Origin of the sequence: Streptomyces sp. NBC_01433 (assembly GCF_026340105.1) — a bacterium.
GTDB lineage: Bacteria > Actinomycetota > Actinomycetes > Streptomycetales > Streptomycetaceae > Streptomyces.
On record NZ_JAPEPM010000002.1, the window covers coordinates 1,604,008 to 1,834,693 of the forward strand.

The following is a 230,686-nucleotide window of genomic DNA, read 5'->3' on the forward strand; positions in this document are numbered from 1 at the left end:
CGGGCGAGAGCGGCCAGCAGCATCAGGAGGTCACCGGTCGAGGGGCTGGTGAACCCGCCCCCCTGGGTCAGGAGCACCACACCCGCGACGGAGAGCCCCGCCGCGGCGAGGAAGCGGGCGGGCGGCCTGACCCGGGTCACCGCGGCCTCGGCGAGCGGGGTGAAGATCATCGTGAGGCTGATGATGAGTCCCGCGTTGGTCGCCGAGGTGTGCACCACTCCGTAGGTCTCCAGCAGGAAGATCCCGCTGAGCACGAGGCCCAGCAGCCCGGCACCGCGCCACTGCTCGGCGCTCAGCGCCCGCAGCCCCCGCCACCCGACGGCGACCAGGACCGGCAGCACGATCGCGAAGCGCAGCACGAGGACGGCGACGACGGTGTGGGTCGCGGTGATGCCCTTGGCCGCGAGATAGCTGGCACCCCAGACGACGGCGACCAGCAGTACGGGCAGGTCGGTGAGCCAGGCGCGGCGCCGCGGCGCGAGGACGGGCACGGCGGCAGAGGACACCTGGTTCTCCTGGTTCTCCACAGCGGGAAACGATGTGGAGACCTCGCCGGCTCACACGCGGAGCGGTCACGCTACCGGGCGGGAACCGCCGACGGGAACACCTGTCCCAACGGCCGGTCGCCTCGACCGGGCACCCGTACCGGTGGCGCTCCTAGAATGACGCCTTCCCGTCCTTCGACGCACGGAGTTGGCACATGACTGGATCGCGGCCGGACGATCGGCCCGAGCGGACCGGACGGACAGGGCAGAGCGAGCGGATCGTCCAGACCGAGCGGACCGAGCGGACCGGGAAGGAGAACGAGACCCGGCAGCTGATTCTCGGGCGCGCGGCGGCGGTCGCCTCGACACAGGGCCTGGAGTCAATCTCGCTCAGAGGGCTGGCCACGGACCTGAAGCTGAGCACGAGCGGTGTGTTCGCCCTCTTCGGCTCTCAGGAGGAGCTTCAACTCGCCACCGTCCAGAACGCCGTCACGATCTACGTCGACCATGTGCTGAAACCCGCCAGGGCCTTACCCGCCGGTCTGGGACGCTTATGGCGGCTGTGCGAGAGCTGGATCTCCTACTCCCGGGGGCGGGTGTTTCCCGGCGGCTGCTTCTTCTACTCCACCATCGCCGAATTCGACGCCCAGGAAGGCCGGGTGCACGACGCACTGGTGTCCGCACAGACCGGCTGGGTCACCTTCGTCGAGCAGACGGTCGAGGAGGCCCGTGTCCTCGGTGAACTCGCCGAGGACACGGACGTCTCCCAACTCGCCTTCGAGATCATCGCGTTCCTCCAACTGGCCAACGCGGAGTCGGTGCTGCACGACAACACGATCGGATACACGAAGGCGGCGCGGGCGGTCCTGGGACGCCTGCGCGCCTGCGCGACGGACGTGTCCCTGCTGCCACCGCCACCCTGACGCAACAGCTCACTCGTCGAGGGCGAACGATCCGTAGCGCGCCCGGCTGCTGGGGCGATAGGTGTGGATCGCGACGCCGGTGGATGTCGTGCGTGCGGCCGTCAGTTCGAACGCGGTCGGCAGTGCGCCCTCGGGGAAGAGGCGACGACCGGTGCCGAGGACGACGGGAAAGAACAGCAGGTTGTACTCGTCGATGAGATCGAGCGCCATCAGCGCCTGGGCGAGCCGGACGCTGCCGTGGATCTGGAGCTCACCGTCCCCGATCCGCTCCTTCAGGCCGGTCACCTCGGCCGCGAGGTCTCCGTCGACAACGGTGGTGTGCTCCCACCGCGGGTCCTTGAGCGTCGAGGAGACGACGTACTTCGGCAGCCCGTTGAGCCGGGTCGCCACCGGATCCGCCTCGTCGGTGACCCTGGGCCAGTGCGCCGCGAAGATGTCATACGTACGCCGTCCGAGCAGGAAGGCCACCGGCCGCTCGAACACCTCGCTGATGAACTGGCCCATGCCCTCGTCCGCGAACGGCACGATCCAGCCTCCCTGCTCGAAGCCGCCGCTCCTGTCCTCGTCGGGGCCTCCGGGGCCCTGGATGACTCCGTCGAGCGTCAGGAAAGTGGTGAGAGTCAGTTTGGCCATGCCCGTGCTCCTTCTGATCGCGCGCCGGGCCCCGTCGACAGGGCCGGCGCCTGCTCACTCATGACCCCACTCTCACCCGTAACTCATCGGCTCACCTGTCGAGCGGAGCGAAGGGGTCCGTACGCGCGTGCCGGCGCGCTTCCGGAGAGGGGTGTCCGTTTCCCGCCGGTGTCCGGGCCGCCGGAAGACTTTCCTTGTCCTTGTCGCCGCAGGACGTGGTCAACACGACGTCGCGGTCAGCGCGACGCCACTCCCCTATCGCCCATCGGCAAGGAATCCCGCATGTCCAGCACCACCGGCTCCATTGACATCACCGGCACCACCAGGACCGCGCTCGTCACCGGCGGCAGCCGCGGCATCGGCGCCGCCACCGCCCTACGGCTCGCGCAGGAGGGAGTCGACGTGGCCGTGACATACGTACAGGACGAGGAGGCGGCCCTGGCGGTCGTCCGGAAGATCGAGGGCTACGGGCGCCGGGGGATCGCCCTGCGCTGCGACGCGGCGGACGCCGAAGCCGCCGCCGGAGCCGTGAACCGTGCGGCGGACGCACTGGGACGGCTCGACATCCTCGTCAACAACGCCGGTATCGGCGTCCTCGGCCCCATCTCCTCGCTCAGCACGGCGGACGTCGACCGGGTGCTGGCCGTGAACGTACGCGCGGTGTTCCTCGCCTGCCGGACCGCAGCCGAGCGGCTGGCCGACGGGGGCCGTGTCATCACCGTCGGCACGGCTCTCAGCCGGTACGCGGGCGGCCCCGGCGGCACGCTCTACGCGATGAGCAAGTCCGCGCTCTCCGGCCTCACCAAGCCGCTCGCCAGGGAACTCGGCCCGCGCGGCATCACGGTGAACCTGATCCAGCCCGGTCCGGTCGACACGGACCTGAATCCGGCCGACGGCCCGTTCGCCGGGGGCCAGCGCTCGGCGACCGCCCTCGCCCGGTTCGGCACGACGGACGAAGTGGCCTCCCTGATCACCTACTTGGCGAGCGCCGAGGCGGGATACATCACGGGCACCGAGGTCGTGGTGGACGGCGGCCACGCGGCCTGACGGGCTCCGGCGCCGCCCGCGACGGGCGCCATCCGGACCCCGGCCTTCCGTCAGCGGCCGGGGTCCGCTCCCGTCAGCGGCCGGGATTCGCTCCCGTCACAGGTCGAACACATCTCTGGTCTCCGCGTGGATCAGCCGCGATCCTGACCCCATGCGCTCACCTCGCCATGCCGCCACCGGACTCTGCCTGCTCGTCGCGTTGACGGCCCTCACCGCGTGCAGCGTCGAACCCGCCCCCGACGACAAGGCCCCCCGGCCTTCGCACGGGAGCGCCGACCGGCCGGGGAACCCGTCGGCCGCGCCGGTCCCACCGGCGGACACCACCACGCTGAAGCCGTCCGTACGGGCCTATGTGAAGGCGTACTACGCGCCCGATGCCGACGCCGGATACGCCCTGCTCTCCACCCGCTGCCAGCAGGAGTGGGCCAGGGAGTCCTTCGCCGTGCTGACCGAGCGCGCGGCGAGGACCGCCGAGGAGCTCGGCAGGACGTACGCCCTGCGACGGCTGGCCGTGGACCGGGTCCAGGGCACCACCGCCGAGGTGACGTACGGCGTGGGCGACCCGGAGTTCGACACCCGTGCCGAGCCCTGGGTCCACGAGGGCGGCGAGTGGCGCAACGACCTCTGCTGAGCGACCGCCCGCCCGGCCCGCCCCGGCGCACCGCACGTGCCCCGTTCCGGTACCCGCCCTACCCTGGTCAGGGACGGAAGACCAACGGGAAGAGAGATCATGACGGAGACTCCGGCCCGCCCCCTGGACGACGGCCGCGCCATCCCCGCGGTCGGCCTCGGTACCTGGCCGCTGGACGACGACGCCGCCGAGAAGGCGGTGGCCGGGGCCCTGGGCCTCGGCTACCGGCTCGTCGACACCGCGATGAACTACCGCAACGAGACCGGTACGGGGCGCGGGATCGCCCGCAGCGGCGTACCGCGCGAGGACGTCTTCGTCACCACCAAGGTGCCCGGCCGGCATCACGGGTACGAGGAGACACTGGCCTCGTTCGAGGAGTCGCGCCGCGCCCTGGGGGTCGAGTACGTCGACCTGTATCTGATCCACTGGCCGCTGCCCCGCGTCGACAAGTACGTGGACACCTGGCGGGCGATGATCAAGCTCCGCGAGGACGGGCTGGTCCGCTCCATCGGTGTCTCCAACTTCACGGCCGCCCATCTCGACCGGCTGGAGCGGGAGACAGGCGTGCTGCCCGCGGTGAACCAGATCGAGATGCACCCGCTGCTCGTGCAGGACGAACTGCGTGCCGTGCACACGGCGAAGGGCATCGTCACCGAGAGCTGGAGCCCGCTGGCCCGGGGCCGTGATGTGCTCGACGCCCCGGAGACCGTGGCCGTCGCCGCCGCCCACGGGGTGACCCCCGGTCAGGTGGTGCTCCGCTGGCACACCCAGCTCGGTGCGGTGCCGATCCCGAAGTCGGCGGACCCCGGCCGGCAGCGCGAGAACCTGGACCTGTCCGGGTTCGAACTGACGCCCCGGGAGATGGCACGGATCGCCGCCGGTCCGCAGCGGCGGTTCGGCGGCGACCCCGATGTGCACGAGGAGTTCTGAGCCTCCCCGGAAGGGTCAGCGGTTGCGCGGGGTGACCTCCGCCATCCGCGACCAGCCGTCGCCCGGCACCTCGACGTTGACGATCTCCGGAACCTCGGCGACCATCTCCGACATCGTCTCGATCGCCGCCGCGAAGTGATCGGACTTCACGTGCGCCGCACCCGCGTCCGCGTCGGCGAAGGCTTCCAGCAGCACGAACTGGTTCGGGTTCTCGACACTGAAGGACCACTCGAAGAACACGTTGCCAGGTTCCGAGCGGGTGGCGACGGTGAAGTCCTCCAGCGCGGGAAGCCAGTTGTCGCGCTCGGCGACGAGGACGGTGAACTTGACGGCGATGAAGATCATGGCAACTCCTGGTCGGGACGTCCGAGAGTGCGGCGCCGCGCCCCACGGGCACCTCGCCGCACCTCGACCAGGGTGACACAAGCCCTCGTATCCGGACTCATCGGGCACACCGGAGCACCGGGTGGCCGATGCTCAGCCGCCCAGCTCCTCGTGCCGGGCGGCCAGCCGGGCCGCCCCCTCCTCGGTGAGGGAGCCGAAGAGCCGCAGCCGGGAGATGCCGCCGTCGGGGAAGATGTCGATCCGGACGCGGGTGCCCCGGACGGCCCGCTCCAGGACGAAGCGGTGGTTGGTGTCGGGCTGGAGCCGGGTCCTGGGCAGGATCTCGGTCCATTCGCCGTCGCCGTCGTCCCCGTCCTGGACCGAAAGGCTCGCCCAGCCCGCCGAGTTGCCCTTGAGATAGGCGGTGTCGATCTCCACGGCCCGGATCTCCGCCCGGTCGGCGAGCGCGTAGCGGATCCAGTCGTTGCCCTTGTCGCGTCGGCGCCGGGTCTCCCAGCCGTCGTCCATCTTGCGGGAGCGGCCCGGCTGGATGGTGTGGGTGGCCGGGGAGTAGAAGCGGTCGGAGGCGTCCTCGACCTGCCCGCCGTTCTCCAGTGCCGCGAGGTCGAAGGTGCCGAGGGCGGCCAGCCAGGCGGGGTCCGGGGCGACTTCGCCGTACACGCGGAGCCGGGCGATTCCGCCGTCCGGATGCTGGTTGACCCGCAGGTGGGTGAAGCGGGCTCCGGCGTCGACCGCGAAGCCGTTGGCGGCGTGGCCGCCGACGGCCTTACGGGGAACGAGCGTTGTCCACTTCACGTCGGGGGCGAGCAGTTCCCCGGGGGACGGGGAACCGGCGACGCAGGCCGCTTCGACGGAGACCGCCTGCGGGTAGTTGCCGCGGAAGTGGGCGGTGTCGACGACGATCCCCCGGACGACACCGGGCGCCCCGAGCCGCACCAGTGCCCAGTCGTGGTCCTCGTCGGTGGGGTGCGGCTCCGCGGCGCTCACGCCGCGGCGGCGGCGGGTCTCCCAGCCGTCCATGATCTTGCCCTTGTGCCCGAAGTGCTCCGGGTCGAACTCGGCGGGCTCCGGCTTCAGCAGGTTCTCCCGCTCGGCGAAGAACTCGTCGTTGGCGGCGATCACTCCGGCGCCGAGCCGCCGGTCGGCGAGGTCGACGAGATGGCTGAAGGGGAAGTCGGCGGTGCGGTGGTCGGCGTACGGGTCGCCGCCCGCGTAGGGGCTCGCGTCGCCGGTGAAGTGCGGTATCGCCGCGTCCGTCATGGTCAGTGGGTCCTTTCGAGGAGGCGGCCGGTGGGTTCGGCGAGTACGCCGTCCGCCGCTATGCGGACACCACGCAGCCAGGTGGACTTCACGACGCCGTGCAGGGTCCTGCCCGCGTAGGCGGTGACCTGGTTGCGGTGGAAGAGTTCGGCCGGGTCGACGGTGAAGGTCTCCTCGGGGGCGAGGACGGCGAAGTCGGCGTCGCGGCCGGCCTCGATGGCGCCCTTGCGGGTCAGTCCGGCCAGGGCCGCGGGGGCCGCCGACATCCAGCGGGCCACGTCGTCGAGGGAGTGGCCACGCCTGCGGGCCTCGCTCCAGATGGCGGGCAGGCCGAGCTGGAGGGAGGAGATGCCGCCCCACGCGGAGGCGAAGTCGGGAGTCTTCAGATCGGTGGTGCAGGGCGAGTGGTCGGAGACGATGCAGTCGATGGTGCCGTCGGCGAGCCCGTCCCACAGCGCGTCCTGGTTGGCGGCCTCCCGGATGGGCGGGCAGCACTTGAACTCCGTCGCCCCGTCCGGGACTTCCTCGGCGGTGAGGGTGAGGAAGTGCGGGCAGGACTCGACCGTGACGCGCACACCCTCGCGCTTGGCGGCGGCGATGAGCGGCAGGGCGTCGCTGGAGGAGAGGTGCAGGACGTGGATACGGGCGTTCAGCCGCCCGGCCTGGGCGATCAGGGTCTCGATCGCGGTGTTCTCGGCGTCGCGCGGGCGGGAGGCGAGGAAGTCGGCGTACGCGGGGCCGCCTCGCTGCGGTGCGGCGGCCAGTTGGTGCGGGTCCTCGGCGTGGACGATGAGCAGTCCGCCGAATCCGGCGATCTCGGCCATGGAGCGGGCCAGTTGCTCCTGGTCCAGCTCCGGGAACTCCTCGACGCCCGAGGGCGACAGGAAGCACTTGAAGCCGAAGACCCCGGCCTCGTACAGCGGTCGCAGGTCCTTGGTGTTGGACGGTATCGCGCCGCCCCAGAAGCCGGTGTCGATGTGCGCCTTGGGGGCGGCGACCCGCTGCTTGGTGCGCAGATGGCCGACGGTGGTGGTCGGCGGCAGGGAGTTGAGCGGCATGTCCAGGAGGGTGGTGATGCCGCCCGCCGCGGCTGCCCGGGTGGCGGTGAAGAAGCCTTCCCACTCCGTGCGGCCGGGGTCGTTCACATGGACGTGCGTGTCGACGAGTCCGGGCAGCAGGACGTCGTCGCCGAAGTCCTCCAGCCGGGCACCGGCGGGCGGCTCGGCGTCGTACGGCAGGACCGCCTCGATCGTCCCACCGGCGACGGCGACCGACGCGGGGCGCGTGCCTTCGGGGGTGACGACGCGCGTCGAGCGCAGTATCAGGTTCACGTCCGGACCGGACACCCGTGCTCCTCACTCAAGAATTCAACGAACTGTTGAAGGAGTCTTCACTCGGGAATCCGCTCCGTCAAGACCCCGCCCGCCCCGTTGCCCCGACTGGAGATTTCCACAAAGTAGAAGGCAAATTTCGGAGGGCGGAACGTAGCATGGAACAGCGGCGCCTTCGCCGCACCTTGGGCCCGAACGTCGGCACCAGGACAAAACAGGCTCTGACCGGCAAGGACGCCGCACCGGGAGCAGTGGGCCGATCGGGAACAGCCCGGTAGGCTGCTGCCTTGCCTTCCGCTTCGAAAGGACCGTTGACGTGCCGTCGTCCCACGCCAGCACATCCGACTCCAAGCCCACCGGTTCCAGCGGTGGGGTGCAGTCCCTTGAGCGCGCCTTCGATCTGCTGGAGCGGATGGCCGACGCCGGGGGCGAGGTCGGGCTGAGCGAGCTCTCCGCGAGCAGCGGGCTTCCGCTGCCCACCATTCACCGGCTGATGCGCACGCTGGTCGTCTGCGGTTACGTACGCCAGCAGCCCAACCGCCGCTACGCGCTCGGCCCGCGCCTGATCCGGCTCGGCGAGTCCGCGTCCCGGCTGCTCGGTACCTGGGCCCGCCCGTACCTCCAGCGCCTGGTCGAGGAGACCGGCGAGACCGCGAACATGGCGCTGCTCGACGGCGACGAGATCGTGTACGTCGCCCAGGTGCCCTCCAAGCACTCGATGCGCATGTTCACCGAGGTGGGCCGCCGAGTGCTCCCCCACTCCACGGGGGTGGGCAAGGCGCTGCTCGCGAACACACCCGCCGACGAGGTACGGGCGCTGCTCGCGCGCACCGGTATGCCGGCCGCCACCGAGAAGACGATCACCACCGCCGACGGCTTCCTCGAAGCGCTGGAGCAGGTGCGCAGGGCCGGTTACGCGGTGGACGACAACGAGCAGGAGATCGGGGTCCGCTGTCTGGCGGTGTCCGTGCCCAACTCCCCCACCTCCGCCGCGATCTCCATCTCGGGCCCGGCGGGACGGGTGACGGAGACGGCGACGGAGCGGATCGTGCCGATCCTCCAGCAGGTCGCGAAGGAACTCTCGACGGCACTGGCGAGCAGCGGCTCGGCCGGCTGAGACCGGGAGGACCCGGGCCGGGCCCGGGTACCCGGTCAGCCGGGGAACGGCCGGTCCCTGCCAACGGCGGCGGGCCCTGCCCGGAACCACCGGTCCTTGCCGGGCGGCCGGGCCCTGCCGGAACCGCCGGGCCTTCCCCGCCGGTCCCCGCCCCGAAACGGCCGGTCCCCGCTCAGACGGCGGGCACCTGCGCGGTCAGCCGCCCGTCGTCCATCGCCACCGTCCGGTCCATCCGGTCCAGGTGCGCCCGGTCGTGCGTGACCAGCACCGTGGCCGTGGACCGTTCCCGGGTCAGGGCCGTCAGCAGATCGAGCACGGCCGCGCCCCGTTCGTGGTCGAGTGCGCTGGTCGGCTCGTCGACGAGCAGGACCGCCGGGTCGTTCATCAGGGCGCGGGCGATATTGACCCGCTGGCGCTGACCTCCCGACAGCTGGTGCGGGCGGCGGTGCGCCTGATCGGCGAGGCCGACCGCGTCGAGCAGTTCGAGGGCGCGGCCACGGGCGGTCCGCGCCGCCCGGCCCGACAGATGCGTCATCACCTGGAGCTGTTCGGCGGCGGTCAGTGAGGGCAGCAGGTTGGGCTGCTGGAAGACGATCCCGATCCGCTCCCGGCGCAGGGCCGCCAGATCGGCGCGGCCGAGTCCCTCGGTCCGGGTGCCGGCGACGACGACGCGGCCCTCGTCCGGGGTGACCAGGGTGGCGGCCACCGCGAGCAGGCTGGACTTCCCGGAACCGGAGGGCCCCACGACCGCGGTGAGCGAGCCCGCGGGTACCTCCAGCGAGACCCGGTCCAGTGCGGTGAGCCTGCCGTCGCCGTCCGGGTAGGTGAGGGTGACATCGGACAGGGCGAGGGTCATCGGACACTCCCGAGCGCGGTGAGCGGGTCGACGGCGGTGATCCGCCGGATGGACAGGGCCGCCCCGAGCGCGCCGAGGACGATCATGACGGCCGCCGGCACGAGGACGGTCGAGGCATCCAGGACGAACGGCACGGCACCCCCGCTGATCAGGACGCCGACGCCGGCGGCGAGCGCGGTGCCCAGCCCCGTACCGAGGGCGAGCATCACGACGGCCTGCCCGAGCGCGTCCCGCAGCAGATACGGGGTCGAGGCACCGAGTGCCTTCAGTACGGCCACGTCGCCGCCGCGCTGGATCGTCCAGACGGTGAAGAAGGCTCCGATGACCAGTGCGGAGATGGCGAAGAGGAACCCGCGCATCAGCTGGAGGGAGCCGTTCTCGGCCTGGTAGGACCCGATCGCGGTGAGGGAACCGTCGAGGGTGAGCGTGCTGGTGCCCGCCGCCTCGTCCCCGGCGGCCAGGTCGGCGCCACCCGTCGTGGTCAGGGCGATGACCGTGGCCGCTTCGTCCGGTCCGCGCCCGTCGTGCCCGATCCGCTGCCAGTCGTCGAGGGAGGTCCAGACGACGGGCGTATGGCTGTACGAGGCGTCTCCCGCGACGGCGGCGACGGTCTCGTCCATACCGCCGATCCGGATCCGGTCACCCACTCCGGCGCCGAGGTCCTCGGCGGCCCGCTCGGAGAGGACCACCTTTCCCGGGGCGACGCGGGCGCCGGGGGGCGCGAGCCCACCGGACGGCTCGACGCCGAAGACCGACACGGCGGCCGTACGGTCGCCGGGGGCGGCGGCGTTCAGGGTCCGGATGCCCAGGGGCCGCGCGGCGGTGACGCCGGGCCGCTCCGCCCAGGTCCGCCAGGCCGGCTCCCGGACGGTCGAATCGGTGAAGGACACCGACCGGCCGTCGGGCGGCGCGGCGAACGCGAGGTGGTCGGCGTTCAGCCCGGTGACGGCCGAGGTGTTCTCCCGGGCCAGACCGGCCGTCAGACCGGACAGCAGGCCCACGAGCAGCGTGATCAGCACCACGACCGAGCCCATGAGCGCGAACCGGCCCTTGGCGAACCGTAGATCTCTCCATGCGACGAACATGGCCCCAGCCTCGGGCCGCGGGCCCGGGGAAACATCGCGCGGCGGAGGGGCCAGACCTCAACCTTTCGATTGACCGGCCGGGCGCGGGCCGCGTCTACGCTGGACGGACCATGGATTCGCCCACACCCACTCCGGTCTCAGCCGCCCTCAGGCTGTGCCTGCACGCGCTGCTGCTGGGGCTGCTCGTGCTCGCCGCGGCCCGCGCGCTCGGTGACACGGCCGCGCCCGCCCCGGCGGTCGTCGTCATGGCGGCGGTGATGGCCGCGGTGTACGCGGCAGGCGCCCTGGCCCCCGTCGTGCGGCCCCGGACCCGGGCCGCCGCGTTCTGGCTGGCCGGGCTCGGCGCGGTCTGGGTGGCGCTGCTCGTGCTGTCGCCGGACGCCCTGTGGGTGGCCTTCCCGCTCTACTTCCTCCAGCTCCATCTGCTGCCGTCGCGCTGGGGACTGGCCGCCGTCACGGTCACCGCCGGGGCCGCGATCGCCAGTTTTGTGCTGCACGGGCAGGAGATCAGTCCTGGCGCGTTCATCGGGCCGCTGCTCGGGGCGGCGGTCGCGGTCGCCACCGTGTTCGGGTACGACGCCCTGTTCCGGGAGAGCGAGCGGCGCCGCGAGCTGATCGAGGAGCTGGTCTCCACCCGGGCGGAGCTGGCCGGGGCGGAACGGGCCGCGGGCACGCTGGCCGAGCGGGAACGGCTGGCCCGGGAGATCCACGACACCCTCGCCCAGGGGCTCTCCAGCATTCAGCTGCTGCTGCGGGCCGCCGAGCGCTCGCTGCCGTCGGACGCACCCGCCGCGGCGCATGTGCGCCGGGCCCGCGAGGCCGCCCAGGACAACCTGGCCGAGGCCCGTTCCTTCGTCCGCGCGCTGACGCCGCCGGACCTGGAGCACGGTTCGCTGGCGGCGGCCCTTGAGCGGCTGTGCGCACGCACCACATCGCCCGGCCTCACGGTGCGGTTCGCGGTCAGCGGCACACCAGTGGAACTGCCCACCCCGTACGAGGTGGCGCTGCTGCGTACCGCGCAGTCGGCGCTGGCCAACACGGTGCGGCACGCGCACGCCGGGCGGGCGGAGATCACGCTCAGCTTCATGGACACCTCGCTCTCCCTGGACGTCGTCGACGACGGCACGGGCTTCGACCTCGCGGCGGGACCGCCCGACGAGGCGGGGAACAGCGGTTTCGGGCTGCCCGCGATGCGGTCGAGGGCCCGCTCGCTGGGCGGCACACTGAGCGTGGAGTCGGCTCCCGGACAGGGCACTGCGGTGGCCGTCACGCTTCCCCTTCCGCTCGCGGGACAGGAGGTGCGGGCCGCGTGAACGACGAGGGACGACGCCGCACGGGCGACCCGATCAGGCTGCTGCTCGCCGACGACCATCCGGTGGTACGGGCGGGGCTGCGCGCCGTACTCGACACCGAGCCGGACTTCCGGGTCGTCGCCGAGGCGGCCACCGCGGAGCGGGCCGTCGCCCTCGCCGCGGCGGGCGGCTTCGACGTCGTGCTGATGGACCTGCAGTTCGGCCCCGGGATGCACGGCTCGCAGGCCACCGCCGCGATCACCGCGGCAGCCGGGGCACCGCGGGTACTGATCCTCACCACGTACGACTCGGACGCCGACATCCTGGCCGCCGTCGAGGCGGGCGCCAGTGGATATCTGCTCAAGGACGCCCCGCCGGAGGAACTGGCGGCGGCGGTGCGCACGGCGGCGGCCGGCCGCTCGGCGCTCGCCCCGGCGGTCGCCCACCGGCTGATGGACCGCATGCGCACCCCGGCGGAGGCACTGACCAAGCGGGAGCTGGAGGTGCTCCAGCTGCTGGGCGCGGGGCTGTCCAACCAGCAGATCAGCAAGAAGCTGTTCCTGAGCCAGGCGACGGTGAAGTCCCATCTGGTGCACATCTACGCCAAGCTGGGTGTCGACTCACGCACCTCGGCGGTCGCGGCGGCGACGGCCCGCCGCCTGATCCGCCGCTGACCCCCCGGAACTCGTGCGTGCCGCTGCCCCCCGTACGCGTCACGGGTTGCCGGGCTTCGTACGTACGACTGCCCGGCCCGTACGTCAGCGGCGGGGCGGCTCCCCGAACAGGTCCACCGCGTTCCGTACGTCCCGCAGTCCGGCGGCCAGCGCGCTCACCGAGCCGATCGCCCCCGCGATCAGCAGCAGCGAGCGGCGCAGCCGGGGAATCTCCGGCGTGCCGCTGAGCGCCATGGCGTCCAGCGCCGCCAACTCGTCCTCGGCGATGCCCCGGTCCGAGAACTCCGAGGGGTGTCCGGCCAGTTCGCGGCGGAGCCGGGAGACGGCCGTGTGCAGCTCCGCCACTCTCGGGTCCTCGGCGCTGCCGGTCACCCGCTTCTGCCCCACGCTTCGCAACAAAGCACTCCCCCCTCAGACGTCTTTGTGCCGGTGTTTCGACCAGGTCCCGGACCGTGGTCAAGTGCCTGGGTTTGCCAGCAAGTTAACGCCATGAGAGGTGGCCCGCGCCACTCCACGGACACAATTCGGGGTTACCCCTGAGGGTGACATTTCTTTCGCCTGTACGAACCACGCGATGGTATTCAGGGGCCATGGCTCCTACTGATGAGAACCCTGTGGTCGCTGGGGTGCTGCTCGCCGCAGGTGGCGGCCGGCGGCTCGGCGGCCGGCCCAAGGCCCTGCTCGAACACCGCGGCCGCCCCCTGGTCGAGCGCGCGGTGCGGACCCTGCGCGACGGCGGCTGCGGGCCGCTGCACGTGGTCCTGGGCGCGGCGGCCGAGGAGGTGCGGGCCCGCGCCGATCTGACGGGGTGCGTGGTGACGGTCAACCCGGAGTGGGAGGAGGGCATGGGTACCTCGCTCCGGGCGGGGCTGGCCTCCCTCGCCGGTACGGGTGCGGACGCGGCGCTCGTCCTTCTGGTGGACCAGCCGGGCATCGGCGCGGAGGCGGTGGCGCGGGTGCGGTCGGCGTACCGGTCCCGGGCGAGTCTGGCGGCCGCCTCGTACGCCGGGGAGCGCGGCCATCCGGTGCTCTTCGGGGCGGCCCGGTGGGCGGATGTCGCGGCGGCGGCGGTGGGCGACCGGGGGGCCCGGACGTATCTGCGGGCACACCACGATGCGATCACGCTCGTCGAGTGTTCCGATGTGGCCCAGGCGTACGACATCGACACCGTGGAGGATCTGACCCGCCTGGAGTGAACGGTCCGTATGCGCACTGGCACGCCGCGCCGCCGGGCGGGCACTTCTGTCGACCCGGAGAATCTCGACATCAACAAACCATTGAACTTCCACCATGAGGAAACTACTATCCACTGGTCAGAAGCCCTCTGTACCCCGGACGGCACCCACGGCCGTATCCCGGAGCCATGGCACGCCGTGCCGTTTCAGGCGACCCGGCGGCCGTGAGACGCCGCCCGCACCGCCCGCTGAAGGAGTGACAGCTCATGTCCGCACCAGCGCCGTCCCCGCTGGCCATCGTCGATGCCGAGCCCCTGCCCCGGCAGGAGGAGGTCCTGACCGACGCGGCCCTCGCGTTCGTGGCCGAGCTGCACCGGCAGTTCACCCCGCGCCGTGACGAGCTGCTCGCCCGGCGCGGCGAGCGCCGCGCCGAGATCGCCCGTACCTCCACGCTGGACTTCCTGCCCCAGACGGCGGCGGTCCGCGCGGACGAATCCTGGAAGGTCGCACCGGCCCCGGCCGCGCTCGACGACCGCCGGGTGGAGATCACCGGTCCGACCGACCGCAAGATGACCATCAACGCCCTCAACTCGGGCGCCAAGGTCTGGCTCGCCGACTTCGAGGACGCGTCCGCCCCCACGTGGGAGAACGTGGTCCTCGGCCAGCTGAATCTGATCGACGCCTACACCCGCACCATCGACTTCACCGACCCGAAGTCGGGCAAGTCGTACGCGCTCAAGCCCGCCGGAGAACTCGCGACGGTCGTCACCCGCCCGCGCGGATGGCACCTGAACGAGCGTCACCTCCAGCTCGACGGCACCCCGGTGCCCGGCGCGCTGGTCGACTTCGGCCTCTACTTCTTCCACAACGCCCAGCGCCTCATCGACCTGGGCAAGGGGCCGTACTTCTATCTCCCCAAGACGGAGTCGTACCTGGAGGCCCGCCTCTGGAACGACATCTTCGTCTTCGCCCAGGACTACGTCGGCATCCCGCAGGGCACGGTCCGCGCGACCGTCCTGATCGAGACGATCACCGCGGCGTACGAGATGGAGGAGATCCTCTACGAGCTGCGCGACCACGCCTCCGGGCTGAACGCGGGCCGCTGGGACTACCTGTTCTCCATCGTCAAGAACTTCCGTGACGGCGGCGCGAAGTTCGTCCTCCCGGACCGCAACGCGGTGACGATGACCGCCCCGTTCATGCGGGCGTACACCGAACTCCTCGTCCGCACCTGCCACAAGCGCGGTGCGCACGCCATCGGCGGCATGGCGGCGTTCATCCCGTCCCGCCGCGACGCCGAGGTCAACAAGGTCGCCTTCGAGAAGGTCAAGGCGGACAAGGACCGCGAGGCCCACGACGGCTTCGACGGCTCCTGGGTCGCCCACCCCGACCTGGTCCCCATCGCCATGGCCTCCTTCGACGCGGTCCTGGGCGAGAAGCCGAACCAGAAGGAGCGCCTGCGCGAGGACGTCTCCGTGGCGGCGGGCGATCTGATCGCCATCGACACCCTCGACGCCCGCCCCACGTACGACGGCCTGCGCAACGCCGTCGCGGTCGGCATCCGGTACATCGAGGCGTGGCTGCGCGGCATGGGCGCCGTCGCCATCTTCAACCTGATGGAGGACGCCGCCACCGCCGAGATCTCACGCTCGCAGATCTGGCAGTGGATCAACGCCGACGTGGTCTTCGAGAACGGCGAGCACGCCACGGCGGAGCTGGCCCGCAAGGTCGCGGCCGAGGAACTCGACGCGATCCGCCAGGAGGTCGGCGAGAGTGCCTTCGCCTCGGGCAAGTGGCAGCAGGCCCACGACCTCCTGCTCCAGGTCTCCCTGGACCAGGACTACGCGGACTTCCTCACCCTCCCCGCGTACGAGCAGCTGGCCTGACCCGAGCCACAGCTGCTCTCCCGCTCCGCCCCCGGTACCGCACAGCACCGGGGGCGGAGCGGGCGTTTCTCACGGTGGAGGCCGGGCCCCGGCGGACGTCCGCCCCGGTCGTCAGGACGAAGCAGCCATCGGACAGCCCTCAGCCCACCTGGGCCGCCTCCGCCTTGGCCGCCGCGTCGTCCAGCGACTTGAGTACCACCGCCGGGTCGCCGCCCTTCAGTACCGCCCGGCCGACGTCCCTGCGTATCGCGCCGCGCACCTCGGGCCAGGACCGCATGTTCACCGGCGCGAAACGGGCCTGCGGCAGCTGGTCGATGAAGGGCCACAGCGGACGGGTGGCCGACTCCTCGCGCACGGCGTCGGACGCGGTGTACGTCACGGGCAGCGCGGACTGGCTGCCGCCGTAGGCCGCCGCCGACTGGCCGCTGTACAGGAAGTCGAGGAAGGCACCGCACTCCTTGCGGTGGCCGTTGCGCTTGAACGCCATCAGCCAGTCGCTCAGGCCGATCGGTACGGGGCTGCCGCCGTCCTTCGCGGGGAACGCGGCGTGCGCGTACGGGAGTTTGGCCTGGTCCGCCGCGCCCATCAGTACGGGGTGGGCGACCATCATCCCGATGTCGCCGCGCAGGAACCGCTCGTACGCCTCGGTCCGGTCGAGCTTCTCGGGTGCCGCCCCCGCCAGGTCCTCGGCGACCAGTTCGTCGCGCAGCCAGGCCAGGGCGTCGATGTTGGGCTGCGTCTCGAAGTCGTATCCCACGAGGTCCGTGAAGCCGCCGCCCGCCGCGAGCATCCAGGACAGGGCCTCGTCCTCGGCGGCCTCGGGGCCCAGCTGGAGTCCGTACGGTGTCTTCACGCCGATCGCCTTGAGCGCGGCGGCGGCCGAGCGCAGTTCGTCCCACGACGTGGGAGCGTCACCGACGCGCGCTCGCCTGAAGAGCTCCTTGTTGTAGAAGAGCCGGGGCGTGCTGGCCAGGAACGGGAACCCGTAGAGCGCCCGGTCAACCGTCCCCGCGTCCGCGAAGGACCGGATGAAGTCGGCCTGCGTCGAGATGCTGAACAGCTCGCTCGCGGTGTGGAGCAGATCGTCCTCACCGTAGGGGGCGAAGATGTTCGACTGCGCGATGTCGGGTTCCCGGCCGTCCGCGACCCGCTGCGCGAGCCTCTTGTCGATCTTGTTGTACGGAACCCGCTCCAGCGTGACCTTGATGTCGGGGTGCTTCTTCCGGAAGGCCGCGATCACGCTGTCCCACTGGTCTCCCAGCGAGGCGCCCACGCTCTCGTCGTAGCTGGCCACGAGAAGGTCGAGCGTCGCGCCGGAACCGGCGCCGCAGCCGGCGAGGCCGAATCCGGCCGTGGCGCCGGCGAGCCCGGCCGTCTGGAGAAGAAACCGCCGCCGACGCACCGCTGTTGCCACCTTTTACTCGTACCGCAAGGCCTTGAGTGACAGATTGTGTCATACAGGCAGTCTCTGCCGGTCAAGCGAGGTGGGCCGGTGGCCCGGTGGGCATAACCTGCCTCGCATGCAAGGAGCTTCGTTGACAGAGCGGCGCAAGGCCGCGACCCGGTGGGACATCGCCCGTACCGCGGCAGCCCTCTTCGTGGAGAACGGCCTGCGGGCCACCCGCGCCGAGGACATCGCCCGCGCGGCGGGCATCGCCCCGCGCACCCTCTACCGCTACTGCGCGACCAAGGAGGAGGCCGTCGCCCCGCTGTTCGCCGTGGGTTCCCGGCAGTGGGTGGAGGCCGTGCGCGACGCCCCGCACGCCCTGTCCCTGCCCGATTCGCTGCGGTACGCGGCGGCGCGGACGCTGGCCGCCGCTCCCGGTGACACGGAGAACACGGAGTCCCTGGAGTGGGTGCGTTCCCTCTTGAGGATGGCCGCGGACAGCCCGGCGCTGCGGTCGGTGTGGAACGACGCGTGCCGCGAGTCGGAAGCCACGCTGGCCACCGTGCTCGCGGCGCGGGCCGGCCTCCCTGCCGACGCGGGCACCCTGGACATCCGGCTGACGGCCGCCACCGCCGGAGCGGCGGTGCGCGTGGCGGTGGAGACCTGGGCGGCGAGCGACGCCCCGGCGACGGGGCCGGAGGGGCCCGCCGCGCTGGCGGAGCGCTGTCTGGCGGCGACGGCGGGCGCGTCGAGGAACGTCTGAGAGGGCTCGCCCCTGGCTGTTCGGCCCCACTTCACCGCGCCCCGCCGCGTCGCGCCCGTTCACCGCGCCCCGCACCGCCCCACTTCACCGCGCCCCGCCGCACCGTCTCAGGTCCATACCGCCCCCAGCGCCACGAACCCGCAGATCAGCACGGACAGGATCGCCAGCAACGGCCAGACGAAGCGCAGGTACTTGTCGTAGCCCACCTTCGCCAGGGCCACCCCGCCGATGGTGACGGCCGTGGTCGGCACCCACAGGTTCATCCAGCCGCTCGCCGACTGCCAGGCCGTCACCACGACCGCGCGCGAGACGCCCGCGAAGTCGGCGAGCGGGGCCAGGATCGGCATGGCGAGGGTGGCGTGGCCGGAGGTCGACGGGATCAGGAAGGCCAGCGGCAGGTTGACGATGAAGACGAAGACCGCGAAGACGGCCGAGGACGTGCCCGAGACCAGCCCCTCGATGGAGTGCAGCACGGTGTCGGTGATCTGCGAGTTGTTCATGATGACCGTGACACCGCGGGCCAGCACGATGACCAGCGCGGGCGAGATGAAGTCCGCCGCCCCCTGGATGATCGTCGCGCTGACCTTCTGCTCGCCGAAACGCGCCACGACACCGATGATCACGGCCGCGACCAGGAAGAGCGCCGCCAGCTCCGGGAAGGACCAGCCGAGTTCGAAGCCGTACGGGGTGGCGTCGGCGTCGCCGGTGATGGCGCTGGACCACGGCACCACCGAGAAGATCATGAAGGTGAAGACCAGGGCGACCAGCACCAGGACCGTCTTGTGGAGGGAGGTCAGGTCAGGGGGCTCGCCCGCGTCCGCCGCCGTGTGGTCGCGGTCGCCGGGCAGGAAGCCGGAGAGCGAGCGGCCGGGGTCCTTGCGGACCCGCCGCGCGTACCGGATGACGTAGGCGATGGTCACCGCGGTCAGCACGACCCACATGACGGCGCGCAGCACGATGCCGTCGCCGAGTGAGATGTCGGCCGCGGACGAGGCGACCCCGGTCGCGAACGGGTTGACCGTGGAGCACAGCACCCCGATGCCCGCGCCGAGGATGATCGTGCCGGTGGCCACCATCCGGTCGTAGCCGAGGGCCAGCATCAGCGGCACGATCAGACCGTAGAAGCCGAGGGTCTCCTCCGCGAAGCCCTCCACCGTGCCCAGCAGCGCGAAGACCAGCATCACACCCGCGATGAGCAGCGCGCCCCGGTCGCGGAGCCGGTGGGCGAGACGGCCGATGCCCCGGTCCAGCGCGCCGGTGGCGAACACCATCGTGATGAACGCGCCGATCGCGAGGACGAAGAGGAACACGCCCGCGCTGCCGTACAGTTCGCCGGCCAGGTCCGGGCCGACCTGGCCGGTCTTCTCGTCCTGCACGCCGTAGAGGCCGTTGACCGGGGAGAGGAAGAGGTCGTTGAGACGGTCGACGAAGCTCTGGTCGGACGGGACCCGGTGGTACGTGCCCTGGACCGGCGCACCGTCCTTGTCGCGGTCGTAGGCGCCGGAGGGGATCAGAAAGGCCAGTGCCCAGACCGCCAGGGTGACGAGGGCGAGAATGGTCAGGGCGCTGGGGAAGACGAACTTCCTCCCGGCCGGGGGCTTCTCCTCCGGGGCGGTCCGGGTGTCCGTGCTCACGCGGCGCTCCCGCCGCCGTGCGCTGCGGCGAACTCCCGCAGGAACACGGCCTCGGCGATCACCGCCGACCGCAGCTCCGAGAACAGCACCCGCTCATTGGGCGCGTGCAGGTTGCACATGCTGTCCTGGGCGCCGAAGAGCAGTACCTCCGCGCCGGGCACCGCCTTGGACAGCCCGTTGACCAGGGGGATCGAGCCGCCGCTGGCGACGAACGCGGGTGGTGCCCCCCAGCCCTCGCGCAGCGCGGTGAGGGCGGCGCGGTAGGCGGGGCCGCCGGTCGCGGGCTCGAAGCCGGGGCCGGTGTCGCCCGGGGTGACGGTGAGCGGAATTCCGAACGGGCGCAATGACTCCAGATGGGTGACGAGCAGGCCCTGCGCCTCCTGGGGATCCTGCTCGGGGTGGAAGCGGAGGTTCAGCTTTGCCCTGGCGTAGGGGACGACCGCGGAGGCCGCGTGGTCGACGCTCGGGGCGTCGATGCCGATGACGGTGATGGCCGGTCCGCTCCAGAGGCGTTCACCGAGGCTGCCGGAGCCGATGAGCCCGATGCCGTCCTGGACTCCGGCGAGGCCGCGGAACTCCTCCTCGGTGTAGGTGGTGCCCTTCCACTCCTCGCGGCGCAGCCCCTCGACGGCCACGTCGCCGTGCACGTCGTGGAGCGTGGCGAGAGCCTTGAGCAGGGCGAGCAGGGCGTCCGGGGCCGCGCCGCCGAACTCGCCGCTGTGGCGGGGTTCGGCGAGGGTACGGACCTCGACGACGACCTCCGACGCACCGCGCAGACCCGTGGTGAGCGTGGGGCTGCCGGGGCGGAGGTTGCCCATGTCGGCGATGACCATGGCATCGCAGGCGAACCGGTCCGGATCGGTGGGCGGGTAGTCGTCGAAGGCGCTGCCGTACTCCTCCTGCCCCTCCAGGACGATCTTCAGCCCCACCGGGGGCCTGCCCCCGTACGCCCTCAGTACGCCCAGGTGGACGATGATGTTGGACTTGTCGTCGGCGATGCCGCGGGCCCGCAGGCCGCCCTCGACCGCGGTGGGTTCGAAGGGCGGTGACAGCCACAGGCTCTCGTCGCCCGGCGGCTGCACGTCGTAGTGGCCGTAGAGCAGCACGGTCGGGGCGCCGGGGGACGGCGGCGGGACCTCGGCGACGATGACCGGCGCGGTGTCGGGGAGGTCGAGCCGGTCGATGTGCTTGACGCCCGCGCCGTGCAGCAGGTCCACGAGGAGGTCGTGGGCCTGCCGCACGGGCTCGGGCGGGAAGCCGGGAAAGGCGATCGACGGAATGGCGGTCAGCCGTTCCAGATCCGCGACGAGTCCGTCCATCAGTGCGTCGACCCGGGAGCTCAGGTCCATCGTCCAACCCCTGTTCCTCATGGTGCTCAGTGCTGAGGTTCCGGGATCAATGGACCATATGGGGCGGGTTCCCGCACGCCTGAGGAACGGTCAGTCCCCGAGGACGACGGTGCGCTGGGCGGAGAAGTCACCCCACTTGCCGTCCGGGAGCTTGGCGCGCAGCTTCACCGAGTAGCGGGTTCCGGCCGGGTCGGCGAGCGTCAGCCGGTAGGTCGCGCGCCCCTGGGGCGGGGTGCCGCCCCAGACGATGGTGGTGGTCATCTTCCCGTTGAGGTAGAGCTGGTACGCGGGGATCTCGCCGCCCGTCTCGGGCTGGTCCCAGGACAGGTCGACGGCGAACTCGCCGCCCTCGGCCGCGGTGGTGGTGCGAAGACCGGTGGGGGCGGTGCTCGCGGGGGCGCCGGGGGCGGTGGCGGTGGTGAGGTCGAGGGCGTTGCTGTCCGGCGAGGACTTGTCGGAGGCGTCGCGGGCCCGGACGGTGAAGGTGTAGACGGTGCCGGGGCGCAGCCCGGTGAGCCGGGCCGTGGTGGCGGTGCCCGGCACACTGTGGATCCGGGAGTCCTCCTGGTAGATGTCGTACGAGGTGACGCCCACGTCGTCCGTGGAGCCGCCCCAGGCCAGGGTGGCGGCGCGACTGCCGTCGGCGGTGCCGCGCAGCTTCACCGGGGCGGTCGGCGCCCGGTCGTCCTTCGGCGGGGTGGGCTGCGTGGTCACGGGTACGGCGGGGCTCGGCCCGGACAGGTTCCCGGCGGCGTCGCGGGCCCGGACGGTGAACGTGTAGGCGGTCGAGGCCGTCAGCCCGTCGATGTCGATCATCCGCTTGGCCGCCGGTACGGACTTCACCTTCGTGCCCTTGCGGTAGATCTCGTAGCCGGTGATCGCCTTGTTGTCGGAGGCGGGCTCCCACATGACGTGCACCGATGTGGAACTGCTGGCCTGTGCGGTCACGTCTCGTGGGGTGGTCGGTTTCTGCGTGTCCGCTTCGGCGGCGCCGCCGCACGCGGTGAGCGCGGCGAGGAGCAGGGCGGCGGAACAGGCCAACGCGGCAGGTGCGTGGGGGCGTTGCACGGTCTTGCCTTCCATCCGGACAGCAATTGGTCCAGACCTGTATGCCATGGTGCGGGGGTCGCCGACAAGGGGGTGGAGAGGAACGTTCCGCAATGTGCCGGTGTGCACCGCTCCAGGTGGAACAGCGAACGGGACGGTTGAGGACGATGAGTTCCGGGGACGGTTGAGGGCGACGAGTTTCACGGCCCCGGACAGTCGGAACGGTGTGTTCATGGACAGCAGTACCGCCCCCGCCCTCGATCTCGAACCGGCCGCCCGGCAGATCGCCGCACTGCTCGACTCCATCGAGGACCGCAGGCTGGCCGGACCGACCCCCTGCCCCGACTACGCCGTACGGGAACTGCTCGCCCATGTGGTCGGGCTGACGACCGCCTTCCGTGACGCGGCACGCAAGGATCTCGGGCCGAGCACCGGTGTCTCTCCCGGAACGGTGCCTTTGGTGCTCGGCGACGACTGGCGCGAGGTGCTGCCGCCGCTGCTCGACGAGCTGGTGGCCGCCTGGCGCTCGCCCGCCGCCTGGGAGGGCATGACGCGGGCGGGCGGCGTGGACCTGCCCGCCCCGGTGGCCGCCGCGGTCGCGCTCAACGAGCTGATCGTCCACGGCTGGGACCTGGCCCGGTCGACCGGTCAGCCGTACCGGGCGGACGAGGCCGATCTGCGCTCCTGCGAGGCGATGCTGACGCCCCTGCAGAACACCCCGGACGCCGGAGCGATCTTCGGCCCGCCGGTCCCCGTACCGGCCGACGCTCCGCTCCTGGACCGGGTGATCGCGCTCAGTGGCCGCCGCCCCGACTGGCAGCCGGACCGGCGGCCGGAGGACTGACGTCAGCCGGTCGTCACGGACCCCGCCGCCGCGTCGCCCAGCACCCGCACCGCCGCACGGGCCTGCTCACGCACCCGCTCGTCGGCGGTGACCGCGCTGAGCGTTCCGGACACCCTCAGCCTCAGGTCCTGTTCGGCCAGCCGGGCCAGCCGCGCACGGGCGTCCTCCCCGACGGCCTCCGGTCCGAGGGCGACCAGTGCCTCCAGGGCCTCGGCCGGGGCGGTTCCGCACTCCGCCGCGTCCAGCAGCAGACCTGCCGCCCGGTGCGCGTCGAGCCTCCCGGGGGCGATGGCGAGCAGGGCGAGCACCGCACCCGGCACCTGCTCCGGATCCGCGAGCAGCGCCTCCAGCACGGGAACGAGCGGCCCGCCCGCCGCACCCGGGCCGAGCCCGGCGGCAATCCTCGTCGCGTGGACGAACGCCCAGCGGGTCCAGGTCATTTCGGTATCCGTGAGCACCCCGGCCAGCACCGGCACGGCTTCCGTCAGGTCGCCGGTGATGCGGTGCAGGGCGGCGGCGATGTCGATGTCCGCCTGCATCTCGGGGATGTTGCGGTGCGCGTCGGGGGCGTTGAACGCGGCCCGCAGCGCCGGAACGAGCCCTGCGGCGGCCGGTCCCAGCCCGGCGGCGGCGACCGCGGCCTCGCGTATCCCGTTGCGGTCCTCCGCGAGCCGGTCGGCCACGGCGGTCAGCAGCGGAGCGTCCTCCCCCGTCAGTGCGTGCAGGGCCCGCGCGGCTTCGAAGCGGTCCTCCACCGGGCCGGAGCGGGCCGCCGTACGCAGCAGCTCAGCCACATCCTCCCGGCGTTCGGGCGGGCAGACCGCGACCAGCACCTTGGGCACCAGCTGCGGGAACCCGGGCAGTGCGGCGCACAGTTCGGGTACGGCCCCGGCAGCGTCCGCGCCCCAGGACTCCAGCAGTGCCGCGAGCCGGAACGGGCCGTTGCCGCCGGGCTCCAGCGTGCCGAGCCACTGGCGGAGCGACGCGAGCAGTTCGGGGTCGTACGGCAGGACCGGTGCGGCCCCGAAGGATCCGCCGCATGCCGCACCGAGTGCGCGCGGCCGCTCCGCCGGATTCCGGGCGAGGAGCGGCGCGGCCCGTTCCGGATCCACCGCGACCAGGACTTCGAGGGCACGGTCGGCCGGATCGCCTTCGCCCGCCGCGAGCCCGGCCAGCATCGCGGTCGCGGGAGCGGCGCGTGCGCCGAGCAGCTTCAGGGCGGGCAGCACGGCCGGGACATGAGCGGCCCGGGGGCCCGTGGCCAGGGCGAGCAGGGGCGCGGCCAGCCGGTGCGACGCGCTGCGGGAGAGCTGACAGGCGGCCTCCGCCGCCCCCACCGCTTCGCCGCACGCCTCGGGCGACTCACTGTCCAGCGCGGCGCCGAGCAGGGCGAAAACCGCGTCCCGGTCCTCGTCCGTGTCCCGGAGCAGCAGGGACTCGGTGATGTGGTGCAGGGGTTCGCCGCGGTACTGGTCGAGCCGTTCCGTGACGAGCCCGTCGGCGGGGAGCAGGGACAGCATCGCCCCGTGGTGGCTCCGGTCCCAGGGCAGTCCGGCGTCCACGCAGGCCAGCAGTGCCGCGATCCGCAGCTCCCCCGGGTGGTCCGGGCCGATCGCCTCCGTCGCCGCGGCGACCGTTCCCGCCGGGTCCAGATGCGCCAGGGCCGAGAGCAGTTCGGCGCGTACGAGCGGGACCTCCTCCACGGCTGCCCGTTCGCGGAGCACCGGCAGCACCCGCCCGGCCGCCCCGGTCATCGCGGCGGCCCAGACGGCGCACTGCCGTACGTCGGGAACATCGGAGGCGGCCGAGTCGAGCAGCAGGGGAAGCTGGGCGACGACGGCACGGCGACAGGCTGCCTCGTCGCTCTCGCCCACCCCATCGCCGCCGTCGTCGTCGAATTCCGTCCCGCCCTCCGCGATACCGCCGAGGAGGGCCAGCAGGTCCGCCGTACGTATGCCCCCGGCGGCCAGCCGGGCCAGGAACGGCACCGCCTTCGCGGACGCCTCGTACACCGAGCCCTGGTGGAGGATGCTCGCGTACAGCTCGCCGAGCGCTTCGTCCGCCTCGTCCTTGTCGTCCCCCGCGAGCGCCCGCAGGCAGTCGGGCACATCGGCGGCGCTGCCGTACGCGTGCTGATAGACGGCCCAGGGCTGCGCGTCGACGTCGTCGAAGAACGGTACGAGATCCATGGCGCCGATCATGGCACCGGGGACTGACAACGCCCCGTGCCTCCGGCCCCCGGCACACGCCACCGGACCGGCGCGGGGCCGGCCGGTCGACGCGTGGGACCGGCGGACCGGCCGGGTCAGCTCGTGAAGAACTCGGTGATCTGCTGGGCGACCTGGTCGGCCCGGGTCTCGTGCACCCGGTGGCCGCCCGGGACCGTGATCAGCCGGCAGTCCGGGATCAGGGACGCCATGTCGGGCAGGCGCTCCTGCGGCATCGCGCTCTCCGGGCCGCCCGAGATGAGCATCGTCGGCGCGACGATCTCGCCGAGGCCCTCCGCCCACTCCGGGTCCGGGTCGGCCACCTGGGCCCGGACGGCGGGCACCGCGTTCTCGTCGTAGTCCACGGGCCCCTCGGGGCGCCCGACCGGTCCCGGATCGCCCGGCCACGGTGCGGGGGTCTCCACCAGCACCAGCCGCTCCACCCGGTCGGAGTGCTCCTCGGCCAGCAGCTGGGCGACGACCCCGCCCATGCCGTGACCGACCAGGCCGACCCGGTCGAGCTCCAGCTCGTCCAGGAAACCGAGCACGTCGTCCCGCATCAGGTCCAGGCCGTACTCGTCCGGCCAGTCGCTCTCCCCGTGCCCGCGCAGATCCAGGGCGAACACCCGCCACTCCTCGCCGAGCAGGCTCCCGGTCGCCTCCCAGTTCGCGGCGGAGCCGCCGAGCCCGTGCAGCAGGACGACCGGCGAGCCGAACGGGTCACCCCAGGTCCGGTACGCCAGCCGCACATCGCCGACATCCACAACAGACTGATCTTCCATGCCCCAGACGCTACAGCCGCGGGGCACCCTCCGGCGCCCAGCCCCCGGCCTGGCAGGCTCGGCACGTGAAACGCATACTCCGCACCCTGCTCGCCCCCCTCCTGGCGACCGCTGTCCTGACCGGCTGCACCGGATCGGAGGCGGCCACCGAGGACGCCGGGCTCCGTGATCCGGCGAAGAAACGGATCGCCATGCAACTGGTCTCCAGCGCCGAGAACTCCTCGCTGGACTGGCGGGCGCAGTACGCGTACATCGAGGACATAGACGACGGCCGCGGCTACACGGCGGGCATCATCGGCTTCTGTTCCGGGACCGGCGACCTGCGGGACGTCGTGGAGCGGTACACGGCGGCGCGCCCCGGAAATCCGCTGGCGCGGTTCCTGCCCGCGCTGCGCACGGTGGAGGGCAGCGCCTCGCACGCGGGGCTGGGGCGGCCGTTCACCGTAGCCTGGGCGAAGGCGGCCGACGACCAGGAGTTCCGAGCGGCGCAGGACGTGGAGCGCGATCGCGCGTACTTCGACCCGGCGGTGGAGCGGGCGCGGGACGACGGGCTCGGTGCGCTGGGGCAGTTCATCTACTACGACGCCTATGTGATGCACGGCGCCGGTGACACCGACGGCGAGGACGGCTTCACCACGATCCGCCGAAGGGCGCTCTCGACGGCCCGGCCGCCCTCGAAGGGCGGCGACGAGAAGGCGTATCTGGACGCCTTCCTCGACGCGCGGGTGGCGGCCATGCGCAAGGAGGCCGCCCACAGCGACACCAGCCGGGTGGAGACCGCCCAGCGGGTGTTCGTACGCGAAGGCAAACTTCAGCTGGAGACACCGTTGCGGTGGAAGGTCTACGGCGACAGCTACCGCGTCGACGGCGGCTGAACCCCTGACCACCAGGCACGCGGAGCAGCTGCCCGGCGATCGCGCACGCCGGTTGCGGCACCGGATGACCTGTGTGTTCTTCCGACCGCGCGTGTGACGCGTCCACCCGTGACCCCCGGGCACGCCGTCCCGTTGAGGGGGCCGGAGGCGCGCGCACGGGTGCGCCCCGGAGCGTCAGGATGAGTACAGGATGCTGAAGAAGATGTTGCTGACCGCAATGGTCCTGGGTGCGGGCCTCGGCCTGGCCGCGAGCCCCTCCGCCCAGGCCGTGAGCGTCCCCGCCGCCGTCCGGACCGCGCCGTCCGTCCAGGCACCGCCGCAGGTGTGCACGGTCAACGACAACGGGGTGAACTTCCGCGGCGGTCCGGGGACGGGCTACGCGGTGCTCGGCACGGTGAACCGGGGCCAGAACATCAACGTCCGTGGCCAGGAAGGCAGCTGGGTCATGGGTGACCTGTGGGGTGGACCGACCGGCGTCTGGATCCACGTGGCCTATCTCAACTGCTGAGCGCGGTCCGCCACCGGCCCCGCACCGCGCGCTCTCCGCGCGGCGCGGGGCCTTTCCGTGTCCGGACTCCCCAGGGCCGCGCGGATGGCTCCCCGTGAAGCCGCCCGGCTCTCAACTCACTTGTGCCGAAGGGGTGTACGGCACACCTATCACCCTGATAGTAAAGCTTCCTAACAGAACTCCGGAACGGCGAACTCCCCTGGAGGACAGGTGCACAACCCCCACCTCGGCACCGCACGTCGCACCACTCGGCTCACCCGCCCCGTCGGCATCGCCGCCGTGGCGCTCGGGCTGGCTCTCACCGCCATCCCTGTCGCCGCCCACGCGGGCGACGCCCCCGCGCAGCCTTCGGCCGACCGGCCCGCGCAGGCCGCTCAGCCGCTGAAGGCCGCCGCGAGCGGGCTCGACGATCCGGCGAAGAAGGAGATCGCCATGCAGCTGGTCTCCAGTGCGGAGAACTCCTCGCTGGACTGGAAGTCGCAGTACAAGTACATCGAGGACATCGACGACGACCGCGGCTACACGGCGGGCATCATCGGCTTCTGTTCCGGCACCGGCGACATGCTCGACCTGGTCGAGCTGTACACCCAGCGCGTGCCGGGCAACGTCCTGGCGAAGTACCTGCCCGCCCTGCGCAAGGTGGACGGCACTCCCTCGCACTCCGGTCTCGACCCGAACTTCACCAAGGACTGGGTGAAGGCGGCGTCCGACTCGGCGTTCAAGCAGGCGCAGAACGACGAGCGCGACCGCGTGTACTTCAACCCGGCGGTCAAGCAGGGCAAGGCCGACGGCATCGGCACGCTGGGCCAGTTCACGTACTACGACGCCATCGTGATGCACGGCGACGGCTCCGACAGCACCAGTTTCAGCTCCATCCGCAAGCGGGCCCTCTCGAAGGCCAAGCCACCGTCGCAGGGCGGCAACGAGACGACGTACCTCAACGCCTTCCTCGACGCCCGGGTCTGGGCGATGCAGCAGGAGGAGGCCCACTCGGACACCAGCCGGGTCGACACCGCCCAGCGCGTCTTCCTGAAGAAGGGCAACGTCAACCTCGACCCGCCGCTCGACTGGAAGGTGTACGGGGACAGCTTCCACATCGGCTGACCGGCAACCGCACCGGACCTGACGGGACCGGACGGGACCCGCGCCGGACCTGACGGAACCTGACCTGACGGGACCGGACCTCCGCCGCCCCCGTCGTCAACACCTGTGGCGCGTACGGCGACCCCCGCGAGGGCCGCCCTACGCGCCACAGTGCTCCACCGGTCGCTCAGTGGACGCCCGCCCCGGCCGCCGCGGGGACCACGTGCTCACCGCTCCTGGTCTCTTCCTCCATCCCCTCGGGCCTGCGGCCCAGGTGGTTGAAGGCCAGGTTGAGCAGGATCGCCACGACGCATCCGGTGGAGATGCCCGAGTCCAGGACGACCAGCAGGTCCTTGGGGAACGAGTGGTAGAACCGCGGCGCGGCGATCGGTATCAGGCCGATGCCCACGGCGGCGGCCACGATCAGCGCGTTCTCGCCCTTCTCCAGCGCGGCGGTGGCCAGCGTCTGGATGCCGCTCGCCGCGACCGAGCCGAACAGGACGATGCCCGCGCCGCCGAGCACCGGCAGCGGAACCAGCGCGATGACGGATGCGGCGACCGGGACCAGGCCGAGCACGACGAGGATGCCGCCGCCCGCGGCGACGACGAACCGGCTGCGGACCTTGGTCATCGCGACCAGGCCGATGTTCTGGGCGAAGGCGCTGCACATGAAACCGTTGAACAGTGGGCTGATGGCGCTGCCCAGGGTGTCGGCGCGCAGACCGCCCTCGATGGTCCGCTCGTCCGCCGGACGGCCGACGATCTTCCCGAGGGCCAGCATGTCCGCGGTGGACTCGGTCATGCAGACCAGCATGACGATGCACATCGAGATGATCGCCGCGATCTCGAACTGCGGGGCGCCGAAGTGGAACGGCGTGGGGAATCCCACCAGTTCGGCTTCCTTGATGGCGCCGAAGTCGGTGATGCCGACGGGGATGGCGATCAGGGTCCCGATGACCAGGCCGAGCAGGATCGCGATCTGCTGGAGGAATCCGCGCAGCAGTTTGCGCAGCGCCAGCACGATCAGGAGGGTGGCCGCGGCCATGGTGATGTTGGTCATCGAACCGTAGTCGTCGGCCGTGGCGTTGCCGCCCTGGGACCAGTTGAAGGCGACCGGCAGCAGCGAGACACCGATCAGGGTGATGACGGTGCCGGTGACGACGGGCGGGAAGAACCTGACCAACTTGCCGAAGTACGGGGCGATGACGAAGCCGAGCACGCTCGCGACGATGATCGCGCCGAAGATCACGGCGATCCCGTCGTGACCGCGGTCCTTGCCTATCGCCACCATCGGGGTCACCCCGGCGAAGGAGACGCCGTTGACGAACGGCAGCCGGGCGCCGATGCGCCAGAAGCCGAGGGTCTGCAGGAGGGTGGCTATGCCGGCGGTGAACAGGCTCGCCCCCATCAGGAAGGCGGTCTCCTTGGCGCTGAGACCCACGGCGGGCCCCACGATCATGGGCGGGGCCACCACTCCGGCGTACATCGCGGCCACGTGCTGGAGGCCGCTGGTGAACATCTTCAGAGGGGGGAGTTTCTCGTCGACCGGGTGCTTCCGGTCGGGTCCTGCGACTGCGTCCTTGCGAAACCTGGGCTTGGCGGCCACAGCGGTTCCTCCAGTCGGGTACACGTCGGCGGGGACGTGGGTGTCAGGGAGGTGGGGCGACGTGGTGCGGTGGTGCGGCTCTACAGGTGGTGCGGCTCTGCACAGGTGGTGCGGCTCTACAGGTGGTGCGGCTCTGCACAGGTGGTGCGGCTCTACAGGTGGTGCGACCCTCACGCCCGGTGCGGGCGTTGCCGAGGGTGCGGGCGCTCATGGGGGGGTGCGGCGGAGGTGTACCGGGGTCGTGCGGGCAGCGCTCATCACCGGTCCGCGGGGCGCACGCATTCGGGTGTGCGCCCCGCGGACCGGGTGCCGTGGACCCCGCTCGGGTCCACGGCGGCCGGCCGAGGGCCGTCCCCCTCGGCCGGCCGGTCGGGGGATTCCGCGGAGCGTCAGGCTCCGGCGGCGATCCGCGCGAGGCGCCCGGCCTCGTCGCGGGTGGCGCGGGCGATCGTGTCCTCGTCCACCGTGATGAGGTGGTTGCCCTCGACGACCGGCCTGCCGTCGACGAGGGAGAGGGTGACGGGAGCCGCGGCTCCGAAGACGAGCGCGGTCACCGGGTCGGCGATGGAGGCGTGGGCCAGGGTGTCCAGCTTCCAGAGCACCAGGTCGGCCAGCTTGCCGACCTCCAGCGAGCCGATCTGACCGGCCCTGCCCAGGACCTGGGCGCCACCGTACGTACCCAGGCGCAGTGCCTGACGGGCGTTCAGGGCCTTCTCGCGGTGGGCGCCGAGGCGGTTGATGAGCAGGGCGTTGCGCAGCTCGGTGTGGAGTTCGCCGGACTCGTTGGAGGCGGTGCCGTCGACGCCGAGGCCGACCGGGACGCCCGCGGCGAGCATGTCGGGGACCCGGGCGATGCCCGCGGCGAGGCGGGCGTTGGAGGACGGGCAGTGGGCGACGCCCGTTCCCGTACGGGCGAAGGCGGCGATGTCGGAGTCGTTCATGTGGACGCAGTGCGCCATCCACACGTCGTCGCCGAGCCAGCCGGTCGACTCGAAGTAGTCGGTCGGGCCCATCCCGAACAGTTCCTTGCAGAACTGCTCCTCCTCGACGGTCTCCGAACCGTGGGTGTGCAGCCGTACGCCGCGACGGCGGGCCAACTCGGCTCCCCGGCGCATCAGTTCGGTCGACACGGAGAACGGCGAGCAGGGTGCGACGGCGACCTGGGTCATCGAGTCGAACGAGGCGTCGTGGTGCGCGTCGATGGTCGCCTCGGTGGCGGTGAGCGCGCCCTCCAGGGTCTCGACCGCGAAGTCCGGCGGCAGCCCGCCGTCCTTCTCGCTGCGGTCCATGGAGCCGCGGGCGAGGGTGAACCGTACGCCCATGTCGCGGGCGGCGCCGATGATGGCGCCGGAGAGGTCGCCGGAGCCCTCGGGGTAGACGTAGTGATGGTCCATCGCGGTGGTGACACCGCCCCTGGCCATCATCGCGAGGGACCCCTGCGCGGCGGCGCGGGCCATCGGCTCGTCGATGCGCGCCCAGGTCGGGTACAGCGCGACGAGCCAGTCGAAGAGGTTGTGGTCGGTCGCCAGGCCGCGGGTGATCCACTGGTAGAAGTGGTGGTGGGTGTTGACCAGTCCGGGCGTCACGAGATGTCCGGTGCCGTCGACGCGGCGCACGACGTCGGCGAGACCCTCCGGCGCCCTGCCCGCGCCGATGGACTCGATGCGGTTGCCCGCCACGACGATGTACCCCGAGGCGTATTCGGTGTCGTGGGCGTCGACGGTCGCGATCGAACAGTTCTCGATGACGATGCGCTGAGGGCCTGCCGAAGCTGCCATGATGCTTCCTTCTTCTCTCATCGGCGATGTGGGCACGGCAGGACCCTAGGAGGATTTGAGTGCCACAGCGCTGCGGCTGTGGGTGCCGAGATGGTGGAAGAACAGGTTGAGCAGGACCGCGACCAGTGCTCCGGCACTGATTCCGGAGCCGAGCACGGTCTGCGCCCAGGAGGGGAATCCCGCGTAGAAGGCGGGCGCGGCGAGCGGGATGATGCCCGCGCCGAGCGCCACCGCGACCAGGATGATGTTGGAGCTGTCGTCGAGACCGGCTTCGGAGAGCGTACGGATGCCGCTCACCGCGATCGAGCCGAACAGGACGATGCCGGCGCCGCCGAGTACGGGCATCGGGACGAGCGAGACGACCGCGCCGAGTACGGGGAAGGCGCCCAGGACGAGCAGGGCACCGCCCGCCGTCGCGACGACATAGCGGCTGCGCACCCCGGTCAGCGAGACGACGCCGACGTTCTGCGCGAAGGCGCTGGTCGGAAAGCCTCCGAAGACGGGGCCGAGGAGGGTGGCGATGCCGTCGGTGCGCAGTCCGCGGGTGATGGTGCGGCCGTCGGTGCGCCGCTCGCAGATCTCGCCGAGCGCGAGCATGCCTGCGGAGGACTCCGTCATCAGCACCAGCATGACGATGCACAGGGAGAGGATCGCGGCGGGCCGGAACTCGGGGGCCCCGAAGGCGAAGGGGGTGGGGAGGGCGGCGAGCGGCGCGGACTTCAGCGCGGAGAAGTCGGCGAGTCCGAACGGGATCGCCGCCAGGGTGCCGACCAACAGGCCCACGAGCAGGGCGACTTGTTTGAGGAAGCCGCGTCCGAAGCGCTGGATGAGCAGGATGACGGTCAGGGTGAAGGCGGCGAGGGCCAGATACTTCATGGCGCCGAAGTCGGCGGCGTTCTTGTCGCCGCCCTGCGCCCAGGCGACGGGTACCGGCATCAGGGTGACGCCGATGAGGGTGATGACGACGCCGGTGACGAGCGGCGGGAAGAACCGCAGGAGCCTTCCGAAGAACGGGCCGACGGCCAGGCAGAAGACTCCGGCGACGAGCACCGCCCCGTAGATCGCGGGGAGTTGGTGTCCGGGGGCGCTGGTCTCGGCGATGGCGAGCATCGGCGCGATCCCGGCGGAGGAGGCGGCGTTGACGAACGGCAGCCGGTTTCCGGCGAAGGCTCCGATGCCGAGGGTCTGCAGGACGGTGGCGAGTCCGGCGATGAGGAGACTCGCCGCGATCAGCCGGGTCATACCGGCCGGGTCCAGGCCGACGGCCTGGCCGATGATCAGTGGAGGGGTGACGACGCCCGCGTACATGGCGGCGATGTGCTGGAGCGCGGCGGGGACGAGCCGCGAGGGGGGAAGCTTCTCGTCCACCGGGTGAACTGCCTTACCGGCAGCGGTCGGTGGGGCGGAACATGGGCCTTCTGCCGGCCCCGTTGCAGGCTGTGCCATGGGTGTTCCCTCCGGGACGTCCCGCCCCCGCCCGGCTGTGGGCGGGCAGGGGCGGGCTCAGTTCCGCGTCAGAGGTTGGTCATGTCGACCGGGATCTTCGGCGCTATGCCGTCCCGGAGCACGGTGGCCTCGATCAGGCCGTACGGCCGGTCCGCCGCGAAGTAGACCTCGTTCTCGTTCTTGAGGCCGAACGGCTGCAGGTCCACCAGGAAGTGGTGCTTGTTGGGCAGCGAGAAGCGGATCTCGTCGATCTCGCTGCGGCTGTTGATGATGCGCGAACCCATCTGGTACAGGGTCTGCTGGAGGGAGAGGGAGTACGTCTCGGCGAAGGCCTGGAGCATGTGCTTGCGCGCCTGCTCGTAGGACTTCTCCCAGTTCGGCATCCGCTGGTCGTCGCCGGTCCAGTTGTACCGCCACTTGGCGGACACCTCGGTCGCGAGGATGCGGTCGTACGCCTCCTTGAGCGTCGTGTACTGGTCCTTGACGTAGCCCCAGAACTCGGAATTGGTCGAGTTCATCACCGTGAGGTCCTTGAGACCCGAGATGATCTCCCAGTTCTCACCGTCGTAGGTGATCTGGGTGGTGCGGGTCTCCTGGCCCTTGCGGACGAAGGAGTGCTTGACCTCGTCGGCGCCGATGAACCGGGAGTTGCCGTCGGAGGTCGCGATGCGCTCCCAGGCGTACTCCTCGATCCTGATCCGCGCGACCTTGATCGGACCCTGCGAGGTCACGAAGTGCCGGGCGAGGTGGATGCCGAACTGTTCGGCGGACTCTATGCCGTGCTCCTTGGCGAACGCGTACACCGTGTTCTTGGTGGTGTCGGTCGGCAGGACATGGGCGTTGGAGCCGGAGTAGTGCACATCGTCCATGTCGCCGGAAAGGGCGACCGAGACGTTCAGGTCCTTGATGTGGTGGGTGTCGCCGTCCCGCGTGATCCTGACGACGCGGTTCTCTGCTTTGCCGTACTGGTTCTGGCCGAGAATCGTGGGCATGTCTGCTAGCTCCCTCGGTAAACGGAGTAGCCGAACGGGTTGAGCAGCAGCGGTACGTGATAGTGCTCGCCCGGCACGACGGCGAACGCGATCGCCACCTCCGGGAAGAACGCACCGCTGTCCCTTACGCGGGGGGCGTCCTGCTGCGCCTCGGCTTGCTTCTTGGAGAAGTACGCCTCGGTGTCGAATACGAGACGTACGTGGGTGGTGCCCTCCGGCGGTGCCGGCAGGTCCTTGCAGCGCCCGTCGGCATCGGTGGCGGACGCGCCGAGCGTCACGTACTCCGCGTCGGCGCCACTGCGGGCGGCGAGGGATACGGCGACGGAGGCGGCCGGACGGCCGATGCTGGTGTCCAGGATGTGCGTGGACACCGATGCGGTGGTGTCGGTACTCAAGACCGTCACTCTCCTTGTTCTCAAGAGTCCTGTACGAGACGGGTCAGCCGGATGCGGTTGATCTTGCCCAGCTCGGTGCGCACGTTCTCACGCTCCCGCTCGGGCGGGTTCCCGATCCGGGTCCTGACCGCGTCGCGCATCTGTTCACCGGTGGCACCGGTGGCGCAGATCAGGAAGACATGTCCGAAGCGTTCCTGGTAGGCCAGGTTCAGTTCGAGCATCTCGGTCTTGAGCTCCTCGGAGGCGCCGGCCATCCCCCGCTGTTCGCGGGAGGAGGTCGGATCCCCGGGCTCCGGGCGGCCGATCGGCGGGTGACCGGCCATCGCCTCGGCCAGATCCGCGGCGGTGAGCTCGGCCATGGCGGCGTCGCTCGCGGCGAAAAGGGCGTCGGCTGTGGCGTACGGGCGCCGGGAGAGGATGACCCTCCCCCAGACGGCACTGGCGCACACATCGTGCAGCGCGGCGGTGGCCTCGCTGTCCGCCAGGGTGTTGAACCGGGCCAGGCCCGGTATGGAGCTCGAAGTCACGGGAGCCTCCGTGGCTGTTTTTCGCTGTGCGTTGTACGGGCTGCGGATAGCTAACGCCCTCGACAACATCACGTCAACACTTTGTTGAAATATCGCGAACGAAGAAAGCCGCCGTCCGGCATCCGGACGGCGGCCTTCCTCGGCGTTCGCTCAACTACTCACCCTTGGCGGCATTTTCCCTATTCAGGTAGTTGTAGACCGTGAAGCGGCTGACCCCCAGGGCGCCCGCCACGGTCTCCACCCCATGCCGCACGGAGAAGGCACCGCGTGCCTCCAGAGCTCGTACGACGGACTGCTTCGTCCGACGGTCCAGGTCGGCGAGCGGCATCCCGTGCCGCCGTTCCATCGCGGCGAGGATGTGGTCGAGCGAGTCGGAGAGCTGGGGCAGACGTACAGCGATGACGTCCCGCCCCTCCCAGGCCAGCACCACATCGTCGGTCTGCGCCTGCTCGGGCCCCAGCAGCTCGGCGCCCATGGCGTCGACGAGCGGCTTCACCGCGGCGATCAGGGGGTGATCCACCGGGTCCAGAGGCGGGCGGTCCGCCGATGTGGTCACTGCGCGTCCTCCCCGATCACATTGACCTGGAGCGAGACCCGGGTGGCGCCCGAGGCCAGGGCCTTGCGCAGCAGGGAGTCCACCGCGGTGAGCACCCGGTCCGCTCCCCCTTCGGCCGTGTTCCCGAACGGGCCGACGTCCACGGCGTCGAGTTCGGCGGTCTGGATGACCTCACGGGCCACCACCGCGTGAGCGGGCGCCTCGTCGAGATCGAAGGGCTCGGTGGTGAACTCCACCCTCAAGCGCACTGTGCCTCCCTGATGTCCTCGCGTGTGCTCGCCGCCGACGTACTCCTGCGCGGCTCGGCCATGACCATAACCCGCTGGTGACCGGCCGGGCGGGCGGTCACCGGCGGCATCAGAGCGGCAGCACGCAGACCGCGACCGGGGCCGCCACCGGACCGCCCGCGCCGCTCAGAGCGCCGTCGGCCCGGTCCACCCGGAAGACGGTGACGGTGGACGAGCGCTGGTTGGCGGCGAAGAGCAGGGCGCCGTCCGGGGAGAAGGCGATCTGGCGGGGGAAGTCGCCGCCGACGGGCACGGTGTCCAGCAGCCGGAGCGCCGCCCCGTCCTGCTCGACGGCGTAGCGGGTGAGGCTGTTGTGGCCCCGGTTGGCCAGGTAGGCGAAGGCGCCGTCGGCGGTGACCAGGAGCTGCGCCGGATAGCTGGTCCCGGGGCCGGTCCCGGTGGTCTGGCCGGTTCCAGGGGTGAGGGTGCCGGTGACCGGGTCGTATCCGCAGACGACGGCGGTGTTGTCCAGCTCGCAGGCCAGGTAGGCGAAGCGGCCGCCCGGATGGAAGGCGAGGTGGCGCGGTCCTGCCCCCGGTTTCAGCGCCGCGCGGGAGACCTCGGCGAGAGTCCCGGCGGTCGTGTCCAGGCGGTACGTGTACACGGTGTCGTTGCCCAGGTCGACGGCGAGGACATGGCCGCCGTCGGGCGAGGTGACGATCTGGTGGGCGTGCGGCCCGTTCTGGCCCGGTCCGGGCGGCGGCGACGTGTGCGTGACGAGGTCGGTGCGTTCGCCGATCGAACCGTCGTCGGCGAGGGGATGCACGGCGACGCTGCCCGAGGTGTAGTTCGCGCTGAGCAGCCACGTGCCGGTGGGGTGCACGGAGAGATGGGTGGGGCCGGCGCCACCGGTGTCACGGCTGCCGAGGACCCGGTGGGCGCCGTCCGGCGACAGCGCGACGGCCGTCACGGCGCCCCGGTCCTGCTCGTCCACGGCGTAGACGGTGCCGCCCGAGGGGTGCACGGCGAGGTACGAGGGGTTGTCGACCCCGGTGATCACGGGGCCGGTGGCGATCGCCCCGGTGAGGGTGTCGTACGTGGCCGTGCCGATTCCGGTGCCGCCGCCCTCGGCCGAGGTGTACGTACCGATGAGGAGCGGCCGGGTGGCGCGCGGGGCGCCCGGCGGCGCGGCGGCGGGGGCGGGCCCGCCCTGGGCGGCGGTGCGGGCGGGCGCCGAGGGGGCGGCGGACAGGACCGCGCCCGCGAGCATGGCTCCGAGGAGGCTGCGGCGGCTGGTGGGGGTGTGATTCATGCGAGGCACCTCGTGGGGGGGGCGTGGCGGCGGCTGCTTCGGATGCGTCAGCCACCCTGGCCCGCCCCGCCCCCGACGGCAAGGGGCCCCCGCACCGGCCGGGCGCGCCCCAGGCCGGCCGAATTTCGGGCAGCCCCTTGACAGCCTCGCCACCCGCCGGGCAATCTTCCGTTAAGCAGAAACTAACTTCCGCAATACGGAAGGAGCGCCGAACCCCTCATGGGATACCCGGACCAGCGCTTCGATGTGAACCTTTCGATCCTCTTCACGGAACTCCCGCTCCTGGAGCGCCCCGCGGCAGCCGCCGCGGCGGGCTTCACGGCGGTCGAGCTGTGGTGGCCCTGGATCGAGACCCCCACCCCGCCGCAGGCGGAGCTCGATGCCCTCAAGAAGGCGCTCGACGATGCCGGCACCCAGCTGGTGGGGCTGAACTTCTACGCGGGGCGGCTGCCCGGCCCCGACCGCGGCGCGCTCTCCGTGCCCGGTGCCGAGTCGGACCGCTTCCGCGCCAATATCGAGGTGGCGGCAGCGTTCGCCGCCTCGGTCGGCTGCACCGCGCTCAACGCGCTGTACGGCAACCGCGTCGACGGCGTGGACCCTGCCGTCCAGGACGAACTCGCCCTGGAGAACCTGGTGCTGGCCGCCCGCGCGGCCGACCGGATCGGAGCGGTCCTGCTGATCGAGACCCTGAACAAGCCGGAGTCGCCGCTCTATCCGCTGGTGAGCGCACCGGCCGGGATCGAGATCGTCGACAGGGTCAACGCGGCGACGGGCCTCGGGAACGCGAAGTTCCTGCTGGACCTCTACCACCTGTCGATGAACGGCGAGGACCTGAGCGAGGTGATCAAGACGTACGCCGGGAAGACCGGCCACGTCCAGATCGCCGACAACCCGGGCCGCGGCGCGCCGGGCACCGGCTCGCTCCCGCTGGAGCGGCTCCTCGACGAGCTGACCGGGGCCGGTTACGCGGGACGGGTCGGCCTGGAGTACAAGCCGGGCGACCGTCCCAGCGCCGAGTCCTTCGGGTGGCTCCCCCGGTAGGGGCGGCCGAACTCCCTCACGTACACCCGTTTTCCAGGAAGGCACCCTCATGAGCAACAACCTCCCCAAGGTTGCGTGGATCGGGCTCGGCATCATGGGCTCCCCCATGTCCGAGAACCTGGTCAAGGCCGGCTACGACGTCACCGGGTACACCCTGGAGCAGGACAAGATCGACCGCCTGGTCGCGGCCGGCGGCAAGGGCGCCCCCTCGATCGCCGCCGCGGTCGCGGACGCCGATGTCGTCATCACGATGGTGCCCGCCTCCCCGCAGGTCGAGGCCATCGCGTACGGCCCCGAGGGCATCCTGGAGAACGCGAAGCGCGGCGCGCTGCTGATCGACATGTCCTCGATCACCCCGCAGACCTCCGTGGACCTCGCGAAGAACGCCCTGGACAAGGGAGTTCGCGTGCTGGACGCCCCGGTGTCCGGCGGCGAGGCGGGCGCCATCGAGGCCGTTCTGTCGATCATGGTCGGCGGCGAGAAGGCCGACTTCGACGCGGCCGAGCCCCTGCTCGAAGCGCTCGGCAGGACGATCGTGCTCTGCGGCCCGCACGGGTCCGGCCAGACGGTGAAGGCCGCCAACCAGCTGATCGTCGCGGTCAACATCCAGGCGTGCGCCGAGGCCGTGGTCTTCCTGGAGAAGTCCGGGGTCGACCTCGCCGCCGCGCTCGACGTCCTCAACGGCGGACTGGCCGGTTCGACCGTACTGACCCGCAAGAAGGACAACTTCCTCAAGCGCGACTTCGCGCCGGGCTTCCGGATCGATCTGCACCACAAGGACATGGGCATCGTCACGGACGCCGCCCGCAATGTCGGTGCCGCGCTGCCCGTCGGCGCCGTCGTCGCCCAGCTGGTCGCCTCCCTGCGCGCGCAGGGCGACGGCGGTCTGGACCACTCGGCCCTGCTGCGCTCCGTCGAGCGCCTCTCCGGCTCGCAGGTCTGACACCCGGCCCCGCCACGGGGCCCATGAACTCCGGGTCGCGGTGGCGCTGACACCTGTCCTGTCGCGCCCAGGCGCCGCCGCGGCCCGGAACCTCACACTTCACTTTCAACAAACTGTTGACGCGTCGTTCATGGCGAACCTACGCTCCTCAAGCCGTCAGCAGCTCCGTACGGAAGGTCAATCCCGACATATGGCTAAGCGTGTGCTCACGACCGAGTCAGGCGCCCCGGTCGCCGACAACCAGAACTCCGCCACCGCCGGCGTCGGTGGACCGATCCTCCTCCAGGACCAGCACCTCCTGGAGAAGCTCGCCCGCTTCAACCGTGAGCGCATCCCGGAGCGCGTGGTGCACGCCCGCGGCTCCGGCGCCTACGGCTACTTCGAGGTGACCGACGACGTCACCGGCTTCACCCGCGCCGACTTCCTCTCCGAAGTGGGCCGCCGCACCGAGACGTTCATACGTTTTTCCACGGTGGCCGACTCCCTGGGCGGCGCCGACGCCGTCCGCGACCCGCGCGGCTTCGCCCTCAAGTTCTATACGGACGAGGGCAATTACGACCTGGTCGGCAACAACACCCCGGTGTTCTTCATCAAGGACCCGATCAAGTTCCCCGACTTCATCCACTCGCAGAAGCGCGACCCGTTCACGGGCAAGCAGGAGCCGGACAACGTCTGGGACTTCTGGGCGCACGCCCCCGAGGCGACGCACCAGGTCACCTGGCTGATGGGCGACCGGGGCATACCCGCCTCGTACCGTCACATGAACGGCTACGGCTCGCACACCTACCAGTGGACGAACGCCCAGGGCGAAGCCTTCTTCGTCAAGTACCACTTCAAGACCAACCAGGGCGTGCGCTCCCTCGCCGCCGACCAGGCCGCTGAGCTCGTCGGCAAGGACGCCAACTCGCACCAGACGGACCTGCTCCAGGCCATCGAGCGCGGCATCAACCCGTCCTGGACGCTGCATGTGCAGGTCATGCCGGCCGCCGAGGCCGCGGACTACCGCTTCAACCCGTTCGACCTCACCAAGGTGTGGCCGCACAGCGACTACCCGCTCCAGCGGGTCGGCCGGCTCGTCCTGGACCGCAACCCGGACAACGTCTTCGCCGAGGTCGAGCAGGCCGCGTTCTCCCCGAACAACTTCGTGCCCGGCATCGGTCCCTCCCCGGACAAGATGCTCCAGGGCCGGCTGTTCGCCTACGCGGACGCCCACCGCTACCGGCTGGGCGTCAACCACACCCACCTCCCGGTCAACGCGCCCAGGACGGGCGCCGCGGACAACTACGGCCGCGACGGTCTGATGGCCACCCGCAACGGCTCGCGCCACGACAAGAACTACGAGCCCAACTCGTACGACGGTCCGGCGCAGACCGACGCGGCGTTCGCCGCCCCGCTCGCCGTCCAGGGCTGGACCGGCACCCATGAGGCGCCCGCCCACACCAAGGACGACGACTTCTTCCAGGCGGGCGAGCTGTTCCGGCTGATGTCCGAGGACGAGAAGGACCGGCTGGTCACCAACATCGCCGGGGGCCTCTCGCAGGTCACCCGTGACGATGTGATCGAGAAGAACCTCGCCCACTTCCACGCCGCCGACGCCGATTACGGCAGGCGCGTGGAGGAGGCCGTCCGCGCCCTGCGCGAGGACTGAGCCCCTCCCCCATGAACCCTGCCCGCGCCGCGCACCCGGATGAGGGGTCCGCACGGCGCGGGCAGGACGAGGCCGCGGTCGCCGAGCGATGCCAGTGCGGTGGTGACGGGTGCGGGGTCCGCCTTCTGACCTGAAGGAGGCGGGGTTCCGAGCCGATCGCCGGCGCCGCGGTCCCTGTCGGGGCCTGTGCTGTCGAGGGCACGGAGTACGGGTACGTCCCGTGCTCCGTGCCCTTTCCTCATGTCCTCAATCGCCGGACGGGCTGGAGGTGGTGCCCCCGTGCCGTGGCGCGGGGTTCCGTCCTCAAGCGCCGGACGGGCTGGGTGGGGGGCCTGGTCCGATCAGCGGACCGAGCTGGAGTGGGTGCCCCGTGCTGTGGACACCGGTTCCGTCCTCAAGCGCCGGACGGGCTGGGGGTGACCCGTGTCCTGGCTCGGGTTCCGTCCTCAAGCGCCGGACGGGCTGGGTATGGGCATCCCTGTGGGCATGAGGAAGGGCCCCTTCCCTAGGTTTCGGGGGAGGGGCCCTGGTGGTTCCCGGGTGGTCAGGACACCGTCAGGGGGCGGATCGCGGTGGGTGCGTGGGACGGCTCCGTCGCGATGTCCTCGAACTCGTTGACCGACGCGATGTCCGTACCGCTCATCGCGATGTTCGTGACCCGCTCCAGGATCGCCTCGACGACCACCGGCACCCGGAACTCCGCGGCCAGCTTCTTCGCCTCCTCGAAGGCGGGCAGCAGCTGGTCCGGCTCGGTGACCCGGATCGCCTTGCAGCCGAGGCCCTCGACGACCTTGACGTGGTCGACGCCGTAGACGCCGAGCTCCGGCGAGTTGAGGTTCTCGAACTCCAGATTGACCTGGAAGTCGATGTCGAAGTTGCGCTGGGCCTGGCGGATGAGGCCCAGGTAGGAGTTGTTCACCAGGACGTGGACGTACGGGATGCGGTGCTGCGCGCCGACGGCCAGCTCCTCCAGCATGAACTGGAAGTCGTAGTCGCCCGAGAGCGCGACCACGGTGCCGTCCGGGTCCGCGGTGGCGACGCCCAATGCGGCCGGGATCGTCCAGCCGAGCGGGCCGGCCTGGCCGCAGTTGATCCAGTGGCGCGGCTTGAAGACGTGCAGCATCTGCGCGCCGGCGATCTGGGAGAGCCCGATGGTGGTGACGTAACGGGTCTCGGGACCGAAGGCCCGGTTCATCTCCTCGTACACGCGCTGCGGCTTGAGCGGCACGTTGTCGAAGTGGGTCCGGCGCTGCAACGTGGCTCTGCGCTCCTGGGTGGAGGCGGCCCAGGCCGAACGGTCCTTGAGCGTGCCCGCGGCCTTCAGCTCGCGTGCCACCTCGACGAAGAGTTCCAGCGCGGCCTTGGCGTCGGAGGCGATGCCGAGGTCGGGGGCGAAGATCCTGCCCAGCTGGGTGGGCTCGATGTCGACGTGGACGAACGTACGGCCCCGGGTGTAGACGTCCAGCTTGCCGGTGTGGCGGTTCGCCCAGCGGTTGCCGATGCCGAGGACGAAGTCGGACTCCAGGAAGTTCGCGTTGCCGTAGCGGTGCGAGGTCTGGAGGCCGACCATTCCGGCGTTCAGCTCGTGGTCGTCGGGGAGGATGCCCCAGCCCATCAGGGTCGGGACGACCGGGACGCCGGTCAGCTCGGCGAACTCCACCAGGAGCGCGGAGGCGTCGGCGTTGATGATGCCGCCGCCCGCGACGAGCAATGGGCGCTCGGAGGCGTTCAGCATCTCGACGGCCCGCTCGATCTGCCTGCGGGTCGCGGCGGGCTTGTGCACCGGCAGCGGCTCGTACAGCTCGGGGTCGAACTCGATCTCGGTGAGCTGCACATCGATCGGCAGGTCGATGAGGACCGGGCCGGGCCGGCCCGTGCGCATCAGGTGGAAGGCCTGCTGGAAGACGCCGGGGACCTGGGCGGCCTCCAGCACCGTGGTGGCGGCCTTGGTGACCGGCTTGGCGATCGACGCGATGTCGACGGCCTGGAAGTCCTCCTTGTGCAGGACCGCGGTCGGGGCCTGGCCGGTGATGCAGAGGATCGGGATGGAGTCGGCGATGGCGGAGTACAGGCCGGTGATCATGTCGGTGCCCGCCGGGCCCGACGTGCCGATGCAGACGCCGATGTTCCCCGCCTCGGCGCGGGTGTACCCCTCCGCCATGTGCGAGGCGCCCTCGACGTGGCGGGCCAGGGTGTGGTGGATGCCACCGGACGCCTTGAGTGCCGCGTAGAACGGGTTGATCGCCGCACCCGGCACACCGAACGCGTTGCTGACGCCTTCGCGCTTGAGGATCTCAACTGCCGCTCGGGCAGCGGTCATACGAGGCATTGAGTGCTCCTGCTCGGGCTGGGTGGAGTCGGGCTCTGTCGCGCCACCTGAGAGCACCAATTCCGTATTACGGAAGTTTAGTTCTGCTATACGGAAGCAATCTAAGACGCGGTGCGCCAGCCGTCAAGGGAGCGCGGGACCACCGGACCCCACGAAGTACGGCGATTCCCTCCCCAGGGCCTCGCTCTTGGTGGACGATGACCCGTGACGGTGGAGCCACGGAACGCGATGGCCCCGCAGGACGTACCGGAGGGAGACGACCATGGAGTCCGTACCGGTACGGTGCCCCGCCTGTGGCCGCGGCCACGCGTACGTCACACCGGCCTACCCCTGCCCGTGCGGCGCTCCGACCGCCCCGCCGCTGCTGCGCGGCGCCCCGGCCGAACCCATCACGCACCGCACCTGGGACGACGACTGGGTGACGGTGCGCTGCGCCGGGTGCGGACGCCTGGACCAGTGGCCGCACCCGGAACTGTGCTGCCCGTGCGGGACAGTGCTGCGCGTTCCGGTCCGCCCGGTGACGGACGCGCGTACGGACACCCCGGCGCCCGGCACCGACGCCGCCGCGCACCCCGACAGGACCGAAGCGGTCGGCCCCTCCCACATCCCGCTGCCGCGCACGGCCGCCCATCCGCGGCCGTCCTTCCATCCGATGGCGATCCGCACGGGCCGTGACGCGGTGCGCGCGGCCGCCCTGTATCTGGAATGGCTGGGCTACCGCGAGATCACGCAGACCCCGAAGCGGCCCGCGTCCGGGATCGACCTGCGGGCTGCGGGGGTCGTCGCCCAGGTCGACGTGGGTACCCGGCCGGCCACTCCACGCGATGTGGAGTGCCTCTGGCTGAACGCCCTGAGCGCTTCGGCGGCGGGCGTCTTCTTTTCCATGGCCGGCTATACGGAGGACGCCGGGGCGCGCGCGGACGGCCTGGGCATTCCGCTCTTCGTCCTGGATCCCACCGGGACACCGCAGCCGGTGAACAGCCCCGCGGACGAACTGATCAGCACCGGGGCCTGAGCCCGCCGGGTCGGTTCCGCCACGACCGGACTACGGATACCGGACTACGGATACCGGATACCGTCAACCGGCGTCGCTCGCCATACTGAGCGCATGCGTATCCGCCCCGCCAGACGCGCCGACCTCCCCCTGCTCCAGGACATCGAGCGCGCCGCAGGCGAACCGTTCCGCGCCCTCGGCATGGCCTCCGTCGCCGACGACGAACCGCCGCCCCTCACCCTCCTGGAGAGCTACCGCCGGGCCGGGCGCTGCTGGGTCGCCACCGATCCCCTGGCAGCCACCGATCCCCGGGTCGCCACCGATCCCGTGGCGGCCACCGACGACCGCCCGGCCGGCTATCTGATCGCCGATCCCGTCGACGGCGCCTTCCACATCGAACAGGTCTCGGTCGACCCGGCCGCCGCCCGCCGCGGCATCGGCCGCGCCCTCATCGACCACCTCGCCGCATGGGCGGCCGAGCGGCAGCCGACGCCGCTCACCCTGACCACCTTCACCGATGTCCCGTGGAACGCCCCGTACTACGCACGCATCGGCTTCCGGCCCCTCAGGGAGAGCGAACTCACCGATGGGCTCCGCAAGATCCGGGCCGAGGAGGCGGAACACGGCCTGGACCGCTGGCCGCGGGTCTGCATGCGCCGCGAGCCCTGAAGGCAGGTCCGCATGCGCCGCTAGCCCCGAAAGTCCGGGCGCGCCAAGACCGGACGCGCACCGAGGGGTTCGCTGTCAGTGGCGGCACGTAAGCTGAGCGCATGGTCTTAACTCCCCGGCGCTCCATACCCTCCGGCCCGGCCCGGCCCATTCCCCCGTCCACCAGCGAGGCCAGCCAGGCCGACCAGGCCAACGACGCCATTCGCGCGCTCGTCGACGCCGGAGCCGGTCAGGTCTGGTCGTCCGTGGAGTCCGCGAAGTACGAAGTACTGCTGATCGAGTGGGCGGCCGCGACCCGGACCACCGGCCCCGACATCATCGAGGCCGCCTGATCCACCGGGACGGACGGCCGCGCACCGGCGTCGCCGCGCCCACCCCGCCGCCCGCCCAGCGCCCTCCCGGAGCACCCCTCAGCGGCCGTAGGTCTCGCGCAGCTCGACCTTCCTGACCTTCCCGCTCACCGTCATCGGGAAGGACTCCAGAATCCTGAGCGCGCGCGGGATCTTGTAGTGCGCGAGCCGCTCACGGCAGTGCTCCGTCACCTCCTCCAGCGTCGGCGGATCGGCCGGGTCGCGGGGGATGACACAGGCCAGGATCTCCTCGCCGTACCTCTCGTCCGGCACCCCCACCACCTGTACGTCGGCGATCTTCGGATGACCGTAGAGGAACTCCTCGACCTCCCGCGGGTACACGTTCTCACCGCCCCGGATGATCATGTCCTTGATCCGGCCGACGATCTGGACGTAGCCGTCCTCGCGCATCACCGCGAGGTCCCCGGTGTGCATCCAGCGGCCCTCGTCGATCACCTCGGCCGTCCGGTCGGGCTGTTCCCAGTAGCCCAGCATCACGCTGTAGCCACGGGTGCGCAGTTCACCCGCCTCACCGCGCGGCAGGGTCACCCCGCTCACCGGGTCGACCACCTTGACCTCGATGTGCGGCAGCACCCGCCCGACCGTGCCGGTCCGGCGGTCCAGGTCGTCGTCGCGGCGGGTCTGGGTGGAGACCGGGGAGGTCTCCGTCATCCCGTAGCAGATGGACACCTCGTCCATGTGCATCTCGGCGACGACACGCTTCATCACCTCGACCGGGCAGGGGGACCCGGCCATGATTCCGGTGCGCAGCGAGGAGAGGTCGTACGAGGCGAAGTCGGGGAGGTCCAGCTCGGCGATGAACATCGTGGGGACGCCGTAGAGCGAGGTGCAGCGCTCCCGCTGGACCGCCGCGAGTACGGCGGCGGGTTCGAAGGACGGGCCGGGGATCACGATGCAGGCGCCGTGCGAGGTGATGCCGAGGTTGCCCATCACCATGCCGAAGCAGTGGTAGAAGGGCACCGGCAGACAGACCCGGTCCTGTTCGGTGTAGGCGACCAGTTCCCCGACGGAGTACCCGTTGTTGAGGATGTTGTGATGGGAGAGCGTGGCACCCTTGGGGAAGCCGGTGGTGCCCGAGGTGTACTGGATGTTGATCGGGTCGTCACAGGACAACTCGGCTTCACGGGAGGCCAGTTGGTCGGCCGTGACGGACTGTGCGGTGGCGGTCAGTTCCGTCCAGGACGGGTCGTCGATGTAGTGGACGGCGCGCAGGGAGGGGCAGTTGCCGCGGACCTGGCCGACGAGCGCCCGGTAGTCGCCGGTGCGGTGGGCGAGCGAGGCGACCAGCAGGGAGATGCCGGACTGGTTGAGGACGAACTCCAGCTCGTGCGCCCGGTAGGCGGGGTTGATGTTGACCATGACGGCGCCGATCCGCGCCGTCGCGTACTGGACGAGCACCCACTCCGGGCAGTTGATCGCCCAGATCCCGACCCGGTCGCCCTTGGCCACGCCGGAGGCCATCAGGGCACGGGCCAGTTCCTGGACGTCGGCGCCGAATTCGGCGTACGTCCAGCGCCGCCCGGACGCCACGTCGACCAGGGCCTCGCGCGACCCGAACGCCTCGACGGCCCGGTCGAGGTTGCGGCCGATGGTGTCGCCGAGCAGCGCGGTGGTGCCGGTGCCGTGCGCGTAGGACGGTTCGCTCATCGCAGGTCCCCCTCGTCGAACTCGGTGCCGGTACCGGCGGCGGTGCGCTCGCGGAGCTCGATGCGGCGGATCTTGCCCGAGACGGTCTTCGGCAGTTCGGCGAACTCCAGTCGGCGGATGCGCTTGTACGGGGCGAGGACCGACCTGGAGTGCGCGAACAGTGCCCTGGCCGTCTCCGGTCCGGGCTCCCAGCCCTCGGCCAGCACGATGTACGCCTTCGGCACGGCGAGCCGGACCGGGTCCGGGGCGGGCACGACGGCGGCCTCGGCGACCGCTTCGTGCTCCAGCAGCGCGCTCTCCAGCTCGAACGGCGAGATCTTGTAGTCGGAGGCCTTGAAGACGTCGTCGGCGCGGCCGATGTATGTGATGTAGCCGTCCTCGTCGCGGGCGCCGATGTCGCCGGTGCGGTAGTAGCCGCCCGCCATCGCCTCGGCGGTACGGTCCGGGTCGCCGTGGTACCCGGTCATCAGGCCGACGGGGTGGGCCGAGAGGTCGAGGGAGATCTCGCCCTCGGTGGCACCGGCCTCACCGCTGACCGGGTCGAGGAGTTCGACCTTGAAGCCGGGGCTGGGCCGCCCCATGGATCCGGCCTTCAGCAGCTGGCCGGGGGTGTTGGCGACCTGGACGGCGGTCTCGGTCTGGCCGAAGCCGTCCCGGATGGTGACGCCCCACTCGCGGCGGACCGTCTCGATGACCTCGGGGTTGAGCGGCTCGCCCGCCGCCACGACCTCACGCGGCGGCGTCTTCAGCTGGGAGAGGTCGGCCTGGATGAGCATCCGCCAGACGGTGGGCGGCGCGCAGAAGCTGGTGACGGCCGAGCGGTCCATCTCCGCCATCAGCCGGGCCGCGTCGAAGCGGGTGTAGTTGAAGATGAAGACGGTGGCCTCGGCGCTCCACGGGGCGAAGAGGTTCGACCAGGCGTGCTTGGCCCAGCCGGGCGAGGAGATGTTCAGATGCACATCGCCGGGCTTGAGGCCGATCCAGTACATCGTCGACAAGTGGCCCACGGGGTAGGAGACATGGGTGTGCTCGACCAGCTTGGGGCGGGCGGTGGTGCCGGAGGTGAAGTAGAGCATCAGCGGTTCGTCGGCGTCGGTCTCCCGGTCCGGCGTGAAGGTCGTGGGCAGGGCGTCGGCACCCGCGTACGACAGCCATCCCTCGACACCGCCGCCCTTGCTCCCGCTCCCGCCCTCACCCTTGCTCCCGCTCCCGCCCGTGCTCTCGCCCGTGCCGCCGACGGCGAGCCGGGTGTAGTCGCCGGGCACCTCGTCGAACTTCGCGGTGTCCTCCGCCCGCACGAGCACATGGCGGACCCGGCCGCGCTCGACGCGGTCGCGCAGGTCGACGGGGCCCAGGAGTGGGGTGGCCGGGATGACGACGGCACGCAGCTTCATCGCGGCCAGCGCCGTCTCCCACAGCTCGACCTGGTTGCCGAGCATGACGAGGATGCGGTCGCCCTCGCGGACGCCCTGGGCCCTGAGCCAGTTCGCGGCCTGGTTGGAGCGGGCGGACATCCGGGCGAACGACACCTCGGTGCGCCGCCCGTCCTCCTCCACGATGTGCAGGGCGGTGCGGTCGTTGTTCTCGGCGATGGCGTCGAACCAGTCGAGCGCCCAGTTGAAGTGATCGGACCGGGGCCAGCGGAAACCCTCGTATGCCTTCGCGTAGTCCTCGCGGTGCTCCAGCAGAAAGTCCCGGGCGGCCCGGAACGTCTCCGTCGCACTGGTTGCCGACATGTGCCCTCCTCATTGCGGACCGGACCGGTCACTTAACATCATGTAAACAGTGACCCAGGTCTCACTACCCCCGGACGGGGGTGGAACGAACAGGGCGGAGAGACGTCACCATGCCCGAACCGGTCGAAGCGGTCGAGATGCACACCGCGCTGCTGAGGCTGCGCCGCTCAAGTGGGCTTCCGGTGGCCTTCGGCGGGCTGCTGTCCGACGCGCGCCACGCCCGGATCGTGGAGCTGAACGGGGCGCAGACCACCGCGCTGCGCGGTCTGGTCATCTCGGCGGGCAGCGGGCTCGGCGGCAAGTCGATCGCGTTGTCACGGCCGTGCGCGGTGACGGATTACGCCTCCTCGCGCCACATCAGCCACGAATACGACACGGCCGTCGCGGCGGAGGGCCTGCGTTCGGTGGTCGCGGTGCCCGTCGTCGTACGCCGGAGGGTGCGGGGCCTGTTGTACGGGGCGCTGCGGAATCCGATCACCCTCGGGGACCGTACGTTCGACGCCGCCGTCGCCGCGGCCCGCGATGTGGAACAGGCGCTCGCGGTACGGGACGAGGTGCAGCAGCTGCTGGCGGCCACCCAGGAGCAGGTGACCGATCCGCACACGGGTCCGGGCGCCTGGGAGGACGTGCGCGAGGCGCATCGCGAACTGCGGGCGCTCGCCCCGAAGATCGTCGACCCGGCCCTGCGCGAGGAGTTGCTCATGGTGTGCGGGCGCCTCGCCTCGGCGTCCGGGGCACCGGGACCGACGGCCGGAACGGTACGGCTGGCGCCTCGCGAGGTGGATGTCATCGCCTGTGTGGCGGCGGGCGCGACGAACGCGACGGCGGCGGACCGGCTGGGGCTGCGGCCGGAGACCGTGAAGGGGTATCTGCGTTCCGCGATGCGCAAGCTGGGGGCGCACACCCGGCTCGAAGCGGTGGTGGCGGCGCGCAGGGCGGGTCTGTTGCCCTGACCGCGCCGCCTGCCGTGTGCCGGCCGGTCTCAGCCCCCGAAGTCGACGAAGGCGGCGAACCGGACGTCGTACGCGGTCGCCTCCGACATCACCGACAGCATCCGTACGGCTTCCTCGGTGACCGCGTCGCGTGCGGCGCGGCCGAGCCGGCCGAGCGGTTGCACCGTGAGGTTCGCGGTGTCCCCGGTCCGGTCGACCCGCCAGACGGCCGCGAGGAACCCGTCGACGAGGACGGTTCCGTAGGACTGGTTGCCCACCCCGTTGCGCCCCTTGTTCGCGGGCGGGATGACGCGGGACCGGTCGGCGTGGCCGAGCAGGACGTTGTCGAACTCGGGCAGGAAGCGCGGCGGGGCCGGGGTGTCCGGGTCGGGGCGCGGGGCGTCGGGGAGGTCGAAGAGTTCGACGCCGTTCTCGTCGCGGAACGTGCGCAGTTGTGGCCGCAGCCGTTCGAAGACCTCCCGCAGCCGGGTCAGCCCCGCCCACGTCTGCATGTCCTTCACGGACGCGGGCCCGAAGGCGCCGAGGTAGCGCAGGACGGTGCCGTCGGGTGCGGGGGCGGGCCGGGACGACCGGCCGAGCCAGTGCTCGACGGTGGTCAGTTCCACCTGGCCACTCCTGTCCCAGAGTCCTCGCGGGGTGACCTGGACCAGGGGCAGGCCGCACCGGGCGGCCACCGAGAGGGCCTGCGGATCGGCGTCCGGCCAGGTGGCGAGGAGCTCCGCGCGCAGTTCCCTGTTGGTCCGGGGCCGTTCCTCGACGAGCTTCCGGCTGATCTCCCGGAGCCGGTCGAGGTCCCCGCCGACGAGGCCCCGGCGGAAGGTCTTCAGCTCCCGGTCGCGCGCCGCCTGGACCAGCGGGCGCAGGGTGAGGGCGTCCTGCGCGGTGTGGGTGTGGATGGTGGAGCGGAGGGTGACCATCCGGACCACCTCGCGGGACTCCATCAGGGCGGAGAGCTCGGCGGGTTCGAAGCCTTCGAGCCGGGCGAAGAGCTGGAAGTACGGCGGCCTGGTGTTCTGGGCCTGAAGTCCGACGAGGTGCTCCACGGCGTCCTTGGCGGACATGGCGGTCCGGCGCAGCAGGAGTTGGCGCTCCAGGGTGGCCCGGTTGAGCGCGCGCGTGGAGAGCGCCGGGGGGCGGTCGGGCGGATTCGTCTTCGCGGCCATGTGCGCACGGTACGCGGGCCGCCGTCCGCGCCACGGCGGACGGTCGTCTTCCGCTCAGGGCATCCGCGACGCACCGTACGGCGCCTCCCGGCCGCCCTCGAAGCACCGTACGGTCGTCTTCCGCTCAGGGCCGTCCGCGCGCCGGGACTTCCTCGCCGGGCGGTACCGGTCCCGGGGGTGTTCCGTCGCCGAACGGGCGGCCTCCCAGCTCCTCCCGGTGGTGCGGGGTCAGCCAGCCGGACAGGTCGGGTCCGAGCGGCACGATGCCCGTGGGGTTGATGCCGGTGTGCACCCGGTAGTAGTGCTGCTTGATGTGGTCGAAGTCGACCGTGTCGCCGAAGCCGGGCGTCTGATAGAGGTCGCGGGAGTACGCCCACAGGACGGGGTCCTCGGTGATCTTCGTACGGTTGCACTTGAAGTGTCCGTGGTAGACGGCGTCGAAGCGCACCAGGGTGGTGAACAGCCGGATGTCCGCCTCCGTGATCGTGTCGCCGACCAGGTAGCGGCGGTCGGCCAGGCGCGCGGAGACGAGGTCGAGGCGGCGGAACACATCGGTGTACGCGGCGTCGTAGGCGTCCTGGCTGTCGGCGAAACCGGCCTGGTAGACGCCGTTGTTGACGTCGCGGTAGATCCCTTCCATCACCTCGTCCATCTCGTCGCGGAGGGGCTCCGGGTAGAGGTCGGGGGCGCCGGGGCGGTGCAGGGCGCTCCATTCGGTGGCGAGGTCCAGGGTGATCCGCTGGTAGTCGTTGGTGACGAGCTTGCCGCTCGGTACGTCCACGACGGCGGGCACGCTGACCCCGCCGGGGTAGCCGTGTTCGCGTGCCTCGTACGCCTCGCTCAGGTACCGGATGCCCAGCACCGGGTCCCGGCCGTCCTCGTCGAGGGTGAAGCGCCAACTGCGGTCGTCCTGGATCGGGTCGGTGACGGCGAGCGGGAGGGCGCTCTCCAGGCCGAGGAGGCGTCGTGAGACGAGGGCCCTGCTCGCCCACGGGCAGGCGCGGCTGACGACGAGCCGGTAGCGGCCCGTCTCGACCGGCCAGCCGTCGCGGCCGTCGGCGGTGATGCGGTCGGCGAAGTGGCTGCGGGAGCGTTTGAAGGGCTTGTGGCCGTACGAGGTGTTCGAGTCCCGGTCCGTTTCGTGGCTGTCGTTCATACCGCACTCCTCGCTGGGTTCGTGGCTTTTTCCGCACGTCGTGCGCTCCGCCGTCCGGCCCCGACGTCGGCCAGCGCCACGATCAGCGCGGCCAGGACGAACGCGACCGAGACGACGAGCCCGTGATCGTACGCGGTGGCCCAGCCCTTGGGGCTCACCTGGGCGAAGAAGACCGAGCCGACGGCGGCGATCCCGATCGCGGAGCCGACGCGCTGGCCCGTCTGGAGGCTGCCCCCGGCGCTCCCGGCATGGACCACCGGCACTTCGGACAGGGTCAGCGTCTGGTTCGGGGCGATGACCAGGCCGCTGCCGAGACCGGCGAACAGCAGCGGGGCCGCCATCGCCCAGCCCACGGACCGCCCCGGCACCAGATGGACGGCGAGCGCGGTGGCCGCGAGTCCGACCGCGACCATGACGAGGCCGACGACGATGAGGGGCCGGCCGAAGCGGCCGACCAGTCGGCCGCCGACCGAAGCGGCCCCCGCCGCGCCGAGCGCGAACGGGGTGATGGCGAGCCCGGCCTGAAGGGCGGTGTAGTCCAGTCCGGACTGGAGGTAGAGGGTCGTGATGAAGAAGATCGAGGTGAATCCCGCGAAGTACAGCAGGATCATCAGGCAGCCCAGCCAGTAGGACCGCAGCCGGAACAGCGAGAGGTCCAGGACCGGTTGGACGGAGCGGCCCGCGCACCGTGACTCCCAGGCGATGAACGCCGCCAGCAGCACGGCGGCCAGGACCACGAACAGCCATTTGGTGTCGCCGGGCCACTGTTGGGCCTGCACGAACGGCAGCAGCAGGGCCAGCACGCCCGCACCGAGGAGCACGACGCCCACCGGGTCGAGGTCTCGCGGCCGTACCCGGGTCGCCGACGGGGTGTCCGGGAGCAGCCGCCGGGCCAGCAGGAAGCAGACGACGCCGAGCGGGAGGTTGACGTAGAACACCCAGCGCCAGCCGTCGGCCGGCCCGGCCATTTGGATCAGCAGGCCGCCGAGCAGCGGGCCGACGGCGGTGGAGATCCCGACGACGGTGCCGAACATGCCGAAGGCCCGGCCCCGTTCCCGGCCGGAGAACATCTGCTGGATCAGCGCGGAGATCTGCGGGGAGATCAAACCGCCCGCCATGCCCTGGACCAGTCGGGCGATCACCAGCCAGCGGCTGGACTGGGCGGCGCCGCAGGCGGCCGACGCCAGGGTGAAGAGCGCGAGCCCGGCCAGGAACACCGCGCGGCGCCCGCGTGCGTCGCCCAGGCGTCCGGCGGGGATCAGCAGGAGCCCGAAGGCGAGGGCGTAACCGGAGAGCACCCATTGGAGGTCGGACTCGGGGGTGTGCAGCCCTTCCCGGATCGACGGCAGGGCGACATTGACGATGGATACGTCCAGCAGCGTCATGAAGCCCGCCACCAGGCAGACGGCGAGTGCTCGCCAGCGCCGTGGGTCGGGGCCGCCGGGATCGGGGCCCGGGCCCGCACCGCGCCCCGTCGGCCCGGGGTGCGCCGCACTCTCTGCCATGGTTCGCACCCTAGGGCGCGGCTCGCGTTTCCTCCATACGGGGCGACCGGATCAATGCGCTCCGGTTAATCGTTAGGAAAGTTTCCCAACACTGTTGACGAGAATCAGAAGGGACCTTTACTTTCAGTTTGCCGACATGGCGCCTCCCCTCCACCAACCCCCGACGGGAGCACCACCATGCACCAGCGCACCAATCCCCCCACCGAGCAGCCGACCGGGTCCCGACGCCGGATCCGGGCCCGGACAGCACTCCTCGCCTCGTCCGCCCTCGCACTCGGCGCCGCCCTGCTGTCACCGGTCCAGGCGGGAGCCTCCCCGGCCCCCGCTTCCGCCACCCCGGCCGCCGCGACGCCGCTCGCCGCGAACGGCCAGCTCAAGGTCTGCGGCCTCCAGCTCTGTAACGCCTCGGGCCAGGCGGTCCAGCTCAACGGCATGAGCACGCACGGCACCCAGTGGTACGCCCAGTGCGTCACCAACGGCTCGCTCGACGCCCTGGCCACGGACTGGCGCGCCGATGTGCTGCGCGTCTCCACGTACGTACAGGAGGACGGGTACGAGACCGACCCGCAGGGCTTCACCGCCCGTGCGCAGAAGTTCGTCGACGCGGCCCACGCGCGGGGCATGTACGCGGTAATCGACTGGCACATGCTCGACCCCGGCGACCCCAACTTCAACCTCAGCCGGGCGAAGACCTTCTTCACGGCGATGGCGAAGAAGTACAAGGACAACCCGGGCGTGCTCTACGAGATCGCCAACGAGCCCTCCGGGGTGAGCTGGTCGACGATCAAGTCGTACGCCGAAAAGATCATCCCGGTCATCCGGGCACAGGACCCCGACGCGGTGGTCCTGGTCGGCACGCGCGCCTGGTCCTCGTTCGGCGTCTCCGAAGGGGCGGACGAGCAGGAGGTCGTCAACAACCCGGTCAACGCCTCGAACATCATGTACACGTTCCACTTCTACGCGGCCTCGCACCGGGACGAGTACCTGAACACCCTGGACCGAGCCTCGAACAAACTGCCCGTTTTCGTCACGGAGTTCGGGACGCAGAACTACGCGGGCGAGGGCGCGGACGACTTCACGATGTCGCAGCGCTACCTCGACCTGATGAAGCGCAAGAAGATCTCGTGGACCAACTGGAACTACTCCGACGACCACCGTTCCGGTGCGGTCTTCAAGACCGGCACCTGCAACGGCACCCAGTGGACCGGTACTTCGGTACTGAAGCCCGCCGGCGTCTGGATCCGTGAGCGCATCCGCCAGTGACGCCTACGGCTTGAGGCGGGCGACGAGGTCGTCGAGGTCGGCCACGAACCAGACGTGCCGGCCTCGATCGGCCTCCCGGATCAGGGCGGGCAGCGCCGGACCGCCCCTCAGATGGCGTGAGATGTCCCCGACGATCGCCAGGCGCAGCCGGTAGTTCGCGAACTTCTGGAAGATCTCACCGGCGAGTCCGGTACTGAGGTCGAAGAAGCGGTCGTCGAACCGGTCCGCCGGAACGGCGACCAGCTCCGCGCCCTGGAAGGCGGCACCGACCAGGTGGTCCAGCGCGTCCTGGACCGTGGCGATCGGCGCACCGTCCGCGTCGTAGACGAGCACCTGTACGCCATGGTGTTCCACGAAAAGGTCAGGCACGGTGCGCCGCCCCCTCGGCGCCGGACAGGAACATGTCGTTGCCCGGCCCCAGTACCCCGTCGACCAGACGCAACAGGTCGGCGGTGGCGGCGGCGTTGCCGAGGATCACGATCTTCATGCGGGCGTGCTCCTTGTCGTAGACCGTCTGAATTCGGAGCGGCTCCGGCGTGTCCCGCCCGGACCGCGCACCGGCCGTGACCAGGGTGCTCAACCGGCTCGCCGCGTCCGGGCCGATCGAGTCGATCTGCACGATGCTCGACACCTCCACATGCCCGCGCGGGGCGGCGGCCTCCGGGAGCGCCGGATCCGCCGGGAGGCTGGTCAGCGCCGCCAGGTCCGCCCGGCTGATCCGGTACTGCTTGCCGATCCGGACGGCCTTCAGCCGGCCCTCGCGGACATAGCTCCGGACGGTCCGCACATGCAGCCCCAGCAGCTCGGCGACCTCACCGACCGAATACAGCTCGCGCTCAGCACTCTCCATACGGCTGAACACTACCCTAAACGACCCTCTAGAAGGAGTGATGGGGAAGAATACGGAATGCCGAGACACCCACTGTGCGGGATCAATCGCCTCAAGAGGCAGCGCGCTGTCGCCACGCGACACGACAAGCTCGCGGCCCGCTCCGAGGCAACCGCCCTTGTCGCGGCCATCAACGAGTGGCGGCGACCTCCGGCCGTCGCGCGAAGGGCTCCACGGCCGCATGTTCCAGGCAGAGATCGATGTTGCGCGCAGCGGGCGGTGAGGGTGGGCCGGGTCCTGTCGCTATGCCGTGCGACGGCATCCGGCGAGGAGGGTGGCGACCATGTGCTTGGCGTCGGCCCGGTCGTAGTCGGGGCCCGTGATGCAGAGGTTTCCGATGGCGCGCATGAGCGTGTAGGCGGTGATACCGGGGCTGAGTTCGTCGGCGGCGGCGCAGGCGTCGAGCAACATCGCGCAGGCCGGGACCAGAGTGTCGAGCATGAGGATGTGGAGATTCTCCAGTCCCGCGTCACCGGACCCCAGCGCGGCCCCGAGGCCGTGTTTGGTCACCAGGAATTCCACGAACGCGTCCACCCAGCGGGTCAGCGCGGTGAACGGGGAGGCCGATTCCTCCAGGAGCCGGGGCGCGAGTGCCGCGCAGGTGTCGATCTGGTGCCGGTAGACGGCGGTGACGAGGTCCGCCCGGGTCGGGAAGTTCCGGTAGATCGTGCCGACCCCGACGCCCGCGCGTTCGGCGATGTCGCGGATGGGGGCCTGGACGCCCTGATCCACGAAGACCGCCGCCGCGGCCGCCAGCACGCCACTGCGGGTGCGTTGCGCCTGCGCTTGGCGCACTCCGACCACTTCCGGCACGAGACCCTCCTTGCTCGCGGAACAACGTTCCGCTAAATTGGCGGAACGACGCTCCGCCAAAGTATGGCAGAGCGACCCGTGGAGAAAGTGCAGGTCTTCCATGTCTTCCCGCCACATCGACCAGCGGATCGTCGCGGTCAAGCCCATCACCGTTCCCGCGCCCGATCGCAGCGTCGACCTGCGGGTGAAGGTCACCGCCCCGCTGACGGGCCGGAACCTGCCCGTCATCGTGTTCTCCCACGGCAACGCGTGGTCCCTGGACGGATACGAACCCCTCGTCGACCGGTGGGCCGCGGCCGGGTTCGTCGTCGTGCAGCCCACCCACTTGGACTCCCGCCGCAACGGTCTCGGGTGGGACGACCCGCGCTTCGCCACCATCTGGCGCGTCCGGATCGCCGACCTCCACGCGGTGCTCGACGGCCTCGACCACATCCTCCTCCAGGCCGGCGGCCTGGAGACCCGCGTCGACCGTGAGCGCATCGCGATCGTCGGCCACTCCTGGGGCGCCCAGACCGCCGGCGCGCTCCTCGGCGCGCGCGTGCTCGACGCCGACGGCATGCCCGGAGAGAACTTCTCCCACTCCGCGGTCTCGGCCGGCGCGCTGATCGCCGCGACCGGAACCGGCGACACCCTCACCCCGTTCGCCGTCGAGCACCTTCCGTTCATGAGGCCGGACTACTCCACCATGACCACCCCGGCCCTGATCATCGCGGGCGGCAAGGACCGGTCCCAGCTCTCCACCCGGGGGCCGGAGTGGTTCACCGACGCCTATCACCTCAGCCCGTCCCCGAAGAGCCTGCTCACCATCGCCGACGGTGAACACACCCTCGGCGGCCTCGCCGGCGAGATGGCCGCCGAGACCACCGACGAGGACCCCGCCCGCGTCACCCTCGTCGCCGACGCGGTCTCCGCCTACCTCCTCGACGCCTTCAAGTTGAGTGGCGCCCAGTGGACGGACCTCAGCGCCGAGGCCACCACCAACGACGGCACATGGAGCCTTTCCAGCAAGTGAACCCAGCCAGGCCGCGCTGTCGACCGGGCCGGGTTCGGGCAGGGCGGCCCACGGTGGCCGACCACCGCGAGCGCCACGCAGGGACCACCTCGCATCGGTTCCACATCGGCGCGATGCGTGGAATTAACCTCTGATGCCTTGTCATGCCCCATCTACGCGCATAGTTTTCAGCCCTCACTACACAGTTGGGGGCAGCTCACGTGCGTATATCCAGACCCGGTTCCGTCCTGCTGACCGGCGCCGTCGCCGTCGCTCTTTCGGTGACCGCCCTGCCCGCCGCCTTCGCGGCACCGTCCTCGTCCGCCGTGATCTCCGAGGTGTACGGCGGCGGAGGCAACTCGGGAGCGACGCTCACCCGGGACTTCATCGAGCTGGCCAATGCCGGTTCCGCGCCGTTCGGCCTCGGCGGCTTCAGCGTCCAGTACCTGCCGGGCAGCCCGTCCGCCGGTTCGCTGTGGCAGGTGTCCGCGCTGACCGGGGCGATCGCCCCCGGCGGCCGCTACCTGGTCGCCCAGGCCGCGGGGACCGGCGGCACGGTGGCCCTGCCCACCGCCGACGCCACCGGAACGGTCCCGATGTCCGCGGCGAGCGGCACCGTCGCCCTGGTCTCCGGCACCACCCCGCTCACCTGCAGGACGGCGGCCGACTGCGCCGCCGACACCAGGATCGTGGACCTCGTCGGCTACGGCTCCGCGGTCGTACGGGAGGGCGGCGGGCCCGTGGCGGGCGCCTCCGCCACCGCGTCCGTCGCCCGCGCCGCCTCGCTCGCCGACACCGACGACAACGCCGCCGACCTCGCCGCGGGCGCCCCGACCCCGGTCAACGCGGCCGGTGAGACCTCCGGCGGCACCGGCCCCGGGGACCCCGGCGGCCCGACCGAGCCCGGCACCGTGCGGGTGCACGACATCCAGGGCACCACCCGTCTCTCGCCGCTCGCCGGCCGGTCCGTCGACGGAGTCCCGGGCATCGTCACCGGCATACGGACCACGGGCTCGCGCGGCTTCTGGATCCAGGACACCGCACCGGACGACGACCCCCGCACCGGCGAGGGGCTGTTCGTCTACACGGGCTCCGCCGCACCGGCCGTGGCCGTGGGCGACTCGGTGCTCGTCAGCGGCAAGGTCGCCGAGTACTACCCGTCCGCGACCGCCCAGTCGCTCACCCAGCTCACCGCGCCCAGGACCACCGTCCTGTCCTCCGGCAACGCACTGCCCGCGCCGGTCGTGCTGGACGCCGCCTCGGTGCCCGGCGCCTACGCGCCCACGGCCGGGGGCGGCCCGATCGACGCGCTCACCCTCGACCCGGCGACATACGCCCTCGACCTGTACGAGTCGCTCGAAGGCACCCGGGTCCGCGTCGCCGACACCCGCGTCACCGGAGCCACGACCGCGTACGACGAGATCTGGGTCACCGTCAAACCGCGCGAGAAGCCGACCGCGCGGGGCGGCACGCTCTACGCCTCGTACAACGACCAGAACACCGGCCGCCTCAAGGTGATGTCGCTCGACGCCGCCTCGCCCGTCCCCGTGGCCGACGTGGGCGACGTGCTGTCCGGCACCACCACCGGCGTCCTGGACTACGCGTCCTTCGGCGGCTACAACCTCCAGGCCACCGAGCTGGGCACGCTCACCGACAAGGGGCTCAAGCGCGAGGTCACCCGCAAGCAGAAGCGCAAGGAACTGGCCGTCGCCACGTACAACGTGGAGAACCTGGACGCACTCGACGAGCAGGCCAAGTTCGACACGCTGGCCGAGGGAGTCGCGGTCAACCTCGCCTCGCCCGACGTCGTGTCGCTGGAGGAGATCCAGGACGACAACGGCGCGAAGAACGACGGCACGGTCGGCTCCGAGGCGACGCTGAAGCGGTTCACCGACGCGATCGTCGCCGCGGGCGGTCCGCGCTACGCCTGGCGCTACATCGCCCCCGAGAACAACAAGGACGGCGGCGAGCCCGGCGGCAACATCCGTAACGTCTTCCTCTTCAACCCCGAGCGCGTGACGTTCGTGGACCGCGCGGGCGGCGACGCCACCACCCCCGTGAGCGCCGTGGACACCCGCAAGGGCGTCAAGCTCTCCGTCTCCCCCGGCCGGATCAACCCGGCGAGCGCCGCCTGGGACGACAGCCGCAAGCCGCTGGTGGGCGAATTCCGCTTCCGCGGGAAGCCGGTCTTCGTCATCGGCAACCACTTCGCCTCCAAGGGCGGCGACCAGCCCCTGCACGGCCGCTACCAGGAACCGGCGCGCGGTTCGGAGACGAAGCGGGTACAGCAGGCGGCGGAGGTCAACACCTTCGTCACCTCGGTACTGAAGGCGGACAAGTCGGCCCGGGTCATCACGCTCGGGGACCTCAACGACTTCGCGTTCTCGCCGACGATGGACGCGCTGACCCGCGGCAGGGTCCTCAAGCCGCTGATCAGCACGCTGCCCGCGAAGGAGCGGTACAGCTACGTCTACGACGGCAACTCGCAGACGCTCGACCACATCCTGACGAGTCCCGGCATCCGTCGGTTCGACTACGACGTGGTGCACATCAACGCGGAGTTCGCCGACCAGGCGAGCGACCACGACCCGCAGGTGGTGCGCGTGGATGTCGGCGCCGGAGGCAAGGGCCACGGTCACGGACACGGACACGGCCGCTGAGGTTCGCTCCCGGTCCGGGCGGGCCCGCTCGTCGGGGCCCGCCCGGCCGGGACGGTGACCGCAGTCCGGCCGCTGCACCCGACGGCCGGACTGCGGACTCCCCCGACGGCCGGACGGCGGACTCCCCCGACGGCCCGGTCAGGCCCTGGTGAGCACGAGCGCCGCGTTGTGGCCACCGAAGCCGAGCGAGGTCTTGACCGCGCAGTCGAAGACGGCCGCCCTGGCCTCCTTGCTCACCACGTCGACGGGGATCGCGGGGTCGGGCGCGTCGAGATTGACGGTGGGCGGCACCAGCTGGTGCTGGAGGGCGAGGACGGTCAGCGCGGCCTCGATCCCGCCCGCGGCACCGAGGGTGTGTCCGGTCATCGCCTTGGTCGAGGTGACGAGCGGCCCCTCGCCCAGTACGCGGTGCAGCATGGTCGCCTCGATCAGGTCGTTGGCGACGGTCGAGGTGCCGTGGGCGTTGACATGGCCCACGTCCGAGGGCGACAGCCCGGCGTCCGCGAGGGCGGCGCGCAGGGCGCGTTCGATGCCCAGGCCGTCGGGGTCCGGGGCGACCGTGGAGTGGGCGTCGCTGGAGGCGCCGTAGCCGTCGACATGGGCGCGGACGGTGGCCCCGCGGGCGCGGGCGTGCTCCGGGTGCTCCAGGACGAGGAGGCCCGCGCCCTCACCGACGACGAAGCCGTCGCGGTGGGTGTCGAAGGGCCGGCAGGCGGCCTCCGGGTCCTCGCGGCGGGTGGAGACGGCCTTCATCTGGCAGGCGCTGGCGAGCAGCAGCCGGGTGCAGGACGATTCGGCGCCACCCGCGATGACGATGTCGCACGCTCCGGTGCGCAGCATCTGGTGGGCAGTGCCGATGGCGACGGTGCCGGAGGAGCAGGCGGTGGAGACGGCCTGGCTGGGGCCGTGGATACCGAGGTCGAGGGTGACGCTGCTGGCGGCACCGTTGACGACGATGAGCGGGGCGAGCTTCGGGGAGACGCGCCGGGCGCCGCGCCCGGTGAGGGCGATGTGCTGCTCGTCGTAGAAGGGGAGCCCGCCGTGCGCGGAGCCGATGACGACGCCGACCCGGCCGCTGTCCCAGACCGAGGGGTCGAGCCCGGCGTCGGCGACGGCCTCCCGGGCGGCGATGACGGCGAGCTGCGCGAAGCGGTCCATCAGCCGCTGGGCGGCCACGCCGAGCACGGCCTTCGTGTCGAGGCCGGTGATCGTGTAGAAGAAGTCGCAGGGCAGATCGGCGAGTTCGGGCCGCCGGACGACGGAGGGCGCGGTGGCGGCCCCGGAGACTCCGCTCCAGGCCGCCTCGGCGCCGACTCCGGCCGCGGTGACCAGACCGATGCCGGTGACAGCTGCGCGGAACGGCTCGATACGCGGACGGGAGAACGGCGTCGTGGACCGGCCGGGCGACGGCTCGGTGCGCGGGCGGGCGCTCACGCGGACGCCTTGTCGTGCACGGCCGCCACCAGGCGGCCCACCGTGTCCCGCGAGGTCAGCGTGATGTCTTCCATATCGATGTCCAGCCGGTCCTCGATGAGGAGCCGCAGCTCCTCCAGCGCGAGGGAGTCCAGGCGCAGCTGATGGAGCGGCACCTCGGGACGGATGGCGAGGGGGTCGGTACCGAAGTTCGCGACCAGCAGGGCGCTGATCTCTTCCGAGGTGCTCATTGAGGCGCTCCTCCGCTCAGGGACGCGGTGACGCCTGCCGCGTGGGGGTTGAGGTGGCCATCGGGGGACGCCGGCTGCTCCGGAGGGACCCTTTATACGCCTTCGCGGCCCGCTCCCCGGCCCCCGTTCCCCCGTGCGGTGGGGGGCCGTCCAGGTGTACGAATCCGCCGGTCCGGCCGGGTTGCTGCCAGGATGGGCGGGCAACGCACCGTACGAGAGAGGGAGAGTCCACATGACGGCGGATCAGGACGGCGACGCGGCGGTACGGATCAGCCCGGCCGACTGGGTGGCCCGGCAGGCCGAGCTGTACGAGTCCTCCGGCGGGACCAAGGGCACCACGCAGCTCGGCGTGCCGTGTCTGCTGATGGACTACGTCGGGCGGCGCAGCGGGGCCGTGCGGCGCACGGTGCTGATGTACGGGCGGGACGGCGAGGACTATCTGATCGTGGCGTCCAACGGCGGCTCGGACCGCCCTCCGCTCTGGTACCTGAACCTCCAGGCGAATCCCGAGGTCGAACTCCGGGTGGAGACCGAGCGGTTCGGGGCGATCGCCGAGACGTTGCCGGCCGCGGACAAGGCCCGGGTGTGGCCGCGTCTGGTCGAGCTCTTCCCGCGGTACGCGCAGTACCAGGCGGGCACCGACCGCGACATCCCCGTCGTGCGGCTCACAAGGCGCTGACCGGGAAGCGCGCGTCGGCGGGCATGGACGACGCCGCGTACGGGCGGATGGTGGCCTCGACCGAGTACCAGGCGCTCGCCGAGGGTTCCCGTGTCCGCCCGGGGTTGCGGAACCTGCCGCCGGCCGCGCGGGCGCTGGGGCTCGCGGCGAACATCACCATCCGGCATCTGATGCTGGAGCAGGAGCGGAAGGAGGCGCTGGGCATCCCGGAGGACATGGACCTTCGCCGCCGTTCCGGTGGGGTGGCCACGAGGCGGCTTCGGCCCGGTGAGGCGCCGCCAAGTGGCCGATGCCATTCACCGTGACGGCTGGTGATCCTTCCATCAACTCCCTTGCTTTATAGAGGAGTTGAAAGCACCACCGCGACACACCGGGATGTCGTTGTCATGCTCTATTCATCTCGATAATCTGTGCGGGCTCAACGGCCCTCGGCCCACCCCACCCGGGCCCGAAGGCCCTTTCTCTCCCCCACAGGGCCCCCACCGGGCACTTGAGACCCATAGAGCAGGGAGCACCCCCATGCCCCGACCCACCGCCGCGCGCACCAGAGGCCGCGCATCCGTTCTGGCGGCCCTCACCGTCACGGCCCTCGTCGCGACCGGCCACCCGGCCATCGCCGCCGCCTCCGCCGACCACGACTCCGCCGCAGCCTCCGCCGACTCCGCCGCCGCGTCGGCCGTCGCCTCCGACCCGATGAACCGGGCCTTCGCGCGGGCCGCCGAGGAGTTCGACGTACCGCGCGACCTGCTGGCCGCCATCGGCTACGGCGAGACGCATCTGGACGGACACGCCGGAGCGCCCAGCCAGGCGAACGGCTACGGCGTGATGCACCTGGTGAGCAACCCCGCCAACCGCTCGCTGGAGAGGGCCGCGGCGCTGACCGGCGAGCCTCTCTCGCGGCTGCGCCGGGACACCGAGGCCAACATCCGGGGCGGCGCGGCCGTGCTGCGCGCCCATGCCGACGCCCTGGGCCTCGACCGTGCCGAGCGCCGCGACCTCGACACCTGGTACCCGGCGGTCGCCCGGTACAGCGGGGCCCGGGACACCGCCGCCACCCTCTACGCCGACGCGGTCTACACGTTCCTGGCCGAGGGGCTGCGGACGACGGTGCCCGGCGGCGAGGAGGTCACGGTCACCTCCCGCCCGGTCGCCCCGCGCAAGGGCTCCCTGTCCCCGGCGGATGTGACCGCGCAGAGCCCGGACTACCCCTCGGCGCTCTGGGTGCCCGCCCACGCGAACAACTTCGCGTCCGGGCGGTCGGCGACGGTCGACAAGGTGGTCGTCCATGTCACCCAGGGTTCGTACGCGGGTTCCATCAGCTGGTTCCAGAACGCGACGTCCAAGGTCAGCTCCCACTACGTGATCCGCTCCTCGGACGGCCAGGTCACCCAGATGGTGCGCGACAGCGACACGGCGTACCACGCCAAGAGCGCCAACGCCTCGTCACTCGGCATCGAGCACGAGGGCTATATCGACGACCCGTCGTGGTTCACCAACTCGATGTACCGCTCCTCGGCCGCGCTGACCAGCTATCTGTGCGACCGGTACGGGATCCCGAAGGACCGGTCGCACATCATCGGCCACAGCGAGGCCCCCGGCAACGACCACACGGACCCGGGCGTCAACTGGAACTGGACCTACTACATGCAGCTCGTCGGCGGCTCCCCCGGCGGCGGCACCAGCGGCGACGGGCTGAACTTCCCCTCGTACACGACCCAGCAGCAGGGTTCGACGGGCGCGCAGGTCAAGGCCGTCCAGAACCTGCTGAAGGAGCAGGGGTACGAGCCGGGCACCGTGGACGGGAACTTCGGCCCCGCCACGAAGAGCGCCGTCCAGGCGTTCCAGGGCGCCCGGAAGCTCACCGCCGACGGCGCGGTCGGCCCGAGGACCTGGACCGCGCTGCTGTCGGCCGGGACCACTCCGACGCTCACCCGGGGCGGCTCCGGCGACGCCGTGAAGCGGCTCCAGCGGAGTCTGACGGCGGCGCTGGGCTCCACGCCGGGTATCGACGGGAGCTTCGGCCCCACCACCGACACGGCGGTGCGCGGCTACCAGACCGCCCGGAAGCTCACCGCCGACGGGAGCGTCGGGCCCGCCACCTGGGCGGCGCTGCAAGCGGGGCTCTGACCGGCACGGGCGTTCCGGGTGCCGGTCCGCCACCGGAACGCCCCGGCACCCGGAGAGGCCCCCGCACCCGCGGCGCGCGCGGACCGCGGTGCAGCCCCGGCAACACCGGCGCTCAGCCACCACCACGGTCCCGGCCCCGGCCTTCGCGGGCGAGGCGAGTCCCTGCTCGGCTCGTACATGGGCGACGCGGTCCCCCGCCGGGACGTCCCGCCCTGACGGGCGTTCCCGGCGGGTGCTCCTTGCGGGGGCGGGGGCGCGCGGGTGCCGTGGGGGCGGTTCCGCCGGAGTGTGAGGCGGGTGCGCCCGGACTGCCGCGGAAGCGACCTCCGTACGCCTGTCGCCCGTCTGCCGGGCCGGGCGATTCTGAGCGGGTCCGGCATACGTCGAACCAGCTCAGGGGGCGGTTCAGCATGGCTCGTACTCAGTCCATCTGCGGAGCACCGACGATGAAGGGGACCCGGTGCCGACGGCTGGCGATGCTGGGTGCCTCCCGGTGCGACCGCCACCGGGGCGACTGGTCGAAGTACACCGTCGAGCGCCGCAAGGCGATGGAGAAGCGGGCCAGGTCCCGCCGGGAGCGCAGGAAGTAGCGGGCAGGGCCGGGGGCCTGCGGGGACGAGGTCCTGGGGGACCGACGGGTACGGGCCGGGGCGGACCTGCGGGTACGGGCCGGGGCTGATCTGCGGGTACGGGGCCGGGAGACCTGCGGGTACGCCCCGGCCCTCCGCGGGTCCGGAGGGAAAGTACGTTTACCGGCCGTACGCCTGTCCGGGCCCCGCTACAGTGGCGCCCATGTTCCTCCTCCGTGCGTAGGACACCGCGCTGACCGCCCCCGCTTCGTGGGTGCGGTACTTCCGTGTCCCCGTACGTTTCGGCGCCCGGACCACGCGCCGCCTCTCCGAGGAACGTCCTCATGTCATCGTCTCCCCCTTCGTACGCCACCGTCCTGCGCACCCGTCACGCACCGAGCGCCTTCGGTGCGGCGCTGCTGGGGCGGCTCAGCTACGGAATGGTGCCCCTCGCGCTGCTGCTGGCGGTCAAGAACACCACCGGCTCCTATTCCGTGGCGGGGCTCGTGATGGCCCTGTTCGGCACCGCGAGCGTGCTGCTCTCGCCCGCCCGTGCCGCGCTCATCGACCGCTACGGTCCGCGCAGGGCGCTGCCCTGGATGGCCGGCGCGTACGCGTCGGTGCTGGTCCTGCTGGCCCAGGCCACCTGGCAGCCCGGCGCGTCCGGGCCGCGGCTGGGAGCGCTGGCGCTGGCCGCCGGGCTCTGCACGCCACCGCTCGGGCCCGTCATGCGCACCGTGTGGAGCCGCCTCGTACCGGATCGCGAGCTGCTGCGCCGCGCCTACAGCCTGGACGCCGTGGCGGAGGAACTGCTGCTCGTCGGCGGGCCGTTGCTGGTCGGGATGCTGGTCGAGTTCGCCACGCCCGCGGCGGGCGTGGCCATCAGCGCCGGGCTGGTGCTGACCGGGACGCTCGCGCTGGCGTACTGCCCGGCCGTCCGGGACATCGGCGCGCGCCCGCCCGGACCTGATTCCGCCGTCGTGCCGGGCGACGGCCGGACCCTCCTGGGCCGCGTGGGCGGGCTGCGGCACGCCGTGCTGATGATGGGCGGGGTGGGGCTGTGCCTCGGTGGGCTGGATCTGCTCGTGGTGGCGTTCACCGAGCAGCGCCACCAGGGCTCGGCGGTGGCCTGGGTGCTGGCAGCCCTCTCTGCGGGCAGCGCGGTCGGCGGCCTCGTCCACGGCGCCGTCCCGTGGCGCCTGTCCAACCGGGTGCGGCTGGGGGTGTTCAGCGGTGCGCTGGGGGCGGCGCTGATCGTAGCCGGGCTCTCGCCGAACGTTCCGGTGCTGGTGGGGATGGTCGCGGTGGCCGGGCTGTTCGTGGCCCCGGCCCTGACCACCGCCTATCTGCTCGCCGACGAGTCCGTCGGGAACGACAGCCGGACCCGGGCCGGTGCCTGGGTCAACACCGCGCTCAACGCGGGGATCTCGGTGGGCACGGCCGGGGCGGGGCTGCTGGTGGGCCGCCTGCCCCTGGCCGTGTGCTTCACCCTCTCGGCGGTCCCCGTCCTGATCGGTGCGACGGTTCTCGCCCGCCGGACTCAGGCCGGCAGGCCGGTGGAGGTGACCGGGTAGCCGATGTCCTCGATGTCCTCAGCGAGGTCCGCGGGCAGCCGCTCGGGGTTCAGCGCCACGACGACCTCGTCGGTCAGCGGGCGCAGTGCGAAGACATGGCGTACCGCGTCGAGGTCCACCGTCGTCTCGAAGTAGTCCTCGGCCCACTCCCGGTAGCTCTCCGGGCTTCCCGCGACGAGAAGTTGGAAGAGCCAGTCCGCGCCGTCGGATTCCTCGCCGTCCTCCGGGAAGTCGATGGCGCCCGCGTGCCACCGGTCGTCGCCGTGCTGCCTCCAGAGGCACGCGGTGACGACGGGCATACCGTGCTCGTCCGTGAACGAGGGCTCTTCGACGTACGGCCGGAAGACCGGCGGGACGTCGTCGAGCACGCCGGGCCAGGGCGCGTCGTCGACGTAGGGGCTCATCGGTGATTCGTGGTCGAACCCGCGGAGGTAGGCACCGGCGGGCGAGAGCACGAGGGAGTACTCGTTGCCCGACCCGTCCCGCATGGAGGCCATGGCCTCCGACGCGGACCACCGCGTGTCGTAGCTGTGCCACCGGTGGTCCCATTCCGGGCACAGGACGGCGTCCAGCATCGCCATCGAGCGGCAGAGGTCGGTGAGGACGGGTATGTCCGGCAGCCTGCGGGCCACGTCATGAACGCTCATGCGGCCATCCAACCGCACCGGTCCTCCCGCCCCGTCAGGCGGTACCCCCGGTTCCACTTCGACGGTCCGGGGCGGGTCCGGGGTCCTCGCGCGCCCGCGCCGGGTCCGGGGTCCTCACGCGTCCCCGGGCGGTGCGGCCCGCCAGGCCTCCCAGACGGCCGTCAGCTCGGCCTCCACCGCCGGGGCCACCGTGTCCAGCAGCCGCACCTGCGCTCCGGGGCCCGCCAGGTCCGTGCGGTAGGGGTGCGGCGTCGCCGCGGGGACGGTACCGAGGGCGGTGACGGAGCCGATGACGCGGTTCGGGCCGAGGAGACCGGGCAGTTCGCGGATCTCCGCGTCGCGCAGATCCAGGTCCTCGACCAGCAGCTCCCGGCCGTCGTACGTGGCGTGTGTCCGCGCGCGCAGGCTCCCGCCGCGTTCGCCGGTGCGGCCCAGCACCAGGGTCTCGCGCCACAGCATCCGGGCACCGGCGGCCAGGGTCACGTCCATGGCACGCTCCACGTCAGCCCCGGCCGAGATCACGAACGGGCGGGCGTCCCAGTGCAGTTCGCCGCCTTCCGCGATCTCGATCCGGGCCCGCCACGTCGACGTACCGCCGCGATGGTCGTACGCGACGAGGCCGGACGGTTCGACGAGGCGCAGCCTGGCCCCCGGGCCTACCGTGATGTGCAGCGCGAGGTCGTCGCCCGCCAGAAGACCGGCCCGGGTGCCGACGAGGGCGATGTGCAGGGCGTCCGGGTCCGGGAGGAGCGGGCGGGGGGCCAGGAAGGCACCGGGTGTGAGGTCCCGGGCGAGGTGGCGGCCCGTGTCGTCGCGCTCGACGGTGAGCACGGTCGGCTCGGCGGCGCCCCCCGTCCGGTGACTCACGGGTGGGCGTGGCTGTGCGGTGCCATCGGGCCCGGGTCGGTGGGGATGTGGGTGCCCGAGCGGTGACGGACCAGCAACGCGCGTACCCAGTCGGCCAGTTCGGCGACCGAGACCGGGTCCTTCTTGGACAGGGCCAGCACGGGGAGGCCGTCGCGGGCCGCCTCGGCGTCGGCGACCATGGCGGCCACGTCGACCTCCACGTACGGCGCGAGGTCGGTCTTGTTGATGATCAGGAGGTCCGCGCCGGTGATTCCGGGGCCGCCCTTGCGGGCCACGTCGCCGCCGCCCGCGACATCGATGCAGAAGAGCTGCGCGTCGGCCAGGGCGGGGCTGAAGGTGGCCGTCAGGTTGTCGCCGCCGCTCTCCACGAGGACCAGGTCGAGCGGCCCGTACGCCTCCTCCAGGTCCTCGACGGCGTCGAGGTTGGCGCTGACGTCGTCGCGGATCGCGGTGTGCGGGCACGCCCCGGTCTCGACGGCGCGGATGCGTTCGGTGGGCAGGACGCCCGCCGAGCGGAGGAAGCGGGCGTCCTCGTCGGTGTAGATGTCGTTGGTGACGACGGCCATGGACAGTTCCCCGGCGAGTTCGCGGCAGAGCGTGGCCAGGATGGAGCTCTTGCCGGTGCCGACCGGGCCGGCCACGCCGAGCCGCAGGGCGCGGGGCTGGTTCAGGGGCTCGTGGAAGTGGGGGTTGGTCCGGTCGTCGTGGTCGCCGGTGGGGGCGTGGGTCGGAGCGTGGGCGTGGGCGTGGTTGTCAGGCAAGGAAAAGTCTCCGTTCGCGTCGGTCGTGTTCGAGTGCCCACTGTTCGGTGAGCAGGGCCGTGGGGGCGGGCAGTTCACCCGGGGTCCGTACGGCGAGGGCGGCGGCCACCGCGGCGGCGGCGTCCGGCTCGGCGGCGAGGATCCAGGCGACCGAGTCGAGCGGGTCGCCGGGCAGCAGTTTGAGGGCGGCCGAGGTGATGGTCTGGAGTTCGTCGTAGACGACCGCCTGGGCCAGTTCGTCCTCGGACACCTTCATGACGGCGCCGAGTGCGCCGAGCGTGACGGGCCGCAGCGGGCGTGGCCGGACCGTGGACAGGGCGGTGACCGCCGGGTGGTCCGGGGCCAGCCGCCGCGCGAGGCGGTGCACCCCCCGGCCGAGCGTGGCGGACGCCGCACGCAGCGGTGCTACCGGGGTGCGGGCCGCGAGCGCGTGCTGTACGGGCCCGTAGTCCACCGGGGCCTGCCCGGCGGCGCGCAGGGCGAGGACGGCGGCGGCCGCCTCGGTGACCGCGGTGGTGTGCAGCCGGGCCCGCAGGAGTGCGGGGAGGCGGTCCCGGGTGAGCCCCGCGGCGACGGCCGGTTCGAGGCCCGCGCTGTAGGTGTACGCGCCGACCGGGAGACGTCCGTCGGCCAGCAGGAGCCGGGCGAGCGCACCCATCAGAACATGCTGTACCGCTGGGTCAGCGGCAGTTCGGCGGCGGGGGCGGGCTCGACGAGCTCCCCGTCGACGCGGATGGCGAAGGTCTCCGGGTCCACGTCGATGGCCGGGAGCGCCGTGTTGTTCGGCAGGTCCGCCTTGGTGAGGTGGCGGGTGGGGCGTACGGCGACCAGTTCCCGTTCCAGGCCCAGGCGTTCGGCGAGCCCGTCCTCCAGCGCGGCGGGGGCGACGAAGCTGACCGACAGATGGGGGGCGGCGCCGGCCGCCGCGGTGGCGCGGAGCAGCACCGGCTGGGTGGTGGGGATGGCCGCGTTGGCGTCGCCGAGGGGGGCGTACACCACCATGCCGCCCTTGATCACGGCCGCCGGGCGGATGCCGAAGAAGGCGGGGTCCCAGAGCACGAGGTCGGCGAGCTTGCCCGGTTCGACGGAGCCGACGACATGGTCGATGCCGTGGGCGACGGCGGGGCAGATCGTGTACTTGGCGACGTAGCGGCGGGCGCGCTCGTTGTCGGCGGGGAGTGCGGAGCCCCGGTCGCCGAAGCGCTGCTTCATCACGTGGGCGACCTGCCAGGTGCGGCAGACGACTTCACCGATGCGACCCATGGCCTGGGCGTCGGAGGAGGTGATGGAGAGGGCGCCGATGTCGTGCAGGACGTCCTCGGCGGCGATGGTGGTGGCGCGGATGCGGGACTCGGCGAAGGCCAGGTCCTCGGGGACGCGCGGGTTGAGGTGGTGGCAGACCATCAGCATGTCGAGGTGTTCGGCGACGGTGTTGACGGTGTGCGGGAGCGTCGGATTGGTGGACGCGGGCAGCACGTTGGGGTGCGACGCGACGGTGATGATGTCGGGTGCGTGGCCGCCTCCCGCGCCCTCGGCGTGGAAGACGTGGATGCCGCGTCCCGCGATAGCGTCGAGGGTTCCCTCGACGTAGCCGACCTCGTTGAGGCTGTCGGCGTGCAGGGCGACCTGGAGGCCGTAGGCGTCGGCCGCCTTCAGCGCGGCGTCGATCGCGGCGGGGGTGGCGCCCCAGTCCTCGTGGACCTTGTAGCCTCCGGCGCCACCGAGGGCGGCCTCGCGCAGGGCGTCCTCGCCGACGGTGGAACCCTTGCCGAACAGCATGATGTTGAGCGGGACGCGGTCCAGGGACCGGTGCATCATCGCGAGGTTCCACGCGCCGGGGGTGACGGTGGTGGCCTTGGACGCCTCGGTGGCTCCGGTGCCGCCGCCGATCACGGTGGTGGTGCCGGTGGCGAGGGCCTCGTGGAGGGTTTCCGGCATCAGGAAGTGGACGTGGGTGTCGACGGCTCCGGCGGTGAGGATGCGCCCCTCGCCGGAGACCACGTCGGTGCCGGGGCCGATGACCAGGTCGGGGTGGACGCCGTCGCTGATGTCGGGGTTGCCCGAGCGGCCCAGGGCGACGATCCGGCCGGCCCGGACGCCGATGTCGGTCTTGACGATGCCCCAGTGGTCGAGGACGACGACGTTGGTGATGACGAGGTCGAGGGCGCCGTCGGCGCGTGAGGTGGTGGCCTGGGCCATCGACTCGCGGATGGACTTGCCGCCGCCGAACACGGCCTCGTCGCCGCCGAAGCAGCGGTCCTCCTCCACCTCGATCCACAGATCGGTGTCGGCGAGCCGGACGCGGTCCCCGGTGGTGGGTCCGTAGAGCGCCGCGTAGGCGGCGCGGGTCATCTGTGCCATGTCACACGGTCTCCGTCTGTACGGTTCGGGTGCCGGGGACGCGGGTGCCGGGCACCACGATGCCGGGCACGTGCCGGCGTCCGCCGAGTTCGACGAGGGTGACGTCGGCGCCGACCCCGGGTTCGAAACGCAGCGATGTACCTGACGGAATGTCGAGGCGGAATCCCTCGGCCGTACCGCGGTCGAAGGAAAGCGCCGGATTCGCGTCGGAGAAATGCAGGTGCGAGCCGACCTGAATGGGCCGGTCGCCGTCATTTACTACGGTGAGCTGCAATTTGGTAAGCGTGTCGTTGATTTTCAGTACGCCGGATCCGGTCCGGATCTCACCGGGGATCACGGGATCGGCGAGGTGATCGTGACGAGCTTGCGCCCGTCGGGGAAGGTCGCCTCGACCTGAACGTCGTGCAGCATCTCGGGGACGCCTTCGAGCACGTCGGCGCGGGTCAGGACGGTGCGGCCCGCGGTCATGAGGTCGCTGACGAGGGCGCCCTCGCGGGCGCGTTCCATGGCCCAGCAGGCGAGCAGGGCGACGGCCTCGGGGTAGTTGAGGCGGACGCCGCGCTCACGCCGGTCCCGGGCGACCATTCCGGCGACGCTCAGCAGCAATTTCTCCGTGTCGGACGGAGTAAGAAACATGGGAAACCTCCATGGCGGCAGTCCCCGGAATTCCCGGAATCGCCTCGACCACGTTCCTCTTATAAGCCTCCGAGTAGGCCCGTGGCAACTCGCTCCACACCGCAAAAAGTCCCTTTCTGGGGTTATCGACCGCCATATACGGGCAAAGTAGACAAATTTCGATCTTCAAGAAAACGTAAAGAGAGGTGGTCCCGCAGCCCCCGCCGGGGCTGCGGAACCACCTCAAATGGTTCTCTCAGCAGGTCACTTCAGGCCGAACGCCTTGATGATCTCCTGGTCGACGGCCAGACCGCCGGGGCCCTCGGCGCGCACCTTGAGCGAAACCGAGTCGGCACCCTTCCTGGGCGTCCTGAACTTCGCGGTCCACGTGCCCGACGAGCCCTTGCGCAGCTCTGCCGCGCTCCATGACTTGCCCTCGTCATAGCTGACGGACAGCGTGGCCTTCGTCGCCTTCACCGCGCCGTCCAGCCACGCCTGGGTGCCGGCCTCCAGACCGACCTCGGTCCACTTGCCGGCCTTGACGTCACCGGCCAGGTCGGTGTCCACGGCGTAGTCCAGCTGAAGGAGCGGGATGTCGGCCTGATCCGGGCCGTTCCCGTCCAGGGCGCCCGAGACGAAGTTCCACTCGGTGTGCGTACGGATCGAGGTCTTCCAGGTCCCGGCGTCCCGGACGGAGTCGATGACCAGGCGGTACGGCAGCTTCTCCGCCGACAGGTCCCAGGCGTATCCGGCCCGGCCCGGTCCCTTCTTGATCAACGTGTCGCCCTGGTAGAAGCCGTACGAGGTGGTGTCGTACTCGTCCTCCGGCATCGAGCCGGAGTGACCCTCGCCCGAGTCGGTCCACGGCGTGATGTTGAACTGGATGTCGTTGTACGCGGTGCGGAACGGACCCCAGTAGCCGGTGCCGAGACGGGGGCCGGTCACCGGTGCGAACCAGTCGTCGCGATAGGTCCGGCCGGCCTTGTAGTCCAGGTCCGTGCTGCGCATCTCGTGCGCCGTACCGGAGGTGTCGGCGTTGAGCACCGAGTGGTTCTCGTACCAGAAGGAGTCGCCCGGCAGCGGGGTGACCCACTCGGTGCGGGTGCCCGGGAACTTCTCGTACTCCTCGAAGCCGAGGCCGGGGCCGTATTCCGGGATGTCGTAGCGGTATCCGGCGCCCAGCGCCGTCCGGTGGCCGTAGAAGGTGTTCTCCACCTTCGCCAGCTGACGGGCCGACGGGGCGAAGGCCAGCGAGCGGTCGGGGATCGCGCCGTCGTGGCGGTCGACCAGGTCGTAGACGTAGCTCGCGAACTTCTTCTGGTCGACGGAGAGCTTCTTGCCGCGCTGCGCCGCCTTGATCAGCGTCCCGCCCGCGGTCTTCCGCACCGAGGCGACCGGGATGGTGGTCTGCTCGCCGTACGGGACGTAGGACTCCATCGCGACCCCACGGCCGTCGTTGACGACGAAGAGCGCCTTGGCGCCCGCCGCCAGCGCGCCCGCCAGCCGCTCGGCGGGGGTGACCGCGTCGCTGCGGTTGACCACGACGGCCTTGCCCTTGGCGTTCACGCCCCGGTAGTCGGCCGCGGCGCCGTTGCCGGCGAAGACACCGGTCAGCTTCTGCTCGCTGTCCTCGGCGACGACGGAGCCGCCCTGCACGAAGGCCGGGACGTCATGGCCGTCGGCCGTCAGGTCGATCAGCTCCTCGCCCTGGCGCCAGCGCGTCAGGAAGCTGAAGCCGCCCTGGGTGACCTTCTTGGTCGGGCTCGCCCACAACTGGTCGTAGATCAGCGGGATCTGGTACGCGTCGCGCTGGACGGTGCCGTCCGGGGCGGTGCGTGCCATGTCATATCGCAGCTGGCGGGTCTCGGTCTCCTTCGGCGTCCGCACGCTGACCTTGTGGGCCTTCGAGGCGTCGAGGGTGACGGTGGTGGCCTTGTCCAGGATCGTCTCGGGGGCCGCGAGGAACGCGATGCCCTTCGAGTCGGCCCGGTCGCCGTCGATCTCCGCGGCGGTCCAGGCCGTGTAGTTGCCCGGGGGCAGCCGCAGTGTCGTGTCACCGGAGACATTGACGACGCCCAGCTGCGGGTCGCCGAGCGCGGCGAAGACGACCTGTCCGTCCATCGGCCTGCCCGCGCGGTCGCGGAGCTTCAGGGTCAGGTCGTAGAGCTCCTGCTCCTTATTCAGCGCGAAGCCGGTGTGCGCGACGACCGTGCCCGCCGCGTCCTTGGCGAGGACCTGGCCGGAGAACTGGGTGTTGTTCGCGACCTCGGAGGGGTCCAGCGACAGCACGGCCTCGGCGGTGGAGCCCGCCGGGACGGTCAGCGTGGAGGTGGAGAGGGTGTACGCGGCCGCGTCCGTGTCGGTGGCCAGGCTGAGCGTGACGTCCTTGTCACCCGTGTTGCGGTAGGTGATGGTCCGCTCGGTGACCGGGTCGGAGGGGCTGTGCGGCCAGTTGTACGAGGCGACCTCGACGGAGCCGGTGGCCTCGATCGTCGTGTCGATCGCCGCCTTCACATCCAGCCGGCCGGTGCCCTGCTCGTACGGGGTGTAGTCGGGCAGCGCCTTGGACGAGCTCATCAGCGCGTCCTTGATGCGCTGGCCGGACCAGTCGGGGTGACGCTGCTTCAGGATCGCCGCGGCGCCCGCGACATGCGGGGTGGCCATCGACGTACCGGACATCGACTGGTACATGCCCTCGATGCCGGGGACCGACTGCGAGGCCGCCGCGTTGATGTCGACGCCGGGGGCGGACAGGTCGGGCTTGAGACCGTGGCTGTTGACCAGCGGGCCCATGGAGGAGAAGTCCGCCCGGTTGTCCTGCTTGTCGACGGCCGCGATGGTGAGGGCCTTCTGCGCCGAGCCGGGCGAGCCGATGGTGCCCGCGCCGTACGCGTTGCCCGCGGCGATCACGAACAGCGGGCCGCCGTCGGCCGACAGGGCGTCGACGGCCTGCGACATCGGGTCGGAGCCGTCGTCCGGCACCGGGGAGCCGAGGCTCATGGAGACGACGTCGGCGCCTTCCGCCTTCGCCCACTCCATGGCTTCGATGATGCCGGAGTCGGCGCCGGATCCCTCGTCGCTGAGGACCTTGCCGACGAGGAGGTCCGCGGCCGGCGCGACGCCCTTGTTGACGCCCTGGGACGCGGCACCCGAACCGGCGATGGTGGAGGCGACATGCGTACCGTGACCGTTCTTGTCGTCGACCTCCTCGCCGGGCACGAAGCTCCGGGACTCCAGTATCCGGTCCTTGACGTCCGGGTGGTCGGCGTCGATCCCGGTGTCCAGGACGGCGACCTTGGAGCCCTTGCCGTCGAAGCCCGCGGCCCACGCCTGCGGGGCGTTGACCTGCGGCACCGACTCCTTGAGCAGGGCCTCGGAGCGGCCGTCGAGCCACAGCTTCGCGATGCCGTTGGCCAGCGAACGCGCCTTGTCCGTACGGGCGATGTCGCTCCAGAAGGCGCGGGCGTCGTCCTTGTCGGCCTTCAGCGCCGCGCCGTGGATGGAGTCGAGCGTCCGGACCTTCTCGGCTCCGCGCGGGGCCGCGGGCAGCGCCCTGGCCCTGCTCGCCGGATAGGTGGCGATCAGCGGAATGCCGCCGGTGGCCGCGTCGTCGTACCCCATCCGCACCAGGGCCGGGACATTGAACAGCCGCCGGTCGAGCTTCCCGGCCGCGAGCAGCGCGGTGGCCTCGTCGGGCAGCACGAAGAGGTCGTCGCCCGCCTGCTGGACGTGGACGCCACCGCTCGCGCCGTCGGGGCGGTCCACGGTGACGGTGTCCTGGTTGCCGGGGCCGTCCACGTAGTGCACCACGTCCCCGGTGATCAGGGTGATGTCGTGGCTCTGGACCCGGGCCTCGTGGCGGCTCTCGGCGGAGCGCGGTCCGGGGGCGGCGGTGGCGGAGCCCGCGGCGGGGAGCATGGCGCCGCTCACGAGTGCGACGGAGGTCGCTATGAGCAGCGCCCTGCGTCCTGTACGGGCGGGTCTCGCCCGGCCGGAAACGGAGGAGGGGGAAAATGTCATGCAGCTGATCTACCGGTAAATGCGCAACTACGGTTCGGTTCCTGGCTGGCAGGAATGCGCCGTGGCGGTAATCCGCCCGGCGGCGAACGGCGCGGCGGGGCCGGTTCGGGCCGGGGACGGGGCCTGAGTAAGGGCCGGAGACGAGGCGTAGTCGGGGCCTGAGTCAGGACCGGCTTTCTCGGCTTCAGGCCACCGAGGCGAGCGGGGAGCCGCCTTCGTGGTGGATCGGGGTGTGGGCGCCGGTGAGCGGTACGCCGCTGCCGCCGCGCCGGACGGCGACGATCTCGGCGGCGATCGACAGGGCCGTCTCCTCCGGCGTACGGGCACCGAGGTCGAGGCCGATCGGCGAGTGCAGCGCGGCCAGTTCGCGCTCGGTGACACCGGCCTCGCGGAGCCGTTCGTTGCGTTCCAGGTGGGTGCGGCGCGAGCCCATCGCGCCGACGTAGGCCACCGGAAGCTTCAACGCGGCGGTCAGCAGGGGGACATCGAACTTGGCGTCGTGCGTGAGGACACAGAGCGCCGTGCGCGCGTCCACCGTGGTGGCGGCGAGGTAGCGGTGCGGCCAGTCGACCACGATCTCGTCGGCGTCCGGGAAACGGGCCCGGGTCGCGAAGACCGGCCGGGCGTCGCAGACGGTGACCCGGTAGCCGAGGAAGGAACCGGCCCGCACGAGGGCGGCGGCGAAGTCGATGGCCCCGAACACGATCATGCGGGGCGGCGGAACGCTCGATTCTACGAGCAGTTGGACGGGCCGGCCGCAGCGGGAGCCCTCCGCGCCGATGGTGAGCGGGCCGGTGCGGCCCGCGTCCAGCATCGCGCGGGTCTCGGCCGCCGCCGTGCGGTCCAGCGCGCGATGGCCACCGAGCCCGCCCTCGTACGACCCGTCGGGGTGGACGAGGAGCGGGCGGCCGAGGAGTTCGGCGGGGCCGTCGGTGATCCGGGCGATCGCTGCCGCCGCCCCCTCCGCGGCGGCCGCGATCGCCGCCGCGAACACCGGGCGTGCGGGGTCGTCCGCACGCACCGGTGTGACCAGGATGTCGATGACGCCGCCGCAGGTCAGACCGACCGCGAAGGCGTCGTCGTCGCTGTAGCCGAACCGCTCCCGGACGGTTGTGCCGTCTTCGAGGGCCTGTTGGCACAGCTCGTACACCGCGCCCTCCACACATCCGCCGGAGACCGACCCGATGGCCGTGCCGTCGCGGTCGACGGCGAGCGCGGCTCCCGGCTGCCGGGGCGCGCTGCCGCCGACCGCCACCACGGTGGCGACAGCGAACTCGCGTCCCTGCCCGACCCACCGGTGCAGCTCTTCGGCGATGTCCAGCATGTCGTGTCTCCTTGGGCGGTGTGGGGAGGGGCGGGCGTCAGTGGACGCCCAGCCAGCTCTCGATCGGATTGAGCGCGAAGTACACGATGAAGATCACCGTCAGGCCCCACATGAAGGCCCCGACCTCGCGGGCCCGGCCCTGGGCGAGCTTGATGGCGGCGTACGAGATGACACCCGCGGCGACACCGGTGGTGATGGTGTACGTGAAGGGCATCAGGACCACGGTGAGGAAGACCGGGATGGCTACGGAACGGTCGCCCCAGTCCACGTGCCGGGCGTTCTGCATCATCATGGCGCCGATGACGACGAGGGCGGCCGAGGCCACCTCGGTCGGCACGATCGCGGTGAGCGGGGTGAAGAACAGACAGGCGGCGAAGAAGAGTCCGGTGATGACGGAGGCGAACCCGGTCCGGGCTCCCTCGCCGACACCGGTGGCCGACTCGACGAACACGGTCTGGCCGGAGCCTCCGGCGACTCCGCCGATGGCACCGCCCGCACCGTCGATGAACAGCGCCTTGGACAGGCCCGGCATGCGGCCCTTGTCGTCGGCGAGCTTGGCCTCCGTACCGACACCGATGATGGTGGCCATGGCGTCGAAGAAGCCCGCCAGCACCAGGGTGAAGACGATCATTCCGACGGTCATCACTCCGACGTCGCCCCAGCCGCCGAACTCCACATGCCCGAAGAGCGAGAAGTCGGGTGCGGAGACCGCGCTGCCGTTGAGCTCCGGCGGGCCGCTGCTCCAGGACTTGGCGTCGACGTCGGCGATCGCGTTGACGGCGACGGCGATCACGGTGCCGACGACGATGCCGATCAGGATCGCCCCGGGGATGTTGCGGGCCTGCAGCATGAAGATCAGCAACAGGGTCACGCAGAAGATCAGGACGGGCCAGCCGGAGAGTTCACCGGCGGGACCGAGCGACACCAGGGTCGCCTTGCCCTGGTGGACGAAGCCGGCCTTGTAGAGGCCGATGAGGGCGATGAAGAGCCCGATCCCCATGGTGATGCCGTGCTTGAGCGCGAGCGGGATCGCGTTCATGATCATTTCGCGCAGGCCGGTGACCACCAGGAGGCAGATCACCACACCGTAGATCACACACATGCCCATGGCCTGCGGCCAGGTCATATTGGGTGCGACCTGCGAGGACAGCACGCCGGAGACGCTGAGTCCGGCGGCGAGCGCCAACGGGACCTTGCCGACGAAACCCATCAGGAGGGTGGTCGCGGCTGCCGCGAGGGCGGTCGCGGTGATCAGTCCGGGCTGGCTGAGGAGGTTGCCGTCCACGTCCTTGCCGCCGAGGATCAGCGGGTTGAGCAGGAGGATGTACGCCATGGCCATGAAGGTCGTGACGCCGCCGCTCACCTCGCGCGCGACCGTGGATCCTCGTTCGGATATGTGGAAGTACCGGTCGAGCCAAGATCTTCCGGCGGGGACGCGCGAGCCGGAGCCCGCGTCCTCCGCACCGGTCTTCGGCTCCACTGACTGCTGGGTCATGATGCCTGACTCCCAAGGTTCACAGGGGCACCCGCGTGGAGAGAACTGATTGCGGGATTTGGGATGACTGCGCTGGGCGGCACGACCCGGGGGACGGCCCGAGGCGAACTGTTCATGCAGGTACGGATGTACTGAGGCAGTGCGAAGGACCGCGAGCGGTGCGGTACTCGGTGTCTCCGGGCGGTGCCGTACGTGGGGCGGTGTGACGTTCACGGCACGTCGCACCGCCCGGAGAGTTCAGGAGGGAGCGGCTCAGGTGCCGGTGAGGTGCTCGGGGCGCACCGGTGTCCTGTTGAGCTCCAGACCCGTCGCGTTCCGGATCGCCGCGAGGACGGCCGGGGTGGACGAGAGGGTCGGGGCCTCGCCGACGCCACGGAGCCCGTACGGGGCGTGTTCGTCGGCCAGTTCGAGCACGTCGACCGGGATGGCCGGGGTGTCGAGGATGGTGGGCAGCAGGTAGTCCGTGAAGGACGGGTTGCGCACCTTCGCGGTCTTCGGGTCGACGATGATCTCCTCCATGATGGCAACGCCCATGCCCTGGAGGGAGCCGCCCTGGATCTGGCCGACCACGGAGAGCGGGTTGAGGGCCTTGCCGACGTCCTGGGCACAGGCCAGTTCGATGACCTTGACCAGGCCCAGTTCCGTGTCGACCTCGACGACGGCGCGGTGTGCGGCGAAGGAGTACTGGACGTGGCCGTTGCCCTGGCCGGTACGCAGGTCGAACGCCTCGGTGGGCCGGTGACGCCACTCCAGCTCGACGTCGATCGCATCCTCCTGGAGCACATCGGCCACATCGGCGAGCACCTCGCCGCCGTCGGTGACGACCTTGCCGTCCTCCAGGAGCAGTTCGGCGGTGGCCCAGGCCGGGTGGTACGTACCGAACCTGCGCCGTCCGAGCTCCAGGACCTGTTCGCGTACGGCCTCGCAGGAGTTCTTCACGGCGCCGCCGGTGACGTAGGTCTGGCGGGAGGCGGAGGTGGAGCCGGCCGAGCCGACCTGGGTGTCGGCCGGGTGGATGGTGACCTGGCTGACGCCGAGTTCGGTACGGGCGATCTGGGCGTGCACGGTGACGCCGCCCTGGCCGACCTCGGCCATCGCGGTGTGCACGGTGGCGACCGGTTCGCCGTTGATGACCTCCATCCGGACCCGTGCGGTGGAGTAGTCGTCGAAGCCCTCGGAGAAGCCGACGTTCTTCAGGCCCACCGCGTAGCCGACGCCGCGGACGACGCCTTCGCCGTGCGTGGTGTTGGAGAGCCCCCCGGGCAGGTCGCGGACGTCGACGGAGCTGCCCGCCGCGTCGACGGACAGCCACTGCCGCTCGGGCGGCAGCGGCCGGGACTTGACCCGGCGCAGGAGTTCGGCGACCGGGGCGGGCGAGTCGCAGGGCTGGCCGGTCGGCAGCAGGGTGCCCTGCTCCATGGCGTTGCGCTGCCGGAACTCGACCGGGTCCAGGCCCAGTTCGGCCGCCAGCTTGTCCATCTGCGCCTCGTACGCGAAGCACGCCTGGACCGCGCCGAAGCCGCGCATGGCCCCGCAGGGCGGGTTGTTGGTGTAGAGCGCGATCGCCTCGATGTCGACGTCCTCGACGGCGTACGGGCCGACCGCGAGCGAGGAGGCGTTGCCGACGACCGCCGGGGAGGCCGACGCGTAGGCGCCGCCGTCCAGGACGATCCTGCACTTCATGTGCGTGAGCTTGCCGTCCTTGGTGGCGCCGTGCTCGTAGTGGAGCTTCGCCGGGTGCCGGTGGACGTGCCCGAAGAAGGACTCGAACCGGTTGTAGACGATCTTGACGGGCTTGCCGGTGCGCAGCGCCAGCAGACAGGCGTGGATCTGCATCGACAGGTCCTCCCGGCCGCCGAAGGCACCGCCGACGCCGGAGAGCGTCATACGGACCTTGTCCTCGGGCAGACCGAGGACGGGGGCGATCTGCCGGAGGTCGGAGTGCAGCCACTGGGTGGCGACGTACAGTTCGACGCCGCCGTCCTCGGAGGGCACGGCGAGCCCGGACTCCGGGCCGAGGAACGCCTGGTCCTGCATGCCGAAGGTGTAGTCGCCGGTGACGATGACGTCGGCCCGCGCGGCGGCCGCGTCGGCGTCGCCGCGGATGATCGGCTGACGGTGCACGATGTTGGGGTGCGGCACATGGCCGATGTGGTGGTCGTCGCGGCCCTCGTGGATCAGGATCGCGCCGGGTGCGGTCGCGGACGCCTCGTCCGTGATGACCGGCAGTTCGACGTAGTCGATCTTGATCTTGGCGGCGGCGCGGCGGGCGGTCTCCGGGTGGTCGGCGGCGACCAGCGCCACCGGCTCCCCGTGGTGGCGGACCCTGCCGTGCGCCAGAACCGGGGTGTCCTGGATCTCCAGGCCGTAGTTCTTCATCGCGGCGGGCAGGTCGTCGTAGGTCAGCACGGCGTGGACACCGGGCGTCGCGACGGCTTCGCCGATGTCGATGGACCTGATCTCGGCGTGCGCGACGGTGGAGCGGAGCGTGTGGCCCCACAGCATGTCCTCGTGCCACATGTCGGAGGAGTACGCGAACTCTCCGGTGACCTTCAGGATGCCGTCGGGGCGCAGTGTGGACTCACCGATGCCGCCCTTGGTGGGCGAACCCTGGGTGATCTTGGTGGGCGTGCCGGCCGGGACGGTGGCGACTCGTGGATGCAGCGCCATGGCTATCGGACCGCCTCTTCCTGACGGGCGGCCGCGAGGCGGACCGCGTCGAGGATCTTCTCGTAACCGGTGCAGCGGCACAGGTTCCCGGAGAGGGCCTCGCGGATGTCCTGGTCGGACGGGGAGGGGTGTGCTTCCAGCAGTTCGTCGGCCGCGACGAGCAGGCCGGGGGTGCAGAAGCCGCACTGGACGGCTCCGGCGTCGATGAACGCCTGCTGGATGGGGGACAGTTCGACGGCTTGGCCGCTCTGCCCGTCGGTGGGCCCGGCCTGCCAGCGCCGGGCGGCGTCGAGCGTCGTGCCGCAGGAACCGGAGGCGCAGCCGCCGCCGGGGTGGGCGTCCGCGCGGTGCTTGGCGTAGTCGGCGAGCCCCTCGACGGTGACGACCTCGCGGCCCTCGACCTGACCGGCGGCGACGAGACAGGAACAGACCGGCACACCGTCCAGGCGGACCGTGCAGGAGCCGCATTCGCCCTGCTCGCAGGCGTTCTTGGAACCGGGAAGACCCATGCGCTCGCGCAGGACGTACAGGAGGGACTCCCCCTCCCAGACGTCGTCGGCTTCCTGCTGACGGCCGTTGACCGTGAAATTCACTCGCATGGTTATGCAGCTCCTTCAAGCGTGCGGCCCGCGCCGCGGTACTGCTCCCAGGTCCAGCCGAGTGTGCGGCGGGCCATGATGCCGACCGCGTGCCTGCGGTACTTCGCGGTGCCCCGCACGTCGTCGATCGGGTTGCAGGCGCCGGAGGCGAGGTCGGCGAACTGCTTGGCGAGCGACGGGGTGATGATCTTGCCGCTCTCCCAGAACCCGCCCTCTTCGAGCGCGGCGTTCAGGAACTCCTCCGCCTCCTTGGCCCGGACCGGGGTCGGGGCGGCGGAGCCGATGCCGGTGCGGACGGTGCGGGTCCCGGAGTGCAGGGCGAGGCCGAAGGCGCAGACGGCGATGACCATCGCGTTGCGGGTGCCGACCTTGGAGTACTGCTGCGGCCCGTCGGCCTTCTTGATGTGTACGGCCCGGATCAGCTCGTCCGGGGCCAGTGCGTTGCGCTTGACGCCGGTGTAGAAGGCGTCGATGGGGATCATCCGGGTGCCGCGTACGGACTCGGCCTCGACCTCGGCCCCCGCGGCGAGGAGGGCCGGGTGGGCGTCACCGGCGGGCGACGCGGTGCCGAGGTTGCCGCCGACGCCGCCGCGGTTGCGGATCTGCGGGGAGGCGACGGTGTGCGAGGCGAGCGCCAGGCCGGGCAGCTCGGCCCGCAGGTGCTCCATGATGTCGCTGTACGGCACGGAGGCGCCGAGCCGTACGTTCTCCTGGCCCACCCCCCACTCGGACAGCTCACCGATGCGGTTCAGGTCCAGGAGATACTCGGGCCGCCGGTGGTCGAAGTTGATCTCGACCATCACATCGGTGCCGCCCGCGATGGGAACAGCCGTGGGGTGCTCGGCCTTGGCGGCGAGCGCCTCCTCCCAGCTGGCGGGGCGAAGGAAGTCCATGAGTGGCTCTCTTCTTCTCAATCGGTCGTTCGCTGGGGCTGGGGACGGCCGGCCCTCGACTGGCTCTTCATGTGTTGTTCACGCGGTGTGTGGCCCAGTACACAAGGCCGGCTCCGACCGGTGCAGTCACGGAAACACTGAAGGAGTTGGCTGGTCTCCTTCCTCGTCTTGTAGATTCGAACGAATGGCGGGAATCAGTAACCTCTCCGCAATTCACAGGTATCCCCGGTATCCCTCGTCCCACCCGCTCAGCGCCCCGTCCCCCCACCCAACCGGCCGGTTCCTCCCTTCGACCGATCCACCTCTCCCCTCAAGCGACCGGTCCCCACCCCCGACCGGTCCATCCCTCCCCCACTCACTCCCCCACTCACTCCTTCACTCACTCCCTCAACCGAAAGAACGGCGGCAACGAGATGCGGCTGCGCGCACTGCTGGACACCGACGCGCTGGGCCTGCGGCTGCTCGGCGGCGAGGACGAACTGGACCGGGCGGTCCGGGGCGTCATGACCACCGACCTGCGCGACCCCAGCCGCTACCTCTCGGGGGGAGAGCTGGTCCTCACCGGTCTCGCCTGGCGCCGTGACGCGGCGGACTCGGAGCCGTTCGTCCGAATTCTGGCGGGGGCCCAGGTCGCCGGACTCGCGGCGGGCGAGGCGGAACTCGGCGACATCCCGGGCGACCTGGTCGAGGCGTGCCGGCATCACCGCCTCCCCCTCTTCGCCGTGAACGAGACCGTGGCATTCGCAACGATCACCGAGCATGTGGTGCGCCAGGTCTCGGGCGAGCGGGCCGGGGATCTGGCTGCTGTCGTCGACCGGCACCGCAGGCTGATGACCTCGGGCCCGACGGGCGGCGGTCCCGAGGTGGTCCTCGATCTCCTCACCTCCGACCTGGACCTTCGGGCCTGGGTGCTCTCGCCCACCGGCCGGCAGATCGCCGGGGCCGGTGAGCCGCTGACCACCCGGGTCGGGGCCGAACTCGCCGGACGGCATCTGGTCGCGACCCGCACCGGACGCCGGGGACCGCACCGGGCCACCGTGGGCGGTACGACGTATTCACTGTTCCCGATCCGGAACACCGGCCGGGGCGCCGTACCGGCCTCCCGCGATGTGCGCGAGTCGGTGCTCTCCGACTGGCTGCTCGCCGTCGAGGCCGACGCGAGCGACTGGCCGGCCGCCCGGCTCGATCTGCTCCAGGGCGTCACCCAGCTGATCGCCGTCGAACGCGACCGGCGCGACGCGGCCCGTACGGTACGCCGCAGGCTCGCCCAGGAGGTCCTGGAGCTGGTCCAGGCGGGCGCCGCCCCGGCCGAGATCGCGGCCAGGCTGCGGGTCGCCGCACCGGTCCTGCTGCCGGGGCTGGGAACCGCGCCGCACTGGCAGGTCGTCGTGGCCCGGGTCGACTGGACCGCCGAGGGCACATCGGCCGGACCGGGGTCCGCCGGTTCCGCCCCGGACATCGCGAGCGGTCCCGTCGCCCAGGCCCTGCTGGAGGAAATCCTGGTGGACCCGGCCGTCAGCGGCCCGCACTCCGCCGACCGGATCGCCGTCGCGCACACCGGCGACGAGGCCATCGCCCTCGTACCGCTGTCCTCCACCGTCCCCGCCGGGGCTGCCGGAAGCGCCGTCGCCGCGGGTGCCGGGAGTGCCGGGGCGGACCCGGACGCGGAGGCGGATCCCGACGAGGACGCACCGGCCGGGGGCGACCCGGCACTGCATGCCGATGTGCTCCTGGCCACCGTCCGCGAGCCGCTCTCCGCCGGGCTCGCGGACGACGGCCGCCTGACACTGGGTGTCAGCGCGGCCGTGCATTCCGCCGAGGGGCTGCGCGGCGCCCTGGAGGAGGCCCGGCACGCCCGCCGGGTGGCGGCGGCCCGTCCGGGCCGGGTCTGCGCGGCCGGGCACCACGAGCTCGCCTCGCACGTACTGCTGCTGCCCTTCGTGCCCGACGACGTCCGCCGGGCCTTCACCGCCCGGCTGCTGGACCCGCTGCGCGACTACGACCGGCGCCACCGCGCCGAGCTGATCGAGACGCTGGAGGCGTTCCTGGACTGCGACGGTTCCTGGACCCGCTGCGCGGCCCGGCTGCACCTCCACGTCAACACGTTGCGCTACCGCGTCGGCCGCATCGAGCAGTTGACGGGACGTGACCTTTCCCGGCTGGAGGACAAGCTCGACTTCTTCCTCGCGCTGCGGATGAGCTGACCTTCCGGGCCCGGCGGAGCACCGACGGGGTCCGGCCGATTGTGAAATCTTTCACCTGACATCGGCCGGACCTCTTGGCCAGGCGTGCCATTCCATGCTGAGATGCGCCCACACTCAACAGCTCAATGGCGCGCTCGGGGAGGGCAATGTGGCGCATACCGCCATGTCTGGTTCCGGAACGACTGCCGATGACGATCCGCCGCTCCAGACAGCGGTATGGCGGCTGCGGTCACGCGCCTGCTGGACGGACGCGGCCGCTCTGCTCGAACCGCACGCGGCGACCGACCCTGCCGCCGCGCTCCAGCGGACAACCTTGCTGACCGAGCGATGTCTCTACACCGGCCAGGGCTGGACCGACGCCGAGGACGCGCTGCGCACCGCCGAGGCCCTGGCGCACGACAACGCCGAGCGCGGGGCGGCGGCCTGTGAGCGCGGTTACCTCGCCTATGCGTCGACACTCCTCGGGACGCGCGACCGGGCCGACGAGGCCAGCGTGGCGCTGAGCAGGGCGGCCGCCCTGCTTGCTCCCGCCGCTCCGGGGCGGCCGCTGCTGGACTTCCGCCGGGGGCTGATCGCCCAGAACATCGCCGATTCCCCGCAGTCCGCGCGGGCCGCGTACCGCAGGGCGCACGCCGGTGCCACGGCCCAGGGGGACGAGCTGCTGCTCTCGTTCACCTGGCGGCACCTCGCCTCGCTCGCGCTGCGGGAGGGCGAGCTGGCCGAGGCCCGGCACGGCTTCTCGGAGTCCCTGCGGATAAGGGAGGAGCTGGGCTATCTCGTGGGTACGGCACCGGCACTCATCTCCCTCGCGGACGCCGAACCCGAGCCGGAGGCGGCGGCACGGTTGCGCGCCGAGGCGGGCAGGCTCTTCCGGCTGCTCGGCGGCGTACCGACCTGGCTGGCCCCACGCCTGGAACCCCCGTCGCCGGGGACGGCCGAGGCGAACTGAGCCGGTCCGGGGAGCAGACCGGATGGCGGGGGCCCGGAGCGGGGTGCCTGAGGCGGGTGCTTGGGGGGCGAGCGAAGGGCCGTACGGTCGCGGCGGTGACGGTGAAGGTGCCGTGCGGGAAGGTCCGCGCGGCACCCCCGCTCGCGGATCAGCCGTCCGCACCCGTGAAGTGCTCGCGTACGAGGGACTGCACGACGGCGAGGTCCTGGGCGATGAGGGCGTCCAGCAGCGCCGTATGTTCGGCGGCGTCGGCGAGCAGGCCGGCCCGGCGGGTGGCGGGGTGGCTGACCGGCGGCCACTGGGAACGGCGGTGCAGCTCGTCCGCGACCGTCACCAGCTGTTCGTTGCCCGAGAGCGCGAGAACCGCGCGGTGGAAGGCCCGGTCGGACTCCGCGTAGCTCGCCCGGTCGCCGACCGCGGCCGCCGCGACGGTGGCATCGGCCAGTGGGCGCAGCACGCCCCACCGGGCGGCCGGAACGGTGCGGGCCAGCCGCAGCATCACCGGGACCTCGATCAGGGCGCGCACCTCGGCCAGCTCCGCCAGCTCGCGCGGTCCGCGCTCACTGACCCGGAAGCCGCGGTTCGGCACGACCTCGACGGCACCCTCGACTGCCAGCCGCTGCATCGCCTCGCGCACCGGCGTCGCGGAGACACCGAAACGGGCGCCCAGCGCCGGGGCCGAGTAGACCTGTCCGGGCACCAGCTCACCGTCGACGAGGGCGGCGCGCAGGGCGTCCAGGATCTGGCCGCGCACCGAGTGCCGCTGCACGACGCGGGGGGCGGGCGGTTCGCTGTGGGTGTGCTCGCCGCGCGCCTGCTCGGGCACCCGGACGACCGGTGGCGTGCCCGCGTACGCGTCGCAGACGTACGGCGGTCGTACGTCCTCGCGCGCCCTGCCCTGCTCCACCCGGACCTCCTCGGCCAGTCGCGGGCCCGGCTCGCGTACGCCATGCCCCTTGTGCACGATAGGCCGAGGAGGCCCCAGTTCAAACATCGATCATTTCGGGTAAGGTAAGGCTTACCTGCCAACGATCCCGATGTGGTGGTCCCCGCATGACCGTCTCCGCCCTGTTCACCAGTACCGCGGCGTCCCCCGTGACGGCCGCGTACACCCGCCTGGCCGAGGTCTTCCCCGGGCTGCGCGCCGAGGTGCTCGCGGACGGCGAGGCGGCTCCTTCCGGGGTCGGCTGGGTGGGTGCGGCCGAGCTCGCCGGAGGCGGCGCGGCCCTCGACGCCTTCCTCGCCTGGGACAACGCGCAGGTGCTGCGGGACTACGGGCAGCAGGCCCGCCCCGACGTGGTGGCCAGTTTCGGACTGCACCGCTACTCCTGGCCGGCCTGTCTGCTCGTGACGGTGCCCTGGTTCCTGCACCGCCGGGTGCCCCGGATCCCTGTGGAGGACATCGCGTTCCAGCGGGCGCTCGGCCATCTCACCGTCCGGGTACGGGAGTTCGCCTGCCTGCCCGACGATCCGGCGGCCACGCTGCCCGGCGCCCGGGTGGTCCCGGACGAGGCCGCGCTGCGGGCCGAGGTGCTGGACGCCGTGGCCGAGCACATCGGCCCGGTGCTGGAAGGTTTCCAGCCCCGGATGCGGCGCGGAAAGCGGGCGTTGTGGGGCATGGCGACGGACGAGATCGTCGAGGGCCTCTGGTACATCGCCCATCTGCTCGGCGAGGAGCGCCGCGCGATGGCCGAACTGGAACTGCTGCTACCGGGCACCACCAAGCCGTACGTCGGCACGGCCGGGTTCCGTGAACTGACCGGCCCCAACGGTGAATCGCTGCCGACCCGCGACCGGGCCAGCTGCTGCCTCTTCTATACCCTGCGCCCCGAGGACACCTGCGTCACCTGCCCGCGCACCTGCGATGCCGACCGGGTACGGAAGCTGACACCCGCTTCCTGATCCACACCGCCCGTCCGGGTGATGCAATCCGAACACACCCCTATCTTCTCGCATGTATGTTCGTTCAGATTCCGCCCATAGGTATCCTCAGCCACCCCAATGGCGTGCTCTTGCCCCGAAACCCCCTGAGCGGGGCGGAATTTCCGTCACGATGGCGCCCGAAACGCCCTACGTGACGCAAGGGACCGCGCATGAGACTGACCGACATATCGCTTGACTGGCTGCTTCCGGGCGCCGTACTGCTCGTGGGGGTCATGGCAGCGGTCACGGTGGTCGCGCGCGGCAAGCGCGCCGCTGGCAAGGCCGCGGCCGATGACAACTGGGAACGCAGCGAGGACCGCCGCAGGCGCAAGGAAGCGCTCTACGCCTCCGCCTCGTACGTCCTGCTCTTCTGCTGCGCGGCGGTCGCCGCCGCGCTCTCCTTCCACGGGCTCGTCGGCTTCGGCCGGCAGAACCTGAGTCTCTCCGGGGGCTGGGAGTACCTCGTCCCGTTCGGCCTCGACGGGGCCGCGATGTTCTGCTCGGTGCTGGCGGTCCGCGAGGCCAGCCACGGCGACGCGGCGCTCGGCTCACGGCTGCTGGTGTGGACGTTCGCCGGTGCCGCCGCCTGGTTCAACTGGGTGCACGCGCCGCGCGGCATGGACCACGCGGGCGCCCCGCACTTCTTCGCGGGAATGTCGCTCTCGGCCGCGGTGCTCTTCGACCGTGCGCTGAAGCAGACCCGCCGGGCCGCGCTGCGCGAACAGGGCCTGGTACCGCGGCCGTTGCCACAGATCCGGATCGTCCGGTGGCTGCGGGCGCCCCGTGAGACCTTCGGCGCCTGGTCGTTGATGCTCCTCGAAGGCGTGCGCACGCTCGACGAGGCGGTCGACGAGGTCCGGGAGGACCGGCGGGAGAAGGAGCAGGACCGGCTCCGCCGAAGGGACCAGGAGAAGCTGGACCGGGCCCGCATCAAGGCCCTGAACCGGCAGAACCGTGTCTGGGGGCGCGGTGGCCGCGAGGGCCGCCAGACGGACGTCCCGGCCATCGCACCCGCCTCGGGCGGCTCGCAGTCCGTCGCGGAGCCTGCCATAACAGAGCCGGGTCAGCTGCCTTTGCGACCCCGGCCATCCCTGCGAGCCGCACACGGCCCGAAGCCGACCGCGAACGGCTCGAACTCGAAGAGTCCCGAGGCGCGGCGCCCGGAGGGTGACCCCCGGACCGGCGACCTCACCAGCGAGGACGACCCTCAGACGCTTCCCCGGCTCGACTCGCTGGAACAGAAACTCAAGGACCTGGAGCAGCAGTTCGGCTGAGTACGCGTGGGCGCCCGGATATGCGGGCGCCCGAATGCGTAGGCGGCCGGATGCGTAGGCGGCCGGATGCGAGGGCGCTCAGGATCCTGGGAATCCGGGAGCCTGGTCAGGGCTTCCCGATGTTCAACTCGAACCACACCACCTTGCCCAGCACCTGAGTCTCCACCCCCCAGGTGTCGGCGAGGCTCCGCACCAGGATGAGGCCCCTGCCGTGCGTACCGTCGTCGGCGTTCGGTACGTACGGTCCGGGCAGGCCCGACATGAAGTCCCGCACCTCCACCCGCAGTTTCCCGGGGTGCACGGTGGCCGTGACCACCGCTCCATGGCGGGTGTGAATCAGCGCGTTCGTCACCAGCTCGCTCAGCAGCAGCTCGGCCTCTTCGATCCGCTCCCGTCCGGAGCGGTGACCGAGGAACTCCCGCAGCTCACGGCGCACCTCTCCCACCGCCGACCTGTCCGTATGGCCGATTCTGCGGCGTATACGGTCGGGCCGGGTGGTCGCCCCTGTACCCAGGTCTCCTGTTTTCCGGTCCGCGGTATTTCGGCTTCCGCCCTGGCGCTTCGTCATTTCCCCCGCCCGCACAGTGAACCGACCTCCCCTTGTCCCGTAACTCCTCGAACACCTTCACGGGATGCATGCCCCGCACGAGCGCTGTCACGCTTGTCGACTCATCAATAGGGAAATAGGGCTGGAACGGGCACCTAAGGGCTGTGGCATCGAGACGCCCCCTCGCACGACCCGCTACCGGGAAACACGTTCGTCACACAGACGTACTTCCGGTTAACTTCCGCAGAATTCACACGAGTTGGCGTTGACGAGAGGGGATCTACGCGCGTCATCATGGTGGGTATGCGAATCCCCCCACGGATCACCATGCTCGGCGGCACCGCCGCCCTCCTGTCCGTCCTCTTCGCCTCGGGGCCGGTGACGGCGAACGCCGCCACTCCCCCCTCCCCGGCCGTCCCGCTCTCCAGCTCCTCGTTCTCCGCCGCCCACGCCGCCCCCTTCGCCTCGCCCTTCACCGCCACCTCGGTCGGGAGCATCTGCTACTCGGACCTGCCGTCCCAGGCGCACGACACCCTCGGCCTCATCGATGCGGGCGGCCCGTTCCCCTACGACCAGGACGGCACCGTCTTCCAGAACCGCGAAGGTGTCCTGCCGAGCCAGGGCACCGGGTACTACCACGAGTACACGGTCATCACCCCCGGCTCCCCGACCCGCGGCGCGCGGCGGATCGTGACCGGTGAAGAAGTCCAGGAGGACTACTACACCGGCGACCACTACGCGTCCTTCGACCTGGTCGACCACGACTGCTGATCCCGCACCCACCGGACCGGTCCGCGCCGTCGCTCCCCCACCGGCGGCGCGGACCATCGGTCCGGAGGACCTGGCGGGCGGGAGGACCTGGCGGACGGGGCGGCGGCCAGTCCTGCTGCCACCTCCCCGCCCTCGTACGACCATCGCTCCTCCCGCCCGCAGGATCACCTCCCACGGAGCGTCGGGTCAGTGGCCATCAGCCCTCAGTCGGCGGCCATCGTCCATCGGCCATCGGCCGTCCGTCAGAAGCGCGTCGAGACGGCGGCCCCACCGAATCCCTTGACCGCGTGCAGGCTGATGTAGTGCGCACCGGCCTTCGGGTTCTGGACGGTCAGGGTGTGCTCGTTGCCGGAGCCGGTGGCCCGGCTGGTGTAGCTACCGGTCGTCGCCCAACCGTCGGCGCTGTAGTAGAGGTCGGCGTCACCGGTGCCTCCCGCCGTCGTGATCTTCAGCTGTGCGGTGCCGGCGGGGATGTAGACGTAGAGATAGGCGTAGTCACCCGTCACGGCCGACAGGCTGCTGCGCTTGCAGTCCTTCGCCAGCTGCCTGACGTCACTGTCGGTGCACTCGGGTCCGAGGTCCACCGGCGGCTCGGTGAGGGTGCCGCAGTTACCGGCGGCGCAGGCCGTCAGCCAGGTGTTCCAGTCGGCGTCGTATCGACTGCCGATGGTCGAGGTGAGCAGCGTGCGGGCGCCGTTCCAGTCGCCGCTGCGGTAGAGACCCAGCAGCCGGTCGACATCCGCGCGGTGCGACTGGAGCATGTAGCGGGCGGCCAGATAGCCCCAGTTGTAGACCCGGGTCTGGTCGGCGTTCTCGTAGGTGCTGTCGAACAGCGTGCGCAGGGTGTAGGTGTGGTTCCCCGCCTGGGTGATCGCGCTGTCATAGGTGACATTGCGGTAGGAGTAGGAGACGTACTCCGCGAAGCCCTCCACCCACCAGATGGTCGGCGTCGCGACTCCCGCCGCGAAGTCCCCGTGCATGTTGAACCGGCCGTCGAGATAGTGCGTGTACTCGTGGTTCAGGTTCCAGATCTGGAACTCCGGCCGGACCCATTCCGCCTCGTAGGCGATGAACCGGGGCTGGTTGCCCACCGCGGCCGGGTCGCCCTCCAGGTACATCCCTCCGTTGTTCGTGTCGATTCCGTAGATCGCGCCGGCGTAGGTCTGGTAGTCGGCGCTGGAGTCGAAGACCACGACCTCGATGGTGCTGTTGCGGTCGTCGGCGACCGGACCGCTGTCCCGTGCGATGCCGTGGAAGTACGCGTCCTGGTTGCGCAGGCTGGTGCAGCTGGCCTCCAGGTCGGTGGTGGACATCTGCTGGGCCAGGATCTGGATGCTGTCACTGCAGGTGTGCTTGACCGGCAGAACAGCGCTCTTGAGGCGGGCGGCGAGGTCACAGGTGTCGTAGTAGGAACAGTTGGCCCGGTCGTAGTAGTCCGTCATCTCCGCCACGCCGACCCAGAGCGCGGCGGTGGGGCCGGTGATGGAGCTCTTCTTCAGCAGCGAGGCGGCCAGCGGGCTCGCCTTGCCCCGCAGTGACGCCTCCTGGAGGAAGCGGCCCAGCTCACGACCGGCGTTGGAGGCCAGGTAGGACCGCTCGGTGCCCAGCAGGTCCAGATGGGTCGCGGCGAAGTCGTGCAGCGCGTCCAGCAGGCTGGGATCCGCCTCGACGGCGGCGACGAAGGCGGGCAGCTGATGTCCGCGGAATGTCACCGTGTACACATTGTTGACGGCGTTGAGCATGTACCAGGAGCTGTTGTACGAGGAGTTGTAGCCCGCGAGCAGGCGCTTGACGACATGCAGATAGCGGTCGTTCTGCTCGGCACTGTCGATCAGGATGACCGCTTCGGACAGGGTCTCCCCGTTCGCGTCGGTGACGTCCGAGGAGTGCGAGGAGGCGAAGAAGCCGTCCAGGGCGCCCTGGATCGCGGTACGGAGCGCCGGACCGTAGCTGCCGACCGTCGACGGGTCGTAGTACTGCACGTAGTAGCCGGCCCGGAGGAAGAGAACCAATTGCGGCATCCCGGTGCTGCTGTCGCCGGGATAGGCCGCCGTGCGCGCACGCATGGCATCGGCGATGGTGACCATCTGCGCCTCACGGAAGGCGAGATAGCCGTCCTGGCCCTTGACGCCGAACAGCGTGTTGACGCAGTCGGTGGTGGCCGAGGTCACCTGCTGGACCAGTGCGTCGCCGGTACGACTGGTGAAGTCACTGACATTGCACGCTGCGGGAGCGGCGAGGCCGCGTGCCTTGGCGGCGAGTCTGGCCTTGGCCGACATCGAGGGCGCGCGGCGGCTCGGTTCGGCGGCTCGGGAATCGTCGTAGTCGCGCTTGAGCACGTCCTTGGACGCGGACTGCGGTGCCCGGTCCGCCGGCTTGAGCGGGGTGGTGCCGACGTGCTCGGGGTCCTCGGCAAGCTGGGTCGAGGGCGCCGCTGCGGGACCGTTCGGGTCCGGGACGACGGGGGCTGCCGCGTCGGACTTTATGGCGGTGGCGGTGGCGGTGGACCGCGTCGGCGCGGACTGGGCCGGGGCCGCGAGCAGCCCTACTCCCAGGCAGGCCGCCAGCATCACGGTGGATATCCCGGTGGATATTCGAGCTGACGCCGATGTCCGGCGGGATGTGCCGGTGGATACGCCGGTAGATCTTGGTCGAACCGATCGGTTCTTCACGTGCCGCCTCCCAGCGGAGTGGTCGCCGCGCCGGGGAGCGCGGCAGTGGAGGGTTTAACAGGGGCTGGAAGCAGCGGAGTTGACGGTGGCTCCGCGTGACATGAGCACGACCTTGCACCCTGCGATCAGTACAATGGCACATGTCACATGTCCTTTGGAAGATGCAGTGCCCACATTCATCGGCGCGCCAACTCGGCCGCATAGCAAGCGATTCGGGAGCGACCGCCGCGACCGCCGCCGATGGCCGCTCCCGTCGGGGCACGAGGCCCGCACGGCCGGAACGGCGAGCATGTACGCCGACGCGGTGGAGCGCACGGGGCCCGCGCGGGCCCGGCGAGGCCGCCCCCCGCCCCCCTACGACACCCGACGGGCACGGCGAGATCCGGCGAGACGCGCCCTCAGGTGGCCGCTCCGCCGAGACACACCTCGCAGGTGCAAGATCCGCCGAGGGAACACCTCCAGGTCGGGTCTCAAGCCGGCTCCCCTGCCGCAGGGCCACCGGCCTTGCCCGGCTGTCCGGACAGAGCCGCCCTGAAAACGGTTCGTCCCTGCTCGCCCCGTCCGGTACGGTCGCGGGATTGTTTTCGTTGCTGGGGAGCCCATGAGGTTCGCGTGTGGCTTCCCCGGCAATTCCCAGGCTGAGAGCAGGTTTCGTCCATGGCATGTCGTATCGGTGAGCTCGTGCTCGGTTGCCACGACCCTGAGGTGCTGGCACGGTTCTGGTGCGAGGTCCTGGACTTCGTCGTGCTCGATCGCGAGGACGGCGAGATGGTGGAGATCGGGCCCCGCGAAGGATTCGGCGGCCCGCAGCCGACGATCATCCTCAGCCGTCAGGACGAGCCGGAGAAGCGGAAGTCCCGGCTGCACATCGACGTCAACGCCACCGACCGCGATCAGGACGCCGAGCTCGAACGCCTGCTGAAGATCGGTGCGCGCCCGGCCGACATCGGCCAGACGGGTGAGGAGCATTGGCATGTCCTCACCGACCCCGAAGGCAATGAGTTCTGCCTGCTCAAGACCCGCCTCAACCCACTCTGACGCTCATCGGTCATGGCCGGTGAGCACTCTCGGGTGCCCTCGCCCGGAAGGGCGGAGGCACCCTCGCTCAGGCCCCCGCCAGCCCCTGGCCCACCCGTCGGTGGGTGATGCGCTCGACACCCTCGCCCTCGCCCACTTCTCCACCGTCGGCCCACAGCGACCGGACATGTGACATATGCCCGAGCATGCATGCCTCGGCGCGCTTCGCGTCTCCCGCGACAATCAGGTCGAGCAGTTCGATGTGCTCCTCGGCGGACGCGATCAACTGACCCGTCTCCGCGAGCCTGTTGAGGCCGAAGAGACGTGAGCGCTTGCGTAGGTTGCTGACCTCTTCGACCAACCGCCGGTTCCCGGCCAGGCCGAGCAGCTCAAGGTGGAAGCGCCGGTCGGCCTCCAGGTAGGCCAGGATGTCGTGCTGACGTGCCGCGTGGACGATGTCCAGCGCCAGCGGTCGCAGGGCCTCCAGCTGCCGGGACTTGCCGAGCCCGGCGATCCTGCCGACGGTGGGCACCTCGATCATCGCCCGGAGTTCGGTGAAGTCGTCGAGGTCCTGGTCGGTCAACTCGGTGATCCGGAAACCCTTGTTGCGTACGGCCTCGACCAGGCCCTCGCGGGCCAGGTCGAGCATGGCCTCGCGTACCGGAGTCGCGGAGACTCCGAACTCCGAGGCCAGCGCGGGTGCGGAGTAGATCGTGCCCGGACGCAGATCACCGGCGATCAGTGCCGCCCTCAGCGCGTGGGCCACCCGGTCCCTCAGATGCTCCTGGGCCGAGATGGTGTTGAGGGATGAGAGGCGGGTCATGTGTATTCCTCCAGCACCGAGCGGGGCCTCAGAATACAATGTCACGTTGCTCATTCGACCCTCGTCGACAGGCGCCCCCACTGGACGGTACGGCCTGTCCCCCGGCACTCTCACAGCAGGAAACCTGCGGGGAAGGGGTCGGTCGGATCCAGGAAGAACTGCGCGGTGCCGGTGATCCAGGCCCGGCCCGTCACCGTGGGAATGACGGCCGGGGTACCGGCGACACTGGTCTCCTCGACAAGCCTCCCCCTGAACGAGGTACCGATGAACGACTCGTTGACGAAGTCGGTGTTCAGGGGCAGTTGGCCGCGGGCGTGCAGCTGCGCCATGCGTGCGGAGGTGCCCGTCCCGCAGGGTGAGCGGTCGAACCAGCCGGGGTGGATGGCCATGGCGTGCCGGGAGTGCGCGGCGTCCGAGCCCGGGGCGAGGAGCTGGACATGCTTGAGGCCGCGGATATCGGGGTCCGCCGGGTGGACCGGGGGGTCGGTGGCGTTGATCGCGTCCATCACCGCGAGTCCGGCCGCCAGGATGTCGTCCTTGCGCGCGCGGTCGAAGGGAAGCCCGAGGTCGGCCAGCGGGAGTATGGCGTAGAAGTTGCCGCCGAAGGCCAGGTCGTAATGCACGATTCCGTGGCCGGGGACGTCGACCTCGCGGTCGAGACCGGCGCTGAAGGCGGGCACGTTGGTGAAGGTGACCGCGGTCGCCGCCCCGTCCTCGACCCGGACGTCGACGCTGACCAAACCGGCGGGGGTGTCCAGCCGGACCGTGGTGACCGGTTCGGTGACGGCCACCATGCCGGTCTCCACCAGCACGGTGGCCACACCGATGGTGCCGTGACCGCACATCGGCAGCGCTCCGGACACCTCGATGTACAGAACGCCGAAGTCCGCGTCCGGCCGGGTGGGCGGCTGGAGTATGGCTCCGCTCATGGCGGCGTGGCCGCGCGGTTCGTACATCAGCAGCGTGCGCACCGCGTCCTGGTGTTCCAGGAAGTACCGGCGCCGCTCGGCCATGGTCGCACCGGGAATGGTGCCGATCCCACCGGTGATCACCCGCGTAGGCATTCCTTCGGTGTGCGAGTCGACGGCGTGGAAGATACGGCGTGTACGCAAGGGACCCCCTTGAACGGCCCCGCCGGTGCGGGGGGATGACGGACGCGAGGAGAGCGGGAGCGCGTCAGTTCAGGCCCTCGGCGAGCGCCTTCTCCGTGGCTGCCCGCACCGCGGCGGCGGAGGCTTCGGGCAGCGGGAACCGCGGCGGCCTGGAGGGGCCGCCGTGCCACCCGACCAGATCCATCGACGCCTTGATCGCCTGGACGAACTCCGGCTTGGAGTCCCAGCGCAGCAACGGGTGCAGCTGCCGGTAGAGCGGCAACGCGGTCCCCAGGTCTCCGGCCACGGCGGCGCGGTACAACGTCACACAGCTCGTGGGCAGCATGTTGGGACAGCCCGCGATCCAGCCGACGGCTCCGGCCAGCGCGAGTTCGAGCAGGACGTCGTCCGCGCCGATGATGACATCGAGTCCGGGGGCCTCCTCCGCGATCTCGTAGGCGCGGCGTACGTCACCGCTGAACTCCTTGACCGCCACGATGCTGCCCTCCTGATGGAGACGGGCCAGCAGCCGGGGGGTGAGATCCACCTTGGTGTCGTACGGGTTGTTGTAGGCGACGACCGGCAGCCCGGCCTCGGCGACCGCCGCGTAGTGGGCACGGATCGCGGCGTCGTCGCAGCGGTAGCCGTTGGGAGGCAGGAGCAGGACGGATCCCGCGCCCGCGTCGGCGGCCTGCTCCGCCCAGCGCCGTGACTCGTCGCTGCCGTAGGCGGATACTCCGGGCATGACCCGGGCACCGTCGCCCGCCGCCTCTACGGCCACCCGGACCATCCGGTCGCGCTCCTCGTCGGTGAGCGTCTGGTACTCCCCCAGCGAACCGTTGGGCACCACCCCGTCGCAGCCTGCCTCGATGAGGCGGCCGACGTGTTCGGCGAACGCGTCGAAGTCGACGGAACGGTCCTCCTTCAGCGGCAGCGGCGTGGCGACCATGACGCCGCGCCACGGACGGGTTCGGGGGGACGTCTGGGTGTGGTTCGTCTGCATCGAGACTCCTTGAGAGATGTGACATGTCACTGATGGCCGCGGTGCGCGGTCACAGGGAACGAGGGCGATACGTATGTTTCAGCCAGGCACGCGGGTCTCAGCCCGTCGTGCCCGACCCGCCTGTCGCGGCCGCCCCACCTGCGGCTTCGGCCGCGTCGGAGCCGCCCGCCGCGCCGGTGGCGCGCGGTTGACCGGCGAGTACGGACAGGAGCACCGGGCACGCGAGGGCCTGCCTTCCGGGGCCCGCCCCGGACGCCGCCGGGCCGACGAGTTCCCGGACCGCGAATCCACAGGTCTGCCCCTGACACCAGCCCATGCCGGCCCGTGTGAGGAGTTTGACCGTACGGGCGTCCCCGGCACCCAGTTCCGCGACCGAGGTCAGGATCCGGTCGGCGGTGACCTCCTCGCAGCGGCAGACCTCGGTGTCACCGGACAGCCACTGTCGCCAGCCGGGACGCGGCCGGTGCGCGGCACCCATGACCTCGGCGAAGGCACGCATCCGAGTCCGGGCGCGCCGCAACGCGACCGCCCTCCGGGGCAACCCGCCGTCGCTGAGGTGCGCCGCCTCCGCACGGGTCAGGCGGACCACTGACAGCGCGGCCAGTTCGCCTTCCACCATGGCCAGTTGAACTCCCCCGATGCCACCGGTCTCTCCTGCGGCCCAGACTCCTGGCACGGTGGTCCGCAACTGCGCGTCCACGACGACCCCATGTGTGCCGTCGGCTCGCTCGCGGGTGGCGCAGCCCAGGGACGTGGCCAGTCCGGTGCGTGGCTCCAGCCCGTGGCCGAGGGCGACGGCGTCGCAGTCGTGGCGGCGCCCGGTACCCGGCACCGGACGCCAGTCACGGTCCAGACGGCTGACCGTGACACCTTCCACCCGGTGACGGCCGTGTACGGCCGTCACCGCGCTGTGTGTCAGGACACGTACTCCGTGCCGCACCAATTGGGCGGCGTTGCGGGCTCCTTCCGCCAGCTTGGCCGGATTGGCGACCAGCGTGGTGGGTGCTCGCGCGTAGAACCCGTACCCCGCGGCCTCGACGAGCAGCGGCACCTCGGCCCCCGACCTGGCCAGGGAGATGGCGACCGCCTGGAGCAGTGGGCCGCTGCCCGCGACGACGATGCGCCGGCCCGGCAGGACCAGGCCGGATTTGAGCATGGCCTGCGCCCCGGCGGCGCCCACGACGCCCGGTGTGGTCCAGCCCGGCAACGGCAGCTGCCGCTCGTGTGATCCGGTGGCGATGAGCAGGCTCCGCGCGTCGACCACCGTGCGGATGTCTTCTTCGGTACCGGTGACCGCGTGCAACCGCCAGCGTTCACCAGCCCGTTCACCCGCCCGCTCGACGGCCCGTTCGACGGCCCACACCTGATGCCGTGCGAGGTGGCTGATCCGTCCGCGACGTACATGCCGGTCGAACCGGGCGGCGAGCGCGGTGAACGCGTCCCAGCCGTGGTGCAGGGCCTCCGGCCGGGTGGCGCCGAGGCCGGGTGCCGGTGAGCGGTAGAACTGGCCGCCGGGCCGCGCCGCCGCGTCCAGCACGGTGACCAGGATGCCGTGATCGGCCGCGGTCACCGCCGCCGCCATTCCGGCGGGCCCCGCGCCCACCACCGCAAGCCCGGCCTCCGGACAGGACGTCAGGGGCGGGTCCGGGACCATGTCCGTTGCGGGCGTGTGCTGTTCACCTCGTGAGTCCCGTCTCATGGCCGTCCCCTTCCTGTGTGGTGATCTCGTCGCCGGGCGCGGCGGGCAGCAGGCAAGCACGTTGATTGGGGCGGCCGTTGACGGTGGCCAGGCATTCGAAGCACGTCCCGATGCCGCAGAGGGCCCCGCGCGGACTGCCGTTCACGCGGGTCGTCCGCCAGCTCAGGATGCCCGCCCCCCACAGGGCGGCGGCGATGGTCTGGCCGGGCAGTGCGGGAATCGGGCGGGAGTCGATGACGATCGTGAACTCCGGGTCGGGCACCGCCCCGGCCAGTTCGGTGGGGGTGCGGGCGGCCGGGCGTCGGGGCAGGCGTTTCACGAGGGCTCCGATCGACTGGGACATGGCTCGGAGGCGCCGAACCGGTCGGGGCTGAACGGGCCCGGGTCGAGGACGGGTTCCTCGCCGCGGATCGCCGCGACAACGAGCTTTCCGGTGGCGGGGGCGAGACCGATCCCCGCGCCCTCGTGGCCGCAGGCGTGGTACAGGCCGGGTGCGCGGGAGTCGTGGCCGATGGCGGGCAGATGGTCGGGCAGATAGGGCCGGAAGCCGTGGTAGGCACGCAGCACCCGGACGTCGGCCAGGAAGGGGAAGAGGGCGGCGGCCTGAGCGGCCAGTCGGCTGAGCACCGGGACGGACAACGACCGGTCGAAGCCGACGCGTTCCCTGCTGGCACCGATGAGTACCGGCCCGGAGGGGGTTCCCTCGACCACGGCGGAGGTCTGGAGCGCCGCCGACGCGCTGGATACATCGGACACGTACTCCGCCGCGTACACCTTGTGCCGGATCAGCCGTGGCAGTGGCTCGGTGACCAGGACGAACCCGCGTCGCGGCAGGACCGGCAGCCGGACTCCGGCCATGGCGGCCAGTTCGCCGCCCCAGGTCCCGGCGGCGTTGACGACGGCGGGGGCGTGCAGCTCGCGCCTGCTGGTCCGTACCCCGCGTACCGCGCCTCCCGGCCCGGTGAGTACGGCTGTCACCTCCTCACCTGTGTGCAGCCGCGCCCCCTCGGCACGGGCCGCGCCGAGCAAATGAGCTGCGGCCAGGGCGGGTTGGACCTGCGCGTCCTGCGGGTAGTGGAATCCGCCGGCCATCCCGGAGGCCAGGTGGGGTTCGAGCTCGGCCATTCCGTGCGCGGTGACCGGGCGCGCGTCGACGCCGGCCGCTCGCTGGCCGCGCGCCGTCTCGGTCAGCTGCGCCAAGGATTCCTCACCGGCCGCCACCACCAGCCCGCCCTTGCTCTCGTACTCGATCTCCCGCGGTAAGGAGTCGGCCAGTTCTCGCCAGAGCCCGGCGGACAGGAGGGCGAGATCCAGCTCAGCGCCGGGCACCTTGTCGGAGACCAGGAGGTTTCCCTCACCGGCTCCGGTGGTTCCTCCGGCGACCGGCCCCCGGTCGACGACAGCGACGGAAAGACCGGATCGGGCCGCGTAGTAGGCACAGGCGGAACCGACTATGCCGGCGCCGACGATGACGACATCCAGGGGCTGTCTCGTGAACACGGCAGTAATATGTCACATTGCGCAGAGGGTGCCAAGAGAGCGTGCAGCAGGGAGATTTCGGGATTCGCGGGCTATCGGAAGTCCTCACCGGGCATGTGAACGCGTGACGTTCCGCGCACAGATCCGGAGGCACCCGATGCACGACGACCGCACGATGGTGGAGGGCCGCCTCGAACGCGCGCTCCACCAGTTCATCCGCCCCGCCCAGTACGCGGCCCGTACCCCGCTCTCCCTGTCCGTCTGGCACGCACCGGGCGAACCCGTGCCCGTGGCCGAGGCCCTCGACCGGACGTACGAGCCCTTCAGCGCCGGTTCGGAGTGGGGCAGGCCCTGGTCCACCAGCTGGTTCCGGCTCGAAGGGGCGGTGCCCGGCGAGTGGGCGGGGCGCCGGGTCGAGGTGGTGGTCGACCCCGGGTTCTCGGGCGAGGGCCCCGGGTTCCAGGCGGAGGGCATGCTGTATGACATCGCAGGTGTCCCGCTCAAGGGCATCCACCCGCGCAATCGCCATCTCACGGTGGCCCCGTCGGCGGCGGGCGGTGAACCGGTCGCGCTGCTTCTGGAGGCGGCGTCCAACCCGGCCGTGCTGGAGCACGGCTTCGAACCGACTCCGCTCGGTGACGTACTGACGGCGGGGGACCAGCCCCTCTACCGGTTCGCGTCGGCGGACCTCGCGGTACTCGACGAGGAGGTCTGGCATCTCGTCCTGGACATCGAGGTCCTGTCCGAGCTGATGCGGGAGCTGCCCGCCGACCGCTCCAGGCGACACGAGATCCTGCGAGCGCTGGAGCGGATGCTCGACGCGCTCGATCTGCACGATGTGGCGGGTACGGCGGCGGCGGGCCGCGCCGAACTGGCCGAGGCGCTGTCCCGGCCCGCGTCGGCGAGCGCGCACCGTGTCTCGGCCGCCGGGCACGCGCACATCGACTCGGCGTGGCTGTGGCCGCTGCGCGAGACGGTACGCAAGGCGTCCCGCACCTTCGCCAATGTCACGGCGCTCGCGCAGGACTACCCGGAGCTCGTCTTCGCCTGTTCGCAGGCGCAGCAGTACGCCTGGGTGAAGGAGCACCAGCCGCTCATCTGGGAACGGATCAAGCAGGCCGTGGCGGACGGGCAGTGGGCGCCGGTCGGCTCGATGTGGGTGGAGTCCGACGCCAACATGCCCGGCGGCGAGGCGCTGGCCCGCCAACTCGTGCACGGCAAAAGGTTCTTCGAGGAGGAACTGGGAGTCGAGACCGAGGAGATCTGGCTGCCGGACTCCTTCGGATACACGGCGGCCTTCCCTCAGCTGGCCCGGCTGGCCGGGGTGCGGTGGTTCCTCACGCAGAAGCTGTCGTGGAACCAGCACAACAAGATGCCGCACCACACCTTCTGGTGGGAGGGCATCGACGGCACCCGCGTGTTCACCCACTTCCCACCGGTCGACACCTACAACGCACAGTTCCACGCGAGTGAACTCGCCCATGCCGAGCGGAACTTCGCCGACAAGGGGCGCGCCACCCGTTCCCTGGTGCCGTTCGGATGGGGCGACGGGGGCGGCGGCCCGACCCGCGAGATGCTGGAGAAGGCCCGCAGGCTCCGGGACCTGGAGGGCTCACCCCGGGTGTCGATCGAGAAGCCCTCCGCCTTCTTCGCGGCGGCCGAGGAGGAGTACGGGGCGCAGGCGCCGGTCTGGTCGGGCGAGCTGTACCTGGAGTTGCACCGGGCCACGTACACCACCCAGGCCAAGACCAAGCAGGGCAACCGGCGCAGCGAACACCTCCTGCGCGAGGCCGAGTTGTGGGCCACGGCGGCGGCCCTGCGCACACCCGGCTACCGCTACCCGTACGAGACGCTGGACCGGGTGTGGAAGACCGTACTGCTGCATCAGTTCCATGACATCCTGCCCGGCTCGTCGATCGCCTGGGTACACCGAGAGGCCCGTGACACCTACGAGGAGGTGCGCTCCGAGCTGGCGGACCTGGTGGCCGATGCGGTGACCTCGCTCGGTGCGGCCGAGGGGCTCGTGGCGCTCAACTCCTCTCCGTACGAACGGTGTCAGGTGATCGAGCTGGACGCGGAGGCGGCCGGGGTGCTGCCGTCCGGTGCCCATGTGCAGGACCTGGGCGAAGGGCGCGCGGCGGTGCTGTCCCGGACGCCTGGGCTGGGTGCGGGGCTGCTGGACGGTTCGGCCGTTCCGGAAAACCCGGTCACGGCCGCCGTGGCCGACGCGGTCACCGTGGCCGGCGCGACGGTCACGACCGACACGGCGGTCACGGGCGGCGCGGCGGCGGGCGACGGGATCGTGCTGGACAACGGGCTGCTCCGGATCACCGTCGACCGGGACGGGCTGGTCGCCTCGGTGCGCGATCTGGTGGCGGGGCGTGACGTCCTCGCCCCGGGCCTGCGCGCCAACCTCCTCCAACTGCACCCGGACCACCCCAACCAGTGGGACGCCTGGGACATCGACCGGCACTACCGGCACAACCGTACCGATCTCACCGGCGCCGACTCCGTCTCCCTGATCGAGGAGGGTCCGTTGCGGGCCGCGGTCCGGGTGGTGCGATCGTTCGGGAAGTCCACGATCGTTCAGGAGCTGCGGCTGGCCGCGGGAAGCCGACAGCTCGACATCGAGACCGAGGTGGACTGGCAGGAGTCCGAGAAGGTGCTCAAGGCGGCCTTCCCGTTGGACGTCCACGCCGAACGGTCCACGGCCGAGATCCAGTTCGGCCACGTCCATCGGGCGACGCATGACAACACGGGCTGGGACGCGGCCCGTTTCGAGATCTGCGCCCACCGCTGGCTGCGGGTCGCCGAGCCCGGCTACGGCGTCGCACTGCTCAACGACTCGACCTACGGCCACGACGTGACGAGGACGCCCCACGAGTCGGGGCTCGGCACCACCGTACGGCTGACGCTGCTGCGCGCCCCGCACAGCCCGGACCCGGCCACAGATCTCGGTACGCACCGATTCCGCTACGCGCTGGCCCCCGGCGCCGAGGTCACCGATGCGGTACGGGAGGGCCTCGCGCTCAATCTGCCGCTTCGCGCGGCCGTGGCACCGGCCGTTCCGTCCCTCGTGGACACCGGGCATCCAGCGGTGACCGTGGAGTCCGTGAAGCTGGCCGAGGACCGCAGCGGGGACGTGATCGTGCGGCTCTACGAGTCGGCCGGCGGCCGTGCCGAGACTCGCCTCAGGGTCGGATTCCCGGTCGTACAGGCCCGGATCACCGATCTGCTGGAGCGGCCGCTGCACCCGGCGGACACCGACGAGGACGGTCTCGTACTGACGCTGCGGCCGTTCCAGATCCTGACGGTGCGCCTGACCCCGGCGTAACCGCGACCCTCACCACGAGGTCAGGGGCGGGGGACGTTACGCAAGTTGGAGCGGGCCATCTGGAGCATCCGGCCCACTCCCCCGTCCAGCACCATCTTGCTGGCGGAGAGCGCGAAGCCGGTCACCATGTCCGCGCTGATCTTCGGCGGGATGGACAGGGCGTTCGGGTCGGTGACCACGTCGACCAGTGCGGGGCCCTTGTGCTTGAAGGCGTCCTTGAGGGCGCCTTCAAGCTGTTTGGGCTTCTCCACCCGCACCCCGTACGCCCCGGCGGCGCGGGCGACGGCGGCGAAGTCCGGGTTCTTGTTCGTCGTACCGAACGACGGCAGACCCGCCACCAGCATCTCCAACTCCACCATGCCCAGGGATGAGTTGTTGAACAGAACGATCTTCACCGGCAGGTCGTACTGGACCAGGGTGAGGAAGTCGCCCATGAGCATGGTGAATCCGCCGTCGCCGGACATCGACACGACCTGCCGGTTCCGGTCGACGAACTGGGCGCCGATCGCCTGCGGCAGCGCGTTGGCCATCGAGCCGTGACTGAACGAACCGATCACCCGCCGCTTGCCGTTGGGCGAGAGGTAGCGGGCCGCCCAAACGTTGCACATCCCGGTATCGACGGTGAACACCGCATCGTCGTCCGCGATTTCGTCCAGCACCGAGGCGACGTACTCCGGGTGGATCGGCACATGCTTGTCGACCTTGCGGGTGTACGCCTTGACCACGCCCTCCAGCGCGTCGGCGTGCTTCTTCAGCATCCGGTCGAGGAACTTGCGGTCGGTCTTGGCCTTCACCCTCGGGGTCAGACAGCGCAGCGTCTCGCGCACATCTCCCCAGACCGCCAGATCGAGCTTGGAACGCCGGCCCAGGTGCTCGGGTCGCACATCGACCTGCACGATCTTCACATCGTCCGGGAGGAAGGCGTTGTACGGGAAGTCGGTGCCGAGCAGGATGAGCAGGTCGCACTCGTTGGTCGCCTCGTAGGCGGCACCGTAGCCGAGCAGCCCGCTCATGCCGACGTCGTACGGGTTGTCGTACTGGATCCACTCCTTGCCGCGCAGTGCGTGGCCGACCGGGGACTTCACCCGCTCCGCGAACTCCATCACCTCGGCGTGCGCGCCCGCGGTGCCGCTGCCGCAGAACAGGGTCACCCGTTTGGCCTCGTCTACCATCCGGCAGAGCTTCTCGATCTCCTCGTCCCCGGGCCGTACCGACGGGCGCGAGGTGACCAGGGCGTGTTCGATCGACTTCTCGGGGGCGGGCTGCGATGCGATGTCACCGGGCATCGAGACGACGCTGACCCCGCCGCGGCCGATCGCGTGCTGGATGGCCGTCTGGAGAAGGCGTGGCATCTGCTGCGGGTTGGAGATCATCTCGTTGTAGTGGCTGCACTCCTGGAAGAGCAGCTCCGGATGGGTCTCCTGGAAGTAGCCGAGCCCGATCTCGCTGGAGGGGATGTGCGAGGCGAGGGCGAGCACCGGGGCCATGGAGCGGTGGGCGTCGTAGAGCCCGTTGATGAGGTGCAGATTGCCGGGGCCGCACGATCCCGCGCAGGCGGCCAGGCTGCCGGTGATCTGGGCCTCCGCACCGGCCGCGAAGGCGGCGACCTCCTCGTGCCTGACCTGGATCCAGTCGATGGCCGCGTTACGCCGGATGGCGTCGACCACCGGGTTCAGGCTGTCGCCGACCACGCCGTACATGCGCTTGACCCCCGCCCTGACGAGGATGTCGACGAACTGCTCCGACACGTTCTGCTTGGCCATGGGTGCGCGCCCTCTCTGCCTGTGCTCCGTGCACTGTCGGCTGTCCGGACTCCGGAGTCCGAAACGTCGGCCGGACGGTCTACGGAGTCCATCAACCCACGGCCCGCGGGGTTACGCCTCCCAGACGGCCGCGCTCGTACGGTCGTCGGCGTACCCCTTGATCCGGAGCTGGGTGTCCGCGAGGAAGGCGGGCAGTCCCGGTGGCGCGGGGTCCGCCCAGCGTTCCGCGAGCTCCGCGGCGAGCGCGGGCTCACCGCGCAACGGTTCGGCGAGCCCGTCGCTGCACAGCAGGAGCGTGTCCCGGGGGCGGGCCCCGGACGCCCGGAACCGGAAACGCTCGGAGCGCGGCGACGGGAGGCTCTCGGCATACGGGGACGGGGACGGGGACCGGGACGAGGACGGGGACGAGGGTGTCGTGATCTGGAGGTCCATGGTCAGCCGGTTGCCGTCCCGGCCCTCCTCGCCCGCCGTACCGTGCCCGGCCGTCCCGGTCCCCAGCCCGGTTCCGGTGGCCACCGCAATTCTCGGGTCCGCCGCGGTTCTGGGGTCCTCCGAAGTGCTGGGGTCCTCCGAAGTACTGGTGGCCACCGCCTCCCCGACGACGGGTTCGAGGTCATGCCAGACGCCGTCGCGCAGCCGGAAGAGCCCGCCGCTGCCGACGCCGAAGAAAACCCGGGTGCGGCATTCGGGGTCGGCCGGAAGCAGCAGGCAGCGCAGTCCCGCGGTGTACTCGTCCGGTTCGAGACCCAGTTCGGCGGCGCGGGCGCGCAGCTTTCCGTAGGTGCGGTCGGTGAGCCGGTGGAGTCCCGCCTTCAGATCGCCTCGGTGCCCGGCCCTTATGTCCTCGGCGAGCCGCGCGTGGCTGCGGCCGACCGCGCCGCCGATCCAGCGGCAGGCGTCGGCCGCCGCGAGATGCGCCCCTTCGGCGGCACGGGCGCCGCTGGCCATCGCCACGAGGACGAGGGCGCTCTCGGCGGTCCCGAAGCGGGCGGTCAGCAGGGCATCGCGCCGGGGTTCGCCGCGGAAGCGTGCCGAGTCCCCTCGTACGGAGGCGGCACGCAGGGTGTACGTGCCGTACCGGGCGCCGTCGAGCACGGTGTCGGGGACGAGCCCGTCCAGCGTGAGCGAGGTGGAGGCGGGCAGGGCGGCGGGTTCGGCGTCGTAGGTGGGCGGCCGGTCTCCGAGATACCCGACGACGGGGCGAGGGGCGGGGACGGCTGCCGGAGCCCGCTCGTCGGCGTCGGCATCGGCGTCGGCATCGGGGGCCCGGCGCGGTTGCGGTGGCTCGGGCGGGGGTGAGGGGGCTGGGGCCGGCGGGATGGGAGCGGCGAAAGTACGCGGCTCCGGCGGCCCGGACCGCGGCTCCCAGGGCGCACGAAAGGCCACGGTGGGGGGCGGCGGGGGCGGCGAAGAGGGAGGAGACGGAGGCGGCGGAGGAGGCGTCGGCGGCACCTCCGGCTCCGGGCCCGGCTCCAGCGACAGGCCCGCCCCCACCCCCAGGCCCGGCTCCGGCTCCGGCTCCGGCTCCGGCTCCGGCGGGAGGTCCCAGGGCCGGTGGGCTCCTGTCCCGGGGGCGCCGTCGCCCCCGCGCACCACCGCTGAGGTCACCGTGTCCGACACGGAGTCGAAGCGGTCGTCGAGACTGTCGGCCGTGCTGCTCGGGCCGGTGTCCGGCGCGGCCTCGTCGTACAGCTCGCGCCACCAGTCGTCCTCGTGGGCGGCGGGCGTCTCCCCCTGCTGACTCATGCCCATATTGTCCACCGCGAGGGGCGCACGAAAACGGGTCATCCAGAAAATGTGGCCCGTAAATGAGGTCCGCCGGGCGACCCCACCCCCCACGGGAAGGACGCCCGGCGGACCGGTCGGTGCAATGCGGACGATGCGATGCAGTCGGTACGACGCGCCGATGTCACATTGCCGATGTGACATGCCACTGCGACGTGCCACTACGACGTGCCACTACGACGTGCCGCTGTGACATGTCAACGGTGACTCATAGCTGTGATCAACGCACTACATAGGCGTCATTCACGGTCTGGACGACGGAGTTGCCGTTGGCGTCCGTCAGTTCGGTCTTCAGGGTGACCGCCTTGCCCGCCGCGCCCTTGTGGTTCACGGTCGCGGTCCAACGCCCGCCCTGCCGACCGGTGGTGGCCTGTGACCAGGTCTCACCACCGTCGTACGAGAAGGAGACCTTGGCGCCGGTCAGCTTGCCAGGCGTGTAGCCGGCGTGGCCGGTGACGCCGAGGCCGATCTTCTGGCCGTCCGTGGCGGGCACGGTCTTCATCCCGTCCGACGGAACGTCGTAACGGGGGAAGAGCAGCGGGATGCCCTGCGAATAGACGTCCGCCTGCCGCTCGGAGCGGAACTTCCAGGTGGTCTCCGTCGCCGTGGAGCGCTTCCACACCGCCGCCGGCTGGCCGAACTTCATGGTCGACAGGGTGAGTTCGTACGCGCGGTCCTCCGCCGGGACGGTGAACGCGCCGGACGGGTAGCCGCTGCTGCCGATCTCCTCGCCGCCGCTGGTGAGCCGCATGCTGCCGAGGTCGCCGAACGAGCCCTGCTCCCCCGCGTGTTCGGTGTCGGTCACGAATCCGGGGGCGACCCCGATCACGTTGTCCTGCCGTTCGGCGGCGAGGGCTTCCTTTCCTGCCGCGTCGCGCGGGGTGCCCGGCGTCAGGAGACCCCGGTACCACTCCTCGGTGCGCTTATGTCCGGCCTCATAGGTGCGCGTCCGGTCGGTCATGAACTCGCCCCAGGGGAAGCTGGAGGAGAGCATCTTCTGCCATCCGCTGTCGCCCGCCGAGTAGTACTCGGTGCGCTTGCCGGGGGTGGCGAGCGTGTCGAAGCCGGAGGCGGCGAAGGCGCCGCCGTACGGCCGGGTGACCAGCAGCGTGTCGACGAAGTCGGCGGCCACGCCCATCGAGTCGTGCGTGGCGGTGACCGAACCGAGCTTCTTGTCGCGGACCTTGTACGTGCGGTCCGAGGTGATCCGGCCCGTCTCGGGGAAGGCCAGGTTGTAGACGAACGGGCTGACCGCCGTCGCCTTCCAGGACACCTCGGCCGGGCCCTTGGCGAGCGCGGCGGTCAGGACGGCGGCCTCGTCGGACGTGAGACCGAGGACCGGCAGCGGAGCGGTGCCGTAGCCGATGCCCGGCTGCCAGTCACCCGCGGAGGGGCGGTGCACGATGAGCGCCTTGGCGCCCGCGGTCCGGGCGGCGCTCGCCTGGGTCGTGACACCGGCGCCGTCGGCGACCTTCACCAGGGCGATCCGGCCCTTGACCCCGGCGGCCGCCAGCTCGGCGGGGGTGCCGGTGCCCGCGTCGACGACCTCGGCCCGGCCGGTGCCGTCCAGGTTGACGGAGCCCGTACCCGCCGGGCGCGGATGCAGGGCCGGTCCGCCGACCAGGGAGAACTTCTCGATCTGCGGGGCGTAGGCGCGCCAGAAGCTGTCGAACTCGAAGTCGCCGTCACGGGCGGTGCCCTGGACGTCGACCAGATAGTTCTTGACGATGCGGGTGCCGGATATGGAGCCGGAGTGCAGCCAGGTCTCGCCCCACGAGCGCCCGAAGGCAAGGGTGGTGGTGCGGGTCTCGGTGGCCCGGTCCTCGGTCTTCACCGTGAGCTTGTGCGCCTTGCGGGCGTCCAGCACCACGGTGGTGTCCTCGGTGACGTTCAGCTGCGGCCTGGCGAGGTAGCCGACGGACTCGACCAGCTGCCCGGTGGCGTCCTTCGGGTCGGGCGAGCCGATGAAGCTGGAGACGAAGTACGCGCCAGGGCGTACCTGGTATGTCTGGTCGGTCGCGCCCTCGTTGAAGCGGCGTTCGCCGGATGCCGTGTCGGTGCCGATGACATCGAGCGAGGAGACGCCGTCGGCGGGCTTTCCGGTGCGGTCGATGAGCTTGACGCGCAGGGTGACCGTCTCGGGGGCCACGTACAGCGAGAAGGGGGTGACGACCTTGACGCCGTCGGCGGTGGCCAGCACGCGCCCGGTGACATCGCCGTACTGGCTGCTGTCCAGGCGTGCGTCCGGGTCGAGTTCCAGGGGGACCTGGACGGTGGCGCCGGGCGGGACGGTGACGGACGTGCGGCCGAGTTCGGCGATTTCGGAGCGGACGGCCGAGCCGTCGTTCCCGGTGACGCCCGCGACCTTCAGCGACAGCTTGACCGGCTTCCCGCCGACGTTGGTGTAGGGCACGTCGACGGTGGTGCGGTCGCTCCTGTCCTGCGGCCAGTTGAACGTGCCGCCCTGGACGGCCGGGGATCCGACGACGGCCGTGTCGATGGCACGCGCGACATCGAGTCGCCCGGCGCCGGTCTCCCGTACGTCGCCGGGGACGGCGCTCTTCGCGGAGGAGACCAGGGCCGCCTTGACCTGCTGGGCTGTCCAGTCGGGGTGGCGCTGCTTCACGATCGCGGCGGCGCCGGCGACATGCGGGGTGGCCATCGACGTACCGGACATCGACCGGTACGCGTACGGTCCGCGGCCACCCGCCGCGGCGGCCGAGATGGCGACGCCGGGGGCGGCGATCTCGGGCTTGAGGGTGTGCGAGCCGATCGCCGGGCCGCGGCTGGAGAAGTTCGCGGTGGAGTCGTCGCGGTCGACGGCGCCGACGGTCAGCACGCTGGGGGCGCAGCCGGGCGAGGAGACGGTGTTCAGCGTCGGGCCGATGTTGCCTGCCGCGATCACGAACAGGGTGTCCTTGCTGTGGCCGAGTTCCTCGGCGGCCAGGCTCATCGGGTCGGTGCAGTCGGTGGGGGCCGCGCTGCCGAGGCTCATCGAGACGACGTCGGCCTTGTTGTCGACGGCCCACTGCATTCCGGCGATGATCCAGGAGGCGGCGCCGGACCCGCTGTCGTTGAGGACCTTGCCGACGAGGAGGTCGGCGCCGGGCGCGACTCCCTTCTTCTTCCCGTCGCTCGCCGCGCCGGAGCCGCCGACCGTGGACAGGGTGTGGGTGCCGTGGCCCTGGCGGTCGTCGGTGGAGTCGGAGTCGGTGAAGTTCTCCGAGGCGGTGATGCGGCCCTTGAGGTCCGGGTGTTCGGCGTCGGCGCCGGTGTCGAGTACGGCGACCTTGGTGCCCTTGCCGTCGTAGCCCGCCGCCCAGGCGACGTCGGCTCCGACCTGCTTGGTCGACTTGTCGAGGTTGGCTTCGACCTTGCGGTCGAGCCAGAGCTTCTTGAGCCCGGCCGCGGAGCGCGACCGGGGTGCGGTGAGGTCCGCCCAGAAGTCGTCGGTCCGCTTCTTGTCGGCCCGGAGCGCGACGCCGTCGATGACGTCGAGGACCGCTCCGCGCTCGGCTCCGCGCGGGGTGGGCGGCGCGCTGCGTGCGGTGTCCGCCCGGTAGGTGGCGATCAGCGGCACGGTCGTGGAGTGCGCGTCGTCGTAACCCTGGCGGATCAGACCGGTGACGTTGAAGAGTTCTTCGTCGACCGTGCCCGCGGCGAGCGACTCGACGGCGGTGTCCGGGTAGACGTACAGGTCCTTGCCGGACTGCCGGGTCTGCACCAGGGGTACGGTGCCGTCCTCGCGGGGCAGCGCTGCGGCGGACGCGGCCCCCGAACTGTCGGTGCTCACCCGCACCTTGTCGCCCGTGACCAGGGTCACGGTGACCGGCTTCCCGTCCTTCGCGGCGGCGGCCGCGCTGCCGGTCAGCGGTCTCTTCGCGGTCACGTCGTCCGGTGGCGCCGCCACGGACGGTGCGATCGCGGTGACGGCGAGGACGGCGGCGGTCGCCGCTCCCAGTGCCGTACGCGATATCGGGCGCATCGCTCTCCCCAGGTCAATCCGGAATGAAGCAGCCCAAGGGGCGACATTCCAGAGGTTGTTGGTACTGCGGTGGCGCCACATTGACAGAGGGGCCACCCGTACGGGGGATGATGTGTACGGCGGGTTTACGCCGTGGCCTTTTCCCGCCACGGCCGGTCGGCCGGAGCAGGCGCGGCGGCGCGCGATCACGACGCCCGGGGAGGGCCGGAGATGCTGGGTGCGATTGGTCTCGACGAGCGACAGGAAGCGGCGTACCGCGCACTCGTCGCGGCGGGGGCCGCGGAGCTCTCCGACCTCGCGCACCGGCTGGCGCTGCCCGAAGGGGACACCGAACGGGCGCTGCGCAGGCTGGAGCAGCAGGGCCTGGCGGCCCAGTCCTCGGCGCGGCCCGGCCGTTGGGTGGCGGCGCCTCCGGGGGTGGCGCTGGGAGCTCTGCTGATCCAGCAGCGGCATGAGCTGGAGCAGGCGGAGCTGGCGTCGGCGCTGCTCGCGGAGGAGTACCGGGCGGAGGCGAGCGAGCCGGCGGTGCACGATCTGGTGGAGGTCGTGACCGGGGCGAGTGCGGTGGCGCACCGTTTCCATCAGTTGCAGCTGGGGGCCACCTCGGAGGTCTGCGCGCTGGTCACCGGCAATCCGATCGCGGTGAGCGGCATGGACAACGAGTCCGAGGAGCGGGCGGCGACGCGCGGGGTGACCTTCCGGGTGGTCGTGGAGCGCGAGGTGCTGTCGCTGCCGTCCGGGATCCTGGAGCTGTCGGCCGCGCTGAGCCGTGACGAGCAGTGCCGGGTGGTGGACCGGGTGCCGACGAAGCTGGTCGTCGCCGACGCGGGCCTGGCGATGGTGCCGCTGACCGGGCGCGGTGCGGAACCGGCCGCTCTGGTCGTCCATGCCAGCGGGCTGCTGGAGTCGCTGATGGGGCTGTTCGAAGCGGTGTGGCGGGACGCCATGCCGCTGCGGCTGGGCGAGTCCGGGTGGGTACGGGAGGACGAGGTCGGGCCCGATCCGACGGATCTGGAGATCCTGTCGCTGCTGCTGGCCGGGCTGACGGACGCGAGCGTGGCGAAGCAGCTGGACCTGGGGCTGCGGACCGTACAGCGGCGGGTGAAGGGGCTGATGGAGCTGACGGGGGTCTCGACGCGGCTCCAGCTGGGCTGGCACGCGTACGAACGGGGCTGGGTGTCCCGCACCCCGCGCGCCTGAGAACCCCTCGACCCGCGTACTCCTGTTCCGGGGCCGCGAAGCAGCTACCGAAGCTTGCTCCCCGAGTCGACCCCGAAACAGCTCCCGAAGCCGCTCCCCGACCTGCCCCCCGAAGCGGCCCCGAACAGGAGTTCACGCAGGGGTCCGCACAGGTGGCCGGGGCTGCGCTGACGGGCGTAACGCGGCGGCCTCCGGCAGGCTGGTCAGATGAGTGTGTGGCAGCTCGTCGCCGTCGGCCTGGTCATGCTGCTCGGACTGGTCGGTGTGCTGGCGCCGGGCGTGCCGGGACAGGCGATCGTCTGGGCCGCGGTGCTGTGGTGGGCGCTGGCGGACCAGACGCCGGCCGCCTGGGGCGTACTGATCGGCGCAACCGTCGTACTGCTGCTGAACCAGGCCCTGAAACCGCTGCTGCCGCCCCGCCGTCCCGGTGAGTCGGGGGCGCCCCGCAAGAGCCTGCTGATCGGCGGGGTGGCGGCGATCGTGGGGTTCTTCGTGCTGCCGGTGGTGGGCGGGATCGTGGGGTACGTCGGCGCGATCTACGGTGCCGAGCGGCTGCGGCTCGGCAGCCGGGGGGCGGGCTGGGCCTCGGTCCGCTCGGTGATGCGGGCGACCGGCTACTCGGTACTGGTGGAGCTGTTCGCCTGCCTGCTGGTGGCGGGCGCCTGGCTGGGCGCGGTGATCCTGAGCTGAGCCGCGCCACTCCGCGCACCTGGCCTGGACTCATGGCTGAACGCTGTCCAGAGCCACGCATACACATCGGATCTCTGCACACCTATTGACGCACAGACAGCACCTGCCTACCTTCCCTGGAGAAATAGCTCGGATGAATTGATGTGCTCACGCCTGCGTACGAGCCGCCAGGAGACGCCTTGCCCACAGCACCGGAACCGTCCGCCGCCGCCGTTGCCGCGCAGCCGAAGCCCCATTCCACCGCCGTTGCCGCTCAGCCGAAGTCCCGTCCCTCCGCCGACGCGCCCGTGCCCTCCTCCCCGTCCCGGAGGGCCGTCCTCGCCACCGGCACCGCACTCGGCGGCGGGCTGGTGGCAGGAACCGCCACCGCTCCGGCCGGCGCCGCCCCGCTGCCCCACTCCACGACCGCGCACGCCCCCGTCGCGGTGCACGCCCCCGCCGACAGCTGGCGCACCGTCCTGGACGACGCCGACCTGCTCTGGCGAAAGCTGCCGAAGACCTGGTACGAGGGCCCATATCTCGGCAACGGCAGCCTCGGCTCAGGGATCTACGCCGAACCCGGCGCGCAGAGCAATGCCATCCGCTTCAACGTCCAGCACTCCGAGGTCCAGGACCACCGCCCGGAGTTCGGTTCGCTCTTCGGTCTCGCCCGGCTCCCGATCGGGCATTTCACCCTGGAGCCGGTCGGCACGATCACCGGTGTCGAGTGGTGGATGCGACTGCGCACGGCCGAGCTCGAAGGCACCGTCACCACCACCGCGGGCACCCTGAAGCTCCGCGCCTTCGTGCACTCCTCCAGCGATGTGCTCGCCGTCGAGGTCACGCCCGACGCGGGCGAGCAGGGGTTCGGCTGGGTCTTCCACCCCGCGGACGCGATCAGTCCGCGGGCCGCGTTCAAGCCGCTCCCGGAGGGTTACACCGGCAATCCCCCGGCCGTCGTCGAACGGCACGGCGAGGTGTCGGCGGCCGTCCAGCCGCTGCTCGCGGGCGGCCAGCACGTCACCGCCTGGCGCGACCACGCCCGCGGCGGGGTGCGCACGCTGTACGTCACGGTCACGCACTCCCACCCGCGGACCACGGCCCGCGACCGGGCGCTGCGTACGGTGAGGACCGCGTCGGCCCTCCCGTACGCGCTGCTGGCGCGGCCCCACCGGGCGTGGTGGGACCGGTTCTACCGGAAGAGCTTCCTCTCGCTGCCCGATGCCCCGCTGCAGCGCTTCTACTGGATCCAGCTGTACAAGACGGCTTCGGCGGCGCGCAAGGACGCCCCCGTGATGGCCACCTCGGGCCCCTGGCTGGAGCCCACCCCTTGGCCCAACACCTGGTGGAACCTCAACGTCCAGCTGGAGTACTGGCTGATCCACGGCTCCAACCACCTCGAACTCGACGCGGTCACCCGCGCCCTGAGCGAATACCGCGACCAGCTCTCCCGTGAGGTGTCCGCGCCCTACCGCGCGGACTCCGCGGGCATCCCCCGTACCACCGACCCCCAGCTGGTCAACGGTGCCGCGGTGGCCGAGGGCGGCTACGGCGTCGGCATCCCCGGCCAGGACTCGCCCACCCCCGAGGTCGGCAATCTGACCTGGGCGCTGCACAACGTCTGGCTGTCCTACCGGCACACCATGGACCGGTCGATCCTGCGCGACACGCTCTTCCCGCTGCTGCGCAAGGCGGTCAACTACTACCTCCACTTCGTCACGCCGGGCGCGGACGGGAAGCTGCATCTCCCGGCGACGTTCTCGCCCGAGTACGGCGTCAACGCGCCGGACTGCAACTACGACCTGATGCTGCTCCGCTGGGGCTGCCGCACCCTGATCGAATCCGCGAAGGAACTCGGCGTGCGCGACCCGCTGACCGCCCGCTGGCAGGAGGTCCTGGCCAGGCTCGCCCCGTATCCGGTCGACGGCGACGGTTTCATGATCGGTGCCGGAGTGCCGTTCGCGAAGTCCCACCGCCACTACTCGCACATGCTCGCGGTCTACCCGCTGTACGAGATCACCGGCGCCACCGCCGAGGAACGGGCCCTGATCGAGAAGTCCCTCGCCCACTGGGTCGGCTTCGAAGGCGCGCTCCAGGGCTATACCTTCACCGGCGCCGCGTCGATGTCCGCGCTGCTCGGCAAGGGCGAGGACGCGCTGAAGTACCTCGGTCAGCTCATGGGCCGGTTCATCCAGGCGAACACCATGTACAAGGAGTCGGGCCCGGTCATCGAGACCCCGCTCTCCGCCGCCCAGTCGCTGCACGACATGGTGTGCCAGTCCTGGGGTGACGTCATCAGGGTCTTCCCCGCGCTGCCCGCCGCCTGGCAGGACCTGACCGTGCACGACTTCCGCACCCAGGGTGCGTTCCTCCTCAGCGCGGTACGGGAGGCGGGCCGGACCCGCTGGCTCCGGCTGACCAGCGAGGCGGGCGCGCCCTGCGTCGTACGCCACGGCATCGAGGGGCGCGTCGAGATCCGCGACCGGCGCGGACGGCCGCTGCGTCATGAGGAGGTCGCGCCGGGCACCGTACGGATCGAGCTGCGCAAGGGTGAATCCGCGCTGATCACGGCCAGGGGCGACCGGCCGGACCTGACGATCCGCCCGGTCGCGTCCGACGGGGAGGCGCCGCGCTGGGGCCTGCCCACCTGAGCCGGCGGCACGGCGCCCCGCGTCCCGGGGCGCGGGTCCATACGCCGATGCAGGGGTGAGGTATGCGTGTGAGGCTGGTCCCATGACCGAATTCAGCGACGCCGAGCGCGCGTACCTCTCCTCCCAGCGGCTGGGACGGATGGCGACGGTCGATCCGGCGGGCCAGCCGCAGGCCAATCCCGTCGGCATCTATCCGCAGCCGGACGGCACGATCCTGATCGGCGGACTCGCCCTCGCGACGACGAAGAAGTGGCGCAACCTCCAGTCCAACCCGAAGGTGGCCCTCGTCGTCGACGACATCGTGAGCCTCGATCCGTGGACGGTCCGGGGCGTCGACATCAGGGGCGAGGCCGAACTGCTCGTCGGACCGCACGACCTCGGCCCGCAATTCAGCGAGGAACTGATCCGCGTCCACCCGAGGAAGGTGATCAGCTGGGGCCTGGACGAGCGGGACTGAGCACGCACGGACGCGCCCTCACAGACCTCTGCGCCGTCACCGCGGAGACGGCGCCACGGTCACGCAAGGCCCGAGGTGGCGTACTCCAGCTCCAGGTGACGCACGGCGTACGACCGCCACGGCCGCCAGGACTGCCGCGCCCCGTCGCCCGGTGCCCCGTCCAGGTCCACATCGGGGTCACCGAGCGCCCGCATCCGGATGAGCGCCGCGGTCCGAGGGTCCATCCCCGGCAGCCGGAGCAGCGCCCGCTCCGCCTCGTCCCGGTCCGCCCCGGCGTCCAGCCGTACGTCCCCGTCGGCCAGCGCGGCCGCCAGGGCCACCAGCGCGGGTTCCTCCACGGCGCCGGCCAGCACCCCGGGCTCGGGAAACACATGGGTGAGCCCGCCGCACGGTACGTCCAGCACCTTCCCGTACCGCTCCACCAGCTCCTCGGCCCGCGCCCGCCCCACCAGCGTCCGTACGGCGAACTCCTCCGGGTCCGCGGTACCCGGCGAGCGCAGCCCCGGCCGCGCGACGACGAGCGGCGCGAGCCGGGGGTGGGCGCCGAGCGCCTCGTCGACGGCGTACGGATCGGCGTCCAGGTCGAGGAGCCGGCGCAGCCGCTGTACGGCGGTGGTGAGGTCGCGCAGGTCGGTCAGCTGGATCCGGGCCTCCAGCCAGGGCCCCGGGGACGCCTCGTCGACGGCGACGATGCCCGCGCCGTACGGCAGCCGCAGCGTGCGCCGGTAGGTGCGGCGGCCGGGCGGCCCGCTGATCTCCTCGATCCGTGCCACGGTCGCGGTTCCGAGCAGATCGAACACCTGCCGGGCGGCATACGGGCCGCGGTGGGCGAGCCGCAGCGGGATTCCGGCCCGGCGGCCCTCCCGCGCCCCCGCCCCCAGTCCCGTTCCGGCCTCGGTCCGCAGGGAGCTGGGCGTACGGGCGTAGATCTGGCGGATCGTTTCGTTGAACTGGCGCACACTGGCGAATCCGGCCGCGAAGGCGATCTCGGTGACCGGCAGAGCCGTGGTCTGGAGCAGGACCCGGGCGGTGTGCGAGCGCTGGGCACGGGCGAGCGCGACGGGGCCGGCGCCCAGCTCGGCGTTCAGCTGGCGCTGGACCTGCCGGGGGCTGTACCCGAGGCGGCCGGCGAGACCGGGAACGCCTTCCCGGTCCACCACACCGTCGCCGATCATCCGCATGGCCCGGCCGACCACATCGGCGCGTACGTTCCACTCCGCGGAGCCGGGTACGGCGTCCGGGCGGCAGCGTCTGCACGCCCGGAAGCCATTGCCCTGGGCGGCGGCCGCGGTCGGGTAGAACCGTACGTTCGCGCGCTTGGGGGTGACGGCGGGGCAGCTCGGCCGGCAGTAGATGCCGGTGGTCACGACGGCGAAGAAGAACTCTCCGTCGAACCGTGCGTCGCGGCTGCTCACCGCCTCGTAGCTGGTCTCTTCATCCATCACACCGTCCAGTGTGCGGCAGCCGCCGCTGCCGCACTCGCGGTTTTCGGACGTCGAACCGGCCGGTGGCGGCTACCGCACCCGGCCGCGCTTGGCCTCCATCGCCGCCCGCCCCTCGGCACCCTTGCGCTTCCAGTCCCGCCGGAGCTCGGAGCGCACCCGCGCGTCGGTCTTGGCGACGATGCGCTGGTTCTCGCGCAGCAGCTTGCGGTAGCTGTCGAGGCGCCGCTCGGACAGCGACCCGTCCTCGATGGCGCCGAGGACCGCGCAGCCGGGCTCCGCCTCGTGGGCGCAGTCGTGGAAGCGGCACTGCCGTGACAGGTCCTCGATCTCCGAGAAGACCTGGCCGACGCCGGACTCCGCGTCCCACAGTCCGACTCCGCGCAGTCCGGGGGTGTCGATGAGGACGCCCCCGTGCGGCAGGACGAGGAGGTTACGGGTCGTGGTGGTGTGCCGGCCCTTCCCGTCGACGTCGCGGGCGGCCCGCACCTCCATCACGTCGTCGCCGAGCAGCGTGTTGGCGAGGGTCGACTTGCCCGCGCCGGAGAGCCCGAGCAGCACGCTCGTACCGCCGGAGACCACGGCGGCGAACACATCGATCCCTTCGCCCGTGGCGGAGCTGACCGGCAGTACCTGCACTCCGGGTGCGATGGCCTCGATGTCCTGGACGAGGTGGTACAGGGTGGTCACGTCCGGCACCAGGTCGGCCTTGGTGAGCAGCACGATCGGCTGCGGATCGGCCCGCCGGGCCGCGGCGGCGTCCCCCAGCAGCGCGTCACCGCTGGAGCTGGACATGGCGAGCGCGAGGAAGCGCTCCAGCCGCCCGAGGTCGAGTTCGACCGCGAGCGAGACGCAGATGGCGATGTGATCGATGTTGGTGGCGAGCACCTGTCCTTCGGAACGCTGCGAGGACGTCGAGCGGACGAAGGCGGTACGCCGCGGCAGCAGCGTCCGTACGAACTGGGGGTCGCCGTCGGGGTCGAGGGCGACCCAGTCCCCGGTGCAGACGATCCGCATCGGGTCGCGGGGCACCACGAACGCGGTGTCCGCACGGAGTGTGCCGTCGGGGGTGACCACGTCGCACTGACCGCGGTCCACCCGCACCACGCGGCCGGGCAGGAGTCCCTGCTCGGCGTACGGGGCGAAGGCGGCCGCCCAGTCGTCGTCCCAGCCGTAAGGAGCCAGCGGGTGCGACGAGGACGGAACCGGAAGAATCGGGAAAGACAAGGGAAACCCTTCACAAGGGCGGCCCCGGCACCGCGCGCTCGGCGCGGGAGAGTTCAGGAGAAGGTCAGCCGGTGGCCACGGGGGTGAGAACGATGCTCTTCTGGTTGTGGGCAGCGCCCATCGCAACGACAGTCATCAATGTCCTCACCTCCTGGTTCCTCGCGGTATGTCGCCCCGCTGTGCGGAACGTTGCACACCATAGCCCGCCCCCGCCCGGCAGCGTCAACAGGTTTTCCACCGGCGCCCGATGGTGCCCTCGCGGGGGCCGCGGCGAGGTATTCGTCGGAGATACCCGCAGATCTCCCTCGATCAGGTGAAACGGGTGCACAACGTCCGGTCTCGGGCCGTTAGGGTGCCGAGCATGACCTCACCCCAGACCGCCACCGGCACGTTCACACAAGCCCAGTTGGGCACCCAGATCCTCATCGGCTGGAGCGGCGGACACCCCGACCAGGAGCACGATGTCGCCTTCCTCCTCACCTACTCGCTGGGCGACGGGCAGGACGGCCCGGAGGTCGGCGAGGCCGCATTGCGCACGGCCCTGACGCGCGCGGGCCTTCAGGTCGGCGGTGGCGTCCAGGACGCCACCGAGACGCCGGGCCTCCAGGTGAAGCTGCTCGTCCAGGCCGGGCAGGCCGTCCTGACGATGCCGCACCTCAAGGCGCAGTACACCGTCCCCGCGGAGTGGCTGGCCGCAGCCGAGTCCCAGGGCCAGGTGTACGGGATGTTCGCCACCCGGCCGTGGCCGGAGGCGGTGCCGGGACAGCCGGTCAGCGAGGAGCAGTTGCGGGCCTTCGCCGCGAACGAGGACGTCGTGCGGACTTCCGCCCACTGCCTCCTGCCCGTACGCGCCCTGGCCTGACCCCTACGGGACGGCCCTCGGCCGCTCCGCCCGCACATGACGATGCCCACCACCCCCCGTGGAGTGGTGGGCATCGTCATGTGCGGTGCCGTGATGACACATACGGGCGGCCCGGAGGAAGAACCTCCGGGCCGCCCGCACTCAGTGGTGTCAGTTGTTGCCGACGCCATTGCCCGAGAGGACCGGGATGCCGTCCAGGACGTGCGACAGCGGCTCGTCGCCCTTGGCCTGGGTGGAGTTGTCGGCGCACTGCTGGTTCTGCGGGTTGGACAGGACGTTGACGTCCTGGACCGTGATCGGCACGAGGCCGATGAGCGAACCAACGTTGACCTTGGCAGGCAGCCCGATGCAGAGCTTGTTCAGCGTGCCCTGGACGAGCTGGTTCTGCGGGCTCCAGTCACCCTTGGTCACGCTGTTGCCGAAGGCCTGCGAGGCGCCATTGCCGTTGAGCGTCGTGGTGCCACCGTCGTTGCCGATCGCCATGGCCGTGGGGGCCGCGGCCGCGGACAGACCGATCAGGGACACAGCCACTGCCGCGCCGGCCATCATCTTCTTCATCAAGCTTCACCTTTCGGAGCGTCCCGTTGTGGAACGTACTGAACAACCGCCGCCGGAGAGATCGGTTGCGCAGTACCACTCAAATGGGTGTGATCCGGCGCAAGGTCGACGCCGCGCGGTCACGTACCGGCGACCTCGTCCGAGGTACGCGCCGCGGGGACGAACCCGCCGCCGTGGCACACCGGGGGCTCATGGGGCGCGGCCGCTGCGGGGTTCCGTCCCGCAGCCCGCCACTCGGCGACGAGCCGGTCGTAGATCGGTGTGCTGTCCTGCGCGGGCTGCTGCCCGCTCCGCGGTTGCCGTCTGTCGTACTGATCCATGAAGAGGCCCTACCCGGACCGGGAGGGAACGTCAGCCGGTGCTGCGGCATCCGGGCCAATCACCCGCCGGGCGCACGACGAAGGGCCAGCGCATCCGGACCACCGAAGAACGGTCGCCGTACGGATGGACTGGCCCCACGCGTGATCAGGCACTGCGGACAGGCGGATTCCCGGCCGTTCCCCGAGAACTCGGGGAACTCAGCTGCGGAGGTCCGGAGTTACGCGGCCTCAGTTGTTGCCGACACCGTTGCCCGAGAGGATCGGGATGTTGTCCAGGATGTGCGACAGAGCCTCGTCACCCTTGGCCTGGGTGGAGTTCTCGGTGCACTGCTGGTTCTGCGGCGAGGACAGGACGTTGAGGTCCTGGACCGTGATCGGCACGAGGCCGATGAGCGAGCCGAGGTTGGCCTTGGCCGGCAGGGCGATGCAGGGCTTGTTGAGCGAACCCTGGATGAGGGCGAACTGCGGGCTCCAGTCACCGTGGGTGGCGGAGTTGCCGTAAGCCTGCGAGGCACCGTTGCCGTTGATCGACGTGGTACCGCCGTCGTTGCCGATGGCCATGGCGGCGGGCGCCGCAGCAGCGGAGACACCGACGACCGAGGCAGCGACGGCTGCCGAGGCCAGAATCTTCTTGATCATGGAAAAGCCCTTCGTGGGATAATCTTTTGCCCGCCTATCCGGAGCGTCCTGATCAACTCAGTCCGGCGGGGATTGGTTGTGCCCATTCACTCGAACGATGCTTATCTCTTCCGTGAATCAGAAGAATTCACGAAAGAGGGCACCGGAGAGAATGTGAAGCGGTGGGGAACTGTCGCCGTACGACGGTCAGCCGCCGAGGGGCACCCCGCCGAGGAGCGGAGCAGCAGTCTCGGCCACGCCGGTGGCCCCGTTCGCCAGCTTGCCGACGGTGCCCTCCTTGTGTACCGCCTCGGCGGCTCCGCCAACCGTGTCGATCAGCGGGTCCACCGCCTGCGGGGCGCTGGCCATCACCTGGTTCAGGCCGCTGTCGAGGCTGAAGTTGGGGGCCGTGTCAGTAACGGCGAAGGCGGGAGCAGCCGTTCCGAGAGCGACCATGGAACCGGCAACGAGCGCGGCGGTCTTCGCGTACTTCACTTCGGGTTCCCTTCTGCGCGGCATCTGTTTCGGTCACGTTCCCGTGCCGCACACAAGGTCTCTTTACCTGTGACTTCTGCCGCTTTGCCGTGAATAACGATCCGGCCATGAACGGGAAACTGTGCGGCCGCAGATTTTTCCCGCCTCCATGAGTCCGGAACGAAGTCCGCACGAGAGGTGCGCGAGGAAAAGAGGAAGGCCCCGGATCGGTGTTCACCGATCCGGGGCCGACCGCGGCTGGGCCATCGGCTCAGCCGGTCACCATTCAGGCGTTGACGCAGGTGTTGCCGAAGCTCGGGTTCAGCAGACCGACGACGTTCACGGTGTTGCCGCAGACGTTGACCGGAATGTGGACCGGGATCTGCACAACGTTGCCGGACAGCACGCCCGGGGAGCCCACGGCGATGCCCGAGGCGCCCGCGTCGGCCATGGCCGGAGCGGCGAAGCCCAGCGCCATGAGGGTTCCGGCGGCGACGGCGGCAATCTTGGTGTACTTCACTTTCGTCCCTTTCTGCGAAGGAGTCCGGAGCGATACGACTTTCGTACCGCCCGAGCGTGATGCTGATGCTCGCGACTCCGACGCTGTAATTCGTAACGATTAACAGCCGAGATCGAAACTCTTCAATGAGCAGATTCTCGGAAACCGCCCGAATGACGCAGCTATCAGTCGATCCGCGCCACGGGAAGGTTCATATGACGAGCAGACATACAAATGACTGCGAGTACAGCAGCAGGCCCGGTCCGCTCGGTGGAGGAACGCCGGCGGTCCGGGCCTGGTCGGTGCGGCTGATCAGCCGTTGTGGGCACCGTTGCCGGAGAGGATCGGGATGCTGGACAGGATGTGCGACAGAGCCTCGTCACCCTTGGCCTGGGTGGAGTTCTCGGTGCACTGCTGGTTCTGCGGCGAGGACAGGACGTTGATGTCCTGAACCGAGATCGGCACCAGGCCGATGAGCGAACCGGCGTTGGCCTTCAGCGGCAGACCGATGCAGGGCTTGTTGAGCGAACCCTGGACGAGACCGAACTGCGGGCTCCAGTCACCGTGGGTCTCGGCGTTGCCGTAGGCCTGCGAGGCGCCGTTGCCGTTGATCGAGGTCGTGCCGCCGTCGTTGCCGATCGCCATGGCCTGCGTCGCGCCGAGACCGAGGATGGAGGCGGCGACAGCGCCCGTAGCCAGAACCTTCTTGATCACGATGAACCCTTCTCGTATCCGGTTGCCCCGTACCGGAGCCCCCTGACCAACTCGCGGCCCGGCGATTGGTTCTCTGCATTCACCCGAATGCCTGGCGCTCGGGGCGCATTGACCGGAGGCACGCCCGATGTCCGCCCCGTCCGGGTGATCCCTTGGCCGCGCGTGCGACGAATCCCCGCCCGGCCGGGCCCCCTATCGGCATCGGCACGGACAATCACCGTGAAGGCGATTCGTGAAGAAATTGCGACCCTTCGACGGAGCGCTCATGGCCGAACATGTGAGGAGTGGACTCCCCCGCCCGCCCTCGACGTGGACGGCTCCGAGGGAACCAACCCCCGAATACCTTTGATCTTTCTACCAATTCTCCCACCCTCCAGGGCAGGGACATGAACGTTTGTTCGTAATCCGTTCGGATGGTTACAAAATTTCCACTGACTTCCAAGTTTCCCCCACAACTTCCAGTCGTTATGGGTGACGTCCAGCGCGCACTCGGCTAACAGCTTTCGAAATGACTTCCGCCGGGGTGCACAGCCCCGGCGAAATAGGCGGCACCGCCCGACGATTCCGCGGGCGAATCGCCCATGCGAAGTGTCCTAAGGAAGGGCAATTAATGCGACAGGTCTTGAATAAAAGTATGATCGTCATGGCTGCGGCGTCGGGCATCCTGTCCGCGGCGGGCGGCTATGCGCACGCCGATGCCTCGGCCGAGGGTGCCGCTGTCGGCTCGCCGGGGGTCGGCTCGGGCAACGCCGTCCAGGTGCCGGTGCACATCCCGGTCAACGCGTGCGGCAACACGGTCAATGTGATCGCCCTGCTGAACCCCGCGTTCGGCAACGCCTGCAAGAACGTGGACTCCGGCGGCCACCACGGGAAGAGCGGAGCCGACGCCGAGGGTGTGGCGGCCCACTCCCCGGGCGTCCTGTCGGGGAACCTGATCCAGGCACCCGTGGATGTCCCGGTCAACGCCTGCGGCAACGGCGTCAACGTCGTCGGGCTGCTCAACCCCACCTTCGGCAACGAGTGCGCGAACGTGAGCGGCCCGGACCACCACCACCCTCCGACCGAAGAGCCGCCCACGGAGGAGCCGCCGGTGGATGAACCGCCGGTCGACGAGCCCCCGGTCGACAAGCCGCCCGTCGACAAGCCTCCGGTCAACGAGCCGCCGACGCACGAGCCGCCCGCCAACGAGCCCCCGGTCGACACGCCGCCGACCGACACCCCCCGGCCGAACCAGCCGGGCGCGCACCTCGCCGAGACCGGTTCCGCCGGCCTCGGTCTGGCCGCCGGTGCCAGCGCCGGGCTGTTGCTCGGCGGGGCGATCCTGATGCGCCGCACCCGCGGTTCGCGGGGCTGAGACCGGCCCGTCCGGTCAACGAAGGGTCCGGCCGGACAGCTGATGCTGTCCGGCCGGACCCTTCGCGTGCGAGCGGCGACACCGAGGTCCTCAAGCGCGGCACGGCCGACCGGATCGTCGCGCCGCAACTGGACTGATTCACGCACGCCGAAGAGACGGAAGCGATCGCCGCCCACCGGAGCATCGTGGACGCCGCGCGGGCGGGCGACATCCCCGAGTTCATCGGCTCACTGGGCGAGCACTACGCCCCGGTCAGGCGCCTGATCTCCGAAGCCCGCCCCCATAACAGCATCGAGATAACAGCATCGAGGTCTGAGACCAGGCCCTTCGCCGCAGGCGCCTGTGCGATGTCCGCGGCGGGCCCCGCGACCAGCGGTCGAATGGGACGATGTGCGGGTTCAGCATCTCCAGGGCGAGCCGGCGAAGGTGGTACCGACGTGGCGACAACAGCCTTACGGATCGGGGTGGTCGGCGGCAGCATCGCCGGTTGCGCGATGGCCGTCGCGGGGATCCGGGCCGGTGCGGACGTCACCGTGTACGAGCGCAGCGACGGCGAACTCCAGGACCGGGGCTTCGGGATCGTGATCCCGCCTCCCCTCCACGAGGAACTGGTCGCGGCCGGATATCTGGACGCGGCCATGCCGACCACCCCGGTGGCGTCCCGGGTCTGGGTCACCCGGCAGCCGGGGCGGTACTCCGGGCTGGAGTTCGCACGGCATGCCTCCGCGGTGACGCCGTGCAACTGGGGTCTGTTGTGGCGGTCGTTGCGCGCGAACACGGGCGGGGCCCGTTACCTGCGGGGGCGGCCGGTGACCGGGGTCGGGCACGCGCCGTCCGGGCGGGCGGTGATCCGCACCGGGGACGGGGACGAGTCGTACGACATCGTCGTGGGAGCCGACGGGCACGAATCGCCGACCCGTGAGCTGCTGGCACCCGGGCTGCGGCCGACACCCGCCGGGTATCTGGTGTGGCGCGGCACCATCGCGCTGAGCACCCTCGCCGGTCATCGGCGGGAGCTGGAGCTGCTGCGCGAGGCGTGGGTCACCCTCGGCTTCCGTGGCGGTCACGGGATCTTCTATCTGATCCCGGCCGGTTCCGGGGACGTCACACGGCGCGGCGAGTCCCGCGACCTGCTGCTGGCGTACGCCATTTACGGCCGCCCGCCCGCGCCGGGCGTCGACGTCGGAACGTACGTACGCGATATCGCCGATGAGCACTTCCCGGCGGCCTGGGCCGACATCGTCGCGCGTGGCGAGCATGTCGCCATGGCCTGCCACCCGGTCGCCGACATCCAGGTTCCCCGCGCCGCACGGTCCCCGTTCCTGCTGACCGGGGACGCGGCGGCGGTCACCCGCCCGCACACGGCCAGCGGCGCGGTCAAGGCGCTTCAGGACGCGCGCGCTCTGGAGCGGGCACTGCGGGACACCGCGTCACCGGCCGAGGCGCTGGAGCGGTACGCAGACGAACGCACCGCCGCGGGCGCCCGCTTGGTGGAGCTGGGGCGCAGGCTGGGGCGAGCCCAGGTGGAGGAGACTCCCGACTGGGCGGCGATGGACCAGGACGACGTGGACGCGTGGTGCCAGGCCACGTTGGCGGGGACGCGGCACTACTTGTACGGGGAGCCGCGGTAGCCCCGGCCGGTGCGGGGTCTCCGGGTCAGTGCGGGGTCTCCGGGTCGGCGCGGATCCGCTGGTGGTCCCCGGAGACGTATGCATAGGTGTCGATGAGTTCCCGGGGGGTCTTTCCAGTCCGAAGGTCCGCGGTCGCGCCCGGTTCAGGGCGAGGATCTCCGGGATGCCGTGCAGGGTCGGTGGCATGGGACCGGCCTCCGTATCGCTGCGGGTGGGCGGGGTCGGGCAGTCGCGGGGGCGGTGGCGGTGGACGGGGACGCGGCCTTCCGTTCGGCTGCCTGCTCGTCGTGGTCGGGGCGCTTGAGAAGCAGCAGCATGAAGCCGAACCACTCGATGGTCGAGCCGATGAAGGCTCCCACTCCTGCGCGGTTGGCGACTCTGGTGCGCTCTCGCGCGGTGGACGCGCTCATGGTGGCTCCCGTGAACATCGTCGATCAAGCGGACGAGGGCATTGCCGGGACGAGCGTCGCCCGAGACGCCCGATGCCGCACCGGCGGGGAGGGAGATTGCGGGAATGAGGTGCAATGTGACATGTCGTCGCGTGGCTGCGTGGCATGTGACATTGCAGGACGCGCGGCATCATGTGCCATCACACCCTGCCGTGTGACATGTCACCGGGGAGACCCGGCCCGGTGCGTCAGGGTGCGATGCGCTCGAAGACCGCGGCCAGGCCCTGGCCGCCGCCGATGCACATCGTCTCCAGCCCGTAGCGGGACTCGCGGCGGTGCAGTTCGCGGGTGAGCGTGGCGAGGATGCGGGCGCCGGTGGCGCCGACCGGGTGGCCCAGCGAGATCCCGGATCCGTTGACGTTGATCCGTTGCTCGTGGTCGATGTCACCCAGGCCCAATTCCCTTGTACAGGCGAGTACTTGTGCGGCGAACGCCTCGTTGAGCTCAATCAGGTCGAGGTCGGCCAGGGTGAGTCCGGCACGGGCGAGCGCCGCGCGGGTGGCCGGGACGGGGCCGATGCCCATCGTCGCGGCGGGGACTCCCGCCCGCGCGAACGAGACCAGCCGGACGAGCGGGGTGAGGCCGAGGCGTTCGGCGGTGGCCGCGCCGGTCACCAGGCAGGCGGCGGCCGCGTCGTTCTGACCGCTCGCGTTGCCCGCGGTGACGGTCGCCGCGGGGTCGGACTTGCCCATGACCGGTCGGAGCCCGGCGAGTTGCTCGGCGGTGGTGTCGGGACGCGGGTGCTCGTCCGCGGTGACCGACGTCTCGCCCTCGCGGGTCCGTACGGTGACGGGGACGGTCTCCGCCTCGTACCGCCCCTCGGCTGCGGCACGAGCGGCGCGCTGTTGCGAGCGCAGGGCCAGCGCGTCCTGGTCGGCGCGGCTGATCCCGTACTCCCGGCGCAGGTTCTCCGCGGTCTCGATCATGCCGCCGGGGACAGGGTGGTTGACGCCGCCCGCGGTGACCCTGCCCCGGGCCAGCGAGTCGTGGAGCTGGAGGCCGGGGCCCTTGATGCCCCAGCGCCCGTCGTGCGTGTAGTAGGGGGCGGCGCTCATCACGTCGACGCCGCCCGCGATCACGACCTCGCTGAAGCCGGCCCGGATCTGCATCGCCGCGTCGAGGACGGCCTGGAGGCCGGAGCCGCAGCGCCGGTCGATCTGGGCGCCGGTGACGGTCGCGGGAAGCCCCGCGTCCAGGGCGGCGACCCGGCCGATGGCCGGCGCCTCGGCGGACGGGTAGGCGTGCCCGAGGATCACCTCGTCGACCCGGTCCGGATCGATACCGGTACGGGCGACGACCTCGGCGATGACACGCGCGGCGAGCGAGGCCGGTGTCTGCTGCGCGAACGCCCCGCCGAAGCGGCCGATGGGGGTGCGCAGCGGTTCGCAGATGACGACATCGAGCGGGTCGGGCACGGCAGGGCCTTTCGCGAGGGGCGGCGGGGACGGTGCGGGTATGTGGGCGACCATCGCATCCGGCGACTGAGTCGGTCCAATATCGAATTCACCCTGGTTCGAGACGTGGCCCGTCTCAATGGGCCCTCGCCCCCGTTCAGTGCACCGGCGTCGGCAGGGCCTCCTCGGCGACGGAGAGCACTGCGTGCAGCGCGGCGGAGGGGTTGTCGGCACGCCAGGCCAGGGCCGCCTGACGGCGGATGGGCGGTCCGGCGAGGGGGCGGTAGACGAGCCCGTTCTGCTGGATGTGCCGGCAGGAGGTGACCGTGAGGGTGACACCGACTCCGGCGGCGACCAGCGCCAGGATCGTGTACGAGTCGGGGGCCTCCTGGACCACCCGCGGGTTGAACCCGGCGCCCTCGCACGCCTCGACCATCGCGTCGCGCACGGTGGAGCCGGTGTTGGCCGGGAACGAGACGAACGATTCCTCGGCCAGGACTCCGATCGGCACCGTCTCCAGCTGGGCGAGCGGGTGGTCGGAGGGCAGGGCGCACAGCAGCTCCTCCTCGTCGATCACCCGGTACGCCACTCCCGGCCGGGTCACCGGCAGCCGGACGAACCCGAGGTCGAGCGTGCCGTCGGCCACCCGCGACAGCGCGACGTTGGCGTACGTCTGGCCGGTCATGACGAGTTCGAGGCCGGGGTGGGCGGCACGCACGGCGCGGGTGAGCTGGGGCAGCGTCTCGTGGCTGGAGGCACCGGCGAAACCGATGGTGACCCGGCCGTACTCACCCCGGCCTGCCGATCGGGCGGCCCGTACCGCCGTGTCGAGGTCGTCCAGGACCGTCCGTACCGGTTCCAGGAACGACTCCCCCGCGCTGGTGAGCCGTACCGAGCGGGTGTTGCGCCGGAAGAGCTGGACACCGAGCTCCTTCTCCAGCTGCCGGATCCGCTGGCTGAGCGGGGGCTGGGCCATCTGGAGCCGCTTGGCGGCCCGGCCGAAGTGCAGCTCCTCGGCCACGGCGACGAACGCGTTCAGATGACGTAGCTCCATACCGGCGCCCCACCCCATCCATTCATAGCCCGGACGTCTTGATCCGACCCTAATTCGGTATTGGACAGCGTTCAATGGCCGCTGACACGGTGGGGCGACCCGCACGCATACGCCGAGGAGCACTGTGGACCGGACGGACGGGATCGACGGGACCGACAAGGTCATGTCGATGACGGCGGCCATCGCCGCCTTCATCCATGACGGGGGCACCATCAGTCTCGAAGGCTTCACCCATCTCATCCCGACCGCCGCCGGGCACGAGATCATCCGCCAGGGCCGCCGGGACCTCACCGTCGTCCGGATGACGGCGGACATCGTGGTGGACCAGATGCTCGCGGCGGGCTGTGTCTCGCGGCTGGTCTCCTCCTTCGTGGGCAACTCCTCCGCCGGTTCGCTGGGCGAGCTGCGCAGGCGGATCGAGAACGCCGACCCGGAACCGCTGGTGTTCGAGGAGTACAGCCACTACGGGATGATCTGCCGGTATCTCGCCGGATCGCAGCGGCTCCCGTTCTATCCGCTGCGTTCCTACGGCGGGAGCGACCTGCCGTCGGTCAACCCCGGTCTGCGCAAGGTCACCTCGCCCTATCCCGGCCCGGACGGCGAACCGGAACGGATCTATGTCGTCCCGCCGGTCAACCCGGACGTGACGATCATCCACGCCCAGCGCGCCGACCGCCGGGGCAACACCCAGATGTGGGGGCTGACCGGCATCCAGGCCGAGGCGGTGTACGCCGCGGACAAGGCGATCGTCGTCGTGGAGGAGCTCGTCGACGACGAGGTGATCCGCTCGGACCCGAACCGCACCCTGGTACCGGCCCACGCGGTCGACGCGGTCGTGGTCTGCCCGCGCGGCGCCCACCCCTCCTTCGCGCAGGGGTACTACGACCGGGACAACGCCTTCTACCGGGCCTGGTCGCAGATCAGCAAGGACCCGGCCCGGCTCCAGGTGTGGCTGGACGAGTGGGTGCGCGGTACGGCCGACCACGCCGCGTACGTGGACAAGCTCGGCGAGGAGTTCTGGGCGGGGCTCGCGGTCGGCGAGGCGCTGAGCGAGCCGGTGAACTACGGACGGCGGTTGTGAGCGCGGCACACGAGAAGGAGCCGATCATGAGCACGAGCACCACGAGCACCACGAGCACCACAGGCACGGAAGGCACCACGGGCACCACAGGCACAGCTGGCAGCACCTGCACCACGACACCCACGAACGGCACGCGCCCCGTCACCTCCTCCGAACTGCTCGCCGTCGTCGCCTCCCGCGAACTGGTCGCACGGCGCACCGTGTTCGCCGGGATCGGTCTGCCGACGCTCGCGACCGAGCTGGCGCATCTGACCGTCGCGCCGGAGATCGAGGTCGTGTACGAGTCCGGGGTCTGCGGCGCGCACCCCTCCCATCTGCCGGAGACCATCGCCGACGCGGTCCTGATCACGGGGGCCGAGGCGGTCCTGTCGATGCCCGCCCTGTTCGGCTGCGTCCTCCAGGGCGGCCATATCGACGTCGGGTTCCTGGGCGCCGCCCAGATCGACCGGTGGGGCAATCTCAACACCTCCGTGATCGGGGACTGGGACAGCCCCTCGGTGCGGCTGCCCGGCTCCGGCGGCGGCGTCGAGGTGATGGCCAGCTCCCGCGAGGTCTTCGTGGTGATGCGCCGCCACAGCCCGCGCTCCTTCACCGACACCCTCGACTTCTGCACCACTCCGGGGCCCGACCGGGCGCTCGCCGAGGGCATCCGGCCGCTCGGCATCGGCGTCACCCGGGTCATCACCGAACTGGGCATCCTGGCCCGTGCGGGCATCGGCGACGAGCTGCGGCTGGTCGCCGTCCACCCGGACGTCACCGTCGAACAGGTCCGGGCAGCGACCGGCTGGGACCTCAAGGTGGCCGATACGGTCACGACGGTGCCGTCCCCCACGGCCGCGGAGCTCCGGCTCCTGCGCGACGATGTCGACCCCGACCGTGTCTACCTCCGCTGAAAGGGCCTCAACTGCCATGCGTATCAGGATTGTCGGCGCCGGAGCCATGGGACGCGGCATCGCCCAGTGGGCGGCGAGTGCCGGACACACCGTCGAACTGAGCGATGTCCGGGCGCAGGCGGTGACGGACGCCCTGGGCTTCGTCACGTCGATGCTGGAGCGGGCCGTGGCCAAGGGCCGGATGTCCGCGGAGGACCGTGCCGCCGCCGTGGCGCGCCTCGTCCCGCTGGATGACCCCTGGGCGGCCGGGGAGGACGTCGAGCTGGTCATCGAGGCGGTACGGGAGGATCTGCCGACCAAGGCCGAGGTGTTCGGCAAGCTGGAGCGCGCGCTGCCCGCATCCGCGGTCTTCGCGACCAACACCTCGTCGCTGTCGGTCACCCGGATCGCCGCGACGCTCCAGGACCCCTCGCGCCTCGCCGGGCTGCACTTCTTCAATCCGGTCCCGCTGATGAGGATCGTGGAGGTGGTGCCTGGTGCCGCCACCCGCCCGGAGATCCCGCCCGCGCTCACCGCGCTGGTCGAGAGCTGCGGGCACCGGGCGGTCACCGTGGCGGACACCCCGGGCTTCCTGGTCAACCACGCCGGGCGCGGCCTGGTGACCGAGGCGCTCGCGCTGCTGGAGGAGTCGGTCTGCGACCCGGCCGGTATCGACCGGATCGCCCGTGACGTACTGGGCCTGCGGATGGGCCCGTTCGAGCTGATGGACCTCACCGGCCTCGATGTGACGGCCGCGGTGATCGACTCGATCTGGCAGGGCTTCCGCTACGAGGACCGGCTGCGCCCCTCGTACCTCACGCCGAACCGGGTGGCCGCCGGGCTGCACGGCCGCAAGACGGGACAGGGCTGGTTCGCGTACGGGCCCGGGGCGCCCGCCCCGGCCCCCGAGGCGCCGGTCACGGGTGACGCCGGCCGGCCGGTGCACATCGTCGGCGCGTGCGAGTGGGCCACGGCGCTGCGGGCGGCGCTGACGGCTGCGGGCGCGGTCGTCGAGGCGGGCCCGGAAACGTCGGCGGGCGCCGTGGTGCTGGTGCCGGTCTGGGGGACGACGGTCGCGGGGGCGGTGGCCGCGCACGCGCTGCCCGCCGCCCGTACCTTCGGCGTGGACCCGCTGCCTCCGGTGGGCCGCCGCCGGGTGCTCGCGGTGACCGCCGCGTCCGATCCGGCCGCCGCGCGGGACGCCCGCGCGGTGCTGGCACGGGCCGCCGACGGCGCGGAGCCGTACGCCGTCTCGGTCGTGCGGGACACCGCAGGATCCGTCGCCCAGCGGCTGCTGGCCTCGGTCGTGTCCGTCGCCGCGTCGATCGCGGAGCGCGGGCTCGCCTCCCCGGCCGATATCGATCTGGCCGTGACGACGGGGCTCGGCTATCCCGTAGGGCCGTTGGCCTGGGGCGAGCGGACCGGCGCCGGGCGGATGCTGGAGCTGTCCCGGTCGCTGTACGCCACGACCGGCGACCCACGCCATCGGCCGACCCGGTGGGTCACGGAACGCGCCCGGCTGGGGCTGGCGTTGACGGACCCGGGCACCTCGCCCGACGCCTGCCTCGACTGACCGGAGCGGGACCGCCCCCTCTCCGGGGCGGCCCGCGGTCCGGTGAGCGTCGGGCCGCCCCGGAGAAGGGGCGGTCCCCCGGTAGGGCGGCGCGGCGCGCCGACCTCGAAGGGCGCCATGACCGTTTCGTACAAGACCCCCGCGAGCCGTCGCGCCTACGGTCGGAGCATGACTCCACGACTCGACGCGATCGGCATCATCACCGCGGACCTGGCCGCATCGCTCGCCTTCTACCGCCGGCTCGGGCTCGACATCCCGGCCGAGGCGGATTCCGCACCCCATGTCGAGGTGACCCTGCCCGGCGGGCAGCGCCTGCTGTGGGACACCGAGGACGTCATCCGCTCGTTCGACCCGGACCGGCAGCGGCCGGCGGGCGGGGAGCGCCTCGGTCTCGCGTTCCTGTGCGACAGCCCCGAGGAGGTGGACGCGGTGTACGCCGATCTGACCGGCGCCGGACACCAGGGGCATCTGAAGCCCTGGGACGCCGTCTGGGGGCAGCGCTACGCGGTCGTGCTGGACCCGGACGGCTGCGGGGTGTCGCTGTTCGCGGACGCCTCGTAGCCGGTACGGGCGAGATAGCCGCCGAGCGTCGTACCTGCCAGGTTCCGCACCTCCCTCGCGAGGTGTGCCTGGTCGGTGCAGCCCGCGGTGTGCGCGGCCTCGGCGTACGGCGTTCCCGCCCGTACGAGGGCCAGCGCCCGCTGGAGCCGCAGCACCCGGGCCAGCGTCTTGGGCCCGTAGCCGAACGCCGCGAGGGAACGGCGGTGCAGCTGGCGGGCGCCCAGCCCGACCGACCGCGCGGTGGCGGCGACGGATCGCCCCCGCCCCAGCTGTGCGGCGACGGACACCGTCAGCGGGTCGGGCGGTCCGGTGTCGGCGGCCCGGCGCAGGGCGAGGCGTTCCAGCGCCGCCGCGGGGTCGGGGTCCTGGTCGATGTGCTCGGTGAGTCTGCGGACCTCGGCGCCGGGCCAGAGATCGTCGAGGGCGACGCGGCGGTCGCGCAGTTCGTCGGCCGGTACGCCGAGCAGCGCGGGTGCCGTGCCGGGGGCGAAGCGGATCGCCGCGCACCGTCCGCGTTCCGCCGCGGTCACCTCGAACGCGTGGGTGTCGGGTCCCGCGACGCGCAGCCGTCCGGGCGTCCAGATCAGGTCCATGCAGCCGTCCGGGAGGACCGGGCGGGCGGGTCCGGCGGGCCCGTCCCAGGTCCAGACGACCGCGCCGTCGAATTGCGACGCCCACTCCTCGTACCCGTAGCCCATGGTCACGACGCTGACGCGTCGCGCCGGGAGCGCATCCTCACAGGGTGCGGGGCCCATGATTCTCCCCGGTGTCGCCGGGGTCGCCGGGGTCCTTCGGGGCCTCCGCGTCCTTGGGGTCCTTGGGGTCCTTGGGGTCCTTCGCTCCCTTGGGCTCCTTCTCCCAGGTGGCGTGCAGCCGGGACTTCACGTCGTCAGGCGGCAGGAAGCGTGACCAGCGCTCCGGGAACTCCGACGGCATGTACGCGTCGTCGTCATCGTCGTCGTCCCCCTGGTCGTCCCAGAAGGTGGAGCGGGTACGGGCCACGAACTCGGCGGCCTGCGCGGCCCGGACCAGCTCGTTGGCCTCGCGGGCGGCGGCGGTCGCGAGCGAGGGCCACACCCGGTCGATGGCGGCGTTGACCGCGGCACCCACCAGTACCGCGAACGCCGAGATGCCTATCCACAGCAGGACGGCGATGGGTGCGGCCAACGAGCCGTAGATCGTGGGCCCTTCGACCGTGCTGGTCAGGTAGATCCGCAGGAGGAAGCTGCCGACCACCCACATGCCGAGCGCCACGAGCGCTCCGGGTACGTCCTCGATCCACGGCGAGCGCACGGGTACGGACACGTGGTAGAGCGTCGTGAGGAAGGCGATCGTCAGCAGGATGACGAGCGGCCAGTACAGGACGGCGATGACCTCGGTGCCCCAGGGGACGAACTCCACCACCCGGTCGGGGCCGACCACCAGCAGCGGCAGCACCACCGCGCCGAGCAGCAGCGCGACGACGTACAGCAGGAAGGCGAGCAGCCGGGTCTTGACGATGCCGCGCTCGCCGTCGAGTCCGTACATGACGGTGATGGTGTCGATGAAGACGTTCACCGCCCGGGAGCCGGACCACAGGGCGATGGCGAAGCCGATGGAGATGACGTCGGGGCGGGCGCCCGTCGTGACGTCGTCCAGGAGGGGTTTGGCGAAGTCGTTGACTCCCCGCTCGGACAGGACGGTCTGGGCGGCGCTGAGGATGTTGCGCTCGATGGAGGCGACCGTGGTGGTGGTCGTCCACTCGTCGACGTAACCGAGCAGTCCGATCAGTCCGAGGAGCAGCGGCGGCAAGGAAAGCAGGGTGAAGAACGCCGCCTCGGCCGCGAGTCCGAGGATGCGGTACTCGATGCACGAGTTGACGGTGTCCTTGAGCAAGTGCCACGCCATCTGCCGCTTGGATACGTTGCGGTAGAGGACTCGGGCCCGGTGGAGTCGGCCCGGTGGCCGCTCGGGTGTTTCATTTGCTGCCTGCACCTCCTTACCGTATCGGCATGGCAGCCACCACCCACACAGTGACCAATCAGGTTCCGCCGCTGGTCGGCTATGACGTCTTCGCCGCCGACCGCGCCCTCACCGAGGCCGTTGAGCGGCATGTCGCGCCCGAAGTCCTTCCCGAGGCACGGGAGGAACTGGAAGCGCTCGGCCGGGCCGCCGGCTCCGCACAGGCCCAGGAATGGGGTGCGCTGGCGAACGAGAATCCGCCGAAGCTGCGTACCCATGACCGTTACGGGCACCGTATCGACGAAGTGGAGTTCCATCCGTCCTGGCACCGGCTCCTGGGCCACGCGGTCGCGGGCGGCCTCACCGACGCCTGGGGGCGGCCGGCCGGTCATGTCCGGCGCGCGGCCGGGTTCCTGGTCTGGACGCAGGCCGAGGCGGGCCACGGCTGCCCGCTGTCGATGACGCACGCGGCGGTGCCCGCGCTGCGGACCGATCCGGTGCTGGCCGCCGAGTGGGAGCCGCGGCTGACCTCGCATGTGTACGAGCAGGGGCTGCGGCCCGCCGCGCAGAAGGCCGGGGTGCTCTTCGGGATGGGCATGACGGAGAAGCAGGGCGGCACGGACGTGCGGTCCAACACCACGCGGGCCGAGCCGTTGGCGGGTGAGGGCGAGTATCTGCTCACCGGCCACAAGTGGTTCTGTTCCGCGCCGATGGCGGACGGTTTCCTGGTGCTGGCGCAGGCACCGGGCGGGCTGACCTGCTTCCTCGTACCGCGCGTCCTGCCGGACGGAACCCGAAATGTGTTCGGTATCCAGCGCCTCAAGGACAAACTGGGCAATAAGTCCAATGCGTCCGCCGAGGTCGAGTTCGACGGGACGTGGGCGCGCCGGGTCGGCGAGGAGGGCCGCGGGGTGCGCACCATCATCGAGATGGTGGCGGCCACCCGGCTGGACTGCGTGGTCGGTTCGGCCGCGCTGATGCGGCAGGCGGTGGCGCAGGCGATCCACCACACCGCGTACCGCAGCGCGTTCGGCGGCCTGCTGATCGAGAAGCCGCTGATGCGCAACGTCCTGGCCGACCTGACCCTGGAGTCGGAGGCGGCGACGGTCCTCGCGGTACGGCTGGCCGCCGCCTACGACGCGGACACCGAGGAGGAGCGGGCCTTCCTGCGGCTCGCGGTGCCCGCCGCCAAGTACTGGGTGACCAAGCGCTGCACGGCGGTGGTCGGCGAGGCCCTGGAGTGCCTGGGCGGCAATGGGTACGTGGAGGAGTCGGGCATGCCGCGGCTGTTGCGCGAGGCTCCGCTCAACTCGATCTGGGAGGGTTCGGGCAATGTGCAGGCCCTCGACGTCCTGCGGGCGCTCCAGCGCGAGCCACAGGCCCTCAACGCGTTCCTCCAGGAGGTCGGCAGGGCGCGCGGCGCCGACCACCGGCTGGACGCGGCGATCAAGGACCTGCTGACCGAGCTGGCCGATCTGGAGGCGGTGGAGGCGCGGGCCCGGCGGATCGTCGAACGGATCGCGCTGGTGCTCCAGGGTTCGCTGCTGGTGCGCTGGGCGCCGCCGGAGGTCTCCGACGCGTTCTGCGCCTCACGGCTGGGCGGGGACTGGGGTACGGCCTTCGGGACGCTGCCGCACAGTCTGGATCTGGCCTCGGTGGTGGCGCGGGCCCGCCCCGTCGCCCCGTAACCCCGAGGCTCCCGGGAAAAGCTACGGAGGGTGGCGCTGCGCCGACACGGCACCACCCTCCATGCTTGTGCAACACCGGACAACGGGGAAACAGGCCCCGTCCCACGGTGTCCTGTCACTCTCGTACGGGTCTGCGGCACATCACCAGAGTTGCAAAGGGTTGCAACCATTGTGTGGAGTGCGAAGTACGCGGACCCCGGCGGCGTCGGAATGGGGTCCCCTGGGCCTCGGCTTCGGCCTTATTTGGGGAGACACCCATGAGGGACACAGAGCCTGTCGAGGTGGCGCGGCTGACCTCCCGGGACGCCCGGCGGGCCGCCCGGCTGCTGCACACCGCGCGGGAGGCCCGGCTGGCGGGCGACCGTTCCGCGGCCGCGCCGCGTGCGGAGATCGACGCCTCGTGGGACCGGGTGGTGCGCAGCGGGATAGACCCGGGGCAGTCGCCGGAGAGCGAGTTGCTGGACGCGGACGAGATCGAGCACCGGCGCCGGGGGACGGTGCTCGGCGCGGTGCTGCCGGTGCTGCGCGAGGGGCTGGGCTCGATCGCCGAGGCGCAGCAGATCATGGTCGTCACCGATGCCGAGGGCCGGGTGCTGTGGCGCCAGGGCCACATCGCGGTGATGCGCCGGGCCCACGACATCTGTCTGGAGGAGGGCGCCGCCTGGGCGGAGGCGTCGACCGGGACGAACGCGATCGGTACGGCACTCGCCGCCCGCGCTCCCATCCAGGTCCACTCGGCCGAGCACTTCATCCGCGCTCTGCACTCGTGGACCTGCGCGGCGGCCCCGGTCCGTGATCCGCGGGACGGCCGGATCGTGGGGATCGTCGACATCAGCGGCCCGGCGTCCACGTTCCATCCGACGACGCTCGCTCTGGTCGGCTCGGTGGCCAGGCTCGCCGAGGGCGAGATCCGCACGCGGCATCTGGTGGCGATAGAACGGCTGCGCGCGGTGGCGGCGCCGATTCTGTGCCGGCTGGGCGGCCGGGCGCTGGTGGTGGACACCCATGGCCGGCTGGCGGCGGTCACCGGGATGCCGCCGGTGGACCGGCTGCCGATGCCGAAGTCGTTGCGGCCGGGGCGGGTGTGGCTGCCGTCGCTGGGCATGTGCCGGGTGGAGCCGCTGCCCGGTGGCTGGCTGGTGCAGGTGGCGGACGGGTCATCGGACGGGCCGCCGCGCCGGGTGGTGCTCGATCTGAGCCGGCCGCGGGGGCTCACGATCCATGTGGTCAGCCCCGTCGGCACCTGGACGCAGCGGCTGTCGCCGCGGCACGCGGAACTGCTGTACGCGCTGGCGCTGCACCGGGAGGGGCGCACCGCTTCGGAGCTGGCGCTGGACGTCTTCGGCGACCCGACCCGGACGGTGACGGTGCGGGCCGAGATCTCCCGGATGCGGCGCCATCTGGCGGAGGTGCTGGCACACCGCCCGTACCGCTTCGGTGAGGACGTCGAGGTGGAGGTGATCCACCCGGAGCATCCGGGCGATCTGCTGCCGCGCTCGAAGGCTCCGCTGGTGGTCGCGGCGCGGCAGTCGGCCGAGCCGGTCCAGGCGGTCTGAGCGCGGGGCGGTTCCGGGCGCGGGGCCGGTCCGGGCGCGGGGCCGGCGTCCGAGTCGCGGGGCCGGCGTCCGAGTCGCGGGCCCGGCGTCCGGGTCGTGGGCCCGCTTTGGGCCGGAACCGCCCTTCGTGGTTTTCTGGCGGCCATGAGCAACGCCACGCACCCCGATGCCCTCACCAACGAAGTGACCGTCTGGTCGCTGGAACAGACCTCGCCCGACGACCTGCGGCCCGCCGTCGCACCGGGGGGTGATCTGCGGATCGTACGGGCGGCGGTGCCGCTGCCCGAGTTCAGCCGGTTCCTCTACACCGCGGTCGGCGGTGACATCCAGTGGACCGACCGGCTCGGGATGACGTACGCGCAGTGGCAGGAGGCCCTGGACCGTCCCGGGGCCGAGACCTGGGTGGCGTACGAGAACGGGACCCCGGCCGGTTACATCGAGCTGGACCCGCAGGACGACGGCGTGGTCGAGATCATGTACTTCGGGCTGATCCCGGCGTTCCGGGGCCGTCGCATCGGTGGCCATCTGCTCTCGTACGGGGTGGCCCGCGCCTGGGACCTGGCCGAGCGCTGGCCGGAGCGGACTGCGACGAAGCGGGTGTGGCTGCACACCTGTTCCAAGGACGGTCCGCACGCGATGGACAACTATCTGCGGCGCGGCTTCCGGCTGTTCGACACGAAGACCGAGCAGGAGCCGGAGGTGGCGTCGCCGGGCCCATGGCCGGGGGCGCACGCTTCCTGAAAGCGTGACGCGCGACACAGCGTCTCACCTGTCGGGACCATCTCGTCCACATGACGGATAGTGGTGGACTGGCCCGAGATGCGCGTGACACGCTTCCGCCATGTCTGGATCTGGGATTGCCTTGGTGAGTCGACGTCACGTCGACCTCTGCCGCATGTCCAGCGCCATCTGTCCGGCGGGCTGAGAGTCCCAGCACCGCCGCGATTCCCTTACCTCTGCAACCCCCCGCGCACCGCCGCGCCTCAGCGCGAGTGTGCCGTTCAGAGCCGCCCTCCTGCAGTCCCGAAGGACGTATTGTCATGGCCGCCACCCCTGAACAGCCTGCGCCCGCCACGCCCCGCCGCAAGGCCGGACGCCACCGTGGCGAAGGCCAGTGGGCGATGGGTCACCACACCCCGCTCAACGGGAACGAGCAGTTCAAGAAGGACGACGACAGTCTCAACGTACGGACACGTATTGAGACGATCTACTCCAAGCGCGGCTTCGACTCGATCGACCCGAACGACCTTCGTGGACGTATGCGCTGGTGGGGGCTCTACACCCAGCGCAAGCCCGGCATCGACGGCGGCAAGACCGCCATCCTGGAGCCGGAGGAGCTGGACGACCGCTACTTCATGATGCGCGTCCGCATCGACGGCGGCCGGCTCACCACCGCGCAGCTGCGCGCCATCGGCGAGATCTCGCAGGACTACGCACGCGGCACCGCCGACATCACCGACCGGCAGAACATCCAGCTGCACTGGATCCGCATCGAGGACGTCCCGGCGATCTGGCAGAAGCTGGAGGCCGTCGGGCTCTCCACCACCGAGGCGTGCGGCGACTGCCCCCGCGTGATCATCGGCTCCCCGGTGGCGGGCATCGCCGCCGACGAGATCATCGACGGCACGCCCGCGGTCGACGAGATCCACGAGCGCTACATCGGCAGCAAGGAATTCTCCAACCTGCCCCGCAAGTTCAAGACCGCGATCTCCGGTTCGCCGGTGCAGGACGTGGTGCACGAGATCAACGACATCGCGTTCGTCGGCGTCGACCACCCGGAGCACGGCCCCGGCTTCGACGTCTGGGTCGGCGGCGGTCTCTCCACCAACCCGCGGTTCGCCGAGCGCCTCGGCGCCTGGGTGCCGCTGGACGAGGTGCCCGATGTCTGGGCCGGTGTCATCGGGATCTTCCGCGACTACGGCTACCGGCGGCTGCGCACCCGGGCCCGGCTGAAGTTCCTGATGGCCGACTGGGGGCCCGCCAAGTTCCGTCAGGTGCTGGAGGACGAGTACCTCAAGCGCCCGCTGATCGACGGCCCCGCGCCCGAACAGCCCAGCTCCCGCTGGCGCGACCACATCGGTGTCCACCAGCAGCGGGACGGCCGGTTCTACGTCGGTTTCGCCCCCAGGGTCGGCCGGGTGGACGGCTCCACACTGGCCAAGATCGCCGATCTGGCCGCGGCCCACGGCTCGGACCGGCTGCGGACCACCGTCGAGCAGAAGATGATCATCCTCGATGTGGAGCAGGAGCACATCGAGTCGCTGACCGCCGGTCTGGAGGCACTGGACTTCCAGGTGAAGCCCTCCCCGTTCCGGCGCGGCACGATGGCCTGCACCGGGATCGAGTTCTGCAAGCTGGCGATCGTAGAGACGAAGGCGCGCGGCGCCTCGCTCATCGACGAACTGGAGCGCCGCCTGCCGGAGTTCGAGGAGCCGCTCACCATCAACATCAACGGCTGCCCCAACGCCTGCGCCCGCATCCAGACCGCGGACATCGGCCTCAAGGGCCAGTTGATGCTCGACAGCACGGGCAACCAGGTGGAGGGCTACCAGGTGCACCTCGGCGGCGCGCTCGGACTGGAGGCCGGGTTCGGCCGCAAGGTCCGCGGCCTGAAGGTCACTTCGGCCGAACTGCCCGACTACGTCGAGCGGGTGCTCGGCCGTTTCCAGGAGGAGCGCGAGGACGGCGAGCGCTTCGCGACCTGGGCGGCACGGGCCAGTGCGGAGTCGCTGTCATGAGCGAGCGAGCCGCGCCGTTCTACTGCCCGTACTGCGGCGACGAGGATCTGCGCCCGCACGAGACCGGGCACGGCGCCTGGGAATGTGCTTCCTGCAATCGCGCGTTCCAGCTCAAGTTCCTGGGTCTGCTGACCCGCGGGCTTCAGCGCAACGACGGGGAAGGGGACGGGATATGACGGGCACTCTGCTGACCGGCGAACTCACCGACCAGGAGCTGAGGGAGCTGGCCGAACGGGCCGGCCGCGAGCTGGAGGACGCCTCGGCGTCCGACATCCTGAAGTGGGCCACCGACACCTTCGGCCCGCGTTTTTGCGTCACCTCCTCCATGGAGGACGCCGTCGTCGCGCACCTCGCCTCCCGGGTACTGCCCGGCGTGGACGTGGTGTTCCTCGACACCGGTTACCACTTCCCGGAGACCATCGGCACCCGGGACGCGGTGGAGGCGGTGATGGACGTCAACGTCATCACGCTGACCCCGCGGCGGAGCGTGGCCGAGCAGGACGCGGAACACGGGCCGAAGCTGCACGACCGCGACCCCGACCTGTGCTGCGCCCTGCGCAAGGTCAAGCCTCTTGAGGACGGCCTCACGTCGTACACCGCCTGGGCGACCGGGCTGCGCCGCGACGAGTCCCCCACCCGGGCGAACACCCCGGTCGTCGGCTGGGACGAGAAGCGCCGCAAGGTCAAGGTCTCGCCGATCGCGCGCTGGACCCAGGACGACGTGGACGCGTACGTGGCGGAACACGGTGTGCTCACCAACCCGCTGCTGATGGACGGATACGCCTCCGTGGGCTGCGCGCCCTGCACCCGCCGGGTGCTGGAGGGCGAGGACGCGCGGGCCGGCCGCTGGGCCGGGCGGGGCAAGACCGAGTGCGGGCTGCACGGCTGATGACGACTGATCAGGAGACTTCGATGAGCGTGACGGAGACGGGAGCCACCATCTGGCTGACCGGTCTGCCGAGCGCGGGCAAGACCACCATCGCGTACGAACTGGCGGGCCGGCTCAGGAGCGAGGGCCACCGGGTCGAGGTGCTCGACGGCGACGAGATCCGGGAGTTCCTCTCCGCGGGGCTCGGCTTCTCCCGCGAGGACCGGCACACCAACGTCCAGCGGATCGGCTTCGTCGCCGAGCTGCTGGCGGCCAACGGCGTGAAGGTGCTGGTCCCGGTCATCGCGCCCTTCGCGGACAGCCGGGAAGCGGTCCGCAAGCGGCACGGGAGCGAGGGCACCACGTACCTGGAGGTACATGTCGCCACTCCCGTCGAGGTGTGCTCCGTACGTGATGTGAAGGGGCTGTACGCCAAGCAGGCGGCGGGCGAGATCAGTGGGCTCACCGGGGTGGACGACCCCTACGAGGCACCCGAGTCGCCGGATCTGCGGATCGAATCGCACCAGCAGACCGTGCAGGAGTCCGCAGCGGCGCTCCGCGCGCTGCTCACCGAGAGGGGACTGGCGTGAGCACCGTCGCCACCGTGCCGGAAGGCACCGTCAATCCGTACGCGCTGAGCCACCTGGACTCCCTGGAGTCCGAGGCGGTGCACATCTTCCGTGAGGTGGCGGGAGAGTTCGAGCGGCCGGTGATCCTGTTCTCCGGCGGCAAGGACTCGATCCTGATGCTGCACCTGGCGCTGAAGGCGTTCGCGCCCGCGCCGGTGCCGTTCACGCTGCTGCACGTGGACACCGGGCACAACTTCCCCGAGGTCCTTGAGTACCGCGACCGCACCGTCGAGAAGTACGGACTGCGGCTGCACGTGGCCTCCGTACAGGAGTACATCGACGCCGGGAAGCTCCGCGAGCGCCCCGACGGCACCCGCAACCCGCTCCAGACCGTGCCGCTGACCGAGGCGATCCAGCAGCACCGCTTCGACGCCGTGTTCGGCGGCGGCCGCCGCGACGAGGAGAAGGCGCGCGCCAAGGAGCGGGTCTTCTCGCTGCGCGACGAGTTCTCCCAGTGGGACCCGCGCCGCCAGCGCCCCGAGCTGTGGCAGCTCTACAACGGCCGGCACGCCGCGGGTGAGCACGTCCGGGTCTTCCCGATCTCCAACTGGACCGAGCTGGACGTCTGGCAGTACATCGAGCGCGAGTCCATCGAGCTCCCGGAGATCTATTTCGCCCATGAGCGCGAGGTCTTCAACCGCGACGGCATGTGGCTGACGGCGGGCGGATGGGGCGGTCCGAAGGAGCACGAGCGGACCGAGACCCGCCTGGTGCGCTACCGCACGGTCGGTGACATGTCCTGCACCGGTGCCGTCGACTCCGACGCCACCACGCTGGACTCGGTGATCACCGAGATCGCCGCGTCCCGGCTCACCGAACGGGGCGCGACCCGCGCCGACGACAAGATGTCCGAGGCCGCGATGGAAGACCGTAAGCGCGAGGGGTACTTCTAAATGACCGGCATCAGCACCACCACCGAGCAGTTGTCGGCCACCACCCTGCTGCGGTTCGCCACCGCAGGGTCCGTCGACGACGGCAAGTCCACCCTCGTGGGGCGTCTTCTGCACGACTCCAAGTCGGTCCTCACCGACCAGCTGGAGGCCGTCGCGCACGCGTCGCGCAACCGGGGTCAGGAGACGCCGGACCTGGCGCTGCTGACCGATGGGCTGCGGGCCGAGCGCGAGCAGGGCATCACCATCGATGTCGCCTACCGCTACTTCGCCACCACCCGGCGCCGCTTCATCCTCGCCGACACCCCGGGCCATGTGCAGTACACCCGCAACATGGTGACGGGCGCCTCGACCGCCGAGCTGGCCGTCGTCCTGGTCGACGCGCGCAACGGTGTCGTCGAGCAGACCCGCAGGCACGCCGCCGTCGCCGCGCTGCTGCGCGTCCCGCATGTGGTGCTCGCCGTCAACAAGATGGACCTGGTCGAGTACGCGGAGCCGGTGTTCGCCGCGATCGCCGAGGAGTTCACCGCGTACGCCGCCTCGCTCGGCGTCCCGGAGATCACCGCGATCCCGATCTCCGCCCTGGCCGGGGACAACGTGGTGGAGCCGTCGGCCAACATGGACTGGTACGGCGGCCCGACCGTGCTGGAGCACCTGGAGACCGTGCCGGTCAGCCACGACCTCACCGCGTGCCACGCCCGCTTCCCGGTGCAGTACGTCATCCGGCCGCAGACGGCGGAGCACCCCGACTACCGGGGCTACGCGGGCCAGATCGCCGCCGGTGCGTTCCGGGTCGGCGAGAGCGTCACCGTACTGCCCTCCGGGCGTACGTCGACGATCGCCGGGATCGACGCGCTCGGCGAGAGCGTCGACATCGCGTGGGCGCCCCAGTCGGTGACCATCCGGCTGGCCGACGACATCGACGTCTCGCGCGGTGATCTGCTCGCGCCGGCCGACGACGCGCCGACGGTCACGAGGGACGTCGAGGCGACCGTCTGCCATGTGGCCGACCAGCCGCTCTCGGTGGGCCAGCGGGTGCTGCTCAAGCACACCACCCGCACGGTGAAGGCGATCGTCCAGGACATCCCGTCCCGGCTGACCCTGGACGACCTCTCCCAGCACCCGGCCCCGGGCCGGCTGGTCGCCAACGACATCGGCCGCGTCGTCGTGCGCACCGCCGAGCCGCTCGCGCTCGACGCGTACGCGGACTCCCGGCGCACCGGCTCGTTCCTCCTGATCGACCCGGCGGACGGCACCACGCTCTCGGCCGGCATGGCGGGCGCCTCGTTCGCCGCGGTCGCGGAGCCCGCCGCCGGCGAGGGCCCCGCGAACGACGAAGCGGAATGGGACTTCTGATGGGTATCGACGTCTTCTCGACCTTCGCGAAGGAGGGCGGCCGCGTCGGCAGCGGCGCCCTCGGCAGCGGCCAGGGAGGGGTCGGGCGATGTGCGTGATGACGTACGCGCACTGCCTGCGCGCCCGCCTGCCCCAACCGCACCGCCCGCTCGACCCGTATCGCCAGTTCAGACGAAGAACCGCCGACCTCCCGGCCGCCTCCCCCGACTTCCGGGGGACGTGAGCACCGGGCCTACGAGAGGAAAACCTCCCGTGCCTGCCGCACGTACCACCGTCTCCCGCGGCCTCGCCGCTGTCGCCGCCCTGCCGCTGCTCGCCGTGGCGCTCACCTCCTGCGGCTACGGTTCCGAGTCGAAGGACGACGACGCCAAGAAGGCGAACGTCTCCGCCGGTGGCAAGAAGCTCTCCGCGGACACCGTGAAGATCGGCTACTTCCCGAACCTCACGCACGCGACCGCCCTGGTCGGTATCCAGGAAGGCACCATCCAGAAGGAGCTCGGCGGTACGAAGGTCGTGCCCTCGACGTTCAACGCGGGCCCGTCCGAGATCGAGGCGCTCAACGCGGGATCGATCGACATCGGCTTCATCGGCCCCTCCCCCTCGATCAACGGCTACGCCAAGTCCCAGGGCAAGGGCCTGCGGATCATCGGCGGTTCGGCCTCCGGCGGGGTGAAGCTGGTCGTCAACCCGAAGAAGATCAAGACCCTTGACGACCTCAAGGGCAAGAAGATCGCCACCCCGCAGCTCGGCAACACGCAGGACGTGGCGTTCCTCAACTGGATATCCGAGAAGGGCTGGAAGGTCGACGCCCAGAGCGGCAAGGGCGACGTCTCCGTGGTCCGCTCGGACAACAAGGTGACGCCGGACGCCTACAAGTCCGGTTCACTGGACGGCGCCTGGGTACCGGAGCCGACCGCGTCCAAGCTGGTCTCCGAGGGCGCGAAGGTGCTGCTCGACGAGTCGACGCTGTGGCCCGACGACAAGTTCGTGATCACGAACATCATCGTGTCGCAGAAGTTCCTCAGCGAGCACCCCGATGTCGTCGAGGCGGTACTGCGCGGCTCGGTGAACACCAACAAGTGGATCAACGCCAATCCGGACCTGGCCAAGGCGTCCGCGAACAAGGCGCTGGAGTCCCTGAGCGGCAAGCCGCTGGCTCCCGAGATCCTCGACCCGGCGTGGAAGTCCATCCAGATCACCAATGACCCGCTGGCGGCGACGCTCGACGCGCAGGCGGAGCACGCGGTGAAGGCGGGCCTGCTGGAGAAGCCGGACCTCAACGGCATCTACGACCTGGGGCCGCTGAACAGGATCCTCAAGGCCGAGGGGCAGCCCGCGGTCAGTGACGCCGGTCTCGGCGTCAAGTAGCCCGCCCGCCCATCCGTATCAGGACTGCCGGGATCCGCAGGATTCCCAGGAGGTGACGACCATGGCGACCACCACCCTCACCAAGGCCGAGGACCGCGTGACGGTCGAGCACGCCGCTCGTATCGCGCACGTCTCGAAGTCCTTCGCCGGACCCACGGGTCAGCAGCTCGTCCTGGACGACATCACGCTCGATGTCGCTCCTGGTGAGTTCGTCACCCTCCTGGGGGCCTCCGGGTGCGGAAAGTCGACGCTGCTGAACCTGGTGGCCGGACTCGACCGCCCGACCGCGGGGTCCATCGAGACCCCCGGCGGGCGGCCCGCCCTGATGTTCCAGGAGCACGCCCTCTTCCCGTGGCTGACCGCGGGCAAGAACATCGAACTGGCCCTGCGGCTGCGCGGGGTCCCCAAGCAGGACCGCCGCACGGAGGCGGAGCGGCTGCTCGAACTCGTACGGCTCGGCGGGGCGTACGGCAAGCGGGTGCACGAACTCTCGGGCGGTATGCGCCAGCGGGTGGCGATGGCCCGCGCGCTCGCCCAGGACAGCCAACTTCTGCTGATGGACGAGCCGTTCGCCGCTCTCGACGCCATCACCCGCGATGTGCTGCACGACGAGCTGACCCGGATCTGGCGTGAGACGAACGCCTCGGTCCTCTTTGTCACCCACAACGTGCGCGAGGCGGTTCGGCTGGCGCAGCGCGTCGTCCTGCTGTCGTCCCGGCCGGGCCGGATCGCCCGGGAGTGGACCGTCGACATCGAGCAGCCGCGCCGGATCGAGGACAAGGCGGTGGCGGAACTGTCCGTCGAGATCACCGAACAACTGCGTGGGGAGATCCGCCGACATGGCCAGCACTGACATCACGTCCGACCCGGTCCGGAAGGACGCGCCGGCCGGGCCGCCGGGCGCGAGGACGGACGACCTGGCCGGTCTGGAGGCCGGGCTCGACGCGCTGGACGCCGTCCAGGTCCGCCGGACCCCGGTGCGCGAGGTCCTGCTGCACAAGGTCCTGCCGCCCGTCCTCGCGGTGGCCCTGGTCGTGGTGATCTGGCAGCTGCTGGTCCAGGCGCAGGTCACCGAGGACTACAAGCTGCCGCCGCCGTCCGCGGTGTGGGACAGCGCGGTCGACATGTGGTATCAGGGGACCTTGCTGGAGGTCGTCTGGACCAGTGTGTCGCGCGGGCTGCTCGGCTTCGTCCTGGCCGTGGCCATCGGTACGCCGCTGGGTCTGCTGGTCGCCCGGGTGCGGTTCGTCCGGGCCGCGATCGGCCCGATCCTGTCCGGGCTCCAGTCACTGCCCTCGGTGGCGTGGGTGGCCCCGGCCGTCATCTGGCTCGGGCTGAACGACAAGATGATGTACGCGGTGATCCTGCTGGGCGCCGTCCCGTCGATCGCCAACGGTCTGGTCTCCGGGGTCGACCAGGTGCCGCCGCTGTTCCTGCGCGCGGGCCGCACGCTCGGCGCGACCGGACTGCGCGGTACCTGGCACATCGTGCTGCCCGCCGCACTGCCCGGCTATCTCGCGGGCCTGAAGCAGGGCTGGGCGTTCTCCTGGCGTTCGCTGATGGCCGCCGAGATCATCGCCTCGTCCCCCGATCTCGGCCTGGGCCTGGGCCAGTTGCTGGAGAACGGCCGCAACAACTTCGACATGCCGGGGATCTTCCTCTCGATCCTCCTCATCCTGTTCGTCGGCATCGCGATCGACCTGCTGATCTTCAGTCCGCTGGAGCGGTGGGTGCTGCGCAGCCGCGGCCTCCTCGTCAAGAACTGACACCGCGCGAAGAACTCAGAAGAACCGAGAGAACCGAGAGAACCGAGTACGCCCATGTCCACGCCAGTCCTCCTCGTCATCGCCCACGGCAGCCGCGACCCGCGGCACGCCGCGACCGTGCACGCGCTCACCGCGCGGGTCCGGGCGCTGCGGCCCGGACTGCGCGTGGAGACCGGCTTCCTGGAGTTCAACGCCCCGTCCGTGCCCAGGGTGCTGGAACGCCTGGCCGCGGAGGGGGTGGACGAGGTCGTCGCCCTCCCCCTCCTGCTCACCCGGGCCTTCCACGCCAAGACCGACATCCCGGCGGTCCTGCGCGAGGCCCGGACCGGGCTGCCGCGGCTCGGCATCCGGCAGGCCGAGGTCCTCGGCCCGTCGCCCCTGCTGAACGCGGCCCTGGAACACCGACTGCACGAGGCCGGGGTCTCCCCCGGCGACAGAGGCTCGACCGGGCTCGTCCTGGCCTCGGCGGGCTCCACAGACCCGGAGGCGATCGCAGTGATCGCTGAAATCGCGCGGGAGCTGCGGCACACCGGTTGGTGCGCCGTGCGGCCTGCGTTCGCCTCCGCCATCTCTCCGGACCGGCCGCGGACCGAGGACGCGGTAAGGGCCCTGCGCGCCGAGGGCGTGCGACGGGTGGCGGTGGCCCCGTACATCATCGCGCCCGGCCGGCTGCCGGACCGCATCGCCGCGGGCGCGGAGCTGGCCGGAGCCGATGTGCTGGCCGATGTGCTCGGCCCGGCACCGGAGTTGGCGCGACTGCTGGTACGACGCTACGACGAGGCGCGGGCCCCACGACGGGTGGCGCTCAGCGCGTAGCGGCCGGGAGACCGGAGCCGCTTTGCCCTGCCGCCCCTCGCATCGCACCGGGGCCGCTTTGCCCTGCCTCGCCCCGCCTCGCACCGGAGCCGCCCCTCGCCCCGCACCGGGGCCGCCGGGAGCGGGCGATAGGATCGGCCCACCGGTTCGGCCACCCCACGCCGAACGGCCCGGTGCCACCCGGGGGCGGACCGCCCCCGCCCGGTCGTCGCACCGCACCGCTCTCCCCGCGCCCGCCCGATACGGGGCACACGTATGCCCGTCCACCGGCGGAAACCTCAGCCGACGTGAACCGCCCGGAGGCGCTCGCACCCGTACGAAAGGGCTCCACCGTGACCTCCACCGTCCCCGCCCCGGCCACCGCCCCGGATGCCCCCGCACCCCTGCCGGTGCCGGTGATCCACGCCGACGACGTCACCCTCGTCCGGGACGGCAACGTCCTGCTCGACTCGGTCTCGCTGACCGTGCGCGGCGGTGAGCACTGGGCCCTGCTCGGTGCCAACGGTGCGGGGAAGAGCACGCTCCTCGGGCTGCTCGGGGCCCGCACCCATCCCACCCGCGGTTCGGTGCGGGTGCTGGGCCGCACGCTGGGGCAGGTCGATCTGCGGGAGCTGCGCACGCTGCTCGGACACGTCGATCCGCGCCATCCGCTGCGGTCCCCGCTCTCGGTGCGCGAGGTGGTACTCACCGGGCTGACGAACTCGGTCCAGCCGGTGCCCCGGCGGTCCGTGAGCGCGGAGCAGCGGGCCGCGGCCGACCGGCTGCTGGACACGCTGGGCATGGGCGGCAAGGAGGAGTCGCGCTGGCCCTCGCTGTCCCAGGGCGAGCGGGGCCGTACGCTCATCGCCCGCGCCCTGATGCCGCGGCCCCGGCTGCTGCTGCTCGACGAGCCGGCGACCGGTCTCGACCTCGCCGCGCGTGAACAGCTGCTGGACAGCCTGGACACGCTGCGCGAGGAGCACCCGGAACTGGCGACCGTGCTGGTCACGCATCATCTGGAGGAGCTGCCCGCCTCGACCACGCACGCGATGCTGCTGCGTGGTGGGCGGTGCGTGGCCTTGGGACCGGCCGACGATGTGCTGACCACGGATCAGGTGAGCGGCTGCTTCGGGCACCCGGTGCGGATCGCCCGTACGGACGGCCGGTGGACCGCACGGGCGCAGCGCGTCGGTCGCGGCTGAGGGCTCAGATCTCGGCGAACGGGTCGTCGATGAACGGGGTGGCCTGATGGAAGTAGAGCAGCCAGCCTGCCTCGGTCAGCCGCCACAGTGAACTGCGGTGGGAGCGCAGGCCCTTGGACTCGGTGTCGAAGGTGAGATGCACCAGGTCGGTGGAGAGCTGGACTCCCCGCATCCGGGACGCGGTGAGTGGTCCGGGGCTCGGGGCGTCGTCCGCGGTGAGCGCGGCGATGATCGTTTCCCGGTTCCAGAGGCGGCCGCTGGTGCCGATCTCCCGGAACTCGGGGTGCAGCAGGGCGGCCAGGTGATCCTCGGAGGCCCGTACCACCGGGTCCAGGAGGCGAAGCTCGCCTTCGATGGCTGCGGCCACGGCGGGCGACGGCTCAGACACGTGTCATCTCCACGAGTTTTTCGACGGTGTTCCAGTTGCGACTGGTGGCGGTGAGGCCCTTGTTCAGGGCGGGCCTCGACAGAGCAGCGGCCAGTTTGGAGCGGCCGAGTCCGTCGGGAGCGTACAGGTAGAGGGCGCGGTCACCGACCCGGAACTCCTCGGGGAGGAATTTCTCCGCGTCCACCGAGGCGAAGCGCCCGGCGTCCACGGGCTGCCCGAAGTAGGTGACGTGCAGTTGCCTGCCCGCCAGCTCGGCGGCCGGGAACGGGCAGGCGTCGGCGACGGCTCCGAGATAGGAGCCGCTGCGGACCAGGCAGCCGACGGTGAAGCCGAACCGCCGCTCGATGGCTTCTTCCAGGGTGGCGGCGAGCGCTTCCTCGTCGTCGTTGTCGCTGCTGAAGACGGCGTTGCCGCTCTGCAGGTAGGTGGCGATGTCCCCGTGCCCCAGCTCGCCGAGCACGGTGCGCAGTTCCGCCATCGGGACCTTCTTGTGGCCGCTCACATTGATCCCGCGCAGCAGCGCCGCGTACTTCATGGTCATAGGCACACCATAGGACGATCTATCCGAGCCGCGCGGCCGCCGCGCCCCGTGGGGGAGGGCGCGGCGGCCGCGGTACGTGCGGGTGCCGGGCGGTGGCTCGTGCGCGCCACCGCCCGGCTGCCGGTCGGGCAGGTGACTACTCGACGACCTTCAGCAGCTTGTTCGCCGTTCCCTCGGTCGCGTTGGTGATGGCGTCCGGGGTGGCTCCCTCGGTGAGCGCCGTGGCGACCTCCTCCGGGGTGGCGTCCTGGTGTCCGCCCAGGTAGACGGCGGCGGCACCGACGACGTGCGGGGTGGCCATCGACGTACCGGAGATGGTGTTCGAGCCGTCGTCGCTGTCGTTCCAGGCGGACGTGATGTCCGAGCCCGGGGCGTAGATGTCCACGACGGGGCCGTAGTTGGAGAACGACGACTGCTCGTCGTCCACGGTGGACGAGGCGACGGTGATGGCCTCGGGGACGCGGGAGGGCGAGCCCTCGCCGGCGTCGCTGGAGTCGTTGCCCGCGGCCACCGCGAAGGTGACACCGGAGGCGATGGCCTTCTGGACGGCCGCGTCGAGGGCCTCGTCGGCGCCGCCGCCGAGGCTCATGTTGGCGACGGACGGGCCCTGGTGGTTCTCGGTGACCCAGTCGATGCCGGCGACGACCTGCTCGGTGGTGCCCGAGCCGGAGTCGTCCAGGACGCGGACGGCCACGATGTTGGCCTTCTTGGCGACACCGTACGAGGCACCGGCGATGGTCCCGGCCACGTGGGTGCCGTGTCCGTTGCCGTCGTTGGCGTCGTCGTCGTTGTCCACGGCGTCGAAGCCCGAGGTGGCCCGGCCCTCGAAGTCGCTGTGGGTGACACGGACACCGGTGTCGATGACGTACGCGGTGACGCCCTCGCCCGCCGCGTCCGGGTAGGTGTACGCCTTGTCGCCCGTGGTCTCGGTCTGGTCGATCCGGTCCAGGCCCCACGACGGCGGGTTGTCCTGGGTGGCGTCGATGTGGAACTTCTTGTTCTGCACCACCTTGGAGACGGCCGGGTCGGCCGCGAGCCGCTTGGCCTCGGTCAGCGAAAGGCCGCTGGCGGAGAAGCCGTTGATGGCGGAGGAGTAGTTCCGCTTGAGCTTGCCGCCGTACTCCTTGGCGAGCTCCGCCTTGTCCGCCTTGCCGTCCAGCATCACGATGTAGCTGCCGGAGACGGCGGTCGCCGCGTCAGCGCCGTAGACCGTACCCATCGCGGGAGCCGGTGCGGCTCCGGCGAGCGAGGTGTTCAGAAGGGTGACTCCGGCCGCTGCCGCCACTGCGGTTATCGCGGCGGTCAGCTTGATCCGGCGAGTGCGCTGCTTCATGGTCATGAAGAGGGATCTCCTCGTCATTCTTTGTGGGGGGATTGACCCTCGGCCGGAAGATCTCCGGGGGCTGGCTCGAAACCCTGACCGATTGACGCGCGCAGATCAAGACCCTTCAGCGGCTGCGGCTTGCTCAACAAAGCTTTGCCATAAGAAATCGGCCACAGGGGTTTGTCGGACGCCTGCCGCCAACGGGTATGCCGGACCGAGGTCTTGCGCTGCCATCACCGGGCACGACGTCCCTCCGGCACTGCGGGGAAGCTGCCTGGTCGGGGCATGGGTGGGCCGGCCGAGATGGCTTGAACCCGACGCTCCCGACGCGCCTCCCACCCGGCCCCGAAAACGGCCGTTCACTCCTCGGCCACGGGTGAAGACACCGCCCGTTGCGCGAAGGTCCGCGAACGTCCATGAAGGCGGGGGATGCCGGGTGAAGATCACGCGCCGCTGTGTGAAGTCACCGGAACGCACGTGAAGATGCGGAAACCGGCGCCTCCGCGGTCCATGGAGGCGCCGGTTTCCGGGGCCGGGGTCGAGGCCGGGGCTGGTCTCCGCGGCCGGGGGGCCGGGGTCGAGGCCGGGGCGCCACGAGCGGCTCCGCCCCGGCCCACGTGTCGTTCGAATCCGATCACTGTCGGCCGAACCGCAACGCTCAGGCGGGCAGTTCGGCCTCGATGAAGTCCGCCGCGTGCCGCGTGCCACCCTCCCGGGCCATGCGCTCCCGCACCTCCGCGGCCCTGGCCACCACCTCGGGGTCGTCCACCAGGGCCAGCACGGCGGCGCGCAGGGTCTGCGCGTCGGCCTCCTCCATCGGGAGGTGGCGGGCCACGCCGAGCGCCTGGAGCGTGTCGGCGTTGCCGAACTGGTCGACGGCCTGCGGGACCGCGACCATCGGCGTACCGGTGGCGAGCCCCTCCTGGCTGCCGCCCGCCCCCGCGTGGGTGATGAAGGCGTCCGCCCGCTTCAGCACGGCCAGCTGCGGAACCCAGGACCGCACCTCCACATTCGCGGGTACGTCGCCGAGTTCGGCCGGGTCGACATGGGCGCCGATCTGGAGCACCACGTGCCAGCCGGGCAGATCACCGAACGCCTCGACGCACTCCCGGTAGAAGGCGGGCTGCTTGGTGAACGACGAGCCGAGCGAGACCAGCAGCACCTTCTCGGCACCGGCCGGGCGCCGCCACTCCCCCTGGTCGGCGCGCTCGCCCCGGCATGCGCCGACGAAGGTGTACACGCCCTTGTCCACCCGGTCGGCATGGGGCTGGAGCACCTCGGGGATCAGGACGACCGCACGGCGCGGGCGGGCCACGAAGTCGTCGGAGGAGACATCCCCGAGACCGTTCTCCGTGAGCCAGGCCGCGAAGCGGGCGTAGTACGCCCGGCCCCGCTCGGTGCGCTTGACCTCGGCGGTCACGGCCTCGCCGATCTCCTCCCCGTACCCCTCCCAGGGAACGTAGTTGGGCCAGAGGGAGACCGCGGGGACCCCCCAGCGGTGGGCGAGGACCCGGGCCGGATAGGAGGTGATGTCGTGCAGTACGAGGTCGGGTTCGTCGCCCTCGAAGGACGCGGCCAGCTGCGGGAGCGCCTGGACGGCGTCCGCGAGGAAGGGTTCGAAGTGGTCGATCGGTTCGGTGCCCCAGGCGTCGGGGTCGTCGTCCGTCGGCAGGACCGAGGTGTAGATCACCGGTTCGGCCCCGGTGGTGGCGACCTTCTCGGCGAAGGAGGCCGGAATGGCGTAACTGACGCGGTGCCCACGGACGACGAGCTCCCGGATGACTTCGAGGCTCGGGTTCACGTGCCCGTGGGCGGCGATGGAGAACATGGCGATGTGGGCACGCGGAGATTCCGTCACGCCGGTCACCCTAAGCGAGACGATACGTCTCGTGCAATGCGATATCCGGCGCCTCGCTCAGCGCTGGTAGCGGGCCAGGACCCGGTTACCGTCCTCGACCAGGCGTTTCTTCAGCTCGCCGGTGTCGATCGCCCCGCTGTAGTACTCCTGGAGCGCGGGGGTCGCCACCTTGTCCTTCCACTCGGGGTAGCCGCGCACGGACTGCGCGGGTGCCGGGCGCAGCCCCTCGGCGAGCGCGGTGCCGGTCGCCCAGCCGTTCTCGGCGGTGTGCAGGGCGGGATCGGCCAGCGCCTCGGTGCCGGTGGGGAGCATCCAGTCGCCCTTGGCCAGCCGCACCATGTTCCGCGGCTGGAGCAGGAAGTCGATGAACCGCACGGCTTCCTTCTTGTGCGGGCTGTCCTCGGCGACCGAGAGCGTCTGCGGGCTCACCCCCTGGAGCGGGCCGGCGCTGCCCGCCGGGGCGGGCAGGACGGTCCACTCGAAGCCCTCGGGGGCCTGCTCGACGACCTGTTGGCGGTACGAGAACCCCAGCGGCACCATCGCGTACTTGCCGCCGAAGAATCCGGGCAGGGTGTCCGATCCCCCCATGCCGAGTGCCGTACGGGCGGCACTGCGGTCGGTGTTGACCTGGTCGTGGATGGTTCCGGGGACCACGCGGTCGCCCTCGTCGAACCGGATGGTGACCTTCCCGTCCGCAGCGCGGTGGAAGAGCTGCCCCCCGGCCGAGAGTCCCAGGTTGAGGGTGACGGAGACCGGTTCCTTCAGCGGCCAGGCGACGCCGTACGTGCCCTTGCCCGTCAGCTTCTTGGTGACCTGGCGGAACTCCGCCCAGCTCCATGGCTCGCCGGGGGTCGGGACGCGGACCCCGGACGCCTTGAGGATCCTGGTGTTGGCGATCAGGACCTTGGGTTCCTGGAGGAACGGGACGCCGTACACACCGCCGTCGAAGGTCGCGGTCCGCCAGGACCGCTCCGGGATGTCCGTGGTCAGCCGCTCGGGCAGCAGCGTGCGCAGATCGGCGAGATAGCCCCCGTACGCGAAGTCGGCGAGGTCGTCGGAGGCGTCATGGATGATGTCCGGCGCCTCGCCACCCTCGAAGGAGGTGAGCAGCTGGTCGTGGACGTTGTCCCAGCTGCCCTGGACGTAGTCCACCTGGATGTCGGGGTGGGCCGCGTTCCACTCCTTCACCAGTTGCCTGTTGGCGTCGACGGACTCCTTCTGCCAGGCCAGCGACTGGAAGCTCAGCCTGATCGTGCCGTCCGCGTCCGTCCCGTCACCGCCGCCGGAGCAGCCGGTGAGGAGCAGGGCCAGGGCGGTGGCCGCGGCGGTGGCCGTCCGGCGGAGCGCGCGCATCAGCTCTTCACCGCCCCGGCCGTCATGCCGCCCGTGATCCGCTTCTGGATGATGGCGAAGAGGACGAGGGAGGGGAGGGTGGCGAGGAACGCGGCGGCGGCGAGCGGCCCGAGGTCGGCCACGCCCTCCGCGCCGAGGAAGTGGGTGAGTACGACCGGCAAGGTCTGCCTCTCCGGTGTCTTGAGCAGGACGAGCGCGAAGAAGAACTCGTTCCACGCGGTGATGAACGCGAAGAGGGCGGTGGCGACGATCCCGGGGGCGAGCAGCGGGGCGACGACCGAGACGAGTATCCGCGGCCTGCCCGCCCCGTCGACGGCGGCGGCCTCCTCCAGCTCGGGCGGCACGGCCCGCACATAACCGGCCAGCATCCACAGGGCGAAGGGCAGCGACCACACGACGTACACCATGATCAGCCCCCACAGGGTGTTGATCAGATGCAGGTGCTTGAGGATCAGGAACAGCGGAATGATCACCAGGACGAACGGGAACGCCTGGCTGATCACGACCCAGCCGGTCGCCGCGGTCGACAGCCGGCCCCGGTGGCGGGCCATCACATAGGCCATGGGGGTCGCGATGACGACCGCGATCAGGGCGGCGCAGAGGGCGGCGAACAGGGAGTTGGCGGCGGCCTGGAGCAGCGGCTGTTCGTCGAATGCCTGCCGGAAGTTGTCCAGGGTCGGATTCTCGGGAATCCAGGTGGGGTGCAGCGAGCCCAGTTCGCGGGCGGGCTTGAAGGCCGTGGAGATCAGCCAGAGGAACGGGAACGCCAGGAAGATCAGATAGGCCAGGAGCGCCACGTACTGCCAGGCGCGCGCGGACCTGCCGGTACGGAGGCTCATGTGTCCTCGCCTCCCCTGAGCCGGCCCGCGAGGTAGCAGGCGAGGATCACGGAGATCACCGCGACCATCACACAGCCCATCGCGGCGGCGTAGCCGAACTGTCCGTAGCGGAATGCCTCTTCGTAGGCGAAGAGCATCGGCAGCCGGGTGCGGCCGCCGGGGCCGCCGCTGGTCAGGACGTAGACCAGGGCGAAGGAGTTGAAGTTCCAGATGAAGTTGAGGGCGGTGATGGAGAGCGCGACCGGCTTCAGGGCGGGCCAGGTGACGGTACGGAACCGGCACCAGGCGCCCGCGCCGTCGAGGGCGGCGGCCTCGTGGAGTTCCTGCGGGGTGTTCTGCAGACCGGCCAGCAGGGCGACCGTTGTCTGCGGCATGCCCGCCCAGATGCCGACCAGGATCACGGCGGGCAGCGCGGTGGCCAGTCCGGTCAGCCAGTCACGGCCGTCGCCGAGCCCCAGATCGCGGAGGGTCTCGTTGAGGATGCCCGCGTCGGGGTTGTAGACGAGGCGCCACATGATGCCGACGACGACCTCGGGCATGGCCCAGGGGATGATCGCCAGCGCTCTCGCCAGCCAGCGCATCCGCAGTTTCTCGTTGAGCAGGAGGGCGAGGCCGAGCGCCAGGAAGAACTGCGGGACGGTGACGCCGACCGCCCACAGCAGGCCGATCCTGAACGAGTCCCAGAACAAGGTGTCGTGCAGCAGGTCCTGGAAGTTGAGCGCGCCGATCCACTGCGTGGACCGGGTGCGGCCCGACTGCGCGTCGGTGAAGGCCAGCGCGATGCCGTAGAGCAGCGGTCCGACGCTGAGGATCAGGATCGGGATGAGCGCGGGCAGCACCAGGAACCAGGTGGCCCGGTCCCGGGCGGCCCGTCCGGCCCGGCTGTCCTGGCCGCCCTGTCCGCCACGTCCGCCCTGTCCGCCACGCGGGCCGCGTGGACCGGACCGCTTCGCTGCGGTCGGCAATGTCACGAATTTGACCTCTTTGATTATTTGGATGGGATTCATCCCGTTCTGGCCGTCCAGCGGCCCCCGTTATCGTGCTGACGGCCCGTCCGTTCGTCAAGGCGGCCTGCACGGATGCGAAAATCGGAGCCATGAACGAGATGCGTGCGCGCGAGGTGCTGACCGCTGCCGGGCTGTCCGGCGGTGCGGAACTGCTCGCGCTCGGCGAGAACGCGGTGTTCGCCGTCGGCGACCTGGTGGTCAAGGTCGGCCGGGACGCCACGACGCACCCGGAGCTACGGGGCCGCGCCGACCGGGAAGTGGCGGTCGCCCAGTGGCTCGCCGCGTCCGGCGTGCCCGCCGTGCGGGCGGCCGAGCCGAAGGCGCGCCTGGTCGAGGGCCACCCCGTGACGCTGTGGCACCGGCTCCCCGACGCCGTGCGCCCCGCCGAGCCGCGGGACCTCGCGCCGTTGCTCTCGCTCGTGCACGCGCTGCCCTCCCCGAACGGCCTGACCCTGCCGCGCCGTGAGCTGCTCGGCGGCGTCGAGCGCTGGCTGCGGCTCGCGGGCGGCACGATCGATCCGGCCGACGCCGATTATCTGCGCGAGCGCCGCGACGGTTTCGCGGCGGCCGCGGCCGCACTGGTCCCGCATCTGCCGCCGGGGCCGATCCATGGCGACGCCCTCCCCCGTAACGTCCACGTCGGCCCGGACGGCCCCGTGCTGGTCGACCTGGAGACGTTCTCCACCGATCTGCGGGAACACGACCTGGTCGTCCTAGCCCTGTCCCGGGACCGCTACGGCCTGCCCGCGCAGGCGTACGACGCCTTCACCGCGGCCTACGGATGGGACGTACGGGAGTGGGACGGCTGCGCGGTGCTGCGGGGGGCCCGGGAGACCGCCAGCTGTGCCTGGGTCTCCCAGCACGCTCCGGCCAACCCGAAGGCCCTCGCCGAGTTCCGGCGGAGGGTGGCGTCCTTGCGCGACGGTGACCCCGAGGTGCGCTGGTACCCGTTCTGAGAGCGGAGCCTCCTTCGCTCCGGGCAGGAGCGGGACCTTCACTTCCCGGGCGGGAGTGGGGCCTTCACTTCCGGGCGGGAGTGGGGCCTTCGCTCCCGGTCGCCGGAACGGCTCGGGAGGGGGCTCGGTCGCCGGGCCGGCGCGGGTGGCCTCAGTCGCCGGACGGGCCCGATATGCCGGACCGGCCCGACGCGCCCGACGCGCCCGACCCGGCCGTGGCGCCGGACGAGCGCGCCGTCGCCGGTTCCCGCAGGGGCCAGTGGCCGTCGATCACCGCGTCTGCGTTGCCCTTGCGCCGGAGGAACTGCTCGAAATCGGCCGCCCACACGGCGTACCACTCGATCTGACGCTCGTGCAGTTCGCCCGGCGTGAGCGCGGCCACCGAGCCGTGCCGCTCGGCTATGGCGTACGCCACACGTACCGCGGCCAGCGCGTCCGCCCCCGCGTCATGGGCGCCGCCGTGCACCACCCCGTACTCGACGCAGACCGCTTCGAGGGTGCGCTTGCCCTTGCGGTAGCGGTCGACGGCGCGGTCGATCGTGTACGGGTCGATGACCGGACCGATCTCGCCGCCGCCCAGCCGGTCGCCGAGGGAGGGCAGTCCGTGCCGCCGCAACTCGGCCGTCAGCAGCGTCAGATCGAACGTCGCGTTGTACGCGACGACCGGGACCCCCTCGCGCCAGTACCCCACGAGGGTCTCGGCGATCTCGTCCGCCACCTCGCGCACCGGGCGGCCCTCCGCCGCCGCCCGCTCGCTGCTGATGCCGTGGATCGCGGAAGCCTGCGCGGGAATCCGGATGCCCGGATCCGCCAGCCAGGCCCGTCGTCGGGCCGGCTCGCCGTCGCCGCCGTGGACCGCGACGACCGCGGCGGTCACGATCCGGGCCTCCAGCGGTTCCGTGCCCGTCGTCTCCAGGTCGAAGCCGACCAGCGGCTCCCGGTGCCAGCTCATTCCGTACCTCCTTCGTGGTGCTCTCCCCCAGGTGATGAACACCCTCCCACGCACCACTGACAAACCCGCACCGGGCGGCTCGTCAGGAGACCGGCCGCGAGTCCGTCCACACGGACTCGAACTCCTCACGGTAGGTCTCGAACAGCCCGTGCTCGCTGTCCTGCCCCACCCGGACCACCGCGCGCCCGCCGCCGCGCAGGACGAGCACGGGCGCCTCTATCCCGCGGGCCCGCCGCAGATAGGTCTGGACGACCCCGACCGCGTCCGGTCCGTCGCCGTCCACCAGATAGGCGGTGAAGCGCGGGGTCTCGTCGAAGACCTGGATCTGGAAGGCGCCCGGGTCGCGGAGCTTGGACCGCACCCGGCGCATATGGAGGATGTTCATCTCCACCGAGCGGCTCAGCTCGCCCTTCTTCAGGCCCAGTTCCCGCTCACGGCGCTTGACCGCGCTGCTGGCCGGGTTGATGAAGAGCAGCCGGACCCGGCAGCCCGATTCGGCGAGCCGGACCAGCCGGCGGCCGGAGAAGTTCTGCACGAGCAGGTTGAGCCCTATGCCGATGGCGTCCAGGCGCCGCGCCCCGCCGAAGAGGTCCTCGGCGGGCAGCTGGCGCTGGAGCCGCACCCGGTCGGGGTGGACGGAGACCACATCGGCGTACCGGTCGCCGACCAGTTCCTCGACGGCGTCGACGGGCAGCCGGTCGGCGGACGGGACCGCGGCCCCGCTGCCGAGGATGTCGAGGAGCCGCGCGGAGGCCCGTTCCGCCTGGGCGAGGACCGCCTCGTTCAGCGCGCGGTTGCGGGAGACCACATTGCGGGCCACCTCCAGCTCGTCCAGAGCCAGCTCGACATCGCGGCGGTCGTCGAAATAGGGCTCGAAGCAGGGCCAGTGCTGGACCATCAGCTCGCGCAGCTGCGGCAGGGTGAGGAAGCTGAGGACGTTGTCGTCGGCCGGGTCGAGCAGATAGCCCTTGCGGCGCGAGACCTCGCGGACGGCGACGGCGCGCTGCACCCACTCCTGTCCGGCCGGTCCGGCCGCGGCCACCACCCAGTCCTCGCCGTGCACCGGTTCGTAGATGGGCCGGAGCACCGCGGCGACGACGGCCCGAAGCCGCTGTTCCACGAGATTCAGCCAGATATAGGCCCGCCCGGCCCGCTGCGCACGGGTGCGCACCTCGCTCCAGGCGTCGGCTCCCCAGTCGAGTTCGGCACCGATCTCCAGGGGCTGCGCAAGGGACACCGCCCCGGGCTGGGCATCGGTCGCTTCCCCCTCGTGACCTGCGTCACCTGGGGGCAGCTCGAACCCTCCCGAGCTCACCCGCGTACCGCCTTCCACTCCCCCACCCAACGATCAAGGAAGGGTACTCCGGGAGCGGGAGCCGGTGCAGCCGGATGCACAGGCTGCTTTCTCAACTCCCCTATGGGACAGGCTCGTTCCCACCGGCAAGATTGGGTGGAGTGAGCGGATTCATAGTGATTAACCACCCCACGGCACGCCGTATACCGGGCTGCGGCCCCGGACGTCGTGGCGGATTTCCGTCCGGGGCGGCATCGAGGTGTCCGAAGTTGACCGGTGCTGCCGGTGGGTGCGCCGGGGTACGCCGACCTGGCCGGACCGCACCGGACCGCACCGGTCGACGTACTAGGTGCGCGCGCCTCTTTCGGGGAGTATCGGGCTCAAGAAGCCCATCGCACCCGGATCAGAAGTGGAAGAGTCCTATCTATGCAGGTCTGGCCGGGACAGGCGTATCCGCTCGGTGCCACGTACGACGGCGCCGGGACCAACTTCGCGGTCTTCTCCGAGGCCGCCGACCGAATCGAGTTGTGCCTGCTGCACGACGACGGTTCCGAGACGGCGGTGGAACTGCGCGAGACCGACGCCTTCGTCCGCCATGCCTATCTGCCCGGGGTGATGCCGGGGCAGCGCTACGGCTTCAGGGTGCACGGGCCCTACGAGCCGCAGCACGGGCAGCGGTGCAATTCGGCGAAGCTGCTGCTCGATCCGTACGCGCGGGCCGTCGCCGGGAGGATCGCGTGGGGCGAGGAGGTGTACGGGTATCCGTTCGGCCGGCCCGACGCGCGCAACGACCTCGACTCGGCGCCGCACACCATGAGCTCGGTCGTGGTCAATCCGTACTTCGACTGGGGCGACGACCGGCGGCCCCGTACGGACTACCACCGCACGGTGATCTACGAGGCCCATGTGAAGGGCCTGACGATGCTCCATCCGGGGCTGCCCGAGGAGCTGCGCGGTACGTACGCGGGGCTGGCGCACCCGGAGGTGATCGCCCATCTGACGGAACTGGGGGTCACCGCGATCGAACTGATGCCGGTTCACCAGTTCGTCCAGGACCACCGGCTGGCGGACGCGGGGCTGGCCAACTACTGGGGCTACAACACCATCGGCTTCTTCGCCCCGCACAACGCGTACGCCTCCTGGGGCGACCGCGGTGAGCAGGTGCTGGAGTTCAAGCAGGCCGTACGGGCGCTGCATCAGGCGGGTATCGAGGTCATCCTCGACGTGGTCTACAACCACACGGCCGAGGGGAACCACCTCGGTCCGACGCTGTCCTTCCGGGGCCTCGACAACGCCTCGTACTACCGCCTCACGGACGATCAGCGGTACTACATGGACACCACGGGGACCGGGAACTCCCTGCTGATGCGGTCCCCGCACGTGCTCCAGATGATCATGGACTCGCTGCGGTACTGGGTGACCGAGATGCATGTGGACGGGTTCCGGTTCGATCTGGCCGCGACCCTGGCACGGCAGTTCCACGAGGTGGACCGGCTGTCGTCGTTCTTCGATCTGGTGCAGCAGGACCCCGTGGTCAGTCAGGTGAAGTTGATCGCGGAGCCGTGGGACGTCGGTGAGGGCGGGTACCAGGTGGGGAACTTCCCGCCGCTGTGGACCGAGTGGAACGGCAAGTACCGCGACACGGTGCGGGATCTGTGGCGGGGCGAGCCGCGCACCCTGGCGGAGTTCGCGGGGCGGCTCACGGGCTCGTCGGACCTCTATCAGGACGACGGGCGGCGACCGCTCGCCTCGATCAACTTCACCACCTGCCACGACGGGTTCACGCTGCACGACCTGGTCTCGTACAACGAGAAGCGGAACGAGGCGAACGGCGAGAGCAACCGGGACGGTGAGAGCCACAACCGGTCCTGGAACTGCGGCGCGGAGGGCGAGAGCGACGATCCGGAGGTTCTGGAACTGCGTCTGCGGCAGATGCGGAACTTCATCGCCACGCTGATGCTGTCGCAGGGCGTGCCGATGCTGAGCCACGGGGACGAGTTCGCCCGTACCCAGCGGGGCAACAACAACGCGTACTGCCAGGACAACGAGCTGTCCTGGGTGCACTGGCCCGATCCCGGCGGTGCCGCCTCCGACGACGGCGAGGAGGGGGCGGGGCGGCCCGGCGACGGACTGCTGGAGTTCACGCGGGCCATGGTGTGGCTGCGCCGCGACCATCCGGTCTTCCGGCGCCGCCGGTTCTTCCACGGACGGCCGGTGGAGGGCACCCACGACGAACTCTCCGACATCGCCTGGTTCACCCCCGAGGGGGCGGAGATGACGCAGCGGGACTGGCAGGCGGCGCACGCGAAGGCCATGACGGTCTTCCTGAACGGCCATGCGATCTCGGAGCCGGGGCCGCGCGGCGAGCGGATCTCCGACGACTCGTTCCTGCTGATGTTCAACGCGGGCGCCGACACCCTGGACTTCGCCGTTCCGGTGAACCACGGGCGGCAGTGGCAGGTGGTGGTCGACACCGCGCGTACGGACGGTGTGCCGCCCGGTACGGGGCCGAAGGTGTCGGCGGGTGAGCGGGTGACGCTGATCGGGCGGAGCCTGACGGTGCTGAAACGCCCGGCGTGATCGCGAGGACCTCCCGGAGCGCGCAGGACAGGAACGGGTGATGCTCCGGGAGCACGGAGGACAGGAGCGAGTGATCCTCCCGGAGCACGGAGGACAAGAACGGGTGATGCTCCCTGCGACCGTGACACAGACCGCTTCCGGCTGGGTACGTACGTTCGCATGACGCCCACCGCCACGTACCGGCTCCAGCTCCAGCCGGACTTCCCCTTCTCGGCCGCCGAAGACGCGGTGCCGTATCTCGCCGCGCTCGGTGTCTCCCATCTGCATCTGTCGCCCGTCCTGGAGGCCGTACCCGGTTCCCGGCACGGCTACGACGTCGTCGACCACAGCCGGGTCCGGGCCGAGCTGGGCGGTGAGGAGGGGCTGCGGCGGCTCGCCGCCACGGCCCGGGAGCACGGGCTCGGGCTGATCCTGGACATCGTGCCCAACCACATGGCGGCCGCGCCCCGCCACAACCGGGCACTGTGGGAGGTCCTGCGCGAGGGCCCGACGTCCCCGTACGCCCGCTGGTTCGACATCGACTGGACGGCGGACGGCGGCAAGGTGCTGCTGCCGGTCCTCGCCGGGCGCGTCGGCGATGAACTCGACGGGTTCTCGGTGGACGGGGACGTGCTGCGCCACGGCGAGCAGGAGTTCCCGCTGCGCGAGGGCACAGCGGCGCTGGCACTGCCCGAACTGCTGGACGCCCAGCACTACCGGCTCGGCTGGTGGCGGCTGGCGCGTACCGAGCTGAACTACCGGCGCTTCTTCACCGTGTCCGAGCTGATCGGGGTCCGCGTCGAGCACCCCGAGGTCTTCGACGCCACCCACGCCAAGGTGCTCGAACTGCTCCGGGAGGGCGTGCTCGACGGGCTGCGCGTCGACCACCCGGACGGGCTCGCCGACCCGGCGGCCTATCTGGAACGGCTCCACGGGGCCACCGACGGCCGGTGGACGGTGGTGGAGAAGATCCTCACCGGCTCCGAACCGCTGCCCGCGGGCTGGGCGGTCGCCGGGACGACGGGGTACGACGCGCTGCACCGGATCGACGGGCTGTTCACCGACCCGTCGGGCGCCGCGGAGCTGCTCGGCCGCTACCGGGACTTCGCGGTCCCGCCGGGCGACCGCGGCGGCTACTGGAAGGCCACCGTGCGCCGTGCCGCGTACCGCGTGGTGACCCATGAACTGGCCGCCGAGACCGCCTGGCTGACCCGGCTGGCGGTCTCGGTCTGCGCCGCGGACCCCGCCCTGCGCGACCATGCCCCGTGGGCGCTGCGCGCCGCCGTACGCGAACTGCTCGTCCGGATCCCGGTCTACCGCCCGTACGTCACGGCGGGCGGTCCGCTCACGGAGGTCGCCGCGTCGGCCCTTCCGGACGAGGCGGTGCGGGACGCGAAGGCGGTCTTCTCCGTGCCGGAGGAGGCGGCGGCCGTCGACGTGGTGCGGGACCTGGCGCTGGGACGGCTCGGCGCGGGGCCGGAACAGGCGGCGTTCTGCGCCAGGTTCGCGCAGACGGCGTCGGCCCTGCACGCCAAGTCGGTCGAGGACACCGCGTTCTACCGCTACGTCCCGCTGATCTCCGCGACCGAGGTGGGCGGCGATCCGGGGCAGCCCGCCGTGGCGCCCGAGGAGTTCCACGCGTTCTGCGCACGGCTGGCCCGGGACTGGCCGTCCACCGGCACGGTGCTGACCACCCACGACACCAAGCGCAGTGCGGACGTACGGGCCCGGATCGCGGTGCTCACGGAGTGCCCCGAGCGATGGTCCTCGCTGGTGGCGCAGCTGACGCGGGCGACGACGGTGGCGGCGCCGGACCCCCAGCTGGCCTGGCAGGCCTGGCAGTCGTCGTACGGCTGCGCGGTGCTGCCGGCCGGGGAGATGGCGGGGCGGCTGGAGCCGGCGCTGCTCAAAGCCGTGCGGGAGGCGGGACTCGTCACGAGCTGGACCGAGCCGGATCCGGGGTACGAACGGGCTGTGACGGACTTCGTCGCGGCCGGTCCGGGCAGCGCCACCGGGGCGGCGCGGACGCTGGTGACCCGGTTCGCGCGCACGCTCGGGCCGTTCGTGCGGGCCAATGTGCTGGGGGCGGCGCTGGTCCATCTGACGATGCCAGGGGTGCCCGATCTGTATCAGGGCACCGAGCGTGAGTACATCGCGCTGGTCGACCCGGACAACCGGCGGCCGTTCCGGCGCCCCGGCGGTGCTGCCGACGCCGCCGGCAGCACCGCCGACGGCACGGACGTCTCCGACGAGAAGGCGGCACTCACGGTGGCGGCGCTGGCGCTGCGGCGGGCGCGGCCGGAGGTGTTCGGGGAGTCGGGGACGTACGCCCCGCTGACCGCGCGCGGTTCGGCCGCCGCGCACTGTGTGGCGTTCTGCCGGTCGGGCGAGGTGGTCACGGCGGTGACCCGGCTGTCATTGCGGCTGGCGGAGGAGGGCGGCTGGCGGGGGACGGTGCTGGCCCTGCCGGACGCGGGTCCTTGGCAGGACGTCCTGTCGCCGGGCCGGGAGTTCTCCGGCGGCACGGTCGCGGTGGACGAGCTGTTCGCCGAGCGGCCGGTGGCGCTGCTCAGGAGGGCCGTACGAGAAGGGACCTCGGACCGCGGGTGAGCAGCCCGGCGCCGACGGGGCGGAAGCCGTCCGCCCAGCGGAGGCCGGGCATGGCGTCCAGCAGGGCACGCAGTCCGTACTCGGCTTCGAGGCGGCCCAGCACCACGGCGGGGCAGCCCGCGGGACCGGTGGTGAGACTGCCCGGGTCGGCGCGGAACGGGTCGAAGCGGTCGGGGGCGTCGAACCTGTCCGGGTCGCGGGCCGCCGCGCCGATCAGGCAGGCGACGGGCGCCCCGGCGGGGAGCGTGCCGCCGCTGACGCGGACGTCGGTGCGGGTGCGTCGCAGGACGATCTGGACGGGCGGATCGCGGCGCAGCGTCTCCGTCCAGGCCCGTGCGATCAGGCCGGGTTCGGCGCGTACGGCGGCCAGCAGGTCGGCGTCGTCCAGCAGATTGGCCAGGAACGAGGCGAGGGCCGTCTCGCGCAGGGCGGTGTGCCCGGCACAGTCGGTGGCGGTGGCGGCGGGGTGGGTGAGCCGTAGGTGGGGGGCGGTGCGTGGGAGCCGGATGAGGTCCGGCGCGGTGGGCCCGGCCGCGGCGGCCGCGGCACCGGCGGGGAGCCAGCGGCAGAACTCCTCGACCAGGTCGGCCTGTTGACGGCCCGCTATTCGGCGGGCGAGGACGTACGCGGTCCGCTCGACGGCCTTGCGGTGGGCGGCGCTCGCCCGCACCGCGGACCGCGGCGGTCCTTCGTCCCGGGAGGCGCAGCCGATGGCGCCCCGGCAGAGTCCGAGCGGGGCGGGGCCGCCGAGGGGCGCGCCGTCGTGCGGACAGCCGGCGAACCGGGGATCGGTGAGCGCGGCGGCCACATCGGCGTACCTGCTGAGCAGCCAGGCGCCGAGCTCCTCGTCGTAGCAGAGCGGGAAGTCCTCGCGCAGGACGCGGTAGAGCCGGAGCCGGTAGGGATCGGTGGCCGCGCCGGGCGAAAGGAGGCCGGGGGGCCCGCCCGGCCTCCTTGGGGCGCGGGCCGCGGGCAGGCGCTTGGGTCCGTCGACCGGCATCCGTACCCCCGGGGTCGGTGCGTCGCTGTCCGACGCGGGTGCCCTCAGCCGACCACCACCGGGGGCTCACCGCAGTGGGCGTACGACCGTTCGGGTGACGGGGCGGGGCGGGGTGTGGGGTGCCGAGGCGGGTGCTGGGATCGGGTGCGGGTGCGGGGTGCGGGGCCGGGACCAGGGGCCCGGCAGCTGGGTCAGGCCGGTGGCCGGGTCAGGCCGGTGGCCGGAGCGTCGGGGTGGTCAGCCGGAAACTCATCCGGCCGAAGCTCACCTGGTCCCCGTCGCGTACCGGGACCGATCCGACGAGGCGCTGGCCGTTGACGCATGTGCCGTTCGTCGAGCCGAGGTCGCGCAGCACCCACCGGCTGCCCTGCACGGTGAGTTCGGCGTGCAGCCGGGACACGGTCTCGTGGTTGAGCCGGAGTCCGTTGGCCGGATCGCGGCCGATGAGCAGCGGATGCGGGCCGGGCGCGGGCAGCAGCAGCTTCGGCAGCCGTTCGGTCTGCCAGGCCCGGCGCATCCGCCCCGGGAAGGCCGACAGACCGCCCACGGCCCGGACCAGGCTCTGGGTCCAGCGGCCGCCGGAGTCCAGGTCGGAGGTGAGCACCGCCAGTTCCTCGGGGCCGCGGGCGACGAGGGCCAGTTCCATGCGTCGCATGAAGGTGTCGTGGGAGAGCTTGCCCTGTGCGGCACCCTCTCTGAGCACGCCGAGGACACGGTCGCGCTGGGCGTCCGACAGCCGCGCGGGATACGTGTGGAACTCGAAGGAGGACGTCACAGAGTCGATTGTCGGGCCGACCGGCCCGGGGTGTCCAGAAGAACCCCGCTTTACTCGCCTGCTGACCTGCGGTGCTGCTGGCCGGAAGCCGTTGTTACTGTCTGCGGCCTACATGCCACGAGGAGACTTTGTGACCCTTGCACCACGGGAATTGACTGTTCGTCCGCTGGCGGGACCGCGGGAACTCGACCTGTTCCGCCGCCTGTCCTACGTCCTGGACCACGAGCTGGCGGACGACCTGGCCACCGGCCGCCGCCGCCCCGAGTGGATGTGGGTGGCCCTGCGCGGCGAACGCGTCGTGGCCCGTGCCGCCTGGTGGACCTCGGAGGAGGGCGGGCAGCCGCTGGCGCTGGACTTCTTCGACCTGGACGACACCCTGCCGGAGCCGGAGCGCGGCGAGATCGGGGAGCGGTTGCTGGGGGCGGCGACGGCGGCGGTCCTGCCGCCGGGCGCGGCGCGGCCCGAGTACGGCCGCTTCGTGCCGCCCGACTGGCACGAGGACCCGGCGGCGCGGGATGTCGTCGAGGCCCGGATCAGGGTGATGGAACGCACCGGCGCCCGGATGCTGGTGGAGCGGCTGCGTCTGGAGTGGCGGACCGGGACGCCGGTCCCCGAGGACCATGGCCGGCTGGTGTTCCGGCGGATCTCCGGGCGCGAGGATCTTGTCGCGCTGATGACGCCCGTGATGGAGGGCACCCTCGACGCGCACGGCCGGGCGGACCTGGCGTCCGGGCTGAGCGCCCGCGAGGCGGCGGAGAAGCACTACGACGAGGAACTGGCGGGCTACCGGAGCCCGCAGGACTGGTGGCGGGTGGCCGAGCTGCCCAGCGGTGAGCCGGTCGGATTCGTCATCCCGGCCCGCAACAACTACAACCCGATCATCGCGTACATCGGCGTCGTACCGGTGCACCGCGGGCACGGCTACATCGACGACATCCTCGCGGAGGGCACCCGGGTGCTCGCCGCGCAGGGCGTGGACCGGATCAGGGCTGCGACGGACCTCGACAATGTGCCGATGGCGAAGTCCTTCGAGCGCCTGGGGTACGTGAACTTCGAGCGCTCGTTCAACATGGTCTGGAACTGACGACAAGTTCGGGGACCGAGGGGCGGGACCACCGGCTCGCGGCTCCCGACGCCCCCGTCGTTAATCGGTGGACGGGCCGTCCGGCGCCGGGTTAGTGTCACCGCGCAACGTCGGACCCGATCGTGCGAAGTCGTGGAAGGAGGCGAGAAAAGTGCGTACGAGCAACAGCACCACCATCCGTAGCACCTCATTCCCGCGCTCCCGTCCCGTCCGCAGGGCGGTGTCGGACTCCGTCTGACCGGGCGCGCGGCGTTTCGTCCCCGGAGGACATTTCCATGACCGATCTGGTCATCCGCGCGCTCAGCGAGAGCGACGCCAAGCTTTTCGATTCCCTGCAGGACAGCGATCTTGTCGGCCGTGCCGCGTTCGGCCACCGGTACGCCACGGTGCTCAGCGGCGGTGAGTACCGCCCCGAGTGGACCTGGGTCGCCCTGCGCGACGGCACCGTGGTGGCCAGGGCCGCCTGGTGGGCGGGGCCCGAGGACACCGAGCCCGTCCTGCTGAACTGGTTCGACTTCGCGGACGGCGAGGACGAGGCGGGTGCCGAACTCCTGCGCCGCGCCCCGTTCCACGTCGAGTACGAACTGATCCTGCCCGCGGACTGGCGGGAGGTCCCCGCGGTCACGGCCGCCGCGGAGGCCCGGATCGCCGCCGCCACGGCGAGCGGCCTGAAGCCGCTGGTCGAGCGCTACCGCTATCTCTGGACCCCGGACGACGGCCTGCCCGAGCGCCCCGGGCGGCTCACCTTCCGTCCGGAGCCCGACGACGCCGTGATCCTGGAGGTCCTGCGCCGGGTCCACTCGGTCACGCTGGACGCCCACGCCCGTAAGGCGATCGAGGGGCCCGGCGGTCTTGAGGCGGCGGCCCAGGAGGAGCTGGACTTCTTCCACTGGTGCCCCTCGCCGCGTTCCTGGTGGCAGCTGGCGTACACGGCGGACGGCGCGGTGGCGGGCATCCACGTGCCCGCGCACAACCCGTCGGGGCCGTGCGTCGGCTTCATCGGGGTCGTCCCCGAGGCGCGTGGCCACGGCTACGGCTACGACCTGCTCGTGGAGTGCACGCACTTCCTGGCCGAGCGGGGCGCCGAGTTCATCGCGGGCGCGACCGACCGGGGGAACCTGCCGATGGCGGTCGCGTTCGCCCGCGCCGGTCATCGCATCACGCAGGAACGCGTCCATCTGGTGTGAGTCCCGACGGCCTCGCCGGCACGTCGGCCGACGAGGCACGGCAGTAGGCACTCGACGGGGCGCGGGGTAGCCGCTCGGCGGGGCCGTCACGTCCTCGCCGAGCGGTCCCGCCCGTACGCGGGACCCGCGTACGGCGGGACCCGCGTCGAGCCGTCGTCGGCCCCTGTTCAGCTCTTCTGTGCGCGGATCAGGTCGCGGTACCAGTCGTAGGACGCCTTCGGGGTCCGGCGCATCGTCTCGTAGTCGACGTGGACGAGCCCGAAGCGCTTGGCGACGCCCTCGGTCCATTCGATGTTGTCGGTGAGCGACCAGGTGAAGTAGCCGCGCACATCGATCCCCGTGTCGATGGCGGCGCGCAGGGCGGTGAGGTGGCCTTCGAGGTAGTCGATACGGCGGTGGTCGGCGAGGGGCTCGTCGATCGCGCAGCCGTTCTCCGTGATGTAGAGCGGCGGGAGCCGGTCGCCGAAGCGCTCGCGCAGCCGGGTGAGTGTCTCGCCCAGCCCTTCGGGGACGACGGGCCAGCCGAAGTCGGTCTTCTCGTAGCCCTCGATCTCCCGGATGCCGAAGGGGAGTTCGGCGGGCATGCCGAAGCCGGAGAAGGAGTCGAGGGCTTCCGGCTTGGGAGCACCGACGAGGGTGGGGTTGTAGTAGTTGACGCCGTACCAGTCGAGCGGCGCCGAGATGACTTTCAGGTCGTCCGCCACCGGGCCCGGCATCAGGGCCGCGAAGTTCTCGTCGGGGTAGCGGCCGGTGAGGATCGGATCGGCGAACAGCCAGTTGGTGAGCGTGTCGTACAGCTCCGCGCCGAAGCGGTCCTCCTCGCTGTCCCCGGCCGTCCAGACGGGGGCGTGCGAGAGGGCGGCGCCGATGTTGTCGGCGCCCGCCGCGCGCAGCGCGCGGACGGCGAGACCGTGGGCGAGCAGCTGGTGGTGGGCGGCGGGCAGCGCGTCGAAGAGGAGGGTGCGCCCGGGGGCGTGCTCGCCGAGCGCGTAGCCCAGCAGGGTGACTTCGGCGGGTTCGTTGATGGTGATCCACATGGGTACGCGGTCGGCGAGGCGTTCGGCGACGATGCCCGCGTACTCGGCGAAGCGGTAGGCGGTGTCCCGGTCGAGCCAGCCGCCCGCCTCGTCCAGGGGCAGCGGGGTGTCCCAGTGGTAGAGGGTGGGGGCCGGGGTGATGCCGTGGGCGCAGAGTTCGTCGACCAGCCGGTCGTAGAAGTCGAGCCCCTCCGGGTTGACCGCTCCGCTGCCTCCCGGCACGACGCGGGGCCAGCTGACGGAGAACCGGAAGGCGTCCGCCCCCAGCCCCGCGAGCAGGGCGACGTCCTCGCGGTAGCGCTCGTGGAAGCCGGTGCCGCGGGTGGTGTCGGTGCCGTCCTTGATCCGGCCCGGCAGCGCGGCGAAGGCGTCCCAGCCGGAGGGGCCCTTGCCGGCGGTGTCGACGGCCCCCTCGGTCTGAAAAGCGGAGGCAGAGGCTCCCCAGAGGAAGCCCGGAGGGAACATCGGGACGGTCATCTCGGCCTCCAGCAGCCGTACGTATGAGCAGAACCTGGCAGGGCAATGATCAGAACCAGACCCTAATCGCCAGTAACGGGCTCGCTCTAGTGTTCCGGGGCCGTGAGCGCGACTTCCGCCGATCATGGAGCCGCCTTCGGGCGACCTGTTCATGGACGAGGAGTGGTGAATGCAGTTCGAGGTATGGGCCCCGGATGCGGAGTCGGTCGAGCTCCGGCTGTCGAGCGCGGCGGCGGGAGCAGGTAAGGAAGCGGACGCCGGGGCAGGGGCGCGGCATGCCATGGAGCGCGATCCGGAGCGGGCGGGCTGGTGGCGGGCCGAGGCGGAAGCGGTGGACGGCGACCGCTACGGCTTCGCGGTGGACGGGGGCCCCGTGCTCCCCGATCCGCGATCCCGCCGTCAGCCGGACGGCCCGGACGGCATGAGCGCGGTCGTCGACCAGGAGGCGTACGTCTGGCGCAGCGGCTGGGCGGGGCGCGGACTGCCGGGTTCCGTCCTGTACGAGCTGCACATCGGTACGTACACCGACGCGGGGACCTTCGACGCCGCCGCCGAACGGCTCGGGCACCTCGCCGGACTGGGTGTCACCCATGTGTCGCTGATGCCCGTCTGTCCCTTCCCCGGCACCCATGGCTGGGGGTACGAAGGGGTGTCACTGTGGGCCGTGCACGAACCGTACGGCGGCCCGGCCGGGCTGAAGCGTTTTGTCGACACGGCGCACGAGCTGGGGCTCGGGGTGATCCTGGACGTGGTCCACAACCACCTCGGGCCGTCCGGCAACTACCTCCCTGCCTTCGGCCCGTACTTCACCGATACCCACCACACGCCCTGGGGCGCGGCGGTGAACCTCGACGCCCCGGGCTCGGACGAGGTCCGCGCGTACCTGCTGGGCAGCGCGCTCGCCTGGCTGCGGGACTACCGGCTCGACGGACTGCGCCTGGACGCGGTGCACGCGCTCGCCGATACCCGGGCGCTCACCTTCCTGGAGGAGCTGTCCTCGGCCGTCGACGCGCTCGCGTCGGAGGCCGGCCGGCCGCTCGCCCTGATCGCCGAGTCGGACCTCTGCGACCCGCGCACCACCACCCCGCGCGAGGCGGGCGGCATCGGGCTGCACGCCCAGTGGAACGACGACTTCCACCACGCCCTGCACACGGCGCTCACGGGCGAGTCCCAGGGCTACTACGCCGACTTCGCGCAGGCCCCGCTCGCCGCCCTGGCCAAGACGGTGACCAGCGGCTTCTTCCACAACGGAACGTATTCCAGCTTCCGGGGCCGTACGCACGGCCGCCCCGTCGACGTCACCCGGAGCGCGGCCCACCGCTTCGTCGGGTACGCCCAGACCCATGACCAGATCGGCAACCGGGCCCTGGGCGACCGGCTCGCCGCCGCCCTCTCCCCCGGCCTCCAGGCGTGCGCCGCGACCCTGGTGCTCACCGGCCCCTTCACCCCGATGCTGTTCATGGGCGAGGAGTGGGGGGCCCGTACGCCGTGGCAGTTCTTCACCGACCACACCGACCCCGCGCTCGCGCGAGCCGTACGCGACGGCAGACGGCGGGAGTTCACGGCACACGGCTGGACCGGGGAGGAGGTCCCCGACCCGCAGGACCCGGCGACCCGCGACCGCTCCTGCCTCGACTGGAGCGAGCCGGAGCGCGAGCCGCACGCGCGTGTACAGGCCTGGTACGTCGAACTGATCGCGCTGCGCCGGGCCATGTCCGACCTCCATGACCCGGACCTGGCCACGGTGAAGGTCGCGTACGACGAGAACGCCCGCTGGCTGGCGTACCGCAGGGGTGATCTGCGGATCGCGGTGAACCTGGCGGACAGGCCCGCCACGATCCCGCTGGGCGGCGGCCGCAACCGGGGCGGCGGCGCACGGGTACTGGCGGCCTGGGAACCGGTCCTGGCACCGGCCGCCGACGGCCTGCTGCACCTGCCGCCGGAGTCGTGCGTGGTACTGGCGGACGACTGAGGGGATCCGGGGCGGGCGCGACGCGGATGATCCGGGCAGACCCGTCGGTTCATGGTCCGCTCGGCCAACTTCGCGCGCATTCCCTTGTCTTCGCGTGCACTTCAACACCTAGCGTTTCACGTCGCGGGGGGGGGAACACACGGAGGGAACACTATGAAGCAGCGATACCTCGGCCGGTCCGGACTGCGGGTCAGTGAACTGTGCCTGGGGGCCATGACGTTCGGCCAGGACACCGACGAGGCGAGTGCGCATCGCGTCCTCGACACCTTCACCGGGGCGGGCGGCACGTTCATCGACACCGCCGACGTCTACCAGCGGGGCGTATCCGAGGAGATCATCGGCCGCTGGCTGAAGGGCCGCAGGCGCGACGATCTCGTCATCGCCACCAAGGTGTTCGGGACGATGGGCGAGGCGCCCAACGCGGGCGGGCTGAGCCGCAAGCACATCGTGGCGGCCGTGGAGGCGAGCCTGCGGCGGCTCGGCACGGACTACATCGACCTCTATCAGACCCATGTGTGGGACGCGACGACACCTCTTGAGGAGACCCTCGCCACGCTCGACACCCTGGTGAAGGCCGGGAAGGTGCGCTACCTCGGCGCGAGCAATGTCTCCGCCTCCCAGCTCCAGCGCGCGCAGGACCTGGCCGACCGCAACGGCTGGGAGCGCTACGTGAGCCTCCAGCCCCTCTACAACCTGCTCGCCCGCGAAGTGGAGTGGGAGCTCGTCCCGGTGAGCCGGGCGGAGGGGGTCGGCATCATTCCCTGGAGCCCGCTCCAGGGCGGATGGCTGACCGGGAAGTACCGGCGCGGCATGACGACCGCGGCCCCCGGCACCCGCGAGGCCCGCTACCAGGAGGAGTTGGGCCGTGAGGCATGGCGGGAGCGGGACAACGAGGAGACCTGGCGGGTCGTGGAGGCGCTGGTCGCGGTCGCGGAGGAGGCCGGGCACACCCCGGCGCAGGTGGCGCTGCGCTGGCTGCTCGGCCGGTCAACCGTCACCGCGCCGATCGTCGGCGCCCGCAACGCCGAGCAACTGACCGACAATCTCGGCGCGGTGGGATGGGAGCTGACGCCGGAGCAGACGGACCGGCTGGACACGGCGAGCGCCCGCCCGCTCCCCTACCCGTACGACGTGCTCCACCGCTTCCGGGACCGCGAGCCGCAGGACTGAGCGGCCGGCCGGACGGGGACTGCGGGAGCGGCGGGCCGGGTTCGGGGTGGCGGGGGAACGGCGGGCCGGTTTCGGGGGGCCGGTTTCGGGGGGCCGGTTTCGGGGGGCGGCCCGCCGTTCTCGATGCTGGGCGCGCTCGGTGCTACTCGACGATCGCCAGCTCGCGCGACGTCGTGTTCAGCCGTCGCCCGCCGTCCTCGGTGACCGTCACGATGTCCTCGATCCGGACGCCGAACCGGCCGGGGAGGTAGATGCCCGGCTCCACGGAGAAACACATGCCGGGGACCAGCGGCCGCTCCTCGCCCTCGATCATGTAGGGCGGTTCGTGGGTGGTGACCCCGATGCCGTGCCCGGTGCGGTGGATGAAGCGCTCGCCGTAGCCGAACTCGGTGATCACCGCCCGCGCCGCCCGGTCGATGTCCTGACAGGCGGCACCGGGGCGCACCGCGGCGCAGCCCGCCTTCTGCGCCTCCCGGACGATGTCGTGCACCCGCTGCTCCTCGGCGGTGGGTTCGCCGACATGGACCGTACGTGAGGTGTCGGAGCCGTAGCCGTGCTTGAGCCCGCCGAAGTCGAGGACCACCATGTCGCCGCGCTCGATGGTGCGGTCGCCCGCCTCGTGGTGCGGGTTGGCTCCGTTGGGCCCGGAGCCGACGACGGTGAAGTCGACCTGGGAGTGCCCGAACCGCTTGAGGAGAGCGGCCAGATCGGCGGCCACGTCGGTCTCCGTGCGGCCGGAGAAGCGCACCTTCAGGATCTCGCCGTACGTGGCGTCGGCGGCGGCGCCCGCCGCGGCGAGGCGGTCCAGCTCGTGCGCGTCCTTGACGGCGCGGAGCATCGGGAGGGCCTCTGTGAGGGAGGTGTAGGACGTGGTGGGGAGGATCTGCTGCAGGCCGAGCAGATGCATCGCCCAGGCGTTGTCGCTGATCCCGTACCGCCCACCGGTGTCCAGCAGCGGGGCGGTCACCTCGTACGGGTCCTTGCCGTCGGTCCAGTCGCGCAGGGTGAGGGCCGGGGCGCCGACGGCGTGTTCGGCGTCCGGCGCCTCCAGAGTCGGGACGACGAGGACCGGGTCCTGCCCCGCCTTGAGGACGAGGAGGGTGAGCCGTTCGGTGCTGACCGGCTGGTAGCCGGTGAGGTGGACCAGATCGGGGCCGGGCGCGACGAGGACACCGGCGAGCCCGGCGGCCTCGGCCGCCTCGGCGGCGCGGGTCATCCGGGCCCGGTAGTCGTCGGCGGTGAAGGGGACGGGCTGGTTCGGGCTGGACATGCGGGACCTCCTGGCGGCGCGGTGCGGCACACAGCATCCTGCCCGCCCGCCGGGTGCCGCGCTAGCGGGGTCGGAGCGTGGCACCCGGACCGGGCCGGGGCGCCGGGCGCAGCCGTACGAGGAGGTCGGCCCGGTCCCGGCCGCGGTCGACCAGGCGGGCGTTCGTCTCGTCGGAGCCGGCCACCCAGCGCTCGGCGTACGGGCGGGGCTTGCCGAACCGCACATGCCGCTCCACGAGTCTGCGTACCCGCTCCTCGGGGTCGAGGTCCAGGAACCACACCTCGTCGAGCAGCCCGCGCACCGGCGCCCATGCCTCGTCGTCGTGGAGGAGGTAGTTCCCCTCGGTGACGACCAGCGGGACGCCCGGCGGGACCGGCAGGGACCCGGCGACGGGCTCCTCCAGGGCGCGGTCGAAGGCGGGCGCGTAGACGGGCCCGGTGGCGTCGGGGTCGCGCAGGCGGCGCAGGAGCGCCGCGTACCCGGCGGCGTCGAAGGTGTCGGGGGCGCCCTTGCGGCCCGCGCGGCCGAGCCGGTCCAGTTCCGCTCGGGCGAGGTGGAAGCCGTCCATGGGGACGAGAACGGCGTGCCCTTCGAGTGCGTCCACGAGGTGCGCGGCCAGGGTGGACTTCCCGGCTCCGGGTGGTCCCGCGATGCCGAGGATGCGGCGGTGGCCGGGAACGGCGAGGCGCCCGGCGCGGGCCGTCAGCTCGGTGAGGTCGCTCGTGTCCATGCGGGAATTGTGCGGGGACGGGGAGCAGGAGCGTTAGTGTTACGTATAACTACCATGTCGCTCACCCGGAAGGAACCGTTCATGTCCCTCATCGCCCTGGTCACTCTGGTCGTCCACGACTACGACGAAGCGATCGGCTTCTACCGCGACGCCCTCGGGTTCGAGCTGGTGGAGGACACGGACCGGGGCGACGGCTCCCGCTGGGTGGTGGTGCGCCCGCGCGGCACCGCCGCCGGTACGGGCCTGCTGCTGGCCCGCGCCAAGGACGAGGCCCAGAGCGCGAGCGTGGGGGCGCAGACGGGTGGCCGGGTCGGGTTCTTCCTGCACACCGAGGACTTCACGGGCGACCATGCGCGGATGCGGGCGGCCGGGGTGCGGTTCCTGGAGGAGCCCCGGCACGAGGTGTACGGCTCGGTGGCGGTCTTCGAGGACCTGTACGGGAACCGCTGGGACCTGTTGCAGCCCGCGTGAGCCGGTGAGGACCTGCGTGAGCCGGTGGGGACCTGCGTAAAAGGTGGGACCGCGTGAGCCGACGTGAGCCCGCCTGAACGGCAGGGACCCGCTTGAACGGCAGGGACCCGCGCAAACCCGGCGGGGACCCGCGTGGGCCCACCGGGAACGCGCGCCTCAGTTCGTCCCCTTGCTCTCCAGGTACGCCAGTACCGCCAGCACCCGGCGGTGCACCGTACCGTCGTCCGGTTCCAGGCCGAGCTTGGCGAAGATCGAGCCGATGTGCTTGCTCACCGCGCGTTCACTGACGACCAGTTCGGCGGCGATCGTCGCGTTCGCCTGGCCCTGGGCCATGTGCTCCAGGACTTCGCGCTCCCGGGCGGTGAGGCTTTGGATGGGGCCCGCCGAGGACTTCCGGGTGAGCAGCTGGGAGACCACCTCCGGGTCGAGGGCGGTCCCTCCGGCCGCCACCCGCTCCAGGGCCTGGAGGAACTGGTCGACCCGGCCCACCCGGTCCTTGAGCAGATAGCCGATGCCCCGGGCGCCCTGGGAGAGCAGCTCGGCGGCGTACATCTCCTCGACGTACTGCGAGAGGACCAGGATCGGCAGGTCCGGCAGTTCGGCGCGGGCGGCGAGGGCGGCGCGCAGTCCCTCGTCGCGGAAGGACGGCGGCAGCCGTACGTCGAGCACGGCCACGTCCGGGCGGTGTTCGAGGAGTGCGGGCAGCACCTCGGGGCCCGCCGCCGCATCGGCCACCACCTCGTGGCCCGAGCTGGTGAGGAGGAGGATCAGCCCCTCCCTCAGCAGGGCGTTGTCCTCGGCGATCACAATCCGCACGGCAGCTCCACTTCGATGTCCGTCGGCCCCCCGATGGGGCTGCTGATCCGGGTGGTGCCGTCCAGGGCGGCGACCCGCCGCCGGATTCCCACCAGCCCGCTGCCGGCACGTTCGTTCGCGCCGCCGTGCCCATCGTCGCCGATGACCACCCGCAGGGTGTCGGGGCCCCGGTCGATCCGGACCCGCGCCGCCGTGGCACCACTGTGCTTGCTGATGTTGGTGAACGCCTCGGCGACCACGAAGTACGCCGCCGCCTCGATCGCGGCGGGCAGCCGCCGCCCGTCCTCGACGCTGTCCAGGTCCGCCTCGACGGGGACCGCCACATCGGCGGCCAACGCCCGTACCGCACCGGCCAGTCCGCGGTCCGTCAGGATGGGCGGGTGGATGCCGCGCACCACGTGCCGGAGCTCGGCGAGCGCCTCGTCGGCACCGTCCTGGGCCTCGTCCAGCCGGGTGCGGGCAGCGTCGGGATCGCGGTCGATGAGCTGCTTGGCCAGTCCGATCCGCATCGACAGGGCGACGATCCTGGCCTGCGCTCCGTCGTGCAGATCCCGTTCGATGCGACGCAGTTCGGCACCGTGGGCCGCGACGGCCCCGGCCCGGCTCTCGGTCAGCTGGGCGATCCGTTCGGAGAGCGTGTCGGACGGTGCGGAGGCGAGCAGGGACCGGGTCCAGGTCGCCGAAAGATCGGCGAGCACGGGGAACCAGCGCAGCACCCATCCGGGCCGTTCGGGCAACGGGGTGCCGTACTCGTCGGCCCTGCGCCGGTCCAGGAGGCGTGCGAGCGACAGCACGGCCCCGTCCACGAGCAGCGCGATCGGCCACAGCACCATCGTGAGGTAGCCCACGCCCATGCCCAGGAGGGTCTGCATGGGCAGCCACAGCACGTCGCGCCAGGTCGCGGAGTCGGTGAGCACGCGCCTGACCCGCTCGGACAGTTCCCCGCCGTCCAGCGGCAGATACTGCGTCGGCCGGAACGCGACACCGAGCCGGGCGGCCGCCCTGCGGCGCTCGAACTCGGCGAATCTGCGGAGCAGCTTGGCGGCCTCCGGCAGCGCGGGCAGCCCGATGATCACTGCGGCGAACATCAGGACGGCCACCACCAGGAACGCGCTCAGATAGGTGAGTATCGAGACGGCGATGCCGATGAAGAGATAGTGCGACGCTTCCCACGCACGCCGGATGGCGGCCGTCAGCGAGGCGGGATCGGAGCTCATGACAGGTCACGTTACGGGGGCCGGCCCACCGTGTGAGTGGGGCGGCCCCCCGACCGGGGGTGTAGCAGGCTGCACCCTCGGTCCGGTAGTGCGCACCCTCGCCGCCGGATCTTCCGCCGCATAGCGTTTATGCAGGTCAAGCGGTACGAGGAAGACGGAAAGAACGGTGAAGGCAACGGTGAACACGGTCATGACGACACAGGCGGCCGCGCTCAGCCTGGAGTCGGTGAGCCGACGCTACGGGCGACGTGGCAGCGGCCGGGAGGCGACGGCCCTGGACATGGTCAGCTGTGCGGTCCCGGTCGGCAGTTTCACCGCGGTGGTGGGTCCCTCGGGGTCGGGCAAGAGCACGTTCCTCCAGTGCGCGGCGGGGCTGGACCGGCCGACCTCGGGGACGGTACGGATCGGCGGCACCGATCTCGGCTCGCTCTCCGAGGCGGCGCTGACCCGGCTGCGCCGGGACCGGATCGGTTTCGTCTTCCAGTCGCACGCCCTCAACCTGGTGTCCTCGCTCTCCATCGAGGAGAACGTGGTGCTGCCGCTGGTGCTGGCGGGCGCCGATCCGGCCGGTACGGAGGTACTGGCCCGAGGCCGGAACCTGCTGGCCCGGGTCGGGCTGGCGGGGCGCGGCGGTGACGGACCCGCGACGCTTTCGGGCGGGCAGCAGCAGCGGGTGGCGGTGGCCAGGGCGCTGGTCACGGACCCGGACGTGATCTTCGCGGACGAGCCCACGGCGTCCCTGGACCCGGAGTCGGCGACGCTGGTGCTGGGGCTGTTGCGGGACGCGGTACGGGTCGACGGCCGGACGGTCGTCATGGTCACCCACGACCCCGTCGCGGCGAGCTGGGCGGACAACGTCCTGACGATGGACGGCGGGCGGCTGCGATGAACAGGGCCGTACACGACAGCGAAAGCACGGGCTCCCACGAGCCCGGGACCGCACATGACAGCGTGAACACGGGTTCCCATGGGCCCGCGACCGCGCGCGGCAGAAAGCGGTCGGGGCCGCGCGAGCCCGGGACCGCGCGCGACACGAGAACCGTGCGCGGCACGAGGACCGCGCGCGACAGGAGGAAGGACCCGCGCGATCCGCCGGCCGTACGGCACGGGTCGCGGCGGGCGTCCGCGTTCCTCGCCCGGCGCTCGCTGCCCGCCCATCGCCGGGCCTGGGCGGCGGTGATCGCGGCGACGGCCGCCGCGGCGGCGCTGATCGGCGCGTTCGCGTTCGTTCTCGGTTCGCTGCTGGTGGCCACGCCGCCGGTCGACCGGTACGCGGGCGCCGACGCGGTGGTGGCCGCCGACCAGAAGGTGTCGTACACCGCGAAGCCCTGGGGCAGTGAACCGAAGACCGCGACGGCGTACCTGTCGGAACGGGCCCGGCTCGACCGGTCCCTGCTGGCGAAGGCGGCAGGGGCCGACGGGGTCGCCCGTGCCGTCGCGGACGACTCCGTGCAGGTGACCGTGGGCGGCGGGACACCCGCGGTCGGCCGCTCCTGGCCCTCCGCGGTGCTGACCCCGTACGAGCTGACCGAGGGCCGGGCCCCGAAGGCCGCGACCGACGTGGTCCTGGACGCGGCGCTGGCACCGGCCGGAAGCGGGCCGGGCGACACGGTGAAGCTCCAGGTCGACGGGGCGGCCAAGCCCTACACCCTCACCGGTGTCGCCGACGCGGGACGCCGGGGCAAGGGCGCCCCGGCCGTGTTCTTCACCGAGCGGCGGCTGACCGCGCTCGCCGGGCATCCGAACACCGTCGACGCGATCGGGATCGTCGCGAAGGAGGGCGTCCCGGCCAATACCGTGCGGGACTCGGTGAACAGGGCGCTCCCCGAGCGTGCCGCCGCCGGTTCCGACCGCGCGGTGCGGGTCCTGACCGGTACGGAGCGGGGCGAGGCGGAGCAGTTGGGCGCGCTCGGCGGGCGCGGCGATCAGCTGGCCCTGCTGGGGTCGATCGGCGGCACCGTGCTGATGGTGGCGCTCCTGGTGATCGGCTCCACGCTGTCCCAGGCGATCCATCAGCGGTCCGGTGAACTGGCCCTGCTGCGGGCGGTCGGGGCGACGCCGCGCCAGCTCAGGTCGGCGATCGGCCGGGAGGCGGGCCGGGTGTCCGCCACCGCCGCGGTGCTGGGGGGCATCGGAGCCGTACCGCTGGGTCTCGCGATGCGGTCGCTGCTGACAACGGACGCGCTGCCGCTGCCGGTACCCGTGTGGCTGCCGGTCGCTGCGGCCGGGGCCGCCGCGCTGATCCTCACCGTGCTCGTACGGCCGGTGGCGATGCTGGCCGCCCGGGGCATCACGAAGCTGCGGCCCGCCGCGGCCCTGGGGGCGGCGAGCTCCCCCGAACCGAGCGAGCCGGGCCGCTTCCGTACGATCACCGGCCTGGTCCTGGTCTTCTCGGGAGTCGGTTCGGCCGGTCTCGCCACGTCGCAGAGCGGCCAGGCCGCGGCGGCCGCGGCGTCGGGCGCGGCGACCTCGCTGGTCATCGCGGTGGCGTTGCTGGGTCCGTGGATCGCGCGGATCGCGATGCGGGTGCTCGGCACTCCGGTACGCAAGGCCGGCGGGGTCTCCGGCTTCCTGGCCGCGCGGACCGCCTCCGCGCACACCCGGCGGCTCGGTGTGGCGCTCACCCCGATCGTGCTGGTGGTCGCCTTCGTCTGCGTACAACTGGCTGCCGGTACGACGATGGAGCGGGCAGCCGACCGGCAGGCCGCCGCCGCGCTGCGGGCGGACCTGGTGGCGACGGCGCCGGGCGGGCTGCCGGCCGGGGCGGCGCAAGCGGTCCGTGAAGCGCCGGGCGTCACGGCGGCGACGGGCGTGCTGCGCTCCAGCGTCGTCCTCACCCACCGCGAGGTCGGCGAACCGAAGCTGAGCAGCCTGCCCGTGCTGGGCGTGACGGCCTCCCAGCTGTCCGGCACCCTCGACCCCGAGGTCACGTCGGGCGACCTGGAGCGGCTCACCGGCCGGGGCGCGGTCGCGGTCGGCGCGGAGCGGGCGGACAGCCTCGATGTCGGCACCGGCGACACGGTGGAACTGCGGCTGGGGGACGGCACGAAGGCGAAGCTCCGGGTGGTCGCTGTGTACGAACGCTCCCTGGGTCTCGGCGAGTTCATGCTCCCGCGCGAGGCACTGGCCCCGCATGTCTCGGCGGCGCGCGACGCGAGTCTCCTGATCGGGACCGAACCGCATTCCGGTGCCGCGGCCTCCGCTGCCGTACGGAAGGCGCTGGCGCCGTACAGCGGGGTGCTGGTCCGGCCCGCGACGGCGAACGACGTACGGATCGCTCCGGCCGTGTCGGACGAGGACAACGCCATGGTCATCATCGGGGTGGGTGTGATCGGCGGCTTCGCGCTGCTGTCCGTGATCAGCACGCTCGCCCTGATCACGACCGGTCGGCGCGAAGAGTTCCGGCTGCTCCGGATGGTCGGTACGGGACGCGGGCAGCTGCGGCGGATGCTGGTGCTGGAGACCGGTCTGGTGACGGTCGCGGGGCTGGTGATCGGCACGGTGGTCGCGGCGGTCCCGCTCACCGCGTTCGCCGTGTCGGTGACGGGTTCGGCGCCGTACATGCCGCCCGCGCAGTACGGGGTGCTGGCGGCGGCGGTCACGGTGGCCGCGCTGGCGGCGACGGTGCTGCCGGGGTCGTCCGGTGGCCGCTTCGTCCTCAAGCGGCGCAAGGGCTGAGACCGGGGCGGAAGCGGGGGCTGCGGCTGCGGCTGCGGCTGCGGCTGCGGCTGCGGCTGCGGCTGCGGCTGCGGCTGCGGCTGCGGCGAAACGACGCGCACGGGCGCCGGGCGGGCTTGAGGTTCAGGCCGCCCGGCGCGCCGGCGTCTGCGACGCCCGTCAGGTGTCCCGGACCGACACCGCTCCCAGCGCGTCCAGGACCGGGCTGATCAGCGGGTGGCCCTCCGCCCCCTGCCGTACCGCGGCGAAGACGCGTCGCGTCGGGGCGCTGCCCTGTACGGGGCGGACGACCACCCCGCTCAGTTCCGTCCCCCGCAGCGCCGACCTCGGGACGAGTGCCACCCCGGCGCCCGCCCCGGCCAGCGCGACCACCGCGCGGAAGTCGTCCGAGGAGTGTTCGAGCATCGGCTCGAAACCGGCGAACTCACAGGCCAGGACCACCACATCGTGGCAGGGGTTGCCCGGGTACGGGCCGATCCACGGGTCCTTCGCGAGGTCGGCGACCGCCACCTGTTCCTGACCGGCCAGCCGGTGCCCCACCGGCAGCACCGCGTCGAACGGCTCCGAGTAGAGCGGCACCCGCGTCAGCCGCAGGTCGTCCTCGGCGGGCGCGCCCCGGTATTCGACGGCGACCGCCACATCGACCTGCCGGTCCAGCACCATCGGTACGCTCGCGTCGCCCTCGGCGTCCTGGACGCGGACCCGGATACCGGGGGCGGTGCGGGACAGCTCGCGGAGCGCGGGGGCCAGGACCAGGCCGATGCCGGTGGCGAACGCGGCGACCGTGACCGTACCGGCGACACCCGCGCTGTACGCGGCGAGTTCCGCCTCGGCCCGCTCCAGCTGGGCCAGCACCGCGTTGGTGTGGGTCAGCAGGATCTCCCCCGGCGCGGTGAGCCGCGCACCGCGCGCGCCGCGTTCGACGAGCCGGTGGCCGGTCTCCTGCTCCAGGGCGGCGAGCTGCTGGGAGACGGCGGAGGGCGTCAGATACAGCGCGGCGGCGGCTGCGGTCACCGTACGGTGGTCCGCCACCGCACGCAGGATTCGCAGCCGCCGTGCATCGATCATGCGCCTATTGTCCCAGGTCGCGTGGGACTTCCCGGACATCCCGAACCGGGCCCCGGGGGTGCGGACGCCACCGAGGCCCGACGCCCGGGCCATGAGCCCCGGCCCGGCGTCCCGGCCCGGGGCTCCGGTACCCCTACTCGCCGAGCGCCGCCCGCGCGTCGACGAACGCGTCCACGGCACGGTTCACGTCGTCGGTGGAGTGCGCCGCCGAGAGCTGGACGCGGATGCGGGCCGCGCCGTCGGGGACGACCGGGTACGAGAACCCGATCACGTACACACCGCGCTCCAGGAGCAGTTCCGCCATCCGGCCTGCCTTCGCCGCGTCCCCGATCATGACGGGGGCGATGGCGTGGTCGCCGGGCAGGATGTCGAAGCCCTCCTCGGTCATCCGGGTACGGAAGAGCGCGGTGTTGGCGTTCAGCTGCTCGCGCAGGTCACCGGCGGACTCCAGCAGGTCGATGACTTTGAGGGAGGCGGCGGCGATGACCGGGGCGAGGGAGTTGGAGAAGAGGTACGGGCGCGAGCGCTGGCGCAGCAGCGCGACGATCTCGGCGCGGGCCGCGACATAGCCGCCGGACGCACCGCCGAGCGCCTTGCCGAGGGTGCCCGTGATGATGTCGACGCGGTCCATGACGCCGTGCAGTTCGGGGGTGCCGCGCCCGCCGGGGCCGACGAAGCCGACGGCGTGCGAGTCGTCGACCATCACCATGGCGTCGTAGCGGTCGGCCAGGTCGCAGATCTCGCGCAGCGGGGCGACGTATCCGTCCATGGAGAACACGCCGTCGGTGACGACGAGCCGGCGACGGGCCCCGGACGCCTCCTTGAGCTGCTGCTCCAGGTCGGCCATGTCGCGGTTGGCGTAGCGGAAGCGCTTGGCCTTGGAGAGGCGGATGCCGTCGATGATCGAGGCGTGGTTGAGGGCGTCGGAGATGACCGCGTCCTCGGGGCCGAGCAGGGTCTCGAACACGCCGCCGTTGGCGTCGAAGCAGGAGGAGTAGAGGATCGTGTCCTCCTGGCCGAGGAACGACGAAAGCCGCTGCTCCAGCTCCTTGTGGACCTCCTGGGTGCCGCAGATGAAGCGGACCGAGGCCAGCCCGTAGCCCCAGCGGTCCAGCGCCTCGTGGGCGGCGGCGACGACCTCGGGGTGGTCGGCGAGGCCCAGGTAGTTGTTGGCGCAGAAGTTGAGCACCTCACCGGGACGGCCGCCGGAGGTGACGGCCACGGTGGCGGACTGCGGGGTGCCGATCACGCGCTCGGGCTTGTGCAGCCCGGCGGCCCTGATCTCGTCGAGGGTGGTGCGCAGGTCGTCGCGTACGGAGTCGAACATGCGTGAGTCCTTAGGGTTCAGGAGGTCCAGTCGAGGATGACCTTGCCGCCGAGACCGCTCGCGGCGTCGTCGAAGGCCGCTTCGAAGTCGCGGTAGTCGTACCGTCCGGTGATCACGGGGGCGAGGTCGAGACCGCCCTCCAGCAGTACGGACATGGCGTACCAGGTCTCGTACATCTCCCGGCCGTAGATGCCCTTGATCGTGATCATCGAGGTGACGACGCGGGACCAGTCGACGGCGAACTCCTCGGACGGCAGTCCGAGCATCGCGATCCGGCCGCCGTGCGTCATGTTCGCGATCATGTCGCGCATCGCCTCGGGGCGGCCGGACATCTCCAGTCCGATGTCGAAGCCCTCCCGCAGTCCGAGGTGGCGCTGCCCGTCGGCGACGGTCTCCTCGCCGACGTTGAGGGCCAGGCTGACACCGACCTTGCGGGCCAGTTCCAGGCGGGCCTCGCTGACGTCGGTGATGACGACGTTGCGGGCGCCGGCATGCCGGGCGACGGCCGCGGCCATGATCCCGATGGGGCCCGCGCCGGTGATCAGGACGTCCTCGCCGACCAGCGGGAAGGACAGCGCGGTGTGCACCGCGTTGCCGAACGGGTCGAAGATCGCGGCGATGTCCAGGTCGACGGGGACCCGGTGCACCCACACGTTGGCGGCGGGCAGCGCGACGTACTCGGCGAACGCCCCGTCGCGGCCGACGCCGAGCCCGAGGGTGGAGCGGCAGAGGTGGCGGCGTCCGGCGAGACAGTTGCGGCACTTCCCGCAGACCAGGTGGCCCTCGCCGCTCACCAGGTCGCCGACCTTGATGTCGGCGACGTCGGCGCCGAGCTCGGCGACCTCGCCGACGAACTCGTGGCCCAGGACGAGCGGGGTGCGCACCGCCTGCTGCGCCCAGCCGTCGTAGGCCCGGATGTGCAGGTCGGTGCCGCAGATGCCGGTACGCAGGACCTTGATGAGTACGTCGCCCGGGCCGATCTCCGGCTCCGGAACGTCCATCAGCCACAGACCGGGCTCGGCCTTCTGCTTCACGAGTGCCTTCACGGCTGCGGCTCCCTGCACGTGGTACGCGGTGGTGGATGCCCCGGGCCGGGGCAGCATCGAGGCAGCCTGCGGCCCGGGGAGGTCGAGAGGGACGGCGGAGCGGCGCTGGGCCGGACACGGACCGGGGCGCACGTCGGTGGCCACCGCCCATCGCCCTGCCGCTGCCGTCACGGAGAAATCTGCCGCACCCCGCGCCTCAGGTCCATCGAGGTTTTCTTAAGCGCGTCCGCAGCTCCGCTTCACACCTCGCCTTCAGACCTCGCCGTACGGGCCCAGAAACGTGGGCCGCCCTGCCACGATCCGGTAGAGGAAGATCCCGTTGTCCATCCGCACCGCTCGGGTGTCGAGGAAGGTGAGGTCGCGGACGATGCCCCGGTACTCGGTGCGGAACAGCCGCTGGGCGATCCCGCCCCGGTCCGCTCCGGCGGCGCTGGTGGCCTCGGCGGCAGCGGCGATCAGTCCGACGGCGTCGTACGCCTCGGCGGACCAGGTGGCGGGCGGCGCCCCGTAGCGCTTCCGGTGCGCGGCGGTGAACTTCTTCGCGGCGGGGAGCTCCCGGGGGTCGGCGTACGCCTCGGCGAAGACCCATCCTTCGGCAGCCTTCCCCGCCTCCTTCAGGAAGGCGGGCGCGAGGACGGGACCGGCACTGACGCGAGTGCCGGTGAACCCGGCGGCGTCGAGGGCGGTCGCGCAGCGCGCTGCCCGGGTGGGCGAGCCGCCCGCGTACACCACGGCGTCCGCCTTCGCGCCGGCAACCGCCCGCGCCGCCGGGCCGAAGCCCTGCCCGGCGGTGACGCTGTGGGTGGTGAGGGTGGCTCCCTCGACGGGTGCGTCGGGGAAGTTCTTGCGGATGCCCCAGCTGCGCCGCGGGTCGGCGGCGTCCGCGATGAGATGGATCCGCTCGGCGGGACGCGTGTGGATCAGGTAGCTGCTGAGGCCCACGCTGAGGCTGTCGTCGAAGGCCCGGGTGAAGTACAGGACCTGGTGGGGGAAGAACTCGGCGGTGGTGGAGCCCGCCGCGACGACGACCATGGCCAGCCGTGCCTTCGTGTACCGGGTGACGATGTCCTCCGCGATCACGTCGCCGGTGGGCCCGATGACGGCCAGCACACGGGAGTCGCCGGTCAGCCGGTCGGCTGCGCGGCGCGCGCGGGCCGCGTCCCCGGCGTCGTCCTCGGTGCGCAGGACGAGGCGGAAGGCCACGTCAGTACGGGAGTTGTGGTCCGCGACGGCCAACTGGACGCCCCGCTGATGGGCGAGGCCTGTGGCGCGGCCGGGTCCGGTGAGGTCGACGTGCAGGCCGAGCGTGTACGTGGGTGGGTTCGCGGTCCTCGTCGACGGGACGTTCGTGGTGTCGCGCCGCCGGGCGATCCAGGCGGCGGTGCCACCGCCCGCGAGGAGGACGGCTCCGGCCGCCGAGGCGGTGAGCAGACGGCGCCGGGAGGGGCCGGGTGCCGCCCCGGTGCCGGATGCCACCTGGGCGGGCGGGGTCTCGGGGTCGGGCAGCGCGAGAGCGGCGGCCGAGCGTTCGGCGATCAGCGCGGGCAGCCCCGCGGGCATCCAGCGGTCCGCCTCCGCCGGGTCCGGATGCGAAGGGTCCGGGCGCGCCTGACCCGGATACGCCTCGTCGGCCAGCGCCCGGCGCACCTGGTCGGCGGTCGGCCGGGCGGCCGGGTCCTTGGCGAGGCAGGCGGCGGTGAGGGCGCGCAGTCCTGGCGGCAGGCCGCGCAGGTCCGGCTCCTCGTGCACCGTACGGAACAGGACTCCCGCCGCCGCGCCCTCGCCGAACGGCCGCCGCCCGGTGGCCGCGTACACCAGGACGCAGCCGAGCGAGAAGACGTCGCACGCCGGTCCGACGGGCCCGGCCGACGCCTGTTCGGGGGCGAGGTAGCCGGGCGTGCCGATCACCGCGCCGGTCGCGGTGAGCGCGGTGGCGCCCTCGTGGCGCGCGATGCCGAAGTCGATGAGCCGGGGCCCGTCGAGGGCGAGGAGCACATTGCCGGGTTTGACGTCGCGGTGGACGAGCCCCGCCCCGTGCACCGCGACGAGGGCCGCCGCGAGCCGGGCGCCGAGTGCGCGCACGGTGGCGGCGGGCAGTGCGCCCTGTGCCCCGATCATCTCGGCGAGCGAGGGGCCGGGCACGAACTCGGTGGCCAGCCACGGTTCCCGGGCCTCCGTCTCGGCGCCGGTGACCGGGACCACCCACGGGCCGGTGATCCGCGCGGCGGCCTCGGCCTCACGGCGGAAACGGGCCCGGAAGCCGGGGTCGGCGGCGTGCTCGGCGCGGATCACCTTCACCGCGGCGAGCGCGCCGCCCGGTGACCTGGCCAGGTACACCACGCCCATGCCGCCCGCGCCGAGCCGGACGAGGGTGCGGTACTCGCCGATGACGCGCGGGTCGTCCGAGGTGAGCGGCTTCATGTCAGGTCGTGGGCTTCGGGGCCGCGCCGAGATAGCGGTAGCGGCCGTTCTCGACGCGGTAGAGGTGGGCGTCCTGGCCCACCAGCGCCTGCTTCTTGTCGAAGGCGTAGGTGCGGGAGATTCCCTCGTACGGTGAGGCGGCGATCTCCGCGACGACAGCGGCCCGGCCGGGCCGCACGGCACGGCGGGCTTCCGGCGAAGCGCCGGTGTCGCCCGACGCCTTCTTCCCTCCGGCCTCCTCCGGCTTCCCCGATTCCTTCTTCCCCTCGGACCCTTCGCTCCCCTCCCTCCCGTCCGGCTTCCCCGTCGCCTTCTCCCCGTCGGCGACGGCGAGGGTGACCAGCGCCTCCACGACCAGCCCGGCCACGTCGTACGCCTCGGCGGCCCACGGCGCGGGCTCGGCGGCGAAGCGTTCGCGGTGCGCGGCGGTGAACTCCTTGGCGGCGGGCGCGGACGCGTCCGTGTACGGGGAGATGAACTCCCACCCGGTGGCGGCGGCTCCGGCCGCCGCGAGGAAGTCCGGTCCCATGACGGTGTGCTGGGCGATGCACGGCCCCTTGTACGAGGTTCTGGCGAGCGCGACGGCCGTGCGGGCGGCTCCGGCCGCGTCACCCGCGTAGAAGATCGCGTCGCTCTTGTGCGTGAGCATGTCCTCGATCACCGGCGCGAGGTCCCTCGTCCCGGCGGGCACCACGCGCGGATAGGTGGTCCCGGTGGTGAGGGTGGGGGTCATCAGGTTGGTCGCGTAGCCCACCTGGTAGGCGGACTGCCCGCCGGAGCGGTCCATGAGGACACCGAGGCGTTCGACGTCGGGGCGCAGGAGGAGCCGGTTGACGATCGGCGCGGACAGCGCGCCCCAGGACGGTGCCGCCTGAAAGAAGGACTTCTTGGACCTGGGGGCGTAGGCCATCGCCAACGACGACACCGTGAGCACCGCCAGCATCGCCTCGTCGTACGCGGGCAGCGCCGCGCCGGTCGCGGCGTCACCGGTCGGGCCGATCACCGCGAGTACGTCGCGGTCGCGCGCGAACAGCTCCGCGACACGTGCCGAGCGGGCGGCGTCCCCCCGGTCGTCCAGTGCCTTCACGGTGAGCGTGAAGGGCTTGCTCCCACGGGAGTTGAACCGTTCGACGGCGAGCCGGACGCCTCGTTCCTGGGCCTTCCCCCACGCTGCTTGAGGACCCGTCAGGTCGGCGTGCACACCGATGATCCAGTCCCGCTCGCCGGAATCGCCCCTCTTCGGGGCGTCCTCGGTGTCCTCGCCCGCCACCTGCACGGCGGCGTAGGCGGCTCCGGCGAGACCCACCGCCGCGATGGAGGTGAGGAGGAGAAAGCGTCGTCTGTCGGGACGGGCCGGCGCCACGGGCTCCTCGGCCGCGGTGGCGTCGATGCCCGGCAGCGCGAGCATCGCGGCGGACCGGTCGGCGATCAGCCGTACGACGTCCTCGGGCAGCCACTCGACCGACCTGCCCGGTACGTCCTCGGCGATGCGCGCGTCGAGCTGTGCCGCCGTCGGCCGCTCCCCCGGGTCCTTGGCCAGGCAGGCGGTCAGCAGGGCGCGCAGTTCGGCGTCGCCGATCCCACCGAGGTCCGGTTCGTCGTGCACGGTGCGGTAGAGCAGGGCGTCCACGGCCCCGCTGCCGAACGGGGGCCGCCCGGTGGCCGCGTACGCGAGGAGGCAGCCGAGCGAGAAGACGTCGCTCGCGGGTCCGGCGGTGGTGCCGCCCCCGGTGGCCTGCTCGGGCGAGAGGAAGCCGGGGGTGCCGACCACGAGGTCGGTGGTGGTCAGCGCGGTGGCGTCGGCGGCCCGCGCGATGCCGAAGTCGATGAGGCGCGGACCGTCGGCGGTGAGCAGGACATTGCCCGGCTTGACGTCGCGGTGGACAAGTCCGGCCTCGTGTACGGCGGTCAGGGCGCGGGAGAGCAGCCGGCCGAGCACCCTGACGCTGCGGACGGGCAGCGGGCCGCGCCGGGCCACGGCGTCCGAGAGCGCGGGTCCGGGCACGAACTCCGTGGCCAGCCAGGGGCGTTCACCTTCGGTCTCCGCTCCGGTGACGGGGACCGCCCACGGGCTGTGCACGCTGCGGGCCGCCGCGACCTCACGGCGGAAGCGGGTACGGAAGTCGTCGTCCCCGGCGTACTCGGGCAGGATCACCTTGATGGCGGCGAGCGCCCCCGCTTCCGTGCGCCCCAGGTAGACGACGCCCATGCCGCCCGCTCCGAGGCGGCCCAGGAGCCGGTGCCCGCCGATGTGCGACGGGTCCGACGGCCTCAGTTCGTCCATCAGGGGTGCCTCAGCTCTGCTTCTCGACGGCGGATTGGAGCCGGACCAGCATGGCGCCCTGCGCCTGGGCGACCAGGTCGCCGAGCTCCTTCTCCGTACGCCCCTTCGCCCCCTTGCCGGTCACGGCGACGGTGAACTGAAGGGTCTGCGCCTGCTGCCAGGCGTAGGGGTACGGACCGCCGAGCTCCTCGCTCCGGAACTGTCCCGTCTCGTTCAGCGCGTCCTCGGAGTTGCTCTGCGCGCTCTCGCCCTGGAGCAGCGCGGCGGAGATCATCGAGCCGATGAGTTCCCCTTGCCGCAACTGCTGAGTGGGGCAGCGCATCGTCTCCTCCAGCGACTCGGCCATCTCCCACCGCGCGTCCTGACGGGTCCGGTGCACGGTGACGACGGCCGCCAGCCGGACCGGGCCCCTGCCCTTCACCGCGGGCACCTCGAAATTGCGGGTGACGGTGGCCAGGACGTTGCCCGCGGGCTTCTGCCGCGCCCAGACGCAGTCGGTCCCCAGGACGGGCCAGGTGGCCGGGTCGCTCTCGTACGGGCTCCGCTTCACCACCCCGGGGCCGAAGCTGTCGGGCTCGGCGATGACCTTGCCGATGAGGGCGAGGGCGGCGCTCCGGTTCTTCGGCAGCCTGGCGGGGTCGGCGTCGACGAGTGCGGATGAGGGCGCGGGGTCGGGGTCGGGGTCGGATGAGGGCGCGGACGGTGATCCGGGTGCCGGTACGCCGGGTGAGCCCTGCCCCCGCGCGTCTCCCTCGGGGTCGCCACCGCCGGAGCACCCTGCCAGCAGCAGGGGCAGAAGCAGCAGGGGAGCTCCGTACCGGAATCCGTGTAACGGCCCGTGAAATAGCACGAGTTACCACCCTCACCTCATCGACACCGCAGCGATCATACGATCGCGTGGCAGCGTCGTCCGGGGTGGTACCGAACTGTTGCACCATCAGGACTCGGGGACAGGAACGTTACGGAGACAGGGCGGATCCGGAGCCGTGACGGCGTTCACGCCCCGCCGTCACCCTCCAGGAAAGTCCGGATGTGCGCGGCGAGTACGACGGGCTGATCCTCCGGAATGAGCGTGTAGCTGTCGGCCACCTCCACCAGCCTCCCCTTCGGAAGGAGGTTCGCCAGCCGACGCCCGTGCTCCGGTGGCATGACCTTGTCCTCGGCCGCCCATACGACGAGGGCGGGCCGGTCGAACGTGCGCAACTTCTCGGCCCAACGCAGGAGTTCCGTCTTCGGTGGCACTCCGAGGACGTAGGTGCGCAGGTCGCGCCGGATCTCCCGCGACGACCACAACGGCCGGAACCAGGCGTCCATCACCTCATGCGGAACGGGCCGCTTGCTCATCCAACCCCAGGTGACGGGCAGCCGTCGCATCGGCTTGAGTTTCAGCAGGGCGAAGGCGGCCATCAGACCTCCGGGCACCTTGGCCGCGGCGTACAGATTGCCGCCGGGCAGTCCGGGCGGGAAGTTGTCGAACGCCTCGCACGACGTGATCACCAGCTTCCCGATCCGCCGGTCCCGTCCGTCCGCGACGAGGGCCTGTGCCCCGCCCCAGTCGCTCATGACCAGGGTGACGTCCTGGAGTTCGAGTGCGTCGAGGAACTCCGCGACGATCCGGGCCACCCCGAGGACCGACAGGTCGGCATCGGTGCGCATGGGCCGACGGTGACCGCCGAGCGGGAGGGTCGGCACGATGCACCGGAAGCCGGAGCGGAGTTCGCCGACGACATGGCGCCACAGCGAGCCGTCCATGGCGACGCCGTGCAGAAGGACCACCACCGGCCCGTCGCCACCCGTGTCCTCGTACTCCACCACACCCGCGGAAAGCAGCACTTCGGTCATGGCCTCAACCTAGGGCCTCCGCTCCCCTCCCGGCACTTCCCCACCCCGGACTTTGAACACTGTGGTGACAAAGCATGGACGGCACGAGCAGAAGCCTCCTACTCTGTCCGGCGCAACCGTCGGAGTTTCGCTCAGGTACGGCGCCACAGGAACGCACTGATCGAACGATCACCCGGACGCTCACGGGTGACCCGCACCCATCGCCACTACACGCTCCTCGTCCCGGGGGGCCAGGAGGCAGGATGAATCCACGGCTGTACCACCGCTTGCGCAGTCGCCTGGCGGGGCTGCTCGTCCTCTCGTTCCTCGTCGGCGGCTTCGCCTCGTCGCCCGCCGCCGCCGACGGGCCATCGGCCACCGGTGGCGTGTCATCGACCGCGGCTGACATGTCATCGAGCACCGGTGAATCGAGCGCCGGTGACATGTCACCGGTCGCGCCTGACGTGTCATCGACCGCCCGTGACATGCCACCGGTGACCGCCGACGTGTCACCGGCCGCCGCCGAACCTGCGGTCCCGGCCGAGATCCCGCCGCAGGAACCCGGTGTCACACTGCGCGTCTTCGACGTACAGGTGCCGCTCAGCAAGTTGTGCGACATCAAGACCGGGCAGACCCCGAACGTCGACAAGCTGATGCCCACGATCGACTGGAGTGCGGCCGGGGACTTCGGCTTCGAGGACCGCTTCGTCACCCAGGTGACCGGCAACATCGACGTCCCGCAGACCGGCGCGTACACCTTCCGGCTGACCAGCGACGACGGATCACGGCTGCTCATCGACGGCAGCCCGGTCATCGATCACGACGGTCTGCACGGCGCGGACCCCAAGGACGGCACGGTCACCCTGGAGGCGGGCTACCACTCGCTGCGCATCGATCACTTCGACCGCACCGGTGGTCAGCAGATCACCCTGGCGTGGAAGCCTCCGGGCGCCTCGGACTTCGCGGTCGTACCGAACTCGGTACTGAGCACGGACGCCGACGTCGTACGGGTCACGGCGCCGGGCCGCAAGGAGTGCGAGGGCGTCCTCGACTCGCCGGGCGACGGCCTGCCCCTGAACGCGGTGCACCCGGACTACGCGCTCACCGATCTCCGTCCCCCGGGCTTCGAGCCGCAGGTCACCGCGATGGACTGGCTGCCGGACGGCCGGCTGGCCGTCACCACCTGGGGCGGCAGCAACAACACCGCGGGCGAGGTCCATCTTCTCGACAACGTGCGGGGGAACACCGATCCCGGCAGGGTGACGACCAAGAAGATCATCGGCGGCCTCAAGGAGCCGATGGGCATCAAGGCCGTCGACGGCAAGCTGTACGTGTCCCAGAAGCATGAGCTGACCGAGCTGAGCGACACCGACGGCGACGACCTCATCGACAAGCAGCGGACCGTCGCGACCTGGCCCTACGGCGGAAACTTCCACGAGTTCGCCTTCGGACTGCTGTACAAGAAGGGCTTCTTCTACCTCAACCTGTCGGTCGCCATCAACTACGGCGGCGCGACCACCGATCCGCAGCCCGCGAAGAACCGCGGCTCCACGATCAAGGTGAACCGGAAGACCGGTGAGGTGTCATACATCGCCGGTGGCCTGCGCACCCCGAACGGCATCGGGTGGGGGCCGAAGGGTGACATGTTCGTCCTGGACAACCAGGGCGGCTGGCTGCCGTCGTCGAAGCTCCTGCACATCAAGCAGGACCGCTTCTTCAACCACTACACGAACCCGGACGGCCCGTTCGACGCGAAGCCGGTGACCAAGCCGGTGCTGTGGCTGCCGCAGAACGAGATAGCGAACTCGCCCAGCACCCCGCTCCAGCTGACCAAGGGCAGGTTCGCCGGGCAGATGCTCTTCGGTGACGTGACGTACGGAGGTATCCAGCGCGCGTACCTGGAGAAGGTCAAGGGCGAGTACCAGGGCGCGGTCTTCCGCTTCACCCAGGGCCTGGAAGCCGGAGTGAACCGGATCAGCATGGGCCCGGACGGCGCGATCTACGCCGGTGGCCTGGGCGCGGGCGGCAACTGGGGCCAGGAGGGCAAGCTGACGTACGGGCTCCAGAAGCTCTCGCCCAGCGGCGACAAGGCGTTCGACATCCTGGCGATGCGGGCGAAGCCGGGCGGGTTCGAGCTGGAGTACACCCAGCCGCTCTCGGCGGAGACGGCGGCCAAGCTGGCCCAGAGCTACCGGGTCCAGCAGTGGCACTACGTACCGACCCCGAGTTACGGCGGTCCCAAGGCGGGCGAGGAAACCCTGTCCGTACGGTCGGCCACGCTGTCGCCGGACCGCAAGAAGGTCACCCTCGACATCCCCGGCCTGAAGGCGAACCGCGTGGTGCACGTACGCTCCCCGCGCCCCTTCAGCTCGGCGAGCGGCGAGCCCCTGTGGAGCACGGAGGCGTGGTACACGCTCAACTCCCTCCCCGGCAAGCAGCCCCCGGCCACCCAGTACGAGGCGGAGGAGGCGACGCTGACGGGCGGGGCGGGCTTCAACACCGACCACCCCGGCTACTCCGGCAGCGGATTCGTCGACAAGTTCGGCGCCGAGGGCGCGTCGACCACCTTCGAGGTCGGCGCGGCGAAGGCGGGGACGTACGACGTCGGCCTGCGCTACTCCAACGGGCCGAACCCGTTCACCGGCACCAAGAGCCTGAGCGTGTACGTCAACGGCGCCAAGGTCCGGCAGACGAGCCTGCTGTCCACCGTCGACTGGGACACCTGGTCGACGCGGAACGAACCGCTGCCCCTGCGCGCCGGAACGAACACCGTCACCTACCGGTACGACGGCGGCGACACCGGCCATGTCAACCTCGACCTGATCACCGTCCATCCCAAGGGCGCCCGCGTCCCCCTGTTCGACGGATCGAGCCAGGCGGCCTGGCAGCACCCGGACGGCCGGGCGGCGGGGTGGCCGGTGACCGGTGACGGTTCGATGGAGGTCTCCGGCGGCGACATCCGCACGAAGCAGGGTTTCCAGGACTTCAGGGCACACGTCGAATTCTGGCTCCCGAACCTCCCGCCGGACGTGACCGGCCAGAACCGCGCCAACAGCGGCGTGTACCTCCAGGAGCGGTACGAGGTCCAGATCCTCGACTCGTACGGTGACACCACGCTCGCCGACAACGAGGCCGGGGCGATCTACACGAAGAAGGCCCCGGACGTGAACGCCGCGACGGCGCCGGAGACCTGGCAGACGTACGACATCGCCTTCCGCGCGGCCCGTTTCGACGCGGAGGGCAGGAAGACCGCCGACGCCCGCGTCACCGTGGTGTGGAACGGCAAGAAGGTCCACGACGACGTGGCGATCGACGGGACGACGGGCGGCGGCGCGGCCGAGGGTCCGACGGCGGGGGCGATCCGCCTCCAGGACCACGGCAGCAAGGTGCGCTACCGCAACGTCTGGGTTGAGCCGCTGACGTAACCCTGCGGCACGCCCCGCCAGATCCGTCACACCTGAAATGTCACGTGTGACGCCCCGCCAGGCCCGTCACACGTGACATTTCACGGGTGACGGGCCGTCGCCGTCAATGCCTTCCGCCCCGCACGGCCGCTGGGTAGCCTGCGGAGCGGAACAGAGCATGGCCCCGAGGAGCTGAGATGCCCGGTTACCCGAGCGCGCGTTGACGCTGTAGGCCGCGACCGGCCTGTCATCGCGTGCTGCCCTTGATCTGCGGCACAGCGAACCTTCCCCGCCCCACGTACCGGCGTGCGTACACGGGCCCATCCGGCGTGCGCCGAGTGGCGGGCTTCTTCGTTCAGCTCTCAGCAGCTCAAGGGGTCCCCTGTGCCCGTGCCCACGCCTGTACCTATGCCGTCCGACTCACCTGCCCGCCCCGGCCTGTGGCGTGACGCCGACTTCCGCAGACTCTGGGCGGGCCAGACCGCCTCACAGCTCGGAGCGCAAGCCGCCCAGGTCATTCTGCCGCTCGTCGCCGTGGTGGCGCTCAACGCCGACGCCGGGCAACTCGGTGCCCTGCGCGCGGTGCAGCAGGTGCCGATCCTGCTGTTCTCGCTCTTCGTCGGCGTGTGGGTGGACCGCCGACGGTCCCGCGACGTGATGGTGTGGGCCGACTTCGGCCGCGCGGTCCTGCCCGCCGCCATTCCGGTCGCCTGGCTGCTGGGCGTGCTCGGGATTCCGATGCTGCTCATCGTCGCGTTCCTCGTCGGCGTACTCACGGTGTTCTTCGATGTGGCCTACCAGGCCTCGCTCGTACGCCTGGTGGAACGCGATCAGTTGATGCAGGGCAACAGCGCGCTTGAGGGCAGCAGATCGGCAGCACAGATCGGCGGTCCCGCGCTCGGCGGCGCGATGGTGTCACTGATCTCGGCACCGGTCGCCGTCCTGGCGAGCACGTTCTTCTTCGCCCTGTCGTTCCTCTCGATCAGGCGGATCCGGCGACCCGAACCCCTGCCTCAAGACATCGAGCGACCCGCGCGCGTAGGACGGCAGATCCAGGAGGGCCTCCAATTCGTCTACAAAGACGCCTCGTTGCGGACCGTGGGCGTGTGCTCGGCGAGTTTCCAGTTCTTCTTCGCGGGCCTGATGACGGTCTATCCGCTCTTCCTGTCCCACACGCTGCACCTGCCGGGATCGGCCGTGGGCCTGGTGCTCGCGGCGATGGGACCGGGTGCGCTCATGGGTTCGGTCCTGGCCGCCAGACTGCCGCGGAAGTTCGGCTACGGCGTGGTGCTGGTCTCCTCGGCCGCGCTCGGCGATGGCGTGATGCTGTGCGTACCCGCGCTGAGCGGCTCGGATCCCGCGACGGTCTCTCTGCTCATGACGGTCAACTTCGTGTTCGGCGTGTTCAGTCAGCTGGTCGATGTCATGGTCACGGCCGTCCGGCAGTCCATCACGCCCATCCGGATGCAGGGACGCGTCGTCGCGACGATCGATTTCGTCGGCATGGGGCTGACCCCGCTCGGCTCACTGCTCGGCGGCTTTCTGGCCGCCCGGTGGGGATTGCGCACGGGCCTGCTGCTGACCGCGACCGGGCTGTTCACGTCCCCCCTGCTGATGGCCTTCTCCCCCCTCGCCCGCCTGGGCAAGGAACTACCGACGCCACACGGAACGGCATCCCGGGGCGAGCCGTCGCCATAGCCCTCGCCATAGCCATCGCCGTAGCTATCCCCACAGGGGAAGCACCCGGTTCACGGCCGCCCGAAAGTACGAACGGTCCACCCGGCCTCGCGCCAGTCGTCGGCATCGAGGGTGCCGCGCCCGTCGATGACCTTCGCGGTGGTGACGCGGGAGGCCAGCGGACGCGGGGCGATGTGGGCGAACTGCGGCCATTCGGTCAGGTGCAGCAGAAGGTCTGCGTCCTGAGCGGCGGCGACCGGGTCGTCCGCGTAGTCGAGTTCGGGGTGGAGCTTGCGAGCGTTGTCCAGGGCCTTGGGGTCGGCGACGGTGACGGTTGCGCCGAGCTCGTGGAGCTTCTGGGCCACGGCGAGGGCGGGCGAGTCGCGGATGTCGTCGGTCCCGGGCTTGAAGGCGGCACCCCATACGGTGATCCGCTTTCCGCCGACGTCGCCGCCGCACTGTTCGCGGGCCAGGGCGACCATGTGCTCGCGGCACCGGTCATTGATCGCGTCGACCTCTCGGAGGATGGTCAGGGCCCGGCCGACGCCGAGCTCGTCCGCACATGTCACGAAGCCGCGGACGTCCTTGGGCAGGCAGCCGCCACCGAAGCCCAGGCCGGGCGACATGCCGTGACGGCCGATGCGGACGTCCTGGCCGAGGATGTCGGCGAGCCGGCCGACATCGGCGCCTGCGGCCTCGCAGACCTCGGCCATCGCGTTGATGAACGAGATCTTCGTCGCGAGAAAGGCGTTCGCGGATGCCTTCGCCAGTTCGGCGGTGGCCCAGTCGGTGACGAGGGTCGGCGTCCCCGCTTCGATGATCCTCGTGAAGCACTGCCGCAGTACGGCCTCCGCCCAGGAGTGCGCGGCGTCGAATCCCAGGACCAGCCGGTCAGGGCGGAGGGTGTCCTCGACAGCGTGCGACTCACGCAGGAACTCCGGGTTCCAGGCCACCTCGATGGCGTCCCCCGCGGGCGAGAGATCGCGCAGAAGGTCACGCACGCGGGGTGCGGTGCCGACGGGGACAGTGGATTTCACCGCGACCACGGCCGGGCCCGTCAGATGGGCGGCGAGTTGACGGATCGCAGAGAAGAGATGAGTGAGGTCGTAGGCGTGCCCGCCGGGCTGCTGAGGGGTGCCGACGCCGATGAAGTGCAGGTCGCCGAAGGCAGCCGCCTCCGCGTAGGACCCCGTGAACCGCAACCTGCCGCTCCGGGTGTGCTCGGCCAGCAGGCCGTCGAGATCGCGTTCGAAGAACGGGGCCCTGCCGGAGTTGAGGACAGCGACCTTGTCCATGTCGGAATCCACACCGAGGACTTCGTGGCCGAGTTCGGCCATGCAGGCGGCGTGGGTGGCACCGAGGTATCCGCAACCGACGACAGTGAGCTTCATGGAGCAGGTGTCCCTTCAAGAAAGAAAAAAGAGGTGATCGGCCCCGTTCCGCAGGGGTCCGGGCCTTGATCACAGCCGCCGGAAGCAGTACGCGGCAGGGCTCGCAGGGGGGCTCACAACTCGCGGTCGCGGTTCATCGGCGGCTACGAGGCCATAGCCTCGGTGACCCACCATGCGGAACGCGTACGCATCTCGTCGCCCGCCGAAGTGCGACCGAGCGCTCCGGCGCGGCACCGATTCCTCGCGTTCCGCAACCGGCACACCGGCACACCGGCACACCGGCACACCGCAAGGGAGAAGGTCGTGGCATCGACCGTCCGCCGGGCCCGTCCGCCCCATACGGACCTGGCCCGGCTCATCGAAGCCTGCGGCGCGAGCCACAAGTCCCTGGCTCTGCGCATCAACCAACTGGCCCACGCCGACGGGTTGGATACGGATTACTCGCACACCTCCGTGGCCAACTGGTGCCGCCGTGGGATGACGCCGAAGTGGCCCGTACCGAGGTTCTTGGCGCAGGCCATCGCCGAGAGGCTGGGGCGGCCCGTCAGCCTTGCGGACATCGGTATGCGCGAGGCGGAGACAATCGACACGGATGTGGGGTTGGATTTTCCGCGAGACCCCGCCGACGCCGTCCGCGTCGCCACTTCGTTCTGGAGTTCCGTGAACCGCCGCGACTTCCTCGCAGGATCCGGCTTCGCCGCCTCCGCCTTCACTACGCCCGTCACCCGCTGGCTCATCACTCCGGCGGACGAGACCGCCGGTCATCACGGTGGAAAGCAGGTCGGCCGCGCCGATCTCGACGAGCTGCGTGAGGCCGCCGATGACGCGAGGCGGTGGGACTCCAAGTACGGCGGCGGAAGCTGGAAGGCCAACTCGGTGACCGACTGCCTCGACCACCGGGCGGCCCCGCTGCTGAGCGGCTCCTTCTCCGACGAAATCGGACGCGAACTGTTCTCCGTAGCAGCGGAGTTGTCGCGGCTGGCGGGCTGGACGGCGTTCGATGTCGGTCGGCATGAGGCCGCTCAGCGGCATTTCATCCAGGCCCTCCGCCTCGCCCGCGCCGGCGGGGACGTTCAGCTGGGCTGCTATGTGCTGACGACCATGGCTCTGCAGTCCCTCATGCGCGGGTTCGTGTCCGAGGCCGTGGACATGGCCCAGGGTGCCTTCAACCGGGCGAAAGGCCGGGCGGCACCGAGGGTGCTGGCGTTCACCAGGCTGATCGAGGCCCGCGCGCACGCCCGCGCACGCGACCCGCGGGCCGCCTCGCGTGCCCTGGCCGCCTCCGAGGACCTGTTGACGCGGGCAAAGAGGGACAGCGGAGACGAGCCCGCGTGGATCGACTTCTACGCGCACTCCCGCCTGTCCGCCGATGCCGCCGAGATCTTCCGGGACCTCAAGAACCCCAAGGCTTCCCTCGCCTGGAACGGTCAGGCTGCCGCGATGCCGCCCGGGACCTTCACCCGGTCCGTCGGCATGCGTCTCTCCATCGTCGCGACCGCGCACCTTCAGGCCCGGGACCTCGACCACGGCATCGAACTCGGCAACCGATCCGTCGACATCCTCGCCCGCGTCCGGTCCAGCCGCGCACTCGACTACGTCCGCGAGTTCACGGCCGCCCTCGACCCCTGGCGCCGTGAGCCCGTCGTTGTCGAGTTCGTACGGCGAACGCACAAGGAACTCGGGTCCGCCGCCTGACCGACGTGACCTCGATTGCGGTCGGCGCCTCAGGGGTCGGTCAGCCCGCGCCGAACAGCGGTGCCAGTACCAGGAGCGTGAGCATGGCGAGGGCGATCAGGGCCCAGCCGAGAGGGCCCGTGGTACGTCGTCCCAGCCGACGCCCCTGAACGTACTCCGGAACCGGAACCGGAACCGTCAGTCCGGCCCGGCTGTCCCGCTGGTCACCGACCATGGCCGCGACCTCCTCATTCCCTGTCTGCGCCTGATCCGGGGACCAGTCTGACAGGGCCCGCACGGTCACGGGCCACAGGGAACGGGGAACGGGGAACGGGCAACAGGCAACAGGCAACAGGCAACGCGGAACAGGGAACGGGCAACGGGCAACGGGCGTCAGTACAGCAGGTCCAGTTCCGCGCGGACCGTCTTGCCGGGCGGGACGCGGTCGATCACCTCCCACCGGTCGGCCAGCGCCTCGACCAGGATCAGCCCTCGGCCCGTGTTGGCGTCGGCCGAGGGCGACGCGAGGTGTCCGGGGCCGGGTGGGCGGCGTTCGCCCCGGGTGTCGGAGACCTCGATCCGCAGCGTGCCGCGAGCGGGCCCGGACGAGGTGAGGATCAGGGTCACCTCGAAGTCGCGGCCGGGCACGCGGCCGTGTGTCGCGGCGTTGGCCGCCAGCTCGGCGACCAGCAGGGCCGCGGTGTCGGATACGTCACCGGCGTACGGGATGCCCCAACTGTCCAGCGCCTCAAGGGCCAGGCGCCGGGCCAGGCGGGCTCCTCGCGGGGTGGAGCTGAAGCGCTGGGTGAACTCGCGAGCGGTCACCGAGTGGGGGGTGGTCGGGGCTGCTTCCATGCGACGAGCGTGACGCCGCCGCGTCCTGCATCACCAGATCGGAAGGGCGTACGCGAGGTCGGCGTACGAGTACGGCCGCGGTACACCGAGCGGCGGATGACGGCGTACGGGCACGCCCGGGAGACCCTTCGACGCCGCCGCGCTTCCGGCCACGGTCCGGCCGGGCCCGTGTCCGGGCGCCGGGTCGAGGCCGGGCACATGTCCGGGCGCCAGGGCATGCGCGGACCCGCGCCGTGGTCCTGTTCTCTATTCCTCCCGGGCCGGACGGAGTACCCGGCGTACGGCGCCACGCAGCCACTGGTGGGCCCCGTCGGCGGTGTGGCGGGGGTGCCAGGCCATGCCCATCGTCAGTGGTGGGAGCGGCAGCGGGATGTCCAGCAGGCGCAGTCCCAGCGCGTGCGCCGCGTCGTTGAGGGGTGAGGGGGGCTCGCCGGGCAGCGCGGTCGGCACCAGGCAGACCATGTCACCAGCTGCGGCCAGCGCCATCGCCGCCAGATGTCCGGGCAGGACGGCGCTGACCTTTCTGCTGAGCCCCTGCTCGGCCAGGGCCGCGTCCAGCGGGCCGGTGAAGCGTCCCCGGCGGCTGACCACCACGTGCTCGGCCGCGGCCAGCCCGGCGGGCGTCAGCGTTCCTTCGGCGAGCGGGTGCCCGGCCCTGACGCCCGCCGCCATCCGCAGCGTGACCAGCTCTTCGACGCGGGTCTCCGGGTCGACGTGGTCGATGGCCCCGATCTCCAGATCGATCCGGCCTTCGCGCAGTGCGGGGCCCGCCTCCCACTCCTCGGCCAGCACCCGCAGCGAGACGCCCGGCGCCCGGCGGCGGGCCAGCCCGAGCAGTCCCGGCGCCAGCGCCGCGCCGACCAGGTCCGAGGCCTGGACGGTGAAGGTGCGCCGCAGTGCGGCGGGGTCGATCCCGCCGCTCGGGGTGAGCAATGCCTCCAGTCGGCGCACCACCGCGGCGGCCTCGTCCCGCAGCTCCTCGGCGCGGGGTGTGGGCACCATCGCCTGTCCTGCCCGCACCAGCAGCGGATCCTGGAGCACCCGGCGCAGCCGGGCCAGGGTGCGGCTCATCGCCGCGGGGGAGGTGCGCAGCCGCGCGGCGGCACGGGTGACGCTCTGCTCGGTCAGCAGGGCGTCGAGGGCGACGGCGAGGTTGGCGTCGAGGTTGGCGTCGAGGTTCGGGACTGGGCTGCTCATCGGCATTATTCCGTTTCGGGCAATGATTGGTTGCTGAAGTTCCCATTGTGGCAATGCGGTGGGGGTCATCACGATGAAGGGGCCGTACCGATCCGACACAGACCACGAGGTTTTCATGATCGTCATTACCGCCCCCACGGGGAACATCGGCCAACGGCTGCTGTCGCTGCTGGTCGAGGCCGCGCCCGCACACGGAGAGGAGTTGCGCGTCGTGGTCCGTGATCCCGCGCGGCTCCCCGAGGCCGTGCGCGGACGGGTCGAGGTGGTCGTCGGCTCGCACGGCGATGCCGCGACCGTCGAGCGCGCCTTCGCCGGGGCCGACGCCGTTTTCTGGCTGGTGCCGCCGGATGCCTCGGTCACGCCCGACGAGGCGTACAGCGGCTTCACCCGCCCGGCCGCGCGGGCGTTCGCCGCCCACGGCGTCGGCCATGTCGTCGGCGTCTCGGCGCTGGGCCGGGGCACCCCGCAGGCCGCACAAGCCGGACTGGTCACCGCCTCCCTGGCCATGGACGACCTGATCGCCGACTCCGGCGTCGCCTACCGCGCCCTGGCCAACCCGTCCTTCTTCGAGAACCTGCTGGAGGAGGCCGGCTCGATCCGCGACAACGGCGTCTTCACCGACACCGTCGCCGCGGACCGTCCGGCTCCGCTGGTGGCCGTCGCCGACATCGCCGCGACGGCTGCCGGGCTGCTGCTGGACCGCTCCTGGACCGGCGTCGGCAGCGTTCCGGTGCTCGGACCGCAGGACCTGTCGCCCGACGACCTGGCCCGCATCATGACCGAGGAGCTGGGCCGTCCGGTCCGCTACCGGCGCCGACCGCTCGACGAGTTCCGGTCCGACCTGCTCGGTCACGGCCTCAACGAGGCGTTCGTCGAGGGCATGGTCGACATGAAGCGCGCCAAGGACCGGGGCCTGGATTCGGGCGTCGACCGCTCGCCGCAGGCGGGCCCGGCCACCGGATTCGCGCAGTGGTGCGCGCAGACCCTCAAGCCCGCCGTTCTCATCGCACCGGAGGCAGTCGATGCCCGCTGACCGAACCGAACCGCCGGTCACCGCGTTCATGCTGGTGAAGACCACGCCCGAGTGGCTGGCGATGACCGTGCCCGAACGCGTCCATGCCTTCACCACCCAGGTCGTCCCGGTGATCGAGGCCCGCACCCACGGCGTCCGCTCCCGCTTCTACGACACGGAGTTCTACTCGGCGCGGGTCACCGACATCTGGGTCTGGGAGGCGGACGACCACGACGCCTACCGACTGCTGATCGACGCACTGCGCGAAACACCCTTCTGGGACCGCTACTTCGATGTCGTGGACCTGCTCGTGGGCACCGAGAACGGCTACGCCCACACCTACGGCCTGGAGCCGGTGACCACCCTCGCCACCTGACGTTCCTCCCGGCCCATCCACCCGGCTCGGCCCGCGGACTCCCACGGGCCGAGCCGGGTGGCGACGGTCGCGCCGTCCGCCGACTCGTCGAAGACCTCACGGGCGGTGAACGGGGTGGGGCCCGAGGCTCGCTCGAAGGCGGACGTGTGCTTCTTCGGGCCGGCTGTTGCCCAGGGGCCGAGCACGAATCCAGCACCGTCCCGTCGGACTTCCAGGGCACCCGCACCACCGAAGTGCGCGGGGACGAGCAGTTCCCGTTCATCGGCCGCGCGCCTGAGAATCCGACGGCGACTGGTCACCGCTTGTTCCGGGGCCGGGCAGGCGTTGCTGTCGCAGCAGGGATCGAGAATCCGCACCGGGCTGTGCAGCAGATCTCCGACGAAGACCGCCCGATCGCTCCCGGATGCGAGTCGCAGCACGGACGAGCCGGGAGTGTGTCCGGGCGCGGACTCCGGGGTGAGGTGTTCGTCGATGCGGTGAAGACCGTCCCACAGCACGTCCTGCCCGGCCTGGTGGATGGGCGCGATGCTGTCTTCGTAGATGAGGCGGTCGACCTCCTGCGCACCGTTCCCGTACGCGTCGTCCGGACCGTGATGGAAGTCGTCGGTGGCCGGAATGAGGTACTGGGCGTTGGGGAACGTCGAACCCGCTGCCCGTCCGCGTCGACGGTGTTCCAGCCGACGTGATCGACGTGGAGGTGGGTGTTGACGACGACGTCGACATCCTGCGGGTGAACACCGGCCCTCGCCAGGAGGCCGAAGAAATCACTCCGAGAGTGGTGGAACGATCCCATGCCCGGCCGCTCGCGCCCGTTGCCCGCTCCGGTGTCGACCAGGACGGTACGCCCACCGCCGCACAGCACCCAGCTCTGCGGAGCAAGCACCGCCACGTCACTGGCCGGCTCCCAGTGGTCCGGCGCCAGCCAGTCCCTGGAGGCGCGGTGGCTGAGCCTGGCGTCGTCGGGTCGGGTGGTGCGGATCGACTTGAGCGCGGCCAGGGTGTTGGCGGCGCCGATCCACATCATCCTGGACAACCTCTCCTCCCACACCGGGGCGGACATCCGCCGCTGGGCGAAGAAGAACAAGGTCGAGCTGTGCTTCACCCCGACCTACGCTTCCGGGGCCAACCCGATCGAGGCCCACTTCGGCCCGCTGCGGCAGTTCACCCCGGCCAACGCCCGCCACCCCGACGTACTCGCCGCCCAACGCAAGGAACGTGCCCGCATCCGCAGCGAAAGGGCATCCGCCGGGGCGGACGCCCCCTCAACACCGCAGCCTGACCAACTGCGAACCGCAGCCTCCGAGCGCCGAAGGGGGCAAGTTCAGGAGAAGGACAGCGACGGAAGGACGGCTCAGGAGGCGGACGGCTCGATCTCCCCCGCGAAGACGATGACCTGGTCGATGAGGCTCCGCCGCAGATGGACGACGTCCGTTCCCGCCAGGCGGGGGCCTCCATCCGGCGTGGTGAAGACCCACTGGTACCGGGCCCACTCGTCAGGCATGTCCACCGCTGAGCAGCGCACCATCGTGCCGGTCCCCGCCGGGTGGCGCCGGATGTCCAGCACGAACCGCTCGACCGCCGCGATTCCTTCGCTGCGGCCCAACGGCCCCCAGAAGACCACGTCTGAGGTCAGGGCCTGGGAAAGCAGGTCAGTCACATAGCTGTCGTCCGAGGCGTTGAACGCGGAGATGAACGTGTCGATCGCGGAGCGTGCGGTCTCTTCCTGCATACCCCAGTAATACCAGCCGTTCCGCGTGCGCTCGTCCCCCGAGCCGCCTTCCGATCACGGTGGGCCATCCCGGTCACAGTACTGGATACCTGGACGGACGGACGTGGTGAGCGACGCGATCTCTGCCGCGCACCTCGGGCCCCCTGGTCCCACCGGGTGCGGATGAGCGGGAGCTGGTGCGCGCGGCTGGACCCGTACGACGGCGCGGGCTTCTACGTCGTCCTGAAGGGCGGTTGCTGGCTGCTGACCGACGGCGGCACCCCCACACGTCTCGGCGTGGGTGACGCGGTGCTGCTGCCTCACGGCACGGGCCAGGCGATTGCCGATTCTCCCCTCGACGCGGCGGCGGCCGAGGAGAAGGCGGTGCCCTTCGAGCAATGGCTTGTGGAGACACGGCCGCGAGCCCGGCCCGATCACGACGGGACAGAGATGCTCTGCGGCAAGTACTGGCTCGACTGCAGCCGCATGCACCCGCTGATGGCAGAGCTGCCCGAGGTCGTCCATGTTCCCAACCGAGTGGGCAGCCACCTCGGACTCCGTGCCGCGACCGACCTGCTCGCCGGTGAGCTGGACGAGATGCGGCCCGGCTCCTGCGTGGCGCTCCCTAACCTGCTCGACCTCCTCCTCGTCTACATGATCCGCTCCTGGATGACCGAGACCACCGGCGAAGTCTGGCCCGGCGCACTGGGCGACCCGGTGACGGCCGCCGCCCTGCGGGCGCTGCGCTCGGAACCGGCGGCGCCGTGGAGCAATAACCGCCTGGCCGCGTAGGCGGGCGTCTCCCGTCCCACCCTGGCGCGCCGGTTCACCGCCCTGGTCGGGCGCCCCCCGATGGCGTGCCGCACGTGGTGGCGCGTGATCCTTGCCGCCACCATGCTTCGCGACACCCGGGACACACCGGCCACCATCGCGGGACGAGTCGGCTACAGCAGCCCGTACGCCCTCTCCCACGCCTTCGAGGGGGAGTTCGGCACCACACCGGGGCGGTATCGAGCGCACACCGCAGGCGGCCGACCGGACTGAGCAGCGGACACCCGAGTACGCACGGTAAGCATTGGGCGTAACAAACCGTAGTCGTACGGTGGTTGCGGCGCGGCCATCGGGCACCACCGCCCGACGCTCGGGGCCCGAAGCTCGGGATGCGAGGTTCGGGAACGGCTCCCTCACTCTTTCGTGTGTACGCATCCCCGCGCATCCCCCGAAGCTCGGGACCCGGGACGCGGGCGTCGGGACACGGGATCCGAGCTTCGAGCTCCTTCTACAACCGAAGGTAGAAAAAAGGGGGTTGGGGAAGAACCACCCCACCCTCCCTACCCGACTCGGCGAGCAAGTACGACTAATCCGGACCGACTTGCGGTGCCTCATCGTGCCTGCTTACGGTGCCGACACAACCAAACGACCCCGACTCGGTGTTAGCGCACCGGCCGGGGTCTCACCCCAAGATCAGGAAAAGTGATCTCGTGGCTTCAGAGAAGCTTAACGTCGCGCTGCCCGCGCCCGCATCCGCGCCCCCGAACCCGATGGCCAAGCCCGGTTACGGCAAGCGATCCACCCCCGGCCAGGCCCCCCGCCGCGCCGATGACTTCCTGTTGCTGCCCGAACGGGAGCGCTACATCGCCGCCTTCGTCGACCGGCTGCCGGACGGCGCCGCGATGAACGTGAAGACCCTCGCCAAACAGCTCCCCCTCTACGGTCAGCAGGCCATCAGCACCGCCCTCACCGCGCTCTCGGTCGCGGGCCACCTGCGCAGGGTCCGGCGCCCGGTGGGTGAGGGCGAGCAGGTCCGCTGGGTCTTCCGTACGTTCTGGTCCCGCACCGCCCGTGACAACGAGTGGTGGACCGCGTACCTCTCCGACGAGAGCACTCCCGAGGCCGCTCCCCCGAGGCCGATCGAGGAAGTCCCTCCGCCCCCGACGCCCGCTCAGGAAGCCCCGCCCGCAGCCGGACCCCAAGCCGCCCACACCTCTGACAGCAACTCCCCCACCTCCCCCGCCCCGGAATCCCTCTCCCCCTCCCCCGCCTACCTCGCCCTCGCCCGGCTCGGCCGTACCGATCCCCGTCTCGCCCTCTCCGCCGCCGACTGCGCGTCGCTGGAGGAACTGGCCGCCGCCTGGCTGGCACGAGGCGTGGGTACGGACTACCTCCTCCACGCCCTCACCTCCGGCCTCCCCGCCGTGGTCGACGTCCCGCGAGGTTTCGTCCGCCGTCGCCTGCGCGACAAGATGCCGCCCCACCTGCCCACCACCGCTACGACAGCCGTCTCCCCTGCCACCTCACCGGAACCGGCACGCCGGACCATGGTCGAGTGCACCCGGTGCGGAGTGCCCGGCCGCCCCGAAGCCCTCCCCGACGGACTCTGCCGCGCCTGCCGCACCGCCCCCTCCGGCGGCCCCGATCCCACCCCCGAACCGGCCGCCGAAGCCATCGCCGCGCGGGACGTCCACGCACTCGTCGGACACCTGCGCGTCCTGACGAGAATCCCGTGACCATGACATCCCGTCACGCGCTCTGCCCAGATCCGGGACCCGTACGCTCCGTCAGCGTACGGGTGCACACGGTGGACAGTACGGATCACGCAACGTGACGATGGCTCCATCGAGTTGGGGGCGGTTGGGGACAGGCGCGAGAGGTGAACGGGTATGACGGACATCGCGGGCGGTACGGGTGGAATGACCGGCGGGGCCACGGGCGGAGGCGGGGAACCGGAAGCCACCGACAGCCTCAAGGCGTTCGGGGAGGTCGTCAAGGCGTTCCGCAAACGGGCCGGACTGACCCAGGAGCAGTTCGCGCCGCTGGTGCGGTATTCGGTGCCGACCATCGCCTCCATCGAGCAGGGCCGCCGCTTCCCGCCGTCGGCGTTCGTGGACCGGGCGGAAGAGGTACTGGACGCGTTCGGCGTGATCAGGGCAGCGGCCAAACATCTCGCACGGCGTCCGGGGCTGGCCAGCTGGTTCCGGCTGTGGGCGCGACTGGAGGCGGAGGCGCTCAGCCTCAACACGTATGAATGCCGGTTGATTCCGGGACTGTTGCAGACGGAGGCGTACGCCCGGACGCTGTTCGTCAACCAGCTCCCGCCGCTGGACGACGAGCAGATCGTGGCCCAAATGGCGGCCCGGACGCAACGGCAGCGGTTGCTGCACGAGCGGCCCAACACCGCCTACAGCTTCATCGTCGAAGAGCACCTGTTCCGGCGGCATACGGGCGGACCGGAGGTCACCCGTGAACTCATCGACCATGTCGTCGAACTGGCCGATCGGCGCAACATCGAGATTCAGCTCATGCCACTGGTACGTCATGATCATGCGGGCTTGCACGGCCCCATGCAGCTCTGCGAGACCCCGGACCACCGCTGGTTCGGCTACTCCGAGGGTCAGGAGAGCGGGCAACTCATGTCCGACCCCAAGGTGGTCAGCATCTACCTCATGCGATATGCCAGGATGCGTTCACAGGCTCACTCCCTGGAGTACTCCCTGAGCCTGCTGCAGCAGATGCGAGGAGCGCTATGACCATCACAGACCTGTCCTGGTTCAAGAGCAGTTACAGCAGCGGCTCCGGTGATTCCTGCGTCGAGGTCGCCCTCTCCTGGCGCAAGTCCAGCTACAGCGGCAGTTCCGGTGACGACTGCGTGGAGGTCGCCGCCACCTGGCACAAGTCCAGCCACAGCGGTGGCGACGGCGATTCCTGTGTCGAGGTCGCCACCTGCCCCGGCACCGTGCACGTCCGGGACTCCAAGATCACCGAGGGCCCACAGCTCGCCCTCTCCTCACTCACCTGGACGACCTTCGTCGCGTACGCCGCACAGGGCTGATCCACGGTCAGGTGGGCGGGCCGGGTCCGGGCAGCGGCGGCAGTCCGCTGCCCTGTTCCCTTGATAGCGTCGCCCCCACGCGGCTGCGGACTTCCCCCCGACCCGGTCGCGGGATGGGTGGTGGGCACGGGGACCGGTCGCGGCAGGGACGATGAGGGCTGACAGATGAGCCTTGAACAGTTGCACTACACCTCTGCCGCGCCGGGGGACGAGGGCGCGAGCGGCCGGTTCACCTCCGTGGGGTCCGGGATTCCGGCGGCCCTGCTCACGGAGATCGAGCCGTATCTCGGGTACGAGCTTCCGGGCGAGGCGCCCTATCTGCCGACCGACGACGAACTGCGCTCGCTGCCCCAGTCCTTCAGCTGCACCCCCCTGTCCGACGGAAGCCGGCTGGTCTGCCGCACGGTGCCGGTACGGGGTACGGGCTCCGCTCCCGTACGGTTCCACGCGCACGCGGTGCATCTGCCCGCAGGGGCGCGGCTGCCGGGCGACCGGCAGCCGATCGAGGCGTGGCGGTCCCCCCGCTGGGTGTCCGTGACGCCCGGCGGCGCGATACCCGACCCGCTCAGCGCCCTGCCGCCGGGCCCCGGGGCCGTACGCGAGGGGCTGGGCGACTTCGCCGTCTCCCGCACGCCGTGGCTGGCCGCCGTCTTCTCCGATCTGCGCCGGGTGAGCGAGGAGGGGCCGGGATCGCCGCCGGTCGTCCTCGTGGAGCGGCAGAGCGCCGATATCGCCCGGTGGGTCGCGCTGGCCGGGGCCGCGCTGCCGAGCGAGAGCGCGGAACAGCTGACGTTCACCACGTATACCCGGCGGCCGGGTGCCGCCCCGCACCGCGTCGTGGGCATGCTGCCGCAGGACGCGCGGGAGTTGGGTGACGACGGATTTCGCGTGCACACGTGTTCCGGGTCGCGCCCGCCGGTGGTCACGGACGATGCCTGGGCGGAGACCGCCGCCCGGATCTGGCGGAGTCGGGCGCCGGAGCTGTTCCGGGAGGCGAGCGAGCTGCCCGGTGAGCCCTTCGCCGCCGGTCCGCCTGCCGTGATCGCCCTGTGCGCTGGCATAGCTCTCGGCCCCAACGAGCGTGCCGCTGCCGCCGATTGGACCGCCGAGCGGCCCTACGCCCTGGACGCCGGGCGCACCCGGCAGCTGGTGGAAGCGCTGACCGCGCCGGAGGTCGATGGCCGCACCGGCCCCGAGTTCGACGCGGTGGGGCGGCTGTTCGGCGCTCTGGACGGCCGTGCTCCCGTCAGCACGACCGCGCCGCTGGCCGCGATGCTGGTCACCGAAGCGGTGCGCGGCGGGAACGGCTCGGTGGAACTTCCCCGCCGTGCCGCCTTCGCCGGGCCGGAGGGCGAGGCCATCGCCATCGCGCTCGGCCCGGAGATCCTGGCCGAACTGTCCGCCGCCGGTACGGGTTCCGGTGGCGATGTGGCACGGACCGTGCAGCTGCTGCGGGTCGCCCGGCTGCTCGACGTGGACTGCGCGGAGCTGCTGCCCACCGTCGTACGTCGGCTGGCTCCCGCGTTGCTGACCGATGAGGGGTCCCAGGAGTTCGCGCCCACCCTGCTGGAACTGCTGGACGAGCAGTTCGACGTCCGTACGGCGTTGCTCGGCGCCCTGGACCGGATCGCGCCGGACGACCCGGGGGCGGTGGAACGGCTGCTGGAGCGGGTGGCGCTGCCGTTCACCGGGTCGCAGGCGTTGCCGCACCTGCGGATGTGCGCCGAGGCGGGCGGGGCACGGGCGACCCTCGGCGGGGACCGGGCGGCCGTGTGGCACCGGGTGCTGCGGGCGGCCGGGATGTCGCCGTTCGCCGAGCCGTTGGTGCTGCGGACCGCTGTGGGCCTGGTGTGGGGGGACCGCGCCCCGACTGTCGGTGAGGCCCGCCTGCTGCTGGACGCGGCCACGTCGGACTCGCACCGTGCGGCCGGTACGTGGTCGTGCCTGGTCGATGCGGCGCTGGGGGCGCCCGCCGACGAGGAGGACGCCGCCGCGTTCGCCCATGACCTGCTGCGCGGCTTCCCGCAGGAGATCGGGGGCCGGGTACGCGGGGCTCTGCTGCTCCTGGACTTCGCCCGCGAGATACGGTCCGGAACCGCCGAGCCCGGCTGGGCGGAGCGGGCCCGGTCGTTGTGCGCACTGGCCGAACCCGTGGAACCGGCGGTCCGGGACCGCGCGTTCGGGGCCCTGACCGACCAGCTCCTGGCCCCGGACCGGCCCGAGGCGGAGCTGTACGCCTTCGTCCACAGCGATGACGGCGGCCTCGTCGCGGCCTACGACCGGGCGGCCCGCGCGGAGCCCGTCGGCCGACGCCTGAGGTCCGAACCCGCCTACGCCGCGGACTGCTTCAACGTCTGGACCTCCTACCCGCACGCGGGCCGCTCCTGGACCACGACCGCCTCCGCCCTCCTCAACGAGGTACTGCGCCCCGCCGTGCGCGCCCAGTCCCCGGCCGACGTCGCACGGATCGAGGCAGCGGTCGGCCACGCCGGAAGCAGCGGCCGGGCCGACGCCTTCCGCGACTGGAACCGCTCCAGCACCTTCGGCCGCCTCGGCCGACGCATCGCGGGACGCGTCCGCCGGGGCTGAGCCTGGCCGGAAATGTGTGGGCATGGCGGCTGAGACATTGCATATGCGTACGGTGATCGCGATGCCTCGATAAGCTGTCGCTCGGCGGCGACGCGCTCATCCGTCACCAAGCGGCCGCCGGGGGGATACGTGCTGCAATTCGACGACGTCGTCAACGCGCCGGTCGGGAAGATGAAGGCGGCTGCCGACGACTGGGCCGCAATGCTGTCCAAGCTGGAGCAGCTTGCCGAAGATGCCCGAACCGGGATGAAGGCCAAGGCGGACAAGGCGGAGTGGGAAGGCGTCAACGCGGGCGTCACCAAGTCCTTCATCGCCAAGACCGCCAAAGAGTTCGAGGACGCGGCGGCGCAGGCCCGGGGCATCAAGTTGCTCCTTGCGGATGCACACACATCGTTCAAGTTCGCCCAGGACGAACTGGTCAGGATCAGGGACAACGATGCTCCTGCGGCAGGTGTCGTCGTGAGCGCGACGGGCAAGGTATCGCCCCAGCACGACCTGGAGACCGACACGGCGGCACGCCACGATCCGGACTACTCGGAGGCCCTGCGCAAGCAGAAGGCCGCTGTCACCTCCTGGCAGACGAAGATCGACCGCATCGTCGAGGACTGCTCCGACGCGGACGAATCCCTGAAGCTGGCCCTTGAAGCCAATGTGAAGGACGAGCACGACTTCAGCGCCCCCAAGTACTCCAGCCTCGACGCGGAGCAGGTGGACCGCGCGGCGGCGTTGACGAAGCAGGCGACGGGGGAGGGCGGCACCGCCCGCAACGTCGAGGCGCTGAGGAAGCTCGAAGAGATCATCGACGACAACCGCGACGATCCGGAATTCGCCACCGGCTTCTACCGGAAGCTGGGGGCGGAAGGGACCCTTGAGGCGTACACGCGGATGTCGCTGGACGCCACGTCGCTCGGCCCCGCCGGCCAGGACAGGGCCGCCATGGTCCGCAACATCCAGAACGACATGGGCGCGATGCTCGGCCTCGCCACCACCCCGTCGATACCGAACCATCTGGACGCGACCTGGACCACCCAGCTCATGAAGGCGGGCCGCAAGGAGATCGACGTTTCGGGCTTCGCCGGGGTCAACACCAAGGTGTACGGCTACCAGGCCCTGGGATCGCTCCTGCGGGAAGGCACGTACGACAAGCAGTTCCTGACCTCGGTCGGCCGCGACATGATCGCCATGGACAAGAAGAACCCGCAGATCTGGTCCGAGAACCTGCCGTACGACCAGAACATGGCCATCAACCTCGACAGCGAGGGCGGCCGGGGATTCAATCCGGTCACCGGCCTCATGGAAGCGCTGAGCAAGAACCCCGGGGCGTCTTCGGAGCTCTTCAACGAGAACATGCGTGACGACACCAACAAGGACGGCATCGTCACCCTCTCGGACAAGGAGACCGGGGGCAAGAAGGCAGAGAGCGTGGTCGATTACATGCTCGACAAAAATGCGACGTCGGACTGGTACGACACCGCTGTCGGCGGCGAGTCCACCCCCGGCCAGACGGCCATGGGCAATGCCTTGGAAGCGGCCGTCACGGGACGCGTACCCGGTGACGACGACGCTCCGCCGGTGCGGCACACCAAAGACATGAGTCAGGTCATGGAGAAGGTCGTCGAGAAGATCGGCACGAATCCTGAACTGGTGTCGGCCAAGGCGGGCGACCCACCCGGCCCGCTGAGCGCCCTCGCCCCGCAGTTCGGCGCCATGGCCGCCGAATACATGCCGGACCTCCAGGCCACCGCCGAGAACGCGGCCGGCCAGATCAAACCGATCGGAGTGCCCGCCGACTTCGACAAGGCCCTGATGGCCCGCTTCCTCGGATCGGTCGCCCAGGACCCCCAGGCGTACGGCGCGATCTCACATGCCCAGCAGGCATACACGACGGCGCTCGTGAGCGACGCCTTCCAGCATCCCGAACGACACGTCGATATGGGAGACGCGGTGAGGAATGCCGTTCACCCTGGGGGTGAGATCGCGGGAATAATGACCGAGGCGAGAGCGCACGCGGTTCACGAACTCAAGACGCATGAGGAGTCGGAGTACAGCGAGGGCGTGGCAGATAACGCCAAGTGGACGAATCGCGTCATTGACCTCGTAGGGGGCAAGTACCTCGAGATGATTCCTGTGGGGGGCGACGTGGTGACCTGGATCCAGGAAGACGTCGCTGACGCCGTAGTGAAAAGCGCGGAAGATGATAAATCGGATGCGGCACGTATCGAATCAGGCTCGGGCTACGTTCAGGCCGAAGGAGCAGCCAAGACAGCATCCGCAAACGCTGTAGCGGCTGCGGGAAAGGCAGCGGGAATGACTCCGGACGAATACAGGGACCACCAAGGGACCGCCTCCACAGCCACAGCGGCTGCGCATTCCACCGGCCGCGACCTGGTGGCCTCGACCTCTCGATAAGGACATGTCATCCATGCGTAAGATCGCGAAGGCCATGGCAATTACCTCCGCATCCATGATCCTGGCTACGGTCACAGCCGGGTGCTCCGAAGGCGAGACCAAGTCCGTACCCAAACTACCGAAGAAGTTCTGTTGGGGCGCCTTCACGCCCAAGGAGGTATCTCCACTTCTTCCCGCTGGGGACAAGGCCACACTGCGGATGGATTCTTTTCACTTTTCTGAGCGAGTGCGACAGGCGAGTTGTCGCGTGTATATCGATGGAAACCAGGGATTCGATGCGGTAGCACGCCTTGAGGATACGAAGGATCTCATCGAATGGAGCTCGTGGGACCCCGCTGATCCCGATCCCATCGATGTGGGCGAGAAGGGTATCGTCCGAGACAATGGTGCTGCGACCTACTTCGCGTGCAAACCCACCGCCAATTCGGGCCCCTCCCTCGGAAAGTATCTGGAGCTACGCATCGAGGTGCGCGCATCGCCCGACAAGAACGAACGCCAGACGATGCCGAAGTTGCTGGAGAAGTTCATGACGTTCACCAAGGACAAACTCAAGTGCGCATGACCCGGCACTGACGCGAACCCCGAGAGCGGGCCATGACGTACCGGTAGGGCGTCGACCGGGACTGGCGTCGTGCGGGGTATGTCCACGGGCGCCCCGTTCCGGAATCGCTCCGGGGCGGGGCGCACGGCGGATACGGGTACCTTTAGGAGTACCGATCTCGTGGGCCTCCTGGCGGGCTGCGTGAACCCCAGGAGGAGCAGCATGACGACCAACCGCGGACGCAAGGACGTGATCCGGGACCGGATGGCCGCCACCGGCGAGTCGTACAACGTCGCCGCCCGCAATCTCAAGGCCATGAAGGACATGGGCGCCACCCGTGAAGCGGTGCTCGTGCAGCGCTGGCGGCCCGCGGACTCTCTCGACGTACCGTGTCCGTGCGGCGGGACCTGTGAGCCCGGAGAGAAGTGCGGCCACTGCCATGCCTGGCACCTGCATGTGAAGCGGTACCCGGGCAGCGTCACGGACGTGGAGACCTGGGCCGACCGGTACGAGTGCACCGGCTGCTCGTCCTCGTACACCTTGACCGTGCGTCTTGCGGGCCGCCCGTGGGGCGTCGCCGAGACGGTGGTCCAGGGCGGGTCGGCGCAGGAGGTCGTCCGGGCGCGGGTGTTTCCGGGTGTCATCCACCCGCTGCTGCGCTCCGAAACGGCGGAAACCGCCGAGGAGGAATGATCCGGCCCCGGCGGTTTCGACTGTCGGAAGGCGTCAGCTCTCGTCCGGCGCCAGTGTCAGCGAGATCGAGTTGATGCAGTAGCGCTGGTCCGTGGGGGTCGGGTAGCCCTCGCCCTCGAAGACATGGCCCAGGTGCGAGCCGCAGCGGGCGCAGCGCACCTCGGTGCGGACCATGCCGTGGCTGCTGTCCTGGATCAGCTCGACCGCGTCGGTGTCCTTCGGGTCGTAGAAGGACGGCCAGCCGTGCCCCGTACGCCCCACGGACCGCATCCACAGCTCCAATCCGCAAGGTGTCGACAACACACCCAATCTCGCCGCGGCCGAAGCACAGTTCCGTAGGCCCCTCAACCCACTGCTGCGCGATACTGATCAGGGCCGGAAAGCGCTCCACCGCAGGATGCCCGGACTCCGACCGCTGCTCCGCGCAGATTCCCATGCAGAGCTAGATCGCCGCCGAAGCCAAGGGCATCCGCCCGCCAACTCAGCCCATAGCTGCGTCCGCCACCCGGGCCCCCGCCGTCCGGGAAATCGCGACGATTTCAAGGCGAGCTCCCATTCCCTGAAGCGCCGTCGCCGTATGCAGGAGAGAAATCCTAGCGAAGGCGAACAACGAGTCGGGAGTGAGCTGCACCCCGCCCTTGAGCAAGATCCCGAAGAGGAGCGTCGGTGAGCTGCATGATCTGTCCGACTGATACTCGGGGGCAAGGTCATCCACCTTGGAGAGGAAGTCCTTCCGGGCCTCAAGATCGAAACGAACCGTCTCGATCCCGACGCGCCCTTGGACGAAGAGGGGTTGTTCTTGTCGAGCAGCACGTAACCGTCCTGCTCGACGACCTTCTTGTTGTACCAGTCCTCGTCATGTGCATTGTGCCTCTTATGCTTCCCAGACTTCCCGCACTTCTCACCCGCCTCGCACATTTCGATGGTCCAGGGCGGCAACGAGACGCTGGCAGGCTGAGCGAGGAGCTCGGCGATCCGCTTCTCGACGACGCTGAGGTGCTCGGCGCCGATCTCGTACCCCCTCTCCTGCCAGTAGAAGAAGTGCACGACCCCGTCGGACACTTCCGCGGTGAGCCAGTGGTCCACATGGATCCGACGTTCACGGGAGCCGAGTACGCGTGGGCTGTCGGCCTCCGGAGCACAACGGTAGGGTCGGTTCATGGTCGATTCGGATCACCGGGAACGCACGGCTTGGGTCGCACTGCTCGGCCACGCCCCGTCACGGAGCAGCCAGCGCCTGCTCACCCGGCGGGCCGTCGGAGCCGGAAGCAGTCTCGCAGTTCTGCGTACGCAACTGGGGCAGCCGACCCTGCTCGGCGATCCGGTGGAGAACGCCCTCCGTACCGCTCAGGAACACATCACGGCCTGGGAGCGCACCGGCATCACCGTCCTGACTTTCGATGATGCCGACTTCCCGGCCCGACTGCGCACGACGCACGACATGCCGGCTGTTCTGTTCGGGCGGGGAACGATGGCCCCACAGGAGGTGTCCGTCGCCGTCGTGGGTTCCCGTGCCGCCTCTCCGAGCGGACTGCGCACGGCCGGCCGCCTCGCCCACGGGCTCGCCCGGAACGGAATCACCGTGGTCAGCGGGCTGGCCTCCGGAATCGACGCGTCGGCACACCGCGGGGCGCTAGCGGCCAATGGCCGTACCGTCGGAATCATCGGAACCGGCATCCGGCACGCCTACCCGGAGGAGAACCGGCGCCTGCACAGCGAGGTTGCCGCAGCAGGGGCGGTACTGTCCCAGTTCTGGCCGGACACCCCGCACGAACGCACCACGTTCCCCGCGCGCAACGCGACCATGGTCGGCTACGCGGCGGCAACGGTGGTCGTGGAAGCGGGCGAACACAGCGGCGCCCGGATCCAGGCGCGGGAGGCCGTCGAGCACGGCCGTCCCGTTCTCCTGATGCGGCCGGTGCTGGACCGCGTCTCTTGGGCCCGGCACTTCCTCCGATTCTCCGACGTCCATGTCGCGCAGGATGTGGACGATGCCCTGCGCACGCTGCGCGAGATCATCGACCGCCCGCAGGATCCGCGTCGGCCGTACGACTCGTTGGCCGATGCACGATGACCGACACGACTTCTTCGGCCTCGTTGCACGCCCTGTTCCGGAATCGTCTCGGCTCCGTGATGCGCAGTCCCGTCCGGGACGCCCGCCTGACCTGCCGCGTCTGTCTCGCGCCTCTGGGCCGACCCGGGTTCGCCATGTGCTGGCAGTGCCACCATCATGCGTTGGGTGCGAAGCGGGAGGGTTGGCAGCTGGCCGACCGGGTCGTACCGCTGACGTACTCGGTCGACGGAGAGCAGTCCAACCTCGACATGCACCGGTACAAGGCGCTCACCTCCGACGAGGAGCGCTTCGCCACCGATGCGTGGCAGCGGCTTTCCCTGCTCGTGACGGCATTCGGTCTGCGGCACGTCGATTGCCTCGATGCGGCATCCCGGCAGCCGGTCTCCCGGCTCACGACGGTGCCGTCCCTGCGCGGACGCCCCGGCCCGCACCCGCTCGACGCACTCACGGCGCACCTGCCCCGTTCCTGGCGGCCTGCCCCCTTGATTCCCTCGCTGCACGTGCCTGACCAGGTGCGCAGAACACTCGACCCTCGGCATTTCACCGTCGCCGATCCCGGCGGAGTCACCGGCCGTCATGTGTGCGTGCTGGAGGACACCTGGGTACGGGGCGGACACGCACAGTCCGCTGCTGCGGCTCTCCGTGCTGCTGGGGCCGTCGAGGTCACGATTCTGCCGATCGCCCGGCGGCTCGCGCCCTCCTTCGCGCAAAACCGCGCCTTCATCGAAGGCACGCAGCAGGACTATGCACTGGACCACTGCCCGGTTACCCCCGGGCCCTGCCCCGCCCCCGGCTGACATCTTCCGCCCTCGACGTCCGGGAGCCTGGTCACCGAGCGGAGGCCGACGGCTGGACGGTGCCCAGCCACAAACTGTCGCGGGCCCGCGTCATGGCCACATACAACTGTGTGCTCACCAAGTTGTACCGCTCGCGGGCAGCCGCCTCACTGCCCCCGGCGGCAAGGCTGCTCGTGGGTCTGTTCAGGGAATCGGTGTATCGGGGCAGGAAAACATGCTTGAAGTCGAGCCCCTTGGCCCGTGTGTAGGTACCGAGTTTCACCGCCTCAGTCGCGGTCCCGTCGTAATCCTCCAGCAGGCACACGGGAATTCCGTTGCCCTCCAGGAGCCGCTTGTAGTGCCCGAAAGCGTATCGAGTGAAGCAGAGCACGGCGGAACCCGCGTGGTCACCGTTGGCCTTCAGAGCTCGTACGAGTTCGTGGTCGTGCTCCTCAACACCGACCCGGTCGACCTTGGTAACCACCCCGTCGTGGCAGGTCAGCTCGATCTCCCGCTCGCCCTTCCCTGAGGTGTCGTCGAGGTCGTCGAAAGCAACGTCCGCCACGATCTCCAGCGCGGTGGAGAGGATCTGTGGTGCGTTGCGGTAGTTGGTGCGCAGTACTTGACCCCGGTCGCCTCTGACCTCGACACCGGCATCAGTGAGCCGGAACCCTCCCGGATAGACGGCCTGTTGACCGTCTCCGACGAGCAAGAGCCCGTTGGGGGCGTCGTCCACCAGTGCGTGCAGCATCTGGACCGCGACCTGCGGCAGGTCCTGTGCCTCGTCGACAATGACGGACGCATACGGCGCGGACTCGGCGGCTCCGTCCCGCAGCTTCGCCAGCGCCATCGTCAGCACGTCCTGGAAGTCGTGGACACGAGCCTGGGTCCTGAGCTTTTCGTAGGTCTCGAAGAGCTCCCAGACGGCCTCCCGGTCCTTAAACTGAGGAACGGTGCCACGTCCTCGGCCGCGGCGGGTGAGATCTGCGTACGTATCGAAGTCGGTGATGCCTCGGCCCTTGATCACGTACTGGATCTCCTGGTCCCAATAGTGGGAGTCCGGAACGAGTTCGTTCAGGCGGCCGTCCCTGCCCGCCTTGACCCAGGCGCGGCTGAACTGGGTCTCGGCCTTGGCGCGGTCGAGCCGTACCTCGACGTCCTGCTGCCGGAGGAACTCCAAGGCGAATCCATGCAGGCTACGAAAGTCCACGCGGTCGCAGACGTACGGGGCCATCGTGCGCAGAAAGGTCTGCTGCACCCGCGGAAGGTTTTTGGCGAACGTGACGTACAGGATCCGTCGGTCCGTGCCCTGCGCCAGGTGAGCGGCGCGGTGCAGCGCCACCACCGTCTTGCCCGTGCCGGCCGGGCCGCTGATGCGTGCCGGACCGTTCCAGTTCCTACGGACCAGGGAGAGCTGGTCGGGAGCGAGAAAGGTCATCCAGTTCTCGATGGGACCACGCTGTGCGGCCTGCAACACCTCGTCCTTGACGAAGTCCGACGTGGACAGTCCGTCTGTCTTCTGTCCCTCGGGCGCCATCGTCCGCTCCTCGTCGATGCGGACGAGCTCGTACCCGGGAAAAGCTCGCGCGAGGTGCTCTGCAATTGCTCTGGCCTGCGCCGGGTTGAGTCGCTGCCGCTCAGCGATCAGTGCTGACAGCACGTTCCGTGCGTCCAGGAGACGGATATGGCCGTTCGGTTCATCCGCGCTGATCCGGGTGAAGACCACGACGGAGCGCACCGCGACGGGGGTCAGCCCGAGCTCTCCCGCTGATTTCGCCACCACTCTGTTCATCGCCTGCAGGGCATTGGTCCCGCCGTGCAGGTCTGCCAGCCCAGACCGGCCGCTGACGTCGACGACAAAGATTCCCCCCGGGCCGACGAGCACCATGTCGGCGGCCTCCGCACGAGGCCACCCTCCAGCCCGTCGTGGCCACTGCCGGTCCACCAGCAGGTACCAATGCAGTTGAGTGAGGGCCAGGAAGTGGCCCGCCACCTGTATCTCCCAGCCGTCCGCCTTCCCCCAGCGCTCAGCCGCAGCGGCGTGCGCCGACGCCTGCCAACTCCCGTCCCCCCTCCGCTCCTGCGCGCGGTGTTGCTGCGCTCGACTTGAGACACCCGGCCCCGTGCCCATCCGGCACCGCCCCCATTCCCTCGGTGGATCATCGCAGCATATGCATCGCAGGGATCGAGAGGTAGTCGCATTCCACTCAGCAGGAGCGCTCAGCAACCCGCACTGGACCTGTGGTTCGGCGAGCATCAGCCTGAACCAGTCGGCCAGGGCACGTACCTGGTTTATGAGTACCGGTACTTTCCCTGCCGAAAGCGCAAAGGCTGCGGATACGAGAACCCTCCGACTCGAAAGAGACATCATGTCCAGCAGCACCGTCCTGTCCCTGCGGCCGGCCGAGTCCGAGGGCCCCCGGTTGGCGCGCACGCGAATCGCGCGCCGAAGCCACCGGCATTCGCCTCAGTGCTCCCATCCGCTTGCTCGCTCCGGACGCCGCCGATCTGACCTCCGGCGTCCTCTTGGTGTCCTTCCAACTCACCCTGGGCGCAACGAGGAGGCCCGACAGGAACAACCCACGTTGTGGGTCACGGCAATGGAAAACAGTTCGGAGCTCGACCAATCGGCTCTGGATTCCCTCATCGTCGGCCTCGAAGCCTTCTCCCGGCGGCTACGCGGGCTGAGGCATCAGTACAACGCCGTAATCATGGGCTGCGCACCGGAATCGGTCGATGCCCGTCCGTCCCCGACCCAACCACTCGAACTTGTCGCTCCTTGCCCGCCCCGGCGAACCGTCGGCTCTCACCAGCACAACCGCTGGTTCACACGCGCTCACAGCACGTAGGATCTTCTCGCCGCAGTCAGCACAGGGGAGGTGCGGTGACGCAGCGCCGCAGGACCAATTGGACCCAGGAATGGGAACGCCAACAGGCGGCGGCCAGCCGTGAACAGCTCCGGCAGGAGCGTGAGTACACACGGCAGCAGCGAGCCGCCGAAGCCGAACGCAAACGCCAGGAGCGCGAGCGGCAGCAAGCTTACGTCGGCAGGCAGAACCAGCTCGCAGCCGACCGGACCACCGGAGTCGAGCACGAGGCCGACCAACTCCGACAACTGCTCCACGACTCCGTAGTGTCCAGCTCTCACCTCACATTCAACCGCCTGCAGCGTGTCCACCGGCCGCAGCGGTTCGACGCCAGCCACTGGCCCGGCCCAGGCCCCACTCCCCGCTGGGAGGAGTTCGCCCCGCCGGAGCCCAGTGGGCTGTCAACTTTCTTCGGCGGTCGACGGCGGTACGAACAGCAACTGAGCCAGGAACGGGAGAGATTCCAGCAGGCCGAGGAACGCCACCGCCAGGCAGAAGCCGAGCACCGCAAGAAACTCCAGCGGAAAAAGGCCGAGCACGACGCCGCACAGGAGGCCGCCGCCCGCAAGGTCAGAAAGTTCAACGAAGAACTCGAGCAACGCCGTACCGCCTATCTCAGCGGCGACCCTGCGGGCGTCGAGTGGTTTCTCGGCCAGGCCCTGGAGGCCAGCACCCACCCCACGGGGTTCCCCTCTCGATACCGAGTGGCCTTCCGTCCTGCTGACAGCAGCGTCCTCGTCGAAATCCAGCTCCCGACTGAGGACATCGTGCCCACGGCCCGCGGCTACACCTATGTGAAGTCCAAGGACGAGACGAAAGCCCTGCCACGCCCGGAGAAGGAGCGAAAGGAGCTCTACGCCTCAGTCCTCGCCCAGTGCGCCCTGCGCACGGTCCATGAGGTCTTCGCATGTGACACGGAGAGGATCGTGGACGGCATCGTGCTCAACGGGCACGTCTCCACGGTGGACCGCGCGACCGGACAGGAAGTCACCCCCTGTCTGATCACCCTCAGCACGGAGCGGGAGCAGTTCGCGAAGCTCAGGCTCAGCCAGGTGGACCCCAGAGCGTGCCTTCAGCATCTCAACGCCCTGGTCTCTCCGAATCCGTACCACCTTGAAGCGGTCCGTCCCATCATCGAATTCGACCTGACGAAATACCGGTTGATGGACAGCATGGACGTCGTTGCCGGTCTCGACAGCCGCCCTGTGTTGACCCAGCTGACACCTACCGAGTTCGAGCACTTGGTACGGCAGCTCTTCGAAGCCATCGGCATGGAAGCCTGGAACACCCAAGCCTCCAAGGACGAGGGCGTGGATGCCGTGGCGATCAGCAAGGACCCCGTCTTCAACGGTGAGTGCGTCATCCAGGCCAAGCGCTACGCGAAGCTCGTGGGCGTCGAGTCGGTCCAGGCGCTTGCCGGTGTCGTAGAGCACAAGCGAGCGGCGAAGGGAATCCTGATCACGACCTCGTGGTTCGGTCGCGCCAGTCACGCCTTCGCCGCCTCACACGGCCGCCTACAGCTGATCGAGGGGTCGGAACTCGTCTATCTGGTCAAAGAGCATCTGGGCAAGGACGTCATCGCCGGCCCGATCCCTCCGAAGCGCCGACGCCCGTGAGCCGGCCTCACGCTCGACTCGCCGAGAGGCCGGGTCGGTCCGGACTCAGCTCCCGTTGTCGTCGTCCGGCGCCAGTCTCAGCGAGATCGAGTTGATGCAGTAGCGCTGGTCCGTGGGGGTCGGGTAGCCCTCGCCCTCGAAGACATGGCCCAGGTGCGAGCCGCAGCGGGCGCAGCGCACCTCGGTGCGGACCATGCCGTGGCTACTGTCCTGGATCAGCTCGACCGCGTCGGTGTCCTTCGGGTCGTAGAAGGACGGCCAGCCGCAGTGCGACTCGAATTTGGTGTCGGAGCGGAACAGCTCCGCCCCACAGGCCCGGCAGGAGTAGACGCCCGCCGTTTTGGTGTCGGTGTACTCGCCCACGAACGCGGGCTCGGTGCCGGCCTGGCGCAGCACCGCGTACTCGGCTGACGAGAGCTCCGCCCGCCACTGTTCGTCCGGCTTGTCGACGTCGTACGACACGTCCCGCTCCTCAGCTCGACAGGTGGTCCAGGATCTGCGGGCCGAGGTCGGTGACATCGCCCGCTCCCATGGTGAGAACGAGATCGCCGGGCTTCGCCATTCCCGCGACGATCTCGGGAATCGTGGTCTTGTCGTGGACGGCGGCCACGTCGGCGCCCGCCGCCCTCGCCGCGTCGATGATCAGGGCGCTGGTGATGCCGGGGATCGGGTCCTCGCGGGCCGGGTAGATGTCCAGGACGACGGACGCGTCGGCCAGCGCCAGGGCCTGGCCCATCTCGGTGCCCAGCTCCTGGGTGCGGGAGAAGAGGTGGGGCTGGAAGACGACCAGGAGGCGGGCGTCCACGGCGGCGCCGCGCATGGCTTCCAGGTCGGCGGTCATCTCGGTGGGGTGGTGCGCGTAGCTGTCGATGACCTGGACGCCCGCCACCTCGCCCTTGAGCTGGAGGCGGCGCTTGACCCCGGTGTACTTGCCGATGGCCGACGCGAGGTTGTGGGCCGGGATACCGAGGGCGACCCCGGCGGCGAGCGCGGCGACCGCGTTGTGGGCGTAGTGGCGGCCGGGAACGGAGACGGTGAACGTGAGGTACTTCCCGTTCAGGACGACCGTGAGCTCGCTGGTCAGACCGCGCGGGGTGACCTTGTGGACGCGGACGTCGGCGCCCTCGGACTCGCCGTAGGTGACGACGTTCAGCGAGGAGAGGTCACGGACCCGCCGGGTCAGCTCGACCGCGCCGGCCTGGTCGGCGGCGATCACCAGCGTGCCGCCGGGGACGACCTTGCCGACGAAGGTCTCGAAGGACTCGTAGATCTCGTCCATCGACGCGTAGTTCGCGTGGTGGTCCAGCTCGACATTGAGGACGATCGCGACCTCGGGGTCGTACTTCTGGAAGCTGCGGTCGCTCTCGTCCGCCTCGGCGACGAAGATGTCCCCCTCGCCGTGCGTGGCGTTGGTGCCGGGGCCCTCCAGATCGCCGCCGATGGCGTACGAGGGGTCGAGGGACAGCTCGGACAGGGCGACGGCGAGCATCGACGTGGTGGTCGTCTTGCCGTGGGTGCCCGCCACCGCGATGGCGCGCAGGCCCTCCATCAGGGCGGCCAGCGCGTCGGACCGGTGCACCACCGGGATGGACAGCTCGGCGGCGCGGACCAGCTCGGGGTTGTCGGCGCGGATGGCGCTGGAGACGACCACGCAGGACGCGTCGTCCGCCAGATGAGTGGCGGCGTGCCCGATGTGGACGGTCGCCCCCAGCGCGCGCAGGGCCTCGGCGGTGGGCGACTCCTTGGAGTCACTGCCCGCCACCTTCGCGCCGCGCTGGGCGAGGATCTTCGCGATGCCCGACATTCCGGCGCCGCCGATGCCGATGAAGTGCGGCCGTTCCATGGCGGCAGGAATACCGGGTGCCATGCGCGTGTCTCCCAGGGTCGGTACGAATTCGGCGCGAGCCCGGTGCGGGCCCGGCGCGAGTAACGGCCCCCCAGCCTATTCGCTGTGCGCGAAGAGCTTGAGCACCGGTACGCCGACCTTGTGACGGGCCCGGGAGGCCCAGTCCCGGTGGAAGAACTCCTCCACGTAGTGCGGGGCGGTCAGCACGATGACCTCGTCCGCCCTCGCGTCGTCCACCACGGACTTCAGTTTGTCCAGGGGGTGGTCCTCGATCACCTGTCCGACCGCTTCGGAACCGGCCTCGCGCAGGGCCCGGAGCGAGAATTCGAGGGCCAGTTCGGCGGGCTCCCGGGCGTTCCTGCCTTCCGGTTCCTCTCCCTCGCGCGTCGCGTCCTTCAGTTCCCCCATGGCCACGTCGTCGATCGCGCGCAGCAGTACGTCGGCCTGGTCGCCGCGCGGCTGCATCAGGACGACGAACGAGATCCGCTCCTCCCCGTGGAGGGTGGTGACGAAGTCCACGTCCTCGGGAGTGAGGGGCTTCTCGATCATCAAAACGCTTGTGAACACGACAGGCGCCCTTCCACTTCGTCTCATCGACCGTCGACGGTCGCTGCTGAAACCATCCTTCCCCGCGTTCCCACGGGGTCTGCTGGAGTAAGTGTGCCCACCCGGAGCAAAGCGGAACGACAAATTCCGCTAAGTGTCAGATCCGACGGTAGCGAGTGAAGAGGAACCCGGCCTCTTCCAGGAGCGACGCCAGGGCGAATCGTTCCGGCACCGCCACCGAGGGGCCGCCCGCGATCCGCTGGGCATCCCCCGCGGTGAGCATCGGGGAGAGCGTCAGACACATCTCGTCCAGTACGCCCGCCGCCACGAACTGCCCGAGCAGCCGCGGCCCGCCCTCCGTGAGCTGCCGGGTCAGACCGCGGTCCGCCAGTTCGCGTACGGCCCTGACGGGGTCCACCCGGGTGCCCTCCCCCGCGATCACCACCTCGGCGCCCGCCTTCCGGGCCGCGTCGATGCGGGCGGGCGGGGCCCCGGCACCGGTCACCACCAGGGTCGGCACCAGCGGCTCGGTGAAGAGCGGCAGCGAGAAGTCCAGGTCCAGGCTTCCGGTCACCACGGCGATCGCGGGCGCGGGGCCCTGCCCGGCGGCCGCCCGCCGCGCCGCGAAGGCGTCCCTGGCGCGCGCGGGCCGGTAGCCCTCCAGGCGTACCGTTTCCGCACCGGCGATCACCACATCGGCCAGCCCCCGCAGAGTGCCGAAGATCCGCATGTCCGAGGCGCAGGAGATGCCCTGCGAGCGGCCGTCGTGCTGGGCGGCCCCGTCGAGCGTGGAGACCATGTTGGCGCGCAGCCAGGGGCCGTCCTGCTCGGGATAGGCGTAGGCGTCGGCCAGCTCGTCGAGGGTCCACTCACGGTCCCCGGCGTGATCGCGGGCGTGGGCGCGGGCGTGGTCGTGATCGCCGCTCCCGGCGTTCGCGCCGGTGGCCGTCGGGTCCGTCGCCCGGGTCGTCGGGGCCGTCGCGCCGGTTGTCAGGTCCGTCACAGGGAACAGGCTTCGCATGCCGTGCAGTCTGGCATGACGCTTAAGGTGGACCGTTGTGTCGTCATCCACCGCCGTTCCGGGGCCGAGCCCCATAGCTGAAACGGCCCCGCTGTCCCTGTGCGCCCGCGAGCCGCACGTCCCCGCCGACCGTCTGGTCGCGGAGATGGTGCCACCGCCGCGCTTCGACTCGGTGCGCTTCGATACGTACGTACCCGACCCGAACCAGCCGAGTCAGACCGAGGCGGTCACCGTGCTCGCCGGGTTCGCCGCCGGGCTCGGCGGGGCGCACGCCACGGGGGCGGGGAAGCGCAAGTGGTTCAGCAGGAGGCCCGCGGCGCCGACCGGACCGCGCGGGGTGTACCTCGACGGTGGTTACGGCGTCGGCAAGACCCATCTGCTGGCCTCGCTCTGGCACGCCACGCCCGCCGCCCCGTCGCTGAAGGCGTTCGGTACGTTCGTGGAGCTGACCAACCTCGTGGGCGCGCTGGGCTTCCAGCAGACCGTGCGGACGCTCAGTGGGCACCGGCTGCTGTGCATCGACGAGTTCGAGCTGGACGACCCGGGTGACACGGTGCTGGTGTCCTCGCTGCTCAGCAGGCTGGTCGAGGCCGGGGTGGCGCTGGCCGCGACCTCCAACACGCTGCCGGGCAAGCTCGGCGAGGGCCGTTTCGCCTCCGCCGACTTCCTGCGCGAGATCCAGGGCCTGTCCTCGCACTTCCGCCCGCTGCGCATCGACGGCGAGGACTACCGGCACCGGGGGCTGCCCGAGGCCCCGCCGCCCTACTCGGACGAGCAGGTCACCGCGGCGGCGTACGCCACGCCGGGCGCCGCCCTCGACGACTTCCCCGGGCTGCTCGACCATCTGGCCCGGGTCCATCCGAGCCGGTACGGCGCGCTGACCGACGGGCTCACCGCGGTCTGCCTCACCGATGTCCAGCCGGTGCCCGACCAGTCGACGGCGCTGCGCCTGGTGGTGCTCGCGGACCGGCTGTACGACCGGGAGGTGCCGGTGCTCGCCTCCGGCCGGCCGTTCGACCGGCTGTTCAGCGAGGAGATGCTGAACGGCGGGTACCGGAAGAAGTACTTCCGGGCAATCTCCCGGCTGACAGCACTGGCGCGTGACGCGAAGGGGCTGGTGGCGCAGTAGGTTCGGGGGCGTAACACCCGAGAGGTACAAGGGCGTGCCTCGTACGTCCCGTACAACCGCGCACACTGTTTGAAGGGATCCAGCATGGCTACCACGCGTCAGGCGCACACGGTCTGGGAAGGCAACCTGATCGAGGGCAAGGGCGTCGTCACCTTCGACTCCTCCGGCATCGGCGAGTACGAGGTCTCCTGGCCGTCGCGCGCGGAGAAGGCGAACGGCAGGACGAGCCCCGAGGAGCTCATCGCGGCCGCGCACTCCAGCTGCTTCTCGATGGCGCTGTCCAACGGTCTCGCCACGGCCGGTACCCCGCCGACCCGGCTGAACACCAAGGCCGAGGTCACCTTCCAGCCCGGTACCGGCATCACCGGTATCCACCTCACGGTCGAGGGCGAGGTGCCCGGTCTGGACGAGGCGGGCTTCGTGAAGGCGGCCGAGGACGCCAAGGCGAACTGCCCGGTCAGCCAGGCGCTGACGGGCACGACGATCACCCTCACGGCTTCGCTGGCCTGACGGTCGCTCACACGGCGGCGGCCCCGGCTGACGGTCTCTCCGTCGCGGCGGCCCCTGTCTGACAGTCGCTCCGTCACGGCGATCCCGGCCTGACGGTCGCCTTGGCCTGACGGTCGCTCACACTGCGGCCCCGGCCTGACGGTCGTCGCCGTCGTGGCCGCCCCGTGCGGCCGGTGGGTGGGTCTCCCGGGGCCGACAGGTCCCGGGACTCTCTCCCCCCAAACCCTCCAGACCCTCCAGGCCCCCGCAGGCCGTCCGCCGCCCCCGGTGTCACCGGAATCGCCCATGCCACCGGGGACACCACGGGCACGGTGGCCCGCCTGGTTCCCGTGGGGCATCACGCGTGGTACACACATGCGAGTCACTTCACCTGTCCGCCAACAGGGAGTTGCCTCATGTCCTCAGCACCACGACGACTCGCCACACGACGACAGGTCCTGGCCGGCAGCGGCGCGACCGCCGCCTCGATCGCCTTCGCCGGGGCCTTCTCCGAACTCTTCGCGGGCACCGCCGCCGCACGGGGGCACAGCGGCTACGGGCCCCTGGTCACCGACCCGGACGGCCTGCTCGATCTGCCGAAGGGCTTCCGCTACCGGGTGCTGTCACGGGAGGGCGACCCGATGCGCTCCGGCGAGGGCCGGGTACCCAGCCGCCACGACGGGATGGCCGCCTTCGCGGGCCGTCACGGCCGCGTCCATCTCGTCCGCAACCACGAGAACAAGGTCACCGGCAAGATCGGCGTCCCGACCGTCGAGGGCCTCACCTACGACCCGGTGGGCAAGGGCGGCTGTACGGCCCTGGAGCTGGACAGCCGTAACAGAGTGCTGGGCGAGCGCGTCGCCATCGCCGGTACGGCGGTGAACTGCGCGGGCGGCCCCACTCCCTGGAACACCTGGCTGACCTGCGAGGAGACCGAGGACAAGGCCGGGACCAACGGGTACACCAAGGACCACGGCTTCATCTTCGAGGTGGACGGCGCCGATCCGCACCGCACCGGGGCCGTTCCGCTGACCGCGATGGGCCGTTTCCAGCACGAGGCCATCGCGATCGATCCGAAGAACGGGGTCGTGTACGAGACGGAGGACGCGTTCGACAAGCCGTTCGGGCTCTTCTACCGCTTCCTGCCCGAGAAGCCGCTCGGCGGCACCGGCTCGCTGCGGGCCGGCGGCGCGCTGGAGGCCATGCGGGTGCCGGGACTGGCCGATCTCTCCGCCGTCCAGGAGACGGGTGCCAGCTTCGACCGGGTCGAGTGGGTTCCCGTACCCGATCCGCTGGCCGCCGAGACCCCGATCCGGCTCCAGGACTTCGGGCCGAAGGGCATCACCCACGCCCAGAAGCTGGAGGGCTGTTACTGGGGCGGCTCGTCCGTCTACTTCGTCTCCAGCTTCGCCCGCCACTCGGAGGGCTCCGCGGCCGACCACTTCGGCCAGGTGTGGCGGTACGAGCCGAAGAAGCGCCGGCTCACGCTGGTCGTCGTCTTCGGTCCCGACACCGACATCCAGCTGCCCGGCGAGTCCCCGGACAACATCTGCCTGGCCTCGGACGGCGGGCTGATGGTGTGTGAGGACGGGGGTGGCGCACAGCACGTCCTCGGGGTGACGCGAGGCGGTGAGGTGTACGCCATGGCGCGCGGCCGGCAGAACATCGGGACGCCGGAGGAGCCGGAGTGGGGCGAGTTCGCGGGCGTCACCTTCTCCCCGGACGGCGGGACGATGTTCGTCAACTGCTATACGCCGGGCACGACGTTCGCGGTGACCGGACCATGGCGCTGACCAGCTGAGCCCTCATCAAGGGTGGTCCTGACCGGCTGAGCCCTCATCGGGGGTGGTGCGGATCGCCCGCGCCACCCCCGTAACAGCGGCGTAATCGAACGGCCGCACGCCCTCAAAGAACGCCTGGCTCAATGCTCTCCACCGCTGGGACCAGCACGGAGGGCATGGCATGGACGATTCACCGCAGGCTCGGGACACGCATCCCGTCGACCGCCGCCCGCCCCTGGGGAAGCTGGCGGCCTTCGGCTTCCAGCATGTACTGATCATGTACACCGGCTGCGTCACGGTGCCGCTGGTCTTCGGGGCGGCGGCCGGACTCCCCACCTCCACGATCGGTCTGCTGATCAACGCGGATCTGCTCGTCGCCGGTCTGATCACCCTGGTCCAGAGCCTCGGCATCGGCAAGGTCTTCGGCATCAGGCTGCCGATCGTGACCGGCGCGACCTTCGCCTCGGTGACGCCGATGATCCTGATAGCGGGCGAGTACGGCATGCGGGCGGTATACGGGTCGATGCTCGCCGCCGGGCTCTTCGGGCTGTTGATCGCCGTGCCGTTCGCCCGGCTGGTGCGGTTCTTCCCGCCGCTCGTCAGCGGGGTGGTGATCACGGTCGTCGGGCTGTCCCTGATCGGGGTGGCCGCCGGAATGATCACCGGCAACGATCCGGAGGCGGCGGACCACGCCTCGACGACCCGGCTGGCGCTGGCCGCCGGGGTCATCGTCTTCATCGTGCTGTTCGCCCGCTTCGCCCGCGGCTTCGCCGGACAGATCGGCATCCTGGTCGCGCTCGTCGTCGGCACGGTGGCCGCGATCCCGCTGGACCTGACCGACTTCTCCGGGGTGTCCGACGCCGACTGGGTGGGGCTGGCCGCCCCGTTCCACTTCGGGGCGCCCGAGTTCCCGCCGTCCGCGGTGATCTCCATGTGCGTGGTGATGCTGGTGATCTTCACCGAGTCGACCGCCACGATGAGGCGGTGGGCGAGGCCACCGGACGCCCCGTCACGGACAAGGACCTGGCACGCGGACTCGCCGCGGACGGGCTGTCCGGTGTGCTCGGCGGCACCATGAACTCCTTCATGGACACCGTCTTCACCCAGAACATCGGCCTGATCCGGCTGACGAGGGTCTCCAGCCGCTACGTCACGGCGGTGGCGGGCGGCATGCTGGTGCTGCTCGGACTGATCCCCCGGCTCGGCGAACTGGTGGCCGCGCTGCCCGGCCCCGTGGTGGGCGCGGCCGGTCTG

193 protein-coding genes and 7 pseudogenes (2 of these 200 running past the window's edge) are annotated in these 230,686 nt (G+C 71.1%); 93 read left to right on the top strand and 107 right to left on the bottom strand.

The window, feature by feature from the left end; translation table 11 throughout:
- Positions 1-506, bottom strand: partial view of a DMT family transporter gene (locus tag OG413_RS34615; RefSeq protein ID WP_266812466.1) — the 5' portion only. The gene continues 424 nt to the left of window position 1, outside the view; 506 of the gene's 930 nt are visible here — the first part of the coding sequence; the start codon lies at positions 504-506; its stop codon lies beyond the left edge, outside the window.
- A gap of 194 nt (positions 507-700) precedes the next feature.
- Here OG413_RS34615 and OG413_RS34620 point away from each other — a divergent pair, with 194 nt between their 5' ends.
- Positions 701-1,408, top strand: a complete 708-nt coding sequence (locus OG413_RS34620; protein WP_266812467.1) for a TetR/AcrR family transcriptional regulator — start codon at positions 701-703, stop codon at positions 1,406-1,408.
- 9 nt (positions 1,409-1,417) lie between these two features.
- Here the strand turns inward: OG413_RS34620 and OG413_RS34625 are convergent, their stop codons facing one another.
- Entirely contained in the window at positions 1,418-2,041 is a 624-nt protein-coding gene (locus tag OG413_RS34625; RefSeq protein ID WP_266812469.1) for a dihydrofolate reductase family protein, read from the bottom strand.
- Positions 2,042-2,323: 282 nt separating this feature from the next.
- On the opposite strand from OG413_RS34625, the gene OG413_RS34630 reads away from it, so the two are divergent.
- The 3 genes from OG413_RS34630 to OG413_RS34640 all read left to right on the top strand — a co-directional run bounded on the left by OG413_RS34630 (position 2,324) and on the right by OG413_RS34640 (position 4,649).
- On the top strand, positions 2,324-3,088 hold the full coding sequence (locus tag OG413_RS34630) for an SDR family NAD(P)-dependent oxidoreductase (protein ID WP_266812471.1): 765 nt from the start codon (positions 2,324-2,326) through the stop codon (positions 3,086-3,088).
- A 151-nt stretch (positions 3,089-3,239) separates the two neighbouring features.
- Positions 3,240-3,719: a hypothetical protein gene (locus OG413_RS34635; protein ID WP_266812472.1), complete on the top strand. Its 480-nt coding sequence runs from the start codon at positions 3,240-3,242 to the stop codon at positions 3,717-3,719.
- A gap of 99 nt (positions 3,720-3,818) precedes the next feature.
- Positions 3,819-4,649 carry an aldo/keto reductase gene (locus OG413_RS34640; RefSeq protein ID WP_266812474.1) on the top strand — a complete coding sequence of 277 codons (831 nt, stop codon included), beginning with the start codon at positions 3,819-3,821 and terminating at the stop codon, positions 4,647-4,649.
- A gap of 15 nt (positions 4,650-4,664) precedes the next feature.
- Here the strand turns inward: OG413_RS34640 and OG413_RS34645 are convergent, their stop codons facing one another.
- The 3 genes from OG413_RS34645 to allB form a co-directional block, all read right to left on the bottom strand.
- Positions 4,665-4,994, bottom strand: a complete 330-nt coding sequence (locus OG413_RS34645; protein ID WP_266812476.1) for a putative quinol monooxygenase — start codon at positions 4,992-4,994, stop codon at positions 4,665-4,667.
- A gap of 132 nt (positions 4,995-5,126) precedes the next feature.
- Positions 5,127-6,254, bottom strand: coding sequence for an allantoicase (alc, locus tag OG413_RS34650; protein WP_266812477.1), 1,128 nt, complete (start codon positions 6,252-6,254; stop codon positions 5,127-5,129).
- Between the two features lie 2 nt (positions 6,255-6,256).
- Positions 6,257-7,600 (bottom strand): allantoinase AllB, encoded by a 1,344-nt coding sequence (gene allB, locus OG413_RS34655; RefSeq protein ID WP_266812478.1) that lies wholly within the window; start codon positions 7,598-7,600, stop codon positions 6,257-6,259.
- 301 nt (positions 7,601-7,901) lie between these two features.
- Between allB and OG413_RS34660 the strand changes: the two genes are divergently transcribed.
- Positions 7,902-8,702, top strand: a complete 801-nt coding sequence (locus OG413_RS34660) for an IclR family transcriptional regulator (RefSeq protein WP_073719270.1) — start codon at positions 7,902-7,904, stop codon at positions 8,700-8,702.
- Positions 8,703-8,874: 172 nt separating this feature from the next.
- On the opposite strand, the gene OG413_RS34665 is transcribed toward OG413_RS34660, so the two are convergent.
- Together OG413_RS34665 and OG413_RS34670 are read right to left on the bottom strand one after the other, a co-directional pair.
- On the bottom strand, positions 8,875-9,558 hold the full coding sequence (locus OG413_RS34665) for an ABC transporter ATP-binding protein (RefSeq protein ID WP_266812480.1): 684 nt from the start codon (positions 9,556-9,558) through the stop codon (positions 8,875-8,877).
- Positions 9,555-10,643: an ABC transporter permease gene (locus OG413_RS34670; RefSeq protein WP_266812482.1), complete on the bottom strand. Its 1,089-nt coding sequence runs from the start codon at positions 10,641-10,643 to the stop codon at positions 9,555-9,557. The genes OG413_RS34665 and OG413_RS34670 overlap by 4 nt, the downstream gene beginning before the upstream one ends.
- 110 nt (positions 10,644-10,753) lie before the next feature.
- Between OG413_RS34670 and OG413_RS34675 the strand changes: the two genes are divergently transcribed.
- Together OG413_RS34675 and OG413_RS34680 are read left to right on the top strand one after the other, a co-directional pair.
- Positions 10,754-11,956 (top strand): sensor histidine kinase, encoded by a 1,203-nt coding sequence (locus tag OG413_RS34675; protein ID WP_266812484.1) that lies wholly within the window; start codon positions 10,754-10,756, stop codon positions 11,954-11,956.
- Complete coding sequence (locus OG413_RS34680; protein WP_323137964.1) at positions 11,953-12,609, top strand: response regulator transcription factor; 657 nt, start codon at positions 11,953-11,955, stop codon at positions 12,607-12,609. The genes OG413_RS34675 and OG413_RS34680 overlap by 4 nt, the downstream gene beginning before the upstream one ends.
- Positions 12,610-12,693: 84 nt before the next feature.
- Here the strand turns inward: OG413_RS34680 and OG413_RS34685 are convergent, their stop codons facing one another.
- Positions 12,694-12,996: a DUF5955 family protein gene (locus tag OG413_RS34685; protein ID WP_266812485.1), complete on the bottom strand. Its 303-nt coding sequence runs from the start codon at positions 12,994-12,996 to the stop codon at positions 12,694-12,696.
- A gap of 203 nt (positions 12,997-13,199) precedes the next feature.
- On the opposite strand from OG413_RS34685, the gene OG413_RS34690 reads away from it, so the two are divergent.
- Both OG413_RS34690 and aceB read left to right on the top strand, forming a co-directional pair.
- Positions 13,200-13,805 carry an NTP transferase domain-containing protein gene (locus OG413_RS34690; protein ID WP_266812486.1) on the top strand — a complete coding sequence of 202 codons (606 nt, stop codon included), beginning with the start codon at positions 13,200-13,202 and terminating at the stop codon, positions 13,803-13,805.
- 245 nt (positions 13,806-14,050) lie between these two features.
- Positions 14,051-15,670 carry a malate synthase A gene (gene aceB / locus OG413_RS34695; protein WP_266812487.1) on the top strand — a complete coding sequence of 540 codons (1,620 nt, stop codon included), beginning with the start codon at positions 14,051-14,053 and terminating at the stop codon, positions 15,668-15,670.
- A 139-nt stretch (positions 15,671-15,809) separates the two neighbouring features.
- Here the strand turns inward: aceB and OG413_RS34700 are convergent, their stop codons facing one another.
- The gene (locus tag OG413_RS34700) at positions 15,810-17,084 is read right to left on the bottom strand and encodes an extracellular solute-binding protein (protein WP_266812488.1); all 1,275 of its coding nucleotides are present in this window, start codon (positions 17,082-17,084) and stop codon (positions 15,810-15,812) included.
- Positions 17,085-17,205: 121 nt separating this feature from the next.
- Here OG413_RS34700 and OG413_RS34705 point away from each other — a divergent pair, with 121 nt between their 5' ends.
- Positions 17,206-17,820: a helix-turn-helix domain-containing protein gene (locus OG413_RS34705; RefSeq protein WP_323137965.1), complete on the top strand. Its 615-nt coding sequence runs from the start codon at positions 17,206-17,208 to the stop codon at positions 17,818-17,820.
- Between the two features lie 107 nt (positions 17,821-17,927).
- Here the strand turns inward: OG413_RS34705 and OG413_RS34710 are convergent, their stop codons facing one another.
- From OG413_RS34710 to OG413_RS34720, 3 genes are all read right to left on the bottom strand, one after another.
- Positions 17,928-19,454 carry a YfcC family protein gene (locus tag OG413_RS34710; RefSeq protein WP_266812491.1) on the bottom strand — a complete coding sequence of 509 codons (1,527 nt, stop codon included), beginning with the start codon at positions 19,452-19,454 and terminating at the stop codon, positions 17,928-17,930.
- A complete protein-coding gene (locus OG413_RS34715) occupies positions 19,451-20,803 on the bottom strand; it encodes a M20/M25/M40 family metallo-hydrolase (RefSeq protein WP_266812493.1) in 1,353 nt (450 codons plus the stop codon). Before OG413_RS34715 ends, OG413_RS34710 begins: the two co-directional genes overlap by 4 nt.
- Before the next feature lie 90 nt (positions 20,804-20,893).
- Positions 20,894-21,886, bottom strand: coding sequence for a fibronectin type III domain-containing protein (locus OG413_RS34720; protein WP_266812494.1), 993 nt, complete (start codon positions 21,884-21,886; stop codon positions 20,894-20,896).
- Between the two features lie 196 nt (positions 21,887-22,082).
- Here OG413_RS34720 and OG413_RS34725 point away from each other — a divergent pair, with 196 nt between their 5' ends.
- Positions 22,083-22,694, top strand: a complete 612-nt coding sequence (locus OG413_RS34725) for a TIGR03086 family metal-binding protein (RefSeq protein ID WP_266812496.1) — start codon at positions 22,083-22,085, stop codon at positions 22,692-22,694.
- Positions 22,695-22,696: 2 nt separating this feature from the next.
- Here the strand turns inward: OG413_RS34725 and OG413_RS34730 are convergent, their stop codons facing one another.
- Together OG413_RS34730 and OG413_RS34735 are read right to left on the bottom strand one after the other, a co-directional pair.
- Entirely contained in the window at positions 22,697-24,883 is a 2,187-nt protein-coding gene (locus OG413_RS34730; protein ID WP_266812498.1) for a hypothetical protein, read from the bottom strand.
- A 116-nt stretch (positions 24,884-24,999) separates the two neighbouring features.
- Positions 25,000-25,683: an alpha/beta fold hydrolase gene (locus tag OG413_RS34735; protein ID WP_266812500.1), complete on the bottom strand. Its 684-nt coding sequence runs from the start codon at positions 25,681-25,683 to the stop codon at positions 25,000-25,002.
- 116 nt (positions 25,684-25,799) lie between these two features.
- Between OG413_RS34735 and OG413_RS34740 the strand changes: the two genes are divergently transcribed.
- The 3 genes from OG413_RS34740 to OG413_RS34750 all read left to right on the top strand — a co-directional run bounded on the left by OG413_RS34740 (position 25,800) and on the right by OG413_RS34750 (position 28,170).
- On the top strand, positions 25,800-26,558 hold the full coding sequence (locus OG413_RS34740) for a chitosanase (RefSeq protein WP_266813271.1): 759 nt from the start codon (positions 25,800-25,802) through the stop codon (positions 26,556-26,558).
- A 202-nt stretch (positions 26,559-26,760) separates the two neighbouring features.
- Positions 26,761-27,066 (top strand): SH3 domain-containing protein, encoded by a 306-nt coding sequence (locus OG413_RS34745; protein WP_266812502.1) that lies wholly within the window; start codon positions 26,761-26,763, stop codon positions 27,064-27,066.
- Positions 27,067-27,276: 210 nt separating this feature from the next.
- A complete protein-coding gene (locus OG413_RS34750) occupies positions 27,277-28,170 on the top strand; it encodes a chitosanase (protein ID WP_266812503.1) in 894 nt (297 codons plus the stop codon).
- Between the two features lie 166 nt (positions 28,171-28,336).
- Here OG413_RS34750 and OG413_RS34755 read toward each other — a convergent pair whose 3' ends face one another.
- From OG413_RS34755 to OG413_RS34795, 9 genes are all read right to left on the bottom strand, one after another.
- Positions 28,337-29,755 carry a nucleobase:cation symporter-2 family protein gene (locus OG413_RS34755; protein WP_266812505.1) on the bottom strand — a complete coding sequence of 473 codons (1,419 nt, stop codon included), beginning with the start codon at positions 29,753-29,755 and terminating at the stop codon, positions 28,337-28,339.
- Between the two features lie 389 nt (positions 29,756-30,144).
- On the bottom strand, positions 30,145-31,533 hold the full coding sequence (locus OG413_RS34760; protein ID WP_266812507.1) for an 8-oxoguanine deaminase: 1,389 nt from the start codon (positions 31,531-31,533) through the stop codon (positions 30,145-30,147).
- A gap of 45 nt (positions 31,534-31,578) precedes the next feature.
- Positions 31,579-32,979, bottom strand: coding sequence for a nucleobase:cation symporter-2 family protein (locus tag OG413_RS34765; protein ID WP_266812508.1), 1,401 nt, complete (start codon positions 32,977-32,979; stop codon positions 31,579-31,581).
- 68 nt (positions 32,980-33,047) lie between these two features.
- The gene (pucL, locus tag OG413_RS34770) at positions 33,048-33,971 is read right to left on the bottom strand and encodes a factor-independent urate hydroxylase (protein WP_266812510.1); all 924 of its coding nucleotides are present in this window, start codon (positions 33,969-33,971) and stop codon (positions 33,048-33,050) included.
- A 5-nt stretch (positions 33,972-33,976) separates the two neighbouring features.
- Positions 33,977-34,366, bottom strand: a complete 390-nt coding sequence (uraH, locus tag OG413_RS34775) for a hydroxyisourate hydrolase (protein WP_266812512.1) — start codon at positions 34,364-34,366, stop codon at positions 33,977-33,979.
- Positions 34,367-34,386: 20 nt separating this feature from the next.
- Complete coding sequence (gene uraD, locus OG413_RS34780) at positions 34,387-34,893, bottom strand: 2-oxo-4-hydroxy-4-carboxy-5-ureidoimidazoline decarboxylase (protein WP_266812513.1); 507 nt, start codon at positions 34,891-34,893, stop codon at positions 34,387-34,389.
- 154 nt (positions 34,894-35,047) lie between these two features.
- The gene (locus OG413_RS34785; RefSeq protein WP_266812515.1) at positions 35,048-35,449 is read right to left on the bottom strand and encodes a helix-turn-helix domain-containing protein; all 402 of its coding nucleotides are present in this window, start codon (positions 35,447-35,449) and stop codon (positions 35,048-35,050) included.
- Complete coding sequence (locus tag OG413_RS34790; protein WP_266813273.1) at positions 35,446-35,685, bottom strand: hypothetical protein; 240 nt, start codon at positions 35,683-35,685, stop codon at positions 35,446-35,448. Before OG413_RS34790 ends, OG413_RS34785 begins: the two co-directional genes overlap by 4 nt.
- A 121-nt stretch (positions 35,686-35,806) precedes the next feature.
- On the bottom strand, positions 35,807-36,988 hold the full coding sequence (locus OG413_RS34795) for a lactonase family protein (RefSeq protein ID WP_266812517.1): 1,182 nt from the start codon (positions 36,986-36,988) through the stop codon (positions 35,807-35,809).
- 219 nt (positions 36,989-37,207) lie between these two features.
- Here OG413_RS34795 and OG413_RS34800 point away from each other — a divergent pair, with 219 nt between their 5' ends.
- From OG413_RS34800 to OG413_RS34810, 3 genes are all read left to right on the top strand, one after another.
- On the top strand, positions 37,208-38,029 hold the full coding sequence (locus OG413_RS34800) for a TIM barrel protein (protein ID WP_266812519.1): 822 nt from the start codon (positions 37,208-37,210) through the stop codon (positions 38,027-38,029).
- Positions 38,030-38,078: 49 nt separating this feature from the next.
- Positions 38,079-38,972, top strand: a complete 894-nt coding sequence (locus OG413_RS34805) for a 2-hydroxy-3-oxopropionate reductase (protein ID WP_266812521.1) — start codon at positions 38,079-38,081, stop codon at positions 38,970-38,972.
- Between the two features lie 190 nt (positions 38,973-39,162).
- On the top strand, positions 39,163-40,620 hold the full coding sequence (locus tag OG413_RS34810; RefSeq protein ID WP_266812523.1) for a catalase: 1,458 nt from the start codon (positions 39,163-39,165) through the stop codon (positions 40,618-40,620).
- A 544-nt stretch (positions 40,621-41,164) separates the two neighbouring features.
- On the opposite strand, the gene gcl is transcribed toward OG413_RS34810, so the two are convergent.
- Positions 41,165-42,949 (bottom strand): glyoxylate carboligase, encoded by a 1,785-nt coding sequence (gcl, locus tag OG413_RS34815; protein WP_266812525.1) that lies wholly within the window; start codon positions 42,947-42,949, stop codon positions 41,165-41,167.
- Positions 42,950-43,211: 262 nt separating this feature from the next.
- Here gcl and OG413_RS34820 point away from each other — a divergent pair, with 262 nt between their 5' ends.
- From OG413_RS34820 to OG413_RS34830, 3 genes are all read left to right on the top strand, one after another.
- Positions 43,212-43,964, top strand: a complete 753-nt coding sequence (locus OG413_RS34820) for a hypothetical protein (protein WP_266812527.1) — start codon at positions 43,212-43,214, stop codon at positions 43,962-43,964.
- Between the two features lie 93 nt (positions 43,965-44,057).
- On the top strand, positions 44,058-44,612 hold the full coding sequence (locus tag OG413_RS34825; RefSeq protein ID WP_266812529.1) for a GNAT family N-acetyltransferase: 555 nt from the start codon (positions 44,058-44,060) through the stop codon (positions 44,610-44,612).
- Between the two features lie 101 nt (positions 44,613-44,713).
- On the top strand, positions 44,714-44,944 hold the full coding sequence (locus OG413_RS34830; RefSeq protein ID WP_266812531.1) for a hypothetical protein: 231 nt from the start codon (positions 44,714-44,716) through the stop codon (positions 44,942-44,944).
- A 78-nt stretch (positions 44,945-45,022) separates the two neighbouring features.
- On the opposite strand, the gene OG413_RS34835 is transcribed toward OG413_RS34830, so the two are convergent.
- The gene (locus tag OG413_RS34835; RefSeq protein WP_266812533.1) at positions 45,023-46,630 is read right to left on the bottom strand and encodes an AMP-binding protein; all 1,608 of its coding nucleotides are present in this window, start codon (positions 46,628-46,630) and stop codon (positions 45,023-45,025) included.
- Entirely contained in the window at positions 46,627-48,366 is a 1,740-nt protein-coding gene (locus OG413_RS34840) for an AMP-binding protein (protein ID WP_266812535.1), read from the bottom strand. Before OG413_RS34840 ends, OG413_RS34835 begins: the two co-directional genes overlap by 4 nt.
- A gap of 110 nt (positions 48,367-48,476) precedes the next feature.
- Here OG413_RS34840 and OG413_RS34845 point away from each other — a divergent pair, with 110 nt between their 5' ends.
- Complete coding sequence (locus OG413_RS34845; protein ID WP_266812537.1) at positions 48,477-49,319, top strand: response regulator transcription factor; 843 nt, start codon at positions 48,477-48,479, stop codon at positions 49,317-49,319.
- A gap of 29 nt (positions 49,320-49,348) precedes the next feature.
- On the opposite strand, the gene OG413_RS34850 is transcribed toward OG413_RS34845, so the two are convergent.
- The 3 genes from OG413_RS34850 to OG413_RS34860 all read right to left on the bottom strand — a co-directional run bounded on the left by OG413_RS34850 (position 49,349) and on the right by OG413_RS34860 (position 53,143).
- Positions 49,349-50,482: a winged helix DNA-binding domain-containing protein gene (locus OG413_RS34850; RefSeq protein WP_266812539.1), complete on the bottom strand. Its 1,134-nt coding sequence runs from the start codon at positions 50,480-50,482 to the stop codon at positions 49,349-49,351.
- Positions 50,483-50,606: 124 nt separating this feature from the next.
- The gene (locus OG413_RS34855) at positions 50,607-51,638 is read right to left on the bottom strand and encodes a glutathione S-transferase family protein (RefSeq protein WP_266812541.1); all 1,032 of its coding nucleotides are present in this window, start codon (positions 51,636-51,638) and stop codon (positions 50,607-50,609) included.
- Positions 51,635-53,143, bottom strand: a complete 1,509-nt coding sequence (locus OG413_RS34860) for an MFS transporter (protein WP_266812542.1) — start codon at positions 53,141-53,143, stop codon at positions 51,635-51,637. Before OG413_RS34860 ends, OG413_RS34855 begins: the two co-directional genes overlap by 4 nt.
- A gap of 177 nt (positions 53,144-53,320) precedes the next feature.
- Here OG413_RS34860 and OG413_RS34865 point away from each other — a divergent pair, with 177 nt between their 5' ends.
- Positions 53,321-54,406 (top strand): glycoside hydrolase family 5 protein, encoded by a 1,086-nt coding sequence (locus tag OG413_RS34865; RefSeq protein ID WP_266812543.1) that lies wholly within the window; start codon positions 53,321-53,323, stop codon positions 54,404-54,406.
- A 3-nt stretch (positions 54,407-54,409) separates the two neighbouring features.
- On the opposite strand, the gene OG413_RS34870 is transcribed toward OG413_RS34865, so the two are convergent.
- The 3 genes from OG413_RS34870 to OG413_RS34880 form a co-directional block, all read right to left on the bottom strand.
- Positions 54,410-54,775 carry a DUF4180 domain-containing protein gene (locus tag OG413_RS34870; protein ID WP_266812544.1) on the bottom strand — a complete coding sequence of 122 codons (366 nt, stop codon included), beginning with the start codon at positions 54,773-54,775 and terminating at the stop codon, positions 54,410-54,412.
- Positions 54,768-55,256: a helix-turn-helix domain-containing protein gene (locus OG413_RS34875; protein ID WP_266812546.1), complete on the bottom strand. Its 489-nt coding sequence runs from the start codon at positions 55,254-55,256 to the stop codon at positions 54,768-54,770. The genes OG413_RS34870 and OG413_RS34875 overlap by 8 nt, the downstream gene beginning before the upstream one ends.
- Before the next feature lie 282 nt (positions 55,257-55,538).
- Positions 55,539-56,108, bottom strand: coding sequence for a TetR/AcrR family transcriptional regulator (locus OG413_RS34880; protein WP_266812547.1), 570 nt, complete (start codon positions 56,106-56,108; stop codon positions 55,539-55,541).
- A gap of 100 nt (positions 56,109-56,208) precedes the next feature.
- Here OG413_RS34880 and OG413_RS34885 point away from each other — a divergent pair, with 100 nt between their 5' ends.
- Together OG413_RS34885 and OG413_RS34890 are read left to right on the top strand one after the other, a co-directional pair.
- A complete protein-coding gene (locus OG413_RS34885; RefSeq protein WP_266812549.1) occupies positions 56,209-57,120 on the top strand; it encodes an alpha/beta fold hydrolase in 912 nt (303 codons plus the stop codon).
- 200 nt (positions 57,121-57,320) lie between these two features.
- Entirely contained in the window at positions 57,321-59,759 is a 2,439-nt protein-coding gene (locus OG413_RS34890) for an endonuclease/exonuclease/phosphatase family protein (protein WP_266812551.1), read from the top strand.
- A gap of 138 nt (positions 59,760-59,897) precedes the next feature.
- Here the strand turns inward: OG413_RS34890 and OG413_RS34895 are convergent, their stop codons facing one another.
- Entirely contained in the window at positions 59,898-61,127 is a 1,230-nt protein-coding gene (locus OG413_RS34895; protein WP_266813275.1) for a beta-ketoacyl synthase, read from the bottom strand.
- A 62-nt stretch (positions 61,128-61,189) separates the two neighbouring features.
- The gene (locus tag OG413_RS34900) at positions 61,190-61,423 is read right to left on the bottom strand and encodes an acyl carrier protein (RefSeq protein WP_073719228.1); all 234 of its coding nucleotides are present in this window, start codon (positions 61,421-61,423) and stop codon (positions 61,190-61,192) included.
- A 232-nt stretch (positions 61,424-61,655) separates the two neighbouring features.
- Here OG413_RS34900 and OG413_RS34905 point away from each other — a divergent pair, with 232 nt between their 5' ends.
- From OG413_RS34905 to OG413_RS34925, 5 genes and pseudogenes are all read left to right on the top strand, one after another.
- Positions 61,656-62,102 (top strand): nitroreductase family deazaflavin-dependent oxidoreductase, encoded by a 447-nt coding sequence (locus tag OG413_RS34905; protein ID WP_266812553.1) that lies wholly within the window; start codon positions 61,656-61,658, stop codon positions 62,100-62,102.
- Positions 62,087-62,417, top strand: a pseudogene (locus tag OG413_RS34910) (nitroreductase); the annotation flags it as partial. The gene OG413_RS34905 and the pseudogene OG413_RS34910, both read left to right, overlap by 16 nt.
- 204 nt (positions 62,418-62,621) lie before the next feature.
- Positions 62,622-64,229 carry a peptidoglycan-binding protein gene (locus OG413_RS34915; protein ID WP_266812555.1) on the top strand — a complete coding sequence of 536 codons (1,608 nt, stop codon included), beginning with the start codon at positions 62,622-62,624 and terminating at the stop codon, positions 64,227-64,229.
- Between the two features lie 446 nt (positions 64,230-64,675).
- The gene (locus OG413_RS34920) at positions 64,676-64,819 is read left to right on the top strand and encodes a hypothetical protein (RefSeq protein ID WP_266812557.1); all 144 of its coding nucleotides are present in this window, start codon (positions 64,676-64,678) and stop codon (positions 64,817-64,819) included.
- Positions 64,820-65,142: 323 nt separating this feature from the next.
- A complete protein-coding gene (locus OG413_RS34925; RefSeq protein ID WP_266812559.1) occupies positions 65,143-66,372 on the top strand; it encodes an MFS transporter in 1,230 nt (409 codons plus the stop codon).
- On the opposite strand, the gene OG413_RS34930 is transcribed toward OG413_RS34925, so the two are convergent.
- The 13 genes from OG413_RS34930 to OG413_RS34990 all read right to left on the bottom strand — a co-directional run bounded on the left by OG413_RS34930 (position 66,339) and on the right by OG413_RS34990 (position 82,624).
- Positions 66,339-67,019 carry a hypothetical protein gene (locus OG413_RS34930; RefSeq protein WP_266812561.1) on the bottom strand — a complete coding sequence of 227 codons (681 nt, stop codon included), beginning with the start codon at positions 67,017-67,019 and terminating at the stop codon, positions 66,339-66,341. The genes OG413_RS34925 and OG413_RS34930 overlap by 34 nt on opposite strands.
- A gap of 114 nt (positions 67,020-67,133) precedes the next feature.
- Positions 67,134-67,886: an urease accessory protein UreD gene (locus OG413_RS34935; RefSeq protein ID WP_266812562.1), complete on the bottom strand. Its 753-nt coding sequence runs from the start codon at positions 67,884-67,886 to the stop codon at positions 67,134-67,136.
- On the bottom strand, positions 67,883-68,557 hold the full coding sequence (gene ureG, locus OG413_RS34940) for an urease accessory protein UreG (RefSeq protein ID WP_266813276.1): 675 nt from the start codon (positions 68,555-68,557) through the stop codon (positions 67,883-67,885). Before ureG ends, OG413_RS34935 begins: the two co-directional genes overlap by 4 nt.
- An 82-nt stretch (positions 68,558-68,639) precedes the next feature.
- Positions 68,640-69,305 (bottom strand): urease accessory protein UreF, encoded by a 666-nt coding sequence (locus tag OG413_RS34945; protein WP_266812564.1) that lies wholly within the window; start codon positions 69,303-69,305, stop codon positions 68,640-68,642.
- Positions 69,305-71,008, bottom strand: coding sequence for an urease subunit alpha (locus OG413_RS34950; RefSeq protein WP_266812566.1), 1,704 nt, complete (start codon positions 71,006-71,008; stop codon positions 69,305-69,307). The genes OG413_RS34945 and OG413_RS34950 overlap by 1 nt, the downstream gene beginning before the upstream one ends.
- Before the next feature lies 1 nt (position 71,009).
- Positions 71,010-71,345 (bottom strand): urease subunit beta, encoded by a 336-nt coding sequence (gene ureB, locus OG413_RS34955; RefSeq protein ID WP_266812568.1) that lies wholly within the window; start codon positions 71,343-71,345, stop codon positions 71,010-71,012.
- The gene (locus OG413_RS34960; protein WP_266812570.1) at positions 71,342-71,644 is read right to left on the bottom strand and encodes an urease subunit gamma; all 303 of its coding nucleotides are present in this window, start codon (positions 71,642-71,644) and stop codon (positions 71,342-71,344) included. The genes ureB and OG413_RS34960 overlap by 4 nt, the downstream gene beginning before the upstream one ends.
- A gap of 243 nt (positions 71,645-71,887) precedes the next feature.
- Positions 71,888-75,541 carry a S8 family serine peptidase gene (locus OG413_RS34965; protein ID WP_266813278.1) on the bottom strand — a complete coding sequence of 1,218 codons (3,654 nt, stop codon included), beginning with the start codon at positions 75,539-75,541 and terminating at the stop codon, positions 71,888-71,890.
- Positions 75,542-75,827: 286 nt separating this feature from the next.
- Positions 75,828-76,967, bottom strand: a complete 1,140-nt coding sequence (locus OG413_RS34970) for an XdhC/CoxI family protein (protein WP_266812571.1) — start codon at positions 76,965-76,967, stop codon at positions 75,828-75,830.
- Positions 76,968-77,004: 37 nt separating this feature from the next.
- Positions 77,005-78,462 (bottom strand): NCS2 family permease, encoded by a 1,458-nt coding sequence (locus tag OG413_RS34975; RefSeq protein WP_266812572.1) that lies wholly within the window; start codon positions 78,460-78,462, stop codon positions 77,005-77,007.
- Positions 78,463-78,714: 252 nt separating this feature from the next.
- Positions 78,715-81,132, bottom strand: a complete 2,418-nt coding sequence (locus tag OG413_RS34980) for a xanthine dehydrogenase family protein molybdopterin-binding subunit (protein ID WP_266812573.1) — start codon at positions 81,130-81,132, stop codon at positions 78,715-78,717.
- Positions 81,133-81,134: 2 nt separating this feature from the next.
- Entirely contained in the window at positions 81,135-81,731 is a 597-nt protein-coding gene (locus OG413_RS34985) for a (2Fe-2S)-binding protein (RefSeq protein WP_266812575.1), read from the bottom strand.
- A 2-nt stretch (positions 81,732-81,733) separates the two neighbouring features.
- Complete coding sequence (locus OG413_RS34990) at positions 81,734-82,624, bottom strand: xanthine dehydrogenase family protein subunit M (protein ID WP_266812576.1); 891 nt, start codon at positions 82,622-82,624, stop codon at positions 81,734-81,736.
- A gap of 413 nt (positions 82,625-83,037) precedes the next feature.
- On the opposite strand from OG413_RS34990, the gene OG413_RS34995 reads away from it, so the two are divergent.
- Together OG413_RS34995 and OG413_RS35000 are read left to right on the top strand one after the other, a co-directional pair.
- Positions 83,038-84,828, top strand: coding sequence for a PucR family transcriptional regulator (locus OG413_RS34995; RefSeq protein ID WP_266812578.1), 1,791 nt, complete (start codon positions 83,038-83,040; stop codon positions 84,826-84,828).
- A gap of 163 nt (positions 84,829-84,991) precedes the next feature.
- Positions 84,992-85,777 carry a hypothetical protein gene (locus tag OG413_RS35000; RefSeq protein ID WP_266812580.1) on the top strand — a complete coding sequence of 262 codons (786 nt, stop codon included), beginning with the start codon at positions 84,992-84,994 and terminating at the stop codon, positions 85,775-85,777.
- Between the two features lie 148 nt (positions 85,778-85,925).
- Here the strand turns inward: OG413_RS35000 and OG413_RS35005 are convergent, their stop codons facing one another.
- Positions 85,926-86,684 (bottom strand): GntR family transcriptional regulator, encoded by a 759-nt coding sequence (locus OG413_RS35005; protein ID WP_266812582.1) that lies wholly within the window; start codon positions 86,682-86,684, stop codon positions 85,926-85,928.
- 146 nt (positions 86,685-86,830) lie between these two features.
- Between OG413_RS35005 and OG413_RS35010 the strand changes: the two genes are divergently transcribed.
- Both OG413_RS35010 and OG413_RS35015 read left to right on the top strand, forming a co-directional pair.
- Entirely contained in the window at positions 86,831-87,679 is an 849-nt protein-coding gene (locus OG413_RS35010) for a (2Fe-2S)-binding protein (protein ID WP_266812584.1), read from the top strand.
- A 191-nt stretch (positions 87,680-87,870) separates the two neighbouring features.
- Positions 87,871-88,974, top strand: a complete 1,104-nt coding sequence (locus tag OG413_RS35015) for a DUF2637 domain-containing protein (RefSeq protein WP_266812586.1) — start codon at positions 87,871-87,873, stop codon at positions 88,972-88,974.
- 106 nt (positions 88,975-89,080) lie between these two features.
- On the opposite strand, the gene OG413_RS35020 is transcribed toward OG413_RS35015, so the two are convergent.
- On the bottom strand, positions 89,081-89,443 hold the full coding sequence (locus OG413_RS35020) for an ATP-binding protein (RefSeq protein WP_323137986.1): 363 nt from the start codon (positions 89,441-89,443) through the stop codon (positions 89,081-89,083).
- 381 nt (positions 89,444-89,824) lie between these two features.
- Here OG413_RS35020 and OG413_RS35025 point away from each other — a divergent pair, with 381 nt between their 5' ends.
- Positions 89,825-90,292, top strand: coding sequence for a ribonuclease domain-containing protein (locus OG413_RS35025; RefSeq protein ID WP_266812590.1), 468 nt, complete (start codon positions 89,825-89,827; stop codon positions 90,290-90,292).
- A gap of 242 nt (positions 90,293-90,534) precedes the next feature.
- On the opposite strand, the gene OG413_RS35030 is transcribed toward OG413_RS35025, so the two are convergent.
- Positions 90,535-92,862 carry a M9 family metallopeptidase gene (locus OG413_RS35030; RefSeq protein WP_266812592.1) on the bottom strand — a complete coding sequence of 776 codons (2,328 nt, stop codon included), beginning with the start codon at positions 92,860-92,862 and terminating at the stop codon, positions 90,535-90,537.
- A gap of 759 nt (positions 92,863-93,621) precedes the next feature.
- Between OG413_RS35030 and OG413_RS35035 the strand changes: the two genes are divergently transcribed.
- Positions 93,622-94,002 (top strand): VOC family protein, encoded by a 381-nt coding sequence (locus tag OG413_RS35035; protein WP_266812593.1) that lies wholly within the window; start codon positions 93,622-93,624, stop codon positions 94,000-94,002.
- A 67-nt stretch (positions 94,003-94,069) separates the two neighbouring features.
- Here the strand turns inward: OG413_RS35035 and OG413_RS35040 are convergent, their stop codons facing one another.
- The 6 genes from OG413_RS35040 to OG413_RS35065 form a co-directional block, all read right to left on the bottom strand.
- Positions 94,070-94,804, bottom strand: a complete 735-nt coding sequence (locus tag OG413_RS35040) for a GntR family transcriptional regulator (protein WP_266812595.1) — start codon at positions 94,802-94,804, stop codon at positions 94,070-94,072.
- A gap of 110 nt (positions 94,805-94,914) precedes the next feature.
- On the bottom strand, positions 94,915-95,916 hold the full coding sequence (locus OG413_RS35045; RefSeq protein ID WP_266812597.1) for a proline racemase family protein: 1,002 nt from the start codon (positions 95,914-95,916) through the stop codon (positions 94,915-94,917).
- A 64-nt stretch (positions 95,917-95,980) separates the two neighbouring features.
- Positions 95,981-96,898: a dihydrodipicolinate synthase family protein gene (locus tag OG413_RS35050; RefSeq protein WP_266812599.1), complete on the bottom strand. Its 918-nt coding sequence runs from the start codon at positions 96,896-96,898 to the stop codon at positions 95,981-95,983.
- A gap of 97 nt (positions 96,899-96,995) precedes the next feature.
- Entirely contained in the window at positions 96,996-98,552 is a 1,557-nt protein-coding gene (locus OG413_RS35055) for an NAD(P)/FAD-dependent oxidoreductase (protein WP_266813280.1), read from the bottom strand.
- A gap of 22 nt (positions 98,553-98,574) precedes the next feature.
- Positions 98,575-98,916 carry a (2Fe-2S)-binding protein gene (locus OG413_RS35060; protein ID WP_266812601.1) on the bottom strand — a complete coding sequence of 114 codons (342 nt, stop codon included), beginning with the start codon at positions 98,914-98,916 and terminating at the stop codon, positions 98,575-98,577.
- Positions 98,913-100,097 (bottom strand): FAD-binding oxidoreductase, encoded by a 1,185-nt coding sequence (locus OG413_RS35065; protein ID WP_266812603.1) that lies wholly within the window; start codon positions 100,095-100,097, stop codon positions 98,913-98,915. The genes OG413_RS35060 and OG413_RS35065 overlap by 4 nt, the downstream gene beginning before the upstream one ends.
- Positions 100,098-100,233: 136 nt before the next feature.
- On the opposite strand from OG413_RS35065, the gene OG413_RS35070 reads away from it, so the two are divergent.
- Complete coding sequence (locus tag OG413_RS35070) at positions 100,234-103,410, top strand: glycoside hydrolase family 38 C-terminal domain-containing protein (RefSeq protein WP_266812604.1); 3,177 nt, start codon at positions 100,234-100,236, stop codon at positions 103,408-103,410.
- A 20-nt stretch (positions 103,411-103,430) separates the two neighbouring features.
- On the opposite strand, the gene OG413_RS35075 is transcribed toward OG413_RS35070, so the two are convergent.
- The 3 genes from OG413_RS35075 to OG413_RS35085 form a co-directional block, all read right to left on the bottom strand.
- Positions 103,431-105,173, bottom strand: a complete 1,743-nt coding sequence (locus tag OG413_RS35075) for a pyruvate dehydrogenase (RefSeq protein WP_266812605.1) — start codon at positions 105,171-105,173, stop codon at positions 103,431-103,433.
- 111 nt (positions 105,174-105,284) lie between these two features.
- The gene (locus tag OG413_RS35080; RefSeq protein WP_266812607.1) at positions 105,285-106,919 is read right to left on the bottom strand and encodes a protein phosphatase 2C domain-containing protein; all 1,635 of its coding nucleotides are present in this window, start codon (positions 106,917-106,919) and stop codon (positions 105,285-105,287) included.
- A gap of 259 nt (positions 106,920-107,178) precedes the next feature.
- Entirely contained in the window at positions 107,179-110,943 is a 3,765-nt protein-coding gene (locus OG413_RS35085) for a S8 family serine peptidase (RefSeq protein ID WP_266812609.1), read from the bottom strand.
- Between the two features lie 210 nt (positions 110,944-111,153).
- Here OG413_RS35085 and OG413_RS35090 point away from each other — a divergent pair, with 210 nt between their 5' ends.
- The 4 genes from OG413_RS35090 to OG413_RS35105 all read left to right on the top strand — a co-directional run bounded on the left by OG413_RS35090 (position 111,154) and on the right by OG413_RS35105 (position 115,920).
- Positions 111,154-112,143, top strand: a complete 990-nt coding sequence (locus tag OG413_RS35090) for a LuxR family transcriptional regulator (protein WP_266812611.1) — start codon at positions 111,154-111,156, stop codon at positions 112,141-112,143.
- A 207-nt stretch (positions 112,144-112,350) separates the two neighbouring features.
- A complete protein-coding gene (locus OG413_RS35095; RefSeq protein ID WP_266812613.1) occupies positions 112,351-112,833 on the top strand; it encodes a DUF456 domain-containing protein in 483 nt (160 codons plus the stop codon).
- Between the two features lie 287 nt (positions 112,834-113,120).
- Complete coding sequence (locus tag OG413_RS35100; RefSeq protein WP_266813282.1) at positions 113,121-115,463, top strand: glycoside hydrolase family 95-like protein; 2,343 nt, start codon at positions 113,121-113,123, stop codon at positions 115,461-115,463.
- A gap of 82 nt (positions 115,464-115,545) precedes the next feature.
- Complete coding sequence (locus OG413_RS35105) at positions 115,546-115,920, top strand: PPOX class F420-dependent oxidoreductase (protein WP_266812615.1); 375 nt, start codon at positions 115,546-115,548, stop codon at positions 115,918-115,920.
- Positions 115,921-115,979: 59 nt separating this feature from the next.
- Here OG413_RS35105 and OG413_RS35110 read toward each other — a convergent pair whose 3' ends face one another.
- Together OG413_RS35110 and rsgA are read right to left on the bottom strand one after the other, a co-directional pair.
- Positions 115,980-117,362: a DNA-3-methyladenine glycosylase 2 family protein gene (locus OG413_RS35110; RefSeq protein WP_266813283.1), complete on the bottom strand. Its 1,383-nt coding sequence runs from the start codon at positions 117,360-117,362 to the stop codon at positions 115,980-115,982.
- A 72-nt stretch (positions 117,363-117,434) separates the two neighbouring features.
- Positions 117,435-118,589 (bottom strand): ribosome small subunit-dependent GTPase A, encoded by a 1,155-nt coding sequence (gene rsgA / locus OG413_RS35115; RefSeq protein ID WP_266812617.1) that lies wholly within the window; start codon positions 118,587-118,589, stop codon positions 117,435-117,437.
- Positions 118,590-118,950: 361 nt separating this feature from the next.
- Here rsgA and OG413_RS35120 point away from each other — a divergent pair, with 361 nt between their 5' ends.
- The gene (locus OG413_RS35120) at positions 118,951-119,451 is read left to right on the top strand and encodes a DUF5949 family protein (RefSeq protein WP_073719183.1); all 501 of its coding nucleotides are present in this window, start codon (positions 118,951-118,953) and stop codon (positions 119,449-119,451) included.
- A gap of 150 nt (positions 119,452-119,601) precedes the next feature.
- Here OG413_RS35120 and OG413_RS35125 read toward each other — a convergent pair whose 3' ends face one another.
- The 6 genes from OG413_RS35125 to OG413_RS35150 all read right to left on the bottom strand — a co-directional run bounded on the left by OG413_RS35125 (position 119,602) and on the right by OG413_RS35150 (position 122,634).
- Positions 119,602-120,009, bottom strand: a complete 408-nt coding sequence (locus OG413_RS35125) for a rodlin (RefSeq protein WP_073719182.1) — start codon at positions 120,007-120,009, stop codon at positions 119,602-119,604.
- Between the two features lie 119 nt (positions 120,010-120,128).
- Positions 120,129-120,329, bottom strand: coding sequence for a hypothetical protein (locus OG413_RS35130; RefSeq protein ID WP_266812621.1), 201 nt, complete (start codon positions 120,327-120,329; stop codon positions 120,129-120,131).
- A 228-nt stretch (positions 120,330-120,557) separates the two neighbouring features.
- Entirely contained in the window at positions 120,558-120,968 is a 411-nt protein-coding gene (locus OG413_RS35135; RefSeq protein ID WP_266812622.1) for a rodlin, read from the bottom strand.
- A gap of 186 nt (positions 120,969-121,154) precedes the next feature.
- Entirely contained in the window at positions 121,155-121,442 is a 288-nt protein-coding gene (locus tag OG413_RS35140; protein ID WP_073719179.1) for a hypothetical protein, read from the bottom strand.
- 265 nt (positions 121,443-121,707) lie between these two features.
- Positions 121,708-121,941, bottom strand: a complete 234-nt coding sequence (locus tag OG413_RS35145) for a chaplin (RefSeq protein ID WP_323137967.1) — start codon at positions 121,939-121,941, stop codon at positions 121,708-121,710.
- A gap of 291 nt (positions 121,942-122,232) precedes the next feature.
- Positions 122,233-122,634 (bottom strand): rodlin, encoded by a 402-nt coding sequence (locus tag OG413_RS35150; protein ID WP_266812624.1) that lies wholly within the window; start codon positions 122,632-122,634, stop codon positions 122,233-122,235.
- 634 nt (positions 122,635-123,268) lie between these two features.
- Between OG413_RS35150 and OG413_RS46990 the strand changes: the two genes are divergently transcribed.
- Together OG413_RS46990 and OG413_RS35165 are read left to right on the top strand one after the other, a co-directional pair.
- The gene (locus OG413_RS46990; RefSeq protein WP_323137968.1) at positions 123,269-123,988 is read left to right on the top strand and encodes a chaplin; all 720 of its coding nucleotides are present in this window, start codon (positions 123,269-123,271) and stop codon (positions 123,986-123,988) included.
- A 437-nt stretch (positions 123,989-124,425) separates the two neighbouring features.
- Positions 124,426-125,619 (top strand): FAD-dependent monooxygenase, encoded by a 1,194-nt coding sequence (locus tag OG413_RS35165; RefSeq protein ID WP_266812626.1) that lies wholly within the window; start codon positions 124,426-124,428, stop codon positions 125,617-125,619.
- 637 nt (positions 125,620-126,256) lie between these two features.
- Here the strand turns inward: OG413_RS35165 and OG413_RS35170 are convergent.
- Both OG413_RS35170 and OG413_RS35175 read right to left on the bottom strand, forming a co-directional pair.
- Complete coding sequence (locus tag OG413_RS35170) at positions 126,257-127,483, bottom strand: acetyl-CoA C-acetyltransferase (protein WP_266812628.1); 1,227 nt, start codon at positions 127,481-127,483, stop codon at positions 126,257-126,259.
- Between the two features lie 136 nt (positions 127,484-127,619).
- Positions 127,620-128,516, bottom strand: a complete 897-nt coding sequence (locus OG413_RS35175) for a LysR family transcriptional regulator (RefSeq protein WP_266812630.1) — start codon at positions 128,514-128,516, stop codon at positions 127,620-127,622.
- Between the two features lie 163 nt (positions 128,517-128,679).
- On the opposite strand from OG413_RS35175, the gene OG413_RS35180 reads away from it, so the two are divergent.
- From OG413_RS35180 to OG413_RS35195, 4 genes are all read left to right on the top strand, one after another.
- Complete coding sequence (locus OG413_RS35180) at positions 128,680-129,597, top strand: CoA transferase subunit A (protein WP_266813287.1); 918 nt, start codon at positions 128,680-128,682, stop codon at positions 129,595-129,597.
- Between the two features lie 26 nt (positions 129,598-129,623).
- Entirely contained in the window at positions 129,624-130,490 is an 867-nt protein-coding gene (locus OG413_RS35185) for a CoA-transferase subunit beta (protein WP_266812632.1), read from the top strand.
- A gap of 16 nt (positions 130,491-130,506) precedes the next feature.
- Positions 130,507-132,042 (top strand): 3-hydroxyacyl-CoA dehydrogenase, encoded by a 1,536-nt coding sequence (locus OG413_RS35190; RefSeq protein ID WP_266812634.1) that lies wholly within the window; start codon positions 130,507-130,509, stop codon positions 132,040-132,042.
- A gap of 117 nt (positions 132,043-132,159) precedes the next feature.
- Entirely contained in the window at positions 132,160-132,603 is a 444-nt protein-coding gene (locus tag OG413_RS35195) for a VOC family protein (protein ID WP_266812635.1), read from the top strand.
- Here OG413_RS35195 and OG413_RS35200 read toward each other — a convergent pair.
- Together OG413_RS35200 and OG413_RS35205 are read right to left on the bottom strand one after the other, a co-directional pair.
- A complete protein-coding gene (locus tag OG413_RS35200) occupies positions 132,543-133,301 on the bottom strand; it encodes a DUF6597 domain-containing transcriptional factor (protein WP_266813289.1) in 759 nt (252 codons plus the stop codon). The genes OG413_RS35195 and OG413_RS35200 overlap by 61 nt on opposite strands.
- A gap of 37 nt (positions 133,302-133,338) precedes the next feature.
- Positions 133,339-134,490: a YihY/virulence factor BrkB family protein gene (locus OG413_RS35205; protein WP_266812636.1), complete on the bottom strand. Its 1,152-nt coding sequence runs from the start codon at positions 134,488-134,490 to the stop codon at positions 133,339-133,341.
- A gap of 104 nt (positions 134,491-134,594) precedes the next feature.
- Here OG413_RS35205 and OG413_RS35210 point away from each other — a divergent pair, with 104 nt between their 5' ends.
- The 15 genes from OG413_RS35210 to OG413_RS35275 all read left to right on the top strand — a co-directional run bounded on the left by OG413_RS35210 (position 134,595) and on the right by OG413_RS35275 (position 149,400).
- Entirely contained in the window at positions 134,595-136,232 is a 1,638-nt protein-coding gene (locus OG413_RS35210) for an acyl-CoA dehydrogenase family protein (protein ID WP_266812638.1), read from the top strand.
- 257 nt (positions 136,233-136,489) lie between these two features.
- Complete coding sequence (locus OG413_RS35215; RefSeq protein WP_266812640.1) at positions 136,490-137,788, top strand: GAF domain-containing protein; 1,299 nt, start codon at positions 136,490-136,492, stop codon at positions 137,786-137,788.
- Between the two features lie 144 nt (positions 137,789-137,932).
- Positions 137,933-138,529: a GNAT family N-acetyltransferase gene (locus OG413_RS35220; protein ID WP_266812642.1), complete on the top strand. Its 597-nt coding sequence runs from the start codon at positions 137,933-137,935 to the stop codon at positions 138,527-138,529.
- 100 nt (positions 138,530-138,629) lie between these two features.
- The gene (locus tag OG413_RS46995; protein ID WP_323137987.1) at positions 138,630-138,713 is read left to right on the top strand and encodes a putative leader peptide; all 84 of its coding nucleotides are present in this window, start codon (positions 138,630-138,632) and stop codon (positions 138,711-138,713) included.
- 115 nt (positions 138,714-138,828) lie between these two features.
- Positions 138,829-140,526, top strand: coding sequence for a nitrite/sulfite reductase (locus OG413_RS35225; protein ID WP_266812644.1), 1,698 nt, complete (start codon positions 138,829-138,831; stop codon positions 140,524-140,526).
- A complete protein-coding gene (locus OG413_RS35230; protein ID WP_073719163.1) occupies positions 140,523-140,702 on the top strand; it encodes a hypothetical protein in 180 nt (59 codons plus the stop codon). Before OG413_RS35225 ends, OG413_RS35230 begins: the two co-directional genes overlap by 4 nt.
- Positions 140,699-141,415 (top strand): phosphoadenylyl-sulfate reductase, encoded by a 717-nt coding sequence (locus OG413_RS35235; protein ID WP_266812646.1) that lies wholly within the window; start codon positions 140,699-140,701, stop codon positions 141,413-141,415. The genes OG413_RS35230 and OG413_RS35235 overlap by 4 nt, the downstream gene beginning before the upstream one ends.
- On the top strand, positions 141,415-141,984 hold the full coding sequence (gene cysC, locus OG413_RS35240) for an adenylyl-sulfate kinase (protein WP_073719161.1): 570 nt from the start codon (positions 141,415-141,417) through the stop codon (positions 141,982-141,984). Before OG413_RS35235 ends, cysC begins: the two co-directional genes overlap by 1 nt.
- Complete coding sequence (cysD, locus tag OG413_RS35245) at positions 141,981-142,916, top strand: sulfate adenylyltransferase subunit CysD (RefSeq protein WP_266812647.1); 936 nt, start codon at positions 141,981-141,983, stop codon at positions 142,914-142,916. The genes cysC and cysD overlap by 4 nt, the downstream gene beginning before the upstream one ends.
- A 9-nt stretch (positions 142,917-142,925) precedes the next feature.
- Complete coding sequence (locus OG413_RS35250; RefSeq protein WP_266813291.1) at positions 142,926-144,269, top strand: sulfate adenylyltransferase subunit 1; 1,344 nt, start codon at positions 142,926-142,928, stop codon at positions 144,267-144,269.
- A gap of 252 nt (positions 144,270-144,521) precedes the next feature.
- Positions 144,522-145,637 (top strand): aliphatic sulfonate ABC transporter substrate-binding protein, encoded by a 1,116-nt coding sequence (locus OG413_RS35255; RefSeq protein ID WP_266812648.1) that lies wholly within the window; start codon positions 144,522-144,524, stop codon positions 145,635-145,637.
- A gap of 61 nt (positions 145,638-145,698) precedes the next feature.
- On the top strand, positions 145,699-146,490 hold the full coding sequence (locus tag OG413_RS35260) for an ABC transporter ATP-binding protein (RefSeq protein ID WP_266812650.1): 792 nt from the start codon (positions 145,699-145,701) through the stop codon (positions 146,488-146,490).
- Complete coding sequence (locus OG413_RS35265; RefSeq protein WP_266812651.1) at positions 146,477-147,403, top strand: ABC transporter permease; 927 nt, start codon at positions 146,477-146,479, stop codon at positions 147,401-147,403. Before OG413_RS35260 ends, OG413_RS35265 begins: the two co-directional genes overlap by 14 nt.
- Before the next feature lie 54 nt (positions 147,404-147,457).
- On the top strand, positions 147,458-148,219 hold the full coding sequence (locus OG413_RS35270) for a sirohydrochlorin chelatase (RefSeq protein ID WP_266812652.1): 762 nt from the start codon (positions 147,458-147,460) through the stop codon (positions 148,217-148,219).
- Positions 148,220-148,602: 383 nt separating this feature from the next.
- On the top strand, positions 148,603-149,400 hold the full coding sequence (locus OG413_RS35275) for an ABC transporter ATP-binding protein (protein ID WP_266813293.1): 798 nt from the start codon (positions 148,603-148,605) through the stop codon (positions 149,398-149,400).
- A gap of 4 nt (positions 149,401-149,404) precedes the next feature.
- Here the strand turns inward: OG413_RS35275 and OG413_RS35280 are convergent, their stop codons facing one another.
- From OG413_RS35280 to OG413_RS35310, 7 genes are all read right to left on the bottom strand, one after another.
- The gene (locus tag OG413_RS35280) at positions 149,405-149,788 is read right to left on the bottom strand and encodes a nuclear transport factor 2 family protein (RefSeq protein ID WP_266812654.1); all 384 of its coding nucleotides are present in this window, start codon (positions 149,786-149,788) and stop codon (positions 149,405-149,407) included.
- On the bottom strand, positions 149,781-150,329 hold the full coding sequence (locus OG413_RS35285) for a DUF1697 domain-containing protein (protein WP_266812656.1): 549 nt from the start codon (positions 150,327-150,329) through the stop codon (positions 149,781-149,783). The genes OG413_RS35280 and OG413_RS35285 overlap by 8 nt, the downstream gene beginning before the upstream one ends.
- 136 nt (positions 150,330-150,465) lie before the next feature.
- Positions 150,466-151,668, bottom strand: a complete 1,203-nt coding sequence (locus tag OG413_RS35290; protein WP_266812658.1) for a S8 family peptidase — start codon at positions 151,666-151,668, stop codon at positions 150,466-150,468.
- Positions 151,669-152,311: 643 nt separating this feature from the next.
- Positions 152,312-153,556 carry a macrolide-inactivating glycosyltransferase gene (gene mgt, locus OG413_RS35295; RefSeq protein ID WP_323137988.1) on the bottom strand — a complete coding sequence of 415 codons (1,245 nt, stop codon included), beginning with the start codon at positions 153,554-153,556 and terminating at the stop codon, positions 152,312-152,314.
- A 12-nt stretch (positions 153,557-153,568) separates the two neighbouring features.
- On the bottom strand, positions 153,569-154,864 hold the full coding sequence (locus tag OG413_RS35300) for an ABC transporter substrate-binding protein (RefSeq protein ID WP_266812660.1): 1,296 nt from the start codon (positions 154,862-154,864) through the stop codon (positions 153,569-153,571).
- Positions 154,864-155,703, bottom strand: coding sequence for a carbohydrate ABC transporter permease (locus tag OG413_RS35305; protein WP_266812661.1), 840 nt, complete (start codon positions 155,701-155,703; stop codon positions 154,864-154,866). Before OG413_RS35305 ends, OG413_RS35300 begins: the two co-directional genes overlap by 1 nt.
- Positions 155,700-156,674, bottom strand: coding sequence for a carbohydrate ABC transporter permease (locus OG413_RS35310; protein WP_266812663.1), 975 nt, complete (start codon positions 156,672-156,674; stop codon positions 155,700-155,702). Before OG413_RS35310 ends, OG413_RS35305 begins: the two co-directional genes overlap by 4 nt.
- Positions 156,675-156,799: 125 nt before the next feature.
- Here OG413_RS35310 and OG413_RS35315 point away from each other — a divergent pair, with 125 nt between their 5' ends.
- Positions 156,800-157,666: a phosphotransferase enzyme family protein gene (locus OG413_RS35315; protein ID WP_266812664.1), complete on the top strand. Its 867-nt coding sequence runs from the start codon at positions 156,800-156,802 to the stop codon at positions 157,664-157,666.
- 151 nt (positions 157,667-157,817) lie between these two features.
- On the opposite strand, the gene OG413_RS35320 is transcribed toward OG413_RS35315, so the two are convergent.
- Both OG413_RS35320 and OG413_RS35325 read right to left on the bottom strand, forming a co-directional pair.
- Positions 157,818-158,618: a 3'-5' exonuclease gene (locus OG413_RS35320; protein WP_266812666.1), complete on the bottom strand. Its 801-nt coding sequence runs from the start codon at positions 158,616-158,618 to the stop codon at positions 157,818-157,820.
- 82 nt (positions 158,619-158,700) lie between these two features.
- Positions 158,701-159,933 (bottom strand): SAV2148 family HEPN domain-containing protein, encoded by a 1,233-nt coding sequence (locus OG413_RS35325; RefSeq protein ID WP_266812668.1) that lies wholly within the window; start codon positions 159,931-159,933, stop codon positions 158,701-158,703.
- Positions 159,934-160,338: 405 nt separating this feature from the next.
- Here OG413_RS35325 and glgX point away from each other — a divergent pair, with 405 nt between their 5' ends.
- Together glgX and treY are read left to right on the top strand one after the other, a co-directional pair.
- A complete protein-coding gene (glgX, locus tag OG413_RS35330) occupies positions 160,339-162,492 on the top strand; it encodes a glycogen debranching protein GlgX (RefSeq protein WP_266812669.1) in 2,154 nt (717 codons plus the stop codon).
- Between the two features lie 159 nt (positions 162,493-162,651).
- Entirely contained in the window at positions 162,652-165,081 is a 2,430-nt protein-coding gene (gene treY / locus OG413_RS35335) for a malto-oligosyltrehalose synthase (protein WP_266812670.1), read from the top strand.
- On the opposite strand, the gene OG413_RS35340 is transcribed toward treY, so the two are convergent.
- Positions 165,041-166,081, bottom strand: coding sequence for a cytochrome P450 (locus tag OG413_RS35340; RefSeq protein ID WP_266812671.1), 1,041 nt, complete (start codon positions 166,079-166,081; stop codon positions 165,041-165,043). The genes treY and OG413_RS35340 overlap by 41 nt on opposite strands.
- Positions 166,082-166,289: 208 nt before the next feature.
- On the bottom strand, positions 166,290-166,856 hold the full coding sequence (locus OG413_RS35345; RefSeq protein WP_266812672.1) for a DUF1707 and FHA domain-containing protein: 567 nt from the start codon (positions 166,854-166,856) through the stop codon (positions 166,290-166,292).
- Between the two features lie 130 nt (positions 166,857-166,986).
- Here OG413_RS35345 and OG413_RS35350 point away from each other — a divergent pair, with 130 nt between their 5' ends.
- A complete protein-coding gene (locus OG413_RS35350) occupies positions 166,987-167,940 on the top strand; it encodes a GNAT family N-acetyltransferase (protein ID WP_266812673.1) in 954 nt (317 codons plus the stop codon).
- Between the two features lie 275 nt (positions 167,941-168,215).
- Positions 168,216-169,127: a GNAT family N-acetyltransferase gene (locus OG413_RS35355; RefSeq protein ID WP_266812674.1), complete on the top strand. Its 912-nt coding sequence runs from the start codon at positions 168,216-168,218 to the stop codon at positions 169,125-169,127.
- A gap of 167 nt (positions 169,128-169,294) precedes the next feature.
- On the opposite strand, the gene OG413_RS35360 is transcribed toward OG413_RS35355, so the two are convergent.
- Complete coding sequence (locus tag OG413_RS35360; protein ID WP_266812675.1) at positions 169,295-170,641, bottom strand: GH1 family beta-glucosidase; 1,347 nt, start codon at positions 170,639-170,641, stop codon at positions 169,295-169,297.
- 169 nt (positions 170,642-170,810) lie between these two features.
- On the opposite strand from OG413_RS35360, the gene treZ reads away from it, so the two are divergent.
- The gene (gene treZ / locus OG413_RS35365) at positions 170,811-172,613 is read left to right on the top strand and encodes a malto-oligosyltrehalose trehalohydrolase (protein ID WP_266812677.1); all 1,803 of its coding nucleotides are present in this window, start codon (positions 170,811-170,813) and stop codon (positions 172,611-172,613) included.
- A 153-nt stretch (positions 172,614-172,766) separates the two neighbouring features.
- Positions 172,767-173,783 (top strand): aldo/keto reductase, encoded by a 1,017-nt coding sequence (locus OG413_RS35370; protein WP_266812678.1) that lies wholly within the window; start codon positions 172,767-172,769, stop codon positions 173,781-173,783.
- Positions 173,784-173,925: 142 nt separating this feature from the next.
- Here the strand turns inward: OG413_RS35370 and OG413_RS35375 are convergent, their stop codons facing one another.
- Complete coding sequence (locus OG413_RS35375) at positions 173,926-175,053, bottom strand: aminopeptidase P family protein (RefSeq protein ID WP_266812679.1); 1,128 nt, start codon at positions 175,051-175,053, stop codon at positions 173,926-173,928.
- Positions 175,054-175,114: 61 nt separating this feature from the next.
- The gene (locus OG413_RS35380) at positions 175,115-175,783 is read right to left on the bottom strand and encodes a nucleoside/nucleotide kinase family protein (RefSeq protein WP_266812681.1); all 669 of its coding nucleotides are present in this window, start codon (positions 175,781-175,783) and stop codon (positions 175,115-175,117) included.
- Positions 175,784-175,864: 81 nt separating this feature from the next.
- Between OG413_RS35380 and OG413_RS35385 the strand changes: the two genes are divergently transcribed.
- Entirely contained in the window at positions 175,865-176,254 is a 390-nt protein-coding gene (locus OG413_RS35385) for a VOC family protein (protein ID WP_266812682.1), read from the top strand.
- Between the two features lie 156 nt (positions 176,255-176,410).
- Here OG413_RS35385 and OG413_RS35390 read toward each other — a convergent pair whose 3' ends face one another.
- Positions 176,411-177,070: a response regulator transcription factor gene (locus OG413_RS35390; RefSeq protein WP_266812684.1), complete on the bottom strand. Its 660-nt coding sequence runs from the start codon at positions 177,068-177,070 to the stop codon at positions 176,411-176,413.
- Positions 177,058-178,287, bottom strand: coding sequence for a sensor histidine kinase (locus tag OG413_RS35395; RefSeq protein WP_266812686.1), 1,230 nt, complete (start codon positions 178,285-178,287; stop codon positions 177,058-177,060). Before OG413_RS35395 ends, OG413_RS35390 begins: the two co-directional genes overlap by 13 nt.
- Positions 178,288-178,477: 190 nt before the next feature.
- On the opposite strand from OG413_RS35395, the gene OG413_RS35400 reads away from it, so the two are divergent.
- Both OG413_RS35400 and OG413_RS35405 read left to right on the top strand, forming a co-directional pair.
- Positions 178,478-179,176, top strand: a complete 699-nt coding sequence (locus OG413_RS35400) for an ABC transporter ATP-binding protein (RefSeq protein ID WP_266812688.1) — start codon at positions 178,478-178,480, stop codon at positions 179,174-179,176.
- A gap of 152 nt (positions 179,177-179,328) precedes the next feature.
- On the top strand, positions 179,329-181,965 hold the full coding sequence (locus OG413_RS35405; protein ID WP_266812690.1) for an ABC transporter permease: 2,637 nt from the start codon (positions 179,329-179,331) through the stop codon (positions 181,963-181,965).
- Positions 181,966-182,124: 159 nt separating this feature from the next.
- Here OG413_RS35405 and OG413_RS35410 read toward each other — a convergent pair whose 3' ends face one another.
- The 7 genes from OG413_RS35410 to OG413_RS35440 all read right to left on the bottom strand — a co-directional run bounded on the left by OG413_RS35410 (position 182,125) and on the right by OG413_RS35440 (position 191,953).
- Positions 182,125-183,033 (bottom strand): LysR family transcriptional regulator, encoded by a 909-nt coding sequence (locus OG413_RS35410; RefSeq protein WP_266812692.1) that lies wholly within the window; start codon positions 183,031-183,033, stop codon positions 182,125-182,127.
- Positions 183,034-183,166: 133 nt separating this feature from the next.
- Entirely contained in the window at positions 183,167-184,360 is a 1,194-nt protein-coding gene (locus OG413_RS35415) for a glycine C-acetyltransferase (protein ID WP_073719135.1), read from the bottom strand.
- Between the two features lie 17 nt (positions 184,361-184,377).
- Entirely contained in the window at positions 184,378-185,406 is a 1,029-nt protein-coding gene (gene tdh / locus OG413_RS35420) for an L-threonine 3-dehydrogenase (protein ID WP_266812694.1), read from the bottom strand.
- A 252-nt stretch (positions 185,407-185,658) separates the two neighbouring features.
- Positions 185,659-187,827 carry an ABC transporter substrate-binding protein gene (locus OG413_RS35425; RefSeq protein ID WP_266812696.1) on the bottom strand — a complete coding sequence of 723 codons (2,169 nt, stop codon included), beginning with the start codon at positions 187,825-187,827 and terminating at the stop codon, positions 185,659-185,661.
- A gap of 1 nt (position 187,828) precedes the next feature.
- Positions 187,829-190,111, bottom strand: a complete 2,283-nt coding sequence (locus OG413_RS35430) for a bifunctional serine/threonine-protein kinase/ABC transporter substrate-binding protein (protein ID WP_266812697.1) — start codon at positions 190,109-190,111, stop codon at positions 187,829-187,831.
- A 10-nt stretch (positions 190,112-190,121) separates the two neighbouring features.
- Positions 190,122-190,961 carry a hypothetical protein gene (locus tag OG413_RS35435; RefSeq protein WP_266812698.1) on the bottom strand — a complete coding sequence of 280 codons (840 nt, stop codon included), beginning with the start codon at positions 190,959-190,961 and terminating at the stop codon, positions 190,122-190,124.
- A 146-nt stretch (positions 190,962-191,107) separates the two neighbouring features.
- Positions 191,108-191,953: an alpha/beta fold hydrolase gene (locus tag OG413_RS35440; RefSeq protein WP_266812699.1), complete on the bottom strand. Its 846-nt coding sequence runs from the start codon at positions 191,951-191,953 to the stop codon at positions 191,108-191,110.
- Positions 191,954-192,417: 464 nt separating this feature from the next.
- On the opposite strand from OG413_RS35440, the gene OG413_RS35445 reads away from it, so the two are divergent.
- Both OG413_RS35445 and OG413_RS35450 read left to right on the top strand, forming a co-directional pair.
- The gene (locus OG413_RS35445) at positions 192,418-195,357 is read left to right on the top strand and encodes a family 16 glycoside hydrolase (RefSeq protein WP_266813294.1); all 2,940 of its coding nucleotides are present in this window, start codon (positions 192,418-192,420) and stop codon (positions 195,355-195,357) included.
- Between the two features lie 387 nt (positions 195,358-195,744).
- Complete coding sequence (locus OG413_RS35450) at positions 195,745-197,034, top strand: MFS transporter (RefSeq protein ID WP_266812700.1); 1,290 nt, start codon at positions 195,745-195,747, stop codon at positions 197,032-197,034.
- 50 nt (positions 197,035-197,084) lie between these two features.
- Here the strand turns inward: OG413_RS35450 and OG413_RS35455 are convergent, their stop codons facing one another.
- The gene (locus OG413_RS35455; protein ID WP_266812701.1) at positions 197,085-198,404 is read right to left on the bottom strand and encodes a UDP-glucose/GDP-mannose dehydrogenase family protein; all 1,320 of its coding nucleotides are present in this window, start codon (positions 198,402-198,404) and stop codon (positions 197,085-197,087) included.
- A gap of 303 nt (positions 198,405-198,707) precedes the next feature.
- Between OG413_RS35455 and OG413_RS35460 the strand changes: the two genes are divergently transcribed.
- Positions 198,708-200,099, top strand: a complete 1,392-nt coding sequence (locus tag OG413_RS35460) for a sporulation protein (RefSeq protein ID WP_266812703.1) — start codon at positions 198,708-198,710, stop codon at positions 200,097-200,099.
- Positions 200,100-200,139: 40 nt separating this feature from the next.
- Here the strand turns inward: OG413_RS35460 and OG413_RS35465 are convergent, their stop codons facing one another.
- The 3 genes from OG413_RS35465 to OG413_RS35475 form a co-directional block, all read right to left on the bottom strand.
- Entirely contained in the window at positions 200,140-200,313 is a 174-nt protein-coding gene (locus OG413_RS35465; protein WP_266812705.1) for a hypothetical protein, read from the bottom strand.
- Between the two features lie 158 nt (positions 200,314-200,471).
- Positions 200,472-200,933 (bottom strand): ATP-binding protein, encoded by a 462-nt coding sequence (locus OG413_RS35470; RefSeq protein WP_266812706.1) that lies wholly within the window; start codon positions 200,931-200,933, stop codon positions 200,472-200,474.
- A 246-nt stretch (positions 200,934-201,179) separates the two neighbouring features.
- Positions 201,180-202,130 carry a LysR family transcriptional regulator gene (locus OG413_RS35475; protein ID WP_266812707.1) on the bottom strand — a complete coding sequence of 317 codons (951 nt, stop codon included), beginning with the start codon at positions 202,128-202,130 and terminating at the stop codon, positions 201,180-201,182.
- Between the two features lie 115 nt (positions 202,131-202,245).
- On the opposite strand from OG413_RS35475, the gene OG413_RS35480 reads away from it, so the two are divergent.
- Both OG413_RS35480 and OG413_RS35485 read left to right on the top strand, forming a co-directional pair.
- Positions 202,246-203,163, top strand: a complete 918-nt coding sequence (locus tag OG413_RS35480; RefSeq protein WP_266812708.1) for an NAD(P)H-binding protein — start codon at positions 202,246-202,248, stop codon at positions 203,161-203,163.
- Positions 203,153-203,518: a darcynin family protein gene (locus OG413_RS35485; protein WP_266812710.1), complete on the top strand. Its 366-nt coding sequence runs from the start codon at positions 203,153-203,155 to the stop codon at positions 203,516-203,518. Before OG413_RS35480 ends, OG413_RS35485 begins: the two co-directional genes overlap by 11 nt.
- Before the next feature lie 131 nt (positions 203,519-203,649).
- On the opposite strand, the pseudogene OG413_RS35490 reads toward OG413_RS35485, so the two are convergent.
- A pseudogene (locus OG413_RS35490) lies at positions 203,650-204,452 on the bottom strand (MBL fold metallo-hydrolase); the annotation flags it as partial.
- 73 nt (positions 204,453-204,525) lie between these two features.
- On the opposite strand from OG413_RS35490, the pseudogene OG413_RS35495 reads away from it, so the two are divergent.
- Positions 204,526-204,797, top strand: a pseudogene (locus OG413_RS35495) (transposase); the annotation flags it as partial.
- Between the two features lie 72 nt (positions 204,798-204,869).
- On the opposite strand, the gene OG413_RS35500 reads toward OG413_RS35495, so the two are convergent.
- Positions 204,870-205,247, bottom strand: coding sequence for a nuclear transport factor 2 family protein (locus OG413_RS35500; protein WP_103489391.1), 378 nt, complete (start codon positions 205,245-205,247; stop codon positions 204,870-204,872).
- A 103-nt stretch (positions 205,248-205,350) separates the two neighbouring features.
- On the opposite strand from OG413_RS35500, the pseudogene OG413_RS35505 reads away from it, so the two are divergent.
- The 8 genes and pseudogenes from OG413_RS35505 (at position 205,351) to OG413_RS35540 (ending at position 215,287) form a co-directional block, all read left to right on the top strand.
- Positions 205,351-206,270: pseudogene (locus OG413_RS35505) on the top strand (cupin domain-containing protein).
- A 437-nt stretch (positions 206,271-206,707) separates the two neighbouring features.
- Positions 206,708-207,733, top strand: a complete 1,026-nt coding sequence (locus OG413_RS35510) for a MarR family transcriptional regulator (protein ID WP_266812715.1) — start codon at positions 206,708-206,710, stop codon at positions 207,731-207,733.
- A 153-nt stretch (positions 207,734-207,886) separates the two neighbouring features.
- On the top strand, positions 207,887-208,753 hold the full coding sequence (locus tag OG413_RS35515) for a helix-turn-helix transcriptional regulator (RefSeq protein WP_266812716.1): 867 nt from the start codon (positions 207,887-207,889) through the stop codon (positions 208,751-208,753).
- A complete protein-coding gene (locus OG413_RS35520; protein ID WP_266812717.1) occupies positions 208,750-209,055 on the top strand; it encodes a DUF397 domain-containing protein in 306 nt (101 codons plus the stop codon). The genes OG413_RS35515 and OG413_RS35520 overlap by 4 nt, the downstream gene beginning before the upstream one ends.
- A gap of 165 nt (positions 209,056-209,220) precedes the next feature.
- On the top strand, positions 209,221-211,644 hold the full coding sequence (locus OG413_RS35525) for a GTPase-associated protein 1-related protein (protein ID WP_266812719.1): 2,424 nt from the start codon (positions 209,221-209,223) through the stop codon (positions 211,642-211,644).
- 129 nt (positions 211,645-211,773) lie between these two features.
- Complete coding sequence (locus tag OG413_RS35530) at positions 211,774-214,053, top strand: hypothetical protein (protein WP_266812720.1); 2,280 nt, start codon at positions 211,774-211,776, stop codon at positions 214,051-214,053.
- Positions 214,054-214,066: 13 nt separating this feature from the next.
- On the top strand, positions 214,067-214,615 hold the full coding sequence (locus OG413_RS35535; protein WP_266812721.1) for a hypothetical protein: 549 nt from the start codon (positions 214,067-214,069) through the stop codon (positions 214,613-214,615).
- 201 nt (positions 214,616-214,816) lie between these two features.
- Positions 214,817-215,287, top strand: a complete 471-nt coding sequence (locus OG413_RS35540; RefSeq protein ID WP_266812723.1) for a hypothetical protein — start codon at positions 214,817-214,819, stop codon at positions 215,285-215,287.
- A gap of 33 nt (positions 215,288-215,320) precedes the next feature.
- Here OG413_RS35540 and OG413_RS35545 read toward each other — a convergent pair.
- Together OG413_RS35545 and OG413_RS47175 are read right to left on the bottom strand one after the other, a co-directional pair.
- Positions 215,321-215,530 (bottom strand): annotated as a pseudogene (locus OG413_RS35545) (peptide-methionine (R)-S-oxide reductase); the annotation flags it as partial.
- A gap of 238 nt (positions 215,531-215,768) precedes the next feature.
- Positions 215,769-216,448: pseudogene (locus OG413_RS47175) on the bottom strand (DUF6119 family protein).
- Between OG413_RS47175 and OG413_RS35555 the strand changes: the two are divergent.
- Both OG413_RS35555 and OG413_RS35560 read left to right on the top strand, forming a co-directional pair.
- A complete protein-coding gene (locus OG413_RS35555; RefSeq protein WP_266812725.1) occupies positions 216,447-217,361 on the top strand; it encodes a DNA-processing protein DprA in 915 nt (304 codons plus the stop codon). The pseudogene OG413_RS47175 and the gene OG413_RS35555 sit on opposite strands and share 2 nt — an antisense overlap.
- A gap of 161 nt (positions 217,362-217,522) precedes the next feature.
- Positions 217,523-218,158 (top strand): hypothetical protein, encoded by a 636-nt coding sequence (locus tag OG413_RS35560; RefSeq protein WP_266812727.1) that lies wholly within the window; start codon positions 217,523-217,525, stop codon positions 218,156-218,158.
- 31 nt (positions 218,159-218,189) lie between these two features.
- Here the strand turns inward: OG413_RS35560 and OG413_RS35565 are convergent, their stop codons facing one another.
- Entirely contained in the window at positions 218,190-220,130 is a 1,941-nt protein-coding gene (locus OG413_RS35565; RefSeq protein WP_266812728.1) for a nuclease-related domain-containing DEAD/DEAH box helicase, read from the bottom strand.
- A gap of 891 nt (positions 220,131-221,021) precedes the next feature.
- Here OG413_RS35565 and OG413_RS35570 point away from each other — a divergent pair.
- Positions 221,022-222,620 (top strand): restriction endonuclease, encoded by a 1,599-nt coding sequence (locus tag OG413_RS35570; protein ID WP_266812730.1) that lies wholly within the window; start codon positions 221,022-221,024, stop codon positions 222,618-222,620.
- A 45-nt stretch (positions 222,621-222,665) separates the two neighbouring features.
- Here OG413_RS35570 and msrB read toward each other — a convergent pair whose 3' ends face one another.
- The 4 genes from msrB to OG413_RS35590 all read right to left on the bottom strand — a co-directional run bounded on the left by msrB (position 222,666) and on the right by OG413_RS35590 (position 226,108).
- Positions 222,666-223,082 carry a peptide-methionine (R)-S-oxide reductase MsrB gene (msrB, locus tag OG413_RS35575; RefSeq protein WP_266812731.1) on the bottom strand — a complete coding sequence of 139 codons (417 nt, stop codon included), beginning with the start codon at positions 223,080-223,082 and terminating at the stop codon, positions 222,666-222,668.
- Positions 223,083-223,092: 10 nt separating this feature from the next.
- Entirely contained in the window at positions 223,093-224,487 is a 1,395-nt protein-coding gene (gene murC / locus OG413_RS35580; RefSeq protein ID WP_266812733.1) for a UDP-N-acetylmuramate--L-alanine ligase, read from the bottom strand.
- A 75-nt stretch (positions 224,488-224,562) separates the two neighbouring features.
- Entirely contained in the window at positions 224,563-225,015 is a 453-nt protein-coding gene (locus OG413_RS35585; RefSeq protein ID WP_198953015.1) for an indole-3-glycerol phosphate synthase, read from the bottom strand.
- Positions 225,016-225,169: 154 nt separating this feature from the next.
- Positions 225,170-226,108, bottom strand: a complete 939-nt coding sequence (locus OG413_RS35590; RefSeq protein ID WP_266812734.1) for a pyrimidine reductase family protein — start codon at positions 226,106-226,108, stop codon at positions 225,170-225,172.
- Here OG413_RS35590 and zapE point away from each other — a divergent pair.
- The 4 genes and pseudogenes from zapE to OG413_RS35610 all read left to right on the top strand — a co-directional run.
- Positions 226,071-227,162, top strand: a complete 1,092-nt coding sequence (zapE, locus tag OG413_RS35595; protein ID WP_266812736.1) for a cell division protein ZapE — start codon at positions 226,071-226,073, stop codon at positions 227,160-227,162. The genes OG413_RS35590 and zapE overlap by 38 nt on opposite strands.
- Before the next feature lie 84 nt (positions 227,163-227,246).
- Positions 227,247-227,672, top strand: a complete 426-nt coding sequence (locus OG413_RS35600; protein ID WP_266812738.1) for an OsmC family protein — start codon at positions 227,247-227,249, stop codon at positions 227,670-227,672.
- A 395-nt stretch (positions 227,673-228,067) separates the two neighbouring features.
- Positions 228,068-229,444, top strand: coding sequence for an alkaline phosphatase PhoX (locus tag OG413_RS35605; RefSeq protein WP_266812740.1), 1,377 nt, complete (start codon positions 228,068-228,070; stop codon positions 229,442-229,444).
- A 265-nt stretch (positions 229,445-229,709) separates the two neighbouring features.
- Positions 229,710-230,686, top strand: a pseudogene (locus tag OG413_RS35610) (nucleobase:cation symporter-2 family protein); it runs 375 nt beyond the window's last position.

What these genes read in the sequence shown, in the direction of transcription:
- OG413_RS35220 (WP_266812642.1), top strand. Translation starts at nt 137,933, where the DNA reads ATGAGCAACGCCACGCACCCCGATGCCCTCACCAACGAAGTGACCGTC.
- OG413_RS35085 (WP_266812609.1), bottom strand. Translation starts at nt 110,943, where the DNA reads ATGCGCCCGATATCGCGTACGGCACTGGGAGCGGCGACCGCCGCCGTC.
- OG413_RS34995 (WP_266812578.1), top strand. Translation starts at nt 83,038, where the DNA reads ATGCGGCTGCGCGCACTGCTGGACACCGACGCGCTGGGCCTGCGGCTG.
- OG413_RS35355 (WP_266812674.1), top strand. Translation starts at nt 168,216, where the DNA reads ATGACCGATCTGGTCATCCGCGCGCTCAGCGAGAGCGACGCCAAGCTT.
- OG413_RS34820 (WP_266812527.1), top strand. Translation starts at nt 43,212, where the DNA reads ATGGAGTCCGTACCGGTACGGTGCCCCGCCTGTGGCCGCGGCCACGCG.
- OG413_RS35260 (WP_266812650.1), top strand. Translation starts at nt 145,699, where the DNA reads ATGGCGACCACCACCCTCACCAAGGCCGAGGACCGCGTGACGGTCGAG.
- aceB (WP_266812487.1), top strand. Translation starts at nt 14,051, where the DNA reads ATGTCCGCACCAGCGCCGTCCCCGCTGGCCATCGTCGATGCCGAGCCC.
- OG413_RS34675 (WP_266812484.1), top strand. Translation starts at nt 10,754, where the DNA reads ATGGATTCGCCCACACCCACTCCGGTCTCAGCCGCCCTCAGGCTGTGC.
- OG413_RS35075 (WP_266812605.1), bottom strand. Translation starts at nt 105,173, where the DNA reads ATGGCCAAGCAGAACGTGTCGGAGCAGTTCGTCGACATCCTCGTCAGG.
- OG413_RS35185 (WP_266812632.1), top strand. Translation starts at nt 129,624, where the DNA reads ATGAGCACGAGCACCACGAGCACCACGAGCACCACAGGCACGGAAGGC.
- OG413_RS35105 (WP_266812615.1), top strand. Translation starts at nt 115,546, where the DNA reads ATGACCGAATTCAGCGACGCCGAGCGCGCGTACCTCTCCTCCCAGCGG.
- OG413_RS34670 (WP_266812482.1), bottom strand. Translation starts at nt 10,643, where the DNA reads ATGTTCGTCGCATGGAGAGATCTACGGTTCGCCAAGGGCCGGTTCGCG.
- OG413_RS35180 (WP_266813287.1), top strand. Translation starts at nt 128,680, where the DNA reads ATGTCGATGACGGCGGCCATCGCCGCCTTCATCCATGACGGGGGCACC.
- OG413_RS35010 (WP_266812584.1), top strand. Translation starts at nt 86,831, where the DNA reads ATGACCGTCTCCGCCCTGTTCACCAGTACCGCGGCGTCCCCCGTGACG.
- OG413_RS35030 (WP_266812592.1), bottom strand. Translation starts at nt 92,862, where the DNA reads ATGCTGGCGGCCTGCCTGGGAGTAGGGCTGCTCGCGGCCCCGGCCCAG.
- OG413_RS35400 (WP_266812688.1), top strand. Translation starts at nt 178,478, where the DNA reads ATGACGACACAGGCGGCCGCGCTCAGCCTGGAGTCGGTGAGCCGACGC.
- OG413_RS34835 (WP_266812533.1), bottom strand. Translation starts at nt 46,630, where the DNA reads ATGAGCGAACCGTCCTACGCGCACGGCACCGGCACCACCGCGCTGCTC.
- OG413_RS34860 (WP_266812542.1), bottom strand. Translation starts at nt 53,143, where the DNA reads ATGGCAGAGAGTGCGGCGCACCCCGGGCCGACGGGGCGCGGTGCGGGC.
- OG413_RS34990 (WP_266812576.1), bottom strand. Translation starts at nt 82,624, where the DNA reads ATGGACTTCCTTCGCCCCGCCAGCTGGGAGGAGGCGCTCGCCGCCAAG.
- OG413_RS35415 (WP_073719135.1), bottom strand. Translation starts at nt 184,360, where the DNA reads ATGTTCGACTCCGTACGCGACGACCTGCGCACCACCCTCGACGAGATC.
- OG413_RS35095 (WP_266812613.1), top strand. Translation starts at nt 112,351, where the DNA reads ATGAGTGTGTGGCAGCTCGTCGCCGTCGGCCTGGTCATGCTGCTCGGA.
- OG413_RS34945 (WP_266812564.1), bottom strand. Translation starts at nt 69,305, where the DNA reads ATGGGTGCGCTCGCCCGGCTCCTGCTGGCCGACGGACGTCTCCCGGTC.
- OG413_RS34810 (WP_266812523.1), top strand. Translation starts at nt 39,163, where the DNA reads ATGGCTAAGCGTGTGCTCACGACCGAGTCAGGCGCCCCGGTCGCCGAC.
- OG413_RS35395 (WP_266812686.1), bottom strand. Translation starts at nt 178,287, where the DNA reads ATGAGCTCCGATCCCGCCTCGCTGACGGCCGCCATCCGGCGTGCGTGG.
- OG413_RS35475 (WP_266812707.1), bottom strand. Translation starts at nt 202,130, where the DNA reads ATGAGCAGCCCAGTCCCGAACCTCGACGCCAACCTCGACGCCAACCTC.
- OG413_RS34635 (WP_266812472.1), top strand. Translation starts at nt 3,240, where the DNA reads ATGCGCTCACCTCGCCATGCCGCCACCGGACTCTGCCTGCTCGTCGCG.
- OG413_RS34725 (WP_266812496.1), top strand. Translation starts at nt 22,083, where the DNA reads ATGGACAGCAGTACCGCCCCCGCCCTCGATCTCGAACCGGCCGCCCGG.
- OG413_RS35525 (WP_266812719.1), top strand. Translation starts at nt 209,221, where the DNA reads ATGAGCCTTGAACAGTTGCACTACACCTCTGCCGCGCCGGGGGACGAG.
- OG413_RS35015 (WP_266812586.1), top strand. Translation starts at nt 87,871, where the DNA reads ATGAGACTGACCGACATATCGCTTGACTGGCTGCTTCCGGGCGCCGTA.
- OG413_RS34885 (WP_266812549.1), top strand. Translation starts at nt 56,209, where the DNA reads ATGTCTTCCCGCCACATCGACCAGCGGATCGTCGCGGTCAAGCCCATC.
- OG413_RS35320 (WP_266812666.1), bottom strand. Translation starts at nt 158,618, where the DNA reads ATGAGCTGGCACCGGGAGCCGCTGGTCGGCTTCGACCTGGAGACGACG.
- OG413_RS34875 (WP_266812546.1), bottom strand. Translation starts at nt 55,256, where the DNA reads ATGGAGAGTGCTGAGCGCGAGCTGTATTCGGTCGGTGAGGTCGCCGAG.
- OG413_RS35300 (WP_266812660.1), bottom strand. Translation starts at nt 154,864, where the DNA reads ATGCGCGCGCTCCGCCGGACGGCCACCGCCGCGGCCACCGCCCTGGCC.
- OG413_RS34830 (WP_266812531.1), top strand. Translation starts at nt 44,714, where the DNA reads ATGGTCTTAACTCCCCGGCGCTCCATACCCTCCGGCCCGGCCCGGCCC.
- OG413_RS35130 (WP_266812621.1), bottom strand. Translation starts at nt 120,329, where the DNA reads ATGGATCAGTACGACAGACGGCAACCGCGGAGCGGGCAGCAGCCCGCG.
- OG413_RS35205 (WP_266812636.1), bottom strand. Translation starts at nt 134,490, where the DNA reads ATGGCGTGGCACTTGCTCAAGGACACCGTCAACTCGTGCATCGAGTAC.
- glgX (WP_266812669.1), top strand. Translation starts at nt 160,339, where the DNA reads ATGCAGGTCTGGCCGGGACAGGCGTATCCGCTCGGTGCCACGTACGAC.
- OG413_RS35385 (WP_266812682.1), top strand. Translation starts at nt 175,865, where the DNA reads ATGTCCCTCATCGCCCTGGTCACTCTGGTCGTCCACGACTACGACGAA.
- OG413_RS34985 (WP_266812575.1), bottom strand. Translation starts at nt 81,731, where the DNA reads ATGCGAGTGAATTTCACGGTCAACGGCCGTCAGCAGGAAGCCGACGAC.
- OG413_RS35555 (WP_266812725.1), top strand. Translation starts at nt 216,447, where the DNA reads ATGGTCGATTCGGATCACCGGGAACGCACGGCTTGGGTCGCACTGCTC.
- OG413_RS35375 (WP_266812679.1), bottom strand. Translation starts at nt 175,053, where the DNA reads ATGTCCAGCCCGAACCAGCCCGTCCCCTTCACCGCCGACGACTACCGG.
- OG413_RS35455 (WP_266812701.1), bottom strand. Translation starts at nt 198,404, where the DNA reads ATGAAGCTCACTGTCGTCGGTTGCGGATACCTCGGTGCCACCCACGCC.
- OG413_RS34980 (WP_266812573.1), bottom strand. Translation starts at nt 81,132, where the DNA reads ATGGCGCTGCATCCACGAGTCGCCACCGTCCCGGCCGGCACGCCCACC.
- OG413_RS35465 (WP_266812705.1), bottom strand. Translation starts at nt 200,313, where the DNA reads ATGGTCGGTGACCAGCGGGACAGCCGGGCCGGACTGACGGTTCCGGTT.
- OG413_RS34970 (WP_266812571.1), bottom strand. Translation starts at nt 76,967, where the DNA reads ATGCTGGACATCGCCGAAGAGCTGCACCGGTGGGTCGGGCAGGGACGC.
- OG413_RS34645 (WP_266812476.1), bottom strand. Translation starts at nt 4,994, where the DNA reads ATGATCTTCATCGCCGTCAAGTTCACCGTCCTCGTCGCCGAGCGCGAC.
- OG413_RS35410 (WP_266812692.1), bottom strand. Translation starts at nt 183,033, where the DNA reads ATGATCGATGCACGGCGGCTGCGAATCCTGCGTGCGGTGGCGGACCAC.
- OG413_RS34735 (WP_266812500.1), bottom strand. Translation starts at nt 25,683, where the DNA reads ATGGAAGATCAGTCTGTTGTGGATGTCGGCGATGTGCGGCTGGCGTAC.
- OG413_RS34975 (WP_266812572.1), bottom strand. Translation starts at nt 78,462, where the DNA reads ATGACCCAGCAGTCAGTGGAGCCGAAGACCGGTGCGGAGGACGCGGGC.
- OG413_RS34715 (WP_266812493.1), bottom strand. Translation starts at nt 20,803, where the DNA reads ATGGACCTGAGCTCCCGGGTCGACGCACTGATGGACGGACTCGTCGCG.
- OG413_RS35195 (WP_266812635.1), top strand. Translation starts at nt 132,160, where the DNA reads ATGACCGTTTCGTACAAGACCCCCGCGAGCCGTCGCGCCTACGGTCGG.
- OG413_RS34665 (WP_266812480.1), bottom strand. Translation starts at nt 9,558, where the DNA reads ATGACCCTCGCCCTGTCCGATGTCACCCTCACCTACCCGGACGGCGAC.
- OG413_RS35500 (WP_103489391.1), bottom strand. Translation starts at nt 205,247, where the DNA reads ATGCAGGAAGAGACCGCACGCTCCGCGATCGACACGTTCATCTCCGCG.
- OG413_RS35225 (WP_266812644.1), top strand. Translation starts at nt 138,829, where the DNA reads ATGGCCGCCACCCCTGAACAGCCTGCGCCCGCCACGCCCCGCCGCAAG.
- OG413_RS34845 (WP_266812537.1), top strand. Translation starts at nt 48,477, where the DNA reads ATGCCCGAACCGGTCGAAGCGGTCGAGATGCACACCGCGCTGCTGAGG.
- OG413_RS35360 (WP_266812675.1), bottom strand. Translation starts at nt 170,641, where the DNA reads ATGACCGTCCCGATGTTCCCTCCGGGCTTCCTCTGGGGAGCCTCTGCC.
- OG413_RS35470 (WP_266812706.1), bottom strand. Translation starts at nt 200,933, where the DNA reads ATGGAAGCAGCCCCGACCACCCCCCACTCGGTGACCGCTCGCGAGTTC.
- OG413_RS34760 (WP_266812507.1), bottom strand. Translation starts at nt 31,533, where the DNA reads ATGGCAGCTTCGGCAGGCCCTCAGCGCATCGTCATCGAGAACTGTTCG.
- OG413_RS34800 (WP_266812519.1), top strand. Translation starts at nt 37,208, where the DNA reads ATGGGATACCCGGACCAGCGCTTCGATGTGAACCTTTCGATCCTCTTC.
- OG413_RS35230 (WP_073719163.1), top strand. Translation starts at nt 140,523, where the DNA reads ATGAGCGAGCGAGCCGCGCCGTTCTACTGCCCGTACTGCGGCGACGAG.
- OG413_RS34920 (WP_266812557.1), top strand. Translation starts at nt 64,676, where the DNA reads ATGAAGGGGACCCGGTGCCGACGGCTGGCGATGCTGGGTGCCTCCCGG.
- OG413_RS35430 (WP_266812697.1), bottom strand. Translation starts at nt 190,111, where the DNA reads ATGGACGAACTGAGGCCGTCGGACCCGTCGCACATCGGCGGGCACCGG.
- OG413_RS35425 (WP_266812696.1), bottom strand. Translation starts at nt 187,827, where the DNA reads ATGAAGCCGCTCACCTCGGACGACCCGCGCGTCATCGGCGAGTACCGC.
- OG413_RS34965 (WP_266813278.1), bottom strand. Translation starts at nt 75,541, where the DNA reads ATGCTCCCCGCCGCGGGCTCCGCCACCGCCGCCCCCGGACCGCGCTCC.
- OG413_RS34805 (WP_266812521.1), top strand. Translation starts at nt 38,079, where the DNA reads ATGAGCAACAACCTCCCCAAGGTTGCGTGGATCGGGCTCGGCATCATG.
- OG413_RS34925 (WP_266812559.1), top strand. Translation starts at nt 65,143, where the DNA reads ATGTCATCGTCTCCCCCTTCGTACGCCACCGTCCTGCGCACCCGTCAC.
- OG413_RS34690 (WP_266812486.1), top strand. Translation starts at nt 13,200, where the DNA reads ATGGCTCCTACTGATGAGAACCCTGTGGTCGCTGGGGTGCTGCTCGCC.
- OG413_RS34730 (WP_266812498.1), bottom strand. Translation starts at nt 24,883, where the DNA reads ATGGATCTCGTACCGTTCTTCGACGACGTCGACGCGCAGCCCTGGGCC.
- OG413_RS35000 (WP_266812580.1), top strand. Translation starts at nt 84,992, where the DNA reads ATGTCTGGTTCCGGAACGACTGCCGATGACGATCCGCCGCTCCAGACA.
- gcl (WP_266812525.1), bottom strand. Translation starts at nt 42,949, where the DNA reads ATGCCTCGTATGACCGCTGCCCGAGCGGCAGTTGAGATCCTCAAGCGC.
- OG413_RS34795 (WP_266812517.1), bottom strand. Translation starts at nt 36,988, where the DNA reads ATGAATCACACCCCCACCAGCCGCCGCAGCCTCCTCGGAGCCATGCTC.
- treZ (WP_266812677.1), top strand. Translation starts at nt 170,811, where the DNA reads ATGCAGTTCGAGGTATGGGCCCCGGATGCGGAGTCGGTCGAGCTCCGG.
- OG413_RS35380 (WP_266812681.1), bottom strand. Translation starts at nt 175,783, where the DNA reads ATGGACACGAGCGACCTCACCGAGCTGACGGCCCGCGCCGGGCGCCTC.
- OG413_RS35585 (WP_198953015.1), bottom strand. Translation starts at nt 225,015, where the DNA reads ATGATCGAGAAGCCCCTCACTCCCGAGGACGTGGACTTCGTCACCACC.
- OG413_RS34960 (WP_266812570.1), bottom strand. Translation starts at nt 71,644, where the DNA reads ATGTTTCTTACTCCGTCCGACACGGAGAAATTGCTGCTGAGCGTCGCC.
- OG413_RS34625 (WP_266812469.1), bottom strand. Translation starts at nt 2,041, where the DNA reads ATGGCCAAACTGACTCTCACCACTTTCCTGACGCTCGACGGAGTCATC.
- OG413_RS35050 (WP_266812599.1), bottom strand. Translation starts at nt 96,898, where the DNA reads ATGCAGACGAACCACACCCAGACGTCCCCCCGAACCCGTCCGTGGCGC.
- OG413_RS46990 (WP_323137968.1), top strand. Translation starts at nt 123,269, where the DNA reads ATGATCGTCATGGCTGCGGCGTCGGGCATCCTGTCCGCGGCGGGCGGC.
- OG413_RS34840 (WP_266812535.1), bottom strand. Translation starts at nt 48,366, where the DNA reads ATGTCGGCAACCAGTGCGACGGAGACGTTCCGGGCCGCCCGGGACTTT.
- OG413_RS35080 (WP_266812607.1), bottom strand. Translation starts at nt 106,919, where the DNA reads ATGAGTCAGCAGGGGGAGACGCCCGCCGCCCACGAGGACGACTGGTGG.
- alc (WP_266812477.1), bottom strand. Translation starts at nt 6,254, where the DNA reads ATGACGGACGCGGCGATACCGCACTTCACCGGCGACGCGAGCCCCTAC.
- treY (WP_266812670.1), top strand. Translation starts at nt 162,652, where the DNA reads ATGACGCCCACCGCCACGTACCGGCTCCAGCTCCAGCCGGACTTCCCC.
- OG413_RS35370 (WP_266812678.1), top strand. Translation starts at nt 172,767, where the DNA reads ATGAAGCAGCGATACCTCGGCCGGTCCGGACTGCGGGTCAGTGAACTG.
- OG413_RS35450 (WP_266812700.1), top strand. Translation starts at nt 195,745, where the DNA reads ATGCCGTCCGACTCACCTGCCCGCCCCGGCCTGTGGCGTGACGCCGAC.
- OG413_RS35210 (WP_266812638.1), top strand. Translation starts at nt 134,595, where the DNA reads ATGGCAGCCACCACCCACACAGTGACCAATCAGGTTCCGCCGCTGGTC.
- OG413_RS35590 (WP_266812734.1), bottom strand. Translation starts at nt 226,108, where the DNA reads ATGGGGCTCGGCCCCGGAACGGCGGTGGATGACGACACAACGGTCCAC.
- OG413_RS34620 (WP_266812467.1), top strand. Translation starts at nt 701, where the DNA reads ATGACTGGATCGCGGCCGGACGATCGGCCCGAGCGGACCGGACGGACA.
- OG413_RS35090 (WP_266812611.1), top strand. Translation starts at nt 111,154, where the DNA reads ATGCTGGGTGCGATTGGTCTCGACGAGCGACAGGAAGCGGCGTACCGC.
- cysC (WP_073719161.1), top strand. Translation starts at nt 141,415, where the DNA reads ATGACGACTGATCAGGAGACTTCGATGAGCGTGACGGAGACGGGAGCC.
- OG413_RS35025 (WP_266812590.1), top strand. Translation starts at nt 89,825, where the DNA reads ATGCGAATCCCCCCACGGATCACCATGCTCGGCGGCACCGCCGCCCTC.
- OG413_RS34930 (WP_266812561.1), bottom strand. Translation starts at nt 67,019, where the DNA reads ATGAGCGTTCATGACGTGGCCCGCAGGCTGCCGGACATACCCGTCCTC.
- OG413_RS35200 (WP_266813289.1), bottom strand. Translation starts at nt 133,301, where the DNA reads ATGGGCTACGGGTACGAGGAGTGGGCGTCGCAATTCGACGGCGCGGTC.
- OG413_RS35265 (WP_266812651.1), top strand. Translation starts at nt 146,477, where the DNA reads ATGGCCAGCACTGACATCACGTCCGACCCGGTCCGGAAGGACGCGCCG.
- OG413_RS34850 (WP_266812539.1), bottom strand. Translation starts at nt 50,482, where the DNA reads ATGGCCGCGAAGACGAATCCGCCCGACCGCCCCCCGGCGCTCTCCACG.
- OG413_RS35520 (WP_266812717.1), top strand. Translation starts at nt 208,750, where the DNA reads ATGACCATCACAGACCTGTCCTGGTTCAAGAGCAGTTACAGCAGCGGC.
- OG413_RS35235 (WP_266812646.1), top strand. Translation starts at nt 140,699, where the DNA reads ATGACGGGCACTCTGCTGACCGGCGAACTCACCGACCAGGAGCTGAGG.
- OG413_RS35285 (WP_266812656.1), bottom strand. Translation starts at nt 150,329, where the DNA reads ATGACCATGAAGTACGCGGCGCTGCTGCGCGGGATCAATGTGAGCGGC.
- OG413_RS35440 (WP_266812699.1), bottom strand. Translation starts at nt 191,953, where the DNA reads ATGACCGAAGTGCTGCTTTCCGCGGGTGTGGTGGAGTACGAGGACACG.
- OG413_RS34745 (WP_266812502.1), top strand. Translation starts at nt 26,761, where the DNA reads ATGTTGCTGACCGCAATGGTCCTGGGTGCGGGCCTCGGCCTGGCCGCG.
- OG413_RS34855 (WP_266812541.1), bottom strand. Translation starts at nt 51,638, where the DNA reads ATGAACGACAGCCACGAAACGGACCGGGACTCGAACACCTCGTACGGC.
- OG413_RS35605 (WP_266812740.1), top strand. Translation starts at nt 228,068, where the DNA reads ATGTCCTCAGCACCACGACGACTCGCCACACGACGACAGGTCCTGGCC.
- OG413_RS34905 (WP_266812553.1), top strand. Translation starts at nt 61,656, where the DNA reads ATGACGGCGGATCAGGACGGCGACGCGGCGGTACGGATCAGCCCGGCC.
- OG413_RS34915 (WP_266812555.1), top strand. Translation starts at nt 62,622, where the DNA reads ATGCCCCGACCCACCGCCGCGCGCACCAGAGGCCGCGCATCCGTTCTG.
- OG413_RS35120 (WP_073719183.1), top strand. Translation starts at nt 118,951, where the DNA reads ATGACCTCACCCCAGACCGCCACCGGCACGTTCACACAAGCCCAGTTG.
- OG413_RS34950 (WP_266812566.1), bottom strand. Translation starts at nt 71,008, where the DNA reads ATGGCACAGATGACCCGCGCCGCCTACGCGGCGCTCTACGGACCCACC.
- OG413_RS34765 (WP_266812508.1), bottom strand. Translation starts at nt 32,979, where the DNA reads ATGGCACAGCCTGCAACGGGGCCGGCAGAAGGCCCATGTTCCGCCCCA.
- OG413_RS34900 (WP_073719228.1), bottom strand. Translation starts at nt 61,423, where the DNA reads ATGAGCACCTCGGAAGAGATCAGCGCCCTGCTGGTCGCGAACTTCGGT.
- OG413_RS35535 (WP_266812721.1), top strand. Translation starts at nt 214,067, where the DNA reads ATGCGTAAGATCGCGAAGGCCATGGCAATTACCTCCGCATCCATGATC.
- OG413_RS34630 (WP_266812471.1), top strand. Translation starts at nt 2,324, where the DNA reads ATGTCCAGCACCACCGGCTCCATTGACATCACCGGCACCACCAGGACC.
- OG413_RS35305 (WP_266812661.1), bottom strand. Translation starts at nt 155,703, where the DNA reads ATGAGCCTCCGTACCGGCAGGTCCGCGCGCGCCTGGCAGTACGTGGCG.
- OG413_RS35125 (WP_073719182.1), bottom strand. Translation starts at nt 120,009, where the DNA reads ATGAAGAAGATGATGGCCGGCGCGGCAGTGGCTGTGTCCCTGATCGGT.
- OG413_RS35340 (WP_266812671.1), bottom strand. Translation starts at nt 166,081, where the DNA reads ATGCCGGTCGACGGACCCAAGCGCCTGCCCGCGGCCCGCGCCCCAAGG.
- OG413_RS35190 (WP_266812634.1), top strand. Translation starts at nt 130,507, where the DNA reads ATGCGTATCAGGATTGTCGGCGCCGGAGCCATGGGACGCGGCATCGCC.
- OG413_RS35035 (WP_266812593.1), top strand. Translation starts at nt 93,622, where the DNA reads ATGGCATGTCGTATCGGTGAGCTCGTGCTCGGTTGCCACGACCCTGAG.
- OG413_RS35110 (WP_266813283.1), bottom strand. Translation starts at nt 117,362, where the DNA reads ATGGATGAAGAGACCAGCTACGAGGCGGTGAGCAGCCGCGACGCACGG.
- pucL (WP_266812510.1), bottom strand. Translation starts at nt 33,971, where the DNA reads ATGCCCACGATTCTCGGCCAGAACCAGTACGGCAAAGCAGAGAACCGC.
- OG413_RS34825 (WP_266812529.1), top strand. Translation starts at nt 44,058, where the DNA reads ATGCGTATCCGCCCCGCCAGACGCGCCGACCTCCCCCTGCTCCAGGAC.
- OG413_RS34640 (WP_266812474.1), top strand. Translation starts at nt 3,819, where the DNA reads ATGACGGAGACTCCGGCCCGCCCCCTGGACGACGGCCGCGCCATCCCC.
- OG413_RS35215 (WP_266812640.1), top strand. Translation starts at nt 136,490, where the DNA reads ATGAGGGACACAGAGCCTGTCGAGGTGGCGCGGCTGACCTCCCGGGAC.
- OG413_RS35485 (WP_266812710.1), top strand. Translation starts at nt 203,153, where the DNA reads ATGCCCGCTGACCGAACCGAACCGCCGGTCACCGCGTTCATGCTGGTG.
- OG413_RS35135 (WP_266812622.1), bottom strand. Translation starts at nt 120,968, where the DNA reads ATGATCAAGAAGATTCTGGCCTCGGCAGCCGTCGCTGCCTCGGTCGTC.
- OG413_RS35515 (WP_266812716.1), top strand. Translation starts at nt 207,887, where the DNA reads ATGACGGACATCGCGGGCGGTACGGGTGGAATGACCGGCGGGGCCACG.
- OG413_RS35175 (WP_266812630.1), bottom strand. Translation starts at nt 128,516, where the DNA reads ATGGAGCTACGTCATCTGAACGCGTTCGTCGCCGTGGCCGAGGAGCTG.
- OG413_RS46995 (WP_323137987.1), top strand. Translation starts at nt 138,630, where the DNA reads ATGTCTGGATCTGGGATTGCCTTGGTGAGTCGACGTCACGTCGACCTC.
- OG413_RS35270 (WP_266812652.1), top strand. Translation starts at nt 147,458, where the DNA reads ATGTCCACGCCAGTCCTCCTCGTCATCGCCCACGGCAGCCGCGACCCG.
- OG413_RS35445 (WP_266813294.1), top strand. Translation starts at nt 192,418, where the DNA reads ATGCCACCGGTGACCGCCGACGTGTCACCGGCCGCCGCCGAACCTGCG.
- OG413_RS35480 (WP_266812708.1), top strand. Translation starts at nt 202,246, where the DNA reads ATGATCGTCATTACCGCCCCCACGGGGAACATCGGCCAACGGCTGCTG.
- OG413_RS35540 (WP_266812723.1), top strand. Translation starts at nt 214,817, where the DNA reads ATGACGACCAACCGCGGACGCAAGGACGTGATCCGGGACCGGATGGCC.
- OG413_RS35600 (WP_266812738.1), top strand. Translation starts at nt 227,247, where the DNA reads ATGGCTACCACGCGTCAGGCGCACACGGTCTGGGAAGGCAACCTGATC.
- murC (WP_266812733.1), bottom strand. Translation starts at nt 224,487, where the DNA reads ATGGCACCCGGTATTCCTGCCGCCATGGAACGGCCGCACTTCATCGGC.
- OG413_RS35040 (WP_266812595.1), bottom strand. Translation starts at nt 94,804, where the DNA reads ATGACCCGCCTCTCATCCCTCAACACCATCTCGGCCCAGGAGCATCTG.
- OG413_RS35055 (WP_266813280.1), bottom strand. Translation starts at nt 98,552, where the DNA reads ATGGTCCCGGACCCGCCCCTGACGTCCTGTCCGGAGGCCGGGCTTGCG.
- OG413_RS35290 (WP_266812658.1), bottom strand. Translation starts at nt 151,668, where the DNA reads ATGACCATGAAGCAGCGCACTCGCCGGATCAAGCTGACCGCCGCGATA.
- OG413_RS34720 (WP_266812494.1), bottom strand. Translation starts at nt 21,886, where the DNA reads ATGGAAGGCAAGACCGTGCAACGCCCCCACGCACCTGCCGCGTTGGCC.
- OG413_RS35070 (WP_266812604.1), top strand. Translation starts at nt 100,234, where the DNA reads ATGCACGACGACCGCACGATGGTGGAGGGCCGCCTCGAACGCGCGCTC.
- OG413_RS34865 (WP_266812543.1), top strand. Translation starts at nt 53,321, where the DNA reads ATGCACCAGCGCACCAATCCCCCCACCGAGCAGCCGACCGGGTCCCGA.
- OG413_RS35315 (WP_266812664.1), top strand. Translation starts at nt 156,800, where the DNA reads ATGAACGAGATGCGTGCGCGCGAGGTGCTGACCGCTGCCGGGCTGTCC.